Annotated in this window: 204 protein-coding genes and 1 riboswitch (1 of these 205 running past the window's edge); of the genes, 113 read left to right on the forward strand and 91 right to left on the reverse strand. The window is 59.0% G+C overall.

The genetic code is table 11. The features are described 5' to 3' along the window. Positions 1–500 carry the 5' portion of a hypothetical protein gene (locus tag AC5SEO_RS02990; RefSeq protein ID WP_035199459.1) on the reverse strand. Its footprint begins 463 nt before the window's first position, so the window shows 500 of its 963 coding nt (coding positions 1–500); it begins with the start codon at positions 498–500; its stop codon lies beyond the left edge, outside the window. 908 nt (positions 501–1408) lie between these two features. On the opposite strand from AC5SEO_RS02990, the gene AC5SEO_RS02995 reads away from it, so the two are divergent. Continuing rightward, positions 1409–2179: a helix-turn-helix domain-containing protein gene (locus AC5SEO_RS02995; protein ID WP_060642288.1), complete on the forward strand. Its 771-nt coding sequence runs from the start codon at positions 1409–1411 to the stop codon at positions 2177–2179. Between the two features lie 59 nt (positions 2180–2238). Here the strand turns inward: AC5SEO_RS02995 and AC5SEO_RS03000 are convergent, their stop codons facing one another. After that, complete coding sequence (locus AC5SEO_RS03000; protein ID WP_060642287.1) at positions 2239–2589, reverse strand: hypothetical protein; 351 nt, start codon at positions 2587–2589, stop codon at positions 2239–2241. A 396-nt stretch (positions 2590–2985) separates the two neighbouring features. Between AC5SEO_RS03000 and AC5SEO_RS03005 the strand changes: the two genes are divergently transcribed. From AC5SEO_RS03005 to AC5SEO_RS03025, 5 genes are read left to right on the forward strand one after another with little or no spacing between them, the layout of a single operon-like run. Continuing rightward, positions 2986–4008, forward strand: coding sequence for a UDP-glucuronic acid decarboxylase family protein (locus tag AC5SEO_RS03005; protein ID WP_013761571.1), 1023 nt, complete (start codon positions 2986–2988; stop codon positions 4006–4008). Position 4009: 1 nt separating this feature from the next. Further along, positions 4010–4993, forward strand: a complete 984-nt coding sequence (gene galE / locus AC5SEO_RS03010) for a UDP-glucose 4-epimerase GalE (RefSeq protein ID WP_013761570.1) — start codon at positions 4010–4012, stop codon at positions 4991–4993. Further along, on the forward strand, positions 4990–6918 hold the full coding sequence (locus tag AC5SEO_RS03015) for a glycosyltransferase family 2 protein (RefSeq protein WP_025595678.1): 1929 nt from the start codon (positions 4990–4992) through the stop codon (positions 6916–6918). Before galE ends, AC5SEO_RS03015 begins: the two co-directional genes overlap by 4 nt. 15 nt (positions 6919–6933) lie before the next feature. Then, positions 6934–7437 (forward strand): DUF995 domain-containing protein, encoded by a 504-nt coding sequence (locus tag AC5SEO_RS03020; protein WP_003510879.1) that lies wholly within the window; start codon positions 6934–6936, stop codon positions 7435–7437. 12 nt (positions 7438–7449) lie between these two features. Further along, positions 7450–8415: a glycoside hydrolase family 26 protein gene (locus AC5SEO_RS03025; protein WP_003510877.1), complete on the forward strand. Its 966-nt coding sequence runs from the start codon at positions 7450–7452 to the stop codon at positions 8413–8415. Between the two features lie 48 nt (positions 8416–8463). Here the strand turns inward: AC5SEO_RS03025 and AC5SEO_RS03030 are convergent, their stop codons facing one another. After that, on the reverse strand, positions 8464–9648 hold the full coding sequence (locus AC5SEO_RS03030) for an AGE family epimerase/isomerase (RefSeq protein WP_495363719.1): 1185 nt from the start codon (positions 9646–9648) through the stop codon (positions 8464–8466). A gap of 433 nt (positions 9649–10081) precedes the next feature. Between AC5SEO_RS03030 and bcsN the strand changes: the two genes are divergently transcribed. The 5 genes from bcsN to AC5SEO_RS03055 all read left to right on the forward strand — a co-directional run bounded on the left by bcsN (position 10082) and on the right by AC5SEO_RS03055 (position 19127). Then, positions 10082–10981, forward strand: a complete 900-nt coding sequence (gene bcsN, locus AC5SEO_RS03035; protein WP_035199452.1) for a cellulose biosynthesis protein BcsN — start codon at positions 10082–10084, stop codon at positions 10979–10981. Positions 10982–11063: 82 nt separating this feature from the next. Beyond that, positions 11064–13253 carry a UDP-forming cellulose synthase catalytic subunit gene (bcsA, locus tag AC5SEO_RS03040; protein ID WP_035199451.1) on the forward strand — a complete coding sequence of 730 codons (2190 nt, stop codon included), beginning with the start codon at positions 11064–11066 and terminating at the stop codon, positions 13251–13253. Continuing rightward, a complete protein-coding gene (locus tag AC5SEO_RS03045) occupies positions 13250–15736 on the forward strand; it encodes a cellulose biosynthesis cyclic di-GMP-binding regulatory protein BcsB (RefSeq protein ID WP_495363720.1) in 2487 nt (828 codons plus the stop codon). The genes bcsA and AC5SEO_RS03045 overlap by 4 nt, the downstream gene beginning before the upstream one ends. Then, positions 15733–16788, forward strand: coding sequence for a family 8 glycosyl hydrolase (locus AC5SEO_RS03050; protein WP_065687757.1), 1056 nt, complete (start codon positions 15733–15735; stop codon positions 16786–16788). Before AC5SEO_RS03045 ends, AC5SEO_RS03050 begins: the two co-directional genes overlap by 4 nt. Further along, positions 16785–19127, forward strand: a complete 2343-nt coding sequence (locus AC5SEO_RS03055; protein ID WP_065687756.1) for a tetratricopeptide repeat protein — start codon at positions 16785–16787, stop codon at positions 19125–19127. Before AC5SEO_RS03050 ends, AC5SEO_RS03055 begins: the two co-directional genes overlap by 4 nt. Before the next feature lie 30 nt (positions 19128–19157). Here AC5SEO_RS03055 and AC5SEO_RS03060 read toward each other — a convergent pair whose 3' ends face one another. Together AC5SEO_RS03060 and AC5SEO_RS03065 are read right to left on the reverse strand one after the other, a co-directional pair. After that, a complete protein-coding gene (locus tag AC5SEO_RS03060; RefSeq protein WP_065687755.1) occupies positions 19158–20312 on the reverse strand; it encodes an amidohydrolase in 1155 nt (384 codons plus the stop codon). Positions 20313–20372: 60 nt separating this feature from the next. After that, positions 20373–22019, reverse strand: coding sequence for a GNAT family N-acetyltransferase (locus AC5SEO_RS03065; protein ID WP_111801492.1), 1647 nt, complete (start codon positions 22017–22019; stop codon positions 20373–20375). Between the two features lie 232 nt (positions 22020–22251). Here AC5SEO_RS03065 and AC5SEO_RS03070 point away from each other — a divergent pair, with 232 nt between their 5' ends. Both AC5SEO_RS03070 and AC5SEO_RS03075 read left to right on the forward strand, forming a co-directional pair. Then, entirely contained in the window at positions 22252–22986 is a 735-nt protein-coding gene (locus AC5SEO_RS03070; protein ID WP_003510849.1) for an SDR family NAD(P)-dependent oxidoreductase, read from the forward strand. Between the two features lie 38 nt (positions 22987–23024). Then, positions 23025–24377, forward strand: coding sequence for an aspartate aminotransferase family protein (locus tag AC5SEO_RS03075; protein ID WP_003510848.1), 1353 nt, complete (start codon positions 23025–23027; stop codon positions 24375–24377). Positions 24378–24433: 56 nt separating this feature from the next. Here AC5SEO_RS03075 and AC5SEO_RS03080 read toward each other — a convergent pair whose 3' ends face one another. Together AC5SEO_RS03080 and AC5SEO_RS03085 are read right to left on the reverse strand one after the other, a co-directional pair. Further along, on the reverse strand, positions 24434–24871 hold the full coding sequence (locus AC5SEO_RS03080) for an EamA family transporter (RefSeq protein WP_174068825.1): 438 nt from the start codon (positions 24869–24871) through the stop codon (positions 24434–24436). Between the two features lie 192 nt (positions 24872–25063). Continuing rightward, entirely contained in the window at positions 25064–26410 is a 1347-nt protein-coding gene (locus AC5SEO_RS03085) for a dicarboxylate/amino acid:cation symporter (protein ID WP_013761559.1), read from the reverse strand. 236 nt (positions 26411–26646) lie between these two features. Here AC5SEO_RS03085 and AC5SEO_RS03090 point away from each other — a divergent pair, with 236 nt between their 5' ends. Continuing rightward, positions 26647–28488 carry a sensor histidine kinase gene (locus tag AC5SEO_RS03090; RefSeq protein ID WP_112296448.1) on the forward strand — a complete coding sequence of 614 codons (1842 nt, stop codon included), beginning with the start codon at positions 26647–26649 and terminating at the stop codon, positions 28486–28488. 1 nt (position 28489) lies between these two features. Further along, on the forward strand, positions 28490–29854 hold the full coding sequence (locus AC5SEO_RS03095) for a sigma-54-dependent transcriptional regulator (RefSeq protein WP_112296447.1): 1365 nt from the start codon (positions 28490–28492) through the stop codon (positions 29852–29854). A 100-nt stretch (positions 29855–29954) separates the two neighbouring features. Here the strand turns inward: AC5SEO_RS03095 and AC5SEO_RS03100 are convergent, their stop codons facing one another. Beyond that, positions 29955–30467 (reverse strand): BA14K family protein, encoded by a 513-nt coding sequence (locus AC5SEO_RS03100; RefSeq protein ID WP_003510838.1) that lies wholly within the window; start codon positions 30465–30467, stop codon positions 29955–29957. Positions 30468–30643: 176 nt separating this feature from the next. On the opposite strand from AC5SEO_RS03100, the gene AC5SEO_RS03105 reads away from it, so the two are divergent. Then, positions 30644–31354: a GntR family transcriptional regulator gene (locus AC5SEO_RS03105; RefSeq protein WP_025595694.1), complete on the forward strand. Its 711-nt coding sequence runs from the start codon at positions 30644–30646 to the stop codon at positions 31352–31354. 49 nt (positions 31355–31403) lie between these two features. Here the strand turns inward: AC5SEO_RS03105 and AC5SEO_RS03110 are convergent, their stop codons facing one another. After that, positions 31404–32660: a D-amino acid dehydrogenase gene (locus AC5SEO_RS03110; protein ID WP_111800219.1), complete on the reverse strand. Its 1257-nt coding sequence runs from the start codon at positions 32658–32660 to the stop codon at positions 31404–31406. Positions 32661–32667: 7 nt separating this feature from the next. Further along, positions 32668–33834 carry an alanine racemase gene (gene alr, locus AC5SEO_RS03115; RefSeq protein WP_111804215.1) on the reverse strand — a complete coding sequence of 389 codons (1167 nt, stop codon included), beginning with the start codon at positions 33832–33834 and terminating at the stop codon, positions 32668–32670. A 127-nt stretch (positions 33835–33961) separates the two neighbouring features. Between alr and AC5SEO_RS03120 the strand changes: the two genes are divergently transcribed. Further along, a complete protein-coding gene (locus tag AC5SEO_RS03120) occupies positions 33962–34420 on the forward strand; it encodes an Lrp/AsnC family transcriptional regulator (RefSeq protein WP_003500727.1) in 459 nt (152 codons plus the stop codon). 226 nt (positions 34421–34646) lie between these two features. Here AC5SEO_RS03120 and thiD read toward each other — a convergent pair whose 3' ends face one another. The 5 genes from thiD to AC5SEO_RS03145 are packed head-to-tail and all read right to left on the reverse strand — an operon-like array spanning position 34647 to position 38559. Beyond that, positions 34647–35444, reverse strand: a complete 798-nt coding sequence (thiD, locus tag AC5SEO_RS03125; RefSeq protein WP_174068823.1) for a bifunctional hydroxymethylpyrimidine kinase/phosphomethylpyrimidine kinase — start codon at positions 35442–35444, stop codon at positions 34647–34649. Beyond that, positions 35441–36103 (reverse strand): thiamine phosphate synthase, encoded by a 663-nt coding sequence (gene thiE, locus AC5SEO_RS03130; RefSeq protein ID WP_112296445.1) that lies wholly within the window; start codon positions 36101–36103, stop codon positions 35441–35443. Before thiE ends, thiD begins: the two co-directional genes overlap by 4 nt. Further along, on the reverse strand, positions 36090–36830 hold the full coding sequence (locus AC5SEO_RS03135; RefSeq protein ID WP_111828875.1) for a hydroxyethylthiazole kinase: 741 nt from the start codon (positions 36828–36830) through the stop codon (positions 36090–36092). The genes thiE and AC5SEO_RS03135 overlap by 14 nt, the downstream gene beginning before the upstream one ends. A 2-nt stretch (positions 36831–36832) precedes the next feature. Then, positions 36833–37777 (reverse strand): ABC transporter substrate-binding protein, encoded by a 945-nt coding sequence (locus AC5SEO_RS03140; protein WP_162694079.1) that lies wholly within the window; start codon positions 37775–37777, stop codon positions 36833–36835. Beyond that, the gene (locus AC5SEO_RS03145) at positions 37774–38559 is read right to left on the reverse strand and encodes an ABC transporter permease (RefSeq protein WP_112296444.1); all 786 of its coding nucleotides are present in this window, start codon (positions 38557–38559) and stop codon (positions 37774–37776) included. Before AC5SEO_RS03145 ends, AC5SEO_RS03140 begins: the two co-directional genes overlap by 4 nt. Positions 38560–38687: 128 nt before the next feature. Continuing rightward, positions 38688–38790: riboswitch (TPP riboswitch) on the reverse strand. Between the two features lie 181 nt (positions 38791–38971). Here AC5SEO_RS03145 and AC5SEO_RS03150 point away from each other — a divergent pair. Further along, positions 38972–40261 (forward strand): TadE/TadG family type IV pilus assembly protein, encoded by a 1290-nt coding sequence (locus AC5SEO_RS03150; RefSeq protein ID WP_038494024.1) that lies wholly within the window; start codon positions 38972–38974, stop codon positions 40259–40261. Positions 40262–40346: 85 nt separating this feature from the next. Here AC5SEO_RS03150 and AC5SEO_RS03155 read toward each other — a convergent pair whose 3' ends face one another. The 6 genes from AC5SEO_RS03155 to AC5SEO_RS03180 form a co-directional block, all read right to left on the reverse strand. Then, entirely contained in the window at positions 40347–42341 is a 1995-nt protein-coding gene (locus AC5SEO_RS03155) for an alpha-glucosidase (RefSeq protein WP_112402011.1), read from the reverse strand. 12 nt (positions 42342–42353) lie between these two features. Next, complete coding sequence (locus AC5SEO_RS03160) at positions 42354–43211, reverse strand: carbohydrate ABC transporter permease (RefSeq protein ID WP_003500737.1); 858 nt, start codon at positions 43209–43211, stop codon at positions 42354–42356. 4 nt (positions 43212–43215) lie between these two features. After that, complete coding sequence (locus tag AC5SEO_RS03165) at positions 43216–44127, reverse strand: carbohydrate ABC transporter permease (RefSeq protein ID WP_003510821.1); 912 nt, start codon at positions 44125–44127, stop codon at positions 43216–43218. Between the two features lie 174 nt (positions 44128–44301). Continuing rightward, complete coding sequence (locus AC5SEO_RS03170; RefSeq protein ID WP_003510820.1) at positions 44302–45537, reverse strand: ABC transporter substrate-binding protein; 1236 nt, start codon at positions 45535–45537, stop codon at positions 44302–44304. Positions 45538–45591: 54 nt separating this feature from the next. Then, the gene (locus AC5SEO_RS03175) at positions 45592–46668 is read right to left on the reverse strand and encodes an ABC transporter ATP-binding protein (RefSeq protein ID WP_003510819.1); all 1077 of its coding nucleotides are present in this window, start codon (positions 46666–46668) and stop codon (positions 45592–45594) included. A gap of 332 nt (positions 46669–47000) precedes the next feature. Continuing rightward, positions 47001–47705 (reverse strand): GntR family transcriptional regulator, encoded by a 705-nt coding sequence (locus AC5SEO_RS03180; protein WP_003510818.1) that lies wholly within the window; start codon positions 47703–47705, stop codon positions 47001–47003. A gap of 100 nt (positions 47706–47805) precedes the next feature. On the opposite strand from AC5SEO_RS03180, the gene AC5SEO_RS03185 reads away from it, so the two are divergent. The 5 genes from AC5SEO_RS03185 (at position 47806) to AC5SEO_RS03205 (ending at position 55174) form a co-directional block, all read left to right on the forward strand. Next, entirely contained in the window at positions 47806–48963 is a 1158-nt protein-coding gene (locus AC5SEO_RS03185) for an LLM class flavin-dependent oxidoreductase (RefSeq protein ID WP_003510817.1), read from the forward strand. Then, the gene (locus AC5SEO_RS03190) at positions 48963–49856 is read left to right on the forward strand and encodes an aldo/keto reductase (protein ID WP_065687744.1); all 894 of its coding nucleotides are present in this window, start codon (positions 48963–48965) and stop codon (positions 49854–49856) included. Before AC5SEO_RS03185 ends, AC5SEO_RS03190 begins: the two co-directional genes overlap by 1 nt. Beyond that, the gene (smoA, locus tag AC5SEO_RS03195) at positions 49856–50380 is read left to right on the forward strand and encodes an NADH-dependent FMN reductase SmoA (RefSeq protein ID WP_013761544.1); all 525 of its coding nucleotides are present in this window, start codon (positions 49856–49858) and stop codon (positions 50378–50380) included. The genes AC5SEO_RS03190 and smoA overlap by 1 nt, the downstream gene beginning before the upstream one ends. A 232-nt stretch (positions 50381–50612) precedes the next feature. Further along, positions 50613–54590, forward strand: coding sequence for an autotransporter domain-containing protein (locus tag AC5SEO_RS03200; RefSeq protein ID WP_174068821.1), 3978 nt, complete (start codon positions 50613–50615; stop codon positions 54588–54590). Beyond that, complete coding sequence (locus AC5SEO_RS03205; protein ID WP_065687742.1) at positions 54590–55174, forward strand: invasion associated locus B family protein; 585 nt, start codon at positions 54590–54592, stop codon at positions 55172–55174. Before AC5SEO_RS03200 ends, AC5SEO_RS03205 begins: the two co-directional genes overlap by 1 nt. 56 nt (positions 55175–55230) lie before the next feature. On the opposite strand, the gene AC5SEO_RS03210 is transcribed toward AC5SEO_RS03205, so the two are convergent. The 7 genes from AC5SEO_RS03210 to AC5SEO_RS03240 all read right to left on the reverse strand — a co-directional run bounded on the left by AC5SEO_RS03210 (position 55231) and on the right by AC5SEO_RS03240 (position 65075). Then, on the reverse strand, positions 55231–58374 hold the full coding sequence (locus AC5SEO_RS03210; protein WP_038494007.1) for an efflux RND transporter permease subunit: 3144 nt from the start codon (positions 58372–58374) through the stop codon (positions 55231–55233). Further along, positions 58371–59672: an efflux RND transporter periplasmic adaptor subunit gene (locus tag AC5SEO_RS03215; protein WP_174068820.1), complete on the reverse strand. Its 1302-nt coding sequence runs from the start codon at positions 59670–59672 to the stop codon at positions 58371–58373. Before AC5SEO_RS03215 ends, AC5SEO_RS03210 begins: the two co-directional genes overlap by 4 nt. A 294-nt stretch (positions 59673–59966) precedes the next feature. After that, positions 59967–61163 (reverse strand): polysaccharide biosynthesis/export family protein, encoded by a 1197-nt coding sequence (locus tag AC5SEO_RS03220; RefSeq protein WP_013761539.1) that lies wholly within the window; start codon positions 61161–61163, stop codon positions 59967–59969. 412 nt (positions 61164–61575) lie between these two features. Further along, positions 61576–62613 (reverse strand): acyltransferase family protein, encoded by a 1038-nt coding sequence (locus tag AC5SEO_RS03225; RefSeq protein ID WP_081308478.1) that lies wholly within the window; start codon positions 62611–62613, stop codon positions 61576–61578. A 158-nt stretch (positions 62614–62771) separates the two neighbouring features. Then, complete coding sequence (locus AC5SEO_RS03230) at positions 62772–63290, reverse strand: helix-turn-helix domain-containing protein (RefSeq protein WP_013761537.1); 519 nt, start codon at positions 63288–63290, stop codon at positions 62772–62774. Between the two features lie 281 nt (positions 63291–63571). Next, positions 63572–64696: a glycosyltransferase family 4 protein gene (locus tag AC5SEO_RS03235; protein WP_003510798.1), complete on the reverse strand. Its 1125-nt coding sequence runs from the start codon at positions 64694–64696 to the stop codon at positions 63572–63574. Positions 64697–64874: 178 nt separating this feature from the next. Continuing rightward, positions 64875–65075 (reverse strand): hypothetical protein, encoded by a 201-nt coding sequence (locus AC5SEO_RS03240; RefSeq protein ID WP_065687739.1) that lies wholly within the window; start codon positions 65073–65075, stop codon positions 64875–64877. 136 nt (positions 65076–65211) lie between these two features. On the opposite strand from AC5SEO_RS03240, the gene AC5SEO_RS03245 reads away from it, so the two are divergent. The 5 genes from AC5SEO_RS03245 (at position 65212) to AC5SEO_RS03265 (ending at position 70593) form a co-directional block, all read left to right on the forward strand. Beyond that, positions 65212–66738, forward strand: a complete 1527-nt coding sequence (locus tag AC5SEO_RS03245; protein WP_026330678.1) for an ABC transporter substrate-binding protein — start codon at positions 65212–65214, stop codon at positions 66736–66738. Positions 66739–66974: 236 nt separating this feature from the next. Next, positions 66975–67916: an ABC transporter permease gene (locus tag AC5SEO_RS03250; RefSeq protein WP_065659511.1), complete on the forward strand. Its 942-nt coding sequence runs from the start codon at positions 66975–66977 to the stop codon at positions 67914–67916. After that, positions 67916–68791 carry an ABC transporter permease gene (locus tag AC5SEO_RS03255; RefSeq protein ID WP_019564634.1) on the forward strand — a complete coding sequence of 292 codons (876 nt, stop codon included), beginning with the start codon at positions 67916–67918 and terminating at the stop codon, positions 68789–68791. Before AC5SEO_RS03250 ends, AC5SEO_RS03255 begins: the two co-directional genes overlap by 1 nt. Position 68792: 1 nt before the next feature. Continuing rightward, positions 68793–70016 carry an amidohydrolase/deacetylase family metallohydrolase gene (locus AC5SEO_RS03260; RefSeq protein ID WP_065659510.1) on the forward strand — a complete coding sequence of 408 codons (1224 nt, stop codon included), beginning with the start codon at positions 68793–68795 and terminating at the stop codon, positions 70014–70016. 82 nt (positions 70017–70098) lie between these two features. Next, positions 70099–70593 (forward strand): RidA family protein, encoded by a 495-nt coding sequence (locus AC5SEO_RS03265; RefSeq protein ID WP_013761533.1) that lies wholly within the window; start codon positions 70099–70101, stop codon positions 70591–70593. A gap of 6 nt (positions 70594–70599) precedes the next feature. Here the strand turns inward: AC5SEO_RS03265 and AC5SEO_RS03270 are convergent, their stop codons facing one another. Next, a complete protein-coding gene (locus AC5SEO_RS03270) occupies positions 70600–71436 on the reverse strand; it encodes an IclR family transcriptional regulator (protein ID WP_003510788.1) in 837 nt (278 codons plus the stop codon). 89 nt (positions 71437–71525) lie between these two features. Between AC5SEO_RS03270 and AC5SEO_RS03275 the strand changes: the two genes are divergently transcribed. Together AC5SEO_RS03275 and AC5SEO_RS03280 are read left to right on the forward strand one after the other, a co-directional pair. Next, complete coding sequence (locus AC5SEO_RS03275) at positions 71526–72722, forward strand: aminotransferase class V-fold PLP-dependent enzyme (RefSeq protein ID WP_174068818.1); 1197 nt, start codon at positions 71526–71528, stop codon at positions 72720–72722. 48 nt (positions 72723–72770) lie between these two features. Then, on the forward strand, positions 72771–74606 hold the full coding sequence (locus tag AC5SEO_RS03280; protein ID WP_174068817.1) for an ABC transporter ATP-binding protein: 1836 nt from the start codon (positions 72771–72773) through the stop codon (positions 74604–74606). 6 nt (positions 74607–74612) lie between these two features. Here the strand turns inward: AC5SEO_RS03280 and AC5SEO_RS03285 are convergent, their stop codons facing one another. Both AC5SEO_RS03285 and AC5SEO_RS03290 read right to left on the reverse strand, forming a co-directional pair. Further along, positions 74613–75242, reverse strand: coding sequence for a glutathione S-transferase family protein (locus AC5SEO_RS03285; protein WP_174068816.1), 630 nt, complete (start codon positions 75240–75242; stop codon positions 74613–74615). A 1-nt stretch (position 75243) separates the two neighbouring features. After that, positions 75244–75609, reverse strand: coding sequence for an ArsR/SmtB family transcription factor (locus tag AC5SEO_RS03290; protein ID WP_003510774.1), 366 nt, complete (start codon positions 75607–75609; stop codon positions 75244–75246). A gap of 212 nt (positions 75610–75821) precedes the next feature. Here AC5SEO_RS03290 and AC5SEO_RS03295 point away from each other — a divergent pair, with 212 nt between their 5' ends. Genes AC5SEO_RS03295 through AC5SEO_RS03310 form a run of 4 tightly spaced genes read left to right on the forward strand, consistent with a single transcriptional unit; the run spans position 75822 to position 80691 of the window. Next, positions 75822–76688 (forward strand): ABC transporter substrate-binding protein, encoded by an 867-nt coding sequence (locus AC5SEO_RS03295; protein WP_174068815.1) that lies wholly within the window; start codon positions 75822–75824, stop codon positions 76686–76688. After that, positions 76685–77812 carry an LLM class flavin-dependent oxidoreductase gene (locus AC5SEO_RS03300; protein WP_174068814.1) on the forward strand — a complete coding sequence of 376 codons (1128 nt, stop codon included), beginning with the start codon at positions 76685–76687 and terminating at the stop codon, positions 77810–77812. The genes AC5SEO_RS03295 and AC5SEO_RS03300 overlap by 4 nt, the downstream gene beginning before the upstream one ends. A gap of 31 nt (positions 77813–77843) precedes the next feature. Next, on the forward strand, positions 77844–79676 hold the full coding sequence (locus AC5SEO_RS03305) for a TRAP transporter large permease (protein WP_174068813.1): 1833 nt from the start codon (positions 77844–77846) through the stop codon (positions 79674–79676). A gap of 16 nt (positions 79677–79692) precedes the next feature. Continuing rightward, complete coding sequence (locus AC5SEO_RS03310) at positions 79693–80691, forward strand: TRAP transporter substrate-binding protein (RefSeq protein ID WP_174068812.1); 999 nt, start codon at positions 79693–79695, stop codon at positions 80689–80691. A 57-nt stretch (positions 80692–80748) separates the two neighbouring features. On the opposite strand, the gene AC5SEO_RS03315 is transcribed toward AC5SEO_RS03310, so the two are convergent. Beyond that, entirely contained in the window at positions 80749–82260 is a 1512-nt protein-coding gene (locus AC5SEO_RS03315; protein WP_013761523.1) for an aldehyde dehydrogenase (NADP(+)), read from the reverse strand. Between the two features lie 245 nt (positions 82261–82505). On the opposite strand from AC5SEO_RS03315, the gene AC5SEO_RS03320 reads away from it, so the two are divergent. Next, positions 82506–82859 (forward strand): antibiotic resistance protein VanZ, encoded by a 354-nt coding sequence (locus AC5SEO_RS03320; RefSeq protein ID WP_034501960.1) that lies wholly within the window; start codon positions 82506–82508, stop codon positions 82857–82859. A 28-nt stretch (positions 82860–82887) separates the two neighbouring features. Here AC5SEO_RS03320 and uxuA read toward each other — a convergent pair whose 3' ends face one another. The 7 genes from uxuA to AC5SEO_RS03355 form a co-directional block, all read right to left on the reverse strand. Next, positions 82888–84096, reverse strand: a complete 1209-nt coding sequence (gene uxuA / locus AC5SEO_RS03325) for a mannonate dehydratase (RefSeq protein ID WP_174068811.1) — start codon at positions 84094–84096, stop codon at positions 82888–82890. A gap of 16 nt (positions 84097–84112) precedes the next feature. Further along, positions 84113–85159 (reverse strand): L-idonate 5-dehydrogenase, encoded by a 1047-nt coding sequence (locus AC5SEO_RS03330; RefSeq protein WP_495363788.1) that lies wholly within the window; start codon positions 85157–85159, stop codon positions 84113–84115. Positions 85160–85231: 72 nt separating this feature from the next. Beyond that, positions 85232–86638, reverse strand: coding sequence for a TRAP transporter large permease (locus tag AC5SEO_RS03335; RefSeq protein ID WP_003510762.1), 1407 nt, complete (start codon positions 86636–86638; stop codon positions 85232–85234). Between the two features lie 4 nt (positions 86639–86642). Further along, positions 86643–87215 (reverse strand): TRAP transporter small permease, encoded by a 573-nt coding sequence (locus tag AC5SEO_RS03340; RefSeq protein ID WP_111800201.1) that lies wholly within the window; start codon positions 87213–87215, stop codon positions 86643–86645. Between the two features lie 61 nt (positions 87216–87276). Further along, complete coding sequence (locus AC5SEO_RS03345; RefSeq protein WP_013761518.1) at positions 87277–88251, reverse strand: sialic acid TRAP transporter substrate-binding protein SiaP; 975 nt, start codon at positions 88249–88251, stop codon at positions 87277–87279. A 61-nt stretch (positions 88252–88312) separates the two neighbouring features. Beyond that, entirely contained in the window at positions 88313–89029 is a 717-nt protein-coding gene (locus AC5SEO_RS03350; RefSeq protein ID WP_013761517.1) for a FadR/GntR family transcriptional regulator, read from the reverse strand. A gap of 230 nt (positions 89030–89259) precedes the next feature. Then, on the reverse strand, positions 89260–89946 hold the full coding sequence (locus tag AC5SEO_RS03355) for an HAD family hydrolase (RefSeq protein ID WP_174068810.1): 687 nt from the start codon (positions 89944–89946) through the stop codon (positions 89260–89262). Positions 89947–90356: 410 nt separating this feature from the next. On the opposite strand from AC5SEO_RS03355, the gene minC reads away from it, so the two are divergent. Genes minC through minE form a run of 3 tightly spaced genes read left to right on the forward strand, consistent with a single transcriptional unit; the run spans position 90357 to position 92195 of the window. Next, on the forward strand, positions 90357–91085 hold the full coding sequence (gene minC / locus AC5SEO_RS03360; protein WP_003510754.1) for a septum site-determining protein MinC: 729 nt from the start codon (positions 90357–90359) through the stop codon (positions 91083–91085). Positions 91086–91122: 37 nt separating this feature from the next. Then, positions 91123–91938, forward strand: coding sequence for a septum site-determining protein MinD (minD, locus tag AC5SEO_RS03365; protein WP_003510752.1), 816 nt, complete (start codon positions 91123–91125; stop codon positions 91936–91938). Then, the gene (minE, locus tag AC5SEO_RS03370) at positions 91935–92195 is read left to right on the forward strand and encodes a cell division topological specificity factor MinE (RefSeq protein ID WP_003510750.1); all 261 of its coding nucleotides are present in this window, start codon (positions 91935–91937) and stop codon (positions 92193–92195) included. The genes minD and minE overlap by 4 nt, the downstream gene beginning before the upstream one ends. Positions 92196–92240: 45 nt before the next feature. Here the strand turns inward: minE and AC5SEO_RS03375 are convergent, their stop codons facing one another. The 3 genes from AC5SEO_RS03375 to AC5SEO_RS03385 all read right to left on the reverse strand — a co-directional run bounded on the left by AC5SEO_RS03375 (position 92241) and on the right by AC5SEO_RS03385 (position 96453). Continuing rightward, a complete protein-coding gene (locus AC5SEO_RS03375; protein ID WP_174068809.1) occupies positions 92241–93143 on the reverse strand; it encodes an amino acid ABC transporter substrate-binding protein in 903 nt (300 codons plus the stop codon). Between the two features lie 67 nt (positions 93144–93210). Beyond that, entirely contained in the window at positions 93211–94104 is an 894-nt protein-coding gene (locus AC5SEO_RS03380; protein WP_019564616.1) for an amino acid ABC transporter substrate-binding protein, read from the reverse strand. A gap of 30 nt (positions 94105–94134) precedes the next feature. Continuing rightward, positions 94135–96453 carry an EAL domain-containing protein gene (locus tag AC5SEO_RS03385; protein ID WP_174068808.1) on the reverse strand — a complete coding sequence of 773 codons (2319 nt, stop codon included), beginning with the start codon at positions 96451–96453 and terminating at the stop codon, positions 94135–94137. Positions 96454–96799: 346 nt separating this feature from the next. Between AC5SEO_RS03385 and AC5SEO_RS03390 the strand changes: the two genes are divergently transcribed. After that, a complete protein-coding gene (locus AC5SEO_RS03390) occupies positions 96800–98158 on the forward strand; it encodes an amidase (RefSeq protein WP_174068807.1) in 1359 nt (452 codons plus the stop codon). Between the two features lie 47 nt (positions 98159–98205). On the opposite strand, the gene AC5SEO_RS03395 is transcribed toward AC5SEO_RS03390, so the two are convergent. Genes AC5SEO_RS03395 through AC5SEO_RS03405 form a run of 3 tightly spaced genes read right to left on the reverse strand, consistent with a single transcriptional unit; the run spans position 98206 to position 101218 of the window. Then, positions 98206–98847 (reverse strand): ThuA domain-containing protein, encoded by a 642-nt coding sequence (locus tag AC5SEO_RS03395; protein WP_003510737.1) that lies wholly within the window; start codon positions 98845–98847, stop codon positions 98206–98208. 17 nt (positions 98848–98864) lie between these two features. Further along, positions 98865–99965 (reverse strand): Gfo/Idh/MocA family protein, encoded by a 1101-nt coding sequence (locus tag AC5SEO_RS03400; protein WP_013761510.1) that lies wholly within the window; start codon positions 99963–99965, stop codon positions 98865–98867. A gap of 53 nt (positions 99966–100018) precedes the next feature. After that, positions 100019–101218 carry an ROK family transcriptional regulator gene (locus tag AC5SEO_RS03405; RefSeq protein ID WP_013761509.1) on the reverse strand — a complete coding sequence of 400 codons (1200 nt, stop codon included), beginning with the start codon at positions 101216–101218 and terminating at the stop codon, positions 100019–100021. A gap of 196 nt (positions 101219–101414) precedes the next feature. Here AC5SEO_RS03405 and AC5SEO_RS03410 point away from each other — a divergent pair, with 196 nt between their 5' ends. From AC5SEO_RS03410 to AC5SEO_RS03435, 6 genes are all read left to right on the forward strand, one after another. Beyond that, positions 101415–102716 (forward strand): ABC transporter substrate-binding protein, encoded by a 1302-nt coding sequence (locus AC5SEO_RS03410; RefSeq protein WP_013761508.1) that lies wholly within the window; start codon positions 101415–101417, stop codon positions 102714–102716. A gap of 69 nt (positions 102717–102785) precedes the next feature. Beyond that, the gene (locus AC5SEO_RS03415; protein ID WP_003510729.1) at positions 102786–103724 is read left to right on the forward strand and encodes a carbohydrate ABC transporter permease; all 939 of its coding nucleotides are present in this window, start codon (positions 102786–102788) and stop codon (positions 103722–103724) included. Further along, positions 103717–104565 carry a carbohydrate ABC transporter permease gene (locus tag AC5SEO_RS03420; RefSeq protein ID WP_003510727.1) on the forward strand — a complete coding sequence of 283 codons (849 nt, stop codon included), beginning with the start codon at positions 103717–103719 and terminating at the stop codon, positions 104563–104565. The genes AC5SEO_RS03415 and AC5SEO_RS03420 overlap by 8 nt, the downstream gene beginning before the upstream one ends. Before the next feature lie 17 nt (positions 104566–104582). Further along, complete coding sequence (locus tag AC5SEO_RS03425; RefSeq protein ID WP_174068806.1) at positions 104583–105656, forward strand: ABC transporter ATP-binding protein; 1074 nt, start codon at positions 104583–104585, stop codon at positions 105654–105656. A gap of 146 nt (positions 105657–105802) precedes the next feature. Further along, positions 105803–106855 (forward strand): sugar phosphate isomerase/epimerase family protein, encoded by a 1053-nt coding sequence (locus AC5SEO_RS03430; protein ID WP_112152927.1) that lies wholly within the window; start codon positions 105803–105805, stop codon positions 106853–106855. 71 nt (positions 106856–106926) lie between these two features. Beyond that, complete coding sequence (locus AC5SEO_RS03435; RefSeq protein ID WP_111802573.1) at positions 106927–108114, forward strand: Gfo/Idh/MocA family protein; 1188 nt, start codon at positions 106927–106929, stop codon at positions 108112–108114. A gap of 119 nt (positions 108115–108233) precedes the next feature. Here the strand turns inward: AC5SEO_RS03435 and AC5SEO_RS03440 are convergent, their stop codons facing one another. The 3 genes from AC5SEO_RS03440 to AC5SEO_RS03450 form a co-directional block, all read right to left on the reverse strand. Further along, a complete protein-coding gene (locus tag AC5SEO_RS03440) occupies positions 108234–108482 on the reverse strand; it encodes a hypothetical protein (RefSeq protein ID WP_111802572.1) in 249 nt (82 codons plus the stop codon). A gap of 115 nt (positions 108483–108597) precedes the next feature. After that, positions 108598–109869 (reverse strand): glycerate kinase type-2 family protein, encoded by a 1272-nt coding sequence (locus tag AC5SEO_RS03445; protein ID WP_112152925.1) that lies wholly within the window; start codon positions 109867–109869, stop codon positions 108598–108600. Between the two features lie 4 nt (positions 109870–109873). After that, the gene (locus AC5SEO_RS03450; protein WP_112152924.1) at positions 109874–110227 is read right to left on the reverse strand and encodes a DUF1304 domain-containing protein; all 354 of its coding nucleotides are present in this window, start codon (positions 110225–110227) and stop codon (positions 109874–109876) included. Here AC5SEO_RS03450 and AC5SEO_RS03455 point away from each other — a divergent pair. The 4 genes from AC5SEO_RS03455 (at position 110214) to AC5SEO_RS03470 (ending at position 115925) form a co-directional block, all read left to right on the forward strand. Then, the gene (locus AC5SEO_RS03455) at positions 110214–110387 is read left to right on the forward strand and encodes a hypothetical protein (protein WP_162696083.1); all 174 of its coding nucleotides are present in this window, start codon (positions 110214–110216) and stop codon (positions 110385–110387) included. The two genes, AC5SEO_RS03450 and AC5SEO_RS03455, sit on opposite strands and share 14 nt — an antisense overlap. Before the next feature lie 69 nt (positions 110388–110456). Further along, complete coding sequence (locus AC5SEO_RS03460) at positions 110457–111221, forward strand: ImuA family protein (RefSeq protein ID WP_025595750.1); 765 nt, start codon at positions 110457–110459, stop codon at positions 111219–111221. Further along, complete coding sequence (locus AC5SEO_RS03465; protein ID WP_174068804.1) at positions 111136–112653, forward strand: Y-family DNA polymerase; 1518 nt, start codon at positions 111136–111138, stop codon at positions 112651–112653. Before AC5SEO_RS03460 ends, AC5SEO_RS03465 begins: the two co-directional genes overlap by 86 nt. Further along, positions 112650–115925 (forward strand): error-prone DNA polymerase, encoded by a 3276-nt coding sequence (locus AC5SEO_RS03470; RefSeq protein ID WP_174068803.1) that lies wholly within the window; start codon positions 112650–112652, stop codon positions 115923–115925. The genes AC5SEO_RS03465 and AC5SEO_RS03470 overlap by 4 nt, the downstream gene beginning before the upstream one ends. A gap of 112 nt (positions 115926–116037) precedes the next feature. On the opposite strand, the gene AC5SEO_RS03475 is transcribed toward AC5SEO_RS03470, so the two are convergent. Continuing rightward, positions 116038–116976, reverse strand: coding sequence for an AraC family transcriptional regulator (locus AC5SEO_RS03475; protein ID WP_013761499.1), 939 nt, complete (start codon positions 116974–116976; stop codon positions 116038–116040). 182 nt (positions 116977–117158) lie between these two features. Here AC5SEO_RS03475 and AC5SEO_RS03480 point away from each other — a divergent pair, with 182 nt between their 5' ends. Further along, on the forward strand, positions 117159–118376 hold the full coding sequence (locus AC5SEO_RS03480; RefSeq protein WP_019564605.1) for an MFS transporter: 1218 nt from the start codon (positions 117159–117161) through the stop codon (positions 118374–118376). A 130-nt stretch (positions 118377–118506) separates the two neighbouring features. Here the strand turns inward: AC5SEO_RS03480 and AC5SEO_RS03485 are convergent, their stop codons facing one another. The 5 genes from AC5SEO_RS03485 to ytfQ all read right to left on the reverse strand — a co-directional run bounded on the left by AC5SEO_RS03485 (position 118507) and on the right by ytfQ (position 123841). After that, the gene (locus tag AC5SEO_RS03485; RefSeq protein ID WP_013761497.1) at positions 118507–119241 is read right to left on the reverse strand and encodes a FadR/GntR family transcriptional regulator; all 735 of its coding nucleotides are present in this window, start codon (positions 119239–119241) and stop codon (positions 118507–118509) included. Positions 119242–119258: 17 nt separating this feature from the next. Further along, a complete protein-coding gene (gene yjfF / locus AC5SEO_RS03490) occupies positions 119259–120239 on the reverse strand; it encodes a galactofuranose ABC transporter, permease protein YjfF (protein ID WP_174068802.1) in 981 nt (326 codons plus the stop codon). Further along, complete coding sequence (locus AC5SEO_RS03495) at positions 120236–121279, reverse strand: ABC transporter permease (RefSeq protein WP_174068951.1); 1044 nt, start codon at positions 121277–121279, stop codon at positions 120236–120238. The genes yjfF and AC5SEO_RS03495 overlap by 4 nt, the downstream gene beginning before the upstream one ends. Then, entirely contained in the window at positions 121279–122802 is a 1524-nt protein-coding gene (locus tag AC5SEO_RS03500; protein WP_174068801.1) for a sugar ABC transporter ATP-binding protein, read from the reverse strand. Before AC5SEO_RS03500 ends, AC5SEO_RS03495 begins: the two co-directional genes overlap by 1 nt. Positions 122803–122881: 79 nt before the next feature. Then, on the reverse strand, positions 122882–123841 hold the full coding sequence (gene ytfQ, locus AC5SEO_RS03505) for a galactofuranose ABC transporter, galactofuranose-binding protein YtfQ (protein WP_003510698.1): 960 nt from the start codon (positions 123839–123841) through the stop codon (positions 122882–122884). 521 nt (positions 123842–124362) lie between these two features. Here ytfQ and AC5SEO_RS03510 point away from each other — a divergent pair. Beyond that, complete coding sequence (locus tag AC5SEO_RS03510) at positions 124363–126174, forward strand: IlvD/Edd family dehydratase (protein ID WP_003510695.1); 1812 nt, start codon at positions 124363–124365, stop codon at positions 126172–126174. Positions 126175–126442: 268 nt separating this feature from the next. Here AC5SEO_RS03510 and AC5SEO_RS03515 read toward each other — a convergent pair whose 3' ends face one another. The 7 genes from AC5SEO_RS03515 to AC5SEO_RS03545 all read right to left on the reverse strand — a co-directional run bounded on the left by AC5SEO_RS03515 (position 126443) and on the right by AC5SEO_RS03545 (position 132936). Further along, a complete protein-coding gene (locus AC5SEO_RS03515; protein ID WP_013761494.1) occupies positions 126443–126637 on the reverse strand; it encodes a hypothetical protein in 195 nt (64 codons plus the stop codon). A gap of 158 nt (positions 126638–126795) precedes the next feature. After that, a complete protein-coding gene (locus tag AC5SEO_RS03520; protein WP_174068800.1) occupies positions 126796–127914 on the reverse strand; it encodes a pyridoxal-phosphate-dependent aminotransferase family protein in 1119 nt (372 codons plus the stop codon). 3 nt (positions 127915–127917) lie between these two features. Continuing rightward, entirely contained in the window at positions 127918–128703 is a 786-nt protein-coding gene (locus tag AC5SEO_RS03525) for an ABC transporter ATP-binding protein (protein ID WP_174068799.1), read from the reverse strand. Beyond that, positions 128700–129503, reverse strand: coding sequence for an ATP-binding cassette domain-containing protein (locus AC5SEO_RS03530; RefSeq protein WP_149915991.1), 804 nt, complete (start codon positions 129501–129503; stop codon positions 128700–128702). Before AC5SEO_RS03530 ends, AC5SEO_RS03525 begins: the two co-directional genes overlap by 4 nt. Beyond that, positions 129500–130330 carry an ABC transporter permease gene (locus tag AC5SEO_RS03535; RefSeq protein WP_174068798.1) on the reverse strand — a complete coding sequence of 277 codons (831 nt, stop codon included), beginning with the start codon at positions 130328–130330 and terminating at the stop codon, positions 129500–129502. Before AC5SEO_RS03535 ends, AC5SEO_RS03530 begins: the two co-directional genes overlap by 4 nt. After that, on the reverse strand, positions 130327–131316 hold the full coding sequence (locus AC5SEO_RS03540) for an ABC transporter permease (RefSeq protein WP_035251436.1): 990 nt from the start codon (positions 131314–131316) through the stop codon (positions 130327–130329). The genes AC5SEO_RS03535 and AC5SEO_RS03540 overlap by 4 nt, the downstream gene beginning before the upstream one ends. A 9-nt stretch (positions 131317–131325) precedes the next feature. After that, entirely contained in the window at positions 131326–132936 is a 1611-nt protein-coding gene (locus AC5SEO_RS03545) for an ABC transporter substrate-binding protein (RefSeq protein ID WP_174068797.1), read from the reverse strand. 375 nt (positions 132937–133311) lie between these two features. On the opposite strand from AC5SEO_RS03545, the gene AC5SEO_RS03550 reads away from it, so the two are divergent. Then, entirely contained in the window at positions 133312–136020 is a 2709-nt protein-coding gene (locus AC5SEO_RS03550; protein WP_013761487.1) for a DNA translocase FtsK, read from the forward strand. A gap of 91 nt (positions 136021–136111) precedes the next feature. Continuing rightward, complete coding sequence (locus AC5SEO_RS03555) at positions 136112–137188, forward strand: Ldh family oxidoreductase (protein WP_013761486.1); 1077 nt, start codon at positions 136112–136114, stop codon at positions 137186–137188. A gap of 44 nt (positions 137189–137232) precedes the next feature. Here AC5SEO_RS03555 and AC5SEO_RS03560 read toward each other — a convergent pair whose 3' ends face one another. Continuing rightward, positions 137233–139227, reverse strand: coding sequence for a putative bifunctional diguanylate cyclase/phosphodiesterase (locus AC5SEO_RS03560; protein ID WP_013761485.1), 1995 nt, complete (start codon positions 139225–139227; stop codon positions 137233–137235). A gap of 316 nt (positions 139228–139543) precedes the next feature. On the opposite strand from AC5SEO_RS03560, the gene AC5SEO_RS03565 reads away from it, so the two are divergent. The 6 genes from AC5SEO_RS03565 (at position 139544) to AC5SEO_RS03590 (ending at position 147121) form a co-directional block, all read left to right on the forward strand. After that, entirely contained in the window at positions 139544–140590 is a 1047-nt protein-coding gene (locus tag AC5SEO_RS03565) for a class I SAM-dependent methyltransferase (protein WP_013761484.1), read from the forward strand. A 143-nt stretch (positions 140591–140733) separates the two neighbouring features. Beyond that, positions 140734–141558 carry a bifunctional allantoicase/(S)-ureidoglycine aminohydrolase gene (locus AC5SEO_RS03570; RefSeq protein WP_025595774.1) on the forward strand — a complete coding sequence of 275 codons (825 nt, stop codon included), beginning with the start codon at positions 140734–140736 and terminating at the stop codon, positions 141556–141558. 174 nt (positions 141559–141732) lie between these two features. Beyond that, positions 141733–143238 carry a sensor domain-containing diguanylate cyclase gene (locus AC5SEO_RS03575; protein ID WP_003510668.1) on the forward strand — a complete coding sequence of 502 codons (1506 nt, stop codon included), beginning with the start codon at positions 141733–141735 and terminating at the stop codon, positions 143236–143238. Between the two features lie 263 nt (positions 143239–143501). Further along, positions 143502–145025 carry a sugar ABC transporter ATP-binding protein gene (locus tag AC5SEO_RS03580; RefSeq protein WP_174068796.1) on the forward strand — a complete coding sequence of 508 codons (1524 nt, stop codon included), beginning with the start codon at positions 143502–143504 and terminating at the stop codon, positions 145023–145025. Between the two features lie 51 nt (positions 145026–145076). Beyond that, complete coding sequence (locus tag AC5SEO_RS03585; RefSeq protein ID WP_174068795.1) at positions 145077–146078, forward strand: ABC transporter permease; 1002 nt, start codon at positions 145077–145079, stop codon at positions 146076–146078. Between the two features lie 89 nt (positions 146079–146167). Continuing rightward, positions 146168–147121: a substrate-binding domain-containing protein gene (locus AC5SEO_RS03590; protein WP_003510665.1), complete on the forward strand. Its 954-nt coding sequence runs from the start codon at positions 146168–146170 to the stop codon at positions 147119–147121. A 207-nt stretch (positions 147122–147328) separates the two neighbouring features. Here AC5SEO_RS03590 and AC5SEO_RS03595 read toward each other — a convergent pair whose 3' ends face one another. Continuing rightward, positions 147329–148222 (reverse strand): LysR family transcriptional regulator, encoded by an 894-nt coding sequence (locus AC5SEO_RS03595; protein ID WP_003510664.1) that lies wholly within the window; start codon positions 148220–148222, stop codon positions 147329–147331. Between the two features lie 537 nt (positions 148223–148759). On the opposite strand from AC5SEO_RS03595, the gene odc2 reads away from it, so the two are divergent. The 6 genes from odc2 to AC5SEO_RS03625 all read left to right on the forward strand — a co-directional run bounded on the left by odc2 (position 148760) and on the right by AC5SEO_RS03625 (position 154213). Then, the gene (gene odc2 / locus AC5SEO_RS03600) at positions 148760–149893 is read left to right on the forward strand and encodes an ornithine/lysine decarboxylase (RefSeq protein WP_003510663.1); all 1134 of its coding nucleotides are present in this window, start codon (positions 148760–148762) and stop codon (positions 149891–149893) included. Between the two features lie 193 nt (positions 149894–150086). Then, positions 150087–150656 (forward strand): GNAT family N-acetyltransferase, encoded by a 570-nt coding sequence (locus AC5SEO_RS03605; protein WP_013761478.1) that lies wholly within the window; start codon positions 150087–150089, stop codon positions 150654–150656. Between the two features lie 144 nt (positions 150657–150800). Next, positions 150801–151202: a MarR family winged helix-turn-helix transcriptional regulator gene (locus AC5SEO_RS03610; RefSeq protein ID WP_174068794.1), complete on the forward strand. Its 402-nt coding sequence runs from the start codon at positions 150801–150803 to the stop codon at positions 151200–151202. Between the two features lie 92 nt (positions 151203–151294). Next, positions 151295–152590, forward strand: a complete 1296-nt coding sequence (locus AC5SEO_RS03615; protein ID WP_174068793.1) for an MFS transporter — start codon at positions 151295–151297, stop codon at positions 152588–152590. A 268-nt stretch (positions 152591–152858) separates the two neighbouring features. Next, the gene (locus AC5SEO_RS03620; protein ID WP_174068792.1) at positions 152859–153557 is read left to right on the forward strand and encodes an OmpW/AlkL family protein; all 699 of its coding nucleotides are present in this window, start codon (positions 152859–152861) and stop codon (positions 153555–153557) included. Positions 153558–153769: 212 nt separating this feature from the next. Then, entirely contained in the window at positions 153770–154213 is a 444-nt protein-coding gene (locus AC5SEO_RS03625) for a glyoxalase superfamily protein (RefSeq protein ID WP_003510652.1), read from the forward strand. Between the two features lie 48 nt (positions 154214–154261). On the opposite strand, the gene AC5SEO_RS03630 is transcribed toward AC5SEO_RS03625, so the two are convergent. From AC5SEO_RS03630 to ugpB, 4 genes are all read right to left on the reverse strand, one after another. Further along, complete coding sequence (locus AC5SEO_RS03630; protein WP_174068791.1) at positions 154262–155323, reverse strand: sn-glycerol-3-phosphate import ATP-binding protein UgpC; 1062 nt, start codon at positions 155321–155323, stop codon at positions 154262–154264. Further along, the gene (gene ugpE, locus AC5SEO_RS03635; protein WP_003510648.1) at positions 155323–156171 is read right to left on the reverse strand and encodes a sn-glycerol-3-phosphate ABC transporter permease UgpE; all 849 of its coding nucleotides are present in this window, start codon (positions 156169–156171) and stop codon (positions 155323–155325) included. Before ugpE ends, AC5SEO_RS03630 begins: the two co-directional genes overlap by 1 nt. A 10-nt stretch (positions 156172–156181) precedes the next feature. After that, complete coding sequence (ugpA, locus tag AC5SEO_RS03640) at positions 156182–157063, reverse strand: sn-glycerol-3-phosphate ABC transporter permease UgpA (RefSeq protein WP_495363722.1); 882 nt, start codon at positions 157061–157063, stop codon at positions 156182–156184. Positions 157064–157131: 68 nt separating this feature from the next. After that, the gene (ugpB, locus tag AC5SEO_RS03645; RefSeq protein ID WP_025595901.1) at positions 157132–158442 is read right to left on the reverse strand and encodes a sn-glycerol-3-phosphate ABC transporter substrate-binding protein UgpB; all 1311 of its coding nucleotides are present in this window, start codon (positions 158440–158442) and stop codon (positions 157132–157134) included. A 355-nt stretch (positions 158443–158797) separates the two neighbouring features. On the opposite strand from ugpB, the gene AC5SEO_RS03650 reads away from it, so the two are divergent. The 3 genes from AC5SEO_RS03650 to AC5SEO_RS03660 all read left to right on the forward strand — a co-directional run bounded on the left by AC5SEO_RS03650 (position 158798) and on the right by AC5SEO_RS03660 (position 160711). Beyond that, the gene (locus AC5SEO_RS03650) at positions 158798–159904 is read left to right on the forward strand and encodes a CobW family GTP-binding protein (protein ID WP_495363723.1); all 1107 of its coding nucleotides are present in this window, start codon (positions 158798–158800) and stop codon (positions 159902–159904) included. Beyond that, the gene (locus tag AC5SEO_RS03655) at positions 159901–160179 is read left to right on the forward strand and encodes a hypothetical protein (protein WP_013761449.1); all 279 of its coding nucleotides are present in this window, start codon (positions 159901–159903) and stop codon (positions 160177–160179) included. The genes AC5SEO_RS03650 and AC5SEO_RS03655 overlap by 4 nt, the downstream gene beginning before the upstream one ends. Positions 160180–160273: 94 nt before the next feature. Then, on the forward strand, positions 160274–160711 hold the full coding sequence (locus tag AC5SEO_RS03660; protein WP_003510639.1) for a YqaA family protein: 438 nt from the start codon (positions 160274–160276) through the stop codon (positions 160709–160711). A gap of 83 nt (positions 160712–160794) precedes the next feature. Here AC5SEO_RS03660 and zigA read toward each other — a convergent pair whose 3' ends face one another. Next, on the reverse strand, positions 160795–162000 hold the full coding sequence (zigA, locus tag AC5SEO_RS03665; protein ID WP_013761448.1) for a zinc metallochaperone GTPase ZigA: 1206 nt from the start codon (positions 161998–162000) through the stop codon (positions 160795–160797). A 358-nt stretch (positions 162001–162358) separates the two neighbouring features. Between zigA and aztA the strand changes: the two genes are divergently transcribed. The 9 genes from aztA (at position 162359) to AC5SEO_RS03710 (ending at position 171641) form a co-directional block, all read left to right on the forward strand. After that, positions 162359–163174, forward strand: coding sequence for a zinc ABC transporter ATP-binding protein AztA (gene aztA / locus AC5SEO_RS03670; RefSeq protein WP_112152907.1), 816 nt, complete (start codon positions 162359–162361; stop codon positions 163172–163174). After that, positions 163167–164033: a zinc ABC transporter permease AztB gene (gene aztB / locus AC5SEO_RS03675; protein WP_029658870.1), complete on the forward strand. Its 867-nt coding sequence runs from the start codon at positions 163167–163169 to the stop codon at positions 164031–164033. Before aztA ends, aztB begins: the two co-directional genes overlap by 8 nt. Positions 164034–164063: 30 nt before the next feature. Next, a complete protein-coding gene (gene aztC, locus AC5SEO_RS03680) occupies positions 164064–165047 on the forward strand; it encodes a zinc ABC transporter substrate-binding protein AztC (RefSeq protein ID WP_174068789.1) in 984 nt (327 codons plus the stop codon). Between the two features lie 423 nt (positions 165048–165470). Then, a complete protein-coding gene (locus tag AC5SEO_RS03685; protein WP_003510624.1) occupies positions 165471–166163 on the forward strand; it encodes a FadR/GntR family transcriptional regulator in 693 nt (230 codons plus the stop codon). Then, positions 166160–167332, forward strand: a complete 1173-nt coding sequence (locus tag AC5SEO_RS03690) for a PLP-dependent transferase (RefSeq protein ID WP_025595912.1) — start codon at positions 166160–166162, stop codon at positions 167330–167332. Before AC5SEO_RS03685 ends, AC5SEO_RS03690 begins: the two co-directional genes overlap by 4 nt. Positions 167333–167369: 37 nt before the next feature. Beyond that, entirely contained in the window at positions 167370–168629 is a 1260-nt protein-coding gene (locus tag AC5SEO_RS03695) for an ABC transporter substrate-binding protein (RefSeq protein WP_003510621.1), read from the forward strand. A 152-nt stretch (positions 168630–168781) separates the two neighbouring features. Continuing rightward, positions 168782–169726 carry a carbohydrate ABC transporter permease gene (locus AC5SEO_RS03700; RefSeq protein ID WP_003510618.1) on the forward strand — a complete coding sequence of 315 codons (945 nt, stop codon included), beginning with the start codon at positions 168782–168784 and terminating at the stop codon, positions 169724–169726. A 3-nt stretch (positions 169727–169729) separates the two neighbouring features. Next, positions 169730–170560, forward strand: a complete 831-nt coding sequence (locus AC5SEO_RS03705) for a carbohydrate ABC transporter permease (protein WP_003510396.1) — start codon at positions 169730–169732, stop codon at positions 170558–170560. Between the two features lie 4 nt (positions 170561–170564). After that, the gene (locus tag AC5SEO_RS03710) at positions 170565–171641 is read left to right on the forward strand and encodes an ABC transporter ATP-binding protein (protein WP_025595914.1); all 1077 of its coding nucleotides are present in this window, start codon (positions 170565–170567) and stop codon (positions 171639–171641) included. A gap of 10 nt (positions 171642–171651) precedes the next feature. Here AC5SEO_RS03710 and AC5SEO_RS03715 read toward each other — a convergent pair whose 3' ends face one another. From AC5SEO_RS03715 to AC5SEO_RS03735, 5 genes are all read right to left on the reverse strand, one after another. Then, positions 171652–172650 carry an ABC transporter ATP-binding protein gene (locus tag AC5SEO_RS03715; protein ID WP_495363724.1) on the reverse strand — a complete coding sequence of 333 codons (999 nt, stop codon included), beginning with the start codon at positions 172648–172650 and terminating at the stop codon, positions 171652–171654. A gap of 12 nt (positions 172651–172662) precedes the next feature. Next, entirely contained in the window at positions 172663–173487 is an 825-nt protein-coding gene (locus AC5SEO_RS03720; protein ID WP_003510506.1) for a carbohydrate ABC transporter permease, read from the reverse strand. 12 nt (positions 173488–173499) lie between these two features. Then, positions 173500–174372 carry a carbohydrate ABC transporter permease gene (locus AC5SEO_RS03725; protein ID WP_013761441.1) on the reverse strand — a complete coding sequence of 291 codons (873 nt, stop codon included), beginning with the start codon at positions 174370–174372 and terminating at the stop codon, positions 173500–173502. A gap of 71 nt (positions 174373–174443) precedes the next feature. After that, positions 174444–175721 carry a D-tagatose-bisphosphate aldolase, class II, non-catalytic subunit gene (locus tag AC5SEO_RS03730; RefSeq protein ID WP_112673808.1) on the reverse strand — a complete coding sequence of 426 codons (1278 nt, stop codon included), beginning with the start codon at positions 175719–175721 and terminating at the stop codon, positions 174444–174446. Next, entirely contained in the window at positions 175718–176725 is a 1008-nt protein-coding gene (locus AC5SEO_RS03735) for a tagatose kinase (protein WP_162691763.1), read from the reverse strand. Before AC5SEO_RS03735 ends, AC5SEO_RS03730 begins: the two co-directional genes overlap by 4 nt. A 311-nt stretch (positions 176726–177036) precedes the next feature. Between AC5SEO_RS03735 and AC5SEO_RS03740 the strand changes: the two genes are divergently transcribed. The 10 genes from AC5SEO_RS03740 (at position 177037) to AC5SEO_RS03785 (ending at position 187398) form a co-directional block, all read left to right on the forward strand. After that, entirely contained in the window at positions 177037–178350 is a 1314-nt protein-coding gene (locus AC5SEO_RS03740; protein ID WP_019566490.1) for an ABC transporter substrate-binding protein, read from the forward strand. Between the two features lie 270 nt (positions 178351–178620). Further along, on the forward strand, positions 178621–179391 hold the full coding sequence (locus AC5SEO_RS03745; protein WP_025595922.1) for a galactitol 2-dehydrogenase: 771 nt from the start codon (positions 178621–178623) through the stop codon (positions 179389–179391). A gap of 16 nt (positions 179392–179407) precedes the next feature. Further along, the gene (locus AC5SEO_RS03750) at positions 179408–180418 is read left to right on the forward strand and encodes a D-altritol 5-dehydrogenase (RefSeq protein ID WP_025595924.1); all 1011 of its coding nucleotides are present in this window, start codon (positions 179408–179410) and stop codon (positions 180416–180418) included. Between the two features lie 116 nt (positions 180419–180534). Beyond that, positions 180535–181548 carry a LacI family DNA-binding transcriptional regulator gene (locus AC5SEO_RS03755; protein WP_019566487.1) on the forward strand — a complete coding sequence of 338 codons (1014 nt, stop codon included), beginning with the start codon at positions 180535–180537 and terminating at the stop codon, positions 181546–181548. A gap of 262 nt (positions 181549–181810) precedes the next feature. Further along, positions 181811–183169, forward strand: a complete 1359-nt coding sequence (locus AC5SEO_RS03760) for an NAD(P)H-dependent oxidoreductase (RefSeq protein WP_495363725.1) — start codon at positions 181811–181813, stop codon at positions 183167–183169. A 17-nt stretch (positions 183170–183186) separates the two neighbouring features. Then, positions 183187–183489, forward strand: a complete 303-nt coding sequence (locus AC5SEO_RS03765; RefSeq protein ID WP_003517960.1) for a putative quinol monooxygenase — start codon at positions 183187–183189, stop codon at positions 183487–183489. A gap of 12 nt (positions 183490–183501) precedes the next feature. Further along, on the forward strand, positions 183502–184404 hold the full coding sequence (locus AC5SEO_RS03770) for an NAD(P)-dependent oxidoreductase (RefSeq protein WP_035199359.1): 903 nt from the start codon (positions 183502–183504) through the stop codon (positions 184402–184404). A 21-nt stretch (positions 184405–184425) separates the two neighbouring features. Further along, complete coding sequence (locus AC5SEO_RS03775) at positions 184426–185421, forward strand: DctP family TRAP transporter solute-binding subunit (protein WP_003517956.1); 996 nt, start codon at positions 184426–184428, stop codon at positions 185419–185421. Between the two features lie 141 nt (positions 185422–185562). Continuing rightward, positions 185563–186114: a TRAP transporter small permease gene (locus AC5SEO_RS03780; RefSeq protein WP_003517954.1), complete on the forward strand. Its 552-nt coding sequence runs from the start codon at positions 185563–185565 to the stop codon at positions 186112–186114. 3 nt (positions 186115–186117) lie between these two features. Next, the gene (locus tag AC5SEO_RS03785; RefSeq protein WP_003517952.1) at positions 186118–187398 is read left to right on the forward strand and encodes a TRAP transporter large permease; all 1281 of its coding nucleotides are present in this window, start codon (positions 186118–186120) and stop codon (positions 187396–187398) included. Positions 187399–187422: 24 nt separating this feature from the next. Here AC5SEO_RS03785 and AC5SEO_RS03790 read toward each other — a convergent pair whose 3' ends face one another. Together AC5SEO_RS03790 and AC5SEO_RS03795 are read right to left on the reverse strand one after the other, a co-directional pair. After that, complete coding sequence (locus tag AC5SEO_RS03790) at positions 187423–188319, reverse strand: LysR substrate-binding domain-containing protein (protein WP_035199353.1); 897 nt, start codon at positions 188317–188319, stop codon at positions 187423–187425. Between the two features lie 88 nt (positions 188320–188407). Continuing rightward, entirely contained in the window at positions 188408–189604 is a 1197-nt protein-coding gene (locus tag AC5SEO_RS03795; RefSeq protein WP_003517947.1) for an MFS transporter, read from the reverse strand. Between the two features lie 123 nt (positions 189605–189727). Between AC5SEO_RS03795 and AC5SEO_RS03800 the strand changes: the two genes are divergently transcribed. Beyond that, positions 189728–190582 (forward strand): AraC family transcriptional regulator, encoded by an 855-nt coding sequence (locus AC5SEO_RS03800; RefSeq protein WP_035199352.1) that lies wholly within the window; start codon positions 189728–189730, stop codon positions 190580–190582. Here the strand turns inward: AC5SEO_RS03800 and AC5SEO_RS03805 are convergent. Beyond that, the gene (locus AC5SEO_RS03805) at positions 190579–191469 is read right to left on the reverse strand and encodes a helix-turn-helix domain-containing protein (protein WP_013761428.1); all 891 of its coding nucleotides are present in this window, start codon (positions 191467–191469) and stop codon (positions 190579–190581) included. The two genes, AC5SEO_RS03800 and AC5SEO_RS03805, sit on opposite strands and share 4 nt — an antisense overlap. Positions 191470–191562: 93 nt before the next feature. Between AC5SEO_RS03805 and AC5SEO_RS03810 the strand changes: the two genes are divergently transcribed. From AC5SEO_RS03810 to AC5SEO_RS03835, 6 genes are all read left to right on the forward strand, one after another. Further along, the gene (locus tag AC5SEO_RS03810) at positions 191563–192834 is read left to right on the forward strand and encodes an ABC transporter substrate-binding protein (RefSeq protein ID WP_035199351.1); all 1272 of its coding nucleotides are present in this window, start codon (positions 191563–191565) and stop codon (positions 192832–192834) included. 78 nt (positions 192835–192912) lie between these two features. Next, complete coding sequence (locus AC5SEO_RS03815; RefSeq protein ID WP_495363726.1) at positions 192913–193773, forward strand: carbohydrate ABC transporter permease; 861 nt, start codon at positions 192913–192915, stop codon at positions 193771–193773. Further along, complete coding sequence (locus AC5SEO_RS03820) at positions 193770–194606, forward strand: carbohydrate ABC transporter permease (RefSeq protein ID WP_003517937.1); 837 nt, start codon at positions 193770–193772, stop codon at positions 194604–194606. Before AC5SEO_RS03815 ends, AC5SEO_RS03820 begins: the two co-directional genes overlap by 4 nt. Before the next feature lie 13 nt (positions 194607–194619). Continuing rightward, positions 194620–195705 (forward strand): ABC transporter ATP-binding protein, encoded by a 1086-nt coding sequence (locus AC5SEO_RS03825; RefSeq protein WP_019566480.1) that lies wholly within the window; start codon positions 194620–194622, stop codon positions 195703–195705. Positions 195706–195742: 37 nt separating this feature from the next. Next, positions 195743–197746 (forward strand): aldo/keto reductase, encoded by a 2004-nt coding sequence (locus AC5SEO_RS03830; protein WP_174011909.1) that lies wholly within the window; start codon positions 195743–195745, stop codon positions 197744–197746. 351 nt (positions 197747–198097) lie between these two features. Continuing rightward, the gene (locus tag AC5SEO_RS03835; RefSeq protein WP_111804079.1) at positions 198098–199330 is read left to right on the forward strand and encodes a M24 family metallopeptidase; all 1233 of its coding nucleotides are present in this window, start codon (positions 198098–198100) and stop codon (positions 199328–199330) included. Between the two features lie 12 nt (positions 199331–199342). Here the strand turns inward: AC5SEO_RS03835 and AC5SEO_RS03840 are convergent, their stop codons facing one another. The 3 genes from AC5SEO_RS03840 to AC5SEO_RS03850 all read right to left on the reverse strand — a co-directional run bounded on the left by AC5SEO_RS03840 (position 199343) and on the right by AC5SEO_RS03850 (position 201371). Next, positions 199343–199660: a cupin domain-containing protein gene (locus tag AC5SEO_RS03840; protein WP_003517929.1), complete on the reverse strand. Its 318-nt coding sequence runs from the start codon at positions 199658–199660 to the stop codon at positions 199343–199345. A 41-nt stretch (positions 199661–199701) separates the two neighbouring features. Next, the gene (locus AC5SEO_RS03845) at positions 199702–200439 is read right to left on the reverse strand and encodes a FadR/GntR family transcriptional regulator (protein ID WP_003517927.1); all 738 of its coding nucleotides are present in this window, start codon (positions 200437–200439) and stop codon (positions 199702–199704) included. 134 nt (positions 200440–200573) lie between these two features. Next, positions 200574–201371, reverse strand: coding sequence for an NAD-dependent epimerase/dehydratase family protein (locus AC5SEO_RS03850; RefSeq protein ID WP_035199343.1), 798 nt, complete (start codon positions 201369–201371; stop codon positions 200574–200576). A gap of 175 nt (positions 201372–201546) precedes the next feature. Here AC5SEO_RS03850 and kduI point away from each other — a divergent pair, with 175 nt between their 5' ends. From kduI to AC5SEO_RS03890, 8 genes are all read left to right on the forward strand, one after another. Further along, positions 201547–202371, forward strand: coding sequence for a 5-dehydro-4-deoxy-D-glucuronate isomerase (gene kduI / locus AC5SEO_RS03855; protein ID WP_003517924.1), 825 nt, complete (start codon positions 201547–201549; stop codon positions 202369–202371). Further along, on the forward strand, positions 202368–203111 hold the full coding sequence (gene kduD / locus AC5SEO_RS03860; RefSeq protein ID WP_013761417.1) for a 2-dehydro-3-deoxy-D-gluconate 5-dehydrogenase KduD: 744 nt from the start codon (positions 202368–202370) through the stop codon (positions 203109–203111). The genes kduI and kduD overlap by 4 nt, the downstream gene beginning before the upstream one ends. A gap of 113 nt (positions 203112–203224) precedes the next feature. Next, entirely contained in the window at positions 203225–204136 is a 912-nt protein-coding gene (gene kdgD, locus AC5SEO_RS03865; protein ID WP_421460799.1) for a 5-dehydro-4-deoxyglucarate dehydratase, read from the forward strand. Between the two features lie 24 nt (positions 204137–204160). Next, positions 204161–205297, forward strand: coding sequence for a D-galactarolactone cycloisomerase (locus tag AC5SEO_RS03870; RefSeq protein WP_035199339.1), 1137 nt, complete (start codon positions 204161–204163; stop codon positions 205295–205297). After that, complete coding sequence (locus AC5SEO_RS03875; protein ID WP_076846093.1) at positions 205294–206172, forward strand: amidohydrolase family protein; 879 nt, start codon at positions 205294–205296, stop codon at positions 206170–206172. The genes AC5SEO_RS03870 and AC5SEO_RS03875 overlap by 4 nt, the downstream gene beginning before the upstream one ends. Positions 206173–206318: 146 nt before the next feature. Then, positions 206319–207296 (forward strand): TRAP transporter substrate-binding protein, encoded by a 978-nt coding sequence (locus tag AC5SEO_RS03880; protein ID WP_003517915.1) that lies wholly within the window; start codon positions 206319–206321, stop codon positions 207294–207296. A 77-nt stretch (positions 207297–207373) separates the two neighbouring features. Then, the gene (locus tag AC5SEO_RS03885; protein ID WP_013761414.1) at positions 207374–207895 is read left to right on the forward strand and encodes a TRAP transporter small permease; all 522 of its coding nucleotides are present in this window, start codon (positions 207374–207376) and stop codon (positions 207893–207895) included. Then, entirely contained in the window at positions 207896–209176 is a 1281-nt protein-coding gene (locus AC5SEO_RS03890; RefSeq protein ID WP_003517912.1) for a TRAP transporter large permease, read from the forward strand. It begins immediately after the preceding gene. A gap of 29 nt (positions 209177–209205) precedes the next feature. Here the strand turns inward: AC5SEO_RS03890 and AC5SEO_RS03895 are convergent, their stop codons facing one another. Further along, a complete protein-coding gene (locus AC5SEO_RS03895; protein WP_003517910.1) occupies positions 209206–210132 on the reverse strand; it encodes a helix-turn-helix domain-containing protein in 927 nt (308 codons plus the stop codon). Between the two features lie 211 nt (positions 210133–210343). Between AC5SEO_RS03895 and AC5SEO_RS03900 the strand changes: the two genes are divergently transcribed. The 6 genes from AC5SEO_RS03900 (at position 210344) to AC5SEO_RS03925 (ending at position 217291) form a co-directional block, all read left to right on the forward strand. Beyond that, entirely contained in the window at positions 210344–211225 is an 882-nt protein-coding gene (locus tag AC5SEO_RS03900; protein ID WP_003517909.1) for a carbohydrate ABC transporter permease, read from the forward strand. Positions 211226–211229: 4 nt separating this feature from the next. Then, the gene (locus tag AC5SEO_RS03905) at positions 211230–212114 is read left to right on the forward strand and encodes a carbohydrate ABC transporter permease (protein WP_035199335.1); all 885 of its coding nucleotides are present in this window, start codon (positions 211230–211232) and stop codon (positions 212112–212114) included. Positions 212115–212116: 2 nt separating this feature from the next. Further along, complete coding sequence (locus AC5SEO_RS03910; protein WP_035199333.1) at positions 212117–213217, forward strand: ABC transporter ATP-binding protein; 1101 nt, start codon at positions 212117–212119, stop codon at positions 213215–213217. A gap of 43 nt (positions 213218–213260) precedes the next feature. After that, entirely contained in the window at positions 213261–214526 is a 1266-nt protein-coding gene (locus tag AC5SEO_RS03915; RefSeq protein WP_111803004.1) for an ABC transporter substrate-binding protein, read from the forward strand. Positions 214527–214638: 112 nt separating this feature from the next. Then, on the forward strand, positions 214639–216210 hold the full coding sequence (pglA, locus tag AC5SEO_RS03920; protein WP_495363727.1) for a polygalacturonase PglA: 1572 nt from the start codon (positions 214639–214641) through the stop codon (positions 216208–216210). Next, positions 216197–217291: a glycoside hydrolase family 88/105 protein gene (locus AC5SEO_RS03925; protein WP_495363728.1), complete on the forward strand. Its 1095-nt coding sequence runs from the start codon at positions 216197–216199 to the stop codon at positions 217289–217291. The genes pglA and AC5SEO_RS03925 overlap by 14 nt, the downstream gene beginning before the upstream one ends. Before the next feature lie 45 nt (positions 217292–217336). On the opposite strand, the gene AC5SEO_RS03930 is transcribed toward AC5SEO_RS03925, so the two are convergent. Beyond that, a complete protein-coding gene (locus tag AC5SEO_RS03930) occupies positions 217337–218599 on the reverse strand; it encodes an ATP-binding protein (RefSeq protein ID WP_080801106.1) in 1263 nt (420 codons plus the stop codon). Further along, positions 218596–219327: a response regulator gene (locus tag AC5SEO_RS03935; RefSeq protein WP_212509280.1), complete on the reverse strand. Its 732-nt coding sequence runs from the start codon at positions 219325–219327 to the stop codon at positions 218596–218598. Before AC5SEO_RS03935 ends, AC5SEO_RS03930 begins: the two co-directional genes overlap by 4 nt. A gap of 203 nt (positions 219328–219530) precedes the next feature. Here AC5SEO_RS03935 and AC5SEO_RS03940 point away from each other — a divergent pair, with 203 nt between their 5' ends. The 4 genes from AC5SEO_RS03940 (at position 219531) to AC5SEO_RS03955 (ending at position 223831) form a co-directional block, all read left to right on the forward strand. Next, entirely contained in the window at positions 219531–220199 is a 669-nt protein-coding gene (locus AC5SEO_RS03940) for a hypothetical protein (protein ID WP_495363729.1), read from the forward strand. 127 nt (positions 220200–220326) lie between these two features. Beyond that, a complete protein-coding gene (locus AC5SEO_RS03945) occupies positions 220327–220623 on the forward strand; it encodes a hypothetical protein (RefSeq protein WP_076846118.1) in 297 nt (98 codons plus the stop codon). Positions 220624–220645: 22 nt separating this feature from the next. After that, positions 220646–221869 (forward strand): efflux RND transporter periplasmic adaptor subunit, encoded by a 1224-nt coding sequence (locus tag AC5SEO_RS03950; RefSeq protein ID WP_495363730.1) that lies wholly within the window; start codon positions 220646–220648, stop codon positions 221867–221869. A 3-nt stretch (positions 221870–221872) separates the two neighbouring features. Further along, positions 221873–223831 carry a MacB family efflux pump subunit gene (locus AC5SEO_RS03955; protein ID WP_495363731.1) on the forward strand — a complete coding sequence of 653 codons (1959 nt, stop codon included), beginning with the start codon at positions 221873–221875 and terminating at the stop codon, positions 223829–223831. A gap of 16 nt (positions 223832–223847) precedes the next feature. On the opposite strand, the gene AC5SEO_RS03960 is transcribed toward AC5SEO_RS03955, so the two are convergent. Next, positions 223848–224084: an acyl carrier protein gene (locus AC5SEO_RS03960; protein ID WP_003517889.1), complete on the reverse strand. Its 237-nt coding sequence runs from the start codon at positions 224082–224084 to the stop codon at positions 223848–223850. 309 nt (positions 224085–224393) lie between these two features. Here AC5SEO_RS03960 and AC5SEO_RS03965 point away from each other — a divergent pair, with 309 nt between their 5' ends. Beyond that, positions 224394–225491, forward strand: coding sequence for an acyltransferase family protein (locus tag AC5SEO_RS03965; protein ID WP_495363732.1), 1098 nt, complete (start codon positions 224394–224396; stop codon positions 225489–225491). A gap of 268 nt (positions 225492–225759) precedes the next feature. Here the strand turns inward: AC5SEO_RS03965 and AC5SEO_RS03970 are convergent, their stop codons facing one another. From AC5SEO_RS03970 to AC5SEO_RS04005, 8 genes are all read right to left on the reverse strand, one after another. Next, positions 225760–226071 carry a hypothetical protein gene (locus tag AC5SEO_RS03970; RefSeq protein ID WP_003517885.1) on the reverse strand — a complete coding sequence of 104 codons (312 nt, stop codon included), beginning with the start codon at positions 226069–226071 and terminating at the stop codon, positions 225760–225762. Between the two features lie 13 nt (positions 226072–226084). After that, entirely contained in the window at positions 226085–226378 is a 294-nt protein-coding gene (locus AC5SEO_RS03975) for a hypothetical protein (RefSeq protein ID WP_013761399.1), read from the reverse strand. 637 nt (positions 226379–227015) lie between these two features. Continuing rightward, positions 227016–227156: a hypothetical protein gene (locus AC5SEO_RS03980; protein WP_003517881.1), complete on the reverse strand. Its 141-nt coding sequence runs from the start codon at positions 227154–227156 to the stop codon at positions 227016–227018. Between the two features lie 90 nt (positions 227157–227246). After that, positions 227247–227531 (reverse strand): hypothetical protein, encoded by a 285-nt coding sequence (locus AC5SEO_RS03985; protein WP_003517879.1) that lies wholly within the window; start codon positions 227529–227531, stop codon positions 227247–227249. Between the two features lie 147 nt (positions 227532–227678). Next, positions 227679–227894 (reverse strand): hypothetical protein, encoded by a 216-nt coding sequence (locus AC5SEO_RS03990; protein ID WP_003517878.1) that lies wholly within the window; start codon positions 227892–227894, stop codon positions 227679–227681. Positions 227895–227924: 30 nt separating this feature from the next. Next, entirely contained in the window at positions 227925–228161 is a 237-nt protein-coding gene (gene rpsU, locus AC5SEO_RS03995; RefSeq protein WP_003517876.1) for a 30S ribosomal protein S21, read from the reverse strand. Positions 228162–228188: 27 nt separating this feature from the next. Beyond that, entirely contained in the window at positions 228189–228479 is a 291-nt protein-coding gene (locus AC5SEO_RS04000; RefSeq protein WP_003517874.1) for a hypothetical protein, read from the reverse strand. A 109-nt stretch (positions 228480–228588) separates the two neighbouring features. Next, a complete protein-coding gene (locus AC5SEO_RS04005) occupies positions 228589–228798 on the reverse strand; it encodes a cold-shock protein (protein WP_003517872.1) in 210 nt (69 codons plus the stop codon). Between the last annotated feature and the right edge of the window lie 365 nt (positions 228799–229163).

Consider the following 229163-nt stretch of genomic DNA (forward strand, 5'->3'; position numbering starts at 1 on the left):
ATGTTGCCGAAGTCGTCATCCGACTTGTAGAAACTGTCAGCGGAGTTGAAGCTGTCGGAAGTCGTCGTTGTTGTTGTTGTCGTGTCGTCGTCGGAATAGGAGAAGGTCTTGGTGTCCGTATCCGTGACCGTCTTCACGTTGGTGTCGTTGTCGCTGTACGACTTGCTTTCATAGCTCCAGTCGTAATCGGTCTTGATTTCGGTGCTGGTTTCGGTGCTCGTCTTTACGGTCGTATCGTTGTCGCTGTAAGACTTGCTGTCATAGCTCCAGTCATAGTCGTTGTCGCGATTGTCGCCGTTGCCCACTGCAACGTCGATTTTGGCGTCAACATCCACATTGGTGCTGTTGTCGCTGTTGTCGTTGTTGCGGTTTTCACCGTTTGCGGTGCCGACGTTGCTGTCGTCCACCTTTGCGTCATTGGTCGAGGTGTTGGCGAAACCCTCCGAAAGCGCGCCAATCTTGGTGATGTCGTCGCCCGCAGGCTGTGGATTGTAACCCATGTCGATTTCCTCCGAAAAAGCTCGGAGCAGCTTTCGAAATCCCTCTCATCTAAAACGGGATTTTTTCGCGCTTGCTCCGCGTTGCACAAAGATTGATGTTCTGCAGATGCACTCGGTACGTCTCATCTGCGGCTTGGCATCGGCCCGTAACCGGGCTCTTCTCGTTCAGCCCTTGTGCGCTACTCGGTATTAAGGCGCACAAATCCGTTCCTCGCTCCGTTGGGAGCGCGGTGGCTTCGTCTTTTTGCTTTCGTTATGTCTTGAAAAGGAACCGGCGTTTGCAAACACACGTCAAAGGCCAGGGTTGTCTTTCCATCGGTCACTGTTTGCAGCGACGGTCAGACTGTGCAGCAGAAAAATCGCGCTTCCTAGCTATCAATTCGGGCTAAACATATCGGCACCCTTACCACCAATATATATGTCGGAAGGCGGTCGCATGGAGATTTGCCGCCGGTTCAGACGCAAATAATCGCGCTCAGGCCGGGAAAAGCTGCTTTTTCTAAAAATGTAGTCAATGGCGGTGAGAAGGGTCCCTATCCCGAAATGGCACATTCCGGAAGCTCCTTTGCCGGGCAGGTATGTAAAGGGATATCAACCAAAAGTTATATTTTCCCGGATTGCAAAACCGGAGCGAAAGCTTTTCCGATGTGTTTGTTTTTACACTGGTTCCGGGCTCAACGATTCATTACGGGCGTAACCAATTTTGTACGTCAATTGCAAGAAATAACCCATTTGGGCCATTTCTTTGCACAGCTTTTCGTATTAGCCTCCTTAATTAACGGGTAATTAATGATAGTTGACATGGCGTGAAGCGGGAGTTGCCCCATTTGTTTCTAGGGGTATCCCGGCGAATGACAGAGCACACAACCAAAAAGAACGTAATGCGTAGCGCTTTAGGGGAGACGTCGATGTTCATGGGAACTTCAGATTATGCGGCAAAACAAAGTGGAGCCGTTGCGCCTATAAATGGGACTTTATTGATCATCGCGGATCCGGACCTGTTTTCCGAGTGCCTCGTGGAGGCGCTGGGCAAAAAGTTCCCTACATTCGCTGTGATGAGCGTTATGTCGTCGGCAACGATCGACGATGACTATGGCGCCGATGTCCGGCTGGTCCTGCCGTACCGTATGTCGGGCGAGCGGCTTCATAGCGTTCTTTCGGCAGTCCGCGAAAAGCATCCGGATGCCCCAATTGCACTTGTCGTCGAAACCATCGACAAGTTTGAGGAGCCGCTGAAGCAACTGGTGGGGATGCGTATCATCGATGGCGTGCTGCCGCTTAATCTGCGGCTCGACGTTTTCATGGCGGCGGTTGATCTCCTCATGAAGGGCGGGGAGCATTTTCCCGCTGCCCTTCTCGGCAAGCTCACCCCCTATTCCCAGGCCGTGAACGGCAAAAGCGTTCAAAGCAACGCCGTGATCGCCAACCGCGCCGACGCTCTTGCCGTCAGCAAGAGTGAAATGGCGGCGCTGACGACGCGCGAGGTGCAGATCCTCGACCTGCTTTGCAAGGGAACGCAAAACAAGATCATCGCCGACCGGCTTCACCTGTCCGAGAATACCGTGAAGGTGCACGTTCGCAACATCTACAAGAAGATGAATGTGCGCAACCGAACGGAGGCAGCGTCGCGCTTTTTTCACAAGGACGACGACGCGGCTATCTCCGGCTGGAGAAACTGAACATCTGGCGGCCCGATGCCGCAAGGACGCCAGTTTCAAGCAGAGGTTATGCCTGAGGCTTAGGGCCTCAGGAAGCAGCGGGACTTCTGACCAAATCCGCTCGGTGAGCAGATATAGGGAGAAGAACCGGAATAGGAATGCCGCGGCGATATCGTCGGTGTCTCGTAAGTATCGGCAACAAGCGTGACGGCTGCGTTGCCTGTCTTGTCATAGCCGTAGGACGCCTTGGCTGGAGCAACCCGGCTCTTGATCGTCGCCGTATTAGCAGATGCGGTCTTGATCAGAACGGCATCTTCAACGACGGAGCACGAGGCCGTAGCGAAAGTGAACGTCGCAAGTGCGGCGGCAACAAGTGCAAAACGACAGCGGCGGGCCGCTTTGCTGTTATGGGAATAAGGCATTTCATTCATGATGTATGTCCCCTGAAATCGACTAGCTGTCGCATCTCGCCGGGTGGTTTTGCCCCGGTGGACCGAGCCTTACAAAACCAGAATAGTCCCGACTGGTTGAGCGAAGCTTGCGCTAATGCTCAATAAGAAAGGCATAATGGAGGCGTAGTTAAAAAGTATTAAATCGAGTGATTAATACGAGTAATTCGGGGTAATCAATTGTAATATTTCGATAAAATAAAGTTGACCTGTTTTATGACGCGCCTATCATAAAAGTTGAAATATACCGAATCCAAATATTAAAACCTCCAGAAGAAATAAAAACCGGAGGTGACATTCGAAATATCCTGCAATCTGGAGTTTGATCTAGTTCAAGTCGAATCAGCCGGGCTGGTTCCTCATTGGGAGGAGTGTGTAATGCGTAATTTCGTTCCCAACGACCATGACAACGGCGCTACAATCTATTCCGAGTGGCGGCCAGGCCAGCGCGTTCTGGTCAACGGCGGGGCTGGTTTCCTTGGCTCCCATCTTTGCGAACGTCTGTTGGCTTGCGGTCATGAGGTGATCTGTCTCGACGATCTTTCGACTGGACGGACCGTGAATGTTGAGCATTTGCAAGCCAACAAGCGGTTTTTGATGGTCGAGCATGATGTCCGCAAGCCCTATGACATCGACGTCTCGCTGATCTTCAACTTCGCGTCGCCGGCCTCGCCGCCGGACTACCAGCGTGATCCAGTCGGCACCCTGCTTACCAATGTGCTTGGCGCGGTCAACGTTCTCGAAGTCGCTCGCAGATGCGGTGCAACCGTGGTGCAATCCTCGACATCGGAAGTCTATGGCGACCCGCTCGTCAATCCGCAGCCGGAAAGCTATTTCGGCAACGTAAATACAATCGGGCCGCGAGCCTGCTACGATGAGGGCAAGCGCAGCGCCGAAACGCTTTTTTTCGATTATCACCGCTTTTATGGCGTCGATATCAAGGTTGGGCGCATCTTCAACACCTATGGGCCGCGCATGCGCCCCGATGACGGGCGGGTGGTCTCCAACTTCATCGTCCAGGCGCTGAAGGGTTCGGACATCACCATTTATGGCGACGGCAGCCAGACGCGCTCCTTCTGCTACGTCGATGATCTGATCGACGGGTTCCTGCGTTTTTCAGCTAAGCCGAAGGATTGCACCGGACCGATCAATCTCGGCAACCCGACTGAAATTCCGGTGCGGCAGCTGGCCGATATCGTCATCCGCATGACGAATTCCCGCTCGCGCATCGTGCATCTGCCCGCTGCGATCGATGATCCGCAGCAGCGTCGTCCCGATATTTCGCGTGCCAAGGAAATGCTCAGATGGCAACCGCGCGTACCGCTCGAAACCGGTCTGGAGAAAACCATCGTCTATTTCGATGCGCTGCTGGCCGGCAAGAAGGTTGCGGAGGCCGTATGAGATGTCCCGTACAATCCTCGTCACGGGCGGGGCCGGATTCATAGGCAGCCACATCTGCAAGGCGCTGGCGCATTCCGGCTTCAAGCCCATTGCTTACGATAATCTCTCGACGGGTCACGCGGATTCAGTTCGCTGGGGTCCCTTCATTGAAGGCGACATTCTGGATCGTAGTCTCTTGAAGGCCACGCTCAAGGAGTTCTCGCCAGCCTTCGTCATCCATTGCGCCGCAAATGCCTATGTCGGCGAATCCGTTGAGGATCCGCGCAAATATTACCGCAACAATGTCGGCGGCAGTCTGGCGCTTCTGGATGCTTGTCTCGACCAGAATATCGGCGGGCTGGTATTTTCCTCCAGCTGCGCCACCTATGGCGTGCCGCCGCAATTACCGATCCGCGAGGAAACGGCGCAGATCCCGGTCAATCCCTACGGTCGTACGAAGCTGATTTTCGAAATGGCGCTCGATGATTACGCTGCCGCCTATGGCATGCGTTTCGTCGCTCTGCGCTACTTCAATGCGGCGGGTGCCGACCCGGATGGCGAACTTTACGAACGCCACGAGCCGGAAACCCATCTGATCCCCCGGGCACTGATGGCCGCCGCCTCGCGGCTGCCGCAACTTGACGTCTTCGGCCAGGACTACGACACCAGCGACGGCACCTGTATCCGCGACTACATCCATGTCAGCGATCTGGCTGACGCCCATGTGGCCGCCGTCAACTATCTTTCCGATGGCGGCGAGACCCTGCGTGTCAATCTCGGCTCCGGCCACGGCACATCGGTCGGGGATATCATCCGCGCGATCCATCGCGTCACGGGACAGGAAGTGCCGGTACATTTCGGCGCAAGGCGCGCCGGTGATCCGCCCGCCCTGTTCGCTGATATAGAAAGAGCGAGGGCGACCCTCGGCTTTGCGCCGAAGCGCTCCGATATAGACACCATCATCCGCACGGCTGGTCCCGGCTTCGGGTTGGAGGTGCTGTCATGAAAGCTCGCTCTACCCCTTCCGTACCATCATCGCGTCCCGTCGCGGGCCAATTGCCAATGCTGCCCGTCTTCACCGGCTGGAACCGCATGGCCTATCGTCTCGGCATTGGCGGTTGGCTGGTGACGCTTGCCTATTTCTGGATCTGGTGGCTGGACCGGGATCGGGTCATCGACTGGCCGTATTTTACGATCGTTACGGTAACACTCGCGTGGATCACGCTTCTGCCGTCCTATTTCATCTTCATCTTCCTGAACGCAAGGGTCGTCGACCGGCGCTCTCCTCTGCCGCAGGGCAGGGTGGCGATGGTTGTAACCAAGGCGCCGTCGGAGCCATTTACCGTAGTACAAAAGACGCTGCAGGCCATGCTGGAGCAGAAGGGCCTGGAATTTGACGTGTGGCTTGCGGATGAGGACCCGGATGCGCAAACGTTGAAATGGTGCGGCGCGCACGGTGTTTTCGTTTCGACCCGGAGGGGTGTCGTCGATTATCACCGCAAGACATGGCCTCGCCGCACCCGTTGCAAGGAAGGCAATCTCGCTTATTTCTACGATCATTACGGGTATGAGCGTTATGATTTCGTCGCGCAATTCGACGCCGATCACGTTCCGGAACCGGACTATCTGAGTGAAATCATCCGTCCTTTCGCCGATCCGGCGGTTGGATATGTCTCCGCACCAAGCATCTGCGATGCCAATGCAAAGGAGAGCTGGGCTGCGCGTGGCAGGCTTTATGCCGAGGCAAGCCTGCACGGCGCCCTGCAGCTGGGTTACAACAACAGCTGGGCGCCGCTTTGTATCGGCTCGCATTACGCCGTGCGCACCAAAGCCCTGCGTGAGGTGGGCGGTCTGGGACCCGAGCTTGCCGAGGACCATTCCACCACGCTTTTGATGAATGCGGGCGGCTGGCGCGGCGTCCATGCCGTCAACGCAATCGCGCATGGCGACGGGCCGGTGACTTTTACCGATCTCGTGGTGCAGGAATTCCAGTGGTCACGCAGTCTGATGACCATCCTCTTGCAATATTCGCGGCATTACGTGCCGAAGCTTCCCTTGCGGTTGAAATTCCAGTTCCTGTTTTCACAGCTCTGGTATCCCCTGTTTTCCGGCTTCATGGCACTGATGTTCGTGCTTCCCGCTTTTGCACTGTTGAGCGGCCAGGTACTCGTCAATGCCTCCTATCCAGTGTTTCTGGCGCATTTCCTGCCGATTTCGCTCATCATGATCGTGTTCGCCTTTTTCTGGCGGGCCACGGGGGCCTTTCGCCCGCATGATGCGAAACTCTTCGGGTGGGAAGCCATCGTGTTTCTGTTCCTGCGCTGGCCCTGGTCGTTGATGGGTGTGCTTGCGGCGATACGCGATACGATCCGTGGTGATTTCGTCGACTTTCGCATTACACCCAAGGGCACGCAGGCAAAACCGCCGCTGCCGCTGCGTGTAATCGCGCCTTACATGGTTCTGGCGGCACTAAGCCTTCTCGCAATGGTGCTGGCGCCGCGTGAAAACGCTGCGGAAGGTTTCTTCGTCTTCGCCGCGATCAATGTGGCGATCTACGCGGGCCTTTCGGTTTTTCTTCTCGTCCGACACACCATGGAAAACGGCTTGCCACGGCTGCCGGCATTGCGCGGTGGGGCGACGGTTGCCGCCTGTTCGTTACTGCTTGTGGCAGGTAGTGCCGCGGAACTCAGCTCCCATGCGATTGGTGGGCTGGAGGCCCTGTCGCACGGGCAACCCTATGTCAGCTTCACCGAAACGCGGTTCACCGTGGCCGGTGCTGGCGTGGAGGGAGCGAGATCGGTGCGTCTGAAACTGCGCATCGTACTGCCGGGAATGCCCGGAATTCGAAACATGCAGGCGGAGCCCATGGTGCCGCCACCGGTCATGACAACCGGAGAAATCATGCTGGCCGACAATAGGGTCGGACAATAGAAGGAGGAGGCTGTGATGAGAACAACAATAAGCAAATGCGGGTTCTCCGCTTTCGTACTCTGCCTTGCGGTGATCGCGCCAAGTGCCGTCCACGCCGCTGGCGGCACGAAGACGCCGAAACCGCTCCGGACCAGCGAAGTCGTAGATATGTATTACGACAAGACCTGGAAATGGGAGACTGGTGGCGGACGCTTCATCGCCGATGGCCGCAAGTTCATCGCCCTGACTGAAGAGAAAGGCAAGAAGGCCGTCGGTGAAGGCCGCTGGACCGTCGATGCCAAAGGTACGCTGTGCATGCGCGCTACCTGGAAAACCGATGCCGGAAACGGCAAGGCCGACACGTGTTTCGACCACGGTCGCATCGGTCAGGTGCTTTACCAGCGCAAGCAGGGCGGGCCCTGGTACGTCTTCCGGCATAATCCGCCACGGCCCGGAGATGAATTCCTGAAACTTGTCCGCAAGGACGACGTCACCCCGCAAATCGCCGCCTATGGCAAGGCGATGACTGCGACGAGGTAGGAGGAAAGTGTCATGCAAATAACAAGAAGAAGACTGCTCTTTGCAAGCGGGGCTGCTGTTGCTGCTTCAGCCAGCATGTACCCCATATTCAAACTGGATGCCCAAGGGGTCGCGCCCATGGGCTCCACGGGCATGAAGACGCTTGCCGACAAACGTCCGACATTGCACGCGGATGGTATACGCTTCGGCGCCTACGATCCGCACGGCGATTTCACCGGCCAGACCGGGGTGGCGACGGAACATCTGTTCCTGCCCTGGGAGGACGTGGATCTCGACAGCCTCGCGCTCGCAGACGCTTACGCTCTGGAGCGCAAGCGTAACGTGCTGATCACGGTCGAACCCTGGTCATGGGACGTCAACTGGCGGCTCACCTCCGACGAGTTGCGCCGCAAGGTGATGGGAGGCGATTACGACAAGAACATGCAGGCGATCGCCGCACGCATGTCCGCAATGAAGAGCCCGCTGATCCTGCGTTGGGGACAGGAAATGGAAGACACATCCGGCCGCTTCTCGTGGTCGGGTTGGAACCCGCAGGACTATATCACGGCCTACAAACGCATGGTGGACATGACCCGCAAGGCGGTCCCCGGCGTCAAGGTGATGTGGTCGCCGAAAGGTCTTGACGGTCTGCGCGCTTACTATCCTGGTGACAATTACGCGGACCTGGTCGGTCTCTCGGTCTTCGGTCTCGAGGACTATGACAAGATCGAATATGGCGGGCCGCAGAAGTTCACCGATCTCCTGCGCAAGGGCTATGGGCTTGTCGAAACCTTCAATAAACCGGTCTGGGTTGCTGAACTGGGTTATGAAGGCGGCGATTCCTACGTCCGTCCATGGATGAACGACGTGACGCTGAAACAGGCGGATTTTCCCAAGCTGGAAGAGGTCGTCTATTTCAACGACAAGGACGTGCATCCATGGCCGCACAATCTCGGCAAGCCCGACTGGCGCGTTGTGCGCCCGGCGCGGCTTAACTGAGGCTGGAGCGGGTAGAGCGGACGCCCGGCCCGCTCGCCCGCCCGGACTCTAATGGCTGGAGGCGAGTACTGCCTCAGCCTCATAGATGGCGCAGACGATGTGGTAGAAAGTGCTGGCCGGTGCCGGTTCGTCCAGCATCGGCTTGTCGGCCGGCCATTTGTCGAACCAAAGCCCTTTGACCGGTGTGTCGAGGAAAGGCTGCAGCGCGCCGATGGCCCTCAGGCCCGAGGCAAGATAACGCTGTCTTTCTTCACCAATGGTCACGCTGGCAAGGCGCAAGGCTGCCTTCAGCCATTCCGTCTGCGGCCAGAGCCGTGCCAGACCGTCATGTACCGAAAAATCATCGTACAAGCTCATGATCGCGACCTTGCGGCGTGGGCAGATGCCATGCGCTTCGCCGATCTCGAACATGCGCTTGGCCTTGGCGATTGCCTCGCCATTGTTGCGCAGGCTGCCCCAGCGCACCAGAAGCCAGGCCCATTCGAACTGGTGACCGGGCTCCATGATGCGGCCCTTCTCACCTTCAAACGGCATCCAGTCATGGCCGAAGAATTCGCGTAGCCCGCCATTGGTGCCATCGATGAAGCGGGTGAGTGCAAGGCCGGCGATCTCGTCGGCCAGCGCGGTCCATGGACCTTCGGGGTCCAGCACTTCCCAGGCAAGCATCGCCTCGAAAAGATGCATATGCGGATTGGAGCACAGCGGCGTGCGCGGCGGGTTCGCTTCCTCAAAGCCGGCGACGGGGTGTTTGTAGTCGCGATTGAGGACGGCGAGGATCTCGAGCGCCCGGGTACGCATCTCGTCCTTGCGGTCGGGAAGGGCTGCGGCCGTCTGTGCTGCGGCGAAAAGCGCGAAAGCCTGATTGTAGAGATCGAAGGACGGATCGATCAGCTTGCCGGTCTGGTCGGCGAGGTTGCCGTAAAGGCCGTTATCGAGGCGATAGACCTTTTCGAACCAGCTCAGCCCATGCAGCAACGCATCCTTCCACGGACCCTGCCAGCCGTTCTGGCCGGCGGCAGCGAAACAATAGGCCTGACGAGGCTGCACGCGGGCGCGGCGGTCATCAGAAAAAACCGGTTTCGCATCCTGGCCCAGGCGCTCGTAAAAACCGCCGTCCGGACGGGCGGAGCCCACCTCCCACCACAGCGGTAGCGCGTCCTCTTCAAGCCATTTCCGTAAGGTTCCGATCTCTTCGGCAAGCGCCTGCGAGATACTCGGAAATTGCACAGTCATGCGTCAACTCTCTGTTTTTACAGTTGAATGAAAAAAGTGATCAATAAAAATACGTCATTATAGACGCAAGTAGACCATGGGACATATTGCGCTGCAACCGTAAAAATATCGACCTCACGCCGAGCGAACCCGCACCAGCGCGATTTGGTTCCGTCGTCTCGTCCGGCAAAGAAGGGATCCGAAACGATTCGGAGGCCACAAAGCATCAGAAATTACAATATAAATTTGATATTGCTTATTCGCCTGCCTCCAGTATTTCGTAACAATGGTCTGGTCATTAGTGATTCGGTCTCCTTTTAACCTGTTAGGGCTTGGGGAAATAAAGGGGCACGGGGCAGTGAAATTTTCTGCCTTTACTTCATTGCTATTCTCTATTGCAGTTCTTTCGGGCTGCAATACTCCCTCGGGCGTCAGGTCGTTCGGGGGCGCAAAGATGTTGTCTGCGTCCGAAGCACTGGTTTTCCCACCGCCCGGCGGTCCGGAAATCGTCACCGTAGTCAATCGCACCTACTCCAATGCCGTGGCACAGCAGGTCGTATTGCGCGCCGAAGCCGCTACGCCCGGACAGAACTACATTAAGGCCGAGTTCTTCGGTCCGCAGCAAGCCGGCGACACTGATCGCGATGCTTTGACTTTCTCCGGCTTTAAGGCATCCTCCGTCGCGCGGGAAATCCGCTCGGAGTTTCCGGGTGAGAACATCGTCATGTCGGCGAATTATCTGCAGAACGGTTACGGCGCCTTTTCTTATGCGGCCGGCAAGGGCCGAGGCAGCGATACCTGCCTTTATGGCTGGCAGGACATCCGCTCACCCGAAAGCATGCGGCAGGATTTCCGCAACCTGGGGCGTATCAAGGTGCGACTGCGCCTCTGCCAGTCGGCGGCAAGCGTCGAGCAGCTTCTGACGGTCATGTATAATTACACGATCACCGGCACCTATGCCTCGCAAAGCTGGAACCCCTATGGCACGCCGCAGGCGGTGGATCAGAACCTTGGGCGGCCGGGCCATCCGGTCTATCCCATGAAGACCAATGAGGTGCCGATGCGGCCCGGCAGTGAAGTGACTGCGAGCATACCATTGCAACCCGTGCGCCGTGCTGCCGTACCCGTCACGCCTGTTCAGCCAACGGCGCAGCCCCTACCGCCGGTTGCGGCAGTCAGTATTCCGTCACCCGCATCCGTTGGCGCGCCCGCCCAGCCCGCAAGGCCTGCTGTAGTCGGCAGGCGCGCGGCCAGCGTGCAGGTGGAGAGCCAGCAGCCGACGCAGGTTCCGCAGGTAGCCATTCCGTCGCCCACATGTCTGTCCGGTTCGGCAGCGCCTCCGGGATGCAGGTGATGGCTGGAGCAACAGCAGAAGAGGGCATTGCAAAAGATCCCGGTAAAAATTCCGGGCGGGGAAGAGAGCGGAAAGTTTCGGGATGAACAAGGCCATCACAATCATTGTCTGGTTTCTTGTGTCGCTTTGCGTTCTGGCCATCGTCACGATGCCGGTCAGCCTGCAGACGCACCTGGTCGCCACGGCGATCTCGCTTGTCCTTCTCGCAACAATAAAGAGTTTCAACGGGCAGGGAGCCTGGCGGCTCGTGGCGCTTGGTTTCGGCACGGCCATCGTGCTTCGTTATGTCTATTGGCGCACCACGAGCACGCTGCCGCCCGTCAACCAGCTCGAAAACTTCATTCCCGGCTTTCTGCTTTATCTCGCGGAAATGTATAGCGTCGTGATGCTGGGTCTCAGCCTCGTCATCGTGTCGATGCCGCTGCCTTCCCGCAAGACCCGGCCTGGCTCGCCCGATTACCGGCCGACGGTCGATGTTTTCGTGCCGAGTTACAACGAGGACGCGGAGCTTCTCGCCAATACGCTGGCGGCGGCCAAGAACATGGATTACCCGGCCGACAAGTTCACCGTCTGGCTGTTGGACGACGGCGGCTCGGTGCAGAAGCGCAATGCCAGCAATATCGTCGAGGCACAGGCGGCACAGCGCCGCCATGAGGAGTTGAAGAAGCTTTGCGAGGACCTCGACGTGCGTTATCTGACGCGCGAGCGCAACGTCCACGCCAAGGCCGGAAATCTCAATAACGGCCTCGCCCACTCGACCGGCGAACTGGTGACGGTGTTTGACGCCGACCATGCGCCGGCGCGCGATTTCCTTCTGGAAACGGTGGGCTATTTCGAGGAAGACCCCCGGCTCTTCCTGGTGCAGACGCCGCACTTCTTCGTCAATCCCGATCCGATCGAGCGCAATCTGCGCACCTTCGAGACGATGCCGAGCGAAAACGAGATGTTTTACGGCATCATCCAGCGCGGTCTCGACAAGTGGAATGGCGCGTTTTTCTGTGGTTCCGCCGCCGTGCTGCGGCGCGAGGCACTGCTGGATACGGAAGGGTTCAGCGGCGTCAGCATCACCGAGGACTGCGAAACGGCGCTCGCGCTGCATTCGCGCGGCTGGAACAGCGTCTATGTCGACAAGCCCCTGATCGCCGGGCTGCAACCGGCCACCTTCGCAAGCTTCATCGGCCAGCGCAGCCGCTGGGCGCAGGGCATGATGCAGATTCTGATCTTTCGCCAGCCTCTGTTCCGCCGTGGTCTCTCCTTCACGCAGCGTCTTTGCTACATGTCGTCGACGCTGTTCTGGCTTTTCCCGTTCCCGCGCACGATCTTCCTGTTTGCGCCGTTGTTCTACCTGTTCTTCGATCTTCAGATTTTCGTGGCTTCCGGCGGCGAGTTTTTGGCTTATACGGCCGCGTATATGCTCGTGAACCTGATGATGCAGAACTATCTCTATGGCAGCTTCCGCTGGCCGTGGATTTCTGAACTCTACGAATATGTGCAGACGGTCCACCTTCTGCCAGCCGTCGTGTCGGTGATCTTCAATCCGGGCAAGCCGACCTTTAAGGTGACGGCGAAGGACGAATCCATCGCCGAGGCGCGGCTTTCGGAAATCAGCCGCCCGTTCTTCGTCATTTTCGCACTTTTGCTGGTTGCGATGGCCTTTGCCATTTGGCGCATCTATGCGGAGCCATACAAGGCGGACGTCACACTCGTCGTCGGCGGGTGGAACCTGCTCAACCTCATTTTCGCGGGATGTGCGCTTGGCGTCGTCTCCGAGCGCGGCGAAAAATCGGCGTCGCGGCGCATCACTGTCAAGCGGCGCTGCGAGGTCAAGCTTGAGGGTAGTGACGCATGGGTGCCGGCCTCCATCGACAACGTGTCGGTGCATGGCCTGCTGATCAATCTTTTCGACAGCACCACCGCTATCGAAAAGAACACGACAGCGATCATTAGGGTGAAGCCGCATAGCGAGGGCGTGCCGGAAACCATGACCATCAATGTGGTCCGCACGGTCCGGAGCGACGGTTTCATTTCCATAGGCTGCACATTCTCGCCGCAGCGCGCCATCGATCATCGCCTGATCGCCGACCTGATCTTCGCCAATTCCGAGCAATGGAGCGAGTTCCAGCGCGTGCGCCGCAAGAACCCCGGCCTCATCAGAGGCACGGCGATCTTTCTGGCGATATCTCTGTTCCAGACGCAGCGCGGCCTGTTCTATCTGGCCAAGGCGCTCCGGCCCGCCTCCAAAACCGTCAAACCTGCCGGAGTTGTAAAATGACCGGCGGTAAAACGATCAGGAGTTCACTGACAGCACTGATGTTGGGTGTCGTCGCAACCGGTGCGATGGCGCAGTCCTCACCTTTCGACATGTCGCCGGAGAAGCCTGCACAGACAGCCCCGGCACCTGTGCCGCCGCCGACACTTCCCCCCGCTGCACCGCGCCAGCCGCAGCCAGCCCAGCAATCGACCCAGCCTGCAGTGGGCCAGCCTCCTGTGGTAATGCAGCCCGCACCTGCGCCGCAACCGCCGCTGCGGCCGCTGACGCCACCCGTATCCATGCCGCCGCAGGGTCAGGCGAGACCCGCACCCGTTCAGGCATCGTCACCCGCGGCGGATAGCCGTCGCCGGTATATCTTGCCGTACGAAAAGCTCAGCCTTTCCGGCGAAATGGATCGGCGGCAGTGGAGCATTTATCTGACGCCCGAGCAGGTGAATGCCGCCGTTTCGCTGAATATTGGTTATCAGAACGCCATCGTGGTCGCGCCGGAAGACTCGAATTTCCAGGTCAGCCTCAACAATGTTCCGCTGGAGACGGCGCGCATTGAGGCGCCCGACGGTGAGGGCAATGTTTCCTTGAAAATTCCACCCGGTGTCCTGCAGGTGGGCGCGAATGTCGTGACGCTTGGCGTGCAGCAGCGCCACAGAACCGATTGCACGATCCAGTCCACTTATGATCTGTGGACCGATGTTAATCCGGCAAATACCTATATCGGCTTTAACGCCGATGTCGCGGGCAACTTCACCAATATCGACGATATCCAGGCAACCGGTCCGGACGCCAAGGCGGCAACGTCGATCGAGATCGTTGCACCTGCACTCGGCAATCCGGCATTTGCAGATTCGCTGCTGCGCCTTTCTCAGGCTCTGGCACTCCGAACCCAGATGCCGAACCAGACGATCCGTTTCGTGGCAGCACCCTCCGCCGAACGCAAGGCGGGAACGCTGGTAGTTCTTGTCGGCACCGCGCGCGAGATTACCGGCTTCACCGGCGCGGTGCCGCCCGAGGCGTCGGCGGGTGCTTTTGCCGGCTTCGATACCACCGCACCGGGTGGCCTCTCGCCACTCTTCGTCAGCGGTCCCACCCCGCAGGCGGTACAGGCGGCGATTGAGACGCTGTTTTCCTCGATCTCGCGCACGCCCGGTGCCCAGAGAACGACCTTTTCCACCCGCAGCTGGCATGCGCCGGATGTGCCGCTCGTCATGTCGGACCGTCGCATCGCGCTTTCCGAGCTTGGGCTTGAGAGCAGCGAATTTGGTGGACGGCGTTTCCGCAACGAATTCTACGTCGGCATGCCCGCCGACTTTTATGCGTCGGCCTATGGCGAGGCGGCCATGCTGCTCGATGCCGCCTATTCCTCGCAGGTGCTGCCCGGTAGCCATATAGACATCTACGTCAATGACGAGATCGCCTCGACCGTGCCGATCTCCAACAATGGTGGCGGCATTTTCCGGCATCTGCCCATCAATGTGACGATGCGCCACTTCAAGCCTGGCCCGAACAAGATCACCATCGAGGCCGTGTTGATGACGGCGCAGGATCAGGTCTGCGCGCCGGGAGCGCCAGCCAGCACGACCCCGCGTTTTGCCCTGTTCGACACATCGGAAATCCATATTCCTGATTACGCGCAGATCGGTCGCAAACCGGATCTCGCCGCGATGTCCGGTGCCGGGCAGCCCTACAGGTTTGCCGCAAATCCCGTCGCGCTGTCGCTTGATCGTTTCGATACCGACACCATGTCGGCGGCGGCGACATTGGTCAGCCGGCTGGCAAGCGCCGCTGGATATCCGATCAATGTCGAGACCGTCGCATCGCCGCTGGTGATCGGGGACCGTGACGCCCTGTTCGTCGGGACGATTTCGCAATTCCCGCAATCGCTGATCAGCCAGTTCAATCTTGTCCCTTCCAGCCAGATATCCTGGAAAATGGGAACGGGCGTTCAGCCGCCTGCGCAGAACAGCGAAACCCTCTTTAATGACTGGCGAGAGCGGGTGGACGGCGGCATCTGGCAAGGCCAGGTTTCCTCCTTTGAGGAGTGGATGAAGCGGAATTTCGATCTGAGTTCCGATACGCTGCGTTTCCTGCCGGCGGCCGAGCAGCCCTATGCGCCGCCCGGCAATGTCTCCTTCATGCTGGTGCAGGGTCTAAGCCCTTCCGGCGAAGGGGTCTGGACGCTGGCTACCGCCCCGACGTCGGCGGAGCTTCGTGACGGCATGTCTTCGATGGTGCGTGAGAACCATTGGCGCGACGTCACGGGGCGGGTCGCAGCTTACGATGCCGGTGCAGAAAAGATCGAAACGGTCGAGGTGGGGCAGCCGTATTTCTATGTCACGCGGGCGTTTTCCCTCTCGAACTGGAGGCTGATCGCTGCTAATTGGCTGTCTTCCAATGTTCTTTCCTATTCGCTGGCATTCATCGGGTTCGTGTCGCTCCTGGGCTTTGCCACCTTCGCGATGCTGCGTATGATGGGGCGACACCGATGAGGCGTGGGATTTTTAGACTTGCCGGCATTTTCTGCGTGTCGCTGATGGCGTTGATCTCAAGCATCTCGATTGCCCGCGCCGCATCTGTCTCGCCTGAGGCCTGGTCGGCTTATAAAAGTGCGTTTCTCGATCCCGGCGGGCGCATCATCGATACCGGCAACGGCAATATTAGCCATAGCGAAGGCCAGGGTTACGGCATGTGGCTTGCCGTTCTTTCAGAGAACATTGCCGACTTCGAGCTGATATGGAGTTTTACCCGCACGGAACTCCTGGTGCGCGACGACGGTCTCTCCGCGTGGAAATGGGATCCGCGAACCAGACCGCATGTGACTGACATCAACAATGCCACGGATGGCGATATTCTGATTGCCTACGCGCTGGCGCTGGCTGCCGCGCAGTGGAACCGGCAGGACTATGCAGAGGCATCGGCGGCCATCGCATCAGCCGTCCTCAAGAAGACTGTCGTTCAGCGCGGCGGGCGAACGCTGCTTTTGCCCGCCGCCAGCGGCTTTGGCGAGGTTGACCGGGGCGACGGCCCGGTGGTCAATCCTTCCTATCTGATTTTCGAAGCATTTCCGGTCCTCAATCTCGTCGCACCATCGCCACTCTGGAAGGCGCTTGCCGACGACGGCGTGGCGCAGATCGCCACATTCGCTTTCAGCGACAGGAAACTGCCCGCCGACTGGGTGTCGATGAAGACGAAACCGCAACCGGCATCGGCGTTTCCACCCGAGTTCGGTTACAATGCGGTGCGGATTCCGCTTTATCTTGCAAGGGCGAAAATGGGCTCGCCGGAGCTGCTTGACCGCCTGAAAAACGGCATGACGCTGGAAAGCGGTGCTGCGGGAACTTTCGATCTCAAGAGCGGCGCGGTCAAGGACGTTCTGTCGGATCCCGGTTATCGCATCATTCCGGCGCTCGCAGCCTGCGCCGGCGGCGGCCCGGCTGTGCCTGCCGAACTGAAAGGCTTTCAGCCAACGCTTTATTATCCTTCTACATTGCATCTTCTGGCATTGTCGTTTCTGGCAAGGAATAACGGGGAGTGCCGATGAACAAACCGCTGTCTACCTCGGCTCTCATCCTGCTTCTGATTGCTCTCGCCGCCTTCCACTGGCGCGACACCATTCTCGGACGTGTATCGGACATTCATACTTCGGCGGTTGGCGACAACCGTGCGGCGCAGCGCGTTTCTCCAGCGGCAGCCAATCCGGCCCAGATCAACGCGTTCCTTAAAAATCGCGAGATGGCGCAGCTAACCCAACCCGTGACGCCAGCGGTAACGGTGCCGGCGACTGATCCGCAACCGCCGGTTACGCAGACACAGACGGGTGGACAGATATCGCAGCCCCAAATGGCGCAGGCGCCCGCACCCCGCCAGACCCAGCCGGCGTCATCAGACATGCTCGAGGTCGATCTCAGCGCGCTGCGCTATTTCGCGGCCAAGGGCGATACCCAGCGCCTTCAGGCCGAAATCGCGAGGCTGCGCACGCTCTATCCGAACTGGACACCGCCTGCCGATCCGCTCGCCATTCCCGTTAACGGCGATCCCCGGCTCGATGCCATGTGGCAGCTTTATAGCGACGGCCGTTACGCCGAGGTCAGAAAGGCGATCGCCGACCGCCAGCAGGCGGAACCCGGCTGGCAGCCTCCCGACAATCTGACCGGCATGCTTTCCCTCGCCGAGGCCCGCCAGCGGCTCGTCAACGCTTCCGATCTCAAGCAATATGCGACAGTGGTGGACGCGGCCGCCAGCAATCCCGGCCTGCTGACCTGTAGCGAGGTGGATGTCCTGTGGCGGGTTGCCGATGCGTTTGCCAATACCGACCGCATGGGACGGGCGCGCGACGCCTATCTCTACATTCTCAACAATTGCACGACGCCAAGCGACAGGCTCGCCACGGTGCAGAAGGCGTCCGCGCTTTTGCCGGCGGAGATGATCGGCGATTTGCTTGCCAAGGAAAAGCCCAACGCAGACGGTCAGCTGGAATTCGAACCGGTCAAGAACGATCTCGCCCGCCAATTCGTGGCGAAGGCAGGGGAGAAGGAGGGAATTTCCGTTCCTTCCGCCTATCTGATGCGGCTTGAAAGGCTTGCCGAGACCGACAAGCTTGCAAGCGATGCCTTGTTGCTCGGCTGGTACAATATCCGCCAGAAGAACATGGCGGAGGCGGAAAAGTGGTTTCGCAAGGCGCGGGAAGAGGAAGACAGCGCGTCTGCATCGCAAGGGTTGGCGCTGGCGCTGATCGACCGCAACGAGCCACGTGAAGCTGAAGAGGTCATGTATAAGTGGCGCACCGCTTCGGACGACGGGCTTGCGACCTATCTTGCCGCGACAGCCAATCTCCTGGCGCTTGAGCCGCCTGTGGTCCTGCCGCCGGATGTGTTGCAGCGCATCGCCGCTGAAACAATAACTCGCAAGGATGCGGCGACCGCGCAGCAGTTCGGCTGGTATTCGCTTGCTTTCCGGCAGACGCCGCTCGCCTTGCAATGGTTCAGCACTGCGCTTGGCTGGAAAGCCGATGACGAACCGTCGGCCTATGGCATGGCAGTCAGCTATCACGATCTGCGCAATCTCGCCGGTCTGCGCAGCATACAGCAGCAATGGGCAAGCCGCTCGCAACGCATCGCTGATGTGGGAACGGCACGTATGGTGGACCAGTCCGCGCAGCAGATAGCGCCCGTCACCGCACCGCCTGTCGCCACAGCTTCCCAGACAACGGCACCCGCGCCCTATGCGCCGCAGCCTGAGACAGTGGTGGCTTATAGCCAGCCGTCTGTCCAGCAGCCGGCTCCGGAACCTTCGCGCAAGCAGGCGCGTCTGCCAGCGCAGACGCAGAGGACCGTAAGTGCCTCGTCACGTCCACGCTCCTGCGCGGTCTATCCCGATCCCCAGCGCCTGCCCGCACAGCAGGCGCTTGATCTCGGCTGGTGCCTGATGGAGACCAACCGGCCGGCGGAAGCCCTGAAGGCTTTCGAATCCGCCATTGCTGGCGGCCAGTCGACTGTTAAAAGCGATGCGGCCTATGGCCAGAGCCTTGCCTATCTGCGCATGGGGCTGACGGACCATGCCGCTGTCTCGGCGACGAAATCGCGCATGGACCGCCCGCGCGCGACTGAGTTGCAGGTTTCAATCCTGGCCGACAGGGCGGTTTCCGCCTTCCAGTCGAAACGTTATGCGGAAACGCTTCTCCTGCTTGATCAGCGGGCGCGGCTTGCCGATGAGCGTACCGATCTCATGGTATTACGCGGTTATTCCTATCTTGCCATGAACCGCTACGCCGATGCTGCGCAGATTTTCGAGAGTCTGACGTCCATTGGCGATAAGGAGGGCATCAGGGGACTGGCAGCGGTCCGTGCCGCCCGGCCGAGCAGAGGGCCCCAGGGCGGCTGATGGCGTTGGGCGGCAATGGGCTGCCGTTGCTTACCCCGCGTCGGTGAGGTTGCGGATGATGCGCATGAAGATGCGTGCGCCGATATCGATCAGCCCATCCGGAAAGTCGTAGTCGGGATTGTGCAGGTTGGGATAGTCCTTGCCTGCGCCCAAAAAGAACATGGCCGATGACGAGACGGCGCGGAACCTTCCGAAATCCTCGGAGGCCCGCATCGGCAAACCTTCCGACCCGTGGGAAATTTTCTCCGCAGTTAGCGCCCGCAGGATATGGTCGACGGCTTCCGGCGCATTTTCGCAATGCAGGAAAATATCATCATAGGCGATATCGAGTGTCAGTTTCTGTTCTTCGGCCACCTTTTTTGCCAGCGCTTCCGCATCCGCGCAGAGTTTTTCCATTCGGTCGTCTGTCAGCGTCCGGAGCGTCGCCCAGATTTCCGCATCTGCCGGAGAGATGCCGAAGGCCGCTTCACCCATCACGGCATGGGTGATTGTCACCATCGAAAAATCGGGTTGCGGTGGAAAGCCGGAACCGAGATCGGTCAAAGCCGGCATCAACTCAGATATCGCCCGCATCGGCGAGACGCCATGCTCCGGTGAGGAGGCGTGCGCGGTCTTGCCGGAGAAGCGGATTTTGATGCCGCGTGATGCGCAGTTGACCGGCCCTTCCACCACGCTGACATGGCCGAATGGCAGGCCTGGAAGATTGTGAAGAGAAAAGGAATAATCCGGCTTCATCTCGCCAAAGCGCGGATCGGCGATGACGGCGGCCGCGCCCGCACCTGTCTCTTCTGCCGGTTGGTAGAGCAGTACGACGCTGCCGGTTTCCGGGCGCTTTCTGGAAAGTCCGAGTGCAAGCGCCGTTAGAATGGTGGAATGACCGTCATGGCCGCAAAGATGGCCCTTACCATCGGTGCCGGAGCGGTATTCGGCGTCGGTTTTTTCCTGAATGGGCAGAGCGTCGAGTTCCGAGCGGATGAGGACTACCGGACCGCTTTTGCCGCTGTCATAGACCGCTGCCACGCCATGAACACCCAGATCGGTGAACATCCGATCCGGTTTTGCCTGCTCGAGGAAATCGCGAATACGCCGCGCTGTTTCCTTCTCCTCGCCGGAAATTTCCGGATGGCGGTGCAGCTCATGGCGCAGCTCGATGAGGTCAAGCATATCCTTGTTGGTCAGAAACATAAAAAACCCTTGCAAGTCGTCCGGCCGATTTTTTCTGCCGCAACTTACAGGTCATTACGTTCAATGCAAAACCTTTGGCGGACGCCAGCGCTTGCCCGTCGATTTTGGCCTGGCGCTCAGCGTGATGACATCGGCAGGCAGCGGAATCCTGGCCTTTCCCAGTTCCAGCCGGGCAAGGGCTGCGCGCGCCTTTTCGGCATATTCCAGATGCGTAGCGTCGTCAGAATGGTAATGCTGCAATCTGTCGAGGATTTCGGCGCCTTCCATCGTTCTTTCGGCCGCAATCAGCGCCACGGCGCACTTGTAGAGCGCCTCGCGGTGGAAGGGGGCGCGATTGGTCACCTGACGGAATGCTTCGGACGCCTCGTGATATTGCCGTTGCGCCAACCGCGCTTCGCCTATGCGCATCCACAGCAGAACCGGGTCCTGACCGCTGCCGAGGAGACCGAGGAAAGCGATTTCCGCTTCGCGGAATTCACCGCGGTCGAAGGTCAGATTGGCCAGCCCGAATTGTGCGCCAAGGTGATCGGGCGCGGCTGCCAGCACCTGGGAAAAGGCGATGTTGGCGGCCGCCTTCTTGCCCGTCTTGTAAAGTTTGAGACCCTCTTCGTAGACGAAGCGTATGCTGCGCGGGTGGAGCTTGCCACCGAGATTGTCGCCCGAGCGGGTGCGGAACAGCGTGCAACTGAGCTTGTGCTCCTCCGGGCCGAAGAAATATTTGTACGGCTCGTTGCCTCGCAGGAAATCATAAGTCTTGAAACCCTGTTCGATCGCTCTGCGGATGCAGTGTCCGTGCAGCACGAGGCCGGGTGAGGGGGTCTTCCAGTTCTCGTCACGACCGGTAATGTAGAACAATACCGACTTTTTCTGCCGGTCGATGATGTTGGCAAGCGCGCCGAGCGGCTGGTCGCCGAACCACAGGACCGGCACTTCCAGATCGCCGCGTATATAGACATCCATCAGCATTTGCCGTGTTGCGCCGATCAACAGTTCGGTGCGCTCCTTGCCCTTGTGGGGCGCCCAGCGGATGCGCCAGAAATCGAACAGGATGCCCATGTCCCGCTTGATTGTTTCTCTCGTTGCGAAGGTGATGCGGTATTCGTCACCGCCTTCCACCTTCCTCATGAAGCGGCGGAGCTTTTGCCGGGACTGGCTGCTCATATGGCTATCGAGATAGGAGTCGAACGTGTCCGGCAGGGCCACGACCGGGCAGATGCAATTGTTGATGTTATAGGGGTTGGTCGGCATGTTGTCGCGGAACATGACGAGCGGTCCCTGAAGCGCGCGGATCATCGCGTCGCGCCGCTCCGGTGGGCCGGAAAGATAGTCGAGCTTGAGTTCGGTCCAGTTCTGCTGCCGAATATAGGAACAGAAACCGGCAACCGCGTTATTTTCATATTCCGGCAGGGTAATGAAGCCGGTGTAATCCGCCGCGGCATTGCCAGCCATGACGATGCTGTCGTGGAAGCGGCCGGTTTTCTTGTCCGGTTCGGTGACGATGCGTAGCGGAAAAAATGCCACATAGGGCGAGCCTTCGGGACGTTCCCTGAGCGCCAGGATGAACCAGCGCTTGCGGCGCGGCATATAATCCCGCAGCCAGCCCCAGGACAGGAAGTGTCGGGAATGGGGATCGGCCATGAACACCGTTTCCCAGTTTTGCCGGATCGCCTCGAAGCCGGCGTCGGTGTCGATGATGTCGATACGCATTCGTCCCCTCCCAATACGGATCACAGATTCGGGAGGTTGCATTTTATGAGCAAATGGCCGGCTTCAAATATTCCCTTCGGGTGAAAGGCCTATATCAAATGGGATTAGCCCGTGACGCGGCTCCCATTCGTGCACCGCGACAAAATAGCCCTTGTCAGCGGGTCGCAGCACTCTAACATGCGGGCTGAATGCGCGACCGGCTCAACGGTTCGCATGGCAAAGGAGTTCTTTCATGGCTGTTCCTTTTATGCTTTTGACTGGTGCGAGCCGCGGAATAGGGCATGCCACCGTCAAGCTGTTTCAGGAAAAAGGCTGGAGAATCCTGACCGTATCGCGACAACCCTTTTCGGAGGAATGCCGCTGGCCATCTGCGCGCGAAAGCCATATCCAGGCCGATCTGGAGGACCTGTCCCGCATCGACGATCTGGCCGACGAGGTGCGCTCGCGCCTGCCGGAAGGAAAGCTGGCCGCACTCGTCAACAATGCCGGAATCTCGCCGAAGGGCGAAGGCGGTAGCCGCCTTGGCGTTGCCGACACAACGGCGGAGATCTGGACGCGGGTGCTAAACGTCAATCTCGTCTCGACGGCGCTTCTTGCCCGTGCGCTTTTGCCGGAACTGGAGGCGGCAAAAGGCTGCATCGTCAACGTTACCTCCATTGTGGGCTCGCGGGTGCACCCTTTCGCGGGCGTCGCCTATGCCGCATCGAAGGCGGGACTTGCGGCGCTGACACGGGAGCTGGCGCATGAATTCGGGCCGCGCGGCGTGCGCGCCAATGCCATAGCGCCCGGCGAAATCAACACCGCCATCCTTTCACCCGGAACCGCTGAACTCGTGGAAGCGCAGGTCCCGCTCGGGCGGCTAGGCACAACGGCGGAGGTGGCGCAGACCATCTACTTCCTCTGCTCGGAGCAGTCGAGCTACATCAACGGCGCAGAAATTCTCATCAATGGCGGCCAGCACGTCTGACGCTTCAGTCCATCCAACCGAAACGGAGCCTTTATCCCATGACCATTCTGCCGAATTCCGTCGAGGCACGCGATATCGCCTACCAGATGCATCCGAACGTCAATCTGCGTAAATTCGAAAAGACCGGTGGTCTGGTCATCGAAAGTGGTGAAGGCATCTATGTGACCGACAGCAGCGGCAAGCGTTATATCGAGGCGATGGCAGGGCTTTGGTCTGTGGCGCTTGGCTTCGGTGAACAGCGACTGGTGGACGCTGCGACAAAGCAGATGCAGAAGCTGCCCTATTACCACACCTTCTCCTACAAGACGCACGGCCCGTCGGTCGATCTTGCCGAGTTGCTGATCGAGCTTGCGCCAGTGCCGATGTCGAAGGTTCATTTCACGTCTTCGGGATCGGAGGCGAACGATCTCGTTGCCAAGATGGTGTGGTATCGCTCCAATGCGCTGGGCAAAAAGGACAAGAAGAAGATCATTGGCCGCATCAAGGGTTATCATGGCGTGACGATTGCCTCTGCCTCGATCACCGGCCTGCCGCGCAACCATGAAAGCTTCGACCTGCCGCTGGACCGCATGCTGCATACGGCCTGCCCCTCCTATGTGCACTTCGGCAAGCAAGGTGAAAGCGAGGCGGATTTTACCGCGCGTATTCTGAAGGAACTCGAAGATCTGATCCTCAGCGAAGGCCCGGAAACCGTTGCCGCCTTCTGGGGCGAGCCGGTGATGGGTGCCGGCGGGGTTCTTCTGCCGCCTGAAGGTTATTGGGAAGGTGTGCAGGCGATCCTGAAGAAATACGACATTCTGCTTGTCGTGGACGAGGTCATCTGCGGGTTCGGCCGCACCGGCAAGATGTTCGCCTGCGAGACCTACGGCATCAAGCCGGATGTGCTTGTTGTTTCCAAGCAGATATCCTCATCCTACATGCCGCTGTCGGCGATCATCATGAATGACGGTTTCTACCAGCCGATCGCCGACGAATCCGACCGGATCGGCTCCTTCGGCCATGGTTATACCGCCTCCGGCCACCCGGTCGCGACGGCCGTCGGTCTCGAAAACCTGAAGATTATTCAGGAGCGCGATCTGGTCGGTAATGTCGCGAGGCTGGAAGGCAAGTTCCTCGATCATCTGAAAGCGCTTTCCGACCATCCGCTGGTGCATTCCTCGCGCGGCGTCGGTCTTCTTGGCGCGCTGGAGATAAAGCCGTGGGAAGGTACGAAGCCGGGCGATGCGACGCTCGCCATTGCCGCCGGCATTGAGGATGAGGGCGTGATCACTCGCCCGATCGGCGAATCGATCTGCTTCTGCCCACCGCTGATCATCACGGCCGAGCAGCTTGATGAGCTGTTCGCCGGCGTTAAGCGGGGACTGGACAAGGTTGCGGCCGCACGCGCCTGATGACTTTGCGAATGTCCTGGCCGGTTCGTCCGGCCGGGCACCGCTGTCAGCTTGCCTTATCCCCGGTATGCCACAAGCACCGCGCCGCAGGCGATTAGCACCACACCCAGCCAGTTTGGCAGCGACAGCCGTTCCCCTAGAAACAGAACCGCGAAGACGGCGACGAACACGACACTGAGCTTGTCGATAGGGGCGACGCGGGCGGCATCGCCGATTTTCAGCGCCCGGAAGTAACATATCCAAGATGCGCCGGTCGCCAGCCCCGAAAGCACGAGAAAGGCCCAGGTCCGCGCCGAAATGGTGGAGGGCTGCTGCCAGTTGCCGGTAACATAAACCATCAGGCCAGCGGCAGCGAGAATGACGATGGTGCGTATGAAGGTGGCGAAATCGGAATTGACGTTTTCGATGCCGATTTTCGCAAAAATCGCGGTCAATGCCGCAAAGGCCGCCGATAGCAGCGCCCAGAATTGCCAGGCCAGAAACAGGTTCTTCATAAGGGCCTACTCCGTTTTTCGCATTCGTTCTCGCTCGATCTGGCCTATAACATCCGCACGGCGATAAAAACCGTTTTCGACGGTTGGGAGGGCTTCAAACGATGAAAGGCCGGAGCATCGATCTGATGCGCCGGCCTTCATGCGAGAGCCTGCCCGGACAAACCGGGACAGGCTGGACCTTGGGAGGTCGTGTTATTCGGCGGGCTGAACCGCACCCGGAAGCGAATCCACATCGGCGATGCCGGTGAATTCTTCCTTGCCGCTGAGAACGCGGGCGAGCTGTTCCTGATCCAGTTCACCTTCCCAGCGGGCAACAACGATGGTGGCGACCGCATTGCCGACGAAGTTGGTAAGTGCGCGGCATTCCGACATGAAGCGGTCGATGCCGAGGATGAGCGCCATGCCGGCAACCGGAACCGACGGCACGACGGAGAGCGTTGCGGCCAACGTGATGAAGCCAGCGCCTGTGATGCCGGCAGCACCCTTGGAGGAGAGCATGGCCACGAGCAGCAGAAGGATCTGTTCGCCGAAGGAGAGGTGGATGCCGGTCGCCTGTGCGATGAACAGGGCAGCCAGCGTCATGTAGATGTTTGTGCCGTCGAGGTTGAAGGAATAACCGGTGGGGATGACGAGACCGACGACAGAGCGCTTGCAGCCCGCCTTTTCCATCTTGCTCATCAGGCCCGGCAGGGCGGCTTCAGAAGACGAGGTGCCGAGAACCAGCAGCAGTTCTTCCTTGATGTAGCGGATAAGCGCGACGATCGAGAAGCCGTTATAGCGGCAGACGGCGCCGAGGACCACGAACACGAACAGTGCTGATGTGACGTAGAAGGTGCCGATCAGCATCGCGAGGTTGGTGACGGACGAGATGCCGTATTTGCCGATGGTGAATGCCATGGCGCCGAAGGCACCGATGGGGGCGGCCTTCATCAGTATCGCGACCAGCTTGAAGATCGGATACATCATGGCATGCATGAAATCGGTGACGGGCTTGCCCTTTTCGCCGACGATACCGAGCGCGATGCCGAACAGCACGGAGAAGAACAGCACCTGCAGGATATCACCGCTGGCAAATGCGCCGACGATGGTGGTCGGGATGATGTTCATCAGGAAGCCGGTGATGGTCTGCTCATGGGCCTTGTCGGCGTAGGTCGCTACGGCCTTGGCATCCAGCGTGGCCGGATCGATATTCATGCCGGCACCCGGCTGCACAGTGTTGGCGACGATGAGGCCGACAATGAGCGCAAGGGTGGAGAACACGAGGAAGTAGATCATGGCCTTGCCGGCCACGCGTCCAACCTTCTTCATGTCGTTCATGCCGGCGATGCCGGTTGCGACAGTGAGGAAGATGACGGGAGCGATGATCATCTTGACGAGACGGATAAAGCCGTCGCCGAGCGGCTTCAGCTGTTCGCCAAAGGCCGGATAGAAATGGCCAAGCGCGATACCGGCGATAATGGCGACCAGAACCTGGAAATACAGGTGCTTGTAGAATGGCTGCTTGGCGTGGCCTGCCGCCACGGTTGTTGTATCGATCATGTTTTTTCCTCCTCGGCCTCACCCTGCCTTAATTGGCCTCCCGGGATCGCCGTGTCGTTGACGGCTTCGCGCCGATTGAGGAGTCATGTGCAATAGGCATGCCAGACTTGCTTATTTGGTGTAACTGGCTGATTTAAAAAGTACTTTCTATTGACGCGGTATCAGCTCGCCGGCGTATGTGCGGATATCCGGACAAAACCTCTTGCGGTCTGTGTGTAAATCCGCACAATTGTCGCATGACCCAAGAAGATCAGGCCTCTCATTCCCAGGCACGACGGCGCGCTCAATGGCTGGCGTTGGCGGGCTTGTGGCTGCTCGTCAGCCTGGGAGTTCTGTTGGTTGCCGATGACTTTGCGCGAAACCAGGCAATACGCACCGCCGCGTCCGAGGCCTCCACCGATGCCGAACTCAAGATCGCGCTTCTGAATGTTGCGCTGGAGCGGCCGCGCGCCATTCCGCTGGTTCTGTCCGGCGACCCCGACCTTGCGATTGCGCTGGATGGCGGTGGCGCGCCTGCCATTGACCGGCTGAACCGCAAGCTGGAGGGGCTGATCGAAGGTACGCAGTCCTCTGTCATCTATGTGACCGGACCGACCGGCTTGACAATTGCCTCGAGTAACTGGCGACAGGCCGACAGCTTCGTCGGCTCCAATTATGCCTTCCGCGAGTATTTTCAGGCGGCGATGAATACCGGCATGTCCGAACATTATGCGCTTGGCAATGTCAGCCGCCGGCCGGGCCTTTATATCTCGCGCCGCATCGATGCCGCAGACGGTCGGCCGCTCGGCGTCGTCATCGCCAAGGTGGAGTTCAACCGTCTGGAGGCGGATTGGAACATCGGCGGCAAACCGGTCTATGTGGTTGACAGGAACGGCGTCGTGCTGATGACGAGCGTGCCGGATTGGCGCTTCAAGACCGTAGCGCCGATTGACGAGGCGCGACGCAAAGCCATTTCCGAAAGCCTGCAATTCGGTAACGAGGCGCTTACGACGCTGCCGTTCCGGATGGCGCGACTCTCGAGCGACGGCGTTCCGCTCATCCGTGTCGATGACCCGGCAAGTGAGCGCGGCGATTATCTGCGGTTGGAAACGCCGGTGCCGACGACCTCATGGACACTGCATTATCTGCAGCCGGTGGCACCGGCGCTGAACGCCGCCATTCGCGAGGGCAGGGTGGTGGCGCTGGCAACGCTGATGCCGCTGATGGCGCTTTCGGCTCTGTGGCTGTGGCGCAGGCACAAGGCGCTGAGGGAAAAGGAAGAGGAGCAGCGCGCCCGCACCGAGCTGGAAATGAAGGTGCAGGAGCGCACCCGTGATCTGACAAGGACCCGCGACCATCTTCAGGCGGAAATTGCCCTGCACGAAAAGACGACAGGTGAATTGCGCAACGTGCAGCACGAGCTGGTGCAGGCCAACCGTCTCTCCATTCTAGGGCAGGTGGCGGCGGGCGTTGCCCACGAAATCAACCAGCCGGTAGCGACGATCCGCGCCTTTGCCGACAATGCCCGCACCCTGCTGAAACGCGACCGCATGGCGGAGGCCAACGAAAATCTCGAAAACATCGCGGCATTGACCGATCGCATCGGCACGATTACCGGCGACCTGAAGATATTGGCGCGCAAGGGCCGCACCGCTGCCGAACCGGTCAGTCTCAAGCTGGTCATCGAAGGCGCGGTGATGCTGTTGCGCAGTCGTTTTTCCGGACAGATGGATGCACTTGATATCGTGTTGCCGGATCAGGACCTGAAGGTGCTTGGCAGCCGCATCCGGCTCGAGCAAATTCTCATCAACCTTCTGCAAAACGCACTGGAAGCCACTGAAGCGATTGATGCGGCGCGTGTCGAGGTGCGGGTGCGGGAGGAAGGGGAGATGGTCTTGCTTTCGGTCAGCGACAATGGGACCGGCATTCCCGAAGCGATCCGCGCCCAACTTTTTTCGCCCTTTAATACATCCAAGGAAAGCGGCCTAGGCCTTGGTCTCGTCATCTCCAACGATATCGCCTCCGACTATGGCGGGCGGATTGAGGTAACGAGCAGCGAGGCAGGCACGTCTTTTTCCGTATATCTGAAGCGAGCATGACATGATGGCAGGTGGAACCATATTTCTGGTGGATGACGACTCCCAGCTGCGCAAGGCGATGGTGCAGACGTTGGAACTCGACGGATTGCCCGTGGCCTCCTTTTCCCGCGCCGAACAGGCACTTGCGGCGCTCAACGAGGATTTCGACGGCGTCGTCATCACCGATGTGCGCATGCCCGGCATGACCGGGCTTGAGTTCTTCGACCATGTCCGCAGGATCGATGCCGACCTGCCTGTTATCCTCATCACCGGCCACGGTGATGTGCCGATGGCGGTCGATGCCCTGCACAACGGCGCCTATGATTTCATCGCCAAACCATTCCCCGCCGAACGCATGGTTGAAAGCGCCCGCCGCGCGCTGGAAAAGCGCCGCCTCGTGCTGGAAAACCGCGCGCTTCGCCGGGCGAGTGCTCAAGCCGAGGACGATTTGCCGCTGATTGGCCAGACGCCCGCCATGGAACGCCTGCGCACCACGCTCCGGCACATTGCTGATACGGATGTAGACGTGCTGGTGGCAGGTGAGACGGGCAGCGGCAAGGAAGTGGTGGCAACGGCGCTGCATCGCTGGAGCAAGAAGCGATCCAGGGGCAATTTTGTGGCGCTGAATTGCGGTGCGCTGCCGGAAACGGTGATCGAAAGCGAGCTTTTCGGCCATGAGCCGGGTGCTTTCACCGGTGCGCAGAAAAAACGCGTTGGTCGCATCGAACATTCAAGCGGCGGCACGCTGTTTCTCGACGAGATCGAAAGCATGCCGCTTGCCGTACAGGTGAAGATGTTGCGCGTTCTGGAAATGCGCGAGGTCTCGCCACTCGGTTCAAATGAGGAGCGACCGGTCGATATTCGCGTGGTGGCGGCGGCGAAGGTGGATCTCGGCGACCCGGCCGAGCGTGGCACGTTTCGCGAGGACCTATATTACCGGCTGAATGTGGTGACGCTGTCGATACCGCCGCTGCGCGAACGCAAGGCGGATATTCCGCTGCTGTTTTCGCACTTCGTCACCAAGGCCGCCAACCGGTTCAACATGCCGGTGCCGCAGATCAGCGCCGGCGTTTCCCGCCGCCTTAACGACTACGACTGGCCGGGCAATGTGCGCGAACTCGGGCATTTCGCTGAAAGGGTAGTATTGGGGCTGGAGATGGATGCGGCCACCACGACTGTTTCGCAATCGAGCATTCCGGCTTCCGGCACCCTGCCGGAGCGAATGGATGAAATAGAAGCGCAGATCATTCGCGAAACGCTTGTGCAATCGAATGGCGACGTGGCCGAAACCATTGCGACACTCGGCATTGCCCGCAAGACCTTTTACGACAAGCTGCAACGTCACGGCATCAACCGGGCGGATTATGTGAAAAACGGCGCTGCTTGAGGTGCCGCAGGATCTGGGGTGACACTTAATGAAAAGCCGCGGACGTTTCCGTCCGCGGCCTGATTATTAACAGCGATAACTGCGCAGACGTTGTCCCCGATCAACCCGCTACGCAGAAATGACGCTGGCCGTCGTTGCCGACATAGGTGCCGGAGCGGCCGTTGAAGCTGCGATAACGTTGCGAGCAATAGTCGTACCAAGCATTCGTCCATGGCTCGATGGTGCGGTAGGTACGGCGTTGCTGGTAGTAGCCGGAATTATTGTCATAGACCGGTTGGGCACGGTAAACCGGTGCCGGACGATAGACCGGCGCGGGTCGATAAACGGGCTGCGGCTGTGGCTGATAATAGCGGTAGTCCGGCTCTTCGTACACATAGCTCGGTTCATAGCGACGCGGCGGGTCGATATAGACGCGCTCGTCGTCTACCGGTGCCGGGCGGGAAAGGGCTGAGCCAACGGCGACACCGGCGGCAAGGCCGAGCACGCCACCCAGAATAGCGGCATCGCGACGGTCGCGGCGGCCCCAGTCATCGGCGGATGCGCTGTTGAAGGGCACGATGGTGGCGGCGGCGACGGCGATAGCCAGAACGGTTTTAGCTGCAAAGGACGACATGATCTTCTTCCATCCGGATGGCAGGGCGCTGCCAGTTGCAAATTCGATGGTTAAAGAAATATAGCGCGCCTGCTGAACGGGCGCTGAATGAATTGTGGCGGCTGGCGACAGCTCGCAATTCCTGTTTGCGCAAGCCGCGCTTCGCGCTAGAACTCAAGTTCAAACAGGACAATTCCATGAGCCTTGCCCATATAACCGTCAATTCCGATTCATCCCACGAAGACCGTGCCCAGGCTATTCGAGATACGCTGCGCGACGCCATTGTCGACCGACGGCTTGCCCCGGGAACGAAGCTGTCGGAATCGGAAGTGGGAACGCTGTTCGATGTCAGCCGCACGGTGGTGCGGGCGGCTCTTCAGATGCTGGCTTACGAAGGACTGGTCAAGGCCGAGCGCAACCGCGGCGCTTTTGTCTCCAATCCCACACCGGACGAAGCGCGGCAGGTTTTTGCTTCGCGCCGGCTGATCGAGCCCGGCGTTCTGGACGCCGCAATCGAAAAGATCACGCCTGCGGCGGTGAAGCAGCTGAGAGAGCATCTGGTTCAGGAAAGCCGCCACCAGCATGAGCGCGGCCCGCACGCCAGGCGCGCGGAAATCAAGGCATCAGGCGATTTCCACCTGATGCTGGCCTCGCTTGCCGGCAATGCCATCCTCGAAAAATTCATGGACGAACTGGTCGCCCGCTCGTCGCTGGTTATCGCGCTCTACGGGCGCTCGGGCGTTTCAAGCTGCGGCCACAACGATCATGCCGACCTGCTCGATGCACTGGAGGCGAAGGATGCGGCAAAGGCCCGTGCCTTGATGCTGCAGCACCTCGATCACATCGAGGCCGATCTCGACCTTCGCATGAAGGAAGGATTGGCGCTGAAGGATGCACTGGCACTTTGAGCGGCCACCATCCCCGCCTTTCAGACGGGGATAAGCGCCATGTCGCACTTCAGGCTGCGTAACGGCTGAGTGCCAGATCGTGCGTGTCTATCTCGGGCTTGTTCCCGCTGATGAGATCGGCAAGCACACGGGCCGAGCCGCAGGACATGGTCCAGCCAAGCGTACCGTGGCCGGTGTTGAGATAAAGATTGCTGTAGCGGGTGGCGCCGATGACAGGCGTACCATCCGGCGTCATCGGGCGCAGGCCGCACCAGAATTTCGCCTGGCTCTGGTCACCTGCGCCGCCGAACAGGTCTTCCACCGAATGGGCCAGAGTTTCCTGTCTTGCTGCGGGCAGATCCTTGCTGAAACCGGCGATTTCCGCCATGCCACCGGCGCGGATGCGCGAGCCGAGCCGGGTGATCGCCACCTTGAACGTTTCGTCCATCACGGTCGAAACGGGCGCGCGTTCCTCCTTCACGATCGGAACCGTGATGGAGTAGCCCTTGACCGGGTAAACCGGCAGGGTAAGGCCGAGCTGGCGGACGAATTGCGGGGAATAGCTGCCCAGTGCGGCGACGAAAATATCGGCTTCCACCAGCCCCTTGGTGGTCTCCACGGCCTTGATACGGCCTGCCTCTACGATGGGGCGCATGATGCCGGTATCGTAGATGAAGGTGACTCCCGCCTCTTCAGCCATGCGCGCAAGTTCGGTGGTGAACATGAAGCAGTCGCCGGTTTCATCACCGGGCAGGCGCAGGCCGCCGACGATCTTTTCCCTGGAAGGAGAAAGGCCGGGCTCGATGGCGGCGCAGCCTTCGCGGTCGAGAATTTCGAAAGGCACGCCACCTGCCGTCAGCACGTCCACATCCTTGCCGATGGCGTCGAACTGCTTCTGGGTGCGGAAAACCTCCAGTGTGCCCTGCATGCGCTGGTCGTATTCTATCCCGGTTTCGTCGCGCAGCGCCATCAGGCAATCGCGGCTATATTCGGCAATGCGCACCATGCGGCTCTTGTTGATGGCATAACGCGCCGATGTGCAATTGCGCAGCATCTGGCTCATCCAGCGCCACGCCGCCGGATCGGCGGTCGGGCGGATGATGAGCGGGGCATGCTTCATGAACAGCCATTTCATGGCCTTCATCGGAATGCCGGGCGCGGCCCATGGCGAGGAATAGCCGGGGGAAACCTCGCCGGCATTGGCAAAGCTGGTTTCAAGTGCTGCCGCCGGCTGGCGGTCGATCACCGTCACCTTGTGTCCGGCTTTGGCCAGATACCAGGCGGAGGTCACGCCGACGACGCCGGCTCCGAGGATAGTGACGTTCATGATCGTCTCACTTATGGCTGACAGATGTTGAAGCGACGGCCGGGGTTTCGCCCGGCTGAATATAATTGCGGCGGTAACGGCGTCCGAGGCCGGTCAGGATTTCATAGGCGATCGTGCCCGCATCCTCGGCAATGTCTTCCAGCGTCTGGTCAGGCCCGATCATCTGCACGAAGCTGCCTTGCGTCAATGTTCCCAAGGGCAGGGCGGATATGTCGAGAATGATGCTGTCCATTGAAACTCGACCAGCAATGGGCAGGCGAACGCCATTGTACCATGCCGCACCGCGATTGCTGAGCGATCGCGGCAGGCCATCGGCATAACCAGCCGCGATCGTCGCAAGCCGCGTCGGCCCGGCCGCTTCGAAAGAGCCACCATAACCGACCAGCGATCCGGCGGGAACTTCGCGGGTCTGAATAACGGCGACATCAAGCCGGACGACCGGTTTCATCGGGTTGGGACGGGTAACGGAGGGCGCGCCGCCATAAAGCGCAATGCCGGGGCGTAGCAGGGAGTTGTGATAGTCGTTGCCCAGAAAGATGCCGCCGGAATTGGAAAAACAGACGGATACATCAGGAAAAGCTGCAGCGGCTTTTCGCATCACAGAGAGTTGGGCGGCATTGGAGAGGTGATCCGGCTCGTCGGCGCAGGCGAGGTGGCTCATCACGAAGGCGATGTCGATACCATCAAGCAGTTGCGGCCGGGAGGCGAGGACTTCAAGCTCCTCGGGAGAGAGGCCGAGACGGCACATGCCGGTATCGATCTGCACTGCGGCGGGTAACGTCTTGCCAAGATTTTTGGCGTGGGCCGCCCATTGGGCGATCTGCTCGAGCGAATTCAGAACCGGTGTGACGGCCATGGCCGCGCAGGAGGTTTCGTTACCGGGCTGAAGCCCGTTGAGGACGAAAATCCGCGCTTCCGCTGAAAGACGCAGCCGGAGCGCCAGCGCTTCATCGATATGGGCGACGAAGAAATTCCGGCAGCCCGCTTCAAACAGCACCTGCGAGACGATATCCGCGCCGAGGCCGTATGCGTCAGCCTTGACGACCGCTGCCGTCTGCGATGTGGGTGCCATTGCCGCAAGCGCGAGATAATTATCGCGCAATGCGCCAAGATCGATGGTCAGATGGCCGCTTGCACCACCCGCTGCCTGCTGGCGGCTGATCTGCATGTCCATGGTCGTTCACCCTCATTTTTATCATATGAGAGTATTGCAACGATTGTCGAATTTCTTGGCTATTGTTCGAATAAGATGCGATAAAAATCAAATCTACGCAACTTTCATTGTCATATTGGAATTTTCTATGTCGTCACTCGACGCGACCGACCGGCACATCATCCGCCTGCTCCGGCTCAATGCCCGCATCAGCAATGCGAAACTTGCTGCGGAAGTCGGCCTTTCGGCCTCCGCCTGCCTTCGCCGGGTCGATATTCTGGAACGGGAGGGTATCATCCGGGGCTACACGGCGCTGACCAGCGGCCTTGCCGGCGGCGAGGTGATCTCGGTCATCGTGCAGATCACGCTCGACCGCCAGACGGAGGATTTTCTCAACAGGTTTGAGAACGCGGTGCGGCGTTATCCAGAAATCCGCGAATGTTACCTGATGACGGGCGGGTCGGATTATTTCCTGCGATGTGAGGCGGAAAGTGCGGGCGATTTCGAGCGCATCCATAAGGAGATTCTGTCGAAGCTGCCGGGTGTTTCGCGGATTCATTCGAGTTTTGCGATCAGGAATGTGCTGGCGACGCCGAAGGCGCGGTGAAGGCGGATGCGCAGAGCGTGGGGCTCACCCCCCTCTGTCCTGCCGGACATCTCCCCCTCAAGGGGGGAGATCGGGTGAGGTTTTCGCCTCGGTCCCCATTAACGTCGGTATCGCGATCTCGTCCGCCAACTAAAACGCCCGGGGCAGGCCACTTGTCGATCTCCCCCCTTGAGGGGGAGATGTCCGGCAGGACAGAGGGGGTAAGCCCTACGCTCCACTCTAACCTTCACCCCCACCATCGATAAAAATGATGCACCGGTCCCCGACCGTGCCCGACGGCAAGCCCCCGACCAGCGTCAAGCGCTCCATTCAGATAGTCCTTCGCAAGACCAACCGCCTCCGCCAGGTTATGCCCCATGGCCAGATGCGCGGTGATCGCCGCCGCCAGCGTGCAGCCGGTCCCATGGTCGTTTTTCGTGTCCACTCGCATAGCGGAAAGCGCCTGCACGGTGCCGTCTGCAAACAGATAATCCGTACTCTGCGGCCCGTCGCCATGGCCGCCCTTGATGAGCACGGCTTTCGCGCCCGCCTTCAGGATCATCTCGGCCTGACGGGTGATCGCCGCCTCGGTGTCTGCAATCGGCAACCCGGTGAGAAGCGCTGCTTCAGGCAGGTTCGGCGTGACGATGGTGGCGAGCGGCAGCAGGTCGCGCTGCAGTGTCTCGATCGCATCCGCATGCAACAGACGGTCGCCGGAGGTCGCAACCATCACGGGGTCGAGCACCACCGGCTGGGGCTGCTGCCGAAGCCTTGCAGCTATGGCCGCGATGGTTTCGATCCGCGATACCATGCCGATCTTCACCGCATTGACGGCAAGATCGGAAAAAACAGCGTCCATCTGCGCGACGATGGTGGCGACGGAAATATCCTCCACTGCCGTCACACCTTTGGTGTTCTGGGCGGTGATGGCGGTGATGACGCTGGCGGCATAGGCGCCGAGTGCCGAAAAAGTCTTGATGTCGGCCTGAATGCCCGCGCCGCCGCCGCTGTCTGAGCCGGCGATGGTCAATGCGATTGCTGTCATGACTGTCTCGCTTTCAGCGCTGCATCGACTGCCGCGCGGAAGTCCCTGGTTGTGCTGGCAATATCGCCTGCGCGGAAGATTGCAGAAATGACGGCGACACCATCCGCACCGGCAGCGATGACGTTCGGCACGCGGGCAAGATCGATACCGGCGATGGCGCCCACCGGCATGCCCGGCCGCAATTCGCGGAGCAGAGTGCGGAGCGTCGTAAAGCCGTCAAGGCCGACAGGCTTGTCTGGATTTACCTTGGAAACGGTTTCGAACACGCCACCAATGCAGGCGTAATCGGCGGGCATGGAGGCCGCCCGCTCGGCATCGGCGCGGTTCTTGACGGTGAGGCCGATGATCGCCTTATCTCCAAGGATGCGTCTGGCGGTTTTGGCATCCATATCATCGGCGCCGAGATGCACCCCGTCCGCGCCAGAGGCGAGCGCCACATCCACCCGGTCGTTGATGACCAGCGGCACGCCCGTGCCGGCAATGGCTTCGCGAATTGCGCTGGCGTTTTCGATCATCTCCCGCGTGGAGGCGTGTTTGTCGCGATATTGCAGAATGGTCGCGCCGTTGAGTGTGGCCGCCAGAGCAAGCTCGCCCAAGGGCGCAACATCGCCGAGGCTCGCATCGACCAGCGCGTTGAGACGGTAATCAACCTTGTTCATGCTCAATCCTCGCATGGTTTCTTATGTCTTCGCCGGAAATTTCTGAAAGAACATCCAGAAATGCCGGCTCGAATGTGCCGGGACCTTTGGCGTTTTTCGCTGCCAGTTCGGCTGCGACACCCGTGATGGCGAGGGCGGCGGCGGCGGCCGTCAGTGCGTCTTTTTCCACCGCCATGAAGGCGGCGATGACGCCACCCGATAGGCAACCCGTGCCTGTCACCTTCGCCATCCACGGGTGACCGTTGACGATTCTGACGCTCCTTGTGGCATCGCGCAGGTTATCGACAGGTCCGGTCTCTATCCTGATGGCGTTCGGAACAGCACCGATCAGGCTCATCTCAGCGCTGTTGCCGCGCACGATGGTGGGTCCAAGCGAGATCAGGTCACGCGCGAACGCCAGTCGCGATGGCGAATAGTCGCAATGCACGGGGTCCAGAATCCACGGCTTGCCAGCCGCGCGGGCGATCTCGACGGCAAATCGAATGACTTTTCGCCGGTCGGCGTCGAGCGTGCCGAGATTGATCGTCACCGCATCGGCTTTCGTGACGAAAGCACCGATTTCTTCGAGTGAGGTTGTCATCGAGGGTATGCCGCCGACAACGGTAATGCCGTCCGCGGTGAATTTCTGTACCACTGTGTTCATCAGGCAATGCACGCGCGGGCGCGTCTGCCTTACCCTTTCGAGGATCTCTGCGGCCTTCGCCGCAGTCGGAAAACTGTTTGCCATGGTTATTGCAACTCCACGGCAATGTCTTCCGCCGCCGGCGCCTGCTTGATCAGTTGCATGTCTTGCATGAAGGTGCCGAAGCGTGTGTAGCGGGCGCGATCGAGTGCGGCTGGACGTTTGGCGAAACGCGGCAGCGTATCGAAAAACGCCTGTTTGTTCAGCGCGTCGTCAAGGTTCGGATAGGCCTTGATGAAAAGCTGCCAGGATTCTTGCGGGTGGTTGGTGATGAAAATCGCCGCCTGCTCAACGGCCGAGAGAAAACGCGGCAGGCGGCTATCTTTCACGAGATCTCGATGGGTGACGAATATGAGCTCGTCATAGGCGGGCACGCCATGTTCCTCGGGGAAGAACGAGCGGCCTTCGTGGCCTTCAAGCTTCATCTGCGTCAGTTCGAAATTGCGGAAACCGCCAAGCGTGGCATCGACCTTGCCGGCGATCAGGGATGGCGAGAGTGAGAAATTGACGTTGACCAGTTCAACATCGTCCTTTGTCAGTCCCTCCTTCTCCAGCATGCGCTTCAGCATCGCATCCTCGAAACCGGAAACCGAGAAGCCGACCTTCTTGCCTTTCAGGTCCTTCAGGCTCTTGATCGGCCCGTCGGCCAGAACGGTGACGGTGTTCAGCGGGGTTTCCACCAGCGTGCCGAAACGGACGAGCGGCAGCCCTGCATCGTGGTCGAGATAGAGGTTCGGCTGATAGTGTACACCGATATCGGCCTGCTTTGCCGAGACCAGACGCGGTACGGCGGATGGGTCTGCGGGCGGAACCAGCTCAACGTCCAGCCCGGCATCTGCGAACAGGCCGCGTTCCTTGGCGATCACCATCGGAGCGTGGTCCGGGTTCACGAACCATTCCAGCAACACGGTAAGCTTGTCGGCCGCCTGCGATTGCACGGGCGCAAACACGCTTGCTGCCGCGACGACGAGGGAAAGAAGAGTTCGTTTCATGGTGCCGAAAGTCTCCGCAAATATTTGAAAGGAATGACGTGGTCTGTTTCTTTGGCCCAGGGGGCGAGGTTGGCCGTTGCCCGGTCGACGACAAGCCGCAGCAGCACCGCCATGACGGCGAGAATAGTCATGGCGGCGAACATTGTGTCGGTCTGCATGCGGGCATTGGACTGGATCATGACAAAACCGAGCCCGGCGGAGGCGCCCACCCATTCGCCAATGACCGCGCCGAGCGGGGCGAGCGGAGCTGCGACCCTCAGCCCGGAAATGAGTGCGGGAAGCGCCAGCGGCACACGCAGCCGGGTGAGGATTTGCCAGTGGCTCGCCTCCGTCAGCGAGGCGGCATCGAGGATTGTCCGATCCGTGCGGTTGAGGCCGTCGGTGAAGGCTGAAGCGACGGGAAAAAAGATGATGATCGCCGTCATGACAACTTTCGAGGCCATGCCGAAACCGAACCAGAGTACGAGAATAGGGGCCAGCACGAAGACCGGAAATGCCTGCAACACGAGAACCATGGGCCAGACGAGGCGGCCAAAACGCGGGACGGCGGCAATCGTAAAGGCAACGAGAATGCCGGCGGCAATGCCAGCCGCAAGCCCGACAGCCATTTCACCTGATGTCACCATGGCCTGTCCGAACAGGAAGGCTGGCTGGCGCAGGAGTGCTGCGGCAACATCGGCGGGCGAGGGCAGGATGTAGCGGGGCGGTGCAAACAGCCAGATGCCCAGCTGCCAGACAATCAGAATAAGAACGACGCCCTTCAGCGCATGGGAGGCACGCATCGGCCGGGACTCAGACGCAGCCGTACCGTATACGAAGGGAAGGATGTTTCATCATCATCGTTCGGTCTCCAGCTGTGGCGATCACGGAGATCCGGGCAAAGCGGAGAAGAGAAAGGGCAGTAACGCAAACGCGCTACAGTTTCCGTTCCTACGCCGGCATGACCCGGATCAGGTTCAAGGGTCCGGCTCATCGCCATCTCAGCACCGTCAGGTGCTCCCCTCGGAAGAGACTGTTTTGCTAGGAGGGTTTTGAAGTAATGTCAACTTTGAAAGTTAACGAGAATATTGGCGAATTTGCCGCGAACATATTAGTTATTGATTATATTAAGTTTATCAAAAATTAGTTATTTATTGAAACCGCTTTTCAATTCCGCTGTATTAGCTTCAGCTCCCAGATTGGTTGGGGGCGAACTTGAAAAACTTCTGGCGAGAGAAATCTGGAAATTTTGGCATTCTGACCGCGCTGCTCATGGTGCCTCTGTGCGGGGCTGCCGGTGTGGCGCTCGATATTACGCGCGGCATGTCGGTCAAAGCCGATCTGCAGCAGGCAGCGGATTCCGCGGCTCTGGCGGCAGTCGCCGATATGTCCGCAAGTGTTCAGGCGGCAAAGAAGATGTCGGGGGACGGTGTCATTCCCGTCGGCAATGAAGAAGCCCGGGCATTCTTCGATGGCAATCAGCGCGGCGACGCGGACTACACCATTACCTCGGTCGATGTTTCGGTGATCAAGCACGGCAATGTGGTCGAGTCGTCCGTCAGCTTCAAGGCGTCGGTCAGCACGACCCTCTCAGGGCTTCTGGGGAAGGATTTCGTTTCGGTTGCCGGCACGGCCACGGCCAAATACGAAACGGAAACCTTCAGCGATTTCTATCTTCTGCTTGATAATACGCCCTCCATGGGAGTGGGCGCGACACCCACGGATGTTGCCACCCTGGTTGCGAATACTGGCGATAAATGCGCTTTTGCCTGCCACATCGTGAAGGACGGCGTGGCAGACCCGAACAGCTATTACTTCAAGGCCAAGAAACTCGGGGTTACGACGCGTATCGACGTGGTTGCCAAGGCAACCGCCAGCCTGATGGACACGGCAAAGTCCACGCGCAAAAGCAGCAATCAATATCGCATGGCCGTCTATACCTTCGGGGAACGGGCGGAAGATACCAAGCTGCTTGAGGTCGTTTCGCTGACATCGGATCTGGACGCAGCAAAGAAAAAAGCTGGTGAAATCAACCTGATGTCAATCCCCTATCAGGGATACAACAACGACCAGCAAACAGATTTCGACCGGGCACTGATCCAGATTGGAGATAAGGTCGGCAGTTCGGGCACGGGCGCAAGCTCGGCGAACCCGGATAAGGTTATTTTCTTTGTTTCAGACGGGGTGGGCGACAGTTACAAGCCGTCCTCCTGTACGAAAAAACTGACGGGAGGCCGCTGTCAGGAGCCGATCGACATCAAAGACTGTACGAAACTGAAGGAAAAGGGTTTTCGTATCGCGGTGCTTTATACCACCTATCTGCCGCTGCCGACGAATGACTGGTATAATAGCTGGATCAAGCCCTTTCAGGCGGAAATTGGCTCACGCATGCAGAGCTGCGCTTCCCCGGGTCTGTACTTCGAAGTCAGCCCGTCCCAGGGCATCAGCGACGCGATGACGGTGCTGTTCAAGAAAGCCATTACATCACCACGCCTGACGGGCTGATGGCCGTCTAGCTAGGCCTGTTAAAGCATCGGTTGAACGCCGCAATATCTGCGGCGTTTTTTGGAAATGGCCGGAAGGTGATGCTTCAAGCGATATTACGAAGCCGTTCAAATAACGCAGTAAAGCGCGTTTCAGCGCGGTAGAACACAGCCGGCTGGCCTATCGGAGCCTCCACGGTGATCTCGTGCCCGCCAAAATACCGCGCGCCACTCCAAAGATGCATCCATTCCCCATCGCCCGGAAGGTAAAGCGTGCGCTGCGTCTCCCCCGCCTTCCACACTGGTGCGACCAGCATGTCGGCCCCGTAGAGATAGCTGTCCTGAATGGCATAGGTCTGCCGGTCGTTCTCGTGATGCAGGAAAAGCGGGCGCTGTACCGGCAGGCCGTTTTCGGCCGCTTCAGTGGAAAGCGATTTCAGATAGGGGGCGAGTGCGACATAGATTGCCGTCATGCGGGCAAAATGGCCAAGAACGGTCTCGTCCTGATCGATCTGGAGATTGTCGCGCGGGCGATTGCCCTCATGGGTTCGCATGACAGGAGTAAAGGCTGCCATCTCCGTCCAGCGCATGATGAGTTCCGGGGTTCTGACATTGCCGAACAGGCTGGTATAACCGCCAATATCGGAATGGTGATAGGCATTACCGAGAAGACCGGAGGACAGCGCACCGCATATGACAGTGACGAGACCGTCATGGCGGGAGAAATCGACGGACTGGTCACCGCCCCACAGCAGCGGGCAGTGGGCTTGCACACCGGTAAAGCCCGCGCGCATGAAGAACAGCGCTTCGCCGGTTTTGCCGCGGCTTTCAACGGCCTTGGCGTTGACCTCTGCCCAGAGCGTCGGCCAGGCATTGTGCATCAGCTTGGCGTCGATGCCGTTCGATAGCGTGATGTCGATCGGCAGATATTCGCCGAAATCGGCCATCCAGCCGGAAAGGCCGAAATCAAGCATGTTCTTGCCGATGATCTCTTCGGAAAACCACTCGGCTGCGGCCGGATTGGTGAAATCGACCACGCCACAATCGAACTCGCCGAAATCCACGAGCGCCGTCTTGCCGTCCGCGCCGGTGGCGAAATAACCGGCCGCCTCCGCCTCCGGAAAAAGCGGGCCGTCGACGCAGAGATAGGGGTTCACGTATCCCAGAAAACGAATGCCCTGATCGGCAAGCTCGGCGATCTTCTGACGCAGATGCGGATAACGCGCCTCATTGGCCTGCCAGTCCCAGAATAGCCGGGCGCCGAAGGATGTCTGGCGAAGCCCCACCCAGTCCTCGCACCACAGGCCGGAGACCTTGGTTCCGGCAGCGCGGATTTTTTCCAGCCGGGCAAAGGAGTTGGCGCCATCCTTTAACCCGATGATCGCGCCGCTATAGACCCACCCCGGTAGTTCCGGCTGGCGTCCGAACCGCAGCGAGAGGGCGGAAACGATATCGGTGAAACGATCGCCAGTGAAAAACTCGATCCTTTCGGGGATCGCCCAGATCTCGACTTCGTGGAAATCTTCGTTGCGGAAATCGAAGACCGAATAGGCGCTGGTTTCCACATGCAGCGCATATTTGCGCGACGACAGATAGGTCGGCTGCGGGTAATTGGTGTTGTAATAATCGCCACCCGCCTTGCCGCTGACGTCAGCCTTGAAGGTGATTTCAGCGGTCTTGTCGCGGCCGACACCGGGTTCGGAGGTCCAGAGCGGAAAGCGGCGGCCGCGCATGTCGAAATAGGACATCTGTTCGCCACCGCCCCAGACATGTTCGTCCTCATCTGCGACGATCCGCAGCCACAGCCGATTGATGGTTTCATCCAGCGTCGTGACCCTGATGGCATTTCCATCCAGGGCCAGATGAAGGCGCGCGGCCTGCCCGGGTGCGGAAGACAGCGTAACGCTGTCGCCACTGACTTCGGCGTGGCGGAGCGCAGTTCGTTCGATGACATAGTCCTCGATATCGAAATTGCCGCGATACATATCCATCCGCTCCTTGCCCAAACCGGCGAAGAAAGCCGGGTTCTCAGGCGAATGAGAAAGAATGGTGTGGCTGCCAATCGCAAGCGTGAAGCCGTCTCTGGTCTTTTCGAATTGCATGACTGTACCTGTTTAACCCTTGAGACCGCCGGCGGTGAGACCGGAGACGACGCGCTCCTGAAAGATGACGATCAGGATCGCAACCGGGACGATGCCGACCACCAGCGCCGCCGAGATGACGGGCCAGGGGAAAGCGAACTCACCCTGGTAAAGCTGGATGCCGACCGGCAGCGTGCGCAGTGCCGGATTGGAATTGAAGGAGAGCGCCAGCAGGAATTCGTCCCAGGCGTTCACGAAAGCGAGAATACCGGCGGTGAAGACACCCGGCGCGCATAGCGGCACGACAACCTTGAACAGCGCACCGATGCGGGTGCAGCCATCAATCATGGCGGCGTTTTCCAGATCGCGCGGGATGCTTTCGAAGAAGGACACCAGCATCAGCGTGCAGACCGGCAGGGAGAGCACGGTGTAAGGCAGTATAAGAGCGGTCCAGCTATTGAGCAGGTTGAGCGCACGCATGATCTCGAACAGAGGCACCAGCAGCGTTACCAGCGGGAATGTAGAAACGGCGATGATGAGCGAGAGGATCAGCGCCCGGTACTTGAGATCGAGCCGCGCCAGCGCATAGGCTGCCAGCACCGAAATCAGAATTGTGAGTGCCGTGGAAAGCAGCGCGACCATGAAGCTGTTGAACAGGAAGAGGTGCAGCGGCTGGTCGGAAAAGGCCTGCATGTAATTGGCGAGCGTCGGCGCATGCGGAAACCATGTGATCGGTTTCACCGTCAGTTCCGCTTCGGTTTTCAGCGAGGTGAACAGGATCCATATTGCCGGAAACAGGCCGTTGACCAGCAATATGGAGGCCGCAATGAAGCGCAGCGGCTTGCCGGAGAAGAAGGAAGACAGACCGGAGGAGGTCGCAACGGTGCTCATGGGATCAGTCCTTCGTCCTGATAATGCGGAGATAAACGGCGGTGACGCACATGGAGAGCGCAAACATCATGACCGCCAGTGCCGAACCGTAACCGAGATCGAGGAAGGAAACGGTGTTCTGGTGAATGTACATGGCGAGCGTCGTGGTTGATGTGCCGGGGCCGCCGCCGGTCATCATGTATGGAATATCAAAAGTCTGCAGCGCCGTAATCGTACGGAAGATGAGAGCAACGACGATCGAGGGTTTTAGGAGCGGTAGCGTGATCTCGAAGAACTGCCTGAGCTTGCCGGCGCCATCCACATCGGCGGCTTCATAAAGCGAGCGCGGAATGGTTTGCAGCCCTGCAAGGATCATCAGTGCCATGAAGGAGGAGGTCTTCCAGATGATGGTCAGGCAGATGGCTGCGAAGGCCCAGTTCGGCGAGTTGAACCAGATGATGCCTTCAAAGCCCAGCCGGTTCAGCACATCGTTGACCACGCCGTATTCGTAGTGGAAAAACCACGCGAAGATGAGGCCGGCGAACGACAGAGGCAGCGCCCAAGGGATGAGCAGCGACAGGCGCATCGGCCATTGCATCGAAAACGGCAGGTTGGCGAGGAGCGCAAGGCCCAGGCCCATGAACAGCGCTCCCGGCACCGTTATCAGCGTTATCAGCACCGTATTCCAGGTCGTTTCCCAGAAAATCGGGTCATCGAGCATCGCCGTGTAGTTTTCAAAGCCGATGAATTCCGCCGGCAGGCCTGATGTCAGCGAAAGGCTGAAAAACGAGGTGTAGACGAGACGCGCCACCGGATAGACGATGATAAGCGAAAGAAGAATGGCTGCAGGCGCCAGCAAAAGCACGGCAAGCGACCGGTCACCGAGATCGAGCCACCGCGTCCAGCGCGGCTGCGGTTTCTCGTCCACCCTGACCATTGTTCTCTCCGGCATCGTCACGTCTGCCACTCCCGCAACTGAATTCACGTCATCGTCTCCCGATCAGACCGGTTAAGTCCCGGCCCGTTTGTCGCGCCGTTCAGGCGATTTTCACTGGTTCGGCCAAACAGGCCGGCAACGGCATGTCCTGCATGCCGCCCCCGGCCACAGGGCTTAGCGCAATACGCGGCGCAGACGGCTTTCCATCTGCTTTGCGCCGTCTTCCGGCGACATCACGCCCGCAAGCACGCCATTGACGGTGGTGCGGATCGTTTCGCTGACCTCGTTGTAACGCGGTGTAACCGGACGGGCCTTTGCCGTTTCAACAACCGGTAGAGCATCCGCAAACCAAGGGATGGACTTGGTCACATCAGCATCCTTGTAGAGCGAGGCATAGGTGGGCAGCAGCGCGGCATTGATGGCCATGAACTTCGAAACATCCTGGCTGGACAGATATTCCACCAGTTTCTTGGCTTCGTCCTGCTGCTTGGAATAGGCGGAAACGCCGAATTCCCAGCCGCCGAGGCACGTCGTCTGCTCTCCGCCCTTGACGGCCGGCAACCGGGCGACGCCAACCTTGTCGTTCACTTGGGATTCCTTGCCCTGAAAATGGGTCCAGGCGTAGGACCAGTTGACGGCGAAGAGAACCTTGCCCGCCTGGAATTCCTTACGCGTGTCGTCGGTCGCCACTTCGGAAATGTTCTTCTTGGAAATGCCTTCGTCGACGAAGCTCTTCCAGAGCTTCAGCGAATCCACGGCCGCCTGATTGTCGAAATTCAGTTTGCCGTTTTTAACCAGCGACTTGCCTTCGCTCCAGTAGGGCAGCAGGAACGTGCATACCGCACCTTCGATGGCCTTACCCTGGAAGGAGAGGCCCTGAAGTTCGGGGTTCTTTTCGCCCTCCATCACCTTTTTTGAGGCTTCCTTCAGCTCATCCCAGGTGGTCGGCGGCTGGATGCCGTATTTGTCCAGCAAGTCCTTGCGATAGTAGAGGAACATGGAATCGGCGAACGCCGGCAGCGCCACGATCTTGCCGTTCACGGTGTTTGCTTCTGCATAGGTCGGCAGGTAGGCGGACAAGTCCTTGCCGGAGAAATCGCTGGTCCAGCCAGCGGTTGCGAATTGTGCGGGACGGATGACATCGAGCATCAGCACGTCAAGGCTCGAATCCTTGGCAGACATGACGGTGTTGAGATATTGCGCCTGCATTTCGGAGGTGTTACCGCCGGTCTCGATCACGACTTTCACGCCCGGCGTCTTCGCCTCATATTGATCGAGCGCCTTGCGCCACACGTCGGGTTGATGCTGGCTGGAAACGAAGATTTTGAGTTCGGCGTCGGCAAAGGCCTGTCCCGAAAAGCTGAGCATCGTTGCGCAGAGCGCCGCTCCCGTAAGGGCTTTGAATTTCATATTTTCCTCCCGTTATTGAAATCTTGAAGCCGGGCCGGTGGCGGCCCGATCCTGTCACTGAATGGAGCGTTCCGTCGTCACGTCGAACAGGTGCACCTTCGATGGGTCGAGGCCGATCTTCAGTTCCTCATTCGGAGCCGGTTTCATCTCTGGCGGCATTCTCGCCGTCAGCGCCGCATCACCGAGGGTGAAATGCACCAGCGTATCAGACCCCAAAGGCTCCACCACCTGCACCTTGACGGAGAGCTGTGTGTCAAATCCCCCGGCAGGACCGAAATGTTCAGGGCGAATGCCGACGATGACCTCCCGTCCATCGAGCGCCGTTTCACGGGACGGTCTGATTGCTGCCAGTGGAAGAGAGTTGCCGTCCGTAAATGTCAGCCTGTCGCCGGTCACTCTGGCGCGGGCGAAATTCATGGCAGGCGCACCGACGAAACCGCCGACGAACACGCTTTCCGGACGGTTATAGACCTCGTCCGGCGTGCCCACCTGCTCGATATCGCCGCCGCGCAGAATGACGATGCGGTCAGCCAGCGTCATCGCCTCCACCTGATCATGCGTCACGTAGATGATGGTGGTGCCCAGCTGCTGGTGCAGGCGCTTGATTTCCGTGCGAACCTGTCCGCGCAGTTTTGCGTCGAGGTTGGAAAGCGGCTCGTCGAACAGGAACACCTGCGGGCGGCGCACGATGGCGCGGCCCATGGCCACGCGCTGGCGCTGGCCGCCGGAAAGCTGGCCCGGCCGACGGTCCAGCAGATGGCTGATGCCCAGCATATTCGCTGCCTCATCAATGCTGGCATTGGCCTGCGAGGCGCTGACACCACGTACCTTCAGGCTGAAACCCATGTTTTCACGCACCGTCTTGTGCGGGTAAAGCGCGTAGTCCTGAAACACCATGGCGATGTCACGCTCGCGCGGCGGCAGTTTGTTGACAACGCGGTCGCCGATCATCACCTCACCGCCGCTGATGCTTTCCAGCCCGGCGACCATGCGCAACGTCGTGGATTTTCCGCAGCCTGAGGGGCCGACGAAAACCACGAATTCACCATCGTTGATTTCAAGGTCGATACCCTTGACGATGCGCAGGGCACCGTAACTCTTGTCCAGCTTGCGCAGGCTGACTGAAGCCATCTTTTCCTCCTCACGTCCGGGGCGTCCAAAATCCGATGAACGCAAACCCGGCATCAACCTTCAAATCCACGCATCGCTTTTCGAAAAAATCATCCCGATCGTCCGGCGATATCGTGGGACGGCCAAACGCCTGTCTCCCTAGGCCCGTGATATTACCTTTCGTCAAAAGGAAATCAATAGTGTATCAATTTTATTTCTGACAGAAATCAAAAACCGCCAAAGCTTTGATTTGTAGAAATATTTCAACGAAAACCCCTGCGTGGCAGGTCTCGGCTTCCTTGCCTGTGGTCAATTTTCTCTGTCCATGTGGATCACGCGAATTTCGTGCGTTTTCAACGTATGCGTGAAACGTACCGTGCGACGGTGTGGTCGAACCATGTCCATGAGACTTCAGCCACGGCTCCGTCCTGACCCTGGCTCAGGCGAAGGACACGCGGCACCGACGCGCCGGGTTTCTGGCCGAATTGTGCAGGCGCCCATTCTGGCACTTCCCCGAGGTCGATGCGGTCTTCTGCCTTCGATATCCAGAGATTGAGGCGGGTGCGATAATAGAGATAGAGCGATTCCGACAGGTTCTCGATGGTAATCGTGTCGACATAGGAACCGTCTAGCCAGATCTCCTCGATTGCCGCCGGTTTCCCCGCGATACGCCTCAGGCGGCGGATGCGGTGGCCTTCCGGCGATGTGCCAAAGGCGGGCAGGGTGGATGGCTTGGCAAGGCGCGCAACATCCAGCACCTCCGCCGTTGGCAGGCCACCGCCCTCGATCATCTCCAGCCGGAAGAAGGCATAAACGCTCTGGGGATCGCTGACCGCGCGGATATAATTGCCGGAACCCTGCACACGCTCCAGCAGTCCACGCTCCTGCAACTCCGCAAGCGCCTTGCGAAGCGTGCCGACAGCAATGCCGAGATCGGCTGCCATATCCCTTTCGGGAGCAAGCTTTTCACCATCTGTCAGACGGCCCGCAGCGACTTCGCGCACCAGCATTTCGGCGATCTGCAAATACATAGGCAGGCTGCCGCCCGTGTGTTTCATGATGCTATCCCCTCCGCAAAACAAAAATTGATACATCATTGATTTACATATTTCTTGATGTTATGCAAGAAAAACGAGAGCGGCCTTGAGGAGGAATTGCATGACCGTCGTACCCGTTACATCCGCTGATCTCGATGCTGCCGAGGTCTCCTGGTTTTCTGCCCTTTGTTCCGATGATTACGCCTATCTGGGCGTGCCGGATGGCAGCCTGCGCTCCAGCTTCGAACATTGCTCGGATATCGTCAAAAAGGCCGAGGAACTCGGTTTTCGCAACATTCTCTGCCCCTCTTCCTATCAGGTCGGCCAGGACACGTTGAGCTTCGTGGCGGGTTGCGCTCCGATCAGTGACCGCATCAATTTTCTTGCTGCAATCCGTTGCGGCGAAATGCAGCCGATCATGCTGGCGCGTACGGTGGCGACGCTCGATCACATGCTGAAGGGCCGCCTGACGCTCAACGTCATCAGCTCCGATTTTCCCGGCGAGGTGGCTGACAGCGCGTTTCGCTACAAACGCAGCCATGAAGTCGTGCAGATTTTGCGCCAGGCCTGGACCCGTGACACGATTGACCATGACGGCGAGATATACCAATTCAAGGGTGTCTCCACCGAGCCTGCACGTCCGTACCAGCAGAATGGCGGTCCGCTGCTCTATTTCGGCGGTTATTCGCCGGATGCGCTGGAGCTGTGCGGCGCGCAATGCGACGTGTATCTGATGTGGCCCGAAACGAAAGACCAGCTCGCAGACCGCATGCGCGCTGCCCATGAGCGTGCCGCAGCCCATGGCCGCACGCTGGATTACGGCCTGCGAGTCCACATGGTCGTGCGCGATACCGAACAGGAAGCGCGTGAATATGCCGAGCATCTGGTTTCGAAGCTCGACGACGAATATGGCCAGCTGATCCGCAACCGCGCCCACGACAGCGGCTCACTCGGTGTATCGCATCAGGCGCGGGCCCGGGAACTGGCCGACAAGTTCGGTTATGTCGAACCCAACCTGTGGACCGGCATCGGCCGGGCGCGCTCCGGCTGTGGTGCAGCGCTCGTCGGCTCTACCGACAAGGTCCTTTCGGCGCTGGAGGAATACCAGAAAATGGGTATTCGCGCCTTCATCCTCTCGGGTTATCCGCATCTCGACGAGGCTGAACACTTCGGAACCAAGGTCCTGCCGCAAATGAAAACCTGCTCCCTGCCGCATGCATACGGCCGGGTGCCTTCTGAAACACCTGCCACGCCGCTGGGCAACGGGGAACGCCACTGATGGAACGTATCGCTCTTTCTGAAAACCTGGAACTTAGCCGCATCGTTTACGGCATGTGGCGCATCGGCGACGATGCTGATACTTCGCCTTCCCATGTACAGGCAAAGATCGAAGCCTGCCTGGCGCAGGGCATCACCACCATGGATCAGGCTGATATATATGGTGGATACACGGCGGAAGCCATTCTGGGTGCCGGCCTCAAGGCAGCTCCATCCCTTCGCGACAAGATCGAGATCGTGACGAAATGCGGCATCGTGGCGCCAGCCGGGCGACACTCAGCCGCCCGCGTCAAGCATTACGATACCACGGCTGGCCATATCAACGCTTCAGTCGAGGCCTCCTTGCGTGACATGGGCACAGATCGTGTCGATCTGTTGCTGATCCACCGGCCCGATCCGTTGATCGATCCCGAAGAAACCGGCAAGGCGCTCGATGCACTGGTAGCTTCCGGCAAGGTCAAGGCCGTGGGCGTTTCCAATTTCCGCCCGTGGGATTTCGCCCTGCTGCAATCGGCTATGAGCAATAGGCTGGTTACGAACCAGATCGAAATGAGCTTGCTTGCTACCGATAGCTTCACCAATGGCGATCTGGCCTTCCTGCAGGAAAAGCGCGTTTCACCGATGGCATGGTCGCCGCTTGGCGGCGGTTCGCTGTTTTCCGGTGCGCATGGTGGAACCATGGCTGCCCTGCAGCGCATCGGCAACGAGCAGGGCGTCGATGCCACTGCCGTTGCCATCGCCTGGCTGCTGCGGCATCCGGCAAAGATCGTGCCCGTGCTCGGCACCAACAATATTCAGCGCATAAAAACGGCGGCCGATGCCCTGCGCGTCACCATCGACCGCCAGACCTGGTTTGAGCTTTACACACTTGCAATTGGAAGCGAGGTGCCGTGATGACAGTCGCAGAAGCGATCAAAATGCCGAATGAGCACGTATTTGTTCCCGGCGGCGAAAACAGCCGCAGCTTTCGCAATGCGCTCGGCGCTTTCACCACCGGCGTAACGGTGGTGACGGCAACGACGCCCGAAGGGCCGATCGGTATGACGGTCAACAGCTTCGCGTCGGTATCGCTCGATCCGCCGCTGGTGCTGTGGTCGCCTGCCAAAAATTCATCGCGCTATCCGGCCTTCAGCGGCGCAACGCATTTCGCCATCCATGTGCTGAGCGCAGATCAGGACGTGCTGAGCGCCCGCTTCACCCGCAACGGCCGCGCATTTGACGATCTTGACTGGGAAATCAACGACGAGGGCGTTCCGGTCATTCCGGGCACGCTCGCCCGTTTCGAATGCCGGCAGGCGGCAGCCCACGATGCGGGCGATCACACCATCATCGTCGGCGAAGTGCTGCGTGCCGCCCACCGCGATGGCGATCCCCTGTGCTTTTCAGGCGGAGCCTTCGGGCGGTTTTCAAAGCAGTAGGCAGAACGGGATTTTCCCGTTCGATCTCGGTAGAGATTTACTCCAGCCATCTGTTGCTTATTTAACGGAGCGCGCCTGTCGTGCTCCGTTTTTGTTTCGTCTGTCAGTAAAAACCACGCTTTGCGCTGTTCATACTGGAAATCATCTTTCAAACTGGCGTAGTTGATCTGATTCACAAAATGATTCGCTCGATCAAAGGAAGACCGCACGTCGCGCGGGTTAGGGAGACTGAATGTCCGCTTGTTTCTGCCATGTTTCGGAAGGGGAAACCTGTCCGACAGCAGAAATGTGCGCAGCAGCGCCAAGCAGGTTTTTCCCTGGTGGGGCAACGGGGCTTCTTGTCCTCATATCCTCACTTTTCACCGCGCCGGTTGTCGTCGCCGACACCTTGCAGTGGACAGGCTCTGACGGCGAAGACTGGGTTACCGCCTCGAACTGGGGTCCATCGCAACGTGTTCCCAATGCCGGCGATGAGGCGATCATCAATTCTTACGGTCCGATCATCAACATAGGAACAACCGCTGAAGTGCAGCAACTGGCGATAGGCAATGCTGCGGGCGCCGGCACGCTGGTGGTTCAGGGCGGCTTGCAGACGAAATCCGTCATTCTCGGAACGGCCAGCGGAGCGACCGGCTCCGCCACATTCAGCGGCGCAAACTGGGCGAATGAAAGTAACATCATTGTTGGTGGCGACGGCACGGCCACCCTTCTTCTGTCACACGGCACAACGGCATCGTCGGAAAACATCCATGTTGGCAAAAGCGGGACGGGAAGCGGCTCCGTCAAGCTCGACAACGCATCTACACTGAGGATCGCCGATACGGTTCTTGTGGGTTACAGCGATCCGCTATCTTCCGCAACTGGCGGAAACGGCTATCTGGATGTGCTTGGCGCCAGCGCGCTGCAAAGCGCCAAAGGCCTGCTGGCCAAAGATGCCACTACCGCAGGGACGGCCCTGGTGTCGGGTGCGGGCAGCCGCTGGACCATGTCGTCGGACCTCGTTGTTGGTGGTGCGGGCGTTGGCACGCTCACCATCACCGGCGGCGGCACGGTCACCAGCCGGACGACCACGGTCATCGCCGATCTGGCTTCTGCGGACGGAAGTTCCGTGACGGTAAGCCGTCTGGGCTCCGCGCTGCAAAGCGGCGGATCGCTCGTCGTTGGCAATTCGGGAGCTGCAACGCTTCTCGTAGAGGCCGCAGGGACCGTAACCAGTGGCGAGGCCATTGTCGGCCGCCATTCGGCAAGTGAGGCGACTGTCACCGGCGACGGCTCGAACTGGAGGACCGGCGACCTGCAGGTCGGCGGCGATGTCGCCGATCCGGGCGGTGCCGCCGGCAATGGTAAGCTCAACGTTATGGCGGGTGGCTCCGTTGATAGTACGACGGCGCGGCTTGGCGTTGTGGCGGGTGCAACGGGCGCTGCCGCCGTGGATGGGCAGGGCTCGGTCTGGACAGTCAACCGTGGCGATCTCGAGGTGGGTGTGAGTGGCACGGGTTCGCTGGCGGTTACGGGCGGCGGCCTTGTCGATGCAGCGAATATTATCATCGGAGCAAATGCCGGTGGTACCGGTTCCGCCCGGGTATCCGGTGCCGGCAGCAAATTGCAAAGCCGCGCCGATCTCAATGTCGGCCTTGACGGCAACGGTTCCATGACCGTCGAGGCCGGTGGCACGGTGGAAAGCCGCGACGGCTATGTTGCGGCCCATGGCGGTTCCACTTCCACCGTAACGGTGGCGGGCAACGGATCGAGCTGGGCGATGACCGGAACGTTTTTTGTCGGATACGGAGGCGGGACTACAGGAAATGTGTCTGTCAGCGCCGGCGGCGGTATCAAAGCTGCCAAGGTGATGCTCGGTGATCTTGCCGGTTCCTCCGGCACGATGACGATCACAGGATCGGGTTCGAACGTCACCGCTTATATCGACAACGGCGTTGTGAACTCCGGCTCCGTCGATGTGGGTTTTGAAGGTTCCGGAAGCTTGACCGTTACGAACGGCGGATCACTTGATGCCTATGATCTCTATGCGGGCAGTGCGGCGGGATCGAATGGAAACGTTCTGGTAAGCGGTGTGGGATCGCGCGTTGCGGTTGGCAATCTCATGGTCGTCGGCGATGCCGGAAACGGTTCCGTTGAGATAACCGGCGGAGCCTCGCTGGCTGCGCCCACTATTCTCATTGCCGCATCGGCGGGTTCCACAGGCGTGCTCAACATCGGAGCTGCCGCGGGCCAAACCGCCCGCTCAGCCGGTGCGTTAGAAGCGCGCACGATTGCTTTCGGTGCAGGCAACGGCAGCATCGTCTTCAACCATTCCGAGACCGGCTATATACTCTCAGCCGATATTTCAGGTGCGGGCAAAGTCGTTGCCGAAGCTGGCGTCACAACGCTTGGCGGCAATAACAGCTATTCCGGCGGCACCACGATTTCCTCCGGCACGCTGAAAGGCAACTCAAAAAGTTTCGGCTCGGGCGGCATCGCCAATGATGCGCAACTCGTTGTCGATGGTGCCGGCACGCTTTCCAATGCCATCAGCGGTACTGGCACCTTTGAAAAGACGGGCGATGGCAATCTGGTCTTGACCGGAAATAGTACCTATACGGGCACCACTGCGGTTTCCTCTGGAAAGCTCAGCGTCAATGGCTCGCTTGCAAGCGCTGTTTCGGTCGGTACCGGCGCGACACTTGGCGGCTCCGGCACCATCGGCGGCCTGACCGTCGGCTCGGGTGGCACGCTCGCGCCCGGCAATTCGATCGGCACGCTGGCTTCCACGGGCAGCGCAACATTTGCTAGTGGCTCTCGCTATGAGGTTGAAATCGACGCCGCCGGCAATTCCGACAGGCTTGCCGTGACCGGAACCATCACCATCGACAATGATGTCAGTCTTGTCGTTACGTCGCTGGCGAACCAAACTGCCTATAGCCTCAGCACCCGCTACACGATCCTGACGGCAACGGGTGGAATTACCGGTACGTTTTCAAGTGTCGGCGAAAATTTCGCCTATCTGACCGCAATGGTAGCCCGGAGTGCTGACGACGGCAGCACCTATCTTTCCTTCGCCCGGGCATCACCGGATGCCGGCTTTCTGGCCGCTGAAACATCGACGGCCAATGCGCGCGGGGCCGCCAACGCCATAGAGGCGCTTGGGGAAAGCTCGCCGCTCTACGAGGCGGCCGTGTTTCTGCAACAGGGCGAAACCCAATCCGCCTTCGCGCAGCTTGCCGGGGAAATTCATCCCTCGCTTGCCATGGCTTTGATCAACCGCAGCCAACTCACCCGCGATGTCATTCTCAACCGGCTGCGCAGTGCTTTCGAAGGTGTCGATGCGCGCCCGATCCTGCCGGTCGCCTATGCTGAAGGCGGATCAAACCCGTTTGACATTGACGAGGGTTCACTCACGTTCTGGTCCAGTGGTTTCGGCTCTCGCGGCCGCACCGATGGTGATGGAAACGGCGCATCGGCCGACATGAAGGGCGGCGGCGTCCTCTTTGGTATTGACGGAGATTTGGCTGATGGCTGGCGTGCCGGGGTGGCCGCCGGATACGGCCGCGATGTGATCAGCCAGGGTTCTCCTGCGGCATCTGCTGACGTGGACGGCTACTATGTGGCGGGTTATGCGGGCAAAACAATTGGCCCTGCATCCCTGCGTCTTGGTGCAACCCACGCCTTTCAGGATGTCGAAACGCGCCGGGCGGTTTCCTTTTCAACATTGAAGGAGGACCTAACCGCTGGTTACGACGCTTCCACCACGCAGGTCTTTGCCGAAGCCGCCTGGCGGTTCGATTTCGATCTCACCCATATCGAGCCTTACGCCAATATCGCTTACGTGAATACGCGGACGGATGCTTTCCGGGAGATGGGCGGTATCGCCGCCGTCTCTTCGGGTGCCGTCAGCCACGACGAGTTTTATTCGACGCTCGGGGCGCGCATCAGCCGTGACATTGCGTTGGAGGGGATGCTTGGACGCGCGATGCTCGATATCGGGTGGCGTCATGCCTATGGCGATCCGATGATGGAGAGTGCACTGTTCTACGATGGTGGCAGTGCGTTTTCTGTGACAAGTGCTGCCATGGCGCGCGACGTGGCATTGATCAATCTGGGGCTTAGCTACAATCTCAACCCATCCGCGACCTTGACATTCCGTTACGGCGCGGTTTTTGGCGCGGGTCTTCTGGATCAATCTGCTTCAGCCCAACTTGGAGTTCGTTTCTGATGAAGCGCAGTCAAAACACGCTTTGGAAAACGGCTCTCACGGTGTTCCTGTCCGCCGGTTTGGTGGCGGGCGGTGCTCCCGCGCAAGATGCAGAAAAAAAGGCGGACGCGCCGTTGCGTGAGGTTCACGGGAGTTGGCAGCTTGCTTGCGTCGCGCCTGCGAAAAAAGATGATAATGACGCCAGTAAGCCGGTGGCGGAGACGGAAAAACCGCTCTGCGCCATCGCTCAGGTCCAGCTTGAGGAGAAGACACGCAAACTGGTCGTCTCCGTCGAGTTCCGGCTTGATGATGTCGGGACGCCGGGTAAGCTTTCCGGCACCGTGGTCATGCCTTTCGGCCTTGCCGTCACAAAGCTGTTTTCGGTAAAATCCGGAAATGTGCGGTTGCAGGAAGTTCAGGTCAGCACGTGTCTGCCCGTGGGCTGCATCGTTTCCTTCACGCCGTTCGTCGAACTTGTAACCGCGCTGAAGGCCGGACAAACCCTGACAATAGAGGCCCCCGATCTGCAGGGCCGAACGGTTTCGTTCCAGTTGCAGGGACAGGGATTTTCCGAGGCACTGGAGCGCCTCGGAAGCTTGCATTAGAGCATTTCCGGTAGAAACCGCATCGCGGTTTGTGTCCGGAAATGCGTATCTACGATCTATGCCGCGACGGAATCGGGTTCGCTGGCACTTTCCGGCTTTTGCGGTTCCGCGTGTTTTTTAGCCGATGTCTTGCGCGAAAACAGCCCGGTGAGGTAGGTACCCAACCTGTCCATTTCCACGAAGATGACCGGGGTGATGAACAGCGTCAGCAATTGCGAGACGATGAGACCACCGACCACGGCAACACCAAGTGGCTGGCGCAGTTCCGAGCTGGCGCCTGAGCCGAGGGCGATGGGCAGGGCGCCCAGCAGCGCGCAGAAGGTCGTCATCATGATCGGCCGGAAACGGCGCACGCAGGCTTCGTGGATGGCGCTGGTGGGCGGTTCGGCCTTTTCGCGGATCAGTTCCACCGCAACGTCGATCATCATGATCGCGTTTTTCTTGACGATGCCGATCAGCATCAACAGCCCGATCAGCGCAATGATCGAGAAATCCATGCCCATCACCTTCAGCGCCACCAGCGCGCCAAAAGCCGCCGCCGGCAGACCGGAAAGGATGGTCAGCGGGTGGATGAAGCTTTCGTAAAGCACACCCAGCACCACATAGATGGTCAACACCGCCGCAAGAATGAGGATGCCGGTATTGCCCTGGCTCTGCTGGAATATTGCCGCCGTGCCGCCATAGCTGGTGAACACGTCCTGCGGCAGGCCGATGGTGGTTTTGATCTGGTCAATACGGCTCGTCGCATCCGAAAGCGCCACGCCATCCGGCAGGTTGAAAGAGACGGTCGTAGAAACGAGCTGGCCCGTCTGGTTGATGGTCACCGGCGCCTGCGTGCGGGTGAGGGTGGCGAAGTTGGAAAGCGGAACCAGAACACCCGATTTTGCCGAGAGAATGTTGATGTCGCTCAGGAAATCGTCATTCCACTGTTTCGAGCTGTCGAATTCGACGATCACATCATAGCTATCACCGGTCGACTGGATTTGCGCCGCCGTATAACCGCCGAACGACATTTCCAGCGTCTTGCGCAATTGGTCGTTGGTAATGCCGAAGGCGGCTGCCTTTTCTGGGTCGACCGAAATCGTCGCCGCAATTGCGCCGTTCTGAGCGTCGGAATTGACGGCGGCGAATGTGCGGTCGCGGCGCATCGCCTCCATCAGCTTGTTCGACCATTCATTGGTCGCGTCGGCGTTCAGGCCCTGAATGACGAGTTGGTATTGGCTGGCGGAGCTGCGCCCGCCCAAACGTAAGCTTTGCTGGGGATTGATATAGGTGCGGATGCCCGCCACCTTCGATGTCGCCTGGCCAAGTTCCGCCAATACCTGGCTTAGCGGTGCACGCTCTTCCTTCGGCTTCAGCTCCACGAACATCGAGCCGTTATTCAGCGGGTTGCGGGAATTGCCGCCGACTGTAGAGGTCACATGCACCACGGCCGGGTTCTTGCGGATCTGATCGGCCACCTGCGCCTGAAGATCGCGCATCGCGGTATAGGAAATGTCCTCACGCGCCTGCGTCGACACGGAAAGGCGACCGATATCTTCCTGCGGGAAGAAGCTGGAAGGCAAAGTCTCGAACAGATAAAGCGATGCTGCAACCGATGCCAGGAATGCGCCCAGAACCACGCGGCGATGGGAAAGGCACCAGCCGACGGCCTTGCCATAGAGGCGAAGCGTGCGCTCGAAGCCGGCGTCGAACCAACGGATGATGGCCGGCGGTCTGGAGGAATGACCCGAAAGCCTTGAGGCGAGCATGGGCGTGACAGTCAGCGAAACCAGCGCCGACGCCATGATTGCCAGCGTTACCACCATGCCGAATTCGTTAAACAGCCTGCCGATCACTCCGCCCATCAGCAGAATGGGAATGAACACTGCAACCAGTGAGATGGACATGGACAGAATGGTGCCGCTGACTTCCGCGGCGCCCTGAAGGGCCGCCTCGCGCATTGTCAGGCCTTTTTCTTCGTGCAGTCGCAGGATGTTTTCCAGCATGACGATCGCATCGTCCACCACAAGTCCGACCGACAATGTCAGTCCGAGTAGCGAGATATTGTCGATACTGTACCCCAGAACATACATGGCCCCGAAGGCGGTAATCAGTGATAGCGGCACGGCAAGGCCCGGAATAATGGTCGCCGTCAGATGCCCGGTGAAGAGATAGATAACCGCGACCACCAGCCCGATGGTGAGGAGCAGCGTGAACTGTACGTCGGCAATCGCGTCCTTGATCGCGGTCGAGGCGTCATTCATGACGTTGATATTGACCGATGGCGGCAATTGCTGGCGCAGCGCCGGTAACTTGGCCCGGATGGCATCCACCACATCAACGGTGTTGGCGTCCGGCTGGCGCTGCACGGCAAGAACGATCGCCTGTTCGCCATCGAACCAACTGCCGGCATTGGGGTTGTCGATACTGTCGGTGACATTGGCGATATCGCCGAGATGGATGGAAGCACCGTTGCTTGTCGCCACCACCAGCGAGCGGAAGGCCGCCGCATCGGTGCGCTGGGTGTCTGCCTCTATCGTCAGGCGCTGGTTGTCGTTCTGCAACGCGCCCACGGGCACCTGATTGTTCGCCTGCGCGATGGCGGTTGTGACGGTATCGACGCCAAGCCCTCTTGCCTGAAGCTGCGAGGGATCGAGGCCAATGCGCACGGCATAGGTCTGCGCGCCGTAGATACTCACCTGCGCGACACCGGAAATGGTTGAAAGCAGCGGCGAGATGATATTCTCGGCGATTTCATCCACCTTGCTGGTCGGCATCTCCTTGCTGTTGATGGCAAGCAGCAGTACCGGCGCATCGGCCGGGTTGGTCTTGCGGTAACTCGGCGTTGTCGTCATGTTGCTTGGCAACTGCCGCTGTGCGCGCGAGATCGCCGCCTGAACATCTGCTGCCGCTGCGTCGATGTCACGGTTGAGATCGAATTGCAGCACGATGGAGCTGTTGCCCAGAGTGTTGGTGGCGCTGATTTCGCTGACACCCGGAATGGTCTCGAACTGCTTCACCAGCGGCGTGGTGACTGAGGTGGCCATGGTTTGCGGCGAGGCGCCCGACAGCGACGACGAAACGCTGATCGTCGGAAAATCGACTTTCGGCAGCGCAGCGACGGGCAACAGGCGGAAACCGGCAAGCCCGGCGAGCACGAGGCCGATGGCGAGAAGGGTGGTTGCGACGGGTCGGTTGATGCAGAAATTCGGGATCATGGGTTACCCACCTGTTCCTGCTGCGAAATATTGGCGGCCAGATTGGCGGCCGCGCCGCCCTTGTCCGAGAATTGCTCGACCACCTGTTGACCGTCGGCAAGTCCCGACTGGCCTTCGATGATCACATGCTCGCCGCCGGTGAGGCCGCTGGCAATGGCTGTCATATCGCCGTTGGAGCGGGCAACCTCCACGGTCGTCATATGAACACGGTGGTTGTCATCGACGGTGTAGACGAAATTACCCTTCGGCCCCGGCCGCACGGCAACCGTCGGCCCGACGATCATCTCCGCGTCGGAGACGAAATGAGCCGTGACGTTGACGGACTGGCCGGGCCACAACAGCCCGCGATCGTTCTTGAATTCCGCTTTGGCAAGTACGGTACCGGACGTTTGGTCTACGACGTTGTCGTAAAAACGCAGCATGCCGCTCATGGGCTCGCCGCCGGTTGCCGCCGGGTCTACATCGACCGCCGTGTCCTTCTGAACGCCTTCGCGCAATTGCGGCAGGTAGCGCTGCGACAGGCGAAAACTGACAGAGATGGGATCGTATTTCGTGATCGTCACAATATTGATGCCAGCGCTGAGATAGGCACCGGGGCTGACGGTAACATCGCCCAGTCGCCCATCGAAGGGCGCACGGATCTCCATATGTTCGAGCGTTACCTGGTCGGAAGCAAGCGTCGCCTTGTCGGCATCGATTTTTGCGGCGGCGCTGTCCCTGGCTGCCCTTGCCTGATCCAGCACCTGCTGGGACTCTGCGCTCTGCTTGACCAGATTGGCGGCGCGCTGGAAGGCGGCTTCCGTCTGTTCCAGCGTTGCCTGATCGGCAGCGATATTGGCCTTGTCCTTGTCGACGGCTGCGCGGGCGATACGGTCATCCATCTTGAGGATCAGATCACCCGCCTTGATATGCTGGCCGTCCTTCGCGGAGATTTCCGTGACGAGACCGGCCTGAAGCGGCGCTATATTGGTGATGTCGGCGGCAACCGCCCATCCCGTCGCCGTAGCGTCCATTGGCAACGTCGCCTTGTTGACGGCGATGGTGCTGACGGTAGGCGGCCCGCCATTGCGCCGCCCGCCACCTTGCCTCTGGCCTGTCTGCTGGCCGGCTTGACCGTTCTGCGACGTCTGGCCCTTCTTGCCGGCAGATCCATCGGCCGTTGCCGTTTCTGCATGTGGCGAAACGCTGGCGAATTGTTTGAGATAGGGAATTCGATCAAGGGGCAGGCGATCTTTAAAATACCACGCGCCGGCGGCTGCGATGGCGAGAACGCTGAGGGCGGTCCAGAAACGTTTCATCTGACGGTTCCGCAAAATGAGAGCAATACATGTTTCCCGAACATGTTCGGTAAGCCCTGGGAGCAGCTTTAGCTCCCACAAGACACCCAATGCGCTGCAAAATCACCTTAAACTTTTGTAATGGCAGCGACGATGTCTGCCGTCATGTTGCCTTGCGAAACAAGGGTTGTGGCGGTTTTGGGCATGTGCCCGTCGCCGGGCTCGATGCACGGAACTTGACCCCAATCGTGACCAAAATAAAAAGCCGCCTCGTTTCCGGGGCGGCTTTGAACAGGAGCGGCGAGTTGCCGAGGGTCAGAACGCCCGGATGGCGTTGCGCGTCGCAAGCACATCCTCGGAGACGTTGCCGGCCGTTGCGGGAACGGAGCCGACGAGGTCCAGGAACTTGTAAAGTTCGGTTGCCTGCGAGTTGGTGACGTAGATGATATCGCGATCCTGCATCGGGAATTTCGTGGTGGCAAAGAAGGTTGAAGGATCGCGCAGGTTGGCGCGGAAGATGACCGGAACTTCCTGTCCCGGGAACTTCGACATGTCGATGCCAAGCTTCACGAGAAGATCGCGTTTGACGGTACGATAGACATAGACCTGCGCAGGGTCTGCGCGGGAGTCAAGCAATCCGCCCGCCTTGCCCAGTGCATCCGAGAGCTTCAGCGCGGCGTCCTCAAATTCGAAACGACCATTGAGGCCGGAGGCGCCGAAAGCGAGATAGGTGCGGCGTTCACGCTCCACCATGACCGTGTCGCCCGGAACCACATAGATGTTCTCGGAAGGCGTGCTGACAAGGTGATTGTAGTTGACGCGCGCGGTCTTGCCGCGACGGATCAGCGTGACATAGGATTCGATATTTGGGGCGCTGAGGCCTTTTGCATAGGAGATGACGTCGAGAACGCGGTCACCCGCTTCTGAAAGCTGGACCTTCGTCGGCTCCTTGACGTCGCCAAGCACCGATGCCTGTGCGGAGCGGCTGGAAATCTTGGTGATGAGGACCTGCGGTTCGATGGCCCGGTTGGCCAGACGCTCCTCGATCTCGCTCTGCACATCCTCGACATTGCGGCCTGTTGCGCGGATCTTGCCGGCATAGGGAACGCTGATATTGCCTTCCCGGTCTACCGTCTGGTTCGGCAGGCTGATGAAGTTGCCGGGACGGCTGCCCGCATCGTTTGGAATGAAAAGTCCGCCCGCCTGGCTTTCGAAGATTGCGACCTGCACCACGTCACCAACGCCCATCGGCAACGCCGGAACACCACCCTTGCCGCCGCCGAAACTGCCGAGCAGGGTAGCGGTGGTGGTATCGCCGACATAGTTCAGGACGGAACTGTTGATATCGATGAGAGCGTAGTCAACGCCCGCAGTTTTCTTTTTGTCCTTGGAACTGAATTTCACTGAAGCGTTGGATTCGATTGTTGCCGCATCGGGGCCTGATGCCGCGGTCACGGTGCACCCCGCAAGTGCTGCGGAGGCAAGCAGAATCGAAACATTCAATAAACGCATTTGGTCCTCAAAATAAATTTCGTCCGAAAAAAGAAACAAACCGGACATCGTATAGTTTTATAAAAATCGGCACTTCATATTTGACACCGGTAAATCAAATCTCAACCGGGCATTACATCCGTTCAGCAGAATCGTGTCACGAAATGTCTACGCTGGCATCAGGCTTATTGCCTAACTTAAGGCGATGCTTCAAGTTAAGTCGTCGCTCGATTGCGCCGGAAAATCCGTAACATTCACAATCTTCACGAACCCGAATGGCGTCAGTATCATCGTTCTTCTATATTCAATCGGACGGCATAATCACTGCGATTACCGCATAGCGCTAGTGCAGTTTTGTCACGCTTGCCCAGTTTCTTTCATGTTTGACTTAAAAACACGATAATTGGTTGTTTTAAAGTATCTTTTCCCCGCATCAGCGGCCGATCCTCAGTCTCCCCGGCTGGCCTGCGGCGCTGGTTTCACGCTTGCGGTGGGCGGAGGCCGGTAGCGCCAGCCACTCTTGGATCCCTAAGCGGATAGCGGCCATCTGTACGATGGCCGGTATGGCAACGCCGATAACGGTCGTGATCGCTAGCAAGCTCGCCATATCCGTGACGTGGAAAAGCTTCACCGCGACAGCTCGGCCAAAGCCTATAGCGATGATGTGCATGACATACACGCCGACGGATAACTGGCCGAGTGTCTTGAGCATCGACGAAATCGCGCTTTCGCGAATAACAAGCGCCTGCGAAATTGCGATAATCAGGAATATGCCGAGAATTGCGGATGGGAAAGGAAGCCGTTCGGGAATTTCGGTTTGCCACGAGAAATAGGTGGAAATCGCAAAGGCGACGAGAAGCGCGAGAAATGAGTGTACCGTGTATCGCCTCTGCCAAAAACCATATTGCTTGGCAACAGTGCCAAGTGTGAAATAGACGAGCCCATATGCGATATCCAACGGAACAGACTGGCTGTGCAGATAAAAAAGCGTGAAGAGGGCAAGCGCAAATGCCATGCGGACAATCGGAGGCACCTGAACGAAAATATATGATGCAAGTTGGCAGAAAAACAATGCGTAGAGAAACCAGAAGGGGCTGATCGGGTTCCACAGGATTTCGAGGACACGGGTGAAATCTATGGTCGTGTTAGTGAGACCAAAACGCCCCATAGCCACCATCAGACTGCCATGCAGAATTGACCAGAACAGATAAGGGTAAGCGATATTCTTTCCGAGTTTGGTAAGAAAATCTGTCGGGTCGACATTTTTTTCGGAGAAAAAAAGTCCAGACACGAAGAAAAAAAACGGCATATGGAAGGTGTAAATCGTATAGTCAATAAAGCCCATAAGGCTGAAGTGCGTCGGCATACCGGAAATACTCAAACCTCTTTCCGTGTGACCAAAGACAACCATAATTATGCCGAGACCCTTGGCTATATCATAGCTGTGATCACGCAACGCCTTATCTTTCATGAAAACACCTAATGTAAATTTTAAAATTATTTATAATTCAGTGAAATATTTAGTTGATGTGGATACAAAATTTATTATGAAATACTAATCGTGTATCGGAAGTATTGAATGAGATTAAAAATCTGCCTATTGTGGCAGCTGTATAAATATGCTTAATATTAAAAACTTGAAGATTCGTATTTGCCGAGTCCCGATCCTGGTGTTGTTATACGCTCCCTGAAGCGTAGCAGAAGTACGGGTAAAATTGCTTCTACCATCTGGACGTCGCGAATGTCCGATATGGTTTTGGCCAGTTCGTTATAAATAAGCGCGGCCTCCGTTATTGTAGACCGTGTAGGCGACTTTTGGCGACACTCCGCGAAGATCGTCTCGACCCGGTCGCTGATTTTTTGCAGCAGGGCAACGTCGTAGGCAAGCGTAGGTGCCGCTGGCGCGGTGTCAAACATGTCGCCCATACCGGCCACGAGCCAACTTATATTGATGCCGAACCGCTCACGATAGAGAGCCAAAACGCCAGCGTCGGGAATACGGTCGCCCCGTTCATAGTAACCAAGCATTGCAACTGTCAGGCCTAGTGCCTCAGCAAATGGCTCACGCTCGTCGAATTTTAGTGCTTCGCGGACCTCGGTCAGCCGTTTTCCCAACGGCGTCTTTGGCTCGACGCGTTTCCTGCTCATAATTCCGCATAAATATCACGATTTGGTATTTACTAGATACCAATTTGTGATATTCCTCTGTTTGTACAAAGACCAAATCACTCATGAGGTAGGCCGGTCAGGGCCGCCTCGCTCACAACGAGGAATCATTATGCACGGCGACTGCATTGCGGACAAGGCGACGGCGAGCCTGCGCTGGATAAGAGAAGGCCGGTGACGCCACTTGCTTTACCTATGGGTGTCTCTGTCGACGTCAACAGAGTATATCCAATATGGATATATTCGACCTTGAAAATTGCATGTCAGGCTCGTTCAGCCAGCGCGAAATTCACGGTATCGGCAAATTCTCGCAGGAAGCGTTCACTTGAAAAGCGGGCGGCGTTGTCGACACAGGCGTTCTTGTCGAAACTGTCGGAGTTATCGACAAACTCCTGCACCGCAGCGCAGATGGCTTCAGGCGTTTGCTCGCGGAAATAAAGACCGGTCGGCTGATTGGAGGCGCCGAGAGGAACAACGGTCTCTAGTACACCGCCTTTTCCATAGGCGATGACGGGTGTTCCCAGCGCTTGCGATTCAACCGGGACGATGCCGAAATCGTCTTCGGCGGCAAATACGAATGCCTTGGCTTCCGCCATGTATTTGTGAAGCTCGTCATTGCCGACGAAACCGAGGATCTCGACATTGGGAGTGGCGATTTCCTTGATGCGTTTCATGTCCGGGCCGTCGCCGATGACGACCAGTCGTCTGTCGGGCATTTTTGCAAAGGCTTCTACGATGAGGTGGACCTTCTTGTAAGGCACCAGCCGCGAAGCCGTGACGAAATAATCGCCTTTCAGGTCGGAAGGGGAGAGATGGGAAGTATCCACGGGCGGATAAATAACCGTAGAGTCGCGTCCGTAGCATTTGCGAACCCGGCTGCGAATGAATTTGGAATTGACCGTCATGAGATCGACGCCATTGGCGGTGCGGATGTCCCACATGCGAATATAGTGAAGAACGGCACGGGCGATCCACGAGGCGAAACCGCGACTAAGCTTCGATTCTTTCAGGTACTGGTGCTGGAGATCCCACGCGTAACGGATGGGGCTGTGAATATAGGAGACGTGAAACTGGCCGGGTCCGGTGATGACGCCCTTGGCGACGGCGTAGCTTGAGGAAATCACCAGATCGTAGCCGCTGAGATCAAATTGTTCGACGGCCAGCGGCATCAGCGGCAGATAGGAGCGATATTTTTTACGAGCGAAAGGCAGTTTCTGGATGAAGGAGGTGTTGACGGGCCTGCCACCGAGAAAGCCCCGGTCTCGATCGCTCATGAAATCGACAAGGCAATAGAGATCCGCGTCAGGATAGATCTCAAGAAGGTTGTGAAGCACTTTTTCGGCCCCACCTCTGTCGGTGAGCCAGTCATGCACGATTGCCGTCTTCATGATTTCCTCAATAATTTCAACGTAATAAAAATTTATAACCCGCCTTGGAATAAAGCTCGGCGGTTTAGAATATCTGGTCTGTCTGCAGCCCTTAAAAACACGGCTGGGAAGGCGAATAACGTAACGATTAATAAGAATGCGAGATTATGTCTGTCGTAATCTGGTCTTGGTCTGATCCTCAATAGCACTTTGTTCGCAAATGCGAAATATCAAAGCCTCTTAATTCCTCCTCTTCGTTTTCCAGTTGAAAGCCAGCCGTAGTTTCCGCAGTTTCGGCTGGCAGCAGCGGTGTTTGCCGCGCGCCGTGGTTCGGGCGAAATAGCCTGTTTTCCATCGACTGATGTTCCGTTTCCGCCTCTTGCGAAGGCCCGTCTTCCATTTCGCCTGTCTTGGAAACCCTTCCTCGCTCCGCATTGTCATTGACAAGGCGTCTTATCGAGTTATTCTGTTATAAAGATTTATATAACATAATAATGGAACTCATAAGGTCGGAACCAAGAGCTGGGAGCTTAACAATGAGACGTAAACTTGCATTTCTCGCCACTGCCGCTTTGATGCTAGCGCCGGGCGTGATGATGGCTGCGGAAAAGGGCGGTGTCATCAATGTCGCCACGATCGGCGAGCCGCCGACACTCGATCCCATGGCCTCGACGGCCGATCTCGTCGGCATTGTCACGCAACATATTTTTGAAACGCTCTACACCTTCGACAAGGGGTGGAAGGTGACGCCGCTTCTGGCGGAAAGCCTGCCTGACATCAGTGCGGACGGCAAAACCTACACGATCAAGCTGCGGAAGGGCATCAAGTTCCATGACGGCAGCGATATGACCTCGGAAGATGTCGTCGCCTCGCTTGGCCGCTGGATGAAGATCGCATCACGCGGAAAACAGGTCGCCGGTTTCATCGACAATATCTCCGCGCCTGATGCCGAGACGGTGACAATCACCCTCAAGCAGCCCTATGCGCCGCTGACCTCGCTGCTTGCTTTCAACAACTCCGCAGCCATCATTCTGCCCGCTGAAAAGCAGGCTGAGCCGATGACAGAATTTGTCGGCACCGGCCCTTATATGTTGAAGGAACGCAAGGCGGACCAATATATCCAGCTCGTCCGTTTCGACGGCTACAAGTCTCGTGACGGTGAAAGTGACGGATATGGCGGTGCGCGCCATCAGTATCTCGATGAAATCCGTTTCGTTCCGGTTCCCGATCCGAATACCCGTGTAGAGGCCGCTGTTTCCGGCCAGTATGACTACGTCGATTCCATTCCGGTGGAATCCTTCGCCAAGGTGAAGTCCTCCTCGGCCTCGCAGCCGTTGATGCTGAAGCCCTTCGGTTATCCGGTCTTTGTATTCAATACCAAGGAAGGTTTGTCTTCCAAGCTGGAGGTCCGCAAGGCGGTGACCGAAGCGTTGAACATGGAGGACATGCTGGCGGCGGCGTTCGGCAGCACGGATTTCTATGCGCTTGATGGCGCCTACTATCCGTCCAATTTCTCCTGGCATTCGGAAGAGGGCGTCGAAGGCAATTATAATGTCGGCAACCCGGAGGCCGCAGCCGAAAAGCTGAAGGCCGCCGGATATAATGGCGAGCCGTTGCGCATCCTCACCAGCCGTCAGTATGAGTTCCACTACAAAATGGCGCAGGTGGCAGCGGAGTATCTGAAGCTTGCCGGTTTCAAGGTGGATATGCAGGTGGTGGACTGGGCGACGCTGACGCAGCGTCGTGCCGACCCGAAGCTCTGGGATATCTACATCAGCCACAGCCCCTTCCTGCCGGAGCCGGCGCTGATTGGCGCGCTTTCCACAGGTTCGCCGGGCTGGTGGGACACGCCGACGCGCAAGGCGGCGGTGGACGCTTTCACCTCGGAGGCTGATCCGGAGAAGCGCGTTGCTCTCTGGGCCAAGGTGCAGAAGACGATCTATGACGAGCTGCCGCTCATCAAGATCGGCGACTTCAACGCCGTGGCGGCGAAGTCCAACAAGCTTGATGGCGTCGATCCGGCTCCCTGGCCCTATTTCTGGAATGCTTCGGTTACGAAGTAAGACCGCTCCGCACTCCGTGACCCCGGACTGAATCCGGGGTCCAGCGCGATCAAGTCTTTGACCGCAAGAGGACGCCTTCACCACGCAGACGCGCGGTGGCTGGATGCCGGATCAGATCCGGCATGACGGAGGCGGGAGTCTTCCAGCCATGAGCGCCGGGTTTACCGGCACTCGTCGACAACTCTGTTCAACCGTCGCCTGAGAGCGGCCCATCACGCGCTTCGGAGCATTCATACGTGATACGGTATATTTTCCAGAGACTTGCCGGAATGATCGTGGTGATGTTTCTCGTCGTCACCATCGTTTTCATCATCCTGCGCGTCACGCCCGGCGATCCGGCGGCGGTGATGCTCGGGCCGGACGCCTCGGCACAGGACATCGCTGAGTTGCGCACCAGACTTGGCCTAGATCAGTCGCTCGGCGTGCAATATGTCTACTATATCGGGCAATTGCTGCGCGGTGATCTCGGCCAGTCGATCTTCCTCAACATGCCGGTTGGATCGGCGCTTCTGGATCGGGCGGAACCGACCTTCTTCCTGACGATCTTTTCGCTGTTGATCGCCAGTGCCATCGCGCTTCCCATCGGCATCTATGCCGCTTACCGGCGCGGTTCCTTCGTGGATCAGGCAGCGACAACCATTGCGATGCTGGCGGCGAGCATTCCGAGCTTCTGGCTTGGCCTGATCCTCATGCAGTTCTTCGCTGTCCGGCTCGATATGTTCCCGGTGTCGGGATATGGCGGTCCGGGCGCAAGCTTCCTCGAGCGCATGTATCACCTGACCTTGCCAGCCATCGCACTCGGCCTCGTTTCTTCCGCCCTCATTCTGCGCTTTACCCGCGCCTCGATGCTGGATGTTCTCGGCGACGACTATGTCCGTACCGCCAGAGCCAAGGGCGTCAAGGAACCCCGGGTGGTGATGAAACACGCGCTGAAGAACGCACTCATCCCCATCCTCACCGTGCTTGGTCTCACCGCCGCCGTGCTGATTTCCGGCGCGGTCGTTACGGAAACCGTGTTTGGCCTGCCGGGCGTCGGCAATCTCGTCGTGTCAGCCGTCTTGAGGCGCGATTATCCGGTCATTCAGGGCGCGCTTCTCGTCATCGCCGGGCTTTACGTGCTCATCAATTTTGCCATCGACATGCTGTATCTGCTGGTCGATCCGAGGGTTCGTTACTGATGGCCGATATCACCTCCACCGCCCAGCCGGCGCGCAACCCGACCATCCTGTTCATTCGGCGTCTGTTGAAGCGCAAGACGGTCGCAGCAGGTCTGATCGTGCTGCTCGTCTTCGTGCTGCTCGCCGTTTTCGCGCCGATGATCGCGCCTTATTCGCCGTCGAAACTGTCGATCGTCAACCGTCTGAAACCGCCGAGCGAACTCTACTGGTTCGGCACCGACGAGTTCGGCCGTGACGTTTTTTCCCGTACCATCTTTGCGGGAAGGCTGTCGCTTCTGGTCGGGGCCGCCGTGGTGGCGCTGTCGGCGTTGATCGGCATCACGCTCGGCCTGCTTGCCGGTTTCTTCCAGAAACTGGATACGCCGATCGCGCGACTGATCGATGCCATGATGGCGTTTCCGGATATTCTGCTGGCCATCGCGCTAGTGGCCGCACTCGGGCCGTCGCTGACGACGGTAATCATTGCGCTTGCCGTCGTTTATTCGCCGCGCCTTGCCCGCATCGTGCGCGCCTCGACGCTGGTGATCCGGGAATTGCCCTATGTGGAGGCGGCCAAGGCGCTTGGCATCTCCACCTTCCACATCATGACGCGGCATGTGCTGCGCAATCTGATCTCGCCGATCCTCGTGCAGTGCACCTTCCTTTTCGCCAGCGCCATGCTGGCCGAGGCCGGCCTTTCATTTCTGGGGCTGGGTGTCAGCCCCGAAATTCCGACCTGGGGAACCATGATCTCCGCAGGCCGCCAATATATCGGCCAGGCGGACTGGATGACCTATTTCCCCGGCTTTGCCATCATTCTTTCCGTGCTCTCGCTGCAAATGGTTGGCGACGGACTGCGGGACATGCTCGACCCAAGACTGCGAAGGGATTTGTAATATGACGTCCGGTGAACAGGCAAAAACGCCTTTTCAAGCTCCCATTCTTCTCTCCAATGTGAAACCCGTCGGCTTCGAAAAGGGGGCGCCACAGGCCCAGACCGATATCCTGATCGGCGGCGATGGCAAGGTCGCGGCGGTTGGGCCTGCCCTTCAGGCGCCGACTGATGCGCAGCGCATCGACGCAAAGGGCGCATTCGTCTCGCCCGGCTGGGTGGATCTGCACGTGCATATCTGGCATGGCGGCACCGATATCTCCATCCGCCCGTCAGAATGCGGGGCCGAGCGCGGCGTGACGACGCTGGTGGATGCCGGTTCGGCGGGGGAAGCAAATTTCCACGGTTTTCGCGAATATATCATCGAACCATCGAAGGAACGCATCAAGGCCTTCCTCAATCTCGGCTCCATCGGGCTTGTCGCCTGCAACCGGGTGCCGGAACTTCGCGATATCAAGGATATCGACCTCGACCGCATCCTTGAATGTTATGCCGAGAACAGCGAGCATATCGTTGGCCTCAAGGTGCGGGCGAGCCATGTCATTACGGGTTCCTGGGGTGTTACGCCGGTCAAACTCGGCAAGAAGATCGCCAAGATCCTGAAAGTGCCGATGATGGTGCATGTGGGTGAACCGCCTGCGCTCTACGATGAGGTGCTGGAAATTCTCGGTCCCGGCGATGTCGTGACCCATTGCTTCAACGGCAAGTCCGGCTCCAGCATCATGGAGGACGAGGACCTGTTCAACCTTGCGGAGCGCTGCGCCGGGGAAGGCATCCGGCTGGATATCGGCCACGGCGGTGCATCCTTCTCCTTCAAGGTGGCGGAAGCGGCGATCGCGCGCGGCCTTTTGCCCTTCTCGATCTCCACGGATTTGCATGGCCATTCGATGAATTTCCCCGTCTGGGATCTGGCGACGACCATGTCGAAGCTGCTTTCGGTCGATATGCCCTTCGAAAATGTCGTCGATGCCGTCACCCGCAATCCGGCCTCCATCATCCGCCTCGACATGGAAAACCGCCTCGATGTTGGCCAGCGTGCGGATTTCACGGTTTTCGATCTTGTCGATTCCGATCTGGAGGCGACCGATTCCAATGGCGATGTTTCGCGTCTCAAGCGGCTGTTCGAGCCGCGCTATGCGGTGATCGGTGCGGAGGCCATTGCCGCCAGCCGTTATGTCCCAAGAGCGCGCAAGCTCGTGCGCCACAGCCATGGCTATTCCTGGCGCTGAACCGACTGGAGCGGCGGGGAGGGATGCTCTCCGTCTTCCGCAAAGAATAGGGATACCCGTCCCGGTATTATGAGGAATTCGCGTGAAACAGTCTTCGCTTGAGGCAGATGGGCGTCATTCGCCCTACGACCGGCTTGCCGCGCTCGGCATCTCGCTGCCGCCGCCACCGCCGCCGATCGCCAATTTCGTCACGCATGTGGTGGAAGGCAACATGCTCTATCTTTCGGGGCAAGGCCCGAGGGAGGAGAACGGACACCTGTACGCCGGCAAGGTCGGAGCCGAGATCGGGCTGGACGAGGCGTACCAGCATGCGCGTTTAACCGGCATCAATCTTCTTGCCGTCATGCATGAGGCGCTTGGGGATCTGTCGCGGGTGAAGAAGGTGGTCAAACTGCTGGGCATGGTCAATGCCGTCAGCGATTTCCGCGATCATCCAACCGTCATCAACGGTTGTTCGGATCTCTTCATCGATGTGTTCGGCGATGCGGGGCAGCACGCCCGCTCCGCCGTGGGGTTCGGTTCGCTGCCGGGCAACATCACCGTCGAGATAGAAGCCATCATCGCCCTTAGGGATTGAGGCCGTTCAATGGTTGCGCCAGCCCATCAGCTTCTCGATCCTTTCGGCCGAAACCCTGACCTGTTCGGTATAGTGGTTTTCGTCCGCCAGCACCTTCTGTTCCGGCAGCACGATGGAGATCGTCGCCACGCATTCTCCATTGGTGTCGCAGATCGGCGAGGCGATGCAGGCAACAGCGTAGTCGGATTCCGCAACCTGTATCGACAGCCGGTCACGGAACGCCGTGCCTGCCGATTGAGAGAGCGCTTCCGGGTTGATTTCCGCACGGCCGGTGGGCGATGTGCGGGCGCAGCGTTTGAAAAGCTCGACGCGCTCCTCTTCCGGCAGATGGCCAACGAGCAGGCGGCCGGATGCCGTCCAGTTCAATGGAACACGGGTGCCGACGCGCGAGGCAACCTGGAAATGGCTGGGGCCATCCGCCATGGCGAGCACCAGCATATGGTCACCGTCGCGACCGCAAAGCTGCACCGTCTCACCCGCATGGCGGCACAGATCATGCATTTCGTGGGTTGCGACACCCATGAAATCCAGCGAGCGGGCATAGGCAAGGCCGTAGTGATAAAGCCGTGCGCCGAGCCATATGTTACCTTCGGCGTTGCGCGCCAGCATGTTCTTTTCGACCAGATCGTCAACGATCACATAGACGGTGGAAAGTGGCGCCTTGATCGCCTTGGCAATGGCGTAAGCGCCAGCTGGCGATCCGGTTTCGTAAAGGTAATCAATCACCTGAAGAGCGCGATCAATGCCGCTGACACGCGAGCGCTTGGCCACCTTCGCGTCCGGGTTTTCCTCGGTCGCGGACAAGGCGTGTGAAGACAATTCGTCCAGTTTATGGGCGTCCAATTTCGGGCTCCTCATGAATTTTGAGAAGCTATTACATTATTATGGCATATATGTCGATGCCTATCGCATCGCAAAGACAGGAGAAAGACATGACCGAGGATATCAGAAGCAGGATCGGCCTTCGCCCGGTCATCAACGTCTCGGGCACCATGACGTCGCTCGGTGCTTCCATCGTCGTTCCAGAGGCGGTTGAGGCCATGGCGGCGATCCTGCCGCAATTCGTAGAGATCAACGATCTGCAGCGCAAGGCAAGCGCGATCATCGCGAGACTGACGGGCGGCGAGGCTGGTTTCGTCACTGCTTCCTGCTCTTCCGGCATCAGCCTTGCTGTTGCCGGCGCCATCACCGGCAACAATCTCTTGGCCATCGAAAAGCTGCCTGATATCGCACCGGAAAAGAACGAAGTGCTGGTGCAGATGGGGCATGTGGTGAGCTACGGCGCGCCGGTGGATCAGGCGATCCGGCTTGGCGGCGGCAAGGTGGTGCTGGTCGGGCAGGCCACATCGACCCATCGCTTCCACATGGAAAACGCCATCACCGAAAAGACGGCGGCGGCGGTCTATGTCATCTCGCACCATGTCGTGAATTATGGCCTGCTGCATCTTTCCGAATTCGTAGAGATCGCCCATGCCAAGGGTGTTCCGGTAATCGTGGATGCGGCGTCCGAATATGATCTGCAGCTGTTTCTGGCCACCGGCGCAGATATTGTCCTCTATTCCGGCCACAAGTTTCTCGGCGGCCCCACCTCCGGCATCGTGGCCGGAAGTAAGGAACTGGTGCGCAACGCCTTCCTGCAAAATATGGGCATTGGCCGCGGCATGAAGGTCGGCAAGGAAAGCATCTATGGCGTTATGGCGGCACTGCAAGCCTGGGAAAAGCGCGACCATGCCGGCATCCGTGAGCGCGAGACCGGATATCTCAATCTCTGGAAGGAAACGCTGGATGGCCGCCCGGGCGTGACCGCGCTCATCGAGCCGGATCCGACCAATAACCCGCTCGACAGGCTGCGCGTGATCATCGATGCCGAAGAAGCGCATATCACTGCCTGGGACCTGACGACGGCGTTGGCCAGGGGCAATCCTCCCATCATCACCCGCGACCACGAGGTAGAGCATCGCTATTTCTATCTCGACCCATGCAATCTGCATCCCGGACAGGAAACCATCGTGGCGTCTCGTCTGGCCGAGGAACTGGACAAGGCGCGTGCCTCCAACGAGGTGATTGCAACACCTTTCGAAGACCGGAGCCGACACCGCTTCGACGGCATGCTGCGCTGGCCGGACTAGGCTTGACCGCTTGCGCCGCCAAAACCTAACGACAAGAAGGGAACGATCATGACCATGCCGCAGGCCGCACCCGTTGGTGCCGAAGATGCCGTGCTTTCCGTCCGCAATCTCACCACGTCCTTTCACGTGGATGGCGGCTGGAAACCCGTGGTTCGTGATATTTCCTTTGATGTCGGGCCGGGTGAAACGGTCGCGATCGTAGGTGAAAGCGGTTCGGGTAAAAGCGTTACCTCCCTCTCCATCATGCGGCTGCTGGATCGTGAAAGCAGCAGGGTGGAGGGTAAAATCCTGCTTGGAGGGCGCAACCTGCTGTCCCTCTCCGAAGATGCCATGCGGCAGGTGAGGGGAAACGAGGTCGCCATGATCTTTCAGGAGCCGATGACCAGCCTCAATCCGCTGTTCACCATCGGCGACCAGATTTCCGAGGCCTTGTTATGCCACCAGCCGATGTCGAAAACCGACGCGAGGGCGGAGACGGTTCGGCTGCTCGAAAAGGTCCGTATTCCTTCAGCCGCATCGCGTTTCGATGAATATCCGCATCGCTTTTCCGGCGGCATGCGCCAGCGCGTGATGATCGCCATGGCGCTTGCATCCCGGCCGAAGCTGCTGATCGCCGATGAGCCGACGACCGCACTCGACGTGACCATTCAGGGCCAGATCCTTGACCTCATCAAGACGCTTCAGGAGGAGGAAGGCACGTCGGTTCTGTTCATCACCCATGATATGGGCGTGGTAGCGGAAATCGCCGATCGTACCGTTGTCATGTATCGCGGCGAGCAGGTGGAAGTTGGCGCGACCGCTGATATCTTTCATCGCGGCAAGCATCCCTATACCCGCGCGCTTTTGTCCGCCGTTCCGGTTCTGGGTTCCATGACGGGTGAGGAAAGACCGCTCAGGTTTCCCATCGTCAACACCACCACAGGCGAAACGCAGCAGCCGGCGCGGCCGGGCGATACCGTTGACGCGAGTGCCCAGCCGGTGCTCAAGGTAGAAGGGCTGACCAAGCGCTTCGATATTCACTCCGGCCTTTTGGGGCGGCTCAGCGGCCGCGTGCATGCGGTGGAGAATGTGTCCTTTGATCTCAGAGCCGGCGAGACATTGTCGTTGGTCGGCGAAAGCGGTTGCGGCAAATCGACCACCGGGCGCGCCATCATGCGGCTGATCGAGCCGGATGCCGGCTCAGTGATGGTTAATGGCGAGAATATTCTCGCCCTCGACAAATCAGGCATGCGCGAGATGCGCAAAACGGTGCAGATGATCTTTCAGGACCCCTATGCCTCGCTCAACCCGCGCATGACGGTGGGTGCGGCGATTGCCGAACCGTTTCTGGAGCACCGCATGGGAAACGCCCGCGAGGCAAAGGATGTTGTGGCCGATATGCTGGCGAAGGTCGGCCTTTCGCCCGATATGGCGGCGCGCTACCCTCATGAATTTTCCGGCGGCCAGCGTCAGCGTATCTGTATCGCCCGCGCGCTTGCGCTCCAGCCGAAGGTGATTGTCGCCGATGAGAGCGTTTCGGCGCTGGACGTTTCGATAAAGGCGCAGGTCATCAACCTGATGCTGGATCTGCAGCAAAGCCTCGATCTCGCCTTCCTGTTCATCAGCCATGACATGGCGGTGGTGGAGCGCGTCAGCCACCGGGTAGCGGTAATGTATCTCGGCGAGATCGTTGAAATCGGCCCACGTGCGGCGGTGTTTGACAATCCGCAGCATGATTACACCCGCAAGCTGATGGCCGCCGTGCCGGTGCCGGACCCGGACCGCAGAAACACCCGGCGAAATGCCGCGAATGACGAGCTGAAAAGCCCGATCCGCGCGATCGATTACGTGGTGAAACCGCGTGAGTACCGTGAGGTCTCGCCCGGTCACCTTGTCGCCTGCTAAAGCGGGTTAAAGACCCGGTACATCGCATGTCGCGAAAGGCACGCGGTAACCGCGCCGGAAGGTTTCGCGCTGTCCGAGCTGGCGATACCATTGCTGTACCGCCGGAAAATCGTCGAGGTCAATTTTATGGCGCGCGAAACGCGAGACCCATGGCCAGATGGCGATATCGGCTATGGAAAAATCACCGGCGATGAATTCCCGGCCCGTCAGGCGCTGGTTCAGTGTGCGGTAGAGGCGCTCCGTATCCGAGGCGAAACGCGCCTCGGCAAAGGGTGCCTGTCCGGTATTGTAGGTCAGGAAATAATGGGCATAACCGAGTGTCGGGCCAAAATTGGCGGCCTGCCACATCAGCCATTCGGTGACTGCCAGCCGCGCAGCAGGGGAGGCAGGCAGAAGACGCCCGGCCTTTTCGGCGAGATAGATCAGAATCGCGTTCGATTCCGTTAGAACTGTGCCGTTATCGCGGTCGATGATTGCCGGGATTTTCGACCCGGGATTGATGCGGGTATAGTCGGCTGAGAATTGTTCGTCTTTTTCAATGTCGATGGCGTGGCTGACATAGGGCAGGCCGAGTTCTTCCAGCGCAATCGAGATTTTCAGGCCGTTCGGGGTGATCCAGGTGTAGAGGTCGATCATGCTAATCGAACATCGCCTCATCTAGTGGCAAAGCTCGCCTGCCTTTCTTGCCGGTCACATCAGAGAGATCAGTATAAAGACCGCGCAATGTCGCAACGAGTTGGATGATGCGCGGATCGGTGACGCGATAAATCACCTGTTTGCCTTCCCGCGAGCCCTCGATCACACCGGCATCGCGCAATTCGGCAAGCTGCTGGGAAAGTGTCGGTTGCTGAATGCCGAGCTCATATTCCAGTGCGGAAACGGAAGCCTCCGTTTCCATGAGATAACAGACGATGGCCAGGCGATTGGCGTTGGCGACAAGCTTTAAAAGCTCGCTCGCCTCCACCACGCTGCGGCAGATGAGATTGGAAACCGGTTTCGTCACGACTACAGGTCCATTTTTCAAACTATAAAAAAGTAAATTGTATTGCGATAAATTTCAATGGTTTGATTAAGCCGAGTTTGACCGCGTCAGGATTTTTTTTAAAATCTACAGGATTTATAGATTTCTCTTTCGCTTTGCCGCAGAGGATCGCCAAAACGTTCCTCGAAAACATTCTATAAAAAAGTAGATTGATTAAGAAATGAGGTGTCGACATGAAAATCGGGGTCCATCCCAACAATCTGCATTTGCGGCTCGCCCGGCTCTGGCCCGGCGCGTTTGATGAATTCGATCCGGAATTCGTGCCCTACCGCGAGGGGCGCGATACCGCAGCGCTTTTGAAAAAAGGCGAAATTCATTTCGGCGGCACGGGCTCGACGCCGCCAATCGAGGCGGATGCGCGGGGGCTTTCCGCAGCTTATATCGCTGCCTCAGCACCACGCCCCGCAAACGGCGCGATCCTCGTGCGGCGCGACAGCCCCATCCGCTCTGCGGCCGACCTTTCGGGAAAACGCATATCGCTGATTGACGGGTCTTTTCATACCTATCTTCTTGCGCGTAGCCTGGAAGGGGTGGGGCTTGGTCTTGCGGATGTAATACGCATCGAGAGCGGTGACAGCGATAGCCTGCGCGATCTCGTGGAAGGCCGCGTCGATGCCTGGGTGACGATGTCGCCACGGCTCGAAAAAGCCCTGACCCATGACGGGATCAGTCTTCTGGTCCGTTGCGGCTCCACCATTCCCAACCGTTCGCTGTTCTGGACGCTCGCGCGTCACACTGTGGCGCTGGAACAAAGCGAGGCGATTGCCGCCGAACTGGACCGCGTTGGCCGCGCCGTCATGGCGGATATAGACAGAGCCGCGGCCCTTCTTGCCGCCGAGCCGGGCAGCGAAGGTGATGCGCAGTCCTGGGCAAAGGTGCTGCGCTCACGCGATCTTTCGGTGGTGCCCGCCGCCGAAAATATCCTTGCCGAACAGCAGGAGGAGGCCGATACGCTTTACAGGCACGGCCATTTCTCTCTACCGGTTCTGACCGGGCAGAGACCGGCCCCACAATCAGCCAGCGCGGGAGGCGACAGATGAACGTTTTCTGGTACATGTGCGCGCCCGATGGCGCCTATCCCTGGCAACCGGAAGGATCCCGCAAGGTTGATCTCGGTTATTACAAGCAGCTTGCTCTTGCTTATGATCAGCTTGGTTACACAGGCGCCCTGTTTGCCACCGGCGCGCATGATGTGTGGGTTCTGGCTGGCGCGCTGCTTTCCTATACCGCGCGGCTGAAGTTTCTGGTCGCGATTCATCCGGGTCTTGTCGCGCCAACGCTGCTCGCCAAGATGGCGGCGACGCTTCAGGAATTTTCGCGCGGACGCCTGCTGATCAACGTCGTCTCGGGCGATGCCAAGATGCTCGGTGCATATGGCATGACCATGCCGCATGACGAACGCTACGATATGGCGGATGAATATTTGCAGATCTGGCATCGTCTTTTTGCCGGTGAGACGGTCGATTTCAAGGGCCGCCATTTCCAGACCGAAGGCGCAAAGTTGGCACTGCCGGTGGGGCAAGGCATAGAGCCACCACCGCTATGGTTCGGCGGCTCTTCGGACAAGGCGATCGAGGTTGCCGCCAAACATGTCGAGACCTATCTTTCCTGGGGCGAAACGCCCGACCAGATCGGCGCGAAGGTCGATCTCGTCAAGGCGCGGGCGGAGAAACTCGGCCGTGAGCTGGAATACGGCATTCGTCTGTACGTTATTGTCCGCGATACGGATGAAGAGGCATGGGCCGCCGCCGCCGATCTTTACGGGCGCATGGACGAGCGTGCCATTGCAGCCAACCAGCGTTTCGTCGGCAAGACCGATTCCGTCGGCCAGCAGCGCATGACGGCGATGCATGGTGGACAGAAGCCTGAGAACCTGCGTGATCTCGAAATTGCCCCCAATCTCTGGGCCGGCATCGGTCTTGTCCGGCCGGGACCGGGCACCGCAATTGTCGGCTCGCCCGATACGGTCATCCGCACGCTGGAGGCCTATAAAAAGGCGGGCGTGAATACCTTTATTCTGTCCGGCATGCCGTTGCTGGAAGAGGCCTTCCGTTTCGGGGAAAAGGTTCTTCCGCGTCTTGATGTATCGCGGGAAGTCTCGTCAGCCAAACAATTCACCTGGTCGACTTTGTTCGACCGCGACCTCTCGGCAAAGGCATCTTAAACATGGCCTTCCGGGAGTGGAGAAAAAAGACATGACGGCTGGTCCGGCAACAACGATTGCACAACGACGCATCGGCCCTCAGCGTGCGGCGGAGCGGGCGCTTGCCGTTCTGGACAAGGCGCTTGGCGCGGTCGCCGCCGCAATCCTTGCGACTCTTCTCGTGGTGGTGCTGGTCAATGTCACCCTGCGTTATCTGTTTCACACCGGCTTCATCGGTGCGGAAGATCTCGGCATCTGGCTGCATGTGGCGATGATCGCGGTCGGCGCGCCGCTCAGTCTCAAAAGCGCGCTTGCCATGCGGCTCGATGTTTTCGTGCGGTTTTTGCCTGAGCGGTTTCATGCCGCCACCGAAGTTCTGGCGGATGCCTTCTCCTTCATCGCAGCACTGATCCTCGCCTTCGGTGGGGTTGAAATCGCGGCGATGCTGGGCGGTACGTCTCCGACGCTCGGTCTGCCGGAATGGGTGCGTTTTGGCTTTCTGGGTGCAGGCGGCGCGTTGATCCTTCTTTACCTGGCGCTTCAGCGTGTCAGTGAGGGCAAGACATTTGCCGTTCTAGTGTCTCTCACCATTGCAATTGCGGCCTATGTCGGCCTGCCGGAAGTCTTCGTTGATACGAGCCTGCCGCCCAGCCTGTTTCTGGCGCTGACGGCGGCGGTGGGGCTGGTGCTGGCAGCACCGCTCGCCCATGCCTTTCTCGCCGCAGCCTATGTGGCGATCGCCTTCGGCAGTACCTTGCCGGAGCCGGCCATCGTTTCCTCAACGGTAACAGGCATGTCGAAATTCCTGCTGCTCGCCATCCCCTTCTTCCTGCTGGCCGGAAGCCTGCTGACGGAATCGGGCGTTGCCAACCAGCTGGTTCGGTTCGCCGCCTCCATGGTTGGACACCGCCGGGCAGGGCTGGCGCAGACGACGCTGTTGACCAGCGTGCTGTTTTCCGGCGCATCCGGTTCCTCTGTCGCCAACGCCGCCTTCGGCGCTTCAACCTTCCAGCCGGAACTGGTCAAACACGGCTATCCGCCGGCACAGGCGGGCGCGATCATCGCTGCAACGTCGGTGCTCGACAATGTCATCCCGCCCTCCATTGCCTTTCTCATCCTCGCAACGGCTACCAACCTGTCGGTGGGCTCGTTGCTGGTTGGCGGCTTTTTCGCCGGTGGGCTGATGGCGATCTGCCTTGCGGTGGCCATCCATTGGAGCGTGCGCAGCGTCGATACCCTGCCGCGCGCCACGGGCACGGAACGCTGGCGCTCGGCTATCGCCGCCATACCCGCCTTCGGTCTCGGCATCATCGTGGTGGTCGGCATCCGCATCGGCGTCGTCACCACCACGGAGGCGGCCGCACTTGCCGCACTCTACACGCTGCTTCTCGGCTTTGGGTACCGGCTGGGCGCGGGGCGAATCTTCGCAACTTTCCGGCAATCAGCCGGTGAGGCGGCGGCCATCGGTCTCCTTATCGGCACGGCAGGCCCCTTCGCCTTTCTTCTGGCGGTCGATAACGTCTCCGGCCTCGTCACGGATTTCGTGACATTGCTTGGCGGCAGCAAGATCGCGGTGCTTCTGCTTTCCAACCTCATCCTGCTCGTTGTGGGGCTGGTGCTGGATATCGGTGCGGCCATCCTGCTGTTTGGACCGATCCTGTTGCCCGCGGCCGTTGCGGCCGGCATCGATCCCATCCATTTCGGCGTCATTCTCGTGGTCAACCTGATGATCCATGGCCTCACACCACCGCTCGGCATGCTCATCTTCGTCGTCAGCGGTGTCACCCGCATTCCGGCGACAGCGCTATTCCAAGCCGTCGTTCCCTATCTCCTATCCCTTCTCGTTTCCCTCGCCATTCTGTGCGCCTGGGCCATTGTCTTCTAAATCCGAGGTTTTATTCATGACTATTATCGATCGTCGCAATCTCCTGAAACTCTCCGCTGCGGGTGCGGCAGCACTTGCCACGCCCGCCTTCGTCCGCAATGCAAATGCCAGGACCCGCAACATTACGGTCGCCTCCCTGTTCGCGGACGACAAGCCGGAGACGAAAATCTGGGTGAAGATTAGCGAGCTGGTGGAGGCAAAGCTGCCCGGCCGTTTCCGCTTCAACATCGTCAAGAGCGGTGCGCTGGGCGGCGAAAAGGAAGTGGCGGAAAATATCCGTCTCGGATCGGTTCAGGCGAGCCTTTCCACGGTCTCTTCGCTCTCCGGCTGGGTGCCGGAACTGCAAATCCTCGATCTGCCCTTCCTGTTCCGCGATGCAGACCATGTGCGCAAGGTGGTGACGGGCGAGACCGGCAGCGAGCTGAAGACCAAGCTTGGCGCGCAGCAATTCGTGGCCGTAGACTTCATCAACTACGGCGCCCGCCATCTCCTGACCAAGGAGCCGGTAACCCGGCCAGAGCAGCTCAACGGCAAGAAGATCCGAGTCATCCAGAGCCCGCTGCACACCAAGCTGTGGAGCGCCTTCGGCACCACGCCGGTCGGCATTCCCATCACCGAGACCTATAATGCACTGTCAACCGGCGTAGCCGACGCCATGGATCTGACGAAGTCCGCCTATGCCGGGTTCAAGCTTTACGAGGTTGTGCCCTACATGACCGAGACCGGCCATATCTGGGCATCGGGCGTGGTTTATTATGGTGCGGCTTTCTGGAACCAGCTCGATGACGAAGACAAGAAGGCCCTGACCGAGGCATCAAGCGAAGGCGCGCTCTATTTCAACCAGCTGATCGTCGAGGACGAGGCGAAATCGGTGGAGCTCGCCGTTTCGAAGGGCGGCAAGGTGTTGCAGCCGGAAGCCTTGGATGAGTGGCGCAAGGGGGCGCAGGGCGTCTGGCAGGATTTTGCCGGCACTGTCGGCGGCATCGAGAAAATACAGGCGATCCAGTCGGCCTGATACCGATGCACTATTGTGAATGGGGAGGGCGCAGGAGCGCCCTCCCCATTTTTTTGATCAGCGGATATCCTGCGGCAGAACGTCCGAAGGAATATTCTGGTAGGAAACAGGGCGCGTGAAGCGGCGGATCGACATGGTGCCGACCGAGGTCGCGCCGAAGTTCGTGGAAGCCGGGTAGGGGCCGCCGTGAACCATGGCTTCGGAGACTTCAACGCCGGTCGGGAAGCCGTTGGCGAGAACGCGGCCGGCCTTGCGCTCGAGGATCGGCAGCAGCTTGCGGCCGAGTTCGGCGTCACCTGCGTCAAGATGCATGGTCGCTGTCAGCTGGCCTTCGAAGCTCTTTGCCACTTCGATCATTTCTTCAGCGCTGTCGACCGTCACGATCAGGCCGAGCGGTCCGAAGACTTCTTCGGCGAGCGCGTGGTTGGCAACCCAGTCCTTGCCCGAAACGCGGAACAGGTAAGGCGTTGCGTTACGCAGGTCGCAGGTGGTGGTCAAAACGTCGCGCACGCCGTTGCCGGCTGCGATGCGGTCGCGACCGTCACGATAGGCAGCGGCGATACCGTCGGTCAGCATGACCTGCGGGCCGACTTCGGAAAGGGCCGCCCGTGCGGTTTCCGACACAGCATCCGCCTGCGAGGCAAGCACCACGGCAATGCCGGGATTGGTGCAGAACTGTCCAGCACCCATGGTGAGTGAACCTGCCCAGCCCTTGGCGATGGCTTCACCGCGCGCGGAAACGGCTTCCGGCAGCAGGAACATCGGGTTGACAGAACCGAGTTCGCCGAAGAACGGGATCGGTTCCGGACGCTGGGCGCAGAGATCGAACAGTGCGCGGCCACCGGCGAGCGAGCCGGTGAAGCCGACTGCCTTGATGCGCGGATGCTGTACGAGCGCGGAACCGACATCGCGGCGGCCGCCCTGGATCAGCGAGAAGACGCCGGGATGCAGATTGTGCTTCTTGACGGCGGCGAGAACGGCCTCGGCAATGATTTCACCGGTGCCGGGATGGGCGGAATGGCCCTTGACCACAACCGGGCAGCCGGCTGCGAGAGCGGCGGCGGTATCACCACCGGCGGTCGAGAAGGCGAGCGGGAAGTTGGAAGCACCGAAGACCGCAACGGGGCCGATCGGACGCTGCATCAGACGGATATCCGGGCGCGGCAGCGGCTGGCGATCCGGAAGCGCTTCGTCGTGGCGGCGGTCGAGATAGTCGCCCTTGCGGATATGCGATGCGAAAAGGCGAAGCTGTCCGGTGGTGCGGCCGCGTTCACCCTGCAGGCGTCCTGCGGGCAGGCCGGTCTCGGACGTGCCGATTTCAGTGATGGCGTCGGCGCGGGCCTCGATCTCATCGGCGATGGTGTCGAGGAATGCGGCGCGCTCTTCGCGGGTCGTATAGCCGTAGCTCCAGAAAGCCTCTTCGGCTGCTTCTGCGGCCGCATTCACCAGATCGACGGTGCCGACCGAAAAATCGAAAGCTTCGCCATGTGCAGGCTCGCTGCGGAATTTCGCTTCCGTGGCGACCCATTCTCCTGCAACCAGATGTTTGCCGTGCGGCTTGAAACTCATTGTGCTCTTCCCTGAAAATCTGATCCTGTGTGGAAAATCCACCCGATACCGTAAAACCGGACCGAAGGGCGACAGCCTGATAGGCCATCAGCCGCGATCCTTGTCCGGTTGCTCTCTGCCTTAGCCCGAGTATGGCTTCAGCGAAAGCCGGTTTGTGCAGTATCTGTCCAAAAAGTGTGATTTATTGGGCTGTGGAAGAAAAAGACGATCTTCCGTTTATGCCCGCAGCGCTCTATTGTGACGCCATGATGACAAATAGACTTCCGAAATACATCGCCTGGTCGGTTCTGCTGCTGATCGTGATCGTTACAGTTTGCCCGATCGGGCTTCGGCCCCATACGCTGACGACCGTCGGCATCGACCGCGCCGCCGCCTTTGCCTTCTGTTCGGCTGCCTTCGTGCTGGCCTATCCGCGTTACTGGCTTGCCATCATTGTCGCGGGTGTCGTGGCGGCTTTCGGCATCGAGGCGCTGCAATTTCTGTCGCCCACACGGCATCCGCATATGACAGATGCAGTTGTGAAAGCCGTTGGCGCCATTGCCGGTGGGCTTGCCGCCTTTTCGTATCTTCAATTCAGGACGCGATTGACCGCAAGCTAAGAGGCTGCCGGCGGCCAATCGTGTCGGCTTAATTCGCCTGCTTCGCCAATCCGAAACGGCCATGCGACAGCGTGCGCTCGATGCCGCGAAGCTCTGCCAGCCCCTTCAATCGGCCGATGGCGGGATAACCCGGCTGCGCCCCGCGCGTCAGGTCATCAAGGATTTCCTGGCCATGGTCGGGCCGCATCGGAATGGTGTGGTCTGCACGGCCCTCCGCACGACGGCGGGATTCTTCCGACAGAAGTGCTGCGATAACGGCGACCATATCCGTTCCACCTTCCAGATGCTCGTCCTCGAAGAAGGAGCAGGGCACGGTGTCCGTGTCGCGCGTGACGTTGCGCAGATGCACGAAATGGATGCGGTCTGCAAAACGGCTGGCGATGAAGGGCAGGTCGTTATCCGCCCGCGCGCCGAGCGAGCCGGTGCAGAGCGTAACGCCATTGGCCCGGCTGTCGACTTGCGAGAGCATATGGGCGTAGTCGGACTCCGTTGAAAGAATACGCGGCAGGCCAAGCAGCGGCCATGGGGGATCGTCGCCGTGGGCGCAGATGTTGATGCCGATCTCTTCCGCGACCGGCGTCACGTCCGACAGAAAATCGATCAGGTTCTGCTGCAGTTTTTCGCGGTTTATGCCGTGATATGAGCGCAGCTTTTCGAGAAGCTGGCTGAGCGTGTAACCATCCGCCGAACCCGGCAGGCCCGCGCCGATATTACGTCCGAGTGCGGCGATCTTCGTATCCGGCATGTCGGCGAAACGTTTTGCCGCTTCCTCGATCAGCCACTCCGGATAATCGGCCTTTGCGTCGGGGCGTTTGAGAATGTGAATGTCGAAGGCGGCGAAATCGGAAAGGTCAAAACGCATGGCTTTTGCGCCGTGCTTCGTTTCCCAGCGCAGATCGGTGCGGGTCCAGTCCAGCACCGGCATGAAATTGTAGCAGACGGTGCGAATGCCCGTGGCGGAGAGGCGGCGCAGCGTCTCCTGCCAGTTGGCGATATGGTTTTTCCAGTCGCCCGTCTGGGTTTTGATCTCCTCGGAGACCGGCACGCTTTCCACCACGTCCCAATAGAGCCCACCGGCCTTGATCGCCTCATGCCGTTTGGCGATTTCATCCACAGGCCAGACATCGCCGGTGGCGATGTGGTGCAGCGCGCTTACGATGCCTTCCGCCCCTGCCTGAGCCGCATCCTGAACCGTGACCTTGTCCACCGGGCCGAACCAGCGCCATGTATGTCTCATTTTTTGTCCTCAAATATCATTCTGCGGAAAATGTCAGCTGCACCTTGCAGGCGGCGGAGCGGTCTCCAGCCTGCTCGAATGCGACTTTCGCCTCTTCAAGCGGGAAGCTGTGGGAAATGATCGGCCGCACGTCGATCCCGCGCGTGGAGATCAGGCGGGCGGCAATGGCGAATTCGTCGTGGAAACGCTGCGAGCCGCGCCAGAGGATTTCCTTGCCCACCAGCGCATTGAGCGGAATGGTTATGTCACCGGTGACGCCCACCTGCACGACAGTACCGCGCGGACGTACACAGGCGAAGGCGGCGCGAAGCGCAGGTGCCGCGGCGGAGCAATCGAAAACGACGTCAAAATAGCCCTTATTATCCTGATAGGGTAAAAGTGCTTCTGCGTTTTTCGCGACATTGATGGTGCGGTCCGCCCCCATGGCGGGCGCGCGCTCCAGCGCCGCATCGGTCAGGTCGGTGGCGAGAATGATGCCGGCACCGGCATGGCGGGCGGCGGCAATCGTCAAGAGGCCGATCGGCCCGGCGCCCGTTACCAGCACCTTGGCGCCGGTCAGATCGCCCGCTTGTGCGACGGCATGCAGGCAGACCGCAAGCGGTTCGGTGCAGGCGGCTTCGGCGGGCGAAGTGGTGTCTGAAAATGTCGCGCATTGTTTTGCGGGAACCACGAGCCGATCACGGAACATGCCCTGTTCGTGCGGCAGGCGCATGGCGCTGCCCATGAAGCGCATATCGAGGCAATGGATCGGTTGGCCCTTCAGGCAGAAATGGCAATGGCCGCAAGGCTGCGAGGGATTGACGGCGACGAGCTGACCGAGTGCGAGCCCGCAGACGCCTTCGCCCAGCGCCTGCACCCGCCCCGATGCCTCGTGGCCGCAGATGATCGGCTCGCGTACCCGCACAGGCCCGAAGCCGCCGTCCTGATAATAATGTAGATCGGAACCGCAAATGCCGCCCGCCGCCATGGTCAGCAGCACTTCACCGGGGCCGGGCGCCTGCATGTCCTGCGTTTCGACGCGGATATCTTCACGGCCGTATAGACGTGCCACGCGTGTCTGCATCACCGTGCCTCTCATCGTATGTGTATTGGATGAATGAAACCCGCGCGGCTAGCCGCGCGGGCAGTGCGTCGATTAGCGGATCAGGCCCATCTCGGTCGGCAGCCACAAGGTGATTGCCGGGATGAAGGTGATCAGCAGCAGCGCCACGAACAGCGGCACCAGCCATGGCAGAATGGCGACGGTGGTGCGCTCGACGGAGAGTTTCGCCACGCGTGAGAGCACGAACAACACCATGCCGAGCGGCGGATGCAGCAGCCCTATCATCAGGTTGAGGGTGATGATGAGGCCGAAATGCACCGGATCGATATTGAACTGCAGCACCAGCGGCAGCAGGATCGGCACGAGGATGGTGATTGCTGCGATCGTGTCTAGGAAGCAGCCGACGAACAGCATCAGCAGGTTGACCAGCAGGAGGAAAATCCACTTGCTGTCGGTGATCGTCAGGATCGCCGCCGATAGCAACTGTGCTGCCTGGCTCACCGTCAGAAGCCATGCGAAGATTGATGCCGCCGCAACGATGAAGAGAACCGATGCCGTGGTCTCTATCGTGTCGAAGGTCGATTTTGCCAGCGACTTGAACGTCATCGTCCGGTAACGGACAAGCCCGAGGAACAGAGACCACAACACGGCCGCGACAGCCGCCTCTGTTGGCGTGAACCAGCCCATCGTCATGCCGCCGATCAGGATCACCGGCGTCATCAGGGCCATCACGGCAGAGAAGTCGAAATACCAGTCGCAGGCGAGCAAGACCACCAGCACGATCAGGATCGACAGGTTGAGCGACAGGCCAAATAGCGTCAGGAGATAGATGCCGAGCGGCACCATCATGACGACGAGTACTTCAAGCGAAGCGCCGAAGATGGTTCTGAGGTTGAACGGCGTATCGGAACCCCAACCCTTGACGTAGGCGAAAACGGCAACGGTGATCATCATCAAAAGCGTCATGACGACGCCTGGAACGATGCCGGCCATGAACAGTGCGCCGATCGAGACGTTTGCCATCATGCCGTAGATGACGAAGGGCAACGATGGCGGAAAGATCGGCCCGAGCGTTGCGGAGGCGGCGGTGACGCCGACGGCTGCTTCGACCGGATAACCATGATCCTTCATGGCTTTGATTTCGATGGTGCCGATGCCGGCGGCGTCGGCGAGGGCCGTGCCGGACATGCCGGAAAAGATTACCGAGCCGATGATGTTGACCTGTGCCAGACCACCTTTCATCCAGCCGACCAACGCCACGGCAAAGGAATAGATGCGTCCCGTCACCCCCGCCGTGTTCATGAGATTGCCGGCAAGGATGAAGAAGGGAACGGCGAGAAGCGGGAAGCTTTCCACGCCCGCAATCAGACGCTGCGCCGCGATGATATCTGGCGCGACATTGTACGAGACGATGTAGAGAAGCGATGCCGTGGCCATTGAAATGGCGACCGGCAGGCCGATCAGCATCAACAGAAGAAACGAGCCGATAAGAATAAGCATATGTTCAATCCCCCGCGCTCTGGAATTCTTCCGGCCGTTCCAGAACGGAATAGCCACGCTGCATATTGGCGATGAAGACCTGCACCGAACGGAAGAACATCAGGACGAAAGCGGCCAGAACCGTATAGAAAACGATGTTGCGCGGCAGGGCGACGGTGACCATTTCCTCGTCCGCGACGATTTCCAGATACCGCCACATCAGCCACGAGGTGTAGGCGAAGAACACGATGCGCAGCAAGTCGACAAGGATCGACATGACGCGGGCAACCTGCGGCGGAACGTAGTGATAAAGCACATCCACCTGGATGTGGCGTGACATGCGCACGCACATGACCGAACCTAGAAACACCACGCCAATCAGGCAGTTGACGGCGATTTCTTCCGTCCAGGCATAGCTGTCGTTAAGCACGTAGCGGGTGAAGAATTGAAGGAACACGCAACCTGTCATCAGCCAGAAAAGGCCAAGCGTAACCCAGTCCTCGAAGGCGTAGACCTTCAGGTCGACTTCGGGCGGCGCCTCGTCAAACGTGTGGGCGAGTTCTTCAGGGGTGACCTGAGTATGAATTTCCTGCGACATTGAGATATCCCGTCTGGAGAGAAAGGGCGGTGCGGCAACGGAGGCCGCACCGGATCTTGGCTCACTTGACGGCGCGAATGGCTTCCCAGTCGGCCTTGTCGTAACCGAAGTCCTCGAACTTCACCTTCTCCATGACGTTCTTCTCAAAGTCCGCCTTGTCGACCTCTGCGACGTTCAGGCCACGCTTCTTGAACTCTTCCACGAGGCTTTTTTCGCGTCCTTCGATGGTCTTCGTGGTCCGCACGGCGGCTTCCTGCATGACGTCCGTGAAGATTTTCTTGTCTTCATCGGAAAGCTTCGACCACAGGTTCTTCGAGATCACCGTGTTGAGGTGGTCGACGATGTGGCCGGTCAGCACGATGTTCTTCTGCACTTCGAAGAACTTCTTTGCCTCAATGGTGGTCAGCGGGTTTTCCTGTGCATCGACCGTGCCGTTCTGAAGCGCCAGATAGACTTCTGCAAATGCGATCGGCGTCGTGTTGGCGCCGCAGGCGCGTGGCATGGCGAGATAGGCCGGAACGTCGGGAACACGCATCTTCAGCCCCGCCATGTCGGCGCAGTTGGCAATCGGCTTGTTCGACGTGGTGTGGCGCGTGCCGTAATAGCTGACGGCGGCGATGTGGTTGCCGGTCTTGTCCTCGTAACCCTTGGCAAGACGCTTGAAGATATCACTCTTGGTATAGGCGATCAGATGGCTCGGGTCGCGGAAGATATATGGAAAATAGGTGACGCCGATCGGCTTGAAGTCACGTGCGGCAAAACTGGAGCCGGAGATGATGATATCCACCGTGCCGATCTTCAGGCCCTGGTTGATATCCGCTTCCTTGCCGAGCTGCGAGGCGGGGAATACATCCACCTTGTAGCGGCCGTCGGTGCGCTTGGCGATTTCTTCCGCAGCCCAGACCGAATCCGTGTGGAACGGTTCGGAGGTCTCGTAGACATGCGCCCATTTCAGCGTTGTTTGCGCCTGTGCCGCCAAAGCCGAAAGCAAAATGGCAGCGGTTGCACCCATCAAAGTCGACAATCTGATTTTCATTCTTAACTCCTCCCGAATTAAAGCCAGATTTCTGTTTTTCCCGTCGCCGGTTGCGGCGCGGTCACTCTTCTCCGATCGTTTCCTCCCCGAAACTCTCGGAAAATCTCTTTTGCGACAGCGTCAGATGCTGGCGCATCGCCTCGCGTGCGCCTTCCGGATCGTTCGCCGCGATCGCGTCGCGGATCACCCGGTGTTCCTGAACGGCAAGAATCCATGTGTGAGGACCCTCGAAATAGCTGGCGAGCTTTTCGAAATAGGGCGAAAGGCTGCGCTCGTCATAGATCAGGCCGGTAAAGCGGTTCAGCGCCGAGTTGCCGATGATGTCGGCAATGGCGGTGTGGAAGGCGCGGTCCAGGTTGAGGGCCTGCGGCGAATTGTCGAGCGCCCCGGCCATGCGTTCGATGATGTCGTCCAGCCTGGCGATGCATTCAGACGTGGCAAGCCGCGCGGCCTCCTCGGCAATAGCGCTTTCAATGATGCAGCGCGCTTGCAGGATTTCGAATGGGCCGTGCGCGTCCGGCACGGGTGACTTTGCCTTGTTAGCCGTTCGGGACGTGTTCACATACACGCCCGAACCCATGCGGATATGGATATGGCCTTCCACTTCCAGAACGATCAGTGCTTCCCGCACCGTCGGGCGGGACACGCCAAAACGTTCCGCCAGATCGCGCTCCGCCGGCAGGCGCTGACCGTCCGTCAGTTCCCCGCTCTCGATAAGCAAGCGAATTTGTTCCGCAACCAGCCTGTAGAGGCGGCGCGGCTCCAGAGCCACAAACATGATGTCCTCCCAGCGCGAAAGTCTCCCCCCTTCGCGCAAGCGGTAAGATGGTCTTACCAATTTTATTAGGTAGGATTTATGCCGTGCTGTCAATTGGCCGCTAGAGGAAAACTACACGGCGAAAGACTGGAGACCGGTGCGGCAGGCTCGGCGCAATGGATTGGATTTTACGAACGTGATTGATCCTCGGGGCAGACCCGAGGATGACACCGCATGTTTGGATCGGCTTTTCAGCCCTTGCTACTTGTGAGCTTCAAGCCGCCGCCGTCGCCGATAGTGACGTCCAGCTCACCGTACCCACCGATCGAAAGGTGCGGCGTTTCGATGGGATGCGAATGAGTGGCGTTAATGACCACGACCGTTGCGCCCATGCTTTCCCCCGCCAGAATGCCGGCGGGCGCATCTTCGAAGACGACGCAGTCTTCAGGTGCGACGCCGAGCTTCGCAGCAGCCTTTCTGTAACCCTCCGGGTCAGGCTTGCCGTTCACAACGTCCTCGGCACAGATCATCACTGGAGGCGGTGTGAGGCCTGCCGCAGCCAACCGGAGTTCGGCAAGGGCGCGGGCGGCGGAGGTGACGATGGCCCATTTTCCGGCCGGCAATTTCTCAAGAAATGCAGCTGCCTGCGGAATCTGGAGGATGCCGTCAACATCGTCCATTTCCTTTTGCAAAAGCATATCCGCCTGTTCCTGGATATCGAGGCCGGGAACTGCCTCGCGACGCACAACCTCGGATGCGCGCATGCCATGGATGCGCTGCAGGAAAGCCTCCGGCTCTATCCCGTTGTCTACGGCCCATTCGCGCCAGACCCGCTCCACCACCGCAATGGAATTCAGCAGCGTTCCATCCATGTCGAACAGGAAGGCGCCATATTCGCGCGAGGAGATCTGGGCGGTCGCCGGGACTTTGCTGTGCATCGCATTCTTCCGTTGGATGTGTCGGGTTGGCCTCGTGTCTATAGCATCGGCAGGCATAACGGAATCGTTTTTCCGCTCCTCAAGCAAATGGCGACCCATCCGCCAGTGGCGGACATCGTGCCGGAATCGGACAGTTTGCACGGACTGCGACTCGGTGCATGGTCAGGCAGGGGAGGCGGCGTCCGCATACGGTCATGCGGGCGTCAGGTTGCAGCAAGGATCAACTGCTATTGTGAGTTTTCGAAAGCAGTCAAAGTTCGCAAAATCAAAAGCTAAACGGAGCTTGTGAATGTTGTGCATGAGATTTTTCGCAGCGGAATTCTCTTAACGAAACCGTCGTTTAAGGGGTGTCGTTAACCATTTGTTAACCATATTCGAGGTACCTAATTGTCAACGATTTGTTTACCAAGATGACCAAAGTGCTAACAGACCAGCGTTCGATCCGTATCAAAGGCCGCTCCTTCCTCGCGGTCGTTCTGTCCCCTGAAGCTCCGCTCGATCAATGGCTGGAACGGCTGGATGATCTTGCTGCACGTTCAGCCGGGTTCTTCCTGTCGCGTCCGGTGGTTCTGGATGCGTCTGAGCTGTCGCTGGACAAGGCAGGGCTGAAGGCTCTGCTGGCAGCGCTGACGGAACGTAATGTCGGCATCATGGGGATCGAAGGTGTTCGCCCCTCGATGATCGAGCCGGGCATGCCGCCGTCGCTGAAGGGCGGAAAGCCCGCTTCAGATGTCGAGGTCGAGCCTGTCGCCATCGCTGCCGAATTGCCGGAAGAAAAGCCGCGCGCTTCGGGCGAGGTTCGGGCCGTGGTCCAGTCGCTGGTCATCAACGAGCCGGTGCGCTCCGGCCAGTCGATCATGTTCCCCGAAGGCGATGTGACCGTCATCGGTTCGGTCGCCTCGGGTGCGGAAATAATCGCGGGCGGGTCGGTGCATATTTACGGGGCGTTGCGCGGTCGCGCCATGGCCGGTTCGCTTGGCAATGTTTCGGCGCGCATCTTCTGCCGCAAGCTGGAAGCGGAGCTACTGGCAATCGACGGCGTCTACAAGGTTGCCGAGGACATTGACGACAAGCTGCGCGGCCAGCCCGTTCAGCTGTGGCTGGAAAACGATACGATAAAGGCCGAAAAACTTGGCTGACGACATAGAGAAAACAACACAGGAACAGGAGAGCCGTATGGGGAAGGTAGTCGTTGTTACTTCCGGCAAGGGCGGGGTTGGCAAGACCACCTCGACCGCAGCGCTTGGCGCCGCATTGGCGCAGAACAAGCAGAAGGTCGTGGTTGTCGATTTTGACGTCGGACTGCGTAACCTCGATCTCGTCATGGGTGCTGAACGCCGGGTGGTTTACGATCTCGTCAACGTCATCCAGGGCGATGCCAAGCTGACGCAGGCGCTGATCCGCGACAAGCGCCTCGAGACGCTGTTCCTGCTGCCCGCCTCGCAGACACGCGACAAGGACAATCTGACGCCGGAAGGCGTGGAATGGGTCATCGCCGAGTTGAAGAAGCATTTCGACTGGGTCATCTGCGACAGCCCGGCCGGTATCGAACGCGGCGCGACGTTGGCCATGCGCCATGCGGATGTGGCCGTCGTGGTCACCAATCCGGAAGTCTCCTCGGTGCGTGACAGTGACCGCATCATCGGCCTGCTCGATTCCAAGACGCTGAAGGCCGAACGCGGCGAGCGCATGGAAAAGCACCTGCTTCTGACGCGCTACGATTCGGCCCGTGCCGAGCGCGGCGACATGCTGAAGGTCGACGACGTTCTGGAAATCCTCTCCATTCCGCTGCTCGGTATCATTCCCGAAAGCACGGATGTGCTGCGTGCTTCCAACGTCGGTGCACCGGTTACGCTCGCGGATGCCCGTTGTGCACCTGCCATGGCTTACTTCGACGCTGCCCGCCGCCTGTCGGGCGAGGACATTCCGGTGGTCATTCCGGGCGAAAAGCGGGGTATCTTCTCCAAGATCTTTGCTAGGAGGGCTGCATGAGCATTTTCGGCCTGTTCCGTAAACAAAAGTCGGCACCGCTTGCGCGCGAGCGACTGCAGGTGCTGCTTGCCCACGAAAGGGCGTCGTCGGGAACCGATCTCGTCGCCGTCCTCCGGGAAGAAATTCTCGCCGTCATCGCCAAGCATGTGCAGATCGATAACGATCGGGTGCATGTGAAGATGGATCGTGACGAGCACGTCTCCATACTGGAGATTGATGTCGAGATACCGTTGAGCGCCGACCTGCGCGCCGCGTGATGTTTTCTCCGAATACCGCCGCCCCTTGCAGGGCGGCGTTTTTCTTTAATCGGCCGTCGTATCGACCGGCATTCTAAATGCCTCGGCCAGATCGTCGGGAAGCGGGCGCTTGAGGTTTATGCCGTTCGGCGGGATCGGCGCGTTGAACCACTTGTCGTAGATCGCGTTGATTTCGCCGCTTGCATAAATTTTCCCAAGGGCTTCGTTGACGGCGTTCTTGAAGGCGGTGTCGCCCCGTCGGAGCATCAGGCCATAGGGCTGTGGTGGGGCGAGATATTCGTTCGAGATGGAATAGTCTTCGGGCTTGCCCGTTTCAGCGACGAAGGACCTCAGAAGAATATCGTCCATGACGAAGGCCGAGGCTCGATCTTCCGTCACCATGTCGAAACTGCCTTCCGTACTGTCATTTTGCAGGACGGCGATGTTCAGTCCCAGTTTGCGGTTAAGCACATTCAGCTGACTGATATTGATCGTTCCCGTCGTCACCACCACGGTTCGCCCGGCAAGATCGCTGACGCTTGTCATGTTGCTTGATTTCAGCGCGACATAACGCGTGCCGGTGATGAAGTGGCTGTAGGAAAACCACACGGCCTTGCGTCTTTCCTCCGTATTCGTGCTCGCCACGCATTCCATGTCGATTGTGCCGTCATTGAGAAGCGTGATGCGGTTGCTGGGGGTGCGCTTGACGAAATCGATTTTCAATTCTGGCAGGCCCAACTTCTTCTTGATGGAATCCGCCACCTTCAGGCACAGTTCGATGCTGTAACCGATCGGCTCCGGACCAATTCCCATATAGGAAAAGGGAAGATTTCTGTCGGCAAAGCCGAGCCGGATGGTGCCGGTTCTGGCAATGGTTTCGAGTGTAGGCGGTTGGGTGTCGTCGGCGGCTGCAATGGTGGGTAAAAGACTAAAAACCCCAAGCATGAGCCACAATGTCGATCTCTGCATCGCGCATCTCCAGCCAAAATTATCTGTCAAAACATTTTCATAAAATAGAGTTGGGGTTTTTACGCCCTCAGTCCCGGTATTCGCTCGGATGGTCATAGGCTTGTTTCAAGGAGGCGGTCATCGGCAGGTTCAGGTTCATGCCATTGGGCGGAATGGGTTTGGTGAACCATTTTTCGTAAAGGCCGTGAATGGTGGGACCGGTGAAGATCTGCCGCAGGCTTTCGTTGACCGCCGCCTTGAAGGCCGGGTCGTTGCGCCGAAACACCAGGCCGTAAGGTTCGGGTGCGCTCAGCGTTTCGTCCGAGAGCGCGTAGAGGTCGGGATTCTCCGATGTTGCCGCCAGCGCCGCCAGCAATATGCCATCCATGACGAAAGCAGAGGCCTTGCCGGCAACGACGAGTTCGAAGGCTTCCTCATTGGTTTTCGTGGGCATCACCGAGATATTTAGGTTCTTTTCGCGGTTCACCGCATTCAGCTGCTCGATGTTGACCGTGCCGGAGGCGGATGTGACGGAGCGTCCGGCCAGATCGGCAAGGCTCTTCAGATTGTCCTGTTTACGGGAGAGAAATTGCGTCGCGGTCATGAAATTCGGATAGGAGAAATCCACCATTTTCCGGCGTTCGCTGTTGTTGGTCGTCGCCGCGCATTCAATATCGATCTTGCCGCTACGGACGAGAATGAACCGGGTTGCGGGCGTGGCCTTTACATATTCAATGTCGAGTTTGTCCAGCTTCAGTTGCGTGCGGATGTCCTCGCTGATCGCGCGGCAAAGATCAGTCGAGAAGCCGGTCACTTCTCCGTCCGGCAGCTGATAGGAAAACGGCGGTTCTGCCTCACGATAACCGATGCGGATTTTCGCGGTCTTGGCAATCTGCCGAAGCGTATCGCCTTCGCCGGCGGCCTGCACCGGAGTTATGGGGATAAAGCATGTGAGGAAAAGGCAAAATACTGAAATGCGCATTTTATGTCCTTTTGGCTGTCAGCCGCGTTCTCAAATCGCTTTTTGTGGCGGGTAATAGGTTTCCTGCATCGGTCGCCCGACGTCGCTATATTCGTCGTTTCCGGTTTGGGCGATGACGGCACGGTTCTTGAGTATCCGGGCAAGCGGCGCCGGCTCGGCAAAATAATAGCCCTGTGCCTCGTCACATCCGGAAAGCTTGAGGGCCTCGACCTGTTTCTTGTCTTCCACGCCCTCGGCGGTGACTTTGAGGCCGATCTGTTCTGCCATGTCGATGATGGTGTTGACGATGGCCGAGCACATTGGATTTTCCGGCAGGCCGGAAACGAATTCGCGGTCGATCTTGATCTTGTCGAAGGCAACATGCGTCAGCGTGCTCAACCCGGCATAACCGGTGCCGAAATCATCAAGCACGAGGCGGACGCCCATTTCCTTCAGCAGCTTTAAAGCCCTGGCGCTGTTGTCGCGCTCCAGCATTGCCGTTTCCGTCACTTCAAGCTCGAGCCGCTCGGCCGGGAAGCCGGAGGCTTTCAGCGCGCTGTCAACGATCGGGACAATATCGTCATTGCAAAGCTGCACGGCGGAAAGATTGACGGCAAGTCGGATGTCCCTGGGCCAGGTCATGGCGTCCATGCAGGCCTGCGCCAAAACCCATTCGCCCAGAGGTTTGATGAAATTGTTTTCTTCGGCAAGCGTTATGAAGCGATCCGGCGTGATGATGCCAAGCTTGCTGTGCCGCCATCTGGCAAGGGCCTCGTAGGCGACAATGCGGCCGCTCTCCAGATTGACCACGGGCTGGTAGTACAGCTCGAATTCGTGGTTTTCGAGCGCGGATTTCATGTCTATTTCGAGCGCGTGCTTGTGCTGCGCCGCCATGTCCATGCCAGGCTCGTAAAATACAAAAAAGCCGCATCCCATGGATTTCGCCCGGTAGAGACCAAGGTCCGCATGTTGCAGAAGCTGGGTGGCGGAGTTGCCGTGATCGGGCGCGCAGGCGATGCCGATGCTGGTATCGACGCTTATATGGCTACCTTCGAGGCTGAAGCTGCGCGAGACCGCATGGACCACGCGCTTTGCCAGCGCGCCCGCATCCTCGCGACAATTATCGGTCACCGCTTGTATGATCGCAAATTCGTCGCCGCCGAGCCTGCTCACCATGTCGTTTTCACCGAGCACGGAGGAAATCCGCGAGGCCACGGCCACCAGCAGGGCGTCGCCTGCCGCGTGTCCCAACGTATCGTTGACGGCCTTGAAGCGGTCGAGATCGAGCAGCATGACGTTGAACGGCTGGCCTGACGTGGAAAGATGTTCGAGACGGTTCTCCAGCGTCTTCATCAAGAGCACGCGGTTGGGAAGCCCCGTCAGCGCATCGTGATGGGCCATATGTTCCAGTTGCTGCGCCATGTCGCGGATCTGCCTGAGCCGTCCACGTTCCAGAACGGCCTCCCGCAGGGTTTCGATGGCGGTGGCCATGTCGCCGATCTCGTCCCGTCGATCCTGAAACGGCGTGACGACATCGGTTTCCTCACGGGCGATCCTGAGTGTCGCCTGCACCAGCGCCGGAACGGGTTTCAGAAAATGCCTGGCAATCAGCGTCACGAGAACGCCGGTGACGGTCAGAACAACGATCAGGGCGACGAGCGAATTGTAGATGAGCTTGCGCTGCGCGCCATAAAGCGCATCCGAACCGCCGATGCTGACGGCGACCGCGCCAATCGGTTTTTTCGTTTCCGTGCTGATGATCGGCAACAGGCCGATATAATGGCTGGAATCGCCAATCGTCGCAAAGCCGGTGGCAAAACGCGCGGCGACCGCATCTCTGGAGAAGATGGGATCGGTGGCAATCGGTTTTTCGGCGTCGTCGGTGGCGTTGTCGAAGGCCGCCGCGATTTGACGGAATCCGGAATCGGCCTCATCGTAGCGGAAAAGCCAGACGGCATTCTTGGTCTGCGCACCGATGAGGGCGAGAACGTCGCTGGGGTTGAAGCCGGTAACGAGGATGGAAGCGTCGTCGCCAATCGGCTTGTCGGTCAAGATGCCGTTCACCTGTCCGTCCGTGTCGGCGGTGACGCTGACATAGGTATAGATGCTGCGCAGGGTGGCGCTGGCAATCTGTGAATTGACGCGGGCCTGGTTGAGCCATTGCTCGCTGGCGGCGGCAACGAACATGTACCAGCCGACGAGCGCCCCGATGCTGTAGGAAAAGATCACGCCGCCGAGAAATATCAGGGTTATCTTGCTGGCGAGCGAACGCCGCCGCGAAAAGCGGCCTGGTACCGGCTGCGTCGTTGAGCGAAGCGTGTCACCGGTTTCAGTCTGTCTATCTATCCCCCGATAGGCAGTCTCTTCCATTCGCGATATTCCCCCGCGATGTCGCGTTATGATTGTTTTATGGAATTTTTATAGGGCATGTATTTCAATGGTGTCTGCTAAATAATTCAACAAAGTTTAGATGCGATTAAGAATTAATCCGTCTTTTTATAGTCGCCGCTTATATAAGGCGCCGAAAATATGTACCTCAGGTTGAAATATTCGATGGCTTGTGATGGGACATCGATGCCAAATACGACGATGCATTGGGGCGTCTTTTCGCGCTCATCAACCGGGCTTTATGGTTGCAAGGGTACCGCGATTGACCTTGCCAAGCTGCCGATAAACGGCATGTTGTGTGTAACATGCCGGTTTCAGGGAACATATCATGGCTCACAAGGGCAAAAACATCGCGCAGCTTTCCATTCTCATCCAGAGCGGCCATCTTGATCCGCGCGCCTTGGCGGAAGAGACCCTTGATGCAATCGGGAAATCGGAAGACCGGGCGATCTTTGTCGGCCTGACGGCGGAGCGGGCCATGACTGAGGCGGAAGGCGCCTTGAAACGCATTCGCGAGGGTCGATCCTGCGGCGTGCTCGACGGCATTCCGGTCGCCTGGAAGGACCTTTTCGATCTCGAAGGCACTGTGACCACGGCTGGATCGACGGTGCTTTCGAATGATGCGCCTGCGTCCCGTGACGCGGATGTGGTGAGCGCGCTGAAGGAGGCCGGGATGGTCTGCATCGGCCGTACCAATATGAGCGAGTTCGCGTTTTCCGGCCTTGGCATCAACCCGCATTACGGAACCCCGCGCAATCCCGCCTCCAAGGATGTCCACCGGCTGCCGGGCGGCTCTTCTTCCGGCGCGGGTGTCGCGGTTGCGGCCGGCCTGGTGCCGGTGGCAATCGGTACGGATACCGGCGGATCGGTGCGCATTCCCGCCGCCTTCAACGGTGTGGTGGGGTACAAGGCGAGCCGCGGCCGTTACTCGATGCGTGGCGTCTATCCGCTGGCTAAAAGTCTCGATTCGCTCGGCCCGCTCACTCGCACTGTGCAGGACGCCGTGTGGGTAGATGCCGCCATGCGTGGCAAGGCGGCTGTTGATGCGGCGCGCGCACCTCTGTCCGGCTTGTCGCTCGTCGTGCCGGAAACAGTGTTTTTCGATGGCATCGAGGAGGGCGTCGCGGTCGCTTTCGAGCAGGCAGTAGAACGGCTTTCCCGGGCCGGCGCTTCTGTACGGCGGCAGGCATTCCCGGTCTTTTCGCAATTATTCGATCTTATCAAGGAAAAGGGTGCGCTGGTAACGGCGGAAGCCTTCGCCCTGCACAAGGCGCGGCTGGAAGGTGCTGATGCGGCGCGCATGGACCCACGCGTGGTTGCGCGAGCAAGACTGGGCGCGAATATCTCCCTGCCGGATTACATCGCCATCATCGAGGCGCGCGAATGCATGACGGCGGCTTTTTCGGGCATGATTGGCAAGAATGAGCTGCTGATATCGCCGACATTGCCTCATGTCGCGGCCAAGGTCGCACCGCTTGTGGAGAATGATGAGACCTTCTTTGCCATGAATGCCAAGACCCTGCGCAACACCCAGATCGGCAACTTCTTCGATCTCTGCGGCGTTTCCTTTCCCTGCGGCACTGGCGAGGCGGGCATGCCCGTTGGCCTGCTGCTATCAGGCCTGCACGGCACGGACGACCACGTTCTGGGTGTGGCGATGGCTGCGGAAGAAATTATCCGGGGCTGATGATAAAGAAAAAGGCGGCCTTGTTTGGCCGCCTCTCAATGCACGCTTCAACGTGCCGCCCAGTTGGCGCCGCGGCGGAACATGGTCTTCATCTGCGGCACGGAAAACTCCTTGGCCTGATGGCCGAGCGCCGAATAGAAGACGCGGCCCTTGCCGTATTTGCGTTTCCAGACCACCGGCATCACTACACCGTCGATCCACCAGGCGTGGTCGCCGGTGAATTTTGTCGTCGCCAGCACCTCGTTGGAGGGATCGACATGCATGTAGTATTGCTCCGATGTGTAGGGGAAATCGGAAATCCCCTCCATCAACGGGTCGTCGGGGCGGGTGATGTTGACGTGATAGTCGATGATATTGCCGGGATGGGCGACCCACTGGCCGCCGATCATGAACTGGTACTCGACGCAGTCGCGGAAACTGTCGCCTGCACCACCGTGAAAGCCGGCAATGCCGACGCCGTTTTCGACGGCGGCGGTGAGATTCTTGATCTCTTCCTTCTCGATCTTCGACATTGTCACGATCGGCACGACAAGGCTCAGATCATGCACGGAAGGATCGGCGAACGCCTCCGTGCTGTGTTCGACATATACCTTGAAACCATCCTCTTCGAGAATGTCCTTGACGATGGTGGCGCATTCCTGCGGCTCGTGGCCGCTCCAGCCGCCCCAGACGATGAGTGCTTCGCGCATTTATTTCCTCCTCGGGATTATTTGCCGAGCTGGCCGTCGACCAGCGAAGTTTCAAGGGGAGCAGGGCGCTCCACCTCGGTGGTGATGGAAACGGTGGTGCCGCTGTCCGATGCCGTCTGGAAGGCCTCCATGACCTCCAGCACGTGCAAGGCAAGATCGCCATTGGCGCGGTGCGGGCGGTTTTCGCGGATCGCATGGGCCATGTCGGCCACGCCGATTGAGCGGTAGTTGCCGTCAGCATAGGGCGAAGACAGTGCCTGCGGCTCGAACTGGCCGCCCTTTTTCAGCAATTGCACCTCACCGCCGAAATGATTGGGGTCGGGCACGATCAATGTGCCTTCCGTTCCGTAGATTTCCAGCGGTACATGTTTGTGGCCCGCCACATCGAAGCTCATGCCCACCTGCACCACCGCGCCGTTCTTGAATGCCAGCACGCCGGAAACATGGGTGGCGACATGGACTGGGATTTTCTCGCCATTCTTAGGTTCGCTGGTGATGAGGCGTTCGTTGCGCGGCGCGATGGCGAAACCTGCCACCTTGGCGACCGGGCCGAACAGGTTGACGAGATCGGTGATGTAATAGGGTCCCATATCCAGCATCGGCCCGCCGCCGACTTCGTAATAAAAGGCGGGGTTGGGATGCCAGCGCTCATGGCCGGGGCACATGAAGGTAGCCGTTCCGCCAACCGGCTGGCCGAGCACACCTTCGTCTATCAGCCGGCGCGCGGTCTGGTGCCCGCCGCCGAGGAAAGTGTCCGGCGCCGAACCGATGCGCAGGCCCTTTGCCTTTGCCGCGTCCGCAAGCCGTTTACCCTCCGCGAAATTGATGCCGAGCGGCTTTTCCGAATAGGCATGTTTTCCCGCCTCAAGTGCGCGCAGGCCCACCTCCACATGCGCCTTGGGAATCGTCAGGTTGACGATGATTTCCACGGAGGGGTCAGACAGAAGTTCATCGATACTTCTTGCCTGAAGGCCGAACTCGTCTGCCCGCGCTTTTGCTGCCTCCTCGTTCATATCCGCCAGTCCGCGAATGTCGAGAATGGGAAACGATGCCATCGCCTTGAGATAGGCGCTGGAGATGTTGCCGCAGCCGATGATGCCGATACCGACCTTGTTCATGTGATTTCCTCCCGTAAATCAAAAATGCCTAAGCCCACTCTCAACCTTGCCGGCTAGAGCGCCGGCCCTGTCGTGTTCCATGGCGATTCGTAAAGCTCGTAAAGTGCGACAGCTGCCGCCCCCTGCGCCCACAGTTCGTCGCTTGCAACGTCGAAAACCAGCTCTGCGACGCCTGCCAGCGATGGCGGCACGGCGGCGTTGTAACTGTCGCGGATGCTGGCAATGAAGGGCTCTCCGAGCTCGAGACTGGAGCCGGTGATGATGACCCGTGGCGGCGCAAACAGCGTGACGATATTGGCAAGCGTCAGGCCAAGGGCTGCACCGGCGCGCAAGGCTGCCGCAATAAGATCGTTGTCTTCCGCCGCAATCAGCGCATGGGCATGCTGCATGCCGCGACCAAGCCGGATAGCTTCTGCAAAACGCCCGTCCACCGGGCGGGAACCGAGAATGGCGTTCTCGCCCGCCTGGCTCGCCAGCCGCACGGTTCCTTCACTGGCAAGGCCAATCACGAGGTCGCCGAGATTGTGGCTGAGGCCGCCTGCACCACGAAACAGCTGGTTCTGATGCATCACGCCAAGCCCGAGTGTCTGCTCGAGCGAGATCAGCACCATGTCCTCCAGATCGCGCGCATGTCCGAACCAGTGATGGGCAAGCGTGATGGCGTGGGCGTCGCTTTCGATGATGGTGGGGGAATTCAGCCGTGAAGTCATTTCCTTGGCAAAATCGACGTTTACTTCCCGCAGGATAGGGCTGCTGCGGATCCTGCCGGTGCGATGTTCGATGACGCCTGGCAGGCCAAGGCAGACCATGTCCACATCTTCCAGCGACAGTCCGGCATCGACCACGCAACGCCGCACCCCGTCTTCCACCAGATCGGCAATGACGCCGATCGGTTGGCGGTCTACACGGATCGGCAGGGCGAGGGTGGACAGCACGTTGCCGCAAAAGTCGGTGACGACGAAGACCATGCGGCTTGCCGCAATCTTGGCGCCCACCACGCGGGCCGCATCCGGGTTCAGCTCCAGCATCACCCGCGGCCTGCCGCGTGCGCCCTCCGTGCGGATATCGCCGATATGGCGGGTAAGGATAAGCCCGTCATCGAGCAGCGATGCGGTGATCGCCGATACGGTGGTGGTGGAAAGCTGCGTTCTTTCGCTGATTTCCACCCGGGAGATCGGTCCGTAGCGGCGGATGCTGTCCAGCACGCTTAGCCGGTTGATCGCGCGCATCAGTTCTGGGTCTGCGGTCTTCATGGGGTCCTGCTGCGATCAATGCCGGTTCGAAAACCAATTTATGTCGGATTGCGGATTAAATAACGGTGTCAGGGAGGGGTGTGTCAAGCCGTTCGCTCAAAAAATCGGCATGGCGCCTTGACAATGAGCGAGTGCTAAGGTGAATTAATCCGCATTGGGGAATAAATGAGGAAATCCCCGAGGGAGGATCACGATCATGACGATTAGGCACGCAGGCGCAAGCCTGGGCGGCAGGCTGATAGGCTTTGCCACAACGACAAGCATTGCTCTCATGCTCGGCGCCGCAAGCGCCTCGGCCGCAACGGTCGTTAAATGGATGCATGTGGAGCTGGACCCGAAATCCGTGGCCGTCTGGGAGGAGATTGCCAAGGAATATGAGGCCAAACATCCTGACGTGGACGTGCAACTGCAGTTTCTGGAAAACGAGGCGTTCAAGGCAAAATTGCCTACCCTGCTGCAGTCCAACGACGTTCCCGATTTCTTTTATAGCTGGGGTGGCGGTGTTCTTGAAGAACAGTCCAAAACCGGTGCGCTGAAGGACCTGACGGAAGTTTTCGACGCCGATGGTGGCAAGCTGCGCCAAGCCTATAGCGCGGCCGCAATCGATGGTCTGTCGTTTGACGGCAAGGTCTGGGCCGTGCCTTACCGCGTCAGCCTCGTCAGTTTCTTTTATAACAAGGAGCTGTTTGCCAAGGCGGGCGTAAAGGCGGAAGACATCAAGACCTGGGACGATCTCGGCGCCACCGTCAAGAAAATCAAGGCAGCCGGTATCGTTCCGATTGCCGGTGGTGGCGGTGAAAAATGGCCGATCCATTTCTACTGGAGCTATCTCGTCATGCGCAATGGCGGGCAGACCGTGTTCGACGCCGCCCGCAAGGGCGAGGGTGAAGGCTTCATGGATCCCTCCATCATCAAGGCGGGCGAGCAACTGGCCGAGTTCGGCAAGCTCGAACCCTTCCAGCCCGGCTATCTCGGCTCCACCTGGCCCCAGGCGCTCGGCGTCTTCGGTGATGGCAAGGCCGCGATGATCCTCGGCTTTGACAATACTGAAGCCAACCAGCGCAAGAATGCCGGTGACGGCAAAGGCCTTGCGGCAGACAATATCGGTCGCTTCGCCTTTCCCGCCGTCGAAGGGGGTGCTGGCAAAGTCACTGACACGCTGGGCGGTCTGAATGGTTGGGCAGTCACAAAAAACGCTTCCAAGGAAGCGATCGATTTCGCGGCCTTCCTGACCAGCAAGGAAAGTGAAGAGAAGATGGCGGCTGCGGGCATGATCCTGCCGGTTGCGACGGGTGCGGATGGAGCGGTCAAGAACCCGCTGCTGGCAGATTCGGCCAAGCAGCTTGCAAGCTCTACCTGGCACCAGAACTTCTTCGACCAGACACTGGGCGCTGCCGTTGGCCGCGTGGTCAACGATGTCTCCGTCGAAATCGTTTCCGGCCAGATGAGCGCCGAAGAGGGTGCCAAGCAAATTCAGGATGCTTTCGAGCTTCGCTGATTTCGGTTCCATGACGGCGCCGCGCGGGACGCGGCGCCGCAGTATCTGCCTGAATGAAAGCGGATAGAGATGACGGATATTTCCATGACTTCTGCGTCCATACCGGCGCGCGGCGCGTCGAAGACGAAGCGCAAGCAAAGCTCGGTCGCGCATGACCGTGCGCTGACCCTGCTGGTCTTCCTTCCGCCCGCATTGCTGCTCTTTACCCTGTTCGTCATCCTGCCCATGGGCGAGGCGGCATGGTACAGCCTTTACCGCTGGAACGGTTACGGCACGCCGACCGATTTCGTGGGCTTGAAGAATTTCCAGGTCCTGTTCGGCAATGCCGCCTTTTCTCAGGCTCTGCTCAATAACGGCCTCATCATCCTGATTTCCGTGCTGATCCAGATCCCGCTGGCGATCTGGCTTGCCATGATGCTGGCGCACCGCCTTCCGGGCGTCGTTGCCTTTCGGCTGGTTTTCTTCCTGCCCTATGTCCTTGCGGATGTCGCGGCCGGCCTGATCTGGCGCTTCGTTTATGATGGTGATTACGGCCTTTTCGCTGCCATCTCCAATTTCTTCGGCTTCGCCAATCCTTACGTGCTGGCCGACAAGGATGTGGCGATCTACGCCGTGCTTGGCGTCATCGTCTGGAAGTATTTCGGTTTCCACATGATGTTGTTCATCGCCGGCCTTCAATCCGTCGACAAGAACGTGCTGGAAGCTGCCGAAATCGACGGCGCCTCCGGCTGGCAGAAGTTTCGATACGTCACCTTGCCGATGCTCGGCTCAACGGTGCGCCTGTCCGTCTTTTTTGCGGTGATCGGCTCGCTACAGCTGTTCGACATGATCATGCCGCTCACCGGCGGCGGTCCGTCCAACTCCACGCAAACCATGGTCACCTTTCTCTACACCTACGGCGTCATGCGCATGCAGGTGGGGCTTGGCAGCGCGGTGGGTGTCGTTCTCTTCGTTATCTGCGTGACGCTCGCCTTCGGTTACAAAAGGATTTTCATGCGCCATGACTGAACCATCCACTTCCGTCCGCATGCCGCTGCAAACAAAGCTCTATCTTTATATATCGCTGAGCCTGATCGCGGCCATCGTGCTCATCCCGCTTCTGACGACGGCGCTTGGCGGCTTCAAGACGCTGGGGGATCTCCGCGTCAACCCGTTCGGCCTGCCAGCCGAGTGGCAATGGGCCAATTACGGCGATATCCTCTTTGGCAAACGCTACTGGCTCCAGATATTCAATTCGCTGGTGATTGCGCTGTTGACGGTCTTTTTGACGCTGACCGTCTCGGCCATGGCCGCCTTCACCTTTGCGCATGTGAAGTTCTTCGGCTCGTCTTTCCTGCTGAATTACTTCCTGCTGGGACTGATGTTCCCGGCGGCGACCGCCATCCTGCCGCTGTTCATTCGCATCCGCGATCTCGGTCTGCTCGATACCTATTGGGGCGTGGTTCTGCCGCAGGTGGCTTTCGGGCTCGGCATGAGCATCCTTCTGTTTCGCAATTACTTCCGCAATCTGCCGGAAGAATTGTTTCAGGCCGCTTTCGTGGATGGTTGCGGCTATCTGCGCTTCTTCTGGCACATTTCGATGCCGCTCTCACGACCCATCGTGGCGACGGTTGGGATCGTTTCCTTCGTCGGCAGCTGGAACAGCTACATTCTGCCGCTGATCATGCTGAACTCGGAATCGAAATATCCCTGGCCACTCGGCATCATGGTCTATCGCGGCGAATTCGGCACGGAATGGCAGCTCGTGCTCGCCTTCATCACGCTGACGATCCTGCCGACCGTCATCGTCTTCTTCCTCGCACAGAAACACATCATCGCGGGCCTGACGGCCGGTGCCGTCAAATCGTGACTTGAAAGGAGCAAACCATGGCTTCCGTCGAACTTAGGGATATCCGCAAGTCCTATGCCTCGCTCGATGTCATTCACGGCATCTCGCTCGATATAACCGATGGCGAATTCATTGCGCTGGTCGGGCCTTCGGGCTGCGGCAAATCTACCCTGCTGCGCATGATCGCCGGGCTGGAGGAAATCACCGATGGGGATATCCTCATTGGCGGTACCGTCGTCAATTCCATGACGCCGCGCGAGCGCAATATCGCCATGGTATTCCAATCCTATGCGCTTTATCCGCATATGACGGTCGCCGAAAACATGGGCTTCAACCTGAAGCTTGCCGGGCAGCCGAAAAACGTCATCGATGAGCGCGTGGCGGAAGCCGCACGCATGCTCGATCTCGGCAAGCTTCTGGACCGCAAGCCCTCGCAGCTTTCTGGTGGCCAGCGCCAGCGCGTCGCCATGGGCCGCGCCGTGGTGCGCAACCCGGCCGTCTTCCTGTTCGATGAGCCGCTGTCCAATCTGGATGCCAAGCTGCGCGTGCAGATGCGTAGCGAAATCAAGGCTCTGCATCAGAAAGTAGGTACGACCTCCATCTACGTCACCCATGATCAGATCGAGGCAATGACGCTGGCCGACCGGGTGGTGGTGCTCAATCACGGCCGTATCGAGCAGCAGGGCACGCCGCTCGAACTTTACAAGACACCTGCCAATCTTTTCGTTGCCGCCTTCATCGGCTCGCCGGCCATGAACCTCATCGAAGGCGTGGTCGACGGCGAGGGCGATCAACCTGCCGCCCGGCTGAAGGACGGGACGGCGATCCGCATTGCCGCCTCAAGAAATGTCAAGCGCGGCCAGTCGGTGATGATTGGGTTGAGACCGGAACATATAGGTTCGACCGTCGGCGGCGATATTTCGCTGTCCGGCAGGACGGTGTTGGTCGAGCCGACAGGCGCGCAGACGCATGTGGTCTTCGAACTGGCGGGCGATCAGGTTACGGCGGTGGTGGATGGCGAGCAACTGGTCAAGGTCAACACCCCCTTTGCCGCCACCGTGCATCACGAGCGTGTACATGTGTTCGACAGGGCAAGCGGTCTGGCGCTTTAGACGTGTTTCGTTTTTTAGTGGAATAACGAAATTCTCTCGCTCCCCGGCATTTGGGGCTTGTCTGAAAATTATGAGCGGTTAGCTTGGCAAATTGGGAGCCAAAGCGGTTTTACCGCTGAACTGTATCGATACAGGAGGAGATTTTTATGAAAACGATCAAGGGACCGGGTCTTTTTCTCGGTCAGTTTGCCGGTGATGCTGCGCCTTTCAATACATGGGACGGCATTACCAAATGGGCGGCAGAAAAGGGTTATGCCGGCGTGCAGGTTCCCACCTGGGCCGGGCAGTTGATCGATCTGAAAAAGGCTGCGGAATCCAAGGATTATTGCGATGAATTTGCGGGTGTCGCCCGCCAGAACGGCGTCGAGGTAACCGAGCTTTCCACCCATTTGCAGGGCCAGCTGGTAGCCGTTCACCCCGCCTATGACGAGGCCTTCGATGGTTTTGCAGCACCTGAAGTGCGCGGCAATCCGAAGGCTCGCCAGCAATGGGCGGTGGAGCAGGTGAAGCTTGCCTTGAGGGCTTCGAGAAATCTCGGCATCAACGCACATGCGACCTTTTCGGGCGCTCTTGCCTGGCCCTTCATCTATCCGTGGCCGCAGCGCCCGGCCGGTCTGGTGGAAACCGCCTTTGACGAGCTGGCAAGACGCTGGACGCCGATCCTCGATTACGCCGATGAGCAGGGCGTGGATGTCTGCTACGAAATCCATCCCGGCGAAGATCTGCATGATGGCGTGACTTTCGAGATGTTCCTGGAGCGTGTGAAGAACCACAAGCGCGCCAACATGCTCTACGACCCGTCGCACTACGTGCTGCAATGCCTTGATTATCTTGACAATATCGACATCTACAAAGACCGCATCAAGATGTTCCATGTCAAGGACGCTGAGTTCAATCCGACCGGCCGCCAGGGCGTGTATGGCGGTTATCAGGGTTGGGTCAACCGTGCGGGCCGCTTCCGCTCGCTGGGTGACGGGCAGGTGGATTTCGGTGCGGTCTTTTCGAAAATGGCTGCCAATGATTTCGACGGATGGGCAGTGGTTGAATGGGAATGCGCGCTGAAACATCCTGAAGACGGTGCCCGGGAAGGGGCCGAGTTCGTCAAGCACCATATCATCCGCGTCACGGAAAAAGCCTTTGATGATTTCGCATCTGCCGGCACCGATGATGCAGCCAACCGGCGCATGCTTGGGCTTTAAAAGCATTTCCAGGAAAAGTGTGAAGCCGTTTTCCGTGTGGGAATGCGCTTAGAAAATGCCGAGGAGACATTATGGCTATTGAAGGAAAGACAACCGACAAGGCGAACACGCGGATTCGCCTGGGCATGGTGGGTGGCGGTTCGGGTGCATTTATCGGCGGCGTTCACCGCATGGCCGCGCGGCTCGACAACCGCTTCGATCTCGTGGCCGGGGCCTTGTCCTCGACACCGGAAAAATCCCTCGCCTCCGGCCGCGAACTCGGGCTTGCTCCAGAGCGTTGCTATGGGTCATTCGAAGAAATGGCCGAGAAGGAAGCGCTTCGCGAGGATGGTATCGAGGCGGTAGCGATCGTCACGCCCAACCACGTACATTATCCTGCGGCGAAGGCGTTTCTGGAACGCGGCATCCATGTCATCTGCGACAAGCCGCTGACCTCCAATCTGGAGGATGCCAAAAAGCTGAAGGACGTGGCGGACAAGGCGGACGCGCTGTTCATCCTCACCCATAACTACACCGGTTATCCTATGGTGCGGCATGCGCGTGAACTGGTGGAAACCGGTGCGCTCGGGAACATCCGTCTGGTGCAGATGGAATATCCCCAGGATTGGCTGGCTGAGCCGTTGGAGCAGACCGGTGCGAAACAGGCCGTCTGGCGCACCGATCCGGCGCAATCCGGTGTCGGCGGCTCCACAGGGGATATCGGCACCCATGCCTATAATCTCGGCTGCTTCATTTCCGGTCTGGAAGCCGATGAACTGGCAGCGGATGTACATACCTTCGTGGAGGGTCGCCGTCTGGACGACAATGCGCATGTGATGCTGCGCTTCAAACCGAAGGACGGCAAGCAACCAGCCAAAGGCCTGCTTTGGTGCAGCCAGGTGGCTGTCGGGCATGAAAACGGGCTGAAGGTCCGCGTTTACGGCGACAAGGCAGGCATCGAGTGGACGCAGGCTGATCCGAACTATCTCTGGTTCACGAAGCTTGGCGAGCCGAAACAACTCATCACCCGCGGCGGTGCTGGCGCCGGTGCCGCGGCCGCACGCGTCACGCGCATTCCCTCGGGCCATCCGGAAGGATATCTCGAAGCCTTCGCGACCATCTATACCGAAGCGGCCCACGCCATCGAAGCCCGCCGCACCGGTTCGAAGCTAGACAAGGCGGTCACCTATCCGACCGTCGATGACGGTGTCAAAGGCGTCGCTTTTGTCACCGCCTGCATCGAATCCGGCAAGAAGAATGGCGGCTGGGTGAAGCTGTAAGATCGACATGGCGTCGCGGCGTATTTCTTCTCCCTGCGGGGGGAGAAGGGCCGGATGAGGGGGCAAGCTCTCGGCGTATCTCTGCCTGCTTTCCCCTCACGACACACCTGAAGACGTGATCAATTTACGTGTGTCATCTGCTGCAGCGCCCTTTCCGTCACGGGGCAACCGTCCTGTATTTTCGTCCAGGACGAGACGTTGAGTTTCATTTCGCAGCGCGCGAGATAGGAGCCGCCATCGACCCTCAGGCAGGATGTCTGGCCGAGTTCGAACATGACACCGCGATTTCGGCATTTGCAATTGTGGGCATCCGCCAAGGTGGGGATCAGGGCCAGGGCTAGACCAATTACGAGCACTCCAAAACGCATGGCTGAGGCTCCAAAAGACAGGCCACCAGATTATACCTGTCCGACGGTATAGTCAAAACAGCCACCTTCAACGATGCGCACCGCAGGGCCATAACAGGCTCGAGCTCTCCCGCTTTCACCCGATCAAAATCGCCCTGATATCATTCACATTCGTCAGCGTCGGACCGGTGACGACAAGGTCGCCAACCGCCTTGAAGGCGGTGTAGCTGTCGTGTCCCACCAGCGACTGGCGCGGATCGGCACCGGCGTTGCGCATACGCGCAAGCGTATCCGGCGTCACCAGTGCGCCTGCCGCATCCTCAACGCCGTCTATGCCGTCGCTATCGCCGGCGATGGCCCAGATACCGCCTGCACCCTTCAGCGTCAGCGCAAGGCTCAGCAGAAATTCCGTGTTGCGCCCACCCTTGCCGGCCAGCCCTTTGCCGATCGTTACCGTGGTTTCTCCGCCGGAAAGCAGCACGGCCGGGCCTTTGACTGGCAGGCCCTTGCGGCTGGCGGAGAGGGCGATACCCGCCATCACCGCGCCGACATCCTTTGACTCGCCCTCCAGCGAATCCCCGAGGATGAGCGGCGTAAGGCCAAGCTTCACCGCCTCGTCCGCCGCCGCCTGTAGGGCGAGCGAGGGTGTCGCGATCAGCCTGATGTCCTCTTCTATATCGCCTGCCTTCGGCGTTTCCTCGCCCTTTTCCAGCACTTTGCGCACATTCTCGGGAAGATCGAGCGCATAACGGGAGACGATTTCCCGCACATTGTTGATATCGCTCGGATCGGCAACCGTGGGGCCGGAAGCGATTTCGGAGGGATCGTCGCCCGGTACGTCTGAAATCAACAGCGAAACCACTCTGGCTGGTTTGGCGGCCAGCGCAAGTCGCCCGCCTTTGATGCGGGAGAGGTGCTTGCGCACGGCATTCATCTCGGAAATCGTCGCACCGCTGGCAAGAAGTGCGCGGTTGACGGCCATCTTGTCCGCAAGCGTCATGCCTTCGGCAGGTTCGACCATCAGTGCCGAACCGCCGCCGGAAATTAGCGCGATCACCATGTCGTCTGCGGTCAGCCCTTCAACGGCGGCAAGAATGCGTCTTGCCGCTTCAGCACTCATGTCGTCGGGCACGGGATGGGAGGCCTCGATGATTTCGATGCGCCCGGCCGGAACGGCATGACCGTAACGGGTTACGACGATACCGGAGAGGTTAACATCCGCCCAGGCCTTATCAAGCGCTGCGGCCATGGCAGCCGAGGCCTTGCCCGCGCCGACCACCACGCACCTGCCCTTGGGCGGGGAAGGAAGATGATGTTGCAGCACCTTTGCGGGATCGGCACTCGCCACTGCCGCCATAAATATGCGGTTGAGGGCGTCTTTTGCGCGGAGATCGTTCCATGCGGTCATAGGTTCATACTCCGATCCAGAGGAAGCCGAGCGCAAACAATGCCGGCAAAGCCTGAATGAACAGGATTTTCATATTGGCGGTAATGGCGCCGAAAATGCCGGCTATCAGGACGCAGGTGAGGAAGAAGACCTTGAAACTCAGTCCTTCATCGCCCTGCGTGAGCCCATAGATCAATCCGGCTGCCAGAAAACCATTGTAAAGCCCCTGATTGGCGGCAAGCACCTTCGTCTGTCGCGCAAAATCCGCAGAGAGGCTGAAGGCCCTGCGGCCGGCCGGCTTTTCCCACAGCAGCATTTCCAGAATGGTGATGTAAACATGGATGGCCGCAACCACGGCAATCAGAATGCTGGCGATCATCGGCGGTTTCCTCCAAACCCTGATGTCCGGCGCGTCAATTATCCGCAAAAAGAGAGAGGCCGACCGGATAATCCGTTTTAACGGTGGTACACATGGCCGCAAGGCCATAATCCCTCTCTTCCCGCGCAAACCTGTTGAAGAGCCGCACAGCATTGCTTGACTCTTTGCTGAAATAAGAACAAAACAGGAACAATAGAACTGAAAAACCGGAATTGAAACCTGTCATGCCATGCAAAAGCGCGCGGAACAGTTGCTCGTTGTCGAAGAGCTGCGTGAAAGGCTGGAAAGGATCGGTGGCGGTCCTCACCGCCTGCACGAGGCCTTGCCTTTTGGCGTGGATGCCATCGATCACCATTTGCCTGGAGGCGGGCTGAAGCTCGGGTGCCTGCATGAGGTGAGCGGCGGCGGCAATGGCGCCGCCGATGGTGCGGCAGCGGCGCTTTTTGCGGCCGGTGTGGCAGCAAGGCTGTCCGGCAAGGTCTTATGGTGTGTCACCCGCAGGGATCTGTTCATGCCGGGATTGACGCAGGCGGGCCTGTCGCAGAACCGGGTCATCATCGTCGAATGCCGCGATGAGAAAGGCGTGCTCGACTGTTTCGAGGAAGGCTTGCGCTGCAACGGTTTTGGCGCCGTGATGGGCGAGCTTGCGAAGTTGCCGATGAATGCCTCGCGACGGTTGCAACTGGCGGCGGAAACCTCTGGTGTCACCGGCATCGCCATCCGCCGCTTCCGGCGCCCGGCCGATGCGGCGTTGTTTGGCGAGCCGACGGCCGCTGTCACCCGCTGGCGTGTCTCTGTCCGGCCATCTTCGCCCCTGCCGGTGCCGGGGGTCGGCAGGCCACGCTGGTTTCTGGAACTTTTGCGATGTCGCGGCGGCGAAAGCGCTGCATTTGAAGTGGAAGCCTGTGATGCAAAGGGTCGTCTCGCTTTACCTGCCGACATGGTCGACGGATCGCTACCAGCGTCTTTCGGGGCAGAACGCGCCGCCGGTTGAAAAGCCGCTGGTCATGATCGGCCGTCAGGGCAGCCGCCGCCCGGTGCTGGCGCTGAACAAGGCAGCAAAGGCGGCGGGCATCAGGCCCGGCACACCCGTCAGCAAGGCGCAGGCTTTGGTGCCGGGTCTCGTTGTCGAGGATATGGATGCGGCGGCGGATGCCCGCGCCCTGCAACAACTCGCTTTTCATTTCCTGCGTATCTATGCCCCGATCGTCGCCGCAGATCCGCCTGATGGGCTGGTGCTGGATACGGCAGGTGCGGACCATCTGCACGGCAATGAGACGCTGATGTTGAGCGGCATGGTGAACCGCCTGCATACCGCAGGCTTCGCCGCCCGCGCTGCCATTGCCGATAGCTGGGGGGCGGCCCATGCGCTTGCCCGGTTTGGCCGTGAGGAGATCAGCATCGTATCGCCGGGCGGGCAGCAGGCGGCGATCAGCGGGCTGCCGCTGGCGGCGCTCAGGCTGGAGGAGCGTATCGTTTCCGGATTGAAGGTGCTCGGTTTTCGCACCATAGGCGAACTTGCCGAGGCTCCACGGGCGCCGCTGACCCTGCGTTTCGGCCCTGAAGTGGTCAGGCGGCTCACCCAGGCTTTCGGCGAGACTGGCGAACCTATCGAGCCGGTGCGCATTGCCGAACTGGTGGAGGTGCGCCGCGCCTTTCCCGAGCCGATCGCGGCGGCGGAGACAATTGCCCGCTATGTGCAAAAGCTGGTTGCTGAGCTTTGCGTCTCGCTGGAAAAGCGCGGCCTTGGCGCACGTCGCGTCGATCTTGTGCTGCACCGGGTGGATAGCGGCTTGCAGGCCGTGCGGGCCGGCACCTCCAGACCGGTGCGTGATGTCAAACAGCTTGTCCGGCTTCTGACCGACCGTATCGATACCATCGATCCCGGTTTCGGCATCGAGATGATGGTGCTGACCGCCACCCATGCCGAGCCGCTTATCGCCGCGCAGGCCCGGTCCTCGCTTCTGGAGGAAGGGCGTGCGGAAATCGCCGATACGGTCGATGTCATCCTCAATCGTGGCCACAGGGTCTATCGTTATGTGGCGGTGGCAAGCGACGTGCCGGAACGTTCTCTTGCCAGCGTTGCGGCGCTGGCACCTGAGGATACGCTCGGCTGGCCTTGCCACTGGCCGCGCCCGGTCAGGCTTTTTGCAAGGCCGGAACCCATCGAAACTCTGGCGCTGCTTCCGGATCATCCGCCGCGTTATTTCATCTGGAAAGGCGTGCGCCATAATGTGCGGCGCGCTGATGGGCCGGAACGGGTGTTTGGCGAATGGTGGAAACGCGACCGCGAAAAGGCCGCCGTGCGCGATTATTTCACTGTCGAAAACGAAAGCGGCGAGCGCTTCTGGATTTTCCGCTCAGGTGATGGCGAACATACCGAGACGGGCTCACAGGGCTGGTTCATCCATGGGGTCTTCGCATGAGCACGCCGCGCTATGCCGAGCTTCAGGTGACCACGCATTTCTCCTTCCTGCGCGGTGCAAGTTCCTGTGATGAACTGTTCGAACAGGCAAAAAATCTCGGTATCGAGGCACTCGGCATCGTCGATCGCAATAGCCTTGCGGCCATTCCCCGCGCTTATGAAGCGGCCGATAATCATGGCATCCGGCTCGTCATCGGCTGCCGGCTCGATCTGGATGACGATCTTTCCGTGCTTGTCTATCCCATGGATCGCCCGGCTTACGGGCGGCTTTGTCGGCTGCTTTCCGTCGGCAAGAAGAGGTGTGGCAAGGGTAAGTGTCGGCTCACATGGGACGATCTCGTAGCTTATGGCGAAGGCCTTATCGTGGTGCTGCTCGCCGATCTGGCTGACGATCTCTGCGCGCTTCGCCTGCGCCGGTTGAAAGCTACTTTTGCTGACCGGGCCTATATGGCGCTGAGCCTGCGAAGACGACCCAACGACCAGATGCGGCTTTTCGAATTGTCGAATATGGCTGCAGCCGCTGATGTGCCGACTGTTGTTACCAATGACGTGCTGTTTCATGTGCCCGAGCGTCGCATGCTGCAGGATGTCGTTACCTGCATCCGGCACAATTGCACCATTGACGAGGCGGGTTTCCGGCGCGAGCGGCATGCCGACCGCTATATGAAGCCGCCTCAGGAAATGCACCGGCTGTTTGCCCGCTACCCGGAAGCACTGGCACGCAGCCTCGAAATCGCGAAGCGTTGCACCTTTTCGCTGAAGGAGCTGGTCTATCAATATCCTGAAGAGCGCAGCCTGCCGGGGCTGACGGCGCAACAGGCGTTGGAAAAGCTCGTCTGGGAAGCGGCGCCGGGGCGTTATCCGGATGGTCTGCCGGAGAAGGTGGAAAAGGCGCTGCATCATGAGTTGGGGCTTATCGGCAGGCTGGAATATGCACCCTATTTTCTGACGGTAAATGCCATCGTCCAATTTGCACGGGGGGAAAATATTCTCTGTCAGGGGCGCGGCTCAGCCGCCAATTCGGTGGTATGTTATGTGCTCGGCATCACCGCCATCGATCCTCTCAAGGTTGATCTCCTGTTCGAACGTTTCGTTTCGGAAGAACGGCGCGAGCCGCCTGATATCGACGTGGATTTTGAGCATCAAAGGCGCGAGGAGGTCATCCAGTGGGTTTATAACACTTATGGTCGCGACAAGGCCGCGCTGTGCTCGGTCGTCACCCGTTATCGCGGGCGCGGGGCGCTGCGCGATGTCGGCAAGGTTCTGGGCCTGCCGGAAGATTTGACCAAACTTCTGTCCTCGCAGGTCTGGCGCTGGAGCGAAGGGGTGGGCGAAAAGCAGGTGCAGGAACTGAACCTCAATATGGAGGACCGCCGCCTGAAGCTCGCCTTCGAGCTGGCCAACCAGCTTGTCGGCACGCCGCGCCATCACAGCCAGCATCCGGGCGGCTTCGTTCTGACCCATGACCGGCTGGACGAGTTGGTGCCGATCGAACCCGCCGCCATGGACGACCGGCAGATCATCGAATGGGACAAAGATGACATAGATATCGTCAAATTCATGAAGATGGATTGCCTGGCGCTCGGCATGCTCTCCTGCATGAGACGCGGTTTCAACATGCTGGAGGAGCGCACGGGCGTTAAATACGATCTCGCCACTGTCCCACAGGATGATGACCCCACCTATGCCATGATCCAGAAAGCCGACACGCTGGGTACCTTCCAGATTGAAAGCCGGGCGCAGATGTCCATGCTGCCGCGGTTGAAGCCAAAGATATTTTACGATCTCGTCATTCAGGTCGCCATCGTTCGTCCCGGTCCCATTCAGGGCGACATGGTGCACCCCTATCTTCGTCGCCGTGACAAAAAAGAAGAAGAACATTATCCCAAAGAGGAACTGAGAGGCGTGCTGGGCAAAACGCTGGGTGTACCGCTGTTTCAGGAGCAGGCGATGCGCGTCGCCATCGAATGCGCCGGTTTTTCACCTGGTAAGGCGGATCAGTTGCGTCGCGCCATGGCGACCTTCAAGAATGTCGGCACCATCTCCAAATTCCGCCAGGATATGATCGATGGCATGGTGGATCGTGGTTATGAGCAAGAATTCGCCGAACGCATCTTCAAGCAGCTGGAAGGGTTCGGCAGTTATGGTTTTCCAGAAAGCCATGCGGCCTCCTTCGCGCTGATCGCCTATGCCTCCTCATGGCTGAAATGCCATTATCCCGATATTTTCTGTACGGCGCTTCTCAATTCGCAGCCAATGGGTTTTTACGCCCCGGCGCAGATTGTGCGTGATGCGCGCGATCATGGCGTGGAGGTGCGCCCGGTTTGCGTGAACAATAGCCGGTTTGATTGCACGCTGGAGCCCACGGGCAAGAAGAATGCGAATGGTAAAGAGCGCTACGCCGTGCGGCTTGGCCTGCGCATGGTGAAGGGGCTTTCCAACGATCATGCAGCAAAAATCGTCGCCTGCCGTCAGGATCGCGATTTCGTTTCCGTGGACGATCTCTGGCGGAGGGCAGGTGTTCCCACCGCTGCCCTAGTCTGTCTCGCCGAAGCCGATGCCTTTCTGCCCTCGCTGTCGCTTTCCAGACGCGAGGCGCTGTGGGCCATCAAGGCGTTGCGGGATGAGCCGTTGCCGCTTTTTGCTGCCGCTGCCAGCCGGGAAAACGCTGTGGTGGATGAGCTTTCCGAACCCTCCGTCGCGCTGCGGCCCATGACTGATGGCGGCGAGGTGGTGCAGGATTATGGCCATGTGGGGCTGACCCTGCGCGAACACCCCATGTCCTTCCTGCGGCGCGATCTTTCCCGCCGGCGCATCGTCAGCTGCGCGGAGGCGGTGCGCGTCCGTGATGGCACGTGGCTGGAAACGGCGGGGCTGGTTCTGGTGCGCCAGCGCCCAGGCTCGGCAAAGGGAGTGATCTTCATGACTCTGGAGGATGAGACGGGTATTGCCAATGCGGTTCTGTGGGTAAAGACCTTCGAAAAATACCGGCGCGTGGTGCTTTCCGCCGGTATGGTCGGCATTTACGGCAAGATCCAACGGGAAGGCGAGGTGGTGCATCTGGTCGCACACCGGCTGACCGATCTGTCAGAGGCGCTGGCAAGCGTGGGTGAGCGCAACCACCCCTTTCCTCTGCCGCATGGGCGCGGCGACGAGTTCCACCACGGTATTCCGCCGGACGATCATCGCAACATCAGGAAACGCCCACCGCCTGCGACCCAGGATGGAGATGAGGTGGAGAGGATAAAGGTCATTTCCCGCAATTTCCATTAGAGCATTTCCAGTAAAAGTGCGTAGCGGTTTTACGTCCAGAAAATTCGTAAAAACAAAGAGATAGAGCGCGTCCAAAGATTCTGTTTAAGCCGGACGTGCTCTAAGATGCGCTCTATGCCGCATCTTCCAGACCAGAGGTGTCCTTCCTGCGGAACTGGCTGGGCGGCGCGCCGATCACGCGTTTGAAGGCGCGGCTGAAGGATGCCTCGGAATCGTAGCCGAGCTTTTCCGCCGCCAACGTGACACGCATACCCTCGCGCAGCCACAGTCGCGCCTGATGCATGCGTATGCGAACGACATAACGGGCTGGGCTTTCACCCACCACACGGGTGAAGCGTTCTGCAAAACTCGAGCGGGATGCACCCATCAGGGAGGCAAGCTCTTCCACGCTCCAGTCTTTCTCGGGGGTAAGGTGGATCGCTGCAAGCACCCGTCCGAGTTCGGGATTGCGCACGGCGGCAAGCCAGCCGCTGGAATCGCCGCAACCATATTCTACCCATGTGCGGATCAGTGTTGCCGTCAAGACATCGGCAAGCCGCGCCAGAATGCCACCGGCACCAACACGGTTCAGTTCCACTTCGCGCGCCATGGCTTCCAGGAGATGCGGAATGGCCGGATCGCTTTTGGCGAGATCGCTGGTCAGCATCACATCCGGCATCAGTTGCAAAAGCGGATGCAGATTATCCATGTTGAAACGCATCGAGGCGGTAAAGGCTACCGTGTCGCCGCCGGCACCGGCACATTCCATGTCGAAAATGCCCTGACATACTTCCTTTTTACCGAACCGGTCGAAGAGGGCAGGTGTTACATCCTCGCCGCTGCCCAGCACATGGGCGTGGCCACGGGGAAGAAGCACTGCATCGCCGCACGTAAGCGTCAGCCATTCTCCGGAAGGTTTGCGTAATTTTGCCTGGCCCACGCCAATAAAATGAAACCGCGCCGCCTCCTGCTCGGGAAAGGCCGTCGCCCAGGGCGTTGCCATGCGGCAGCGGCCATATTCCACGCCGTCAAGCCGCAGACCACGCAGCATTTCCGTCAATGCATCATTCATGGCAACTCACAAATTCGGACGTTTGGTTAAGGAATGCGGATTTTTTAGCATGGAAACGCCGAGCTGTCACGCGTAGCTTACGACCATCGATTTGTGAGGCGACGCACCGGGCTCCCACCGGCTTCATCGTTTTGCCATTCCGTTTCAGGGCTCGTTCCCAGACTGCGCATCAGGAGATTTTCATGAATAACCGAACAATCAACGAACTTGAATATGCGCCACACAGACAAGAGCCGGATGCGAAGTGGGCGGCGGTGGTTTCGCTTTCGCTCGGTGTCTTCGGGCTGGTAACGGCGGAATTCCTGCCGGTCAGCCTTCTGACGCCACTGTCGACCGATCTCTCCATCAGCTCCGGCATTGCCGGCCAATCCATCACCGTCACGGCACTGGTCGCAGCGGTTGCCGGTCCCGGCGTCGTCATCGGCACGCGCAGCATTGATCGTCGGTGGACCCTGCTTGGCCTCACGACGTTGCTGATCATTTCCAGCACATTGGCCGCTTTTGCCAACGGTCTTTTCATGCTGTTCACATCGCGCGTTTTGCTCGGCATCGGCCTTGGCGGCTTTTGGGCCATGTCGGCGGCGCTGGCGCTAAGGCTTGTTCCGCTGGATAAGATGCCGCGCGCCATGGCCATCATCCTAACCGGCGTTTCGGTTGCCACCGTTTGCGCAGCCCCTGTCGGAGCGTGGATCGGCGCGACGCTTGGCTGGCGTGCGGCCTTTGTCGTCGCCGGCGTGCTGGGTGTCATCGCACTTGTCGTGCAGTTGCTCACCGTTCCCTCGCTGCCGCCGGCCGGTGCGCCCGGCCTGTCCACCATGTTCCGGCTATTGCAGCGCCCGCAGGTCAGGATCGGCCTTCTGACGACGCTATTCATCGTTGCGGGTCACTTCGCCGGCTTCACCTATGTTCGCCCCTTCCTCGAAGACGTGCCGCAGCTTGGCGTCGAAGCGATCTCGCTCGTTCTTCTGGCTTACGGCGTGGGCGGTTTTTTCGGTAATCTCTTCGGCGGCTTCCTCGCCGAGAAAAACACGGCATGGGCCGTGACGTTTGCTGCCACCCTGATTGCCGCATCCGCTTCCGTGCTGGTGATTGCCGGTGCATCTCCCGTTGTCGCTGGCTTTGCCATTGCCTCCTGGGGTTTCGCCTTCGGTGCGCTTCCTGTCAGCGTACAGAGCTTCATCACCCGCGTCGCCTCAGACGAGGCCGAAAGTGCGGGCGCGTTGCTGCTCACCACCTTCCAGATAGCCATTTCCAGCGGCGCTGTTCTGGGCGGACTGCTGATCGACCTTCAGGGTGCGACCATGGTCTTCGTTTTCGTCAGCATTGCAGCACTCCTCGGCGCATCGCTCATGGCATCGCGCCGTGGCGTGGTGCCGCAGATTGAAGCGTCGCAGGGGTAAGATAGTTGCCGGAAGAAAAAGGGCCCGCATCCGTGCGGGCCCGAATTTTATGATGAAAAGCAAACCCCGCCTCCGTCATGCTGGCATCAGGCCCGGGGTGACAGAAGGGATGTCGATAGGCTTTTCGCCTTCAAGGCGTCTTGATTGCCTTTCGCGTCCGGTCCTTGCCGACCTCGATTACATGGCGCATGGCTTTCACGGCGGCGTCCGCATCACGGGCGGCGATGGCGTGCACGATCCGCAGATGGTTTGCGGCGATCTCGGCGATGGTTCCGGGCGACGAGGCCGGGGATGAAAGCTGGAATGAGATCGCAAGGGCGGCCTCGATCAGCCCGCTTGCCGAACGCATGAAGGGATTGCCGGACATGTGCGCCACGGCGAGGTGGAATTCGAGGTCGACCTTGGCGATGGTTTCCGGCGTATGCTGCGGATTGTCGAATTTGGCGGCAATCACATAAAGGGAAACGATATCGTCATTCGATGCCTGAAGCGCGGCAGCTGCCGCTGCCGCCGGTTCGAGCGCGAGGCGGATTTCCGCCAGATGTGTCACGAATTCCTGGTCTATTCCGGCCTCGCAGCGCCAGCCCAGCACATCCGGGTCAAAGAAGTTCCAGCTCGAACGGTCGAGAACGCGGGTGCCGACCTTTGCCTTGGGTTCGACCAGCCGCTTGGCCGCCAGCGTCTTCATCGTCTCGCGCAACACGGTGCGCGAGACCCCGAAACGGAGAGACAGTTCGGCATCGTTAGGCAGCAGGGATCCTTCCGCAATCCTGCCCGAGACGATGGCGCTGCCGAGTTCGGAGACCACATGCGCGTGGCTGTTCCGGCGTTTTCGCCCGCTTATCGTCGTTTCGAGCAGCCCCAATAAAGCCTCCGTGTTGGTTATGCCGGATGTGGTCCGGCCAGTCTCCTGTTTGAATACCAGATGATTGCGCGCTGCAACACGATGAAGACAAAAAGCAGCACGCCAATAACGATTTTGGTCCACCAGGATGACAGGGTTCCGTCAAAAACGATGTAGGTCTGGATCAACCCCTGGATCAGCAGTCCGACGAAGGTTCCCGCCACCAGCCCCATTCCACCCGTCAGAAGCGTTCCGCCAATGACAACAGCTGCAATAGCGTCCAGCTCCACGCCCACCGTCGCCAAGGAATAACCCGACGAGGTGTAGAGCGTGTAGACGATGCCGGCGAGGCCGGACAGGAACCCGGAAAGTGCGTAGATGCCGATTGTCGTTGTACCGATCGGCACCCCCATCAGTTCGGCCGATTGCGGGTTACCGCCAAGTGCGTAGACATTCGCGCCGAAGCGGGTGCGGCTGGCAATCAGCATGCCGGCGGCAAAGACGAGAAGCATGACAATAGCAAGTGCTGTCAGCCTGCCGCCGCCGGGAAAGCGGAAATAAAATCCCTGTATCGCATCGACGAAGGGATGCGAGATCGGCACGGATTGCGTCGAGATCAGATAGGCCGCGCCACGCGCCAGGAACATACCCGCCAACGTCACCACGAATGGCGGGATCGACAGGAAGCGTATCATCGCCCCCATCAAGCAGCCGAACAGCGTTGAGATCACGAGCACGATGGCGAAGGCCAGCAGCGGGTGAATATTATAGGTGCCGACCATGACAGCCACGAAAACGCTGGTGAAGGCGATGACGGAGCCGATGGACAGATCGATGCCACCCGACAGGATCACGAAAGTCATGCCAACGGCAGCGATGCCGAGAAAGGCATTGTCGGTCAATAGATTGCCGATCACCCGTGTCGACAGGATCGCCGGATATTGCAGCACGCACAGAAGATAGGCGATAAGGAAGATCGTCAGTGTGGTGAGGAACGGAAGATTGCGGCTGTGGATCATCGCGCGGCACCTTCCTTGGTCATTCCGTTAGCCGTGGCCGGTTTTGCGTGTGGCTTTGGCGTTTTGACAAAGCCCAGAACCGCCATGATTGCCGGCGATTGCAGCGTGAGCACCACCATGATGATGCCAGCCTTGATGATGAGGTTGAATTCCGGCGGGAAACCGGAGACCAGAATGCCGGTATTGATGGTCTGGATGATGAGCGCGCCGATCAGCGATGCGGTGATGGAGAAGCGGCCGCCATTCAGCGATGTACCACCGATCACCACCGCCAATATGGCGTCCAGTTCCAGCCACAGCCCGGCATTGTTGGCATCCGCGCCGCGAATGTCGGCGGTCACGATCATCCCGGCGATGGCCGCGCAGAGACCGGAAACGGCGTATACGAAAAACAGCAGGAACCGTGCCCGCACACCGGCAAGTGCCGCCGCGCGGCGATTGATGCCGGTTGCCTCAATCAGAAAGCCGAGCGCGCTCTTGCGCACCAGAAGGCCGATTACCAGCGCCGCCGCCACCCAGATGATGACGGGCAGGGGAATGCCTGCGAAGGAGCCGGAGCCGATGGCCGAAAAGCTGTCGTCGTTGAAGGTGAGAATGACACCTTCGGTGATGAGCTGGGCGATGCCGCGCCCCGCCACCATCAGGATCAGCGTGGCGATAATCGGCTGGATGTCGAGAAGGGCGACCAGCACCCCGTTCCACAGGCCGCAGGCAATGCCGACAGCAAGCGAGATGGCGATGACGGTTGGGATGGAATGGCCGTTGCTGATGAGTGTTGCAGCCACCGCGCCACAAATGGCGATAACAGCACCGATCGAAAGATCGATGCCTTTGGTGGCGATCACCAGCGTCATGCCAATGGTCAGGAGCGCCACGGGTGCGGCACGCACGAGAATATCCATCAGACTGCCGTAAAGCCTGCCGTTTTGGAACGAAACATGCAGGAAGCCCGGCGAAACGATTGTAATCGCTGTCAGAATGACGAAGAGAGCGATCAATTGGGGAGCAAGCCTTTTCAGGCGCCTTGTCACAGCCACCATCATGCCGCCTCCGTTCTGGCCGCATCCGCAATTGCCCGCATGATGTTGTCGGCCGTCACCTCGCCGCCCTTCAATTCGCTGACATGCCGGCGGTCGGACAGCACGACGACCCGGTGGGCAACGGCGGTCAGTTCTTCCAGTTCGGACGAGATGACGACGAGCGACATGCCCTCGGTGCAGAGTTTTTCGATCATTTTGAGGATTTCCGCATGGGCGCCGATATCGATACCACGGGTCGGCTCATCGAGGATCAGAAGACGGGGATGGGTTGCAAGCCAGCGCGCCAGAATGGCTTTCTGCTGGTTGCCGCCGGACAGGAATTTTATCGGCCGGTCAGGATCGGCCGGGCGGATGTCCAGCGATTTGATGAAGCTTTCGGCCAGTTCCGCCTTCTGCCGGCGCGAAAGCGGTCGCGCCCACCCCTGGCGGGCCTGGAGAGCCAGAGCAATATTGTCGGTCACGGAAAAGTCGCCGATGATACCGTCAGTCTTGCGCTCCTCCGGGCAGAAACCGAACCCGGCCGTGATTGCGGCTTCAGGCGAAGAAAGAGCGATGGTCTTTCCGTCTATCGTGGCCTTGCCGGTATCGGGCTTGTCGATGCCGAACAGCAGGAAAGCCGTTTCCGTTCGTCCCGACCCCAAAAGACCGGCGACGCCGACGATCTCTCCCGACCGAATGCCGAGGTCGAAGGGGGCGATGCTGCCGCGTTTGCCGTACCCCTCGAAACGGATCGGCGGTTCGCCCTCGGCAACCGTGTCGTCAGTGGCCTGATGCTCGTGGGTGATGTGCTGAAGCTCGCGACCAAGCATCATCGCAATGAGTTCGGACCTCGGCAGGTTGCCGATGTCGCGCGTGCCAACGAGGCGACCGTTGCGCAGAACCGTCACCCGGTCGGCGATATCGTAGACCTGATTGAGGAAGTGGGTGATGATGACGATGCCGATGCCGCGGGCGCGCAATTTTCGCAGCACGCCGAACAGCATCTCGACCTCATGGGCATCGAGGCTGGCGGTCGGCTCGTCCAGCACCAGCACCTTGCCGGAAAGATCGACGGCGCGGGCAATGGCGATGATCTGGCGGATAGCCACGGAATAGCTGGAAAGCAGGGCGTTGACGTCGATCGAAAGCCCGTATTGGGACAGCAGCGCCTGCGATTGTCTCTGCATCGAGGCTCTGTCAATGAGCCCGAAGCGATGCGGTTGGCGGCCGAGAAAGAGGTTTTCGGCAACAGTCAGATTTTCGAGAAGGTTTACTTCCTGATAGACGGTGCCGATACCGAGGGCCTGCGCTTCGCCGACATTGGTGGGCGATATCTCGCTACCTTCCAGAAAGATGGAGCCGCTGTCGCGGTGGTAAACGCCGGTCAGTATCTTGATGAGTGTTGATTTCCCCGCGCCGTTTTCGCCGAGAAGCGCGTGAATTTCACCGCGCCCGAGCGAAAAATCGACGCCGTCCAGCGCCGTTATCCCGAGAAAGGATTTACCGATGGCGCGTGCTTCCAGAAGTGGTGCCGTTTCGGACATTGCGCAGGCCCTGCATGAAAGAAGCTGTGACGGAGCGGCACGCATGACATGCCGCTCCTTCCGAAGATAAGGGGGTCTATTAGTAACCCAGACCCTTCTTCGCCTCGTAGACCTTCATCGGGTCGTCAGACGCCGTGTAGAGCTTGGATTCGGTCTGAATCCACTTCGCCGGTGCCTTTTTGTCTTTCAGATAGGCTTCGAGAGCGTCGAAGGCAGGACCGGCCATGTCAGGTGTCAGTTCCACCGTCGCATTGGCTTCACCGGCGGCCATGGCCTTGAAGATGTCAGGTACGGCATCGATGGACACGACCTTGATGTCGGATCCCGGCTTCAGGCCGGCTTCCTTGATCGCCTGGATCGCGCCGACGGCCATGTCGTCATTGTGAGCGTACACGGCACAGATATCCTTGCCGCCGCCTTCGGCCTTGATGAAGCTTTCCATCACTTCCTTGCCCTTGGTACGGGTGAAGTCACCCGTCTGCGAGCGCACGATCTTGATGTTCTTGTGCGAAGCGATGGCTTCTTCGAAGCCCTTCTTACGGTTGATGGCGGGCGAAGAGCCGGTCGTGCCCTGCAATTCGACAACCTTGCAGTCCTTCGCGCCGACATCCTTGACGAGCCAGTCGCCGGCAACCTTGCCTTCGTGAACCTGATCCGAGGTGACCGCGGTCAGGTAAAGATCATCCGGCGCTTCGATCTGGCGATCGAGCAGGATGACAGGGATTTTTTCTTCCTTTGCTTCCTTCAGCACGGCGTCCCAGCCGGTTGCGACGACAGGTGCGATCAGGATCGCATCGACGCCCTGCGCGATGAAGCCGCGAACGGCCTTGATCTGGTTTTCCTGCTTCTGCTGTGCGTCGGCGAATTTCAGCGTAACGCCGCGCTTCTCGGCTTGCTGCTTGGTGACAGTGGTTTCAGCGGCGCGCCATCCGGATTCGGAGCCGATCTGCGAGAAGCCGACGGTCAGCGATTGTGCGGAAACACTGGATGCAAGGCATGCGGAAACGGCGACAGTGATTGCCGCAAGAGCTTTTCTCATCTTATCCTCCCAGAAATGATGTCAGCGTGACAACGTCACTATGAGCATATAGTAATACTCTTGAAAAGGGGTTTTTTAGCGGATTTCCAATTCACGTCATGTCGATTTTATGGAGGTACAGCATTAAACTGTAGTAAATCAATGGCTTATTGTGTGTATTCTAATTTCTGCGCCGCGCAAAAATCGCCCGCAATATAGTCTGATCCGGCTTGACAGGCCGCGCCGCTATCTAATAGTAATACAAATAAGCAAGTCAGGTCGTGACGGAATGTGGGGCCTCCGGGTCAGTTACAATCCGGCAAGGCAGGGAGGGAAGAGGCCATTGCGCAACGTCGGTATGGTCGTAAACACCGAAAAATATTCGGCTAAAGCTGAAGAACGGCTCCAGGTCACTCGTCTGGCGCTCGTCTGTCGGTTATGCGTGCTTCCGAGAAGCTGATTCCATTTTCCTTGCGCACAACATAAGCTTGTCGCATTTCGTAATATTTTACCGTTGGCCACTTCCGGCTGGAGACCGCATCATGACCAAATCCGACAACCTGCCCGCAACCCAAGGCAAGCTTCGTTCGCGCGCGTGGTTCGATAACCCCGCAAACGCTGATATGACCGCGCTTTATCTCGAGCGTTACATGAACTTCGGTCTCAGCCAGGCCGAGCTTCAGTCCGATCGCCCTATCATCGGCATCGCGCAGACCGGCTCGGACCTTTCGCCCTGCAATCGCCACCATCTGGAGCTGGCGCATCGCCTGCGCGAAGGCATTCGTGAAGCGGGCGGCATTGCCATTGAATTTCCAGTGCATCCGATCCAGGAAACCGGCAAGCGCCCGACGGCGGGTCTCGATCGCAACCTCGCCTATCTCGGCCTCGTGGAAGTGCTTTACGGCTATCCGCTCGACGGCGTTGTTCTGACCATCGGCTGCGACAAGACCACGCCTGCCTGTCTTATGGCGGCGGCCACCGTCAACATTCCGGCCATCGCTCTTTCCGTCGGCCCCATGCTGAACGGCTGGTTCCGTGGCGAGCGCACCGGTTCCGGCACCATCGTCTGGAAAGCGCGTGAACTGCTGGCCAAGGGCGAAATCGATTATCAGGGCTTCGTCAAGCTCGTCGCTTCTTCCGCACCTTCCACCGGCTATTGCAACACCATGGGCACGGCGACGACGATGAACTCGCTTGCCGAAGCACTCGGCATGCAGCTGCCCGGCTCGGCCGCCATTCCGGCGCCTTACCGCGACCGTCAGGAAATCTCCTATCTCACCGGCCTTCGCATCGTCGAAATGGTCAAGGAAGACCTTAAGCCTTCCGACATCATGACCAAGGATGCCTTCATCAACGCCATCCGCGTCAACTCGGCCATCGGTGGCTCCACCAACGCGCCGATCCATCTGAACGGCCTTGCACGCCATGTCGGCGTTGAACTGACGGTCGATGACTGGCAGACCTACGGTGAAGACGTGCCGCTGCTCGTCAACCTGCAGCCGGCCGGTGAATATCTCGGCGAGGATTATTACCATGCCGGCGGCGTTCCGGCTGTCGTCAACCAGCTGATGACCCAGGGGCTCATCATGGAAGACGCCATGACCGTGAATGGCAAAACCATCGGCGACAATTGCCGTGGTGCCATCATCGAAGACGAAAAGGTCATCCGTCCATATGACCAGCCGCTCAAGGAACGCGCCGGTTTCCGCGTTCTGCGCGGCAACCTGTTCTCCTCTGCCATCATGAAGACGAGCGTAATCTCGGAAGAATTCCGCAAGCGTTATCTCTCCAACCCGAACGACCCGGAAGCCTTCGAAGGCCGTGCCGTTGTGTTCGACGGTCCGGAAGATTACCATCACCGCATCGACGATCCGTCTCTGAAGATCGACGCCAACACCGTTCTCTTCATGCGCGGTGCCGGTCCGATCGGTTATCCGGGTGCGGCAGAAGTGGTGAACATGCGTGCGCCGGACTATCTCTTGAAGGAAGGCGTCAATTCGCTGCCCTGCATCGGTGACGGCCGCCAGTCCGGCACGTCTGGCAGCCCGTCCATCCTCAACGCTTCTCCGGAAGCAGCGGCAGGCGGTGGTCTGGCCATCTTGCAGACGGGTGACCGCGTTCGTATCGATGTGGGTCGTGGCAAGGCCGACATCCTGATTTCCGGCGAGGAACTGGCCAAGCGTTACGAAACGCTCTCCGCCGAGGGCGGCTTCAAGTACCCCGATCACCAGACGCCATGGCAGGAAATCCAGCGCGGCATCGTCAGCCAGATGGAAACCGGCGCGGTTCTGGAACCGGCCGTGAAGTATCAGCGCATTGCCCAGACCAAGGGTCTGCCGCGCGACAACCACTAAGGCAGGGCCGTTTGCGGCCCTTTGATGGAAAGGGCTTTGCCCTTTCCATCGTCATGCCCGGACTTTGTCCAGAGCATCTGCAAATATTTGATTTTTAGAGATTTTGTAAATCCTCGGGTCAAGCCCGAGGATGACGTCGCATGTTTAAAGTGTACGTCACGGATCGACTGTTTCACCGTGTTTGAGGCTACGCTGAACACATTTCGGCTCAAGGCCGCAGGACGGGAAAACGACGTTTCAACCGCCCCGTCAGCCTGCGCTTAAAAAATTAAATCACAGGATAAAGCGACCAGAAGAACAGTTCGTATTCCTGATCACGGTCGTCATCGTTGGACTGGTCGTCCGGTCTGCGTGGCGTCCTGTCCTGCAAATCCTTCTCGACCCGCTCGTTTATGGCGGGCGTTCTTCGGCCGATGCCAAAGAGGTCAAAGGAGAGCATGTTGAACCCTGCTACCATGGCCATTTCCCTTCTTCACGCGAGTTAACAGTGCGTTAAGTTTCGCGCGTTGCCATGATTTCGTCAAGATTGGCCAAGGAATTTGTCTACCATTTTTAACAACAATGGCGTGACTGACGTTCCGCCAGCACCCGATTTCGCGCAACGAACGTTTATCGGCGCTGTCAGAGACCCTTCGAGGAGGTGCCGGAATAGCTTTTTTCGGCCGCTTTCAGCGCGGAATCGGTATCTGCGGCATGGCCGAGGCTTCTCAGGGCGCTTGAAACAGCGGTTATATTGGCTTGCACCGAATCCGGATTGGCGCGCCGGCCGGTGTGATTGAGCCTTATCAGCCGTTCCGCACCGGGACCGACACCGCCCGAGACATCCGCACCTTGCTCCCTGGACGCAGCCGCCAGAAATGCGTCGGCATCCACCGCGTCCGGCAAGATCGCTGTCGAAACCAGAGCAGACGCGTCAGTCTCCTCCACCCACGTCGGTATACCAAGGGCCCTGATGCCGTTACGAGTGGCTGTCGCCGCTCGTTCGTGGCGTTCATTGGCGGATGCCAGACCCTCTGCCTCTATCCGGTCGAGTGCCGCCTCCAGCGCATAGAATTCCAGCGGCGCAGGTGTTCCCGGGAGCGCGCCGCGGCCGGTATCGAGCCAGAGTTTCTTCTGGTCGAGAAGTGAAAGCATGGAGTTCTCAGGTGCATTGCCATGTGAAAGAAGTTTCCAGGCACTTTCGCTGACGGAGATGGCGGATAAGCCCGCCGGGCCTGCCAGCGCCTTTTGCGGGCCGATGACTGCAATATCTATGCCGAGCTGGTCAACCTCGAAGGCATGGCCGCCGATGGAAGCGACGGCATCGACGACCGTGACGATGCCTCTGTCTTTGGCGAGCGCGGCAATGGCGGGCAGGGGGTTGAGAATGCCGCTTGCGGATTCCGCGTGCACGATAGCGAGAAGATCAAAACCTTGCCCTTCGTCCAGCGCTCTCTCGACCTCGTGAAGTGATATCGGCTTTGCCGGAGCGGTGGTCAGGTTGCGAACCGTTGCGCCGCCACGCTCCAGCCAGCCACCAAACCACGCGCCATAGGGACTAGTGACGATATTGAGCGCTCTCAGACCAGGCCGCGCGAGGCTGGTGGCCGCAGATTCAAGCGCAAGCACTGCTTCCGCCTGTACCAGAAGCAAATCGTTGTTCGTGCCCATCAGCGCCGCCAGCCGGTCGGCGAGAGCGGCGTAACGGTCTGCTGGAAAGGCGGGCGGGTCGAGCAGCAATGCGTAATCCGGGGCGGGCATGTCTTATCCTTGCGTGGTGGTGGTCAGGCGCGGCGCAGCCTCGATCAGGGTTCTGGCAGTCGAGGATTGCGGCGTGGAAACGATGTTTGCTGTCCTGCCGATCTCGACGATCCGACCCGCCTCCATGATGGCGACGCGGTGGCAGACGGCGCGGATGACCGCGAGGTCGTGGGAAACGAAAATACAGGCGACGGCCGTCTCTCGCTGTATTTCGACCAGCAGTTCGAGAATTTGCCTGCGTACGGAGACATCGAGCGCTGAAACGGCCTCGTCCAGAATGAGAAGGGATGGTTTGAGTGCGATGGCTCTGGCAATTGCCACGCGCTGCCGCTGGCCGCCGGAAAGCTCGAACACCGAGCGGTCAGTATAGCTGGCGGGCAGCCCGACTCGCTCGAGAAGGCGGCGGATTTCTGCCGGGCGTTCGCGTCGTTCGACGATGCGATGAATACGCAGCGGTTCGCCTATGGCATCCTCGACGCTGGCGCGCGGGTTGAACGCGCCATGCGTATCCTGAAACACCATCTGCATATGCCGCCGCGCCGTGCGCAGTTCGCCGCCATCAAGCGCCAGCCAGTCGCGAGTTTCAAAACGGACCGTGCCTTCGTCGGCCGGGATCAGCCGCATCAGGATGCGTGCCAGTGTGGATTTTCCGCAGCCGGAGGGGCCGGCAAGCCCAAGCGTCTCGCCGGGCTGAAGCGAAAAGGATATATCGGACAGTGCTTCCACCGTGCGTGCGCCGGTCCGGTAGGTTTTCGAGAGGTTCTCTACGCTCAGAAGGGCTTCGTTCATGATGCGGCCTCATTGATCAGAGGCGGTGTCGAAAGGTCGAGATAATCGGAGAGCAGTGCGCGCGTATAGTCGTGCGCAGGCGCGGATAACACCCGCCTGGTGGTGCCGTGCTCCACCAGCCGTCCGGCATGCAGAACGGCGATCTCGTCGGCAAGGCCGGAAGCAAGACCAATATCATGGGTGATGAAGACCAGCGTTCTTTCTTCTTCACGCACCAGCCCATCCAGCAGTGCGGCAATGGCGGCCTGGCTTACCGTGTCGAGCGCGCTCGTCGCCTCGTCGGCGATCAGGATTGCGGGGTGCGCGGCAATGGCGGCTGCAATCGCCACACGCTGTCTTTGCCCGCCGGAAAGCTGGTGCGGATAGGCGCCGAGGAGATGGGTGGGATGCGGCAACCGCACCCGTTCCAGAAGATCGCGGGCAAGATCTCGTGCCTGCTTCCATGAAAGGCCCAGATGCCGCACAGCGCCTTCCGCCACCTGTTCACCGATGGTGAGAACCGGGTTCAGCGTCGCACCGGTATCCTGAAAAATATAGCCGATATCGCGGCCCGGCTGCGGCCTGTCTGTGAAAAGACCGCTGTCGCGGCTCCAGGAAATATCGCCGGAAACCCGTGCGCTCAAAGGCAGGAGCCCGGCAATTGCCTTGGCGAGCGTCGATTTGCCCGAACCGCTTTCGCCGATGATCGCCAGCCTTTGTCCCTGCCGGATCGTCAGCGAAATATCCTGCAGCGCCGGTCCGTCGCCGGCCGCATAGCGGACGCTGAGATCGTCGATCCTGCAGAGTGCATTGCCGCTCATGGCGTTTCTTTCCTCGTCGCCATCGCTTTGTTGATTCCCTCCGCGAGAAGATAGACGCCGAGAACCGTGACCAGAAGACCGATGCCGGGGATGACAGAGAGAAACGCCGCCGAGCGCAGGACGTTGCGTCCTTCCGCGATCATCGAACCCCAGGTGACGATATTCGGATCGCCGAGGCCGAGGAAGGACAATGCCGCCTCGGTTAAGATAGCGGCAGCGACGATGATGGCGGCGAGCGCCAGAACCGGCGGCAGCGCATTGGGAAGTATTTGCCGAAACGCGATCTCCAGCGGATACATGCCGATGGCGCGGGCGGACTGCACGTAATCCCGCTCGCGGATACTCAACACCTGCGCCCGCATCAGTCGTGCTGGATCCGCCCAGGCGCCAAGCGCAATCGCAAGGATGACGATGGGCATGGATGGGCCGATGGTGCTGACGAAGGCGAGCGCCAGAAGGAAATTCGGCACGATCTGGAAGGCGTCGGTAACACGCATCAGCCCCTCATCTACGAGGCCACCGGCAAATCCGGCAATTGTGCCGACGACGGTGCCGATCATGAGGGCGGCAGCGGCAGCGCCGATGCCGACGAGCAGGGATGCCTGCGCACCGTGGGCAAGTCCCGCCAGTACATCGCGGCCCAACCGGTCGGTGCCGAGGGGGAAGGCGGCGTGGGAGAAGGGCGTGATGAGCGGCTCACCGACGATCGACAGCGGGTCACCGGGAAACAGAAGGGGAGCGGCGAGCGCCGACACTGCTAGCAGTGTCAGGATTATGGCGCCTGCTGCACCTTCGAAACTGCGCAGGAGCCGGAGAGTGAAACTCATGTCTGTTGCTCCCCGCTGCCGATGCGCGGATCGAACACGGCATAGAGAATATCAACGACGAGATTGATCAGGATAACGAAAACGGCGCTTGTCAGAATAATGCCCATCAAGAGCGGTGTGTCGCGGCCGCTGACGGCTTCCTGCGCAAGCCGGCCAAAACCGGGAATGGCAAAAACGCTCTCGATCACCACGCTGCCGCCGAGCATGGTTGCCGCTTGCAGGCCAAGCACGGTGACGAGGGGCAGGGCGGCGTTGCGTGCGACATGGCGCAGCACGATCCGCCGTCTCGAAAGCCCCTTGGCCTTGGCGAAGAGCACGAAATCCAGCGGCCAGACCGCCGCCATGGCAGTACGCATGACACGCAGGAAAAGCGCCAGATAGATCAGCCCGAGACTGGCGACCGGCAGGACAAGATGGCGGGCAATATCGAGCGCCCTTGCAAATCCCTGTTTTCCGGATGCGATGGTTTCGATGCCGGATGTTGGCAGCCACCTCAGTTGCACGGCAAAGACGATGGCAAGCACAAGGCCGAGCCAAAAGCCCGGCGTGGCGTAAAGCGCCAGCGACAGGGCCGAGAGTACCCGGTCGGTCAACCCGCCGGGACGGGCGCCCGCCAGGATGCCGAGCGCGGTGCCGATGATGAAAGCAAGCGCGGTGGCACTGCCCATCAGGAGCAGCGTGTTCGGCAGCCGTTCGAGGATCAGCCCCAGCACCGGTCGGTCAAACGCAAGCGACCAGCCGAAATCAAGTCGCAGCACCGAGCTGGCGTAAAGCCAGAAACGGGCCAACACCGAACCGTTCAGACCATATTGCTCGCGCAGGGCATCCCGCAGTCCGGCGTCGCCGCCGCCGATGGAGACGAGATAGGCGTCAACCGCGTCACCGGATGCGTTTTCAAGCAGCACGAAGGTAAAGACCAGAACGATCAGCAGCACTGGAATGGCGCTGATCACCCTTCGCCGTAGCAATGTCGCCGCGCGCCTCACGGCGCTTCCTCAGGTGCCGACCACCGTATCCGCCCAGTTGGAAACGGCCCAGCGTGGATTGCTGGCGACGTGTTTGACAGTATCGCGCGCAACCGTGATGAAACCCCATTCGGCGACATTGATCAGCGGCAGATCGGCGGCGACCTGCTTCTGGAAATCCTTGTATAGTACCGTGCGGGCTGCCGTATCCACGGTTTCCGCCGCCTTGTCGATCAGTGCATCGAGCGCCTTGTTCTCATAGCCTCCCTGATTGGAGAAGCCGACGCCGGCTGGAATGCCGGAGCGCACGAGAATGGTGGTGGAGATCGCCGGATCGCCACGGAAGACCGGGGGCGCGATGGCGAGATCGAAGGCATGGTCTGTATAGACGGCCTTCTGGTGCGCGGCGGCATCATTGTTGACCAGCTCAGCATCGATGCCGATTTCCTGTAGCGCCTGGCGAAGATAGGAACCGAATTGCTTGGTTTCATTGAAGTAGGGCGCCGGCAGAAGCTTCAGTGAAAACCGCGTTCCGGTCGCTCCGCGTGCATAACCCGCCTCGTCCAGCAGGGCGTTCGCCTTGGCGACATCGAAATCGTATGTCTCGACGTCTCCCGTGTAAAACTGGGGTGCATTTTTTGGTACGGGGCCGGTCGATGCTGTGGCGTAACCGAGGAAGACCTTGTCGATGACGAATTTCTTGTCGATGGCGTGGGCGATCGCCTTCCTGACCTTGAGGTCGGCCAGCTCCTTGCGGCGGTGGTTGATTTCCACGACGAGCTGATAGGTGAGGGCTTCGTAACCCTCCGGGATGACCTTGATGCCCGGCTCCTTCGCGATGCGGGCAAGATCGGCAAGCGGCACGGCGGAAAAGGCCGCGAGGTGGATTTCTTCGGCTTCAAGCGCAGAAGCGGCGCCCGCGCGGTCGGGCAGAACGCGATAGATGATCTCATCGAGTTGCGGCTGGTTCTTGCCCCAGTAATTGGGATTGCGGGTCAGGCGGTAATATTCGCCGGGCTTATATTCCGCAAAAACGAAAGGTCCGGTGCCGACTGGTTTCGTATTGGCCGGATTGGTGGCGATATCGCTGCCTTCATAAAGGTGTTTCGGCACGACGCTGGTGACAACCGGCAAAGCGTTGCGGATGAGCTGGAAGGGTGTCGGCTTGGAAAAGCGGAAAATGGCCGTGTGGTCATCAGGCGTATCCACTCTTTCAAGATTGGCAAAGACCAGCCGCCCAAGGTTTTGCAGCGGCTTCCAAACCGAAAGTGCGGAAAAGGCCACATCTGCGGAGGTGAAGGGTTTGCCGTCATGCCAGGTCACGCCTTCGCGCAGTTTGAACGTGGCACTCAAACCGTCCTCCGATCCATGCCATTCCGTCGCAAGCCTTGGTTCCAGCCCGTCCCTGCCATTGAAGGAGGCTTCCGCCAGCGGCTCAACGATCTTGCTCGAGATATAGAACACGCCGTTGGAGGCAACGATGGCCGGGTTGAGGTTCTTCGGCTCCGAATCAGCCGCAACGATCAACCGCCCACCGGGCTTTGACTGCTGCGCGGCGGCAATGCCCGCAAGTCCGGTGGTTGCGGCAAGAAGGAGCGAGGTCTTGAGAAGCGAGCGGCGGGACAGGTGGACAGGCGACATGAGGTTCACTCCGGAATGAGGGCGGGCGGGCCTTTCCGCTGGGCCGCGGCCTGCCCGATCTTAAGACTGCAACCGCAGCAGTGTCCACGTTAATTCACGGGCTTTACAGCAATGATTTTACGTTGCGCGACCGCTTGCGGAAACAATATGCTTCAAGGTGCCACTCCCCTTTTCTTAAGCCGTGCCCGTTGCCGTAAAACGGCGATGAAAAACTGATTTAACGCAATAAATATAGAGGCTTGGAGTGCCGATTCCTTGCTGGTGCATGTCACGTCTCACCTGTGGCTAAAGCGAAATTCTGCCTGCGTGACCCGGTTTGGAAAGGGGTAATTAACCTTTATTTTCTATTTCAGGGAGACCGAAATATGTACGTTTATGATGAGTGTGCACGCTGCCATGAGCTTCTCCCGATCCAGATTCCAGAATTCGTCCAATAGCGTAGGGGAGGGGAGCGATAAGGCTCGTCATGCCGGCGGCAAGGCCGTTGCCGGTCAGGAGCAGGCCGCGGCAATGAAGGCGGGTGTTGCGCCCCGGCCGAATGCCGATGTCAGTGCTGCCGACGCCATCGAAGGCCGCGCTGAAATGCCGGGCTGGCAGAATGCTTTCGTGCTTGGCCCGAATGTGCGTTTCACCCGTACGCCGGAAAGCGCCTTTAGCCGGCGCATGCCGGTCGAGACGCCGCATCTTGCGGAAGAGGAGGCACCCACCGACATCCTGTCTGAAACTGCCGAGCCTGAGATGGTCGTGCAGCCGGAGGCTGCTGTACAGGAGCCTGCACTTGCGACGGTCGTAAAGTCGCCGGAGCCGCGCATTCAACCGCCACGCATGCCGTTTCTGCCGCAGCCGCCGGATGCGCGGGGCGCAAGGGCGCTGACCTACAAATTGCGACTGGAGCTTGCGCGCAAACAGGCGGAAGAAGCCGCTGCAGCAGCGCTGATGCCGCCTCAGCCGGTTGACGCAGCCGCCGTCTTCGAAGCGCCGGTACCGGGAACCGATTCACCTGTTCAGCCGCTGCCCGCCGCGTCGGTTGCATCTGTCGAACAGGTTGCAACGCCGCAGGCATCCATTCCCGCCTTTGCCGCGCATCTGCCGGATGAGCTTTTCTGGGAAGTGATGACGCTCGATCTGCCGGATGACGCCGGCGAAGGCCTTCCCGCATCTGCGCGCACCGTTCTCGCAAACCCGTTGCTGACAGCGCCTGCGATTGCCCCGACGCTGGCATCCGCATCTCCGGTCGCTCCGGCAATCCGGCTTTCGGCCGTACCGCCCGTCATCAGGATTCCGGGTGGTTCAGCGATCAGGCTTTACCGCGAAATCGGCGTGCATCATCCTGCAATTCCAGCCCCAACTCAGGTCGTTGAACCAGAGGTCGCTCCGCAGCCGGTCGTGGAGACGGTCGCAGTTGCTGAGCCGCAGAGGCCTGTTGAGCAGGTTCAGCTGGCGGAAAGAATCGTTGCCGAGCCGCGTTTCACGCCCCGCGCGCCCATCCAGGCCTCGCAGCCTATGTTCCGGGAAGCGCCGGTCTTTGCAGACGGCGAATATGAATACCCCTCCATCGATCTTCTGCAGCAGGCTCGCGTCCAGCAGACCACGACCATGACGCCGGAGGCGCTCGAGCAAAGCGCCGGCCTGCTGGAAAGCGTGCTGGAGGATTTCGGCATCAAGGGTGAGATCATCGATGTGCGCCCCGGCCCAGTTGTGACGCTTTACGAATTCGAGCCCGCCCCCGGCGTGAAGTCCTCGCGCGTTATCGGCCTGTCGGACGATATCGCCCGCTCGATGTCGGCGCTCTCGGCGCGTGTCGCCGTCGTGCCCGGCCGCAATGTCATCGGTATCGAGCTTCCCAATCCGGTGCGCGAGACGGTCTATCTGCGCGAGCTTATCGAAGCGACCGATTACAGCGAGACCCGCCAGAAGCTGGCCCTTTGCCTTGGCAAGACCATTGGCGGCGAACCTGTCATCGCCGAACTGGCGAAGATGCCGCATCTGCTCGTTGCCGGTACCACCGGTTCGGGCAAGTCGGTCGCCATCAACACCATGATTCTGTCGCTGCTCTACCGGTTGAAGCCGGAGGAATGCCGGCTGATCATGGTCGATCCCAAGATGCTCGAGCTTTCGGTCTATGACGGCATTCCGCATCTTCTGACCCCTGTCGTCACCGATCCGAAGAAGGCGGTCATGGCACTGAAATGGGCCGTACGCGAAATGGAAGACCGCTATCGCAAGATGTCGCGTCTCGGTGTGCGCAATATCGACGGTTACAACGCAAGGGCCGCTGCCGCCCGCGCCAAAGGGGAGACGGTGTTCTGCAACGTGCAGACCGGCTTCGACCGCGCAACCGGCGAAGCTGTCTACGAGCAGGAGGAAATGGACCTCACCGCCATGCCCTATATCGTCGTCATCGTCGACGAGATGGCCGACCTGATGATGGTCGCAGGCAAGGAGATCGAAGGCGCGATCCAGCGTCTTGCGCAGATGGCGCGCGCTGCCGGTATCCATCTCATCATGGCCACCCAACGCCCCTCGGTCGATGTCATCACCGGCACGATCAAGGCCAACTTCCCCACCCGCATTTCCTTCCAGGTGACCTCGAAGATCGACAGCCGCACCATCCTTGGCGAACAGGGTGCCGAACATCTGCTCGGCCAGGGCGACATGCTGCACATGATGGGTGGCGGCCGCATCTCCCGTGTCCACGGTCCGTTCGTGTCGGACGAGGAAGTGGAAAAAGTCGTGGCGCATCTGAAGACCCAAGGTCGGCCTGAATATCTCGGCACCGTTACGGAAGACGCCGACGAGGCTGACGACGAGGCGGAAGAGGAAACGGCGGTCTTCGACAAGACATCGATGGGCGACGACGATAGCGACGATCTCTATGAAAAGGCCGTTAAGGTAGTGATGCGCGACAAGAAATGCTCCACCTCCTATATCCAGCGCCGCCTGTCGATTGGATACAATCGTGCCGCCTCCCTGGTCGAGCGCATGGAGCAGGAAGGCATTGTCGGTCCCGCCAACCATGTCGGCAAGCGCGCCATCATCGCCGGTGAGCGCGACACCTACGAGGCGATTGGCGGCGACGACTGATTGATCCATTCGGGGCGCGATATTCGATTGCAAAAACGCGCCCCGTGACTAGCTTGTGCGGCATGGATTCTGGAATCGGGAGGTTCCCCTGATGTCGCACAGCAATGAAAATGTCACCGTCCTCGCAAGGCTGGATGAACTGGAGCGGTTTTGCCGTTCCGTTTTCCTGGCTGTCGGCACCGATGATGAAACCGCCGATGCGGCGACCCGCGCCATGATGCATGGCACACGGCTGGGCGTAGACAGCCACGGCGTTCGGCTTCTTGCTCACTACATCGCAGGACTTGAAGGCGGGCGTCTCAATCCGCGGCCGCAGATCAGCCGCGTGTCCGGTTTCGGCGCGGTGGAGACGATCGATGCCGACCATGCCCATGGCGCCCGCGCTACCTATGCGGCCATGGACAGCGCCATGGCGCTTGCTGGGAAATTCGGCATCGGCGCCGTTGCGATCAGGAATTCCTCGCATTTCGGCCCGGCCGGCGCTTACGTGCTGGAGGCGGCGCGGCAGGGGTATATCGGCATTGCCTTTTGCAACTCCGACAGTTTCGTGCGCCTGCATGACGGCGCGATGCGTTTCCACGGCACCAACCCCATTGCAGTCGGCGTGCCGGCAGCCGATGACATGCCCTGGCTTCTGGACATGGCCACCAGCGCCGTGCCCTATAACCGGGTTCTGCTTTACCGCAGCCTGGAACAGCAATTGCCGGAAGGAGTTGCGTCTGATGGCGACGGTATCGACACGCAGAACCCCAATGCCGTTGAAATGCTGGCTCCGCTGGGCGGTGCCTTCGGTTTCAAGGGAGCGGCGCTTGCGGGAATGGTGGAAATCTTTAGCGCCGTTCTCAGCGGCATGAAGCTCAGTTTCGATATCGCCCCAATGTCGGGGCCAGATTTTTCCAAGCCGCGCGGGCTTGGGGCCTTCGTCCTGGCGTTGAAGCCCGAAGCCTTCCTTGAGCGCGAAGTGTTCGACGAAGGCATGAAACGCTATCTCGAGGTACTGCGGGGATCGCCAGCGCGGGAGGACTGCAAGGTCATGGCGCCGGGCGATCGGGAATGGGCGGTAGCGGCAAAGCGGGAGAGGGAAGGCGCACCTGTCGATCCCGTCACGCGTGCTGCGTTTTCGGAACTTGCGGCAAAACTCTCGATCATTCCGCCCGCATATCACTAAGACTGGGCCTGTCGGTGACGGCGCTTGCCGCCGCCATCGCATCGTCAGGCGGGGCGCTGTAGCATTTTGGGCTGCGGGTAGGGGGTAGTCGCCACGTTCAGCCTTTCGGCGACGACTGGGCGTCCGATATAATAACCCTGCGCATAATCGATCTCGAGCTGGCGCACGAGCCTCAGCTGCTCTTCCGTCTCCACGCCTTCGATCAGGATCTTGTGGCCGCGATTGCGGATGAGACGGATCATGTCCTGCAACATCGCCCGGCCGCGGGGTGTCTTGCTGTCATGCAGGAAGGAGCGGTCAATCTTTACGGTATCGAAATCCGTCATCCGCAGCCAGGAAAGACCCGCAAATCCGGTTCCGAAATCATCCAGCCATATATTGATGCCGAGCGTCTTCAGATCGTTCAGACAGCGTAATACATCCGAATGCATCTCCATATCCAGACCCTCGGTGATCTCGAAGGCCAGCCTGCCGCCGGCAATCCCAGCCTCAACGAGGATCGCTGCGACCGAAGTGGCAAAACCAGGGTTCTTCAGCTGCATCGGCGATACGTTGACGCTGACCACCGATACCTTGTCATCGGCCAGTATCTGCCGGCAGGCGGTCTTTATGGTCCAGAGACCGAGCTCCATTATCGTGCCGGTGCGTTCGGCAATCGGGATAAAGGTGCCGGGCGAAACGGAGCCACCGTCGAGCAGGCGAAGCCGCATCAACGCTTCTGCTCCTGCCGTCTCGTTGGTCGATATGTTGAGGATCGGCTGATAGACGAGAGAAACGAGGTTTTCCGCGACAGCGATTTTCAGAAGTGCGGCGATATTTTCGGTTTCGTCGCTGGTCTGCGGATCGTCCGGATCGAACAGCTTCATGCAATTGCGGCCATTGGCCTTGGCGATATAAAGCGCCCGGTCGGCCTCGTTGATGATCTTTTCGAGCTTGCCATCCGGATTGGGACGGGTGAAAGACGCGCCAATGCTGACGGTGACGATGAAGGTTCCGTCCCGGCGCTGATCGTGCGAAAGCGACAGGTCTTCGACGGTGTGGCGGATGGTTTCGGCAAGCTCACCCACCTGCTGTCTGGACTTGAACGGAGCGAGTACGATGAACTCCTCACCGCCATAACGGCCGATGGAGGCGCCATGGTCGATGATCGCGTCCTGCAGGGCGTTGCCCACCGTCACGAGGCACTTGTCGCCTTCCTGGTGGCCGTAGCGATCATTGTATTTCTTGAAGAAATCCACGTCGATCAGAAAGACGGCGAAACCTTCCCCCTTCTTGCTCCAATTGTCCCACAACAGGCGCAGATGCTGGTCGATGGCGCGGCGGTTCTGCAGGCCTGTCAGGGAATCGGTATTTGAAAGCCGCAACAGCGCCTGCCCGCGCTCGTCCGCCGCTTTCTGCTGGGCCTTGGCTTCCAGTGCGTTGAGAAAGACGTGGTAGCGTTCCCGGTTCAGGTTCCAGTTCACGTAAGAGGTGAAGACGAAGCAGGAGATATAGAAGGTGCCGAAAGCGAGCTTGTAGAACGCATCTTCGGGAAACTGCGTCGCCGCCAGAAAGTAGGTGACAAGAATGATGCCCGATGACACGAGCGAAAGATGGAAGCGGAAGGTGAAAAACAGATTGGCGCCCATCATGAAGATCGCCCCGAAAACCATGTAATAGGACATGTTTTCGAGATTGTCGGTCAAGAGCGAGGGCACAAGCCAGCCAATATAGCCCATGACGAGCGCAGTGGCGCAGGTGAGGTCAAGTGCGGCGGTGCTCGCGCCCATGCGCAATTGAATTTCGAGCGTCAGCAGGGACGTCAGGACGACGATAACTCTTGCGATTATGGTGTAAAAGGCGACGTCGGGCACCAGAATGATGTCGGTAATGGCAAATAGCAGATAGATGAAAACAGCCGTCCACAGGCCCCGCCTGATCGAACCCCGGCGGCTACGCTCACCTTCCTGCTGGTAAAGGGCAAGAAGTTCATCAGAAAACCGGGCGTCCGGCCGCCGATATTCTTGCTGTCCACTCACCTCGCCTAACGTGTGCTTCATGCACTTTCCCATAGTGTTGCGTATACTTTATCAAGTAACTGCTTATTCGACCTTTGCGTGTACTTTCACGCTAAGCGCGATTTCCTGCCGATTTCTCTCCATGCGGGCGGAAACATGAAAAGCAAGAGCGCATCATACGCTCGCAACATTAAGTTTCACTAAATCGCGTATCCGCTTTCTCCTCCGGTCCACGAGTGTGACCAAAAAAATACGCTAATAAACTAATGTATCCCTACACTGCTCAAAAATCGAAAGCGAGTGGCCTTCCGTCTCCCAGAAACGTATAGTTAACAATGTGTTAATACTGGAGGCTGAAGTGAGGCAGGTAAAGAAAAGAAATCTGGACGGGGCAAGTCTGATCACTCCTGATACTGTCGCAAAAGAGATTTTTGCACGGAAAACGGAAGCGTTCGATGAGCATTTCGCAGTTGCGAAAGCAGAGATCGCGATCATTCTCGAATTGGCACAACAGCAGTTCGAAAATGGTGTTTCAGCACATGAGATAATACATCGAACGGCAGGCGCACTGCATGGCCTGCGCGAAAAGCTCCACTCAAGCGTGTGGGCTGAACTAATTCCTCTGGTGCAGAATCACTCCGTGTCGGACTATTTTCTGGAAGATCCCTTCACGCGCTGGTCGTTCGAAAAGCCGCGGGGCTATTCGGGCGATGCGCAGCTTCTCGACTTCATCTACGGTCACGACAGCGTTGCGGATAAGGTGAAGAACGCAACGCCGCTTGGCGCGGCTCTCTACGATTATACGAAGGACGCCAGTTCCTCGGTCGCTGTCCGCGAGCGGCGGGATTTGCTGACCCGGTTTGTTGACGAGGCTGCGGCCCGGCATGGAAGCGAAACGGAAATCCTCACCATTGCATCGGGACATCTGCGCGAGGCGGATGCATCCGTGGCCTTGAAAGAGGGCAAGATCCGGCGCTGGGTGGCGCTCGATCAAGATCCCCTGAGTGTCGGTTCCGTTGCCCGCGATTTCAACGGCAGCTGCATCGAGGCGATTGACGGTTCGGTGCGTGACATCGTCCTGCGTTCGCACGAGCTCGGCAAATTCGATCTGGTATATGCCGCCGGTCTTTACGATTACCTGAATGACAAGGTGGCGATCAAACTCACGCGGCGCTGCATGGAGATGCTGAAGCCCGGCGGAATGTTCCTCTTCGCCAACTTCTCCGAAGACATTGTGGTCGATGGTTACATGGAGACCTTCATGAACTGGGCGCTGCTGTTGCGTTCGAAGGCGGATATGTGGCGGATCGTCAACGCCAGCGCCGATCCCGCAAGTATCGAGGCGGAGGTATTTTTCGGCGAAAACCACAATATCGTCTATGCCACGATGCGCAAAAAGGCCTGAGCCCAACTTCGTTTCGCATGTCCGCGCGAAATAGGACGCCCGCATTTTATCATGCGGGCGGCAAGGCCTGTGCACGCCAATAATTATTTGATTAAACGTCGCTACAGGCCTAAGAATTCGCGCGAAATGCGTTGCAGAATGGAATGGCTGAAATGAAGAAATATTATTCGGATATGGGCGGTCTGCCGGGGCAGACGGAGCTGCTGTCGAGCAAGGCTGTTTTCAAGACTGCCTATGCGGTCATCCCCAAAACCGTCATGTCCGATATCGTGACGAGCGTGCTCCCGCACTGGACAGGGACCCGGGCCTGGATCATCGCCCGACCGATGACCGGTTTTTCCGAGACTTTTGCGCAATATATCGTTGAAGTGCAGCCTGGCGGCGGCAGCGAGCGGCCGGAGCCGGACGCAAGGGCGCAAGCGGCGATCTTTGTCGTTGATGGTGAAATGACCGTGGAGTTTGAGGGCGTGCAGCATGCATTGCGGACCGGCTCCTTCGCCTTCCTGCCCGCCGGCTCGCGCTGGCAGCTGCGCAATTCCGGCGCGGCACCGGTCAAGTTCCACTGGGTCCGCAAGGCGTTTCAGGCGGTGGACGGGCTGGAGCCGCCGCCGGCGATCTTCACGCATGAAGATGAACACGCTCTGTCGGCGATGCCCGATACGGACGGCAAATGGGCGACTACCCGGTTTATCGATCCCGACGACGTGCGTTACGACATGCACCTCAACATCGTCAGCCTGGAGCCGGGCGCTACCATTCCTTTCATGGAAACCCATGTCATGGAGCACGGTCTTTACGTGCTGGAAGGAAAGGCGGTTTACCGGCTGAACGAGGATTGGGTGGAAGTGCAGGCGGGTGATTTCATGTGGCTGCGCGCTTTTTGCCCGCAGGCTTGCTATGCAGGCGGGCCGGGCCGTTTCCGCTACCTGCTCTACAAGGATGTGAACCGCCACGTGAAGCTCTGGTAACGGGCGGAATCTTGGCGAAACCTAGATTTATCGCGCAATACGTTGGCTTGCGCGATAAAGGCTTGCGTTGGATCGAATATCCCTAATAAATCCAGATATGCGGTCAGTCATCGCTGTCTCGCACGATTTCGGCATTCGGCATCCGCCCTTATTATCCTGAAGAAGACTGCCCGTATGATTGAAACGATCGATACCAATATCTTCAATCTTGCCCCTGTGGCGATGTGGATCGAGGATTTCAGCGAGGTGAAAAGCCAGTTCGATATCTGGCGGGCGCAGGGCGTCGAGGATATCCGGGCGTTTTTGCTGGAAGATCTGTCGCGGGTGGCGGCGTGCTCGCAGAAAATCCGCGTCGTGCAGGTTAATGCCAAGACACTTGAACTGTTCGAAGCGCGGGACAAGGCGCATCTGATCGATAATCTGCACCGGATTTTCCGCGATGACATGCTTGAAAGCCATGTGAACGAGCTTTCCGAGCTTTGGGCTGGAAAAACCGAATTCATCAGCAACGCCGTCAATTACTCGATTGGCGGAAAGCGACTGGATATCCAGCTGCGCGGTGCGGTCATACCCGGCTACGAACAGACACTCGGGCGGTTGCTGCTGACCACAGAGGATGTGACGGAACGTGAGGAGGCTCGCCGCAAGGAGCTTTTCAACCGCCGTTATGCTGAAGGCATGTTCCAACATTCGCCTGTTTCCCTGTGGGTGGAGGATTTCAGCCGGGTTCGGCGTCTGATCGAGGAGGTCAGGGAACGCGGCATCATCGACTTCCGGGTGTTCATGGATGTGCATCCCGAATTCGTGCGCCAATGCATGAGCGAAATCCGCGTGATCGACGTCAACCGGGCAACACTTGACCTGTTTTGTGCGCCGGACCGCCAGGTTCTTTTGCAGCGGCTTGGCGATATTTTCCGTGGTGAAATGGAAAAGCCCTTCCGCGAACAGCTGATGGAGCTGTGGAACGGCAATCTTAACCATCATCGCGAAGTGGTGAACTACGCGCTGGATGGTTCAGAGCGGCACGTGCTGCTGCATTTCTCCGTTTTTCCGGGCCACGAACGCGACTGGTCACTGGTGCAGGTCGCGCTGACTGATATTACGGCGCGGAAAAAGGCGGAAGCCTATCTCGAATATCTCGGCAAGCACGATGTGCTGACCAAGCTGCACAATCGCGCCTTCTATTCGGACGAAATGAACAGGCTGGAACGCAGCACGATCCGGCCCGTTTCGGCCATCGTCATCGATCTCAATGGCCTCAAGGACGCCAATGACAAGCTAGGGCACGACGCAGGCGACGCACTGTTGCGGCGCCTTGGCGAAGTCCTGAACGGCGTCGTTACTGCGCCAAACCATGCGGCGCGCATTGGCGGTGATGAATTCGCCATCCTTTTGCCCGGCGCAGACAAGCAGATCGCCGCGGCGATGGTGGATACCATTTACGAACTGCTGAAGATCAACAACCAGTTCTACTCCAATGCGCCGCTTAGTCTTTCGCTGGGCGTGGCAACCAGCGAGGCCGGAGAGACAATGGAATCGCTGGTGCGCCGTGCAGACATGCATATGTACGAGCAGAAAAACGCCTATTACGCCGCGATGCGCAACAGGTCTGCCGACAACAGCGATACAACGAAGGCCTCCCCGCAACCGGAAGCCAGCTCCCTGAAGCGCCTTCTCTAGCCACAGGCATCCCATGGGTGCCTTGCCTCACTGAGGATTTTCAACGCTCTGCGGGACCATGGCCGCCTATTTTTTAGCCCTTAGGCACCATCGTCCTGGTCAAATTTGAGTGTATTCTAAAAGACCAGCGAAATTTGCTTTACGTACCTCAAAACGGACGTTAGCTTCTTCCCAAGAGCTTTGGGAGGAGTTCGTGCATGATGATTTCAAGTAAAATCGAGGGGCAAGATCCGTTCATTCGCACCGGGTACCGGTGACGACACATGGCTTTTGCTGAGGAATCTCCAGATCAGGTCCTTATACGGACTGTCGGGTTGTCCAAGTCTTTTGGTCCCGTCCAGGTTCTGAAGGATATAGAGATTGCTGTGCGCACCGGTGAAGTTCACGCCATCATTGGCGAGAACGGCGCTGGTAAATCGACGTTGATGAAACTGCTTGCGGGCAATGAGAAGCCTTCGAGTGGGGAAATCAGGATCGATGGCGAGGCAGTTACGCTGAGCGGACCTGTCGACGCCGAACATCGCGGCATCGTTCTCGTGCATCAGGAAATATTGCTGGCCCCGGATCTGACGGTGGCTCAGAACATCTATCTGGGCCGCGAATTGTGCAAAGGCCCGATGATGGACGACCGCGCCATGCGTGCCGGCGCCCTGAGGGCTATCGCCGATCTCGGCGGTACGATCGATCCCGATGCCGTCGTCGGCAGCCTGTCGATTGCCCAGCGCCAGCTGGTGCAGATAGCCCGCGTTCTGCTCGTGCCGCATCGCGTCGTCATTTTCGACGAGCCGACCGCAAGCCTCACGCCCATTGAAACCGATGCGCTCTTGAACGTTATCAGGGACATAAGGGCAAAGGGCGTGGCCGTGCTCTATATTTCGCACCGCCTGCCGGAGGTGAAGGAGATTGCCGACCGTGTGACCGTTCTGCGCGATGGCAGGTTGGTCGGCTCCCACCCAATATCGGCGCTTGAGCCTGCCGATATGGCGCGGTTGATGGTGGGACGCGATGTCGCCAAGCTCTATCCGGACAGGAACGCCGGCGGCGAGCACGAGCCTGTCTTGCAGGTGGAGCATTTCACCGTTCCCGGTTATGCGCAGGATGCCGGTTTCAGCCTGCGAAAGGGCGAAATCCTCGGTTTTGCTGGTCTCGTCGGCGCGGGCAGAACGGAGCTTATGGAGGGCGTGCTTGGCCTGCGTCCAGGGCGGGGGACGATCCGCCATCTCGGAAAGCCTGTGCATTTTGCAAAGGCGGAAGACAGTCTGAAGGCCGGTATCGTTTATCTGAGCGAGGATCGCAAGGGCAAGGGATTGCTGCTGACGAAGGACTTGCGGGTCAATCTCACACTCGCCTCGCTGAGGAAATTCAGCCGCCTGTTCCAGATCGATATCCGTCGAGAGAAGGCAGCGCTCGATGATGCGGTGCGTGATTTCGATATTCGCACGGGAAGTAAGGACTTGCTCGCGGGCCAGCTGTCCGGCGGTAACCAGCAAAAGCTGCTGCTCGCCAAGATGATGCTGCTCGATCCATCGATCGTCATCATCGACGAGCCAACACGCGGCATCGATATCGGCACCAAGGAACAGATCTACCGTTTCATAGCAAAGCTTGCAGACGAGGGCAGGTCGATCATCGTCGTGTCCTCGGAGATGCCGGAACTGATCGGCATCTGCGACCGCGTCCTTGTAATGCGCTCCGGCAGGATCGTCGGCGAGGTGACGGGGGAACGCATGACCGAAAACGATATCGTGGCACTCGCGACTGGCGTGCACACGCAGGAATTTGCCTGAGGGCTGATGTCCCGGCAGATTGGCCTGAAGAAAAGACAATTGAGGGGAAATATGACTGAGGCCGCACTTGATAACGGCAAAACGCCGAAGACCTCGAAAGACTGGGACCTGCGCGCCGTTGCGCCCTTTGTGGCGCTGGCTTTGCTGCTGGTTCTCGGCACCGTCGCCAATCCGAATTTCATCGGTATCGACAATCTGCTGAACGTGGTTACCCGCAGCGCCTTCATCGCCATCATTGCGCTCGGCGCCACCTATGTCATCACATCCGGCGGACTTGATCTCTCCGTCGGCGCGATGGTGGCTTTCGTTGCCAGCCTGATGATCCTGTTCATGAACAGTGGCGTTATTGCCAATCCGCTGGTGATGCTGCTGGCCGCCATGGCGCTGGCCATCGCCATCGGCGCCGCTTGCGGGCTTGCAAACGGCCTCATCACCACCATCGGCCGCATCGAGCCCTTCATCGCCACGCTTGGCACCATGGGCATTTATCGTGGGCTGACCACCTGGCTGTCGCAGGGTGGCGCGATCACGCTGCGCAACCCGGAAATCCAGACGCTTTATCGCCCGGTCTATTTCGGGAATGTGATCGGTGTGCCGGTGCCGGTCATCGTCATCTTCGTCACTGCCGCCATCGCCGCTTTCGTGCTTTACCGTACTCGTTACGGTAGGCATCTGACGGCGGTAGGTTCCAGCGAGGATGTGGCGCGTTACTCCGGTATCTCGGTCGTTCGCGTCCGCACGATTGCCTATGTGGTTCAGGGGGTTTGCGTCGCCGTTGCCGTCCTGCTTTACGTGCCGCGTCTTGCCTCCACTTCGGCCACTACAGGCATGTTGTGGGAGTTGCAGGCCATCACCGCCGTCGTCGTCGGCGGCACGGCGCTACGGGGTGGTGTGGGCCGCATCTGGGGTACGATTTGCGGCGCCTTCATTCTGGAAATCGTGGGCAACATCATGATCCTGTCGAACTTCGTCAGCGAATATCTGATCGGTGCCATTCAGGGCGCGATCATCATCATCGCCATGCTGGTGCAGCGTTCGCTCAGCCGCAGATAGCCGGACGATCGATGAGACATCTGGCCGCGCAATCTGGGGCATGCGCGGTTTAAACAGGAGGAACGCCCCGGTCTTGGGAGGAAGAGACTATGCGTAGAAAATTCATCGGCGTGGCATTTGTCGCGCTGGCTGCCGTTCTTGCGGGTTCTGCCCATGCGCAGGAGAAGAAGGTAACGATCGGGGTATCCATTCCGGCGGCCGACCACGGCTGGACGGCGGGCGTCGTTTACCATGCCGAACGGGTGGCAAAGCTTCTGATGAAGGAGCATCCGGGTCTGAACGTCATCGTCAAGACCTCGCCGGATGCCGCCAACCAGGCAAACGCGCTTCAGGATCTTGCCGTGCAGGGGCTGGACGCACTGGTCGTGCTGCCGTCTGATCCCGATCCGCTCGTCAACGCCATCAAGGAGATCAAGGACAAGGGCACCTTTGTCGCGCTCGTCGACCGCGCGCCGAGCGTCAACGACAATTCGATCCGCGATCTCTACGTTGCGGGTAACAATCCGGCACTCGGACAAGTGGCAGGCGAATACATCAAGAAAACCACGCCTGATGCGGAAGTGGTGGTCATTCGCGGTCTGCCGATCCCGATCGACCAGCAGCGCCAGGATGGTTTCGACAAGGGTATTGCCGGCTCCAGCGTCAAGGTTCTCGACCGCCAGTACGGCAACTGGAACCGCGACGACGCCTTCCGCGTGATGCAGGACTACCTGACCAAATACAAGAAGATCGACGTGGTCTGGTGTCAGGACGACGACATGGCCGTTGGCGTGCTGGAGGCAATCCAGCAGGCGAAACGCACCGATATCAAGTATATCGTTGCTGGCGCCGGTTCCAAGGACATGATCAAGCGCGTAATGGACGGCGACAAGCTAATTCCGGTCGACGTGCTCTATCCGCCGGCGATGGTGGCGACCGCCATGCAGCTTACGGCTGGTCATTTTTACGATCAGGTGCCTGTTGCTGGCGAGTATATTCTCGACGCTACGCTCATCACCAAGGACAATGCCAAGCAGTTCTACTTCCCGGATTCGCCGTTCTGATAAGCGGTTTCCGGCTAAGCAACGCCCGCTGAAAGGCAGGCGTTGCATCCGCACTCCTGCACCCCGGACCAGATTCGGGGTGCAGCGCGATCAGGTCGTTGATCGCGATAGAGTCCTTCATGGCGCGGGCGCGCCGCGGCTCGATGCCGGATTAAATACGGCATGACGAGGGGAAGGTCGGCGGAAACTATACCGCTCCCCCGCTCTTCATCCATTTTTCCTGAACCACGCCGAGAGATAATCCACGAAGCTGCGCACTTTGGCGGGAAGGTAACGGCGGTGGGGGTAGACGGCATATATGCCGCGGTCTTTGGAAATATAGTCGTCGAACAGGGTCACAAGCTCGCCGGACTGGATGAAGGGTCTTGCAATGAAGTCCGGCACCATGGCGATGCCAAGCCCTGCGCGGGCGGCCCGGAGTGTCGCCTGCGGACTGTTCACCTCGATCGGTCCACTGATGGTAACGGAGTTCGAGCCGCCATCCGCTTCAAGATAACGCACGGTGTTGTGGAAGCGGGTGTTGGTGTCGATGATGAAGGGCACGCGGGAAAAGTCCTGCGGACCATTGAGCGGGCCGTGTCTGGCGACAAAATCCGCCGTTGCTACTGCATAGACCCGGAAATCGGAGATCTTGCGGGCGATGAGGCCTGAATCTTCCAGACGCGTTATGCGAATCGCAAGGTCGAACCCTTCCTCGATCAGATCGACGAATCGGTCATCGGCGACGATTTCCAGAGACAGTTCCGGATTTTCCTTGGCGAAATCGATGAGGCTCTGGCCAACATCGGCGTCGATGAAGGTGCGCGGAACGGATATTCTGAGCTTGCCCTTCAGATCGGCATTCTTCTCGCGCACCAGATCGGCGAGGTTGTCGATCTCCTTCAAAATGTCAGAGGCGGTGCGGTAATACGTATGGCCGGCCTCCGTCAGCGAGAATTGCCGGGTGGTGCGGTTGAGAAGCAGTGCACCGAGATCATCTTCCAGCTCCCGGACATATTTGGACAAAAGCGCTTTGGAACGCCCGGTCTTGCGGGCAGCGGCGGAAAAACCCTCCGCTTCGACAACGTCGATAAAGGCGCGGATGCGGGTGAGCGTGTCCATGAAAATCCTCCGGTTCGTTCCATATAATTGAACGCTGAGGCGCGACTGTTCAACCCGTAAAATGGTTGCCGAAAAAATCCGCTATATGGTGAAAAAATCCTCTTGATTATGACGGCGAATATTCTTATCTCCCGTGCTGCCCAAAGTCGCACGTGCCCATGTGTGTCCGCCGAGTCCTCGATGTGGTGAGGAGTTCGGTAAGGTACCTGGAACTAACCCCTCCAGTCGCTATTCCGGCCAACCGGGAAATGCGAGGACATATGAAGCAACGACGGTGCGGGCCTTTCTGGTTCTCTGCCGGCTTTCCATCAGCCGGGGTACTGAAGAGGCACACCATCATTGCCTGAAGTGCGGTCGGGTCATTCCCTCCAATCGATGGCAGACAAAGCCGAATGATGCTCTGGCAGGGCGTCATTCATATTTGCGCCTTGAGCGTATGCTATCGATTCTGCGCCTCCACCGGCTGATTCGTATGCATATCTCGAGCGTCCTTTGTCCTCCGGATTTTCCGGAGCCGGTTTTATAGGGAATATATCGATGACGACTGCACGCATTCTCGATTTCATCAAGACCCGACGTCCCGAAGGCCCTTGCCTTGTCGTCGACCTCGACGTCGTGCGCGACAATTTCAACGCGTTCCGGCATTCCCTGCCGAACAGCGCGATCTACTATGCGGTCAAGGCAAACCCGGCTCCCGAAATCCTGAAGCTGCTTGCTTCGCTCGGCTCGAACTTCGATTGCGCCTCCGTGGCTGAAATCCAGATGGCGCTTGATGCAGGTGCAACGTCCGACCGGATCTCGTTCGGCAACACCATCAAGAAGGAACGCGATGTCGCCCGCGCTTACGCGCTCGGCATCGATCTCTTCGCCGTCGACAGCCATGAGGAAGTCGAGAAGGTTGCCCGTGCCGCTCCTGGCGCGCGCGTCTTCTGCCGCGTGCTGACGGACGGTGAAGGTGCCGAATGGCCGCTGTCGCGCAAGTTCGGCTGCGTACCGCAGATGGCTGTTGATGTTCTTGTCTATGCACATCAGCTGGGCCTCGAGTCCTACGGCGTTTCCTTCCATGTCGGTTCGCAGATGATGAATCTCGACGCATGGGATGCAGCGCTGGGCGATGCCAAGCGCGTTTTCGCGTCGCTGTCCAAGCAGGGTATTCACCTGCAGATGGTCAATATGGGCGGTGGTTTCCCGACCAAGTACCTGCGCGACGTTCCTGCTGCCGAAGAATACGGCCAGGCTATCGACACGGCGCTGCGCAAGCACTTCGGCAACCAGATCCCGAAGACGATCATTGAGCCGGGCCGTGGCATGGTGGGTAACGCTGGCGTCATCAAGGCGGAAGTTGTTCTCGTGTCGCGCAAGTCCGACAACGACAACCATCGCTGGGTGTTCCTCGACATCGGCAAGTTCGGCGGTCTTGCCGAGACGATGGATGAGGCTATCCGCTACCCGATCCGCACCGAGCGCGATCAGGACGAGATGGAGCCTTGCGTTCTGGCCGGTCCGACCTGCGACAGCGCCGACGTGCTGTACGAAAAGAACATGTACCCGTTGCCGGTCTCTCTGACCATCGGCGACGAGGTTCTGATCGAAGGCGCAGGTGCCTATACGACGACCTATTCGGCGGTTGCCTTCAACGGTTTCGAGCCGTTGAAAGCCTACGTCATCTGATCCGAACGCCGCCCGCTGAGTAAGGCGGCGTCTCGAACAAGCTTCCGTTCCGGCTTTGCCGATTGTGCTGTTGCGCAAATCCCTGCTTGCTGCTCCTCTTCCAGCCGAGGAAAGCGTGTCGGCGGGCCGGAACGGCTCCACCATTTTTGATCAAGGGCCGCGTGTGGGCGGTTGTGTGATGGAGGGCCGAGAGATGGCCGCTCTTCTGAATTCGGTACGTGCATTTTTCACCCCGCAGACATTTCATGTCGATCAGGAAAATCCGGGCGATGTCGTTGCCCGTGAAAACCTGCTCGACCGCGCCATGGGCGCTGGCCGCCGCCGCAAGTCTTCCGAAAAGCTGCGCGCCGGCCGAGTGCCAGCGGAAGGTCTGGCGCTCGTCGCCCGTGACGAGGACGGCCATGTTATCGGCACGGTGCGCCTGTGGAATGTCGAAGCTGGTATTTCGCGCGAAGGCCGCGCTGTCGAAGCGCTGTTGCTTGGCCCGCTTGCGGTTGATGCTGCCCATGAAGGCAAGGGCATCGGTTCGGCGCTGATGCGTGCAGCAATCTCCGAGGCAACCAAACGTGGCCATGGCGGCATTCTTCTGGTCGGCGACGCCGCCTATTATGAGCGCTTCGGCTTTTTTGCCGATAAGGCCCAGCACCTGATCATGCCCGGCCCGTTCGAGCGCAGCCGTTTTCTGGCGCTTGAACTCAAAGCCGGCTGGCTGGAAGGTGCGGCTGGTATGCTGGTCGCAAGCGGCCGCAGGCTCTCTGCCTGAGACGAGCCCTGTCACTGATATGAAACCCCGGCTTATTGCCGGGGTTTTTCTTTCTACCCTGTGGCCTGGCGGACGGCCTTTGATTGCCGATAATTTCCGAACATCTCTTGCGCAGTAGAATTTGCGGGTATATACCCGAGACAAATGCCAAACGATAGTTGTCACTGCATCCTGCTGCGCATAGCATCCCGTAAGGTCTCGTCCTATTACGACGAGGCGCTGGCGCCGCTTGGCGTTAATATCGGCCAGTTCAGCCTGTTGCGGAACATCAACCGCATGGCGCCGGTGTCGCTCACCGATCTCGCCGCGCGGGTGGAACTGGACCGCTCGACCGTTGGCCGCAATACCAAGGTGCTAGCCCGCATGGGGCTGGTGGCCATCGGCCATGGCGAGGATCAGCGCGAAGCGATGCTGACCGTGACGGAGCAGGGGCAGGAGATACTGAAAACAGGCGCGCCCCTCTGGGACGGAGTACAGGACGAAATCGAGGCCCGGCTCGGCCCGGAAAAAACCGCTCAATTGCAGGAACTACTCGCAGCCCTGTAATTTTTTTTGATGATAAAACGGGTATCTGCCCGCAATATAGGGTATATACCCGTAAAATTTCGGCCGCTGGCCGCTGGAAAGGGATTTCGAACATGCTCTCCACACGCCTTGCCAGCTGGATGGCCGACAGAAACATACATTATGGCTGGCTTGTTGCTGCAACCACCTTTTTGACGATGCTGGCAACCGCCGGCGCGATGGGATCGGCCGGGGTGATGATCCAGCCGCTGCATCAGGAGTTCGGCTGGGATATTGCCGATATTTCATCTGCCATGGCGGTCAGGCTGGTGCTCTTCGGCCTGCTTGGGCCCTTTGCCGCTGCCTTCATGAACCATTTCGGTATTCGCCAGGTCGTGTCGACGGCCCTTGCGCTGATCATGGGCGGCATCGTCGCCTCGTTCTTCATGACTGAGGTGTGGCAGCTGTTGCTGTTATGGGGCGTGGTGATCGGTGTTGGCACCGGCATGACGGCACTGGTGCTGGGCGCGACCGTGGCATCGCGCTGGTTTTCAAAGCGCCGGGGACTGGTGATCGGCCTGATGACGGCCAGCAACGCCACCGGCCAGCTGGTTTTTCTGCCTTTGCTCGCGGCGCTGACGGAGGCTTATGGCTGGCGCACCGCGCTGACGCTATCCGTTGCGGTGATTGCGATCGCCATGATTCTCGTGCTGCTCTTGATGCGTGACCATCCCGCCGATGTCGGCCTGCCAGCCTATGGCGAGACGGTGGTGGTAAAACCGCCGAAGCAGGACCACAAGTTTCTTGCAACACTGGCATCCCCGATACTGACGTTGAAGAGCGTGTCCGGAAACCCGGTTTTCTGGGTGCTTTTCGGTACGTTCTTCGTCTGTGGACTTTCTACCAACGGCCTTATCCAGACACACTGGATTTCCATCTGCGGTGATTTCGGGATGGCGGCGGTCACGGCGGCCGGCACGCTGGCTGTGATCGGCATTTTCGATTTCTTCGGCACCATCTTCGCCGGCTGGCTTTCCGACCGTTTCGACAACCGCTTCCTGCTCTTCTGGTTTTACGGTCTGCGCGGGCTGTCCCTGATCTATCTCTCCTTCTCGGGCTTCAGCTTCGTGGAGCTTTCGGTCTTCGCCGTATTTTACGGGCTGGACTGGGTGGCAACCGTGCCGCCAACGGTGAAGCTTGCCGCTGAGAGTTTCGGCCGCGAAAAAGCGGGCCTGGTTTTCGGCTGGGTGTTTGCGGGGCATCAGTTGGGGGCCGCCACCGCTGCCTTTGGCGCAGGTTTCTTCAAGAGCGACTTCGACACATACATGCCCGCACTGCAGATTGCCGGCGTGATGTGCACGATCGCTGCTGTCTCGGTACTGCTTCTCAAAAAGCCGGGTTCCGCGACTTTGGCACCGCAGGCCGCCTGAGATTGCGAAGGAGAAGGCTTGTGAAACAGGCCAACTTCCGACTGCCGGGCCCGCTATTGGCTAATCTGTTGCGTATTTGTCACGCTAAGCACCGACTAGCTGCCCTGGCTTATCGTTCGCCTTTCGGTTTGATCCATCTCAATCCGCTCACCTCTCCCTTCGCGATAGTGGCAGTAGCGGCTGCGGCAAGCGAGGATTCGCGAAGGCCCGCCGCCATCAGCCGGTTTCCCGGGCTTGCCCGGCTGCGGCGCGCGATAGGAGAGATGGAATGACGAACAGGAAGAAAAAAACCGCCTTGCTTGCCAGTGTGACGGTGAGCGTCGCGGCGATGCTGATGTCGGCCAACGCGATGGCGGCAGATCTGGCCCCGCCGGCACCAGCCCCCACCGCTGAAGAGGCGATTGCGGCGGCGAGCCCATGGATGCTGCGCGTGCGTGGTCTCGGGGTCATTACCCATGACAGCGGCAGCGTTGACGGTGTGACGGGTGCGGGTCTCTCATATTCGGATACGGTTATTCCTGAACTCGACATCAGCTATTTCTTCACCCCGAATATCGCTGCCGAACTCATCCTTGGCACCACATACGCCAAGATCAACGGCGAGGGTGTGCTGGCCGGCACGCCGGTGGGCAAGACATGGTTGCTGCCGCCGACGCTGACCCTGCAATATCACTTTACTGATTTCGGCGCCTTCAAGCCCTATATCGGCGCGGGCGTGAACTATTCGATGTTCTACAACCAGTCCGAAAAACCCGGCTTCAGCAATCTTGATGTCAAGAACAAGTTCGGCGCGGCCGTGCAGGTGGGTTTCGACTATATGCTGGACGAACATTGGGGCGTGAACTTCGACGTGAAGAAGATTTTCCTGAAGACCGACTGGACCGCAGAACTTGGCGGCACGCCAATCAGCGGAAAAGCGAAACTCGATCCCTGGTTGATCGGTGCGGGTATCACCTATCGCTTCTGACCCCTTGGCCTCGCGCCGTCGCTGCCTTTGACGGGCGGCGCTTTCTGAGCTATATGGACGGCCACGGGCAGAAGAGCCCCGGCCGTTCGCAGGCGTTTACGCCCTTGGTGAAGCTCTTTTTGGAATAACGGTCATCCCCATGTTTTGCATGTCGTCGATGGCAACGCGAACCCCTTCGGAAAAATTCGGCATGCGCATGTTGGAGAACCGTTATGAACGTGTCCAAACCGCTTCCCGCGCTTGAGGGACTGAAAGAGCAGGCAAAACGGCTGCGCGCCGCCCTTGAAGGGCAGGGGCAGGCAATCACCCATTCAAAGGCGCTTGAACTCATCGCCGCGCAATATGGCTTCCGCGACTGGAATACCCTGCATGCCACGGCGGGAAACCGTCCCGCATTCAATCCCTATCTTCTTGGTTCTCGGGTGGAAGGCCTCTATCTAGGCCAGCCCTTCGTAGCATCCGTTCTGGGCGTGCAAACGCTAGGCGGCGACCCGGAACGCTACCGGCTGACCCTGCATCTCGACGATCCCGTGGATGTGGTTACCTTCGAAAGCTTCTCGGCTTTCCGGCAGCGTATCCACTGCAATATCGATACGTCCGGACGTACCGTGGAGAAAACCTCCAACGGTAGGCCACAGGTTGAGCTGGTCTGGTAGTCCGAGCACCCGCCGAGAGGCGGGTGTCTCCTTATCCTTCGTAAGACCCTAAATCCGCTTCCCCGCCGCATCGAACAGATGGAAGTCCTTCGCCTGGGCGGCAATCCGCAGGTTCTCGCCGATGCCAAGCTGCGAACGGCCAGGAACGCGGAAGACGATGGTGGTGCCGTCGGTGAAGGAGCCATGCACGTAGCTTTCCGCGCCCACCAGTTCCACGGCGTCCACCCGCACGGTGCCAGTGAAAGCGGCATCGGGAGCTTCTGTTTCCGCGAGCGTGATGTCTTCCGGACGGATGCCCAGTGTTGCGGTGGTTTGCGGCAGCGCGCCTGATCCATTCACCGACCACCCGGATGCGCCGTTAGCCGATGGGGTGCCGTAGGGCAGGAGGTTCATAGAGGGCGAACCGATGAAGGTGGCGACGAAGGTGGTGGCCGGTTTTTCGTAAAGCTCGATCGGAGTGCCGATCTGCTCGATGCGGCCGGCATTCAGCACCACGAGGCGGTCGGCCAGCGTCATGGCTTCCATCTGATCATGGGTTACATAAACGCTGGTGGTGGCGAGAGAGCGTTGCAGGCGGCGGATTTCGACGCGCATCTGCACGCGCAGCTTGGCATCGAGGTTGGACAGCGGCTCATCGAACAGGAATGCGGCGGGCTTGCGCACGATGGCACGGCCCATCGCCACGCGCTGGCGCTGGCCACCCGAGAGCTGGCGCGGCCTGCGCTCCAGATATTGTTCGATTTCCAGCGCCTTGGCTGCCTCGGTGATACGCCGGTCGATCTCGTCCTTCGGCGTGTTGCGGTTTTTGAGGCCATAGGCGAGGTTCTGCCGCACTGTCATATGCGGGTAAAGCGCGTAGTTCTGGAACACCATGGCAATATCTCGGTCTGACGGTTCGAGATCGTTGACGACGCGGTCGCCGATGACGATCTCACCGCCCGATATGCTTTCCAGCCCGGCGATCATGCGCAGCAATGTTGATTTTCCGCAGCCGGAGGGGCCGACCAATACGATCATCTCGCCATCGGCTATATCCATCGATACGCCCTTGATGGCGTCGACATTGCCGCCGTAAACCTTGCGGACGTCTTTCAGCGCAATTTTTGCCATTACTTCTCGGTCTCCACCAAACCTTTGACGAACCAGCGCTGCATCAGCACCACAACGATAATCGGGGGGATGATGGCGAGGATCGCCGTCACCATCACATAATTCCAGGGCGTCGAAGCGTCGGTGAAATCCACCATGCGCTTGAGGCCGATGATGATTGTGTTCATCTTGGCATCGTTGGTCACGAGCAGCGGCCAGAGATACTGGGTCCAGCCATAGATGAACAGGATCACGAAGAGAGCTGCGATATTGGTTTTCGACAGCGGCAGCAGAATATCGCGCATGAAGCGGAACGGCCCTGCATTGTCGATACGAGCCGCCTCGACCATTTCGCCGGGAATGGTCAGGAAAAACTGCCGGAACAGGAACGTCGCCGTCGCGGACGCCATCAGCGGAAGCGTCAGTCCCGCATAGGTATCGATAAGCCCGAGGTCGACGATGACCTTGTATGTGGGCAGGATACGCACCTCGACCGGCAGCATGAGCGTGATGAAGATCATCCAGAAGAAGCCCATGCGGAAGGGAAAACGGAAAAACACGATTGCGAAAGCCGACAGGAAAGAAATGACGATCTTGCCGATGGCAATGGCGAGCGCCACCACGAAGCTGTTGAACAGCAGCCGTTCAAGGCTGACGCCGACCACTCTTTCGACGCCGCCGACCATGGCGTCTGTATAGTTTTCACCAAGATGGTCGCCGGGCAGCAGCGACATCGGTGGGCGAATGATGTCATTCGACGTCATGGATGACGCGATGAAGGTGTAGTAGATCGGGAAGGCCACGATGATGATGCCGAGAACCAGCATCAGATGGGCGATCACGCGGGCGACCGGGCGATTTTCAATCATCAGGAAATCCTCAGCCGTAGTGCACGCGCTTCTCGACGAAGCGGAACTGGAAGGCGGTCAACGCAATGACGATCACGATCAGAATGACGGATTGCGCGGCGGAAGAGCCGAGGTTCAGGTTAACGAAGCCATCATTGTAGACCTTGTAGACCAGTGTTTCCGTCGCCTTGGCAGGGCCGCCGCCGGTAACTGCGTGGATGATGCCGAACGTATCGAAGAAGGCATAGACGGTGTTGACGACCAGCAGGAAGAAGGTTGTCGGCGCCAGCAGCGGGAAAACGATAGTCCAGAAGCGCCGCGAACCACGTGCGCCGTCAATGGAGGCCGCCTCCAGCAATGATTTCGGAATTGCCTGCAAGCCTGCGACAAAAAACAGGAAATTATAGCTGATCTGCTTCCATGCGGCGGCTGCGACCACGAGCAGCATGGCCTGATTGCCGTTGAGCAGCGGGTCCCACATGATGCCGTTGCGGCGCAGGATATAGGAGAAGGTTCCCATGGCCGGATTGAACATGAACAGCCAGAGCATGCCAGCGACGGCGGGTGCCACAGCATAGGGCATGATCATCATGGTGCGGTAAAAACCCTTGCCGCGCACCACGCGGTCTGCCGCCGTTGCCAGAAGCAATGCCAGCCCCATCGAGACAAGTGCGGTCAGGACGCTGAAAATAACCGTGACGTGCAGCGCGTTCAGATAGCTTTCATCCGAAAGTACGGCGGAAAAATTGGCCAGCCCGACGAAATTGCTGTTCAGCCCGAAGGCATCCTCGCGCATGGTCGACTGGTAGAGCGCCTGACTTGCGGGCCAGAAGAAAAAGATCACCGTCAGGATGATCTGTGGCGCGACCAGCAGATAAGGCAGGATCTTGTTGGGGAATACGACGCTTTGCACGGCGATCTCCTGATGAAATGGGAATACCGCCCGCACCGGGTAAGGATGCGGGCGGGGGCAGGGATCGTTTAGTTGCCGGTTGCCTGCTTGATGGCCGCGTCACCGCGCGTGACAATCTTGTCGAGTGCGGATTTCGCGTCCTGCTTGCCGGCCAGCATCGCCTCGAACTCTTCGTTCATGATGTCGCGGACCTGCGGCAGGTTCACGAGGCGCACGCCCTTGGAGTTTTCTGTCGGTGGCTTGCCCATCATCTGCAGAAGCGGCGTTTCGCGGCCGGGATTCTTGTCATAGAAGCCGGATTTCTTGGTTTCCTCATAGGCCGCGATCGTTACCGGCATGTATCCGGAGACCTGATGCAGACGAGACTGGATCTTGGTCTGGGAAAGGAAATGGAAGAACTCGGCCACACCTTTATATTCGGCATCGCTCTTGCCGCCGAAGACCCAGAGGCTCGCGCCGCCGGGAATGGTGTTCTGCGGACCATGACCCTCGTAATAGGGAAGCTGGCCGATACCGTAATTCATGCCGGTCTTGATGATATCGCCAAGGCCACCGGAGGATTCGGTAAGGATGCCGCATTCGCCGGACATGAACAGCTGCTTGGCTTCCGAAGTGCGCCCGCCGTAACGGAAGGTGCCGTCTTTCGCAAGGTCGGCAATGGCCTGGAAGTGTTCGACGAAGAGCGGCGCGTTGACGGCAAGCTTCACATCGGTGCCGCCCAGCCCGTTTTCATTGCTGCCATAGGAGACGTTGTTCCATGCGGCAAAGTTTTCGGTCTGGATCCAGGTCAACCATGTTGAGGTGAAGCCGCATTGGGCAGCGCCGCTTGTCTTGATCTTCTTGGCAGCTTCGAAAACCTCCGGCCAGGTCTTCGGCGGATTTGCCGGGTCAAGGCCTGCCTTCTGGAAGGTGTCCTTGTTGTAATACAGGATCGGTGAGGACGAATTATAGGGGAAGGACAGCATGGTGCCGTCAGGCTTGGAATAATAGGCGACGATGCCGGCCAGATATTCGTCCTTGTTGAAGGTGTAGCCACCTTCCTTCAGTACTTCCGCCACCGGTTTGATTGCGCCGGCAGCACCCATCATCACGCCGGAACCGGCGTCGAAGACCTGAATGATCGCCGGCGGCTGCTTGGCGCGGAAGGCCGCAATGCCCGCATTCAGGGTTTCCGGATAGGTGCCCTTGAAGACGGGCATGATCTTGTAGTTTGTCTGGCTATCGTTGAACTCTTTCGCGAGCGCGTCCACGACCTCGTTATTGGCGCCGGTCATGGCATGCCACCACTGAATTTCCGTCGCGGCGAACGCGTTCGATGTGACAAAAAACGAAAGTGCAGATGCCGCAGCAAGACGGTAGCTGAGTTTTTTCAAGGCGATTCCTCCCATTTTAAAAACAGTAAAAGATACAGCCCCTTATTGCAGCCTATCCTCCTCGATATAGCTGCGGGCGAGCTTTTCTGTATTAGCGGTCTGATTTAAAGCGAACTCTAATGAAAATGCAATAGATGGTGGAACGAAAAAAACGAAAGTGAACGAAACGGTTTTATTATTCCATTTTGGGTCCGCTTTGGTTTTTTCGTGTGCTTGTGGGCATGGCTCGGGACGGGATACCGGAAGCGGTCTGCCGAGGCCATGTTCAAGAGGAACTTCTAACAAGGGGTATTGATATGTTATTACATTACGTATTAAGTCTCTCCAAGATTTGCTGCTTGAAGGTGCGGATGTGTTCGGAATGAAGCGGAAGAAGGCGGTTGCACCAGAAGACGTCTCGTCTGTCACCCCATCCACCGGAACGGTGCCTGTCACACTGCTTACCGGCTTCCTGGGGGCGGGCAAGACCACGCTTCTGAACGAGCTTCTGAGCGAACCGGAAATGCGTGGTGCCGCCGTCATCGTCAACGAATTCGGTTCGGTGCCCATCGATCACGGCCTGGTCCGCACCGGTTCGGAGCGTTATTTCAGGACCACGACCGGCTGCATCTGCTGCACCGCCACCAGCGATATCCGCACCTCGCTTTACGAGTTGCATCAGGCCTTTCTGGAAGGGGTGGTGCCGGAAATATCGCGTGTCGTCATTGAAACCACCGGCCTTGCCGATCCTGCGCCGATCATCAACAGCCTGATTCCCGGCGGTACGCCTGCCGCCGGCCTGCGCGACCATATCGTCGCCCGCCACTTTCATCTCTCCGGTGTCGTTACTGTTTTCGACATTACCTCCGGCCAGGCGATGCTCGACAGTTTCATCGAGGGCTGGAAACAGCTTGCCTTTGCCGATCACATTGTTTTGACCAAAACCGATCTCACTGACGGGGCGGAGATGGGCTGTGAGAGCCTCTCCGATCTCAATCCTGCCGCGCGTCTGCATGACCGCAACGCGCGCGACTTCAATCTGATGTCGCTGTTTGCGCCGGCGGATTATTCGTTGCGTAACAAGCCGGAAGACGTGACGGGCTGGCTTGCCGCCGACAGGCTCCTCCTGCATGCCGCGCACGGGCACGATATCAACCGTCATGGTGCGGGGGTAGAGGCATTCGATTTGACGTTCGATGGGGCTTTCGATCCGCAGGCGATCGTTACCTTTCTCGAACTCGTCACCAGCAATGTGCATTCCGGTCTGCTGCGGCTCAAGGGAATTTTCGGTGCGACGGATGATCCGGACGGTCCAGTGGTCGCCCATGCCGTGCAGCACCGGCTTTATCCGCTGAGCCGTCTTGAAAGCTGGCCGGATGGCAACCGTGCAACCCGTGTTGTCCTCATCGGCATGGATATGCCGCAGCAGCCGATCCGCGATCTTTTCGAGGCATTGGCCTCGCAGGCACCAAGAAGGGTTTCCCGATGACGGCAAGAGCAAATCCGCTTGCACGCAGCGGCTCTGCAATAGTCTCTAAGGCCCGTCTTGTGAAACACTGGACGCGGGAACTGCTTGCCCTCCGCGAAGACGAGATCGTTTCCGTCAACGAGATTGCCTGCGTACAGCCGGATTGCCCACCGAAGGAAACGGTAATCCTCGTTTTGTCCGCATCCGGCGAAACCCGGCAATTCTCAATTCACCAGGCGCTGCTGGATATAGAGCGTGATGATATCGTCAGATCCGTCGCCGCCAATCCGCCGTAAGGCCATCTGTATCGAACGCCATGGCGCTTGACGACAGGTGTCGTCATCCGGCACTTCAGGAGCAGCGGGATTCGCTAAATGTGAAGGGTACGGAATGGCCGATCTGGCGGTATATGCGGGTTTGTTTCTGACGGCTTTTGTCGCGGCAACCATCCTGCCCATGCAGTCGGAGGCCGCACTTGCCGGCCTGATCCTTTTGAAGTCCCAGCCGGTCTGGCTGCTGGTTACTGTTGCCAGCGCCGGCAATGTCGCCGGATCCCTCGCCAACTGGCTGCTCGGCCGTGGCATCGAACGCTTCCGGCATCGGCGGTGGTTTCCTGTGGGGGAAGCCGCGCTGCAACGTGCCCAGAACTGGTACAGGCGTTATGGCAAGTGGTCGCTGCTGCTCAGCTGGGCGCCGCTGATCGGCGATCCGCTGACGGTTGCGGCCGGCATCATGAAGGAGCCGCTGCCGGTTTTCCTTCTGCTTGTTACCATTGCCAAGGTTGGGCGTTATCTTGTGCTGACGCTGGTGACGCTGAATTTTCTTTGAATTGCGTTGCCGAGACCTTCTCCCCGGCGGGGAGAAGGCGAAAGAGGCATCCGCTCGTCAAAAAGGTCTGATTTGAGAACCAATCAAGCCGCCTGCCTGTCCCAGCTGGTGAAGGGGTCGGGCAGGTGTCGCCATGCGTCCGGGGTGAAGGCATCTGTGTCAATCAGGCACGCATCGAGCTGCGCGCGGATGCGCGCTTCGCTCATGGGATCGGAACCGATGAAGACGATTTCCTGCCGGCGGTCGCCAAAGACCGGGTCGAGATAGGGCTTCATCATGTCGAGGAACTGCTGCTCGCGCGGCCATTGCTCGCTCGGCACGGCGGACCACCAGAGGCCCATCTTGCCGGTGCGCACCAGTGCGCCGGCCTGGCTTATCTCGCCGACATAAGCTGGCCGCGTGGCCAGCCAGAAGAAGCCTTTGGCGCGCACCACACCGGGCCAAGCGCGGTCGATAAAACGTTGGAACAGCACGGGATCGAAAGGCTTCCTGGCGCGGTAGACGAAGGAGCGGATGCCATATTCCTCGGTCTCGGGAATGTGGTCCTTGAAACCGTGCAACTCCTTGAACCACAGCGGGTGTTCTTCAGCCTTGGCGAAATCGAAGCGGCCGGTGCCCAGCACCTCCTTCAGTTCCACCTTGCCGAAATCGGCTTCGATGAGTTTCGCATCCGGGTTCAGCCCGACGATGATCTTGCGGGCCGCGTCCCGCTCATCCGGTGTCGCGGTCCCGATCTTGTTGAGGACGACGACATCGGCAAATTCGATCTGCTCGACCAGGAGGTCTACGATGGTTCGGTTGTCGCCTTCGCCTGCCGTCTCACCGCGGTCGGCAAGAAAGTCAGAGGAACCGTAGTCGTTGAGAAGATTGGCGGCATCCACCACCGTCACCATCGTGTCCAGATGCGCGACATCGGAAAGGCTGCGACCGTTTTCATCGCGAAAATCGAAAGTGGCGGCCACTGGCAGCGGCTCGGCGATGCCGGTGGATTCGATCAGCAGATAATCAAACCGGCCCTGCTCGGCGAGCGCGCGTACCTCATTCAGAAGGTCGTCGCGCAGCGTGCAACAGATGCAGCCATTGGTCATTTCCACAAGCTGTTCCTCGGTGCGCGAAAGATTGGCGCCCCCATCTCGCACAAGTGCCGCATCGATATTGATCTCGCTCATGTCGTTAACGATCAACGCGACCCGCAGACCGTCGCGGTTGGCGAGAATATGGTTGAGAAGCGTTGTCTTTCCTGCACCAAGAAAGCCGGAGAGGACAGTGACGGGAAGTTTTTTCGACATGCGGGCCTCGTTTTATTAGCGGTGGTAGCGTGGGAGTCATCGTCGTCACGGCTTGCGGTTTGAGAACGACGGAGCTGGTAGCCACATTGCTTGTTGGCTGTAACGTAATAACATTACATAAGCGCAGCGTGTCAACTGGCTTTAAAAAAATTGCTTGCCGGGTGCTCCTCTGGTTTGTCCCGGGAATCCAGAACTCGGCATGATCACACCCCCCGAGGCGATCCCGCGGTTGTCGTCCAATGTGAGATGGAACCTACCTTTCCGATAGTTAATGTTATTTCATTACATATTTGTTTGACGAATGTAATAACATTACATATGAGGGGTCATCAAATGACATCATGCCCCGGAGGGATCGATGAACGATCCGTGCCTTGCCTTTAAAAATCTGACACTCGGATATGCCGGCCGCGCGGCGGTGCATCATCTGGATGGCGATATTGCCAAAGGGTCGCTCACGGCGGTGATCGGCGCCAATGGGTCGGGAAAATCGACGCTGATGAAGGGCATCGCCGGCATTTTGAAGCCACTTGGCGGTGAATGCCGGGTTACTCCAGGCGTTTCCGTCGCCTATCTACCGCAGCAGTCTGAACTCGACCGTTCCTTTCCGGCACAGGTGCGCGATCTGGTCGCGCTTGGTCTCTGGCCCAAACGCGGCCTGCTCGCTCGCCATCGCCAGTCGGACCGGGCGGCCATGGCCCATGTGCTGGAAGTGGTCGGACTTTCTGGCTTTGAAAAACGCAATATCGATTCACTCTCCGGCGGCCAGATGCAGCGCGCCCTTTTTGCCCGCGCCATGTTGCAGGATGCGCAGCTGATTTTGCTGGATGAGCCCTTCAACGCTGTCGATGAGCGCACCGTCGCCGATCTAATGGTGCTGATCAAAGCATGGGTTGCCGAGGGGCGCACGGTTCTGGCCGTTCTTCATGACTACGAGCTGGTGCGTCAGCATTTTCCGCAAACGCTTCTGCTTGCCAGACGGTTGGTGGGCTTTGGCCCGACACGGGAGGTTCTAAGGCCCGAAATGATGCAGCAGGCACGACGGTTTCACGAGGCATGGGACGGCGACGCCCCATGGTGCGAACCCGCAGCAGCGACGGTGAACGCCGACCTGGCGGAAAAGCCGCAGGATTTCCCCAAACACCCGCAGGCGCATTCGCATATCCATGTCTGATTTATTCATCGAGCCATTCATCCAGTATGTCTTCATGCAGCGTGCGCTTGCCGGTGCCTTGATCCTTGCTGTCAGTTGCGGGCCGGTCGGGGTGTTTCTGATGCTGCGCCGCATGAGCCTGACGGGTGATGCCATGTCGCACGCCATTTTGCCGGGGGCGGCGGTGGGCTTTCTGTTTTACGGGTTGGAGATTTTGCCGATGACCATCGGCGGGCTGGTCGTCGGTCTTCTGGTTGCACTGGGTGCCGGTGCGGTGTCGCGCTTCACCATCCAGAAAGAGGATGCCTCGCTTGCAGCCTTTTACCTCATCTCTCTGGCGCTCGGCGTGCTGCTCGTCTCCTGGCGCGGCTCCAGTGTCGATCTCATGCATGTGCTTTTCGGCACGGTACTGGCACTGAACAATGAAGCGCTCGGCCTGATCGGCGGTATCTGTGTCGTAACGCTGACGGTGATGATGGTTTTCTGGCGCGCGCTGCTGGCGGAATGCCTCGATCCCCTGTTTCTGCGCTCGGTCAGCAACTGGGGGAGCCCCGTGCACTTCCTCTTCCTCGCCATCGTCGTCCTCAATCTGGTCGGCGGGTTTCAGGCGCTCGGAACCCTGCTTTCGGTTGGCCTGATGATGCTGCCCGCTGCCGCCAGCCGCTTCTGGTCCAATCGCGTCGCGCCAATGTGCTTCATCTCGATCGGCATCGGCATGGTCTCGTGCTTTGCAGGCCTGCTTCTGTCCTATCACGCGTCGCTGCCATCAGGTCCGGCGATCATCCTGTCGGCAGGCGTCATCTATGTCCTGTCCATCGTCGTCGGCACACGCGGTGTGCTTCGCGATCTTCTCGGTTCCGGTCGTCACAGAACGGCCTGAAAACAGCGTTTGAAAAAAGGAGAATCCTTCATGTTCCAAACCCTACGTCTTGCTACCTGCGTAAGCCTTCTCTCCTTTTCCCCGGTCCTGATGGCGCAGGCTTCTGCGGCTGAACTCAAGGTCGTGGCCAGCTTCTCGATCATTGCCGACTTCGCGAAGAATGTCGGCGGCAACCGCGTCGAAATCACCACGATCGTCGGACCTGACGGCGACGCGCATGTCTACGAGCCGCGCCCGGCCGATGCCGTTGCTGTCAGCAAGGCGGATGTTGTGCTGGTGAACGGCCTTGCATTTGAAGGCTTCCTGAAGCGGCTGATCGATACCAGCGGCACAAAGGCGCCGGTGGTGGAACTGACCAAGGGCGTGAAACCCCTCAGGATTTCCGACGAGCCAGCCGGTCACGCACATCCGGAAGCCGAGGAAGAGGCGGGTCACGACCACAAGGCAGAGGAAGCGCATGACCATGAGGGACACAATCACGGTGAATTCGATCCGCATGCCTGGCAGTCAATCAAGAATGCGGAAATATACGTGAAGAACATCGCCGGCGGATTTTGTGAGGTCGACAAGGCCGGTTGCGCAACTTACACCGCCAATTCACAGGCCTACATCGCGAAGCTCGCGGCTTTGAACGAGAAGGTGAAGACCGAGATCGCCGCCATTCCGCCGGAAAAACGCAACATCATCACCTCACATGATGCCTTCGGTTATTTCGAGCATGCCTATGGTCTCGAATTCCTGGCGCCGGAAGGTATCTCGACGGATTCCGAAGCGTCTGCCGCCGACGTCGCCAAGCTGGTGGATCAGATCAAGCACGACAAGGCCTCGGCGATCTTCGTCGAAAACATCACCGACAAGCGGTTGATGGATCAGATTGCCAAGGAAACCGGCCTGAAAGTTGGCGGAACGCTTTATTCCGACGCGCTCTCGACAGCCGACGGCCCGGCCGCAACCTATATCGATATGGTCAACCACAACATCGATACCATCAAGGCGGCCGTGCTTAGCCAGTAAGAAGACAAAACGGGCGAGGGTGGCACCAGCCACCCTCAGACACCTGACTAACGTATCCCCACACTCGATGTCATCCTCAGGCCCGTTCCGGGGATCCAGTCACGTATCGTAAAATCAATAGCTGGCAGATGCTCGCGATAGGCCCGAGCACGACGGAGGAGAAGTTTTTTCCTTCTGTCCTAGGCCCTACGGTCGATTGTGCCGTCTCGCAAATTTTGCCCAGCCGGTAAGCCTTCTCCAGCGTTACCAACGCCCAAATCTCTAATTTCCTTCTATTTTTCCCCGAATACGCGGTTCAACAGGGATGTGATCTCCCTGTTTAGGCTGCTTGCGTTCCCCGTTGACAATCGACCGACCGTTTGAAATGGTAAGATGTCAGACCAATTCAAAGGGTAAGTCTTGGATAGATCCAGCCGCGAACTGATGCAGCCTATTCCACCCAGCGACCGCGTGCGCCAGGTCGAGGCGGCCCTTTCCGATTACGTCGAGAGGGCGGGACTGAAGGCTGGAGATCGGTTGCCGGCCGAGCGAGAGCTGATGGTGGCGCTGGGTGTCGGCCGTTCCACCATTCGCGAGGTCATCCGTAAGTTTCAGGCGCTGGGCGTTATCGACAGCCGCAAGGGCAGCGGCAATTATCTGCTTAAGCCGATTTCCGCCGCAACCGTGCATATGCCTATCTCCATCGATGCCGAAAGCCTGCGCGATGCGTTGTTGATGACGTTGGAAGTCCGGCGTGGCATCGAGGTTGAGGCCTCGATGGCTGCGGCGCGCCGGCGCACGGTGGAGGATATCGCCACGATGGAAGCGCGGCTCGATGAGATGGAGCGGGTGCATCTGGCTGAAGGCACGTCCGGCAAGGCCGACCTTGCCTTCCACCTCTCCATCTATGACGCCACGCATAATTCGCTGTTCAAGCAACTGCTCGAGCAGATGCGCGAAGGTTTTGAACGTTTCTGGCTGAAGCCTTTCGACCGGCCGGACTTTGCAAGCCGCTCCTTCCCCTTTCACCGCACGCTGTTCAACGCCATCGCCGCCGGCGATGCGGAGACCGCCCGTGAAGAAACACTGAAAATCCTCGCTGTCGTCGAGGAGGATATCAAGGACATGTCGAAATGAACCAAGGCAACGATCTCTTCGATCCCGCCTCCCTGATCGTCGCCCATGACGAGACCCACGCTTTCGAAGCTGTGGTCCCGCCGCTTGTGCAGACCTCGCTTTTCACCTTTTCCAGCTACGACGAAATGGTTTCAACCTATCGCGGCGAAAAGGTGCGGCCGGTCTATACGCGAGGGCTCAACCCGACCGTCAGGATGTTTGAGGAAATGCTGGCAAAGCTTGAGGGCGCGGAAGATGCGCTTGGCTTCGCCAGCGGCATGTCGGCCATTTCCTCCACCGTTCTCTCCTTCGTTTCGCCGGGTGACCGCATCGTCGCGGTGCGCCATGTCTATCCCGATGCGTTTCGCCTGTTTGGCACCTTCATGAAGCGCATGAATGTCGAGGTGGTCTATGTCGACGGCCGCGACGAGGCGGCGGTTGAAAAGGCTATGCCCGGCGCGAAGCTCTTCTACATGGAAAGCCCGACCAGCTGGGTGATGGAGGCCCATGATGTCGGTGCGCTCGCCGCGATCGGCAAGCGCCATGGCGCCGTCACCGTCATCGATAATTCCTGGGCAAGCCCTGTCTTCCAGCAGCCGATCTCGCTCGGTGTGGATCTCGTCGTACATTCGGCGTCGAAATATCTCGGCGGGCACAGCGATGTGGTCTCCGGCGTGGTAGCCGGTTCGAAGGCAATGATCGACCGCATTCGTGCAGAGACCTATCCCTATCTCGGTGGCAAGATGTCGCCCTTCGATGCGTGGCTGCTCATCCGCGGCTTGCGCACCCTGCCGCTGCGCATGAAGGCGCATCAGGCATCGGCGCTGGATATTGCCAGCCGCCTGCAGGCGCTCGATGTGGTGGAAAAGGTTTGTCATCCGGGATTGGCGAACCGCCTGCCGCCCGGCCTCAACGGTACGTCCGGCCTGTTTTCCTTCATTTTCAAGGAAGGGGTGGATGTGCGCGCTTTTGCCGACCGCCTCAAGCTTTTCAAACTGGGTGTTTCCTGGGGTGGGCATGAAAGCCTGATCGTCCCGGGTGAAGTGGTGCTTGAACAGAAGGCGCAGCCAAACTCCGCCCACACGTTCGGCATCAGCGCGCGTTCCGTGCGCCTGCATGTCGGACTGGAGGGCACAGAAGCGCTCTGGAACGATCTCGAACCCGCGATCAAGGCGGCCTCGGCCGTCTGACGCGTCTTAAAACTGACGACAAAAAGGGGAGAACGACATGAAAAAACTGGTAGCAGCAGCAATCTTTACCGCCCTGATGACCGGAACGGCGCTGGCGGATACGACCTTGAAACTGGTCGAGGTCATTACAAGTCCCGAACGGACGGAAACGCTGAAGGGCATCGTCTCGAAGTTCGAAACTGCCAATCCCGGCACCAAGGTGGAGATCATCTCGCTGCCCTGGAGCGAGGCCTTCCAGAAATTCGCCACGATGGTCTCCGCCGGCGATGTGCCTGATGTCATGGAAATGCCCGACACCTGGCTTTCGCTTTATGCCAATAACGGCATGCTCGAAAGTCTCGAACCCTACCTCGCCAAATGGGAATACACCAAGGGTCTGAGTGAACGCACGCTGGAACTCGGCCGTGATGTGAAGAACACGGCCTATATGCTTCCCTACGGCTTTTATCTCCGGGCCATGTTCTACAACAAGAAACTGCTGGAACAGGCTGGCGTGAAGGAGCCGCCGAAGACGCTCGACGAATTCGCCGATGCCTCCAAGAAGGTCGCAGCACTTCCCGGCAAATACGGTTATTGCCTGCGTGGCGGGCCGGGCGGACTTAACGGCTGGGTCATGTTCGGCGCGTCCATGGCGGGATCGAACGAGTTCTTCACCAAGGACGGCACCTCCACCTTTGACAGCCCTGGCTGGGTGAAAGGCCTGACCTATGTGATCGATCTCTACAAGAACGGGTTGGCGCCGAAAGACAGCGTCAACTGGGGCTTCAACGAGATCGTCGCGGGATTTTATTCCGGCACCTGCGCTTTCCTCGATCAGGATCCGGACGCCCTTATCGCCATTGCCCAGCGCATGAAGCCGGAAGATTTCGGCGTCATGACCATGCCGAAGGGACCTGACGGCAAGACCTTCCCGACCATCGGTTTCGCCGGCTGGTCGATCATGTCGGCATCCGCCAACAAGGACCTCTCATGGAAACTGGTCGAGACGCTGGAAGGGCCGGAAGGCAATATCGAGTGGAACAAGAAGACGGGTGCGCTGCCGGTGCACAAGTCGGCGGAGAAGGACCCCTTCTACGCCAGCGAGCAGTTCAAGGGCTGGTTCGACGAACTGGCGGACAAGAACGCCGTGCCGACGAAGATGCCGACCTATCTTGAGGAATTCGCATTCTTCAAGGATTCACTGGTTATCAAGACATCGCAGGAAGCGCTTCTTGGCGATATCTCACCGGAAGACCTCGCCAAGCAATGGGCTGACTATATGACGAAGGCGCAGCAGAAGTTCCTCGCCTCCAAATAAACCACACGGTTGGCCGCGCGAGGTTTGAACCCGCGCGGCCGTTCTTGCGGGCTGTCCCAAACGGCAGGCCCCATTTCAAAACGTGCGGACCGGCTGGCCAGAAGCGTTAGAAAAACCTGTCCGCCCCGCCGTCCGATCAGGAGCGATCAATCATGTCCTATGCCCATGGCGCCGGACCCGTGGCCGCGCGCAACCGCGCCGGCAAGCCGGCAATGCAGCGTTTTGCCGACTGGGCCGAACCCTGGCTCTATAGTGCGCCGGTTCTCGTGCTCATTGTTGCCGTCATGCTGGTGCCGCTGGTGCTCGGCCTGTCCTATGCTTTTCGCGACGTGCAGCTGCTCAATCCTTTTTCCGGCGGTTTCGTTGGCTTGAAACATCTGGAGGCACTGTCGCAGGATGCGGCCTTTTACCGGGCGCTGAAAAATACGCTGTGGTGGACGGGGGCTTCGGTATTCCTGCAGTTTTTCTTTGGTCTCATTCTGGCGCTGCTGCTGGACAAGCCGTTCGCGGGCAGGGGGCTGGCCCAGGCGCTAGTGTTTCTTCCATGGGCCGTGCCAACCTTTCTTGCCGGTCTCAACTGGGCTTGGCTGTTCAATCCGGTCATAGGACCGCTGCCGCACTGGATGGTCTCGCTCGGGCTTCTCTCCGCGCCCAACAATATTCTTGCCGATCCGCAGCTTGCCATGTGGGGGCCGATCATCGCCAATGTCTGGTGGGGCATTCCTTTCTTCGCCATCACATTGCTTGCCGCACTTCAGGCGATCCCGCGTGATCTTTACGAGGCCGCTTCCATTGACGGGGCAAACCCGTTGCAGCGCTTCACCTCCATCACCCTCCCATTTCTCGCACCCACCATCGCCATCACCGTTTTGCTGCGCACCGTCTGGATCGCCAATTTTGCCGATCTCATCATCGTCATGACCAATGGCGGACCGGCAGACCGCACCCAGATCGTTGCGAGCTACATCTTCACGCAGGCCTTCCGGCGGCTCGATTTCGGTTATGCCTCGGCCATCGCGCTGGTACTTCTGGTGCTGCTTCTGGCCTATTCCATGCTCATCGTGCTCCTGCGCCAACGCCTTATCGAGAAGGACTGACCGATGACATCAAGGATATTCCTCACCCTTGCCCATCGCCTGGCGATCCTCGCCTATATCGTCTTTGCGCTGTTTCCGCTGTTCTGGCTGCTCAAGGTCTCGGTCACGCCGAATGACCTGCTTTATAGCGAAGGCGTGCGAATGTGGCCGTCGCACGCGACGCTCGATCATTATCGATATGTCATAGAAAACAGTGCCTTCCCGACATTTTTTAAGAACAGCGTCATCGTTGCCGGCTCCACGGCACTTGCCGTTACGGTACTCTCGTCACTGTCCGGTTATGCGCTGTCGCGGTTCCGCTTCAAGGGCAAATACTGGATCGTGGCGCTGATGCTGATTACCCAGATGTTTCCGCTAGTCATGCTGGTCGCGCCGATCTTCAAGATGCTGTCGCCGCTCGGCCTCACCAACAGCCTGACGGGTCTCGTCATCGTCTACACCGCCTTCAACGTGCCGTTTGCCACTTTCCTCATGCAGTCATTCTTCGACGGTATTCCGAAGGATCTGGAAGAGGCGGCGATGATCGACGGGGCAAGCCGCTTCACGGCATTCCGCCAGATCATCCTGCCGCTGACATTGCCGGGCATCGCTGCGACGCTGGGCTTCGTCTTCACCGCCGCGTGGAGCGAGTTGCTGTTTGCGCTGATGCTGATTTCGGGCAACCAGAGCGCCACATTCCCGGTCGGGCTGTTGACCTTCGTTTCAAAATTTTCCGTCGATTTCGGGCAGATGATGGCGGCGGGTGTTCTGGCGCTCATTCCGGCCTGTCTCTTCTTCCTGCTCATTCAACGTTATCTCGTGCAGGGCCTGACGGCCGGCGCGGTGAAAGGATAATCCCATGGCTTCCATCGAGCTGAAGAATGTCGGCAAGACCTATGGCGACCTTGCGGTCCTGCACGGGGTCGATCTGAAGATCGAGGACGGCGAATTCATCGTCCTCGTCGGCCCTTCCGGCTGCGGAAAATCGACACTGCTGCGAATGATCGCCGGTCTGGAGGAGATTTCAGCGGGCGAATTGACCATCGACGGTGAGCGCGTCAACGACCGCAAGCCGAAGGACCGGGATATCGCCATGGTGTTCCAGTCCTATGCGCTTTATCCGCATATGAGCGTCGCCGACAATATGAGCTACAGCCTGCGCCTGCGCCGCAGCACCAAGGAAACAATCGCGGCGGCCGTGGCCGGTGCTTCGGCGAAACTCGGTCTCGATCCCTATCTGGCACGCCGTCCGAAGGCGCTTTCCGGCGGCCAGCGCCAGCGCGTCGCCATGGGCCGGGCCATCGTGCGCCAGCCTAAGGCTTTTCTGTTCGATGAGCCACTCTCCAACCTCGATGCACGGCTTCGCGAGCAGATGCGGGCCGAAATCAAGCGCATGCATGCTGATCTCGGCGCCACCTCGGTTTATGTCACCCATGACCAGATCGAGGCGATGACGCTCGCATCCCGTATCGTCGCGATGAATGCCGGCCATGTGCAGCAGATCGGCGCACCGCTCGATCTTTACGATCGCCCAGCCAATCTGTTCGTCGCTGGATTTATCGGTTCGCCGGGCATGAATTTTCTGGAAGGACGGCTCGGACGGGAGAATGGCGGTAGTTTCGTCGTGCTTGGCGATGGCACACGCCTCGAACTCGGCCGCGACGTGAAGCTTGCCGATGGTGAGCCGGTCACACTCGGTATCCGGCCGGAACATGTCACCGTCTCGCCTGCGGATGGTGCTGTCGAGGCGACCGTCGATCTCGTCGAGCCGACGGGTCTCGGCATCATCCTGCACCTGACCGTGCATGGATTGCCCTTCAAGCTGTTTTCGTCTGATCGTGCGCTGTTGCAGCCGGGCAAGTCCATGCGGGTCGGTTTCCCGCAGGAACGGCTTCATGTTTTTGACCGAAACGGTGTCAGGATCGACGAGGCCTGAACTTAAGGCCTCATATCGCGATGCCCTTGTCATCGAACCTGTGGATTTTGGCATCATCTGGTGTGATGAAGACGGTATCGCCGTGTTTGCATTCGAATTCACCGTCGGTTCTGGCGGTGATGGGGCCGATGCCGGGGACGTCGAGGTGGAGGAAGGTGTCGGAGCCGAGATGCTCGGCGACCGTGACCTTTCCCTGCCACAGGCCGGTTTCCTTCGACAGCGTCAGGTGCTCGGGCCGCACGCCGGCGGTGGTCGCACCCTTTTGCCGGGCGTAATCGCCGGTCACCAGGTTCATGCGCGGCGAGCCGATGAAGCCGGCGACGAAGAGGTTGGCGGGCGAGCGGTAAAGCTCCATCGGCGAGCCGACCTGCTCGATATTGCCGCGGTTGAGGACCACGATCTTGTCGGCCATGGTCATGGCTTCCACCTGGTCGTGGGTGACGTAGATCATCGTCGTCTTCAGCGTGTTGTGCAGCTCGGAGATTTCCAGCCGCATGGTGCCGCGCAGCGCCGCATCGAGGTTGGAGAGCGGCTCGTCAAACAGGAACGCCTTCGGTTCGCGCACGATGGCGCGGCCGATGGCCACGCGCTGGCGCTGGCCGCCGGACAGTTGCGAGGGCCGGCGTTCGAGATAATCGGTGAGGTTGAGGATACGGGCGGCATCGTCGACCTTCTTGTCGATGACAGCCTTGTCGAGCTTGGCCATCTTCAGCGGGAAGGCGATGTTGTTGCGCACGCTCATATGCGGATAGAGCGCATAGGACTGGAACACCATGGCAAGGCCGCGCTCGGCCGGGGCCTTTTCGGTGGCGTCGTTGCCGTCGATGACTATTCTGCCGCCGGAGACGTCTTCCAGCCCGGCAATCAGGCGCAGCAGCGTTGACTTGCCGCAGCCGGATGGGCCGACGAAGACGACGAACTCGCCGTCATGGATATCGAGATTGATCGACGGGATGACTTTTGCCTCGCCGAAGAGCTTGGACACGTTCTGAAGGGAAATGCTGCCCATTATTGTCGTTCCTTATTTCACGGCGCCAAAGGTGAGGCCACGCACGAGTTGTTTCTGCGAGAACCAGCCGATGACGAGAATGGGGGCGATCGCCATCATCGAGGCGGCCGAGAGCTTGGCCCAGAACAGCCCCTGCGGTGAGGAGAAGGAGGCGATGAAGGCCGTCAGCGGTGCCGCATTGGTGGTCGTCAGCCGGATGGTCCAGAAGGATTCGTTCCAGGCAAGAATGACGTTCAGGAGCAGCGTCGAGGCAATGCCCGGAACCGCCATTGGGGTCAGTACATGCACGATCTCGTTCCAGAGCGAGGCACCATCCATGCGGGCTGCTTCCAGGATCTCGCCGGGGATTTCGCGGAAGTAGGTATAAAGCATCCACACCACGATCGGCAGGTTGATGAAGGTGAGCATGACGGTCAGCCCAATGCGGGTATCGAGCAGGCCGGCATTGCGGAAGATCAGGTAGATCGGCACCAGCACCGCCACCCCCGGCATCATCTTGGTGGAGAGCATCCACATCAAAATGTCCTTGGTGCGTTTGGTCGGCGAGAATGCCATGGCCCAGGCGGCGGGAATGGCGATCATGAGCGCGATGATCGTCGAGCCGAGCGACAGCACGACCGAGTTCATGAACGGCTTGAAGTAATCGCGCTGGGTCTGCACGGTGATGTAGTTTTCGAGCGTGCCCGAGGGAATGAGGCTGAAGCCTGCAATCGCCTCCGGCTCGGTCTTGATCGAGGTGAGGAAGGCGTAAAGGATCGGGAAGAACAGCAGCAACGCCACGGCCCATGCCGCGATGGTGAAGCCGATCTTTGCGCGTGTCGTTGTCTTGCGGGCCATGATCGCTTCTCCTTAACGGTCGAGGTTCTTGCCGACGGCGCGCATCAGGAAGATGGCGACGATATTGGCGAGCACGACGGCGATGATGCCACCGGCCGATGCGCCGCCGACGTCGTAGCCCAGAAGCGCCGTGCGATAGATGAGGAAGGCAAGGTTGGTCGAGGCATAGCCGGGGCCGCCATTGGTGGTGACGAGGATTTCCGCGTAAACGCCGAGCAGGAAGATCGTCTGGATGAGGATGACGACGGTGATGGCGCGGGCAAGATGCGGCAGCGTCAGGTAGATGAAGCGGTTGATGAAGTTGGCGCCATCCATCTCGGCCGCTTCCTTCTGCTCGCCATCGAGCGACTGGAGGGCGGTGAGCAGGATCAGCGTTGCAAAGGGCAGCCATTGCCAGGCGACGATGATGATGATGGAGAGCAGCGGAAACTGCGCGAACCAGTCGACCGGCTGCAGGCCGAAGAAGCGCGACAGATCGGCAAGCACGCCGTAACCGGGATGCATGATCATGTTCTTCCACACCAGCGCCGCAACAGGCGGCATGACGAAGAAGGGCGAGATGATCATGATGCGCACGATGCCCTGACCGAAGATGTCCTGGTCAAGCAGAAGCGCAATCGCAATACCGCCGATGACGGTGATCAAAAGCACGCCGCCGACGATGGCAAGCGTGTTGAAGATCGACTGGAAGAAGGCCGGATCGGTATAGAAATACTGGTAATTGAACAGGCCTGCGAAGCTGACATTGGCAGGGTTGAGGAGATTGTAGTTCTGGAACGAAAACCACAGCGTCATCGCCAGGGGCACGATCATCCACACCAGCAAAAGCAGCACCGAAGGCGCAAGCATAACCCGCGCCAGACCGCTCGTGTTTCGTGTTGCCATTGGTAGTCCCCTCCATGACCGATACCCGCAACGTCTCCGCCGGGGCATCCGAATTTAACTTGACGATTGTCTTAGCAGCGACCTTCGCCCGTCGCCGCATGGTAGGTTGCTAGCACCTGATCCACCGCGGCGATCAGAACCTCCTCCATATCCTTGCCTGCAACCGTGGCGAGCGGCAGCTCGCCGAGGTATTGGCGCAGCAGGGTTTCGGGAATTGTCTTCCCGTCAAGCGCCTTATGCAAGGCGGAAACGGCTGCGAGCGCCTCGGGCCTTGTCCAGTAATAGCGAATGCGGTCGCTGTAGCTGTAGTGACGCTGCAATCTGAGCGTGATGTCATCACCATGGTAATGACCCTGCCAGTCGCCGGGCGCGCCGAGCATCAGCTGTTCCATGGTCCGCGCCAGCGGCCGGTCGCCATAGCCGCCGACCATCTCGGATGCGATCATATCGAGAGCGTAGAGTGCTTCGCGGTAAGCGAAGGTCAGCCCCGGACCGACTTTCAGGATCGGATATCCATCGCGCACAAGGGCGCCAAGCGCTGCTCTCGTTTGATAATCCGTCGAGTGTGCCTCAAAGACCAGTTGCGGTTCGCCGTCCAGTACGGCGCTGAGCGCCGTGGCCGCATCCGGATTGTAAGCGACGACATTGTCGCTGCCGAATTCCACGCCGGGCTGCACGACAAAGGCGATGACCCGTTCGAACGCATCGGAAAGACCGTGCTGCGCGAATATCTCACGGTGCAGGTCAATGGTCATGCGCGCCGCCTGCGGCTCGGTGGGCGCCACCGTGTCGAGCACGTGATCGGCGCCGCCCGGCACCGGCACTTCGGTGCCGAGAATGTAAAGCGGTTTTGGCAGCCCCGCCTCGGCGGCTGCCTTTTCGGCGACAGCCGCGAGTTTTGCCGCACGATTGGCAATGGTCACGTCATCCAGTGCGGCCGGCTCACCGGCGCAGCCCATCGACGCATCCAGATGAATCTTGCGAAAACCGGCTGTGACGTAGGCTTCGACCATGGTGGCTGCTTTTGTCAGCGCGTCCTCGGCTTTCTCCTTGCGCCAGGGATTGGGGCCGAGATGATCACCGCCGAAAATCAGGAGCTCGCCGGGCAGTCCCTCTTCCTGCGCAATGCTATTGACGAAGGTAACGAAGTCGCGCGGCGTCATGCCGGTATAACCGCCGAGATGATTGACCTGGTTGCAGGTGGCCTCGATCAGCACGGCTGTTTGACCGGCAGCGGCGCGGCGGATTGCGGCGCGCAGGACAACGGGGTGGGCAGAGCAGACCGAAGTGATGCCTGCCGGCTTGCCGGCACGGCGCGCGGCGGCGAGGTTTTCCAGAATGGCGGTCATAGGACTTCCTCCGACAATAGCGCGGTCATGAAGGCGTCAAGTTCGGCAAGGCTGGCAGCGCCCTCCATGGGGCCGCGCTTTATGACGTTGTGCGCACCGGATGCATTGGCATAGGCGAGCGCTCTTTCGGGATGCATGCCGAGGCGGCGGCAGGTGAGGTAAGTTGCGCCGAAACAGTCGCCGGCGCCGGTCGGATCGATTTCGGAGACCGTCAGTCCGGGGGCGTCGATGCGTCCATAGGCGCGGCTGAAGTGGCTGGCGCCTTGCGCGCCGCGCTTCAGCACGATCTCGCCGATACCGGAGGCGAGGAGCTTTTCTATCGCTGCGTCCTCGTCATCCAGACCGGAGGCAGCTTGAAGTTCTTCGCCGGAAGGCAGCAGAAGGTCGGTGACATCAAGGAGATCATCGATCAGCTTGCGGCCCTCGTTACCCTGCACCAGTTCCTTGCGGATGTTCGGATCGAAAGACACCGAGCCGCCGCGCGCCTTGACGCTTTTGATCGCCTCGAGAATGATCTCGCCGATACCGGCAATCGCAAATGCCGATCCCATGACGTGCACATGGCCCGCCTGTTCGATGAGAGCCTGCGCCTTATCAGTCATGTGCGTTTCGCGCGCTGCCGAATGGGCGATGTTGAAAACGAAATCCCGTGCGCCGTTTTCCCTGTAGCGGACAAAAGCGCTGCCGGTCGGCCGGTCCGCAATGGTGGCGATGGCCGATATGTCCACGCCGTCACGGCGCAGCCGCTCGATGTTGAGGCGGCCGAAATCGTCATCGCCAACAGCCGCGATAATGCCGGCGCTGCCGCCGCAACGCGCGACCTGGTCGATGAAGATGGCGGGCGCGCCGCTTGGAAAGGGGCCGATCAGCGTTTGCGGCTCGAGAAAGCCGTCGCCCACTGTCGTCGCCATGATTTCCACGAGGATTTCACCCGCCGTAATGGTCGGGCCTTTCGCGTGCGGCGCCAGTGCGGATACCTGCCTCATCGTCTCCTCCATATGCATTCGGCCCCCACCTTTCCGATGGGTGCAAACCCCCGACGTTCCGGCTCTGTTATTTTCCGGATATCAGTTAAAATTTACGCGCGTCAAGATATTTTTTGATGATATTTTTGTTGCGATGCAGCAAGTAAAGCGGATCATGCAATTATTTTTGATGACATTATCGACTTTAAAACAGCGAGTTATAGCAATATATCCAAGAGTGCTCACGTCACAGTTTGCTTTTGGATGTTGACAAATGGCGCGATTTTGCGAGATAAAAATTTACGCATGTATTGTTATGCGTGGACATCCGTAAAGGAGGAGCGGGTCTCATGAGCAAATTCATTGGAATTCTGTCGTCGTCTGTGGTTGGAGCGGGCCTTTTGGCCGGACTTGCGCAGGCGGAAGAAATCAACATCGCCACCGTCAACAATGGCGACATGATCATCATGCAGAAGCTTTCCAGCGCCTGGGAGAAGGAAACAGGAAACAAGATCAACTGGATCGTGCTGGAAGAGAATGTTCTGCGCGAACGCGTCACCACCGATATCGCCACCAATGGCGGCCAGTTCGACATCATGACCATCGGCGGTTACGAAGCGCCGATCTGGGGCAAGCAGGGCTGGCTGGCCCCGGTCGATGATCTCGGCGACGATTACGATTACGCCGATCTGCTCGATCCGATCAAAAAGGGCCTGACGGTAGACGGCAAGCTCTTTGCCGTGCCGTTTTATACCGAAAGCTCGTTCACCCTTTACCGCAAGGACCTGTTCGACGCGGCCGGCCTGAAAATGCCTGATAATCCGAGCTACGACCAGATCAAGGACTTCGCGGCCAAGCTGACGGACAAGTCGAAACAGCAATATGGCATTTGCCTGCGCGGCAAGCCGGGCTGGGGCGAGAACATGGCTTTCCTCGGCACGATGATCAATACCTATGGTGGACGCTGGTTCGACATGGACTGGAAGCCGCAGCTGACGAGCGAGCCGTGGAAAAAGGCGATCTCGGATTATGTTGCGCTGATGACTTCCTACGGCCCGCCCGGTGCGGCGACCAACGGCTTTAACGAGAACCAGACGCTGTTCGCATCCGGCCATTGCGCCATGTGGATCGACGCCACCTCGGCTGCGGGACGTATCTACGATCCCAAACAGAGCCAGGTTGCCGACAAGACCGCTTTCACGCGTGCTCCGGTAGAGGCAACGCCGAACGGATCGAGCTGGTCGTGGTCATGGAACCTTGCAATTCCGAACACCACGAAGAAGCTCGAAACCGCCAAGTCATTCGTTAAATGGGCGACCTCGAAGAACTATGTGAAGACGGTCGGTGAAAGCGAAGGCTGGGTCGCCGTGCCGCCCGGTACGCGCAAATCCACTTATGAGCTGCCGGAATACAAGAAGGCCGCACCCTTTGCGGATACGGTGCTGAAAGCCATCATGTCCGCCGATCCGTCGAAGCCGACAAAAGATCCGGTTCCCTATACCGGTGTGCAGTTCGTCGCCATACCGGAATTCCAGTCGATCGGCACGGTTGTCGGCCAGCAGATTGCGGCAGCACTCTCCGGCCAGCAGACTGTCGATACGGCGCTCGAAGGCGCCCAGAAACAGGTCGAGCGTGACATGACCCGCGCGGGCTACATCAAGTAGCCGCGTCCTCCCGGCGTGCCGCCCGTTCGTCACTTTGGCGGCGGGCGGCATGGGTGGGGCTGGCGCACCCGCCGCCCTCATTCCTGTGCTTGTTACAGAAATCCAGTCAGCCCAAGTCCTTGGGCTGAAAAGGACTCTCTCGCCACGCAGACGCGCGTCGGCTGGATTCCTGTGACAAGCACAGGAATGAGGGGAGTGAGAAAATCGCATCTAACACAAACGCGCATGGCCGAGTTCATCCATTACCCGCTATGCATCACGGAGATCGACATGAGATTGAAGAACAAGGTCGCGCTGATTACCGGCGCCGCCCGCGGCATCGGCCTTGGTTTTGCACAGGCTTTCGCCGATGAGGGTGCAAAGGTCATCATCGCCGATATCGATATTGCCAGGGCGACCGCTTCTGCAGCCGCTATAGGCCCATCCGCCAAGGCCATCCGTCTGGACGTGACTGACCTTGGTCAGATCGATGCGGTTGTAAAGGCGGTCGATGAGGAATTCGGCGGCATCGATATTCTCGTCAACAATGCCGCGATCTTCGATATGGCGCCGATCAACGGCATTACCGAAGAAAGCTATGAGCGGGTTTTCGACATCAATCTCAAGGGGCCGCTTTTCATGATGAAGGCCGTCTCCAATGTCATGATCGCGCGCGCGCGCGGCGGCAAGATCATCAATATGGCGAGCCAGGCCGGTCGGCGCGGTGAGGCGCTCGTGACGCTTTATTGCGCTTCCAAAGCGGCGATCATTTCCGCCACGCAGTCGGCGGCGCTGGCGCTCGTCAAACACGGCATCAACGTCAATGCGATTGCGCCGGGTGTCGTGGATGGCGAGCACTGGGAAGTGGTCGATGCGCATTTCGCCAAATGGGAAGGCTTGAAGCCGGGTGAGAAGAAGGCGGCGGTGGCCAAATCCGTGCCGATCGGCCGTTTCGCTACGCCGGATGACATCAAGGGCCTTGCAGTTTTCCTCGCCTCTTCCGACAGCGACTATATTCTCGCCCAGACATATAATGTCGACGGCGGCAACTGGATGAGCTGAAAAGCCGGAGATGACCATGCATGCGATTCAATTCGTCGAGAAGGGACGAGCCGTGCTTACGGACGTGCCCGTCGCCGATCTGCCGCTGGGGCATGCCCTTGTCCGGGTCAAGGCTTCGGGGCTGTGCCATACCGATATCGACGTGCTGCATGCGCGTTACGGTGACGGTGCCTTTCCCGTCATTCCGGGCCATGAATATGCCGGCGAAGTTGCGGCGGTGGCGGCAGATGTCACAGGCATCAAGGTCGGCGACAGGGTTGTCGTCGATCCCAATCTGCCGTGCGGCACCTGCCCCAGTTGCAGGAAAGGGCTTACCAACCTTTGCAGCACGCTGAAGGCCTATGGCGTTTCCCACAATGGCGGTTTTGCGGAATTCAGCGTGGTGCGCTCCGACCAACTGCATGGCATAGGTTCCATGCCCTATCACGTGGCAGCACTTGCCGAACCGCTCGCTTGCGTCGTCAACGGCATGCAGAGCGCGGGTATTGGCGAGCGTGGGTCGATGCCGGGCAATGCGCTTGTTTTTGGCGCCGGCCCCATCGGCCTGCTGCTCGCCCTGTCGCTGAAATCACGCGGCATCGCGACGGTGACGATTGCTGACATCAACGAAAGCAGGCTGGACTTCGCTGAAAGTCTTGGACTTCAGACGGCGGTTTCCGGGTCTGAGGCGCTGCTGCGGCAACAGAAGGCGTTCGATTTCGTGGCGGATGCGACCGGCATCGCAGCTGTTGCGGAAGCAATGATCCCGCTGGTCGCGGATGGCGGCACGGCGCTGTTTTTCGGTGTCTGCGCGCCGGATGCCCGTATCTCGGTTGCGCCTTTCGAAATCTTCCGGCGGCAGCTGAAGCTTGTCGGCTCACATTCGCTGAACCGCAACATACCGCAGGCGCTTGCCATTCTGGAAACGGATGGCGATGTCATGGCGCGGCTGGTGTCGCACCGGCTGCCGCTTTCGGATATGCTGCCGTTCTTTATGAAAAAGCCGTCCGATCCGGCCACGATGAAAGTGCAATTTGCAGCCGAATGATCGTTTGGCCGTTGATAACCGTATTCGACCGGCTTTTCGTGCGAAGGCCGGTCGATATAGAGTACCACATGTAATATTTCATGGGGGCAAGCACTTTGGCCAAATCTATCAGGACGATGGAAGAGTTCTCGGAATTCGTCGGCCTTTCCCGCCCGACTGTTTCGAAATACTTCAATGATCCGGCCTCGGTCCGCAAGAAGACGCGGGATGCCATCGAGGATGCGCTGAAGAAATCGGGCTTCCGACCGAATATCTTCGCCGTCAACCTCAACCGCCGCCGCTCCAATATCATCGGCATCATTATTCCCAACTCAACCGACCCGTTCTACATGGCGCTGACGAGCCGTATCGAACTCATCGCCAACGAGGCGGGGTTCCTTGCCTTCGTGCTGTCGTCCGACGGCAAGGCGGAAATCGAGGATCGGGCCATCCGCACCTTCAAGTCGATGAATGTCGCGGGCGCCATCATCGCTCCGCTCGGCGTCAAGTCCCATCGCGCCACGCTAGAGCAGCTGGCGGCCAGCATACCGATCGTCTATGTCGATTCTCCACTCGACGAGACCTCGGCCTTCGTCGGCACCGACAACCGCCAGAGCGTCGGGCTGATGGTGGATTATCTCTGCCGTTCGGGCGAGCCGCCCTGTTTCTTCGACATGCCGCAGGTCAATACCAACGCCGCAACGCGCCGCACGGCCTATGAGGAGGCGATGCAGCGTCTTGGTTTCGAGCCGCATGTCATCGGTGTTCCCGGCACCGTAACCTGGGATTTCGAGCGTTTCGCCTTTGATGAAGCGACCCGGTTGCTGGACGGCGCAGGGCATTTGCCCTCGCGCACTATTTTATGCGCCAATGACCGTATCGCCTTCGGGGTCATCGCCGCCGCCTTCCAGAAGGGCATCAGGGTTGGCCATGGCACGGATTACGATCTCAGGGTTGCCGGCCATGACGATCATCCGCTTTCGCGTTATGCCTGCCCGCCGATTACTACGGTGGCGCAGAATTACAACGAGATCGGCAGGCTATCGATCGAACTTCTGCTGCAGAAGTTGAACGAGGAGGCGGATGACACGACACGGATGCGCGAGCGCATTCTCCTCAGTGCCGATCTGATGCTGCGCAAATCGGCTTGATAGTTTGTTAGAAAAATTAAAAGAAAAATCTGTTTTTCTAAATAGAACTAATATTTGAACGCTCCTACTCTGTTCCCAGGGTTGCTTTGGGAGGCGACCGCGGGAGCCGGCGCAAGTGTGTGCCGGGATCCGGGAGGAACGCAGAAACGTCATGTCTTCGGTGCCGCGAGGGTTAACCCTTCGTAGCCTCGGTATCGCATGGCCTTCGCCGGGCTGACTGGGCACTCTCGCCAGCAATTTCCCCAGCGAAGGATGTCAAAACATGAATCTCTATTCTCTTCTGTCGCAGCGCGCAGCCGGTGGCAAGCCCGTCAGGGTGGGTCTCATCGGTGCCGGCAAGTTCGGTTCCATGGTTCTGGCGCAGGCGCAGCGCATCGCCGGTTTCCACATGGTCGCCGTCGCTGATCTCAATGTCGGCAAGGCGCGGGAATCTTTTGACCGCGTCGGCTGGCCGAAGGAGCGTTATGACGCGACGAGCTGCGCCGATGCGCTGAAGAGCGGCAAGACCTATGTGACTGACGATGTGAACGAACTGTTCGCCTGCGGCGAGATTGAATGCGTGATCGAGGCGACCGGCCATCCGCTGGCTGGCGCGCGCCATGCGCTCGGAGCCATCGACCACAACAAACATGTCGTCATGGTCAATGTGGAAGCCGATGTGATGGTCGGGCCGATCCTGGCCGAAAAGGCGAGGGCCAAGGGCCTTATCTACTCCATGGCTTACGGTGACCAGCCGGCCCTGATCTGCGAATTGGTCGATTGGGCACGCGCCACCGGCTTCGAGGTCGTTTCCGCCGGCAAGGGGATGAATTTCGAGCCGCGTTACCGGTATTCGACGCCTGATACGGTCTGGAGCTACTTCGGCTGGACTAACGAGGAAGTGGCCAAGGGCGACTTCAATCCGAAAATGTACAATTCATTTACCGACGGCACCAAGGCGGCCATCGAAATGGCGGCGGTCGCAAACGGCACGGGGCTGGATTGCCCGGATGACGGTCTGGCCTTCCCGCCCGCAGGCCTGCACGATCTCGCCCGCGTCTTTCGCCCTGCTGCCGATGGTGGCCGCATGTCGCGTTCCGGTCTCGTGGATATTGCCGCAAGCCAGGAGCCGGATGGTCGCGAGGTGTTTAATAACATCCGTTACGGCGTTTTCGTCACCTTCAAGGCGCATAACGAATATGCCCGCGCCTGCTTCAAGCAATATGGACTGCTGACCGATCCTTCGGGCTGGTACGCCTCTATGTGGCGTCCGTTCCACATCATCGGTCTCGAAACTTCGATAAGCGTGCTTTCGGCCGTACTGCGCAATGAGGCCACCGGTTGCTCGAAGGAGTTCCGCGGCGATGCGGTCGCGACGGCAAAGAAGGACATGCAGCCCGGCGAAATGCTTGATGGCGAGGGCGGTTACGCGGTTTGGGCCAATGCCATTCCTGCCACCCGCAGCCTCGACATCAAGGCGCTGCCGATCGGCCTTGCCCATAATGTCAAGCTGAAGCGCGCCATCAGGAAGGACCAGATCGTCAGCTTCGACGATGTGGAACTGGTGAGCGACCTGGATGTGGTGAAGCTTCGCCAGGACATGGAAAACCAGTTCCGTCCGCAAAAAGACGCTGCGGCGTGATGGACGGAGAACGGGACATGCCGAATGGAGCTTTCGTGGTAATCGCGGAATTCCGGGTCAAGCCTGACGCGATGGATGCCTTTCTTAACGCAGCGCAAGATGATGCCACCCATTCGGTTCAGGATGAACCGGGTTGCCGGCAATTCGATGTGGTGCGGCCGGAATCCGGAAACAACGTGGTGTTCTATGAGGTCTATGACAGCCGCGAAGCTTTCGACGACCATCTGAAAACACCACATCTCGACCGGTTTCGCGAGGCGTTTCCCGCCCTCATCGAAGAAGAGTTGCCGGTTCGTTTCCTCAACCGGCAATGGCTTTGAAGGGTGGAAAAAATGCAGGACATCCGCGAAATCGCTGTCATCGGAACGGGCATCATGGGTGCACCCATGGCGGCGCGTCTGGCGGAGGCCGGTTTTTCCGTCAAGGCCTGGAACCGCAGTGCTGAAAAAGCAGCGGTTCTGGCGGCAAAGGGCGTGCAGCCGACGGCCACGGCTGCCGAAGCTGTAGCCGAAGCCGATGTCGTGCTCTGTATGCTGAGTTCCGGGCCAGTCTGCGACGAGGTTCTACTCGGTGCCTCGGGTGTCTTTTCCACCATGAAGCTTGGTGCATTTCTGCTGGTGATGAGTTCCATTCCAGTCGACAGCGCACGGGAACAGGCGGAGGCGGCAAAGGCTCATGGCGTCGCTTATGTCGACGCACCGGTTTCCGGGGGCGAAAAAGGGGCGACTGAGGGAACGCTCGCCATCATGGCCGGCGGTGAGCAGCGGGATGTGGACGCATTGCGGCCACTCCTCAATTGCCTCGGCCGCGTCACCCATGTCGGTCCGGTGGGCTGCGGTTCATTGGCCAAGCTGGCCAACCAGCTGATCGTGGCTTCAACGATCTGCGCCGTAGCGGAAGCTTTGACGCTGGTTGAAGCGGGGGGAGCCGACCCGGCGCAGGTGCGCCAGGCTTTGCTTGGCGGTTTTGCCGAGTCCACCGTCTTCCGCCAGCACGGCAAACGCATGGTGGAAGGCGATTTCCGCCCCGGCGGGCCGGCGAAATATCAGCTGAAGGATACGTCCACTGCGCTGGCTTTCGCCAAGAGCCGTGGCCTGAAATTACCGGTCGGCGAGGAGGTTGACCGGCTGTTCCGCTCCATGGTCGAGCATGGTGCGGGCGAGCTTGATCACAGCGGTGTGATCCTTGAAGTTAAACGCATGAATGCGTTCGGAGGAACGCTCGAAAATGTTTAGAGACAACAACGGGAGGAACACATGAAAATTTCAAAACTTTACGGGCTGGCTCTTGCCGCCACCATGCTGGTTGCATCGATCGCGCAGGCGGAAACGCTCACGCTTTCGACGCCGGATTCCGATACGTCGGAAATCACGCTCGCGGCCAACAAGTTCGCCGAGATTGTTTCGAAAAAGACTGACGGCAAACTCAAGATCAAGGTGTTTCCGAACGGCACGCTTTATGGCGGCGATCCTTCGGCGGGCGTCAAGCAGCTGGCCGGCGGTTCGCTCGACATGCTCTTGAACTCGACATCGCTTTACGCAACGTTCAATCCGAAATTCACGGCCATCGCCATTCCTTATCAGTTCCGCGACATTGACCAGCTGCGCGTCTATCTCGACAGCGATCTTGGCAAGGAGCTTTCCGGCGATCTGAGCAAGATCGGCATTCTCGGGCTCGATCTCTGGTCTCGGCCGTTGCGCCAGATCACCAACTCCAAGGCGCCGATCAAATCGCCTGCCGATCTCAAGGGCATGAAGCTGCGTGTGCCGAACAATCCGCTCTGGGTCGAATTCTTCGGCGCCATGGGTGCTGCCCCGACGCCGATGGCCTTTGCGGAAGTCTATAACGCGCTCCAGCTGAAAGTCGTCGACGGGCAGGAAAATCCGGTCAACGTGCCTGTCAGCGCCAAGCTTTATGAAGTGCAGAAATACCTGACGATCAGCAACCACATCGCTGACGCCTGGGTGCTGGGCATGAACCCGGCCCGTTTCGAAGGCCTCGACGAGGGCTTCAAGACGGCGTTGAGGGACGCGGCCACGGAAACCGAGGCGTGGAAAGCTCAGAACGATGCTGCCGATATCGACAAGTCGCTCGCAACGCTGAAGAAGAACGGCATGGAGGTCAACACGCTGACCGATGACGAGCGCAAGGCTTTCGTGGCTGTCGCGACTGGTCTTTCGGCAAAATTCTCCGCCCTCGTGAAAGATCAGGCGTTTTTCGACAAGACGCAGGCTTTCCTCAAGACGAACTGACGCCGCCAGTGAAAGGAGGGTCGGGCTTGCACCGATTAGCAACCCGGCCGCTCCCATCGTCAGCAAGGGTTGCCTTGCCGTAGCGGCAGGGTGGCATTCGTTTTACCGGATATCCGGTTTCAGCAGTGGAAGGGTATTGTCATGCGCGATACGAAACCGTCGGTGCTCGGCACCATCGTCAAGGTCATCGCTGATGTCGCCGCCGGGGCGGCCTGTTTCGGTATTCTTGTCGTCGTTCTTCTCCAGGTCATTGGCCGCCTCATCGGCAGCCCGCTCCCCTGGACCGAGGAGGCGACACGCTTTCTCTTCATCTGGATGGTGTTCCTTGGCCTTGCCGCCGGTTTCCGCACTGTTGAAAGCGCGCGGGTCGTGGTGTTTCTGGTGCTGTTCCACCGCCTGTTCAGGCGGTTGGCGGTGCCGATCTATGTCGGTTCTTCGGTGTTCTTCTTCGGCATGATGGGCTGGACGGGCTTCACCCTGGTGCGCCAGCAGATCATGATGAACGAGACCGCCGCGACCTTGCCCATCCCCATGTGGACCATCGGCATGGTTCTGCCTGTCTCGGCCGTCATCGCCGTGCTGGCCATCATCGAATCGCTGCGCAGCAGGCGGGACCTGATCGCGCTCCCCGAGATCGGTATCCCCGCGGACGAGATCGCCCACGCCGATATCTCTATTTCAGCAGGACATTGAGCCATGTCGGTCTTTCTTCTCATCGCCTTTTTCGGTCTCAGCATGCTGGGTGTGCCGCTCGCCATCGCTTTGGCGCTCGCCAGTGTCGGCACGCTGTGGCTCTTCACCTCCATGCCCATGGACCTTCTGTCGCAGACGATGTTTTCGTCGATGAACTCTTTCCTTCTCGTCGCCGTGCCACTCTTTATTTTGGTCGGTACGGTGATGGAGCGCGGCCGTGTGGCGGAGCGCATCTTCGATTTCGCCGAGGCGATGGTCGGCTGGCTTCCCGGTGGGCTTGGCCACGTCAACGTCATTTCGTCGGTCATCTTTTCCGGCGTCTCCGGCTCCTCAGTCGCCGATATCGCCTCTGTGGGCGCAATCGAAATCAAGGCCATGGAGCGACACGGATTTCCAAAGGGTTATGCCGTCGGCATGACGCTCTGCACCTCCACGCTCTCTTCCATCATCCCGCCGTCGATCCTGATCGTGATTGCCGGTTCCATCGCCAATGTGTCGATCGGCACGCTGCTCATTGCGGGTCTGGTGCCTGGCCTCTTCATCGCCTTCGCTTTTCTTGTCTTTAACCACTTCTATTCGGTGCATTACGGCTACAATCCGCCGACGCCCTTCAATTTCCGTCTGGTTATCGTCACCGGCCTTCGCGCCATCCTGCCGATGCTCACGCCGCTGATCCTCATCATCGGTATCGCCAGCGGCCTGTTCACGCCGACGGAAGCCGCGGCCATCGCGGTTGTTTATGTGGCCGTATTGGGTGTGCTGGTCTATCGCACGCTGCCGGTTCGCGAATTGCCGGAAATACTGATCTCCACGGCGCGCATTTCCGGCACCATCCTGTTCATCGCCGCCACCTCGCAGCTTGCCGCCTGGGTCTTCACCTTCGACGGCCTGCCGGAACAGGTGGCCGAGCTTTTGAAGGCGATGAACCTTGGGCCGATGTCGGGCATGCTGGTGATCTTCGTGTTTCTGCTGATCATCGGCATCTTCATGGAGGCTATCCCTGCCATGTTCATCCTCATTCCGGTGCTGATGCCGCCGGTAGAGGCGCTGGGCATCGATCCGATTCACTTCCTGATCGTGACTGTCATGACGCTGACACTCGGCCTTGTAACGCCGCCGGTCGGGGTCTGCCTGTTCGCGGCAGCACAGGTGGCGAACATGAAGATCGAGGACGTCATTCGTGGTTCGCTGGCGCCGATGACGGTGCTGACGCTCGCCATATTCGCACTCGTGCTTTTCCCGGTGCTGACGCTCGGGCCGATACGGTTGATGGGTCTTTATTGAGACTGAAACAGGGAGCCTGAAGCATCAGACAACGCGACGGACACGCCACTCGTCGCGTTGTTTTCGCATCCAATCCAGAAACAGCGTCACTTTTCTCTGACGCAGATGGGAATGCGGGCAAACGATCCATTGCGTGACGAGCTTGATGCGGGGCGCATCGGCCACGGCCGGGATCAGCATTCCGCGTTGCAGTTCCTGCTCCATCATCAACGTGCTTTCCAGCGCCACGCCGATGCCCAGAACGGCGGCGTCGATGGCCATGTGGCTGCGATCGAACAGAACGCGACGCCAGCGCTTTTCAGCCGTCACGCCGGAAAGCGGGAACCAGTGGTTCCATTGCGCCTGCGCCTTGACCGAGTGGATAAGCCGTTGGTTCTGCAAATCTTCGGGCAGGAATGTACCGGCACCGGGCATGTCCGGTGAACAGACCGGCAGGAACTCCTCCTCCACGAGTCCTTCCACAAACAGGCCCGGCCAGCGGCCATCGCCATGGCGCAGCTCGATGTCGACAAGCTCCTGCGAAAAATCGGTCGGCTCGTTGGTGCCGTCAAGGCGCACTTCCAGTTCGGGATGCTCCTCCAGAAAGGAGCCGAGACGCGGCAGCAGCCATTTGTTGGAAATGGTCGGGGTTGCCCTGATTGTCAGCGTGGTCACCGAGCGGAAGCCGCGAATACTGTCGGTGGCATCGGTGATCTGCTCGATCTGTGCGGTGATCATCGAGAAGTACCGCTCGCCCGCCTCCGTCAGCGTCACCTTGCGGCCGGTCCGCGCCATCAGCGTCGTGCCAAGCTGGCCTTCAAGCAACTGGATCTGCTGGGAAACGGCTGAAGGCGTAACGCTCAGCTCTTCCGCCGCCCGCGAAATGCTGCCCGCCCTTGCCGCAGCATGAAAGACGAGGATCGATTTTATCGGTATCTGCATGTGGCTGGTCTTCGCTCAACGAATTACGGCAGTCACCGTGATTATCACAGGTGACTGCCGTCACGAAACGCTTGAGAGCGTAGGGTCTTTACCGGTGGCTCGGCAACTTTGGCAAAAGCACCGTCAACAGGCCGAGCAGCGGCAGGTAGGAGCAGATGCGATAGACGAACTCGATGCCTTCCTTATCCGCATAGATCCCGAGAACCGCGGCCCCGATGCCACCGAAGCCAAAGGCGAAACCGAAGAACATGCCGGCGATGAGACCAACGCGCCCGGGTACCAGTTCCTGCGCGAACACGACGATTGCCGAGAAGGCGGAAGAAAAGACGAAGCCGATGACGACGACGAGAACGGTCGTCCAGAACAGGTTCGCATAGGGCAGCATCAGCGCGAAGGGAATGACGCCGAGGATCGAGAACCAGATGACGACGCGCGAGCCGAAGCGGTCGCCGATCGGACCACCGAAGAAAACGCCCGCCGCAGAAGCGCCAAGGAAGAGGAACAGCAGAACCTGCGCATCCTGCACGCCCAGCCCGAACTTCTCGATGGTGTAGAAGGTGAAATAGCTGGAAAGGCTGGCGAGATAGGCGTTCTTGGTGGCGGTCAAAACCACCAGCACGGCAAGCGTCATCATCACGGTGCCGCGTGCCAGCGGAAGTGCGCGGCTGGCCGGAGCCTTGCCGACATTCGCGCGGCGGTGGCGGGTATACCAGACGCCGACCCAGGACAAGACGGCAAAGCCCATCAGCGCGATCAGTGAGAACCAGCTGAGGCTGGCTTGACCGAACGGGATGACGATGAAGGCGGCCAGCAGCGGGCCGATGGCCGTGCCTGTATTACCACCAACCTGGAAGAAGGACTGTGCCAGACCGTGGCGACCACCAGATGCCAGACGGGCAACGCGTGACGCCTCCGGATGGAAGATCGCCGAGCCGACACCGATCAGGCAGGCGCCGATCACGAGCACCTCGAAGCTGTGAGCGAATGCGAGCGTGATGAGGCCGGCACAGGTCGAGAGCATGGCGACTGGCAGGGAGAAAGGCATGGGCCAGCGATCGGTCACCATGCCGACGACCGGCTGCAACAGCGATGCCGTGACCTGAAAGGCGAAGGTGAGCAGCCCAATCTGCATGAAGTCGAGCGCATAATTGGCCTTCAGCAGCGGATAAAGCGACGTCAGCAGCGATTGCATGATGTCGTTGAGCATGTGGCAGAAGCTGGCTGCTGCAATGATTGAAAACGCCGTGCGTTGCGGGCTGAACCCGGTGCTGGTGACGGTGGCCATGATGTATCCTCTCCAGATTCCCCGCGAGAGACGGGAAACGTGTCTTTATTTCTTCCCGCTTTTATTCATATTGTTTCTGGCCTGCTTTCGTGTTCTGGACGAGTTTCTTTGTGAATGGGCCAAATGGCAAAAATCAAATCGCTAAAACCCGCCCGTCTGGCGGATGACGACCATGAGCGCAGCCTGAAATTGATCGACGGCACCAACGAGCCGGTGCTGGCGCTTCACCGTGCCTATCCGACAGGACACCGTACCCCGGTCCACAGCCATGGCCGGGTGCAGATATGGTGCGCACGCCAGGGCGTCGTGCTGGTCAGCACCGCCGCCGGGCGCTGGATGATACCGCCCGGTCACGGGCTTATCATTCCAGCCGGGCTGAAACACGAGGCCGAGATCATCTCAACGGTGGAGATGCATTCGATCTACGTTCACCCCGATCTGTTTCAAGCCGGGGACCCAAGGGTGGTGGAAATTACCGCCCTTGCCTCCAGCCTGATTTCGGAATTGCTGGGCGAGGAGTTGCAACCTGCCGCTTTTCATCGGCAGGGACTGGTGCGGGCGCTTCTGCTCGATGAGGTAAACCGTCTGCCGGAACGCCCGCTGGGATTACCCTTTCCCGATAATCAGCGTCTTGCCGGTCTTTGCCGCGAGTTCCTGAAAAAGCCTGTGGCCAGAGTGGAAATCGATGACTGGGCCGCCGCCATGGGCATGAGCCGGCGCTCCTTTACGCGGTTATTTCGTAAAGAGTTGGGGGTGAGTTTTGTCACCTGGCGCCAGCAGGCCTGCATTTTTGCGTCTTTGCCGAGGCTTGCCGCGGGCGAGGCGGTGACCAATGTGGCGCTGGATGCCGGTTATGAAAATATTCCGGCTTTCACCACCATGTTCCGGCGAATGCTCGGCAATTCGCCCCGCGCCTATCGCAAGGCGGCAGGCCAGCGCAGTGCCGGCTACTCCGATTTTGAAGAGGCGGAAAATTAAGCCGCCGTCGCGCGCATATCGCGGCGGAAATCGGAAGGCGACATGCCGGCGATCTGACGAAACGCCTTGTTGAAGGCGCTGACGGAGCCGAAGCCGCTTTCCATGGCAATCTGCAGAATATTGTCCTTGCCGTTCATCAGCATCGCCTGGGCGCGGGAAAGCCTGAGCAAGGTCAGGTATTTGATCAGCGTCATGCCGGTGGATTTGCGAAACAGGTTCATCGCATATTTCGGATGAAGCGAGGCGGCGCGGGCAATTTCGGTCGCGTCGATGTCGTCTAGAAAATTGGCGGCAATGAAATCGCACATGCGCACCACGCCGATTGAGGGCGCCATGCTCTCGTCGTTCTCTTCCCGTTTGCCGCTGACGGCGGAGGATATGACGGTATAGGGCTCGAGGAACATGCGCTCCACCCGCAGCAGCAATTCCTCCACCGCGTGCTGCGCCTTGGCCGGATCACCCGAAGTGACGTAACGGAACCAGCGGCCGAAATTTTCCTCGTCGGCCCGGTCCGTCTGCGCACTCACCATCGTTGCGCCGCCCATCAGCAGGCTGGAAACCGCAGCCGGCAGCCGCATGCGGAAAAAATGGACGAGCGGCAGATGCGCGCCCGCATAAATCGAATCATCGGAGGAACGGTCCATCTGGTGCGGCTGGCCGCCCCAGAAAATGCACATCTGGCCGGCATCGAGCGAAAGGTCGTGGTCGCCCATCCGGTAATGTACGGATCCCGACATCACGTAGTTCACCTCCACCTGCGCATGCCAGTGCGGCCTGAGCATGATGGGCGGGTGGTTGTAAAAAAGCTGGAGCGTGGTCGGCATGCCTTCGATGCTGCTTGCACCCGGCTGGTAGAAGGCTCTTTCGGCAATCTTACTTTCCGCCAAATCGATGTTCCCTTTGTACGAGACAGATTTCCTGCCGCCGGTAATGTGCCCATGTTCGCTAAAGAACGGCAATTGAAAAAAGGGAGGTTTTCAATGTGCTTTAAATTTCTTGGCGCGTCGACGGCTCTGGTGCTCCTTGCGGCACCGGTAATGGCGCAATCCGAGACCTTAACCATCTGGAGCTGGAATGTCGCCGCATCGGCGCTTAAATCCACTGTCGAAGGGTTCAACAAGCAAAATCCTGACATCAAGATTGTTGTTGAAGACCTTGGAAACGATCAGGTTTTCGACAAGACGCTGGCGGCTTGCGCAGCGGGTGGCGACGGCCTCCCGGATATTGTAACGGTCGAAAATTTCGAGGCGGAACTGTTCTGGAGCCGGTTCCCGGATTGTTTCACGGATTTGACTGCACTTGGCTATACGCCTGAAAAACAGGCGCTTTTTCCTGACTTCAAGCGCACGGAACTGGAGGTCGATGGCGTAGCTTATGCGGTGCCTTGGGATTCGGGTCCGGTGGCCGTTTTTTACCGGCGCGATTTCTACGAAAAGGCTGCTGTCGATCCGGCCACCATCAAAAGCTGGGATGATTTCATCGCGGCTGGCAAGAAGGTCATGGCCGCCAATCCCGGCACCGTGATGGCGCAGGCCGATTTCAACGGCGACAGCGAGTGGTTCCGCATGATCGCCAACGAGCAGGGATGCGGTTACTTTTCGACCGACGGCCAGAACATCACCATCAACAAACCTGCCTGTGTCGCGACGCTTGAAAAGATCAAGCAGATGAAGGATGCCGGCATCATCACGGCTGCGATCTGGGATGAGAAGATTCAGGCCAATACTGCCGGCAAGGCCGCGAGCCAGATGTATGGCGCCTGGTATGAAGGCACGGTTCGCTCCGGCTCTCCCGGTCTTTCGGGCAAGTGGGGTGTCTATATGATGCCGAGCCTTACGCCTGACGGTCCGCATGCAGCCAATCTCGGTGGCTCTTCGCTGGCGATAAGTTCGGCGTCCAAGCACAAGGAAGCCGCCTGGAAGTACATCGACTACGCGCTGACCACCAATGAGGGGCAGGTGACGATGCTGAAGTCCTTCGGCCTCGTTCCCTCGCTTCTCTCCGCCATCGATGATCCTTTCGTCAAGGAAAAGCAGCCCTATTGGGGTGGGCAGGCGGTCTGGACCGATATTCTGGCGACTTTGCCGAAAATCGTGCCCAGCCGTGGCACCGCGTTCCAGTCGGATGCAGATGCGATCTACAAGGCGACGCAGACCAAATATTTCGCGGGTGGTTATCCCGATGCGAAAGCAGCTCTCGACGATGCCGCAAAGCAGATCGAAACGGCCACGGGGCTGCCGGTCGCGGAATGAAGCTCTCGGATGGCCGGCCTTGCGGTTTAGCATGACCGGCCTCTCCAAGCTTTCCAACCATCGCATCTGGAGGTCGTCATGCCGTCAAGGAACAGGATCGCTTATGCGTTCCTTGCGCCCTATCTTCTGATTTTCGCGACGTTCTGGGTCTGGCCGATCGTTAGCTCATTCATGCTGTCGTTTCAGAACACCCGCATCAATCCCTGGCGGTTTGCGCCCTCCATGAACTGGGGGAGGCTGGTCTCCGATCCGGCGTTTTATAACGCGCTCTACAATACGCTGATCATTCTGGTCATTCAGGTGCCTGTCATGATCGCGCTTGCGACCGTCATTGCGGTACTTCTGAACTCGCCACTGTTGAAGGTACGCCCGCTTTACCGTTTTGCCTTCTTCGCACCCGTCGTCGTCGGAGAAGTCGCTTATGCGGCAGTTTTCCGGCTGATGTTCAGTGCCGATTTCGGCATCATCAACAAGCTCATCACTTCCGTTGGCCTTTCGCCCATCTCGTGGTTCGACAATGCCAATGCGGCCATGGCGCTGGTCATCATCGCCGTCACATGGCGCTGGGCGGGGTATAACGCCATCATCATTCTGGCCGGCCTGCAATCCATCCCCGGCGATGTCTATGAGGCGGCGACACTGGACAAGGTGAACAAGCGGCAGCAGTTCTTCCACATCACACTGCCGCTTTTGAAACCCATCATCCTTTTCTGCGTGGTCCTGTCCGTCATCGGCACCATGCAGCTTTTTGCCGAGCCTTTCCTCATCACCAACAGGGGTGGGCCGGGCGGCGGTACGGAAACGCTGGGGTTGTTCCTTTACCGGCAGGGCTTCACTTCGCTCAATTTCGGCTACGCCTCGGCCATCGCCTACACCATGGCGGCGCTCGCCATCGCCATTTCGTTTCTTAATCTCTGGGTCGGGAGGGAGCCGAAATGAGATCGAAATCCAGATCGCTTCTCTGGCAGAAGATCGCGCTGCATGCGACGCTGACGCCGCTTGCCCTCATCTGGCTATTTCCGCTGTGGATGATGTTCGTGTTCTCGACAATGCCTGATTTTGGCATTTTCAGCCCCGACATCGTGCTCGTCCCGTCCACCAATTTCATCGAGAACTTCAAAAACCTTCAGGCGGATACCAACTTCCTGCGGGCGATGTTCATATCGATCACCGTTGCGGTCATCTATACGGTTCTCTCGGTGTTTCTGACCTCCATGGCGGGCTGGGCGCTGGCGCGCTATCGTTTTGCCGGACGCTCGGTGGTGATCGCCATCATTCTCGGCACCATCACCTTGCCTTTTGCAGTTGTCGTCATTCCCCAGTTCATCATGGTGGCGCGCGAATTTAAGCTCGCCAACACCTGGGTGGCACTCATCGTGCCGCCACTGTTTAACTCGCTCGGCGTGCTGTTCATGCGGCAATCCTTTTCCATGATGCCAACGGAGCTTTTCGATGCGGCAAGGGTCGAGGGCGTCAAGGAATGGCAGATATTCCTGCGCATTGCCCTGCCATTGGCGCGCCCCACCATGGCGGCGCTGTCGATCATCCTCTTCCTCGCTTCCTGGAATAATTATCTCTGGCCGCTGCTTATCAACTCCCGCCCGGAAATGATGACCGCACCCGTGGCACTTGGCACCCTCATCGGGCTCACCAAAGTGTCTTGGGGCGGCATCATGGCCGGTGCAGTTCTGCTCACCGCACCCATTCTCATCGTTTTCGTGGCTTTGCAGCGCCACTTCATCGCCGGCATTTCCGCCGGGGCAGTCAAGTAAGGGGAGAGACCGCATGGCGGAACTTTCGCTCAAGAATGTCGTCAAGCGCTACGGTGCGCTGAAAGTCATCCATGGTGCAGATCTCGATATTGCCGATGGCGAGTTCGTGGTCTTCGTCGGCCCGTCCGGCTGTGGCAAATCAACGCTTCTGCGTATGATCGCGGGGCTGGAGGATATATCGGACGGCGATATCAGTATCGGCGGCAGAACGGTCAACGATGCCGATCCGGCCGATCGCGGCATCGCCATGGTATTTCAATCCTATGCGCTTTATCCGCACATGACGGTTGCCGAAAACCTGTCCTTCGGCCTGAGGATGAACGGTAATCCCAGGGCTGATACGGAAAAGCGTGTCAGCCGAGCCGCCGAAATCCTGCAGATCAACGAGTTGATGGAACGCCGGCCAAAGCAGCTTTCCGGCGGGCAGCGGCAGCGTGTCGCCATCGGCCGCGCCATCGTGCGCGAACCGCAGGTCTTTCTGTTCGACGAGCCCTTGTCGAACCTCGATGCGGAACTTCGGGTGCAGATGCGGGTGGAAATCTCGCGGCTGCACAAGCAGCTTGGCACCACGATGATCTATGTCACCCACGACCAGACTGAGGCGATGACGCTGGCCGACAAGATCGTGGTTTTGAGGGCGGGCAATATCGAACAGGTCGGTGCCCCGCTCGATCTTTATGACGACCCCGCCAACCGTTTCGTTGCCGGTTTCGTCGGTTCGCCGAAGATGAATTTTCTGGAGGCGACCGTCATCGGTACGGGTGGACAAAGCGTCACGCTGTCGCTCGACAGCGATCCTGCCGTGCGGCTGACCCTGCCGATCAAGGACCGGCTCGATGAGGGAAGCAAGGTCTCGCTCGGTATCCGGCCCGAACATTTTGCTGATGTCGGGCAGGGCGATGCCGATCTCACCGTCCACGTCGATGTCGCCGAGCACCTCGGCAATACCAGCTATGTCTATGCCCGTACGGAAGGCGGTGAGCAACTCGTCATCGAGCGGCCGGAATCGCGAGACGTCGCCAATCGTGACCGGCTGACGGTCGGTCTTTCCGCCCGCAAGGCATTTCTTTTCGACAGTCAGGGCAATCGCCTGCGCTGAACCCTTTCCCAAGCACGCAAGTCAAGACGAGGATTTCATGACGACCGACCAACCGATCCGCTGGGGCATTATCGGCCCGGGCACCATCGCCAAGACCTTTGCGGACGGCATTGCCCATTCCCGCACGGGTAAGCTCGAGGCTATCGCCACCCGCAATCCGGACAAGCCCGGCCTTGCTGACGCCTTTCCCGGCGCGCGCATCATCCACGGTTACGATGCGCTGCTTTCCGATCCCCATATCGACGCCGTCTATATCGCCACGCCCCATACCGGCCATGCGGAATGGGCGATCAAGGCGATCCGTGCGGGCAAAAACGTGCTGGTGGAAAAGCCCATCGCGCTTTCCGCCTATGACGCCGACGCCATTTTCCACGAAGCGAAAAAAGCTGATGTCTTTGCGGGCGAGGCCTATATGTACCGCCTGCATCCGCAGACGGCAAAACTGGTAGAGTTGATCAGGAACCGCGCCGTTGGCGATATCCGCATCATCCGCTCCAGTTTCGGTTTTAACATGGGGTCTTTCCGTGCCGACCATCGTCTGTTTTCCAATGAGACGGCAGGCGGCGGCATTCTCGATGTCGGCGGTTATCCCGTATCCATGGTGCGGCTGATTGCCGGTGCAGTCGATGGAAAACCCTTTGCTGAACCCGAAAAGATTGTAGGTGCGGCCCATCTCGGCCAGTCGGGCGTCGATGAATGGGCTTCGGCCGTTCTGAAATTTTCGAACGGTATCGTTGCCGAAGTCTCCTGCTCGATCATGGCAGGCCAGGACAATGTGCTGCGCATCATCGGTTCGGAAGGCCGTATCGAAGTCAAGGATTTCTGGTTCGCCGCCGGCCACAAGGGTGGCACCGGCCGGATCGATATTTTCAGGGGCGACAAGGTCGAAACCATCGAATTGCCGGAAGACCGTTGGCTCTATTCCTTCGAAGTCGATGCGGCAGGTGAGGCGATAAGGCAGGGCAAGCAGGAATTCGGCGCGCCCGGCATGGGCTGGGCCGACAGTCTCGGCAATCTACGTGTCATGGACCAGTGGCGTGCCGCCGTTGGCCTGGAATACAGCGTCGAAAAAGCAACTTCTCGCATCACGAATCTTGCCGGTGGCAAGGTCGTGGCAGGCAATGCGGTTCCGAAGCGGCAGATACCCGGCCTCACCAAACCCGCTTCGGTGGTTGCGCTCGGTTTCGAGTTCTTCCCCAATTTCGCCTCCGCGTCCCTGACGCTCGATGCCTTTTATGAGGCGGGCGGCAATCTGTTCGATACGGCTTATGTCTATGGCGGCGGCAAGACGGAAGCCATATTCGGTGACTGGCACACCAGCCGCAACGTGCCGCGCGAAGAAATCGTGCTGATCGGCAAAGGCGCGCATTCGCCCCTCTGCTATCCGGACATGATCGCCAAGCAGCTCAACCAGTCGCTGGAGCGTCTGAAGACGGATTATGTCGATGTCTATTTCATGCATCGTGACAATCCCGACGTGCCGGTCGGCGAATTTGTCGATGCGATGGATGCCGAAGTCCGGCGTGGTCGCATTCGGGGCATTTTTGGCGGATCGAACTGGACGCGCGAGCGTATGGACGAGGCCACCGCCTATGCGCAAGAGAACGGCAAGCAGGCGCCGGGCGCACTTTCCAACAATTTCTCGCTTGCCGAAATGCTCGATCCCATCTGGGCGGGGTGTGTGGCGGCATCGGACGATGAGTGGAAGGCATGGCTCCAATCCCGCCAGATCCCGAATTTCGCCTGGTCGAGCCAGGGGCGCGGCTTCTTCACCGACCGGGCGGGGCGGGACAAGCGCGATGACGAGGAAATCGTCCGCGTCTGGTATTCCGACCGCAACTTCGACCGCCGCGACCGGGCGATCGAGCTTGCCCGGAAACTCGGCCGCCATCCGATCCACATCGCGCTCGCTTATGTCATCGCCCAGCCTTTCCCGGTCATTCCGCTGATCGGGCCGCGCACCATTGCCGAACTGGAGGACAGCCTTTCTTCGCTGGATATCAAGCTGACGGCTGAGCAGGTTAAGTGGCTGGAGGCGTGACGCGACACGAGGCGGCGGGTTTTCCGCGGTCTCCGGATGGATGATAAAGTTGGCTACCTCTCCTGCGTCATACCGGGCTTGACCCGGCATCCGGCCACGGTGTGCTAGCGCCGTGGCCGGAGCCTTTTGCAATCAAGGAATTGACCGTGCTGGACCCCGGACCTCGTCAGGGTGACGGAATGCGGATGCTGTGGTGGTGCTAAAGCACTGTTTTATAGGAGGACTATCCCCAACCTCCAACCTTATCTTGTTTTCCTGCTTCTTTCTCTCAGCAGCCGCTGATAAATCGGAATCTTGATATAATTGCGCCCGCCTGAAAACACGGGGGTGAAACAATCTACCGGGGTTCTTATGGGCGATATCGATCGAGGCCGTGCGCAGCAGTTGATGGGTGAGGCGGGCATGGATGCGCTGGTGCTCTTCCAGCCGGAAGCCTTCCGTTATGCGGTTGGAGCACATGCGGGCGTTGCGACGATGTGGGGCAGGGCGGGGTCGGCGATTGCGCTTGTGCCAGCCGATGCTGCGTCCGGGCTTGCCGCCGTCGTCAGCGATCACGCCGCACCTCTTGTCGAGAAGGTCGCGCCTGATGTCGATCTGCGCCGGCATCGCATCTGGATCGATATGGTCGATATGTCGGGTGTCGAAAACGTCTCGCAGGTAGACGGTGCCTATCGCCGCAACAATTCCGGCGGACAGAGGCCGGAGACATTCGATCGCGCCGCCTGCTTTGTTTTGCTGGCCGACCTTCTGCAGGAACGCGGGCTGTCTGCGGCGCGCATCGGTGCCGATCTCGAATTCATGCCCGCCGCCGATTTTTCGGCTCTTCGTGAGGTGACGCCCGCTGTGAACTGGGTTGATGGTTCGACAGTGCTGAAACGTCTGCGTGCGGTGAAATCCGTGCGCGAGATTGAACTTCTCAGGCGGGCCGCAGCGGCCGCTGAGGCCGGGCTGGTCGAGATGGCGGCGGCCGTGCGGCCGGGCGTGGCGCTCAGCCAGCTTTCCAACGCGTGGAAAGCCGGCGCTCAGTCGCATGCCTTGAAGTCGGGTTTTTCGCTGAGCGGTCATTGGGACTATATATCGGTCGGTCCGGTCCTGTCGGATATGACGGCGGTCGTCGCGCCCGGTGCCCTGATCAAGGCCGATGTTGGAACGCTGGTCGAAGGTTATTCGTCGGATGGCGCGCGGACGTTTTCATGGGGTCCGGTCTCTCCGCTCGCGGCCAATATTTTCAAGGCGCTGGAGGCAGCTTTTGCCAGCGGGCTGGAAGCGATTCGTCCCGGCAATACATTCGGTGCGGTGCACGCCGCCATGCTGGCTTCGATGCGCAAAGACGGATTCAGCGAATATTATCGCGGTCATTTCGGCCATTCCGTCGGCGGCGGCGTAGGCATCGAGGAATGGCCGTTCTTTTCCCATGACAATGAGGAGGTCATTCTTCCCGGCATGGTCGTGGCACTTGAAGCGCCGTTTTATGGCGAAGGTCTGGGCGCGCTGATGATCGAGGACCAGTTTCTCGTTACTACAGCAGGGGCAGAGTGCATGAACAGCCTGCCACGCACCCTGCGGGATTTGTCCCGCGCCTGAGGCCGGCCAGATTCAAAGAAAGTCGTCGCGGCGAGGGGTGAAGCAGTCGATCAGCTCGCCCTCTTCCAGGCAGAGGCAGCCGTGCTCGACATGGCCGGGAATGATGAGGCTGTCGCCTTTCTGCAGGTCGTAAGCTTCGCCATCGCGGTAAAAGCGGAAGCTGCCGCTGGCGACATAGGTGGATTGCACATGCGGATGGTTGTGCAGCTTGCCTTCGGCGCCGGTCTTGAAGCGGAACGAAACCACCATCAGCTCCGGCGCTTCGGAAAGCACGGTGCGTTCAACACCATCGTCGGGTGAAACGGTGGGGAATGTCGGAAGCTGCTGCATGTGGTTCTCCTCGGTCATGCGATGTCGTTCAAGCTTGAAATTCAGCGCGGCGCGCGCAGCATGGCGCGGTAACGCGTCTGGCTGCTTTTCAGGTGATGGCGCATGGCGCTTCTTGCCGCCTCTTCGTCGCCGTCCTGTATCGCAATCAGGATCGCTTCGTGCTCACCGACAAGCCGGTTGAGGTCAGCGGGTGAAAGCACAGTTTCCTTGCCGTTTTCGGCAACGGCGCGGCGCGGAATGAGCGTTGGGCCAAGCACCTGTAGAAACTCGCTGAAGCGCGGATTGTTGGTTGCGTCGGCAACGGCCAGGTGAAAAGCGAAGTCGGCCTCTGCTGTCGGAATGCCCTTGGCGGCGCTGGCGCGGAAGGCATCGAAGGCTTCGATGATTTTCTCCTCCTGCGCCGGGGAGCGGCGAACGGCCGCAAGACCGGCGGCATCACCTTCCACGGCGGTGCGCAGTTCGAGCATTTCGATAAGGGACGAGACGCGGGCAAGATCGACATTATGGAACGGCCGTCGCTCGACAGGCGCTGGCTCCAGCACGAAGACACCCGCGCCCTGACGCGGCTCGACCAGCCCGTCGGACCTCAGTGAGGCGATGGCCTCGCGCACCACGGTGCGGCTTACGCCGAATTCCTGCGTCATCTGCGCTTCGGAAGGCAGGCGCTCGCCTGTCTTATAACGGCCCTTGGCGATCTGGCTGCGGAGCTCCTCGGAAACCTTCACCACAAGCGTCTTGGCTTGCGGAGCTGCCGGTTCGGAGGTTATCGCTTTTGTCATTGTCATCGCCGTTCTAAAAAAGGGTGCAGGTTAGCGTCCGGTATTCCTCGATACGTCATTCGCGGTCCGGCTTGCAATCCCGCTGCACGCGCAGGAAAGACCGGTTATCATGCCTGTCGGTCCCGAATGGCATTTCACGTCGCCTTGAAGATCGGATTGTCGATGAAAACGCCGCCCTGAAAACGCGCCACCGCATCTTTAGGGTCTGGTTGCGGTGTTGTCTCGGCAACGTGCTGCCGGAAAGTCTCGGCGTTGTCCTTCGGTTTCCAGCCAAGCCAGCCGAGGTGGGAATTGTCCCACCAGCCCGCGTCATTGGCCGATGCGCCCCAGATGACCGGGCAGCCGAGCACCGGCGCGCGGAAAACCGCCTCGATCAGCGATACGAAATCATCCTGCGAAAACCAGGTCGACAACATACGGTGATTTTGCGGTTCCGGCGTGCAGGAGCCGATGCGGACCAGCGCCGTTTCCTGGCCGAATTTTTCGAAATACATGCGGGCGAGGCTTTCGCCGAAACATTTGGACACGCCGTAAAGACCGTCCGGCCGGAAGGGAACGTAGGGGCCAAGCCGCTCTGTCTGGGAATAATAACCGATCGTGTGATTGGAGCTGGCGAAGACGATTCGAGGCTGCCCATGGGCGCGGGCCGCCTCATAGAGGTTATAAAGCCCGATGATATTACCGTGAAGGATCTGCTCGAAAGGCCGCTCCACCGATATGCCGCCAAGATGGACGATGCCGTCACAATCGGCGACCATCGTATCAACGGCGCTGGCGTCGGCCAGATCGCATTGCACGCATTCCTCATTCGGCCCGGCAGGATCGAGCGGCGAAAGATCGGCAAGACGCAATATCTCGGCCATGGGTGCGAGGCGCTTGCGCATGACGCGGCCGAGCTGGCCAGCCGCACCGGTAACAAGAAGCCGTTTCATTGCAATTCTCCCTAAACGAATGGACTGCGGATCATCGAGGCTGCGGGAAACCCCATTCAACGTCTCCGGCGTGGTCGAGATATCCAGGTTCCTCTTGACCTTGTCATACAGATCGTACAAAAAGCGGATAACATATATTATGTCCTATACGCAACAATCATGAAGGATGAGTTTGATGCTGACCGTCGAAACAAGGCAGGCCGTCAACCCGGAATATGCAAAAACGCTCGATACCGATGGGCTTCGCAAGCATTTCCTCGCCAACGACATGTTCCGTTCCGGCGAAATCAGGCTGATCTATACCCATTACGACCGTTTCGTCATGGGCGGCGCGGTGCCTGATGGTGCCCCGCTGATGCTGGACAAGGTCGAGGAAACCAAGACGCCGTCGTTCCTTGACAGGCGCGAGATGGGCATCGTCAATATCGGCGACACCGGCACCGTCAACGCTGGTGGCGAAACGTATACGCTCAATCGTGGCGACGTTCTGTATCTCGGTGCGGGAAGCGGTGCGGTGACCTTCGATGGCGCGGGCCGGTTCTACATCACTTCATGCCCGGCGCATCGCAGCCTGCCGGCAAAGCTCGTCAGCCTTGCCGACAGCAAGGAGGTCAAGCTTGGTGCGACCGAGACCTCCAACAAGCGCACAATCAACCAGTTCATCCACCCACTCGTCATGGAAAGCTGCCAGCTGGTGCTCGGCTATACGACGCTGGAGGACGGCTCCGTCTGGAACACCATTCCGTCGCATATTCATGATCGCCGCATGGAGGCCTATCTCTATTTCGGCATGGATGAAAAGTCGCGCGTTCTGCACCTGATGGGTGAGCCGCAGGAAACGCGGCATCTCTTCATTTCCAACGAAGAGGGTGCCATTTCTCCGCCCTGGTCGATCCATTCCGGCGCTGGCATCGGCTCTTACACGTTCATCTGGGCCATGGCTGGGGACAATGTCGATTATACCGACATGGACTTCATTCAGCCGGGGGATCTGAAATGAAAAATCCCTTTTCGCTTCAAGGGCGTAAGGCGCTGGTGACGGGTGCCAATACGGGGCTTGGTCAAGCAATCGCCGTCGGCCTCGCCGCGGCCGGCGCGGAAGTTGTCTGCGCCGCCCGCCGCGCGCCGGACGAGACGCTGGACATGATCGCGAAGAATGGCGGCAAGGCCGCCGCATTGTCGATTGATTTTGCCGATCCACTCGCCGCCAGGGACAGCTTTGCCGACGCCGGTTTCGATATTCTCGTCAACAATGCCGGCATCATTCGCCGCGCCGATTCCGTGGAGTTTTCAGAGCTCGACTGGGATGAGGTGATGGACGTCAATCTCAAGGCGCTGTTTTTCACCACGCAGGCCTTCGCCAAGGAATTGCTGGCGAAAGGTCGTCCGGGCAAGGTAGTCAATATCGCCTCGCTACTGTCGTTTCAGGGCGGCATCCGCGTGCCGTCTTATACGGCGGCGAAGCATGGCGTTGCCGGTCTGACCAAGCTTCTGGCAAATGAGTGGGCCGCGAAGGGCATCAACGTCAATGCCATTGCGCCCGGTTACATCGAAACCAACAATACCGAGGCGTTGCGGGCGGATGCTGCCCGCAACAAGGCCATTCTGGAGCGCATCCCGGCAGGCCGCTGGGGGCATTCTGAAGACATCGCCGGGGCGGCGGTTTTCCTCGCCTCGCCGGCGGCCGACTACGTGCATGGCGCCATCCTCAATGTCGATGGTGGCTGGCTGGCGCGCTAATGTGCGCCGGTTTTCAAAATTCATCATATAACTTGTATGATGACTTGTTGACAAATATGCGGCAAGCGGTTTAGGTGGCTTCCAGTCAGTGAACTTGCAGAGGAATACGGATTATGAACCCTGAACAAATCAAGGCGGCGCTTGGCTCCGGCCTGCTCTCCTTCCCGGTAACGCATTTTGATTCCGAGGGTCGTTTTGCGGCCGATAGCTACAGGGCGCATGTCGAATGGCTTGCCGGTTACAAGGCGCCGGTGCTGTTTGCCGCCGGCGGTACGGGCGAGTTCTTCTCGCTGAAGCCGGATGAAATCCCTGCTATCGTTTCGGCTGCCAAGGAAGTGGCCGGTGAAACGGCAATCGTTTCCGGCTGCGGCTACGGCACCGAGGTTGCGGTTGATATCGCACGCTCGGTGGAAAAAGTCGGTGCTGATGGCATCCTGCTTCTGCCGCATTACCTCATTGATGCGCCGCAGGAAGGCCTTTACACGCACATCAAGAAAATATGCCAGTCGGTCGGCATCGGCGTCATGGTTTATAACCGCGACAATTCGGTGCTTCAGGCGGATACGCTGGCGCGTCTCTGCGATGAGTGCCCGAACCTCGTCGGCTTCAAGGACGGCACCGGTGATATCGGTCTCGTTCGCCAGATCACCGCCAAGATGGGTGATCGCCTGACGTATCTCGGCGGCATGCCGACGGCGGAACTGTTTGCCGAAGCCTATCTCGGCGCCGGTTTCACCACCTATTCCTCGGCCGTCTTCAACTTCGTGCCGGGCCTTGCCAACGAGTTCTATGCGGCGCTGCGAGCCGGCGAGCGCGCCACCTGCGAACGCATCCTGACGGAATTCTTCTATCCGTTCATGGCGATCCGCAATCGCGCCAAGGGTTACGCTGTCTCCGCCATCAAGGCTGGCGTTCGCCTGCAGGGCTTTGATGCGGGTCCGGTGCGCGCGCCGCTGAAGGATCTGACGAATGAGGAAATCGGCATGCTCGATGCCCTGATCGGCACGCACAAGCGCAAGGTGTGATCAAGGTATAGCGGGAGGGGAACGATGAAGATCACAGCGGTGCGCACGCATCTGCTCGAACATCGGCTGGCCACGCCGTTTGAAAGCGCATCAATGCGCTTTGACCGGCGTGCCCATGTTCTGGTCGAAATCGAATGCGATGACGGGACCGTCGGCTGGGGCGAATGCCTCGGTCCGGCGCGACCGAACGCCGCCGTGGTTCAGGCCTATTCCGGTTGGCTTATTGGCCAGGATCCCCGCCAGACCGAAAAAATCTGGGCTGTGCTTTACAATGCCCTGCGCGACCAGGGCCAGCGCGGCCTCAGCATTACAGCCCTGTCCGGCATCGATATCGCGCTGTGGGATATCAAGGGAAAGCATTACGGCACCTCCATCTCCATGCTGCTCGGCGGGCGCTGGCGCGAAAGCGTGCGCGCCTACGCCACCGGCAGCTTCAAGCGTGATGGGGTCGACCGCATCTCCGACAATGCCAATGAGATGGCGGAGCGCCGTGCAGAGGGTTTTCACGCCTGCAAGATCAAGATCGGTTTCGGCATCGAGGAGGATCTTGCGGTCATTGCCGCCGTGCGCGAAGCGATCGGGCCGGATATGCGGCTGATGATCGACGCCAATCACGGCTATACCGTTACCGAAGCCATCGCGCTCGGCAATCGTGCGGCTGAATACGGCATCGACTGGTTCGAGGAGCCGGTGGTTCCGGAGCAGCTCGATGCCTATGCCCGCGTGCGGGCGGGCCAACCAATCCCGGTTGCGGGAGGCGAGACCTGGCACGGGCGTTACGGCATGTGGCAGGCGCTTTCCGCCGGTGCCGTGGATATTCTCCAACCAGACCTCTGCGGCTGCGGCGGCTTTTCCGAAACGCAGAAGATTGCCACGCTTGCCACGCTGCACGGCGTGCGTATTGTGCCGCATGTGTGGGGCACGGGCGTGCAGATCGCCGCTGCCCTGCAGTTCATGGCCGCGATGGTGCCCGATCCGGTGCGGGTAAACGCCATCGAGCCGATCATGGAATTCGATCGGACGCATAATCCGTTCCGTCAGGCCGTGCTGCAACAGCCGATAGAGGCGGTGAACGGTGTCGTCGCCATTCCCGATGGTCCCGGTCTCGGCATCGAGATCAACCGCGACGCACTCGTTGAATTCAGGATGCCACAGCCATGAGCGAACTTGTCAGAAAACTAAGCGGGACACCGCCGCAGCCAGCATTCCCAAAAGGGGCGGTCGATACTCAGATGCATATGTATCTGCCCGGATATCCAGCCTTGCCGGGTGGGCCGGGCCTGCCGCCGGGTGCGCTGCCGGGGCCTGAGGATTATCGCCAGCTCATGCAATGGCTCGGCATCGACCGCGTCATCATCACCCAGGGCAACGCCCAACAGCGAGATAACGGCAACACGCTGGCCTGCGTGGCAGAAATGGGCGAGGCAGCCCGCGCGGTGGTGATTATCGATGAGAACACGACTGAAAAGGACATGGAAAGACTTGCCGCTGCCGGTGCCGTGGGCGCCCGTATCATGGATTTGCCTGGCGGCGCGGTGAACCTATCGGAACTGGAAGCGGTGGATCAGCGTGCCCATGCGGCCGACTGGATGGTGGCGGTTCAGTTCGACGGCAATGGGCTTCTCGATCATTTGCCGCGCCTTGAAAAAATCCGTTCGCGCTGGGTCTTCGACCACCATGGTAAATTCTTCAGGGGTATCGACACGGATGGCCCGGAGATGGCGGCACTTTTGAAGCTCATCGATCGCGGCAATCTCTGGTTCAAGTTTGCCGGTGTTTATGAAAGTTCGCGCGACGCCTGGCCCTATGAAGATGTTGCGGCCTTTTCGCGCCGTATCGCTGCCCATGCGCCGGAGCGGATCGTCTGGGGGACGAACTGGCCGCACAATTCGGTCCGTGAGACGGCTGCCTATCCGGATGATGCCCGCCTTGCGGAGCTCACACTCGGCTGGCTGCCGGACGATGCGGCCCGTCATCGAGCGCTGGTGGAAAATCCAGAAGCCCTGTTCAAGCTGCCGCCACTCAAGGCGGTGTAGTTTCAATTCGGGATGGTTGGGGAAAGGGAGGTCCCCATCATCCTTTGCAGATGAAAGGTCTTTGCATGCCGGCCCGGATGGGCGTGAAAAATTCGGTCCGTTAGCCTTGGAGGGGTGGGGCCGTTGTTACAACGGAGGAGGAAGAAATGAAAAAGATTGCAAGTATGATGTGCATCGCGATGGGGATCGCGCTGTCAGGCGTTTCCGCCAAGGCGCAGGAAATCACCCTGCGCTCGGCCGATATTCATCCCGACGGTTATCCGACGGTTGAAGCCGTGAAATATATGGGCGAACTTCTGTCGGAACGCTCCAATGGCCGCATCAAGGTGCAGGTCATGAACAATTCGGTTCTCGGCGGTGAGAAGGATACCATCGAGCAGACCCGCTTCGGCGTCATCGACATGAACCGCGTCAACGCTGCGCCTTTCAACAATCTCGTCAAGGAAACCACCGTTCTCGGCCTGCCTTTCCTGTTCCGTTCGACGGAACACATGCACAATACCGTAGACGGCCCGATCGGCGATGAGGTTCTGGCAGCTTTCGAACCGCACGGCCTGATCGGTCTTGCCTTTTACGATTCCGGTGCGCGTTCCTTCTACACAACCAAAAAGCCCATCGAAAAACTGGCGGACCTGAAGGGCCTCAAAATCCGCGTGCAGCAATCGGATCTGTGGATATCGATGATGCAGGCGTTTGGCGCCAACCCTACGCCGATGCCGATGGGCGAGGTTTACTCCTCGCTTGAAACAGGCGTTGTCGACGGTGCGGAAAACAACTGGCCGTCCTACGAATCCGCCCGTCACTATGAAGTGGCGAAGAACTATTCGCTGACGGAACATTCCCTCAATCCGGAAATCCTCGTCATCTCCAAGATTTCCTACGACAAGCTGTCGCCGGAAGATCAGAAGCTGCTGCGTCAGGCAGCCAAGGATTCCGTTGGCAAGATGCGTGAATTGTGGAGTGCGCGCGAAAAGGCCTCGGAAGAAAAAGTACGCGCCGGTGGCGCCAACGTCATCAAGGTCAACAAGGAAGAGTTCGCCGCCGCGATGGGGCCGGTCTACGACAAGTTCGTCACCGATCCGAAAATGAAAGACCTTCTTGAGCGGGTAAAAGCCGTCAAGTGACATAGGGAAAACCGGCTCTGGCAACAGGGCCGGTTTTCTTTTGTCGTCATTGGTCTGAGGTTGGAGGAGGAAGGCAAATGCGAAACTTCATGCGGGCGATCCGCCCATTTCTCGGCGCGCTCAGCCGTGCGTCACTTTACATCGCCGGCGTCGGCATGGTCGCCATGACCCTTATCGTCGGCTGGCAGGTGTTTGCCCGTTATATCCTGAATGATTCACCAAGTTGGTCCGAGCCGCTGTCGCTTCACCTTATGTCATGGTTCATCATGCTGGGGGCGGCGGTGGGCGTGCGTGAAAGCGTGCATCTGGGGCTGGATATTCTGCGCTATATGATGCCGCCGCGCATACAGGCGGCGATGGACCTGACCAGTCTGGCACTGATCTTCTTTTTCGGGGTTGGCATGTGCTGGTACGGAACCGTCCTCTCTGCCGGAACATGGACGGCGACGATCCCTGTTCTTGGATGGCCGGGCGGCATGGATTTCTTCCCGCTGATCGGTGGCGGTTTTCTGATCGCGCTGTTTGCAGCCGAACGCTTTATCGATCTCGTCATCGGCGAGGAAATCGCGGCGGATGTGTTTGTGCAGGAGGCCGCGTAAATGGCTTACACAATCCTCTTCGGTGTATTCACCCTTCTGATGCTGATCGGTACGCCGATTGCGTTCTGCCTCGGCATTGCCTCCTTCGCCACCGTTCTTTATCTCGGCCTGCCGCCCATCGTGGTCTTCCAGCAGATGAACTCCGGCATGAACGTGTTTGCGATGATGGCGATCCCGTTCTTCATCTTCGCGGGTGACCTCATGGTCCGCGGCGGTATAGCCCATCGTCTGATCCGTTTTGCGGCCGGTCTTGTCGGTCATCTGCGCGGCGGTCTGGGGCAGGTCAACATCGTCGCTTCGACATTGTTCGGCGGCATTTCCGGCTCGGCTGTCGCCGACGCCTCGGCCGTTGGTGGCCTGATGATCCCGCAAATGGCCAAGCGCGGTTATGACCGGGATTACGCCGTCAACGTCACTGTCAATGCCGCCATCATCGCGCTGATGATCCCGCCTTCGCACAATATGATCCTTTATTCGATCGCGGCGGGTGGCAATGTTTCGGTGGCCGATCTCTTCACCGCCGGCATCATTCCAGGCCTGCTGCTTGCTGCGGCCCTGATGGTCACCGCCTATATCGTCGCGCGGCGCAAGGGTTACCCGTCCGAGCCGTTTCCCGGCTTTTCGAAGCTGATGTATTATCTTCTGGCGTCTTTTCCCGGCATTCTGTTGATCGGCATCATCTTCGGCGGCGTTCGTTCGGGTATCTTCACCGCGACGGAGAGTTCCTGCATTGCCGTTCTCTACGCTTTCCTTGTTGCCATGCTTGTCTATCGTGAGCTGGACTGGAGCGGTTTCGTGGAGGCGGTGATGGGGGCGGTTCGCACAACAGCGATGGTTCTGCTCGTCATCGGCACGGCTGCGTCGTTCGGCTGGTTGATGGCGTTTCTGCAGGTACAGACACTGATGATCGCGACAATCAGCGCGATTTCGGACAATCCGATTATCGTGCTTCTGGTCATCAACGTCATTCTGCTCTTGCTCGGCACTTTCATGGATATGGCACCGATGGTCATCATTTCTACGCCGGTGCTTCTACCTGTCGTGAAGGCCTTCGGCATCGATCCCGTGCATTTCGGTGTCGTGATGATCCTGAACGCCGGTATCGGTCTCAATACGCCGCCGGTCGGAACGGTGCTCTTCGTGGGATGTGCGGTTGGCGGCATAACGATACGGGAAGCGATGCGAACGATCTGGCCGTTCTTCGGCGCCAGCATAGCCGTGCTACTCGCCGTCACCTATATTCCGTCGCTTTCACTCTGGTTGCCGTCACTTTTCCGGTAGTTCCAAAGCTTTATCGCAAGAAGGCCCCGCTATGCCGGGGCCTTTTCCATTTCGGTGGCAAGCAGCCTCTGCTGTTCGTGCTCGTCAAACGCCATCAGATTGCCGTGCCTGCTGCGGCGTATCCTGTTCATGTGGTCGCGGGGACTCAACCCCAATGTGCGCTTGAACATCCGCGAAAAATAATAGGGATCTCCATAACCCACTTCTGCCGCCGCAGCCGCAACTGAAAGCCCGGCTTCAAGAAAATGCATGGCACGTTCCATGCGTTTGAATTCCTGATACTTCCTCGGCGTGCGCCCCACCCGTTTCTGGAACTCACGCAGGAAATAGTCGCGATTATAGGGGGCTGCGTCGGTCGCCCTTGCGGCGATTTCAGGGTCGAGCGGATTGGCGGAAATCATCGTGATCGCTTTCATGACAGCCAGATCCAGGGCTTCGGCACCTTCCGGCTGGAAACTCGGACGGTCGACCCATCCGAGAAATGCATCATCGATAAATGCGATCAGCAACACCATGAACAGGTGATGCTGGCCAAGCGTGACAGAGGAGGGTGGAGCGCTCTGCCGATAGTGGCGCACCAGCGGCTCCAGCAGCGGCCAGCGGCTCAGCGAAAGTTTCGGCTTGAGGTCCATCTGCGCGACAAGGTTGTGGCGACCGTAAATATCCAGTGTGAAATGCTGTGCCACTCCCCGATAGGTGACGGCCTGTTCATTCCAGCCGATAAAATGCTGCCCCCTGAAAATCAGCATGGCGTCGCCCGGCTCCAGCACCCGTGCTTCACCGTCCACGAGATAATGCCCGCGACCCTCCAGGCAGATAATGAGATCGTCCACCTGATTGGATTTGTCGATCTGCCAGGTGCGGGAGTGCTCCATCTTGATCGTGGCGCGAGTGAGATTAAGCGTGAGCGCCGCAGGCGGAACGGACGAGAGAATGCCACCTTCGATTTCGTCCATCTTTTTCCTCGTCTTTGTTAATTCACCTTGGCTCGGAAATTTGGTTTTGTCACCTCACAAACTGCTAATGCGCGCCGTATCAATGAGGGAGGAGATCGGCTGCGGCGAGAAATCGCGCCATCATGCGCCCGCCGTCAGCCGTTCCGGGAGAATCGCTTGCACGAAATTGTATTCTGTTATCCGCGCCTTTCCGGGGTGGGGGAGGAGCGTCATGAAATCTAATCGCTTCCTCGGGTTGGGATATCTGACGCCCTACATCATCGGACTTCTGGTTTTCACGGCGATCCCGTTTCTGGGTTCCCTGTATCTCAGCTTCACCCGCTACGACCTGATGAGTGACCCCACATGGGCGGGGCTGGCCAATTACGAGCGGCTCTTCACCCGTGATCGCACGTTCATGAAATCCCTGAACGTCACCCTGTTTTATGTGTTTCTGACGGTGCCGTTGAAGCTTGCCTTCGCGCTGTTCATCGCGGCAATACTCAATTACAAGCTGCAATTCATCAATTTCTTCCGCACCGCCTTTTACGTTCCGTCCATCCTCGGCGGTTCGATCGCGATTGCGGTGCTGTGGCGCTACATCTTCGCCAGCGAAGGGCTGGCCAACATGGCGCTGGCGGCAATCGGCCTGTCGCCGGTGGACTGGTTTGGCGATCCCGCCAATGCGCTTTTTACAATTACGCTGCTGCGCTGCTGGCAGTTCGGTTCGGCCATGGTGATCTTTCTCGCCGCGCTGCAATCCATCGACAAGTCGCTTTATGAGGCAGCGGCAATCGACGGTGCAGGCAAGGTAAAGACGTTCTTTTTCATCACCCTGCCGCTTCTGACGCCGGTCATCTTTTTCAACCTGATCATGCAGATGGTGCAGGCATTCCAGGAGTTTAACGGGCCTTACATCATCACCCAGGGCGGGCCGTTGAAGTCTACCTATCTGCTGCCTCTCTATATTTACGATGAGGCTTTCAAGAAGTTCAACATGGGCTATGCCTCCGCCATCGCCTGGGTTCTTTTCACCATCATCACCGTGCTGACCCTCGTGGCCTTCTGGTCCTCAAAAAAGTGGGTCTATTACGCCGGCGACAAGCGGAATTGATGCCATGACCGATATCGCAACCTTAAACGACATGCAGGCCGCCCGCCGGGCAAGGCTCCGGCTGTTATCGACCTCTGTCCGGTACACGCTGCTGTTCGCGGTCGGCTTCATCATGCTCTATCCGCTGATCTGGCTGGTCGGCGCAAGCTTCAAGAGCAATTCCGAGATCTTTTCCGGTGCAGGTTTCATTCCTGAGACGCCAACGCTGGACGGTTACATCCGCGGCTGGGAGACCTCCACGCCCTACACGTTCGGCCGGTTTTTCTGGAATTCGTTCCTGATCATCCTGCCGAAGGTCATCGGAACGGCGATTTCCTGCACCATGGCGGCCTATGCCTTTGCGCGCTTCGATTTTCCGCTGAAGAAAATCCTGTTTGGCTCTGTCATCGCCATCCTGCTTTTGCCCAATGTCGTAACCCGCATTCCGCAATATATCCTGTTCCGTGACCTCGGCTGGCTGGATAGTTTCCTGCCGCTATGGGTTCCCTCGGCACTAGCCGGTGATGCCTTCTTCGTCTTCATGCTTGTGCAGTTCCTGCGCTCGCTGCCCTCGGATATGGAGGAAGCCGCCCGTGTGGATGGCGCCAACAGTCTGCAGACGCTGGTCTACATCGTGGTGCCGATGCTGGCGCCGGCGCTGATCTCGGTCTGCCTTTTCCAGTTCATGTGGACGATGAACGACTTTCTGGGACCGCTGATCTACCTGTCCTCGGTCGATAAATATCCGGTGAGCCTGGCGCTCAAACTCTCCATCGACACCACCGAAGCCTTCGAATGGAACCGCATCCTGGCGATGTCGGTGCTGACGATCGCGCCTGCGCTCGTCGTGTTTTTCGCGGCGCAACGGTATTTCATTGAAGGGATCTCGTCTGGCGGGGTCAAGGGCTGAAAATGGCAAGCGTTCAACTTAAAAATCTCGAAAAAGTCTATGGCGGCAGCTTCAAGGCCGTGCACGGCATCAATCTCGAAATCGAGGACGGCGAGTTCATGGTCTTCGTCGGCCCGTCCGGCTGCGCCAAATCCACCACGCTGCGCATGGTGGCGGGGCTGGAGGAAATCACCGGCGGTGAAATCCTCATCGGAGATCAGCGCGTCAACGACCTGCCGCCCGGCAAGCGCTCCATTGCCATGGTGTTCCAGAACTATGCGCTCTATCCGCATATGAAGGTGCGCGGCAATCTTGCTTTCGGCCTCAAGATTGCCGGTGTTGCCAAGCCCGAGATCGAGAAGGCAATCGACAATGTCGCGCGCATTCTCGAAATCGAGCCCTTGCTGGATCGCCTGCCGAAACAGCTTTCCGGCGGGCAGGCGCAACGTGTTGCTCTGGGCCGTGCCCTCATCAAGAAGCCGGGCGTGTTCCTGTTCGATGAGCCCCTTTCGAATCTCGATGCGAAGCTGCGCGCTTCCATGCGTGTGCGCATTACCGATCTGCATCGCCAGCTGAAGGCGGAGGGCCTGTCTTCGACCGTCGTCTACGTGACGCACGATCAGACGGAAGCCATGACCATGGGCGACCGTATCTGCGTCATGCAGGCCGGGCGCATCATGCAGGTCGCCACGCCGAAGGAACTCTACAACCGGCCCGCCAATCTGTTCGTCGCCGGTTTCATTGGCATGCCGGAAATGAACCTTGTGGATGTGGCGATCGACGGGGCGGAGTTCGTCATCGGTGGGCAACGTCTTCCGATAGGCGACCATCTGGAAAAGCGGCTTTCAGCCAGACCGGCGGACGCCGTCATCGGCATCCGTCCGCAGCATCTTTCGCTTGCCGGTGAGGCCGATGGGCCGGCGCTGCAGGCGAAACTGACCAACGCCGAATTCATGGGGCACGAGGTCTATCTGCATGCCGATCTGGGCGGACAGAAGCTCGTGAGCGTGGTGGGAGCAGCCGAATTCGAGGCGCTTGGGCGCGACGGCATTCTGCGACTGAAGCCGGACCCCGAGAAGCTGCATATTTTCGACAAGGCCGATGGCCGCAATGTCTCGCTGTGAGGAGGGGACGAGCGTGCCTGATTTTTCGAGGAGGAGAAGAACAATGAAGATGACGAGAACAATGGCGATGCTGGCCGGTGCTGCCTATCTGGCCACGGTGGCTGCGCCTGCGGCGGGTGCCGCGGAACTGCGTATGTCGTGGTGGGGCGGCGAAAGCCGTCATGTCGCCACTCAGAAGGCGATTGCCGCCTGCGGTGAAAAATACAGCCACACGGTCAAAGGTGAGTTTACCGGCTTCGATGGATATCTGGAAAAACTGACCACGCAAATGGCAGGCAAGACGGAGGCTGATATCGTTCAGGTGAACTGGCCATGGCTGCCGCTGTTTTCCAAGAATGGTGAAGGTTTTGCTGATCTGCGTCAGCTGAAACCTCTCGATCTTTCGCAATGGGCCGAGACGGATCTGGAAGCGGGTTCTATGAACGGGGTGCTTCAGGGCCTTTCAGTCTCCACCACCGGCCGCGTGTTTTTTTTCAACGCCACCACCTTCGAGAAGGCTGGTGTTGAAATCCCCAAGACATGGGATGAATTCTTCGCGGCAACAAAAACCATCAAGGAAAAGCTCGGCAAGGATCATTACACCTTCAATGCCGTAAAGGAGACTGCCCAGCTTCTCGTGACACTCGCCGTGGTGCAGAAAACCGGCAAGGATCTGGTCGACCCCAAGACCAACCGTGTCGCCTGGACGCCGCAGGAACTGGCGGAAGGTATCTCGTTCGTCGGCAAGCTGGTAGAAACCGGCTCCATTCGCTCCCAGAAAGAGGAAGCGGCCGATGGCAACGTCAATCTTTATGAAAAGCCGTCCTGGTCCGAAGGCCGTATCGCTGGTTCCTATGAATGGGATTCCACCTATTCGAAATATGCCGATCCCCTGAAGGATGGGCAGGTGCTGAAACCCGTGCCGATGCTGAAGCTCGCCGATGCCGTAACGGAAGGCGTTTATCGCAAACCTTCCATGGTCTTTTCTATCTCGAAAAACTCGAAGAACCCTGAAGCGGCAGCGCAAATCCTGAACTGCCTGCTGAACGAGCCTGAGGGCATCGATGCGCTTGGCACGTCTCGCGGCCTGCCTGCTTCCAAGGCTGCGGCGCAGCGTCTGGGCGACAAGGGTGAGCCGGAAGTGCGCGCCGCCAACGCCATCGTCATGGCGGCATCTGGACCGGTAGTTTCGCCCTTCAACGAACATCCGGAAATCCGCTCCGGCTTCATCGATACGCTCGAGGAATATGCCTATGGCCAGCTGACGGCGGAAGAGGCGGCTGAGCAGATCATCGATACCACCAATGACGTTCTGGCCAAATTCGATTGACGACAATGGCCCGCCGCCCCTGCGGCGGCGGGCTCTTTATCCGGTTGCCGGGTGACATGGGCATTCCCGCCGATTGTTTTGGCGGGGCATGCACGAACAACGAGAAACGAGCATGAACGAACCCTCTATCATCGCGCTTTCGGCGCGAACGGCGGCGCTTTGCCTCGCCGTACCCGGTGCGCGATATCGGCTGCCGCAGACGGCATGGCGGCTGACTTCGCAAGATGGTGATTTACGAGCCGGAAAAACCGCCACCGTGGTGACGCTGCTGCATGATCTGCGTCCGGATACACGGTATGTGTTCGAAGCGGATGGGTTCGCAAGCCTGGAGTTCAGGACAGCGCCCTGCGCGGGGCTTGTCGAGGCGACGGCATTTTCGCTGACGCCGGATATTGCGCTTGACGACGAAGCCGGCGCACGCGCCAACGCCCGCGCTCTGGAAGAGGCAGTTGCCGCCGTGCCTGCGGGCGGCACGTTGCGATTTGCTGCCGGCCTCTGGACAGCGTTTCCCGTGCGGTTGAAAAGCGACATGACGTTTCATCTTGCGGAAGGGGCCGTGCTGCGCGCACCCTCCACCCGCAATGGCTGGCCGATCCTGCCTGCCCGCGATGAGACGGGCCGCATGCTCGGCAGTTGGGAAGGGCTACCGGATGCCTGTTTCGCTGCGCCGGTCCATGCCATCGGCGCAGATAATCTCGTGATCGAAGGCACAGGCGTTCTCGATGGTTCCGGCGACAGAGGCGACTGGTGGAGCTGGCCGAAAGAAACCCGTGACGGCGCGCGCCGACCGCGCGGCCTGCATCTCGTCTCCTGCCGCAATGTCGGGCTTTTCGGTTTCACCATTCGCAATGCACCGTCTTGGACGGTCCATCCACAGGGGTGCGAGACCCTGAAAGCGGCGGGTCTCACAATCAGCGCTCCGCATAACAGCCCCAATACCGATGGTTTCAACCCGGAAAGCTGCCGCAACGTGACAATATCAGGCGTGCGCTTTTCAGTGGGCGACGATTGCATTGCTGTGAAGGCAGGCAAACGCGGGCCGAACGGCGAGGACGACCATCTGGCGGAAACACGCGGCGTCAGCGTGCGCCATTGCCTGATGGAGCGCGGCCATGGCGGGCTGGTGATCGGCTCGGAAATGTCGGGTGGCGTGCATGACGTAACGGTAGAGGACTGCGACATGGTTGGCACGGATCGCGGCCTGCGTCTCAAGACGCGGCGGGGCCGTGGCGGTTCAGTCAGCAATATCACCATGCGCCGCGTGTTGCTGGATGGCGTGCATACCGCGCTTTCCGCCAATGCCCATTACCATTGCGATGCCGATGGGCATGACGGCTGGGTGCAGTCGCGAGACCCTGCACCTGTCGACGACGGGACCCCGTTTATCGACGGAATTACTGTCGAAGATGTGGAAATCCGCCATCTGGCACATGCCGCCGGCGTATTTCTCGGTTTAGCGGAGGCCCCAATCCGCAATATCGCCATTCGCAATCTCACCATCGTCTCGCATGATCCTGCAGCCGTGGCCACACCGCCGATCATGGCCGATTGGGTGCGCCCCATGCTGCATGAGGGGATCGTTTTCGAACAGGCTGAAATCATTTGCGACGATCCTGCGCTGCTGAGCGCCTCTGGCATTTCCCATTCACAGATTTCAATCGAGAAAACACATGAAAGCCACTGATTATTTTGATCAATTCTCCAGCCGCTATAGGCACTACAAGGGCGGGAGCTGGTGTTATGAGGATGGCTGTGTCTATCGAGGTTTGCAGCACCTGTTCGAAGCGACCGGCGACCGGCGCTGGAACGAACATCTGCATCGTCTGGCTGACACCCAGATAGCGGCAGACGGAGTGCTCGCCGGTTACGATCCGCAGGAATACAATATCGATCACATCCTTGCCGGTCGCATTCTGTTTCCTCTGGCAGCGGAAACGGGCGATCCGCGTTATCTCGCTGCGGCGGAACATCTTGCGGGCCAACTCCGCAGCCATCCGCGTACGGGCTCCGGTAATTACTGGCACAAGAAGCGTTATCCGCATCAGGTCTGGCTGGATGGCCTTTATATGGGACTTCCTTTCCAGATCGAATATGCGCAGGCGACTGGTGACGCCGAACTGATCGACGATGCGCTACAGCAATTCTCGACCGCACTCACGCTGACGGCGGATGCCGGTGGGCTCTATGTCCATGGTTATGACGAAAGCCGCAACCAGCGCTGGGCCGATCCCGTGAGCGGCCAATCCCCGGCCGTATGGGCCCGCGCCGTCGGCTGGCTCGCCATGGCGCTGGTCGATGCGTTGGTGATGTTGCCGGCTGATGGCGCAACGATCGGACTTCGGGAACGCGCGGGCCTGCTTCTGGCCGGTATTGTTGCCCGGCAGACTAAAACCGGTCTCTGGATGCAGGTGCTGGACAAACCGGATCTTGCCGGAAACTACGAGGAAACCTCCGCTTCGGCGATGTTCGCCTATGCCTTACTGCGGGCTGCGCGGCTGGGGCTTTTGCAGGGCGAGGAGGCAAATGCGGCTCTTTCGGCGGGCCGGTCCGCGCTTGAGGCCCTGCTTGAGAGACAGCTCAAGGTGGACGAAAAGGGTATCGTCCGTCTCACCGGCATCGTGCATGTCGCGGGCCTCGGCGGCTTCGAGGGCAATTATCGCGATGGGTCTCCGGATTACTATCTGACCGAGCCGGTTGTATCCGATGACGCCAAAGGCGTCGGGCCGCTGATGATGGCCTATGCCGAAAGCCTGCTTTTGGCATGACGGCGCGGTCATCTTAACGGGCATAGGGTATTTTGTGGCATGAGATCATGCCACTTTTGCCAAGATCACCGTCTGGATCAGGCCCTGTTTCTTGTGGTTCGCGATGGTGATCGTGCCACCGAAGCGCTCGATGATTTCCCTGGCGATGGCAAGACCCAACCCCACACCAGGGATCGACTTTCGCCGCCCGAGATCGACCCGAAAGAAGGGCTCGAAAACCCGGCCGATCAGTTCCTGCGGAATGCCAGGGCCTTCATCACGGATTGTAACGACGACATGGCTCTCGTCCTCGGTTAGATCGATCCGTGCCGTTTTGCCATGGGTGACGGCATTGAGGATGAGGTTGCGCAAGGCTCTTTTAAGCGCAAGTGGAGCGGCCTTGATGATCATGGCGGCTTCCGGTTTCATAAAGTCGAGGGCATCAGCGTAACCGAGATCAGAAAGTTCGCTGACGATTTCGCCTAGAAGCCTGCCGATATCGATCATCTTGACGGTATCCTGGCTCACTTCCTCGCGCACAAGCAGAATGGCGCTATCCGCGATGGCGTTCAGTTCCTCGAGATCCGCCAGCCATTTGCCCCGCTCTTCGTCGTTTTCGATGAATTCTGCACGCAGGCGCATGCGGGTCATTGGGGTTCTCAAGTCATGGCCAGCGGCTGCAACGAGGCGCATTCGGCTTTCCATTGCCGCCTTCAGGCGGCGGGCGAGTTCGTTCAAGGCCCGCGCCGTGGCGCGGATTTCACCCGGACCTGTTTCCGACAAATGGGGTAGCGAACCATCGGGTCCGATGCTTGCAGCAGCGTTTTCCAGCATGTCGAGGGGGCGGGTGATCTTTCTGGCGGCGAAGATGGAAACAGCAGCACTGCCAAGAATGATCAGCCCGATCCACATGCCGAAAATCTTCCAGCCGCCCGGGGGAGGACCCATATGCGGAATCTCCGCGACCAGCCATCCGCTTTTTTCCAGCGCTATAGCCGCCACCGGGGCATTACTCCCCGGCGCGCGGATCACAATTGCGGTGCGCGGCTCGCCAACCTGTGCAAGGGCCTTTTCTAGAAACTCCGAAAGCATTCCGTCGAGATCACCTTCAGGCGGCTTCTGTTCGATGCGGAAATAGCCGGGTTGTTGTAGCGAGGGATCGCGTTCGGCCATGGTCACGGCAAAGGCAAGGCTGCGGGCAACGGGCTCGATGGTGGCATCTGGCGGCGGCGGCTGCAATGTCTGATCGGCCACCACAGTTGCAAGCGCGATGACCGCGATGATGGAGACGATCAATAGTGCGGCGATACGGTTTCTGAGCGAGCTCATCGATGCACCGGCAGGGTTCTGACCTGAACCGTCATCTGGTAACCGCCATTGCGAACGGTCTTGAAGATCGGAGCCCGGGCATCGGTTTCGAGCTTCTTGCGCAACCGGCTCATCAACACGTCGACGGAGCGGTCGAACGGTCCCCGGTCCTTGCCCTGCGTAAGATCGAGCAGCTGATCGCGGGAAAGAAGCCGGCCGGGCCTGTCGAGGAAGACTTTCAGCAGATCGAACTCCGCCCCCGTCAGTTCGATCCTCTCACCGCTGGCGTGGATGACGGAGCGCTGTTCCGGATCGGCGGTGAAGTCCGCAAAACCATAAGCGGTGGATGAGCCGCGTGATACTTCCTGAGGTACTGCGCGGCGCAGCACGGCCTTGATCCGCGCCGTCAGTTCTCGCGGATTGAAGGGTTTGCCAAGATAGTCGTCGGCGCCAATTTCCAGCCCAACGATCCGGTCGACATCCTCCTTGAGCGCTGTCAGGAGAATGACGGGCGTGCGCGGCCGGCGGCCTTGGAGATCGCGGCAGATATCGAGGCCGGAACCATCCGGTAGCATCACGTCGAGCACGATGAGATCCGGATCGGAGCAGGCGAACTGTTCTTCGAACTCACGCCTGTCGGCTGCCATCGAAACGCGAAACCCCTGCGAGCCGAGATATTTCGCGAGCAATGTGCGTATCTCCGGATCGTCATCCACGATCAAAATATGTGTCACCGAAACTGTCGCCATATCGTCCAACCTTTTGATGCCACTATACATAAGCGGCGCAAAGAAACGGCGGATTTTTGCAACGAAAGCTTGCTGCGGCCGCTCTGGCAACATTCGGTTACAAATAGGCCGTGCGTGGAACAAGACCCGAAACATTCGGACCAAAGCCGGAAACGCTTAGCTCCTATCGTCTTCTCAGGTTGGAAAACGAAAAGGAAGGTAAGATGAGAAACGCTCTAATCGCCACCGCCGTCGTCGTGACAACTGTTCTTGGCGCTTCGGCCACCTCCCGGGCTGCGGAGCAGGGTGAACCAGTGCCGCAGGCATCGGAACAGGCCGTGCCGCCGCTGGCCAGTCCTGACTTCGGCTCGAATAGTGCTCCGGAGCAAAGGCTGCCGCATGGCCGCAAGATGGCCGGACCTGAGATGCTCCGCCCGGATAAGATGGGGCCGGATATATTGGGCCCGGATATATTGGGGTTGGCGACGAAACTTTCGGCAGCGGAAATCTATCTCGGCGTCACACCTGAACAGCTTGGTCCGTGGCGCGCCTATGCCACTGCGCTGATCGATCTTGTTTTGCCCACTTCGGAACTCAAGCCATTGCCGCCGAAGGGACCGGGTGCGACGGGGCTAGAGCCGCGTCTTGCCGGTGAGGAACTGGCCGGCATCACAATGAAAAAGGCAGAACAGGCTAAAGCACTTCAGGACGCAGCGGCTACGCTGAAACCGAAACTTTCGCCGCAGCAGGTGCAGAAGCTTGCTGAACTCGAACGCGCATTGATGCCGCCTCCGCCTCCCGTCGTCCCGCATGATGGCCGTGTACGAGACGGTCGTATCGAGCCTCCGCATGGCGACAGGATGCCGCCGCTGCCTCAGGCAGAGCGGGGCTGACGCCACTCTTCAAAGTTTCCTCCTTTAATAGCCCCCCAGCAAAGGAGGAAATCAGCCGGAAACGGCTGAAGCCGGGGGATCGCTCGCCTGCGATCCCCCGCGTGATTTTTAAAGCGAGAAGATGATGATGAGATATTTCTACCTGGTGCTGGCGACGGTTTTTGGTTTGAGCTTCGTCTGGTCGGTCGCTGCGGCCGGTGACAGGCCGATGCGAGATCCGGCGGCGAAATCCCGGCAGGAAGAACAGTGGCACCAACCCGTCTGTGCCAAGGAACGGCGCGAAAATGCTCACGGCAAGCGTCGTCACGGCGCCTGCCGCAAGGCATCCGCCAGAAAGTCTGTTGCCGCCTATGAATGGATCGAAGCAGACAACGGCTTCATCCTTGTGAAACACGACATGAGGTCGGTTTCTTCTTTTGAGTAGACCGGCCGGACAGGACAGGACGATGAAAATGGCTCGCAAAGCAGGTGTGGCGCTGACGGTTGTCGCGCTCGCCCTGGGTGGCTACTGGTTTTCGTCACAATATACGCGGGCCGCAACGCCCGGTTATATCACCTCGTCTGTGAAGCGCGGTGATATCGAGCAGACTGTTCTGGCGACTGGAACGCTCAAACCCGTTCGTCTGGTGGCCGTCGGCGCGCAGGCCTCCGGTCGCATCACCGCCGTCAAGGTCGCACTTGGAGATACGGTCAAGGCGGGCGATCTCATTGCCGAGATCGATTCCGTTACCCAGAATAACAGCCTGCGCACGGCGCTGGCAGCGCTTGCCAACGTGAAGGCGCAGCGGGTGGAAAAGCAGGCGACACTTGTTCTCAACCGCCAGAGCCTCGTCCGCCAACAGGAAATGGTGTCGAAAAATGCCGCCTCCCGTGCGGATTTCGAAAGCGCCACTGCAGCGCTCGCAGTCACCCAGGCGCAGATCGAAGCGATCGACGCCCAGATCGAGGAGGCACAGGTCGCTGTCGAAACGGCAAAGGCCAATCTCGGCTATACGAGGATCACCGCGCCCATCGAAGGCACTGTTCTGTCTATCGTCAGTCAGGAAGGGCAGACTGTCAACGCCACGCAGTCCGCGCCGACAATCGTGATCCTAGGCCAGCTCGACCGGATGACGGTGCGCACGGAAATCTCCGAAGCAGATGTGACGCGCGTAAAAGCCAGTTTGCCAGTTTACTTCACGGTGCTGGGTGAGCCGCAACAGCGTTACGACGCGACGCTTACGTCCATTGAACCGGCGCCTGAATCAGTGCGCAGCGACTCCAGCTTCAGCTCCTCGACGTCTTCCTCGACCACATCGTCCTCTTCCAGCACCTCGTCGTCGGAGGCGATCTATTATAATGGCGTGTTCGAAGTGCCGAACCCGGACGGCAAGTTGCGCACCTATATGACGGCGGAGGTCCATATCGTCCTTGGTGAAGCCAAGGACGTGCTAACCGTTCCGGCGGCGGCCCTTGGTAGCAAGGGCGCCAACGATGACTATGCCGTGCGTGTGCTAGACACCGATGGCAGAATTTCCGAACGCAGGGTCCAGATCGGTCTGAACGACAAGGTAACGGCGGAAGTGCGTTCCGGCCTTGCCGAGAACGAGCGCGTGGTGACCGGCGAACTTTCCATCGACACCACCAAAAACGCCGTGCCGGGGCCTGGTGGCCCGCCGATGGGTTTTTGAACAATGGCTGATCCTCTGATTTGCCTTAAATCCGTGCGGCGGGATTATCCGTCCGGTGAAGGTACGATTACCGTACTCAAGAATATCGACCTCATCATCGAGGCCGGCGAGATGGTGGCGATCGTCGGCGCTTCCGGATCGGGCAAGTCGACGCTGATGAATATTCTCGGTTGCCTCGACCGGCCGACCTCAGGGAGCTACAGCATCAGGGGGCGGGAGACGGGCAATCTCGATGCAGACCAGCTTTCGCAATTGCGGCGAGAAAACCTCGGTTTTATTTTCCAGCGTTACCATCTGCTTGTCGAACTGACAGCGCTCGGCAATGTCGAAATTCCGGCGATCTACGCCGGAAAGTCACAAAGCGATCGCAGGAGCGATGCCGCCAGGTTGCTCGGTCGCCTTGGCATGGCGGACCGCCTCGATCATCGTCCGGGCCAGCTTTCCGGCGGCCAGCAGCAACGCGTTTCCATCGCGCGCGCCCTTATGAACGATGCCGAAATCATTCTTGCCGACGAGCCGACCGGTGCGCTCGACAGCGCGAGCGGCGACGAGGTGTTGCGCATCCTCGACGAGCTGCATGCCGAAGGGCGCACTGTCATTATCGTCACGCACGATATGTCAATTGCACGACGTGCCGAACGGATCATCGAAATCAGCGACGGCGCCATCATTTCCGACCGCAGGGCGGATGCCGCGCCGGTTCGGAAGGATGACGCCAAACCCTCTATGGTTTCCGGCGGGGCCTCCAGTCTCGCTGGTTTCGTATCCTCGCTGCGGGAGGCATTGCGCATGGCGCTCCTGTCGATGCAGGCGCACAAGCTGCGCAGCTTTCTCACCATGCTCGGTATCATCATCGGCATCGCCTCGGTCATCAGCGTCGTGGCGCTGGGGCAGGGGTCACAGCAGCGCGTGCTGCAGAATATATCAAGCCTCGGCACCAACACGCTGGAAATCTTCGCGGGCAAGGATTTTGGCGACATAAGGTCGGGCAAGATCACCACGCTGATCGTCTCCGATGCCGAGGCACTTGCCAAACAATCCTATGTCGCGGCTGTGACGCCCACGGTCTCGACCTCAAGTACGGTGCGTTTCGGCGCGAAGGAGGCGAATGCGCTTGTGAATGGTGTCAGCGAGCGGTATTTCGTCGCCAAGGGCACGAAGCTGTCACAAGGGCGCTTTTTCGATGCCGCAAGCGTCGCGCAGAAAGCCCAGGAGGTGGTGATTGATGAGAACACCCGCAAATCGTTGTTTGCGGATTTCGACGGCAGCCCCATCGGTCAGGTCATCCTCATCGGCAAGGTGCCGGCCCGCATCGTCGGCATCACGCAGGCGCAGCAGGGCGGTTTCGGTTCAAGCCAGAACCTTTCACTTTATCTTCCCTATACTGCCGTCCAGTCACGCTTTCTCGGCAGCCTGTCGCTGCGCAGCATCACGGTGCAGGTGAGTGACGATATTGACGCCGCAATTGCCGAACAGGCGTTGACGGTTCTTCTCACCCAGCGGCATGGAACGCGGGATTTCTACATTCTCAACACTGACGATATTCGCCAGACCATCACCAGTACAACGCAGACCATGACACTGCTGGTTGCAGCGATCGCGGTGATTTCGCTTCTGGTCGGCGGCATCGGGGTGATGAACATCATGCTCGTTTCCGTTTCCGAACGTGTATCGGAAATCGGCGTGCGCATGGCAGTCGGCGCACGGCGCAGTGATATACTGCGCCAGTTCCTGATCGAGGCAGTGCTCGTCTGCATCATCGGCGGAACGCTGGGAATTTTGGACAGCTTCGGCTTCGGGGCGCTTTTCTCCGCCTTCAGCAGCAATTTCGCCATGGTCTATTCCACGGTGTCGATCATTGCTGCCTTCGTCTGCTCGACACTGATAGGTGTCGTTTTCGGCTATCTGCCGGCCCGCAACGCATCGAACCTCGATCCTGTTGCGGCCCTGTCGGCGGGTTGATATCCGCCGCTGCCGGTCAAGCCTTGTTTTTTTCGATGAAGCGGATGGCGTCGCCAACGGTCAGGATTGTGCTTGCGGCCGAATCGGGGATTTCCACTCCGAATTCTTCCTCGATTTCCATGACAACCTGAACCACTTCGAGGGAATCGGCACCGAGATCGTCGACAAAATTGGCGTCATCGACAACCGTGCCGGGATCTGCGCCAAGCTGGTCAACGATGATTTTTTTAATACGGTCGGCGATGGTGGACATGGTGGGACTCCGCGAAAGTTGTTTGCCGCCGAACAACCCGTTTGAATTTGCGCCCAGGACACTTGCTAAAATCGAAACCGGCTTTTGCGAGGCGTGGTACACAGAGTCAGAAGGTCAAAGCATCGATGACATTCGGACGTAGCATGCCTTTGACGGCTGCGAAAGAGCGTGGCTCATGGGGAATTGCCCATAAGAATTCGGGGTATGTTTGACGTTGAACAGTTTTTGACTGGATGCGATGAACCGCTGCGCTGTAAACCTCGTTTTCGTGAAGTAATTATAATCCAGTCCTGTCGAGCATCAACGCCCATGGTCCAGTCTTCCCCGGAACGCTTCATATTGCTCGATGGCATAAGGGGCGTAGCTGCGCTCTTCATCGTACATCGCCATGCCGAACAGTTTTTTGGGAGAGACGACGCTTCGAGCTATCTCGCCGTCGATTTGTTCTTCGCCTTGAGCGGTTTTGTGCTGGCGCATGCCTACAGCATGAAACTGCGCGAAGGGGCGATTACGCCGGGCTTCTTCATGAAGGCGCGCCTTGCGCGACTTTATCCATTGTATGGGCTGGGGCTGGCGTTGATGGCGTCCTATTTCATCTGCCTCTACCTGTTGGGCCTGCCGACGCCGATCGATGATCTTCATCGCCACATCAATCCCGGTGAGCTGGCGATAGCGTTGTTGACCGGGCTTCTTTTCGTTCCGGCACCCTTCACGCTTACATTGAACGGCGCATTGTTTCTGGTGAGCCCGGCATGGTCGCTTTTCAACGAGCTGGTGGTGAATGCGGTTTATGGCCGGTGGGGTGTGCGGGCGACTACGAAACAGACAATCGTGGTGCTGGCTGTCAGCGCCTGCGTCCTTGTCGTGGCGGCTGCTGAGTTTGGGAAGTTGCATGCGGGGTTTCGATGGCACGAAATGTATGCCGGCATGGGAAGGGTGTTTTTCTCGTTTTTCGCAGGCGTGCTGGTTTACCGCTTCCGCAATCGCATAACCGAGCTGAAGCCCATCCAGGCGGCCCTCTGTCTTATGCTGGTCTGCGTCATCCTCGCCGTGCCAATTTCGCGTGAGCTTCGGCCCTTCTTTGATCTCGCGGTGGTTCTGCTCGTCTGGCCGACGGTATTGTTCGTAGCCAGCAGGATAGTGCCGGGTCGCAGGGTGGGAATCTTGTCGACGTTTCTCGGCACAGCTTCCTACGCCGTCTATGTGCTGCATATTCCGCTGCTGGCCTGGACGGATTTTCTGGTGCCTGCCGTTGATAGGGAAAACATCGCTTTGCCGGTCGGTGTCGCTTTCCTGATAGGGACGACGTGTCTGTCATGGTACCTGACGGTCAATTTTGATCAGCCAGTGCAGACATGGCTCAAAGGTCGCCTGAGAAAGCGGGCAGGGGTCGGGCAACCGGTGTGATCGCGTCTTGTCGCTGCGGGCTTCAGTAATGCGCGAAGATTGGAGCCGTGATAACAAAGGCCGCGACGAGACTGATGATCGTCAGTTTCGCGGCACGCATGCGGCGCATTCTGCGGCCGCTCCAGTCATACGTCATACTCACCCTCCACGCAGACGCAAACTCTCGGACTGATGTCCGACTAAATCAGTTTCTCCTGATATATCTCATTTGCCAAGTCATTATTGTTACCAGTGATTTTGGCGAACACCGTCCGCTTCGGGAGGCGCTTCAGGGGAAAAGCCGGATAAGTTGATTGTCTTTGAGTTTCAGGCGGCTTGCCTCATCGGAAGAAATGCAATGCTCTATGTTCTTTCGCAAGTCGTCGGGGACTATCGGCCCGCCTGCCTTCAAAAGCTTTTCGGTCATCGAAAAAAGAATGCCGAACTGGGTCTCGCATTCGGCCGATGTCAGCAGCAGCGGTAGTGACGGAACGGTGTTCGCCGTAAAGACGCTATCCGCCGTATCGTACATGGTGACGAGGTACCAGGTCAGAAATAGCCCCAGCCACAGGCCGGTGCTGACCATGATATATTCGCGCATCTGCTCTCTCCCCTCAATGGCGGTGGTAAAGCAGTGGCAGGCCCTGGATTGCATATCGGGGGAGCGGCTTCCACGGCTTGATGCGGTCGTGTTTCTGCACGCCGAACAGGAAACGCATTTCGTCGGTGAGGTCTGCCGGATCGGTCAAACCATCCTGATATAATTCAATAACCTTGCGGGCGGCTCTGTTATGGAGCTTTTTGTCATCATCGTCGGAAAGGTGATTAAAACCGATGCTCTCGAGGACCAATTGGAGCATTTCGAGATCTTGAGAGGAGATCAGGCAGTTACGGGGCGCAGAAGACATGATGGCCTCTTTTCTTACTGGTTCAGAAAGCCGAAGCCTCGCGCGCGCCCTTAAAAGGCTGCACGGGACGCTCCAACGCTTTGAAACGATACGCCGGTGCGGTCGATGACCGTTGCCGGTTTTCGGGAGCATGTGCCTCAACGCGCCCTGGGAAATTCCGCACGGGGCGCTGTAGACCGGAGGCATGTGCAAATGGGCTTGAGACGGCAAGGATGCCTGACGGCGGTAACGCCCTTTAAGTACCGATGGGGAAGGATGCGCTCTTTGCGCGCAATAGGCAAGCTAATTCCATAGCCCTTGACGCGTATGTGACCGGCGCGGCTACATTCTTTATCTCACCAGAGCAGACAACAAAAAAGGCCGGGGCAATATTGCACCGACCTTCCTCATATCGCCATTAACACCAGTGCCAGTACATCCGTGGTCAAAAGTCTAAAGCGACGGAAACAACTGCGAACGACATATTTTGCGCTCACCAGCAGTTGCTGTATGAACTTTCTAGAAGAGCAATGTGGCCAAAACAAGTCCGCATTTCCATTACATGTTTTATTTGTCGCGACCCTTAGCGAATCGGGTCGCGGTTTGGCAATTCGTGCCGGTGCGTCGCGCTGTTATGAGCGGGCTGTCCGGAACAATCCTACTTCTTCTTGCCATCCGCAGTTGTGGAGTTTGCGAACTTGACCTGCGTGCCGGCAGCTGGTGCCGCAGCCGGAGCCTTCGTCTTGTCCTTCTTCGGTTTGCGGACTTCTTTGTTGCTGCGTACTTGACCCTTGGCCATGGTGTCCTCCTGGTATTGAACAGATATTGGATATTGTGTGGTCCGGGGCATGATCGCGCGCCGCAGGCAGGCTGCGGGGCGGTTTCATCGTCAGGGGAAAGGCAGTCCGTTAAGCGGAAGTTTCCCGAAGGGAAGGGTCGGTTTGGAGAGGCGGATACGCCCTGCGTAGAAGGTTCTCCGCACCATGTCGGGCTGGAGGCCAAAATCAGGAAACGCCGCAAAGCCGGAGGATGCGCCGCGATCCTGATCCAGGCGCATTGCTGTTTCTTCGGCGGCACTGAGAAGCAGGCGAAGCGATGCGTTTTCCCGGTAACCCAAACCGCCAGTGCGGACGAGGTTCCGTGAAAGGCTTGATGAATAAAAGTCGGAAGACATCTCGTCCTCCTTTCGTTTGGGGGCGAGGACACTCTGCCCTCAAACACCAGCACTCTTCAGCGGATTGCTGACAGGCGAAGCGTGCGCCTGTTGCGTATCAGGTTCAAGAAGTTTTTCGGAAAGACGACGTCAAAAAGTGCAACCGGGTTATTTCTTGCCGGATGACTTTTTGGTGCGGGTGGGTGGAGGGGCGGCGATTGCCGCCTCCTGAGCTTCGCGAAGTTGGCGAAGCCGTTCCGTCTTCTTGGCGCGCTGGTCGGATTCGGCGGTTATGATCTGTTTCGCCGCCTTGTCCGTTATGGATGCCTTGTCCTGCGAGGACAGCTTTCCGGGTTTGAAAACAGCCTCTTTAGTCGCGGTCATGGCATTCTCCTTTGCGGAGCGAATTGACAGTTATCGAGCGCGGGCAACCTTTTTGGGAGCAGGAAGCAATCCCTCGCGCTGCAATTTTTTCTTCGCCATCTTGCGGTGGCGGCGTACAGCTTCGGCTTCTTCGCGGATACGCTTTTCCGACGGCTTTTCGTAAGATTCCCGTGCGCGCATCTCACGGAAGATACCCTCGCGCTGCATCCTCTTTTTCAAGACGCGGAGGGCTTGCTCTACATTGTTATCCCTGACGAGTACCTGCAACTTATCTCCTTAACGCAGCCATCGCTGCTATTTTTTGATTCTGATCGTATTCGAATTGATCCAGCTCGATCCCGCAACGCGCGAAGACGAGCCTTCGATTTCCACGGGCCGCGATGAAGACGCAGCCACATCGATTTCATCGAGCGCTATATTACGTTCGAAGTTCTCGTGCTGGAAACGCACCCTGTAGCGAACCGCACCTTGTTGTGTCTCTGGCAGAGCCGTTACGACCCGGCCTGGACCTTTGGGCTGGTTGGCCCCAAGTACGCCCGCCTTCAGAAAGATAGCATCGCCGGAACGATAAGGATTTTTGCGCATGAGAGCCTCCCCATGGCCAAAAAAACAAAAGGCCGGGATTTAACCCGACCTCTCACAATCACTCAGCGCCACTGCTGGTACATGCGTAGCCAGCGGGGCCGATGACAAATCAAGCTGCGCGAAGGTTGTCAGCGGAGCTCTTGCCGGACTTGCGGTCCTGCACGATGTCGTAGGTGATCTTCTGGCCGTCGTTCAGCGAACGCAGACCTGCGCGCTCAACAGCCGAAATGTGAACGAAAACGTCCGTGCCGCCGTTGTCAGGCTGAATGAAGCCGAAGCCCTTGGTGGCGTTGAACCACTTTACAGTACCAGTGTTCATAACGATTTCCTTTCGTAGTAATCGTTGTTGGTTTCCGCGATACCTTGCGGAATTAGATCGATTATTTGAGAGGAAATCCGACGGGAACGTAGAGTCCCAGGAGCGACGTCACAAGCAATTGTCGATTTGCCGAATATAGCCTCAATTTTTGATTTTGCAATGGGCCGATGCGGAAAAATGCGCCATCTGGCGATTGCACTTGTCGGTTCCGATGTCTCTTCCTGCGTCAGCGGCGCGATTTCGGTTTTTTCTCTTCCCTGTTCATATCACGCCCCACCCATTTGAAAAAAAGGATCAGGCTGGTGCCGATGATGATGAGCGGAATGAAGGATTCGAAACTGGACATGATTAACTCTTTCTTCCCC

This window comes from Agrobacterium sp. K11 (assembly GCF_059429395.1).

Bases quoted from the DNA above. Each gene is read 5' to 3' on its own strand.
- AC5SEO_RS02995 (WP_060642288.1), top strand. From the start codon at position 1,409: ATGTTCATGGGAACTTCAGATTATGCGGCAAAACAAAGTGGAGCCGTT.
- AC5SEO_RS03000 (WP_060642287.1), bottom strand. From the start codon at position 2,589: ATGAATGAAATGCCTTATTCCCATAACAGCAAAGCGGCCCGCCGCTGT.
- AC5SEO_RS03005 (WP_013761571.1), top strand. From the start codon at position 2,986: ATGCGTAATTTCGTTCCCAACGACCATGACAACGGCGCTACAATCTAT.
- galE (WP_013761570.1), top strand. From the start codon at position 4,010: ATGTCCCGTACAATCCTCGTCACGGGCGGGGCCGGATTCATAGGCAGC.
- AC5SEO_RS03015 (WP_025595678.1), top strand. From the start codon at position 4,990: ATGAAAGCTCGCTCTACCCCTTCCGTACCATCATCGCGTCCCGTCGCG.
- AC5SEO_RS03020 (WP_003510879.1), top strand. From the start codon at position 6,934: ATGAGAACAACAATAAGCAAATGCGGGTTCTCCGCTTTCGTACTCTGC.
- AC5SEO_RS03025 (WP_003510877.1), top strand. From the start codon at position 7,450: ATGCAAATAACAAGAAGAAGACTGCTCTTTGCAAGCGGGGCTGCTGTT.
- AC5SEO_RS03030 (WP_495363719.1), bottom strand. From the start codon at position 9,648: ATGACTGTGCAATTTCCGAGTATCTCGCAGGCGCTTGCCGAAGAGATC.
- bcsN (WP_035199452.1), top strand. From the start codon at position 10,082: ATGTTGTCTGCGTCCGAAGCACTGGTTTTCCCACCGCCCGGCGGTCCG.
- bcsA (WP_035199451.1), top strand. From the start codon at position 11,064: ATGAACAAGGCCATCACAATCATTGTCTGGTTTCTTGTGTCGCTTTGC.
- AC5SEO_RS03045 (WP_495363720.1), top strand. From the start codon at position 13,250: ATGACCGGCGGTAAAACGATCAGGAGTTCACTGACAGCACTGATGTTG.
- AC5SEO_RS03050 (WP_065687757.1), top strand. From the start codon at position 15,733: ATGAGGCGTGGGATTTTTAGACTTGCCGGCATTTTCTGCGTGTCGCTG.
- AC5SEO_RS03055 (WP_065687756.1), top strand. From the start codon at position 16,785: ATGAACAAACCGCTGTCTACCTCGGCTCTCATCCTGCTTCTGATTGCT.
- AC5SEO_RS03060 (WP_065687755.1), bottom strand. From the start codon at position 20,312: ATGTTTCTGACCAACAAGGATATGCTTGACCTCATCGAGCTGCGCCAT.
- AC5SEO_RS03065 (WP_111801492.1), bottom strand. From the start codon at position 22,019: ATGCGTATCGACATCATCGACACCGACGCCGGCTTCGAGGCGATCCGG.
- AC5SEO_RS03070 (WP_003510849.1), top strand. From the start codon at position 22,252: ATGGCTGTTCCTTTTATGCTTTTGACTGGTGCGAGCCGCGGAATAGGG.
- AC5SEO_RS03075 (WP_003510848.1), top strand. From the start codon at position 23,025: ATGACCATTCTGCCGAATTCCGTCGAGGCACGCGATATCGCCTACCAG.
- AC5SEO_RS03080 (WP_174068825.1), bottom strand. From the start codon at position 24,871: ATGAAGAACCTGTTTCTGGCCTGGCAATTCTGGGCGCTGCTATCGGCG.
- AC5SEO_RS03085 (WP_013761559.1), bottom strand. From the start codon at position 26,410: ATGATCGATACAACAACCGTGGCGGCAGGCCACGCCAAGCAGCCATTC.
- AC5SEO_RS03090 (WP_112296448.1), top strand. From the start codon at position 26,647: ATGACCCAAGAAGATCAGGCCTCTCATTCCCAGGCACGACGGCGCGCT.
- AC5SEO_RS03095 (WP_112296447.1), top strand. From the start codon at position 28,490: ATGATGGCAGGTGGAACCATATTTCTGGTGGATGACGACTCCCAGCTG.
- AC5SEO_RS03100 (WP_003510838.1), bottom strand. From the start codon at position 30,467: ATGTCGTCCTTTGCAGCTAAAACCGTTCTGGCTATCGCCGTCGCCGCC.
- AC5SEO_RS03105 (WP_025595694.1), top strand. From the start codon at position 30,644: ATGAGCCTTGCCCATATAACCGTCAATTCCGATTCATCCCACGAAGAC.
- AC5SEO_RS03110 (WP_111800219.1), bottom strand. From the start codon at position 32,660: ATGAACGTCACTATCCTCGGAGCCGGCGTCGTCGGCGTGACCTCCGCC.
- alr (WP_111804215.1), bottom strand. From the start codon at position 33,834: ATGGACATGCAGATCAGCCGCCAGCAGGCAGCGGGTGGTGCAAGCGGC.
- AC5SEO_RS03120 (WP_003500727.1), top strand. From the start codon at position 33,962: ATGTCGTCACTCGACGCGACCGACCGGCACATCATCCGCCTGCTCCGG.
- thiD (WP_174068823.1), bottom strand. From the start codon at position 35,444: ATGACAGCAATCGCATTGACCATCGCCGGCTCAGACAGCGGCGGCGGC.
- thiE (WP_112296445.1), bottom strand. From the start codon at position 36,103: ATGAACAAGGTTGATTACCGTCTCAACGCGCTGGTCGATGCGAGCCTC.
- AC5SEO_RS03135 (WP_111828875.1), bottom strand. From the start codon at position 36,830: ATGGCAAACAGTTTTCCGACTGCGGCGAAGGCCGCAGAGATCCTCGAA.
- AC5SEO_RS03140 (WP_162694079.1), bottom strand. From the start codon at position 37,777: ATGAAACGAACTCTTCTTTCCCTCGTCGTCGCGGCAGCAAGCGTGTTT.
- AC5SEO_RS03145 (WP_112296444.1), bottom strand. From the start codon at position 38,559: ATGCGTGCCTCCCATGCGCTGAAGGGCGTCGTTCTTATTCTGATTGTC.
- AC5SEO_RS03155 (WP_112402011.1), bottom strand. From the start codon at position 42,341: ATGCAATTCGAAAAGACCAGAGACGGCTTCACGCTTGCGATTGGCAGC.
- AC5SEO_RS03160 (WP_003500737.1), bottom strand. From the start codon at position 43,211: ATGAGCACCGTTGCGACCTCCTCCGGTCTGTCTTCCTTCTTCTCCGGC.
- AC5SEO_RS03165 (WP_003510821.1), bottom strand. From the start codon at position 44,127: ATGGTCAGGGTGGACGAGAAACCGCAGCCGCGCTGGACGCGGTGGCTC.
- AC5SEO_RS03170 (WP_003510820.1), bottom strand. From the start codon at position 45,537: ATGAAATTCAAAGCCCTTACGGGAGCGGCGCTCTGCGCAACGATGCTC.
- AC5SEO_RS03175 (WP_003510819.1), bottom strand. From the start codon at position 46,668: ATGGCTTCAGTCAGCCTGCGCAAGCTGGACAAGAGTTACGGTGCCCTG.
- AC5SEO_RS03180 (WP_003510818.1), bottom strand. From the start codon at position 47,705: ATGAAACACACGGGCGGCAGCCTGCCTATGTATTTGCAGATCGCCGAA.
- AC5SEO_RS03185 (WP_003510817.1), top strand. From the start codon at position 47,806: ATGACCGTCGTACCCGTTACATCCGCTGATCTCGATGCTGCCGAGGTC.
- AC5SEO_RS03190 (WP_065687744.1), top strand. From the start codon at position 48,963: ATGGAACGTATCGCTCTTTCTGAAAACCTGGAACTTAGCCGCATCGTT.
- smoA (WP_013761544.1), top strand. From the start codon at position 49,856: ATGACAGTCGCAGAAGCGATCAAAATGCCGAATGAGCACGTATTTGTT.
- AC5SEO_RS03200 (WP_174068821.1), top strand. From the start codon at position 50,613: ATGTCCGCTTGTTTCTGCCATGTTTCGGAAGGGGAAACCTGTCCGACA.
- AC5SEO_RS03205 (WP_065687742.1), top strand. From the start codon at position 54,590: ATGAAGCGCAGTCAAAACACGCTTTGGAAAACGGCTCTCACGGTGTTC.
- AC5SEO_RS03210 (WP_038494007.1), bottom strand. From the start codon at position 58,374: ATGATCCCGAATTTCTGCATCAACCGACCCGTCGCAACCACCCTTCTC.
- AC5SEO_RS03215 (WP_174068820.1), bottom strand. From the start codon at position 59,672: ATGAAACGTTTCTGGACCGCCCTCAGCGTTCTCGCCATCGCAGCCGCC.
- AC5SEO_RS03220 (WP_013761539.1), bottom strand. From the start codon at position 61,163: ATGCGTTTATTGAATGTTTCGATTCTGCTTGCCTCCGCAGCACTTGCG.
- AC5SEO_RS03225 (WP_081308478.1), bottom strand. From the start codon at position 62,613: ATGAAAGATAAGGCGTTGCGTGATCACAGCTATGATATAGCCAAGGGT.
- AC5SEO_RS03230 (WP_013761537.1), bottom strand. From the start codon at position 63,290: ATGAGCAGGAAACGCGTCGAGCCAAAGACGCCGTTGGGAAAACGGCTG.
- AC5SEO_RS03235 (WP_003510798.1), bottom strand. From the start codon at position 64,696: ATGAAGACGGCAATCGTGCATGACTGGCTCACCGACAGAGGTGGGGCC.
- AC5SEO_RS03240 (WP_065687739.1), bottom strand. From the start codon at position 65,075: ATGGAAGACGGGCCTTCGCAAGAGGCGGAAACGGAACATCAGTCGATG.
- AC5SEO_RS03245 (WP_026330678.1), top strand. From the start codon at position 65,212: ATGAGACGTAAACTTGCATTTCTCGCCACTGCCGCTTTGATGCTAGCG.
- AC5SEO_RS03255 (WP_019564634.1), top strand. From the start codon at position 67,916: ATGGCCGATATCACCTCCACCGCCCAGCCGGCGCGCAACCCGACCATC.
- AC5SEO_RS03260 (WP_065659510.1), top strand. From the start codon at position 68,793: ATGACGTCCGGTGAACAGGCAAAAACGCCTTTTCAAGCTCCCATTCTT.
- AC5SEO_RS03275 (WP_174068818.1), top strand. From the start codon at position 71,526: ATGACCGAGGATATCAGAAGCAGGATCGGCCTTCGCCCGGTCATCAAC.
- AC5SEO_RS03280 (WP_174068817.1), top strand. From the start codon at position 72,771: ATGACCATGCCGCAGGCCGCACCCGTTGGTGCCGAAGATGCCGTGCTT.
- AC5SEO_RS03285 (WP_174068816.1), bottom strand. From the start codon at position 75,242: ATGATCGACCTCTACACCTGGATCACCCCGAACGGCCTGAAAATCTCG.
- AC5SEO_RS03295 (WP_174068815.1), top strand. From the start codon at position 75,822: ATGAAAATCGGGGTCCATCCCAACAATCTGCATTTGCGGCTCGCCCGG.
- AC5SEO_RS03300 (WP_174068814.1), top strand. From the start codon at position 76,685: ATGAACGTTTTCTGGTACATGTGCGCGCCCGATGGCGCCTATCCCTGG.
- AC5SEO_RS03305 (WP_174068813.1), top strand. From the start codon at position 77,844: ATGACGGCTGGTCCGGCAACAACGATTGCACAACGACGCATCGGCCCT.
- AC5SEO_RS03310 (WP_174068812.1), top strand. From the start codon at position 79,693: ATGACTATTATCGATCGTCGCAATCTCCTGAAACTCTCCGCTGCGGGT.
- AC5SEO_RS03315 (WP_013761523.1), bottom strand. From the start codon at position 82,260: ATGAGTTTCAAGCCGCACGGCAAACATCTGGTTGCAGGAGAATGGGTC.
- AC5SEO_RS03320 (WP_034501960.1), top strand. From the start codon at position 82,506: ATGATGACAAATAGACTTCCGAAATACATCGCCTGGTCGGTTCTGCTG.
- uxuA (WP_174068811.1), bottom strand. From the start codon at position 84,096: ATGAGACATACATGGCGCTGGTTCGGCCCGGTGGACAAGGTCACGGTT.
- AC5SEO_RS03330 (WP_495363788.1), bottom strand. From the start codon at position 85,159: ATGCAGACACGCGTGGCACGTCTATACGGCCGTGAAGATATCCGCGTC.
- AC5SEO_RS03335 (WP_003510762.1), bottom strand. From the start codon at position 86,638: ATGCTTATTCTTATCGGCTCGTTTCTTCTGTTGATGCTGATCGGCCTG.
- AC5SEO_RS03340 (WP_111800201.1), bottom strand. From the start codon at position 87,215: ATGTCGCAGGAAATTCATACTCAGGTCACCCCTGAAGAACTCGCCCAC.
- AC5SEO_RS03345 (WP_013761518.1), bottom strand. From the start codon at position 88,251: ATGAAAATCAGATTGTCGACTTTGATGGGTGCAACCGCTGCCATTTTG.
- AC5SEO_RS03350 (WP_013761517.1), bottom strand. From the start codon at position 89,029: ATGTTTGTGGCTCTGGAGCCGCGCCGCCTCTACAGGCTGGTTGCGGAA.
- AC5SEO_RS03355 (WP_174068810.1), bottom strand. From the start codon at position 89,946: ATGCACAGCAAAGTCCCGGCGACCGCCCAGATCTCCTCGCGCGAATAT.
- minC (WP_003510754.1), top strand. From the start codon at position 90,357: ATGACCAAAGTGCTAACAGACCAGCGTTCGATCCGTATCAAAGGCCGC.
- minD (WP_003510752.1), top strand. From the start codon at position 91,123: ATGGGGAAGGTAGTCGTTGTTACTTCCGGCAAGGGCGGGGTTGGCAAG.
- minE (WP_003510750.1), top strand. From the start codon at position 91,935: ATGAGCATTTTCGGCCTGTTCCGTAAACAAAAGTCGGCACCGCTTGCG.
- AC5SEO_RS03375 (WP_174068809.1), bottom strand. From the start codon at position 93,143: ATGCAGAGATCGACATTGTGGCTCATGCTTGGGGTTTTTAGTCTTTTA.
- AC5SEO_RS03380 (WP_019564616.1), bottom strand. From the start codon at position 94,104: ATGCGCATTTCAGTATTTTGCCTTTTCCTCACATGCTTTATCCCCATA.
- AC5SEO_RS03385 (WP_174068808.1), bottom strand. From the start codon at position 96,453: ATGGAAGAGACTGCCTATCGGGGGATAGATAGACAGACTGAAACCGGT.
- AC5SEO_RS03390 (WP_174068807.1), top strand. From the start codon at position 96,800: ATGGCTCACAAGGGCAAAAACATCGCGCAGCTTTCCATTCTCATCCAG.
- AC5SEO_RS03395 (WP_003510737.1), bottom strand. From the start codon at position 98,847: ATGCGCGAAGCACTCATCGTCTGGGGCGGCTGGAGCGGCCACGAGCCG.
- AC5SEO_RS03400 (WP_013761510.1), bottom strand. From the start codon at position 99,965: ATGAACAAGGTCGGTATCGGCATCATCGGCTGCGGCAACATCTCCAGC.
- AC5SEO_RS03405 (WP_013761509.1), bottom strand. From the start codon at position 101,218: ATGAAGACCGCAGACCCAGAACTGATGCGCGCGATCAACCGGCTAAGC.
- AC5SEO_RS03410 (WP_013761508.1), top strand. From the start codon at position 101,415: ATGACGATTAGGCACGCAGGCGCAAGCCTGGGCGGCAGGCTGATAGGC.
- AC5SEO_RS03415 (WP_003510729.1), top strand. From the start codon at position 102,786: ATGACGGATATTTCCATGACTTCTGCGTCCATACCGGCGCGCGGCGCG.
- AC5SEO_RS03420 (WP_003510727.1), top strand. From the start codon at position 103,717: ATGACTGAACCATCCACTTCCGTCCGCATGCCGCTGCAAACAAAGCTC.
- AC5SEO_RS03425 (WP_174068806.1), top strand. From the start codon at position 104,583: ATGGCTTCCGTCGAACTTAGGGATATCCGCAAGTCCTATGCCTCGCTC.
- AC5SEO_RS03430 (WP_112152927.1), top strand. From the start codon at position 105,803: ATGAAAACGATCAAGGGACCGGGTCTTTTTCTCGGTCAGTTTGCCGGT.
- AC5SEO_RS03435 (WP_111802573.1), top strand. From the start codon at position 106,927: ATGGCTATTGAAGGAAAGACAACCGACAAGGCGAACACGCGGATTCGC.
- AC5SEO_RS03440 (WP_111802572.1), bottom strand. From the start codon at position 108,482: ATGCGTTTTGGAGTGCTCGTAATTGGTCTAGCCCTGGCCCTGATCCCC.
- AC5SEO_RS03445 (WP_112152925.1), bottom strand. From the start codon at position 109,869: ATGACCGCATGGAACGATCTCCGCGCAAAAGACGCCCTCAACCGCATA.
- AC5SEO_RS03455 (WP_162696083.1), top strand. From the start codon at position 110,214: ATGCTGGCGATCATCGGCGGTTTCCTCCAAACCCTGATGTCCGGCGCG.
- AC5SEO_RS03450 (WP_112152924.1), bottom strand. From the start codon at position 110,227: ATGATCGCCAGCATTCTGATTGCCGTGGTTGCGGCCATCCATGTTTAC.
- AC5SEO_RS03460 (WP_025595750.1), top strand. From the start codon at position 110,457: ATGCAAAAGCGCGCGGAACAGTTGCTCGTTGTCGAAGAGCTGCGTGAA.
- AC5SEO_RS03465 (WP_174068804.1), top strand. From the start codon at position 111,136: ATGCAAAGGGTCGTCTCGCTTTACCTGCCGACATGGTCGACGGATCGC.
- AC5SEO_RS03470 (WP_174068803.1), top strand. From the start codon at position 112,650: ATGAGCACGCCGCGCTATGCCGAGCTTCAGGTGACCACGCATTTCTCC.
- AC5SEO_RS03475 (WP_013761499.1), bottom strand. From the start codon at position 116,976: ATGAATGATGCATTGACGGAAATGCTGCGTGGTCTGCGGCTTGACGGC.
- AC5SEO_RS03480 (WP_019564605.1), top strand. From the start codon at position 117,159: ATGAATAACCGAACAATCAACGAACTTGAATATGCGCCACACAGACAA.
- yjfF (WP_174068802.1), bottom strand. From the start codon at position 120,239: ATGATCCACAGCCGCAATCTTCCGTTCCTCACCACACTGACGATCTTC.
- AC5SEO_RS03495 (WP_174068951.1), bottom strand. From the start codon at position 121,279: ATGGTGGCTGTGACAAGGCGCCTGAAAAGGCTTGCTCCCCAATTGATC.
- AC5SEO_RS03500 (WP_174068801.1), bottom strand. From the start codon at position 122,802: ATGTCCGAAACGGCACCACTTCTGGAAGCACGCGCCATCGGTAAATCC.
- ytfQ (WP_003510698.1), bottom strand. From the start codon at position 123,841: ATGAGAAAAGCTCTTGCGGCAATCACTGTCGCCGTTTCCGCATGCCTT.
- AC5SEO_RS03510 (WP_003510695.1), top strand. From the start codon at position 124,363: ATGACCAAATCCGACAACCTGCCCGCAACCCAAGGCAAGCTTCGTTCG.
- AC5SEO_RS03515 (WP_013761494.1), bottom strand. From the start codon at position 126,637: ATGGCCATGGTAGCAGGGTTCAACATGCTCTCCTTTGACCTCTTTGGC.
- AC5SEO_RS03520 (WP_174068800.1), bottom strand. From the start codon at position 127,914: ATGCCCGCCCCGGATTACGCATTGCTGCTCGACCCGCCCGCCTTTCCA.
- AC5SEO_RS03525 (WP_174068799.1), bottom strand. From the start codon at position 128,703: ATGAACGAAGCCCTTCTGAGCGTAGAGAACCTCTCGAAAACCTACCGG.
- AC5SEO_RS03530 (WP_149915991.1), bottom strand. From the start codon at position 129,503: ATGAGCGGCAATGCACTCTGCAGGATCGACGATCTCAGCGTCCGCTAT.
- AC5SEO_RS03535 (WP_174068798.1), bottom strand. From the start codon at position 130,330: ATGAGTTTCACTCTCCGGCTCCTGCGCAGTTTCGAAGGTGCAGCAGGC.
- AC5SEO_RS03545 (WP_174068797.1), bottom strand. From the start codon at position 132,936: ATGTCGCCTGTCCACCTGTCCCGCCGCTCGCTTCTCAAGACCTCGCTC.
- AC5SEO_RS03550 (WP_013761487.1), top strand. From the start codon at position 133,312: ATGATGAGTGTGCACGCTGCCATGAGCTTCTCCCGATCCAGATTCCAG.
- AC5SEO_RS03555 (WP_013761486.1), top strand. From the start codon at position 136,112: ATGTCGCACAGCAATGAAAATGTCACCGTCCTCGCAAGGCTGGATGAA.
- AC5SEO_RS03560 (WP_013761485.1), bottom strand. From the start codon at position 139,227: ATGAAGCACACGTTAGGCGAGGTGAGTGGACAGCAAGAATATCGGCGG.
- AC5SEO_RS03570 (WP_025595774.1), top strand. From the start codon at position 140,734: ATGGCTGAAATGAAGAAATATTATTCGGATATGGGCGGTCTGCCGGGG.
- AC5SEO_RS03575 (WP_003510668.1), top strand. From the start codon at position 141,733: ATGATTGAAACGATCGATACCAATATCTTCAATCTTGCCCCTGTGGCG.
- AC5SEO_RS03580 (WP_174068796.1), top strand. From the start codon at position 143,502: ATGGCTTTTGCTGAGGAATCTCCAGATCAGGTCCTTATACGGACTGTC.
- AC5SEO_RS03585 (WP_174068795.1), top strand. From the start codon at position 145,077: ATGACTGAGGCCGCACTTGATAACGGCAAAACGCCGAAGACCTCGAAA.
- AC5SEO_RS03590 (WP_003510665.1), top strand. From the start codon at position 146,168: ATGCGTAGAAAATTCATCGGCGTGGCATTTGTCGCGCTGGCTGCCGTT.
- AC5SEO_RS03595 (WP_003510664.1), bottom strand. From the start codon at position 148,222: ATGGACACGCTCACCCGCATCCGCGCCTTTATCGACGTTGTCGAAGCG.
- odc2 (WP_003510663.1), top strand. From the start codon at position 148,760: ATGACGACTGCACGCATTCTCGATTTCATCAAGACCCGACGTCCCGAA.
- AC5SEO_RS03605 (WP_013761478.1), top strand. From the start codon at position 150,087: ATGGCCGCTCTTCTGAATTCGGTACGTGCATTTTTCACCCCGCAGACA.
- AC5SEO_RS03610 (WP_174068794.1), top strand. From the start codon at position 150,801: ATGCCAAACGATAGTTGTCACTGCATCCTGCTGCGCATAGCATCCCGT.
- AC5SEO_RS03615 (WP_174068793.1), top strand. From the start codon at position 151,295: ATGCTCTCCACACGCCTTGCCAGCTGGATGGCCGACAGAAACATACAT.
- AC5SEO_RS03620 (WP_174068792.1), top strand. From the start codon at position 152,859: ATGACGAACAGGAAGAAAAAAACCGCCTTGCTTGCCAGTGTGACGGTG.
- AC5SEO_RS03625 (WP_003510652.1), top strand. From the start codon at position 153,770: ATGAACGTGTCCAAACCGCTTCCCGCGCTTGAGGGACTGAAAGAGCAG.
- AC5SEO_RS03630 (WP_174068791.1), bottom strand. From the start codon at position 155,323: ATGGCAAAAATTGCGCTGAAAGACGTCCGCAAGGTTTACGGCGGCAAT.
- ugpE (WP_003510648.1), bottom strand. From the start codon at position 156,171: ATGATTGAAAATCGCCCGGTCGCCCGCGTGATCGCCCATCTGATGCTG.
- AC5SEO_RS03650 (WP_495363723.1), top strand. From the start codon at position 158,798: ATGAAGCGGAAGAAGGCGGTTGCACCAGAAGACGTCTCGTCTGTCACC.
- AC5SEO_RS03655 (WP_013761449.1), top strand. From the start codon at position 159,901: ATGACGGCAAGAGCAAATCCGCTTGCACGCAGCGGCTCTGCAATAGTC.
- AC5SEO_RS03660 (WP_003510639.1), top strand. From the start codon at position 160,274: ATGGCCGATCTGGCGGTATATGCGGGTTTGTTTCTGACGGCTTTTGTC.
- zigA (WP_013761448.1), bottom strand. From the start codon at position 162,000: ATGTCGAAAAAACTTCCCGTCACTGTCCTCTCCGGCTTTCTTGGTGCA.
- aztA (WP_112152907.1), top strand. From the start codon at position 162,359: ATGAACGATCCGTGCCTTGCCTTTAAAAATCTGACACTCGGATATGCC.
- aztB (WP_029658870.1), top strand. From the start codon at position 163,167: ATGTCTGATTTATTCATCGAGCCATTCATCCAGTATGTCTTCATGCAG.
- aztC (WP_174068789.1), top strand. From the start codon at position 164,064: ATGTTCCAAACCCTACGTCTTGCTACCTGCGTAAGCCTTCTCTCCTTT.
- AC5SEO_RS03685 (WP_003510624.1), top strand. From the start codon at position 165,471: ATGCAGCCTATTCCACCCAGCGACCGCGTGCGCCAGGTCGAGGCGGCC.
- AC5SEO_RS03690 (WP_025595912.1), top strand. From the start codon at position 166,160: ATGAACCAAGGCAACGATCTCTTCGATCCCGCCTCCCTGATCGTCGCC.
- AC5SEO_RS03695 (WP_003510621.1), top strand. From the start codon at position 167,370: ATGAAAAAACTGGTAGCAGCAGCAATCTTTACCGCCCTGATGACCGGA.
- AC5SEO_RS03700 (WP_003510618.1), top strand. From the start codon at position 168,782: ATGTCCTATGCCCATGGCGCCGGACCCGTGGCCGCGCGCAACCGCGCC.
- AC5SEO_RS03705 (WP_003510396.1), top strand. From the start codon at position 169,730: ATGACATCAAGGATATTCCTCACCCTTGCCCATCGCCTGGCGATCCTC.
- AC5SEO_RS03710 (WP_025595914.1), top strand. From the start codon at position 170,565: ATGGCTTCCATCGAGCTGAAGAATGTCGGCAAGACCTATGGCGACCTT.
- AC5SEO_RS03715 (WP_495363724.1), bottom strand. From the start codon at position 172,650: ATGGGCAGCATTTCCCTTCAGAACGTGTCCAAGCTCTTCGGCGAGGCA.
- AC5SEO_RS03720 (WP_003510506.1), bottom strand. From the start codon at position 173,487: ATGGCCCGCAAGACAACGACACGCGCAAAGATCGGCTTCACCATCGCG.
- AC5SEO_RS03725 (WP_013761441.1), bottom strand. From the start codon at position 174,372: ATGGCAACACGAAACACGAGCGGTCTGGCGCGGGTTATGCTTGCGCCT.
- AC5SEO_RS03730 (WP_112673808.1), bottom strand. From the start codon at position 175,721: ATGACCGCCATTCTGGAAAACCTCGCCGCCGCGCGCCGTGCCGGCAAG.
- AC5SEO_RS03735 (WP_162691763.1), bottom strand. From the start codon at position 176,725: ATGCATATGGAGGAGACGATGAGGCAGGTATCCGCACTGGCGCCGCAC.
- AC5SEO_RS03740 (WP_019566490.1), top strand. From the start codon at position 177,037: ATGAGCAAATTCATTGGAATTCTGTCGTCGTCTGTGGTTGGAGCGGGC.
- AC5SEO_RS03745 (WP_025595922.1), top strand. From the start codon at position 178,621: ATGAGATTGAAGAACAAGGTCGCGCTGATTACCGGCGCCGCCCGCGGC.
- AC5SEO_RS03750 (WP_025595924.1), top strand. From the start codon at position 179,408: ATGCATGCGATTCAATTCGTCGAGAAGGGACGAGCCGTGCTTACGGAC.
- AC5SEO_RS03755 (WP_019566487.1), top strand. From the start codon at position 180,535: ATGGAAGAGTTCTCGGAATTCGTCGGCCTTTCCCGCCCGACTGTTTCG.
- AC5SEO_RS03760 (WP_495363725.1), top strand. From the start codon at position 181,811: ATGAATCTCTATTCTCTTCTGTCGCAGCGCGCAGCCGGTGGCAAGCCC.
- AC5SEO_RS03765 (WP_003517960.1), top strand. From the start codon at position 183,187: ATGCCGAATGGAGCTTTCGTGGTAATCGCGGAATTCCGGGTCAAGCCT.
- AC5SEO_RS03770 (WP_035199359.1), top strand. From the start codon at position 183,502: ATGCAGGACATCCGCGAAATCGCTGTCATCGGAACGGGCATCATGGGT.
- AC5SEO_RS03775 (WP_003517956.1), top strand. From the start codon at position 184,426: ATGAAAATTTCAAAACTTTACGGGCTGGCTCTTGCCGCCACCATGCTG.
- AC5SEO_RS03780 (WP_003517954.1), top strand. From the start codon at position 185,563: ATGCGCGATACGAAACCGTCGGTGCTCGGCACCATCGTCAAGGTCATC.
- AC5SEO_RS03785 (WP_003517952.1), top strand. From the start codon at position 186,118: ATGTCGGTCTTTCTTCTCATCGCCTTTTTCGGTCTCAGCATGCTGGGT.
- AC5SEO_RS03790 (WP_035199353.1), bottom strand. From the start codon at position 188,319: ATGCAGATACCGATAAAATCGATCCTCGTCTTTCATGCTGCGGCAAGG.
- AC5SEO_RS03795 (WP_003517947.1), bottom strand. From the start codon at position 189,604: ATGGCCACCGTCACCAGCACCGGGTTCAGCCCGCAACGCACGGCGTTT.
- AC5SEO_RS03800 (WP_035199352.1), top strand. From the start codon at position 189,728: ATGGCAAAAATCAAATCGCTAAAACCCGCCCGTCTGGCGGATGACGAC.
- AC5SEO_RS03810 (WP_035199351.1), top strand. From the start codon at position 191,563: ATGTGCTTTAAATTTCTTGGCGCGTCGACGGCTCTGGTGCTCCTTGCG.
- AC5SEO_RS03815 (WP_495363726.1), top strand. From the start codon at position 192,913: ATGCCGTCAAGGAACAGGATCGCTTATGCGTTCCTTGCGCCCTATCTT.
- AC5SEO_RS03820 (WP_003517937.1), top strand. From the start codon at position 193,770: ATGAGATCGAAATCCAGATCGCTTCTCTGGCAGAAGATCGCGCTGCAT.
- AC5SEO_RS03825 (WP_019566480.1), top strand. From the start codon at position 194,620: ATGGCGGAACTTTCGCTCAAGAATGTCGTCAAGCGCTACGGTGCGCTG.
- AC5SEO_RS03830 (WP_174011909.1), top strand. From the start codon at position 195,743: ATGACGACCGACCAACCGATCCGCTGGGGCATTATCGGCCCGGGCACC.
- AC5SEO_RS03835 (WP_111804079.1), top strand. From the start codon at position 198,098: ATGGGCGATATCGATCGAGGCCGTGCGCAGCAGTTGATGGGTGAGGCG.
- AC5SEO_RS03840 (WP_003517929.1), bottom strand. From the start codon at position 199,660: ATGCAGCAGCTTCCGACATTCCCCACCGTTTCACCCGACGATGGTGTT.
- AC5SEO_RS03845 (WP_003517927.1), bottom strand. From the start codon at position 200,439: ATGACAAAAGCGATAACCTCCGAACCGGCAGCTCCGCAAGCCAAGACG.
- AC5SEO_RS03850 (WP_035199343.1), bottom strand. From the start codon at position 201,371: ATGAAACGGCTTCTTGTTACCGGTGCGGCTGGCCAGCTCGGCCGCGTC.
- kduI (WP_003517924.1), top strand. From the start codon at position 201,547: ATGCTGACCGTCGAAACAAGGCAGGCCGTCAACCCGGAATATGCAAAA.
- kduD (WP_013761417.1), top strand. From the start codon at position 202,368: ATGAAAAATCCCTTTTCGCTTCAAGGGCGTAAGGCGCTGGTGACGGGT.
- kdgD (WP_421460799.1), top strand. From the start codon at position 203,225: ATGAACCCTGAACAAATCAAGGCGGCGCTTGGCTCCGGCCTGCTCTCC.
- AC5SEO_RS03870 (WP_035199339.1), top strand. From the start codon at position 204,161: ATGAAGATCACAGCGGTGCGCACGCATCTGCTCGAACATCGGCTGGCC.
- AC5SEO_RS03875 (WP_076846093.1), top strand. From the start codon at position 205,294: ATGAGCGAACTTGTCAGAAAACTAAGCGGGACACCGCCGCAGCCAGCA.
- AC5SEO_RS03880 (WP_003517915.1), top strand. From the start codon at position 206,319: ATGAAAAAGATTGCAAGTATGATGTGCATCGCGATGGGGATCGCGCTG.
- AC5SEO_RS03885 (WP_013761414.1), top strand. From the start codon at position 207,374: ATGCGAAACTTCATGCGGGCGATCCGCCCATTTCTCGGCGCGCTCAGC.
- AC5SEO_RS03890 (WP_003517912.1), top strand. From the start codon at position 207,896: ATGGCTTACACAATCCTCTTCGGTGTATTCACCCTTCTGATGCTGATC.
- AC5SEO_RS03895 (WP_003517910.1), bottom strand. From the start codon at position 210,132: ATGGACGAAATCGAAGGTGGCATTCTCTCGTCCGTTCCGCCTGCGGCG.
- AC5SEO_RS03900 (WP_003517909.1), top strand. From the start codon at position 210,344: ATGAAATCTAATCGCTTCCTCGGGTTGGGATATCTGACGCCCTACATC.
- AC5SEO_RS03905 (WP_035199335.1), top strand. From the start codon at position 211,230: ATGACCGATATCGCAACCTTAAACGACATGCAGGCCGCCCGCCGGGCA.
- AC5SEO_RS03910 (WP_035199333.1), top strand. From the start codon at position 212,117: ATGGCAAGCGTTCAACTTAAAAATCTCGAAAAAGTCTATGGCGGCAGC.
- AC5SEO_RS03915 (WP_111803004.1), top strand. From the start codon at position 213,261: ATGAAGATGACGAGAACAATGGCGATGCTGGCCGGTGCTGCCTATCTG.
- pglA (WP_495363727.1), top strand. From the start codon at position 214,639: ATGAACGAACCCTCTATCATCGCGCTTTCGGCGCGAACGGCGGCGCTT.
- AC5SEO_RS03925 (WP_495363728.1), top strand. From the start codon at position 216,197: ATGAAAGCCACTGATTATTTTGATCAATTCTCCAGCCGCTATAGGCAC.
- AC5SEO_RS03930 (WP_080801106.1), bottom strand. From the start codon at position 218,599: ATGAGCTCGCTCAGAAACCGTATCGCCGCACTATTGATCGTCTCCATC.
- AC5SEO_RS03935 (WP_212509280.1), bottom strand. From the start codon at position 219,327: ATGGCGACAGTTTCGGTGACACATATTTTGATCGTGGATGACGATCCG.
- AC5SEO_RS03940 (WP_495363729.1), top strand. From the start codon at position 219,531: ATGAGAAACGCTCTAATCGCCACCGCCGTCGTCGTGACAACTGTTCTT.
- AC5SEO_RS03945 (WP_076846118.1), top strand. From the start codon at position 220,327: ATGAGATATTTCTACCTGGTGCTGGCGACGGTTTTTGGTTTGAGCTTC.
- AC5SEO_RS03950 (WP_495363730.1), top strand. From the start codon at position 220,646: ATGAAAATGGCTCGCAAAGCAGGTGTGGCGCTGACGGTTGTCGCGCTC.
- AC5SEO_RS03955 (WP_495363731.1), top strand. From the start codon at position 221,873: ATGGCTGATCCTCTGATTTGCCTTAAATCCGTGCGGCGGGATTATCCG.
- AC5SEO_RS03960 (WP_003517889.1), bottom strand. From the start codon at position 224,084: ATGTCCACCATCGCCGACCGTATTAAAAAAATCATCGTTGACCAGCTT.
- AC5SEO_RS03965 (WP_495363732.1), top strand. From the start codon at position 224,394: ATGGTCCAGTCTTCCCCGGAACGCTTCATATTGCTCGATGGCATAAGG.
- AC5SEO_RS03970 (WP_003517885.1), bottom strand. From the start codon at position 226,071: ATGCGCGAATATATCATGGTCAGCACCGGCCTGTGGCTGGGGCTATTT.
- AC5SEO_RS03975 (WP_013761399.1), bottom strand. From the start codon at position 226,378: ATGTCTTCTGCGCCCCGTAACTGCCTGATCTCCTCTCAAGATCTCGAA.
- AC5SEO_RS03980 (WP_003517881.1), bottom strand. From the start codon at position 227,156: ATGGCCAAGGGTCAAGTACGCAGCAACAAAGAAGTCCGCAAACCGAAG.
- AC5SEO_RS03985 (WP_003517879.1), bottom strand. From the start codon at position 227,531: ATGTCTTCCGACTTTTATTCATCAAGCCTTTCACGGAACCTCGTCCGC.
- AC5SEO_RS03990 (WP_003517878.1), bottom strand. From the start codon at position 227,894: ATGACCGCGACTAAAGAGGCTGTTTTCAAACCCGGAAAGCTGTCCTCG.
- AC5SEO_RS04000 (WP_003517874.1), bottom strand. From the start codon at position 228,479: ATGCGCAAAAATCCTTATCGTTCCGGCGATGCTATCTTTCTGAAGGCG.
- AC5SEO_RS04005 (WP_003517872.1), bottom strand. From the start codon at position 228,798: ATGAACACTGGTACTGTAAAGTGGTTCAACGCCACCAAGGGCTTCGGC.